Origin of the sequence: Bradyrhizobium daqingense (assembly GCF_021044685.1) — a bacterium.
GTDB lineage: Bacteria > Pseudomonadota > Alphaproteobacteria > Rhizobiales > Xanthobacteraceae > Bradyrhizobium > Bradyrhizobium daqingense.
This window is the reverse complement of the sequence record NZ_CP088014.1, coordinates 2,922,164-3,147,036: the sequence shown is the minus strand read 5'-3', so window position 1 is coordinate 3,147,036 and position 224,873 is coordinate 2,922,164. Positions and strand designations below refer to the sequence as shown.

Here is a 224,873-nt window from a genome sequence, read left to right as displayed (position 1 = left end):
ACCGGCAGCGGACCGTCGACCCCGAAGGGGCGGAACACGTTCAGCGTGAGGCAATCCTCGCGCGCGGCAGGCAGCGATGGCTGAAGGCACGGCGCGCCATAATCATAGGCGGTGTGCATCTCCGAACTCTCATCCGTCGGCTGCGGCGCGCGCCAGCGCAGCGCGCCGACCGGCGGCGCCGCATAAGCAAGTCCTTTGAAGGAGGCCACCTCGCCTTCGACGGCGCCGAGCATCTGTCCTTCGCGCGTCAACGCGAATGGAAATTGTCCGACCGGCTGGGCCGTCGCCAAGCCGGCGCAATAGAGCACCATGGAAGCCGCAACAAGCGCGAGCACGGAGCGCATCTTCGAAGCATCTCGATGCAACGGTTCCGGCAGGTTACGTCCGCAGCAGTGAGCGAGGCAAGCGCGACCTAGCCGCCCTTGGCAAGTAGCTCCGCCAGCGCCCGGCGCGCGGTGATGCCGAGCTCACCGAGCGTGGAGTGTCCCGCCTGTGCCGCCTCGATCAGGCGCTCGGCGATGAACCTGCGCCTGTCGTGATCGCCGCCATACGGTAGTTGCCGGCACGTCTCCTCCAGGACGACGTCCATGTTCGCTTTGGTTCGCTCGCTCAACTCTGGCATGACGCTCGGGGGGATACGCGTGGCTTGTAGCCGCAAGCATACACAGGCGGATCAGGCATGATTACCCCGGATAAGCACGGCCATTGTGCATCGCGATGCGTGTAGCACCGCAAAGATTCACTCGGCCATGATGCCGCCGCAAACGACCACCGAGGATTGCACTTGCTGTGATGACAAGCTGAACCTGCAGCGATAGCCTGCCGGCAAAACAAAACATACGGGAGGAATGCCATGCCTGACGCGATGGTTGCCACACGTGCCTCCAATGAGCGCGGAGCCGCCCAAGAGGTCGACGTTGCCGTGGTCGGCGCCGGGTTCGCCGGCCTCTATCTCCTGCATCGCTTGCGCAAGGCCGGCTTCAAGGCAGTTGCCCTGGACGAGGCCGGCGATGTCGGCGGCACCTGGTACTGGAACCGTTATCCGGGCGCCCGCTGCGACATCCAAACCATCGATTACAGTTACACCTTCGATCCCGAGCTCGAGACCGCCTGGACCTGGTCGGAGAAATACGCGACCCAGCCCGAGATCCTGCGCTATCTCGGCTTCGTCGCCGACCGCTATGACCTCCGGCGCGACATCCGCTTCAAGACCAAGGTCACCGAAGCCAGATGGGACGAGGGCTCCGAGCGCTGGCTCATCACCACCGACAACGGCGCGCCGGTCTCCTGTCGCCACTACATCATGGCGACCGGCTGCCTGTCGGCACCGAAGCCGCCGGAGATCGAGGGCGTCAAGGATTTCAAGGGGGAGGTCTATTTCACCGGACGCTGGCCGCATGACGGCGTCAACCTTAAGGACAAACGCGTCGCCGTGATCGGCACGGGCTCCTCGGCCGTCCAGTCGATCCCGCTGATCGCCGAGCAGGCCGCGCATCTGACCGTGTTCCAGCGCACGCCGAATTTCGCGCTGCCCGCGCATAACGGCCCGGCGCCGTCGGACCGCATGAGCCTGCTGCAAAGCGACCGCGCGGCCTATCGCGAGCAGGCGCGCCAGTCGATGGCCGGCGTGCCCTACCCGCAGCAGACGGTTGTGAGCTGGCAATTGAGCGATGCCGAGCGTCGCGAGCGGTTCGAACGCGCCTGGGCCGCCGGCGACCTCGTCCACATCCTGACGCAGCTCTGGGCCGACCAGGCCGTCGACGTCGACGGCAACAAGATCGTCCAGGACCTGATCCGCGAGAAGATCCGCGCGGCCGTGAGGGATCCCGAGACCGCTGCGGCGCTCATGCCGGATGATCATCCGTTCGGCGCAAAACGTCCCTGCCTCGATACCAATTACTACGCGACCTACAACCGGCCGAACGTCACGCTGGTCAATCTGCGCCAGGAGCCGATCAAGGCAATCACAGCAAACGGCATCTCCACGAACGGCCGCAGCTTCGATCTCGACGTGATCGTGTTCGCGACCGGCTTCGACGCCATGACCGGCGCGATCCGTGCCGTGCATCCGATCGCGGGGCGCGGCGGCAAGTCGCTCTCCGACGTCTGGGCGCAGGGTCCGCAGACCTATCTCGGCCTCACCGTCGAGGGCTTCCCGAACTTCTTCATGATCACCGGGCCCGGCAGTCCGTCGGTGCTGTCGAACATGGCGGTGTCGATCGAGCAGCATGTCGACTGGGTAGTCGATCGCCTTGCCGCGCTGCGCGATGCCGGCTTCTCCACGATGGAGCCGACCGAGACGGCGCAGGCGGGCTGGGGGCGACACATGGCCGACTGCTCGATGCTGACGCTGCACCGGCTTGCCAACACCTGGTACACGGGCGCCAACGTGCCCGGCAAGGTGCAGGGCCTGATGCCCTATACCGGAGGCGTCGGCCCCTATCGCAGCATCTGCGATGAGGTGGTCAGAAGCGGCATGCTCGGTTTCAAGCTCACCGGTCCCAATGGCGCTACACAATGCAACGACGGCGAGGTCGTGCGCCTGCAACCGGACGTGCGGCTGGTATTGAACCTGCTCGGGTCGCTGAACCTGCCGCCGATCGAGTCGATGGGCGCGCTCGGCGCCCGCGCCTTCGTCAACGAATTCAACCAGGGCCGCCCCGCGGGCCGGCCGATCGGCGAGATCGTCGACGGCACTTTGCCCGTCGCCGACGGCGCGCTGCCTTACCGCGCCTACAAGCCGGTAACGCCGGGACCGCATCCGATCGTGGTCTATTTCCATGGCGGCGGCTGGGTGCTCGGCGACGAGCAATCGGACGAGCCGTTCTGCCGCGACATGGTACGGCGGACCGGCATGATCTTCGTCAGCGTCGGCTATCGCCACGCACCGGAGCATCGCTTCCCGACCGCGGCCGAGGACGGCTATGCGGCGACGCGCTGGATCGCCGAGCACGCCACTGAACTCGGCGGCAAGCAGGGCCCCGTGCTGGTCGCCGGCTGGAGCGCCGGCGGTAACATCGCCGCCGTCACCTGCCAGCTCGCGCGCGACCGCGGCGGTCCCGCCATCGCCGGCCAGCTTCTGGTCTGCCCGGTCACCGACTGCACCTTCGATCGCCCCTCTTATAACGAGAATGCGACCGCCTATTTCCTGACGCGCGGGCTGATGTACTGGTTCTGGGATCTCTATTGCTCGCCTGCCGACCGTACCGACCCGCGCGTCTCGCCGCTCCGCGGCAAGGTCGCCGGCCTGCCGCCGGCCTTCGTCGTCACCTGCGAGTTCGATCCGCTGCGCGACGAAGGCGTCGCCTATGGCGAGGCGATGGAGGCCGCCGGTGTCCAGGTCGAGCAGCTCAAGGCGCGCGGGCATTTCCACTCGTCGTTCGCGATGGTGGACGTGGTGATCACGGGCGCGCCGGGCCGGCTGCAGATGGCCGGAGCCTTGCGGCGCTTCGCCGGGTTGCCGCCGGAGCTCAGCCGCGGCGACGAGAGCAACCAGGGCCATGTCAGCCCGGGGCACAGGATTGCAGCCGCCGCCAGCTGAGAGGCGCAAGTGGCCGGGAACCTTTTCCCAGCCACCGCGTTGAGGGCTTGGCATTGAGATGCAGCGACAGGTGTAATCCCCAGTGCGCAAAGTCCGCGTACTGGGGTTCTTTTTGCGTGAGGCGGGACGATGGGAGACGTGGCTGGGGATTCAAAGGTCGACTTCGGCGCGCTAGCATCGCTGCATAAATGGCCGTCGCTGGCCAATCAGCGCCAGCCTGACCGGGAGCCTTACCAGGTCATCGAAGGCACGCTCGACGATTGCATCTCGGCATTCATGGCCAAGCCGGCGGCAACCCGGCACCTCTACGAAATCCGCACCAAAGCGCAGCCACCGCTCGTCACCGAGATCCTCTCACCCGAGCACGTCCTCGAGCTGTCGCGTTTGAGGGAATTTCTCTGAGCGCGCTTCACGAGGCCGTGCGCAGGAACCTTCCTCTGGTTTTTCCCGTTGTCGGAGATCGGAAGCCAAGACGCGAGCGCCTCACATGCTTGAAGCTGGCCTGCCCTCTCTGGTCGTGCCCTATGGCGCAGACCAGACCCTGTTCGTGGTGATCGATCGCCTCGACCGGTCGACCGAAATCCGCATCGAGCGTAGCGATCTCGAGGCCACCATCGGCGAGCTCGTCGCCGGCTGCTTCAACGATCCCGTCAAGGTGATCTCGTTCAACACGCTTGAGCACTGGATGAAGGACATCTCGACCGACGTCGCAGGTGAGATCAAGGCGCGCTGCGACATCGACGGCGTGACGCTGCCCGACTATCTCAGCGACTTCGTCGAGAGCCACAGCTAAGCACGTTACGCCAGCTGCAACGGCAACAAAAAAGCGCCGCTTCCGCGGCGCTTTTCGTGTGGCCGACTTTAATTACCGCCAGAACAACGCCAGCAGCAGAACGATCGGCAGTGGAATTCCAAGCATCCAAAGCAAAGCACCTCGTCCAAGACCCATGATGTCCTCCTCTTGTATCGCCGGGATGACGCCCGAGAAAAAGAGAAGTTCCGCACTCCGCCGCGGGGCGAAATGCAACTAAGGCATGGAACGAGAAGTTATGCGCTGCGGCGCTTGCCGGCGATGACCTCGATCTCGCGGCGGCGCTCGCCCGCGAAGGTCAGGAGCTTTTCGATCGTCAGTGTATCCGTGATCCGTTTGGCCAGCCGCTCGGCACGCGCGGCCTGATCTTCGAGATACTGGATCGTGGTCAAACGCCGCCTCCCCCGAAAGCGCCAAAATTGTTGGAGAGCCATGGTGCTTGAGAAGCCGCTAACAGCCGGTTAAGCGGCGCAATGTCGATCTCGCTGAATCGACCTACTGCACGACCTCGAGCCGGACATTGGTGATGCCCTTATCGACCATGCCGAGCGCCTCGGCCGCGGACGGCGAGACGTCGACCACGCGCCCGCGAATATAAGGCCCGCGATCGTTGACCCTGACGGTGACGAAGCGGCCCGAGGAGGTGTCGGTGACGCGCAGCTTGGTGCCGAACGGCAGGGTGGGATGCGCGGCGGTCAGCTCGTTCTTGTCGAACTTCTCGCCGCTCGCGGTCTGCGTATCCGAATAGAAGCTGGCAACGCCGTGCGAGGCCGTCTGCTTTGCCTGACCAACGGGGACACGCGCCCGGCTGATCGGGCGCGGATGCAGCGCGGCCACCTTCTGCGGACGCTCCACTCCGGCCTGCCGGCCGGTACCTGCGAGATCGGCCTTCTGGCGGCCGACCGGCGCTTGCGCACAGGCCGCGAGCGAGGCGGCGCCGGCGATGGCGAGCAGCAGCCGGCACGAGGTTGCGAAGGAAATCCGAGCAGTTTCGGCACGTGCAATGCGAGACATGGTACGCCCTCCGAACGGCCGGATTTTCCGTCGGCAATGAGGGCAGAACCTTGTCGGAACAAAAGCAGGCGTGCGGCCGCCGCCGTTTCCCGCCGGCTGTGATGATTCCACCACAGTCGCTGTCCTGAATCGGGACAGGCTCGCAAGATGAGCCGGACAGCAGGGTCAGTTGGTCGTAGGGGCAGCGGGCGGAGTAACGCCCTTCATGAGCCGCATCAGTTCACGCCAATAGAGCCTTCGCCAGTGCGCCTGCAACCCGGCGAGGAAATCGAGCTCTTGCTGCGTCAGCGTGCACATCGCGCGTCAGGCGACGAGGCCGCCCATCGCCTTGACGTCGGCGCTACCGGGGAAGACCGTCTCAGCCAGCACCTTCTCCTCGACGCGCAGATGATCCCGCAGCAGCCCCTTCAGCACCGCGCGCAGATCGGTGGTCGGCTTGAGGTCGCGATCCTCGAGCAGTTGCGCCGGCTTCAGTCCCGGCCAGTCCGCAATCACGCGGCCGCCGGCGAGCCCGCCGCCGATCAGGAACGCCACCGTGCCGGTGCCGTGATCGGTGCCTTGCGTGCCGTTGATGCGCGCAGTGCGGCCGAATTCGGTGACGACGGTGACCACCGTCTCGCCCCACGCCGCGCCCATATTGGTCTCGATCGCGGCGAAGGCGCCGTCGAGCGCGCCGAGCAGGTTGTAGAGCTGACCGGAGGCCGCGCCTTCGGCGATATGCGTGTCCCAGCCGACGAAGCCCATGGCGCCGACGCGCGGGCCCTCGGGCCTGGCGAGATAGCGCGCAGCGGCGCCGGCAGCCTCGGCGAAGTAGGCGCGCACCCGTGCGATGCCCGGCGGCGCCAGCGTCGGATCGTTCGACATCGCCTCGCCCGCGCCTGGTGCGCCGCTGAGCGAAGCGAGCTTCATCCGCGCCCCGAGCACGGCCGCGAGCTTCGGATCGGTGTGCTGATAGAGATCGAGCAGGCGGTTCTGCGTGTCCTCGCTGGCCGGCAGCAGCTTCTGCGGCACCCAAGTCATGACGGGCGCCCGACCGCGCACCACCAGCGGCGTCACCGAGCCGATGCCGAGCGCGAGGCTGCCACGCGGATCGACGCGGCCGTTCGATTCCAGCGCGGCCAGCGCACGGTTGAGCCATCCCGACGCGGTGATTCCGGGTTTCGACATGCCGCTTTCGAGCACGTCCTGGCCGTCGAAATGCGACCGCTCGCGATAAGGCGTCGCGGCGGCATGGACGATCGCGGCCTTGCCGCTCTTGTAGAGACGATGCAGGTTCGGCATCGCCGGATTGAGCGCGAAAAAGGAATCGAGCGGCAGCGCCGGCGGCTTGCCGTCCAGCACCACCGCGCGATCGCCGCGCAAGGCGATCCAGTCGGGATCGCCGACCGGTGCGACCGCACCCAGTCCATCGAGCGCGCCACGCAGGACGATGACGAGCAGGCGCGGATCGCGTCCCTCGGCGCGGGCGATCCGTGGCATCTGGCTCCATGCGAACAGCGCACCGGAGCCGACCAGAAGCTCGCGCCGCGTAGGTAGGTGATCGACGACGCCCATGCTCACCTCCTCTGAAAATCCGCCGACATGAACAAGAGCGCCAGCGCCTGCTGCCGGCTCTCGGCACGGCCGACCGCCTGCTTCACCTCGCTCGCGATCTGCGATGCGCAGACATCCTCGATGATGGCTTGCGGATCGGTCATGCCGCTGACGTGTTCGGCAAAGTAGTTGGCGACGTCGAGCCGGCGGCCGACGCCATCGATCCAGCTCGATTCATCATCCGGATAGCCCATCGGCGCCGGCGGACGCCACAGCGCCTCACCGAGCAACTGCTGGCCGTCGGTGTAGCGGACAGGATCGACCGCCGTGATGGCCGCCGCACGCACCATTCCGATGACCCATTCGCCGGGACGCTTGAGCTTCGACGGCGGCCCGCCCCAGGCATCGTCCGACGATATCATTGCGATCGCGACCTGCTTGAGATCGCCCTCGGTGTCGCGATAGGTCTTCGCCATCTGCGCGACCAGCGCGGGCGGCGGCTCGTCGGCGATGAAATGGCGCGCGAGCTTGGTCGCGACATGGGTCGCGGTCGCCGGATGCGCGGCGAGATCGCGCAGCACGGCGCGGCCCTGCTCGACGTCGTCCTGCTCGTAGCGCTTGCCGATCACGGTCTGCCCGCCCGGCTCGTGCAGGCGGGGATTGAAGGTGAATTCGCCGCCATGCTGGGGATCGACACCCGGCGGCACCAGCGTCCAGCCGGTCATGACGTTGGCGAAGCTGATGACGTCGTCCTGCGTATAGCCGGTGCGTACGCCGAGCGTATGCAGCTCCATGATCTCGCGCGCGATGTTCTCGTTGAGACCGCGATTGCGATTGATGCCCGCTGTCGAGTTGGCGCCCATCGATTCCAGATTGTCGAGATAGAACAGCATGGCCGGATGGCCTTCGACCGCGAGCAGGAGATCGGCGAAGCGGCCGAGCGCGTTGGCGCGAACGGCTTCGCGCTCATAGGCGCCGGACATGCTCTGAATCTTGTTGGCCGAGACGCAGAAATGGTTGGACCAGAACCACACCAGGCGCTCGGCAAAACCGATGTCGGCGGCAAGCGCAGCTTCCGTTCGCAGCTTGGCTTCCTGCAGGTAAATCGGACGGCCAGGATCGGGAATGGCGTCGGCCGCCTGCTTCGCCGCCATCTCGGCCGCGTCCTTCTCCTGACTCTGCGCCTGTCCCTGCGTCGCCGCTTGAGGCGGAACCTCCGATGCAGCGGACGCCGACGCCATCTGCTGCTTCTTGGCTTGCTGCTGCGCCTGCTTGGCGCGCGCCGTCCGCCGCGCATTGGCATCGGCAACGGTCCGAAAGGCCTTGGCGCTGGATGGGAGGTTGGCAGCGGCGGACAACAGCAGCGGCCGTTCGAGCTCGGCGATCAGCGCGCCGCGGGGGTCGGTGCCGATGGCGGCAATCGATCCCGGCCGCGGTCCCATCCCGAAGCGATGAAGCGCCAGAACGGCCTTTGCCTTTACAGAATCGCTCATGACGAATGCCCAATTCTCTCGACCCTGCCGGCGGAGCGTTGAAAAAGCTACGATTTGTAATGCTACATATCGTAGCATTACCGACTAGAGCCCGCAAGCGAAGATTGAGCCATCGCCATGAAGACATTGGGAGCCGCCCGTCCCGGCCGGACGGGCGCAACGATCCTAGGAATGATGAGATGAGGCTTGACCGCTTCAGCGACGGAGGTGCACTCCCTCTCCCGCTTGCGGGAGAGGGTTGGGGAGAGGGTGCTTCCGCAATGGGACAATCCCACGAGGAGAAAGCCCTCACCCGGCGCGCGGGACGATGCTTCGCATCGCCCGGACCGCGTCGACCTCTCCCGCAAGCGGGAGAGGTGAACCGAGCCCGCGGCATCGATTAAACCTAAGCCATTCCGCTTTAGAAATTCGGCCCGAGCGCGATCTTGGTGATCGTGCCGTTCCTGACACCGATGCGCCATTCCGCCGAGCCGTTGGCGAACTGGGCGATGTAGATGTCGCTGTCGAGCGCGGTGACGCCGCGGAACGAGACCGCGCGCAGCGCGCCGAGCCGCGCCAGGATCGCCTGATCGAACGGCAGTTGCTGGCGCGTGATGTCGGCAACTTCCGACGTCATATGCTCATAGTCGGGCTGTCCCTTGCCGACGCCCTCGATGTAACGGCGCAGCATCTCCTCGCCATTGGCGATCGGAACGGCACGGCGCGCGGCCCGCCCCGGTCGCGCGCCGAGGCTCGTTGCCTCGACATTGTGGAAGCGCGTCTGCCGGCCCGGCATCAGGACTTCGAGACACCGCCCCGATTTGTCGGCAATCACCCAGGGGCTGTTCACGGTGGTCGTAGCGGTCCAGCTCATGTTGGGCCTGACCACGCTCTGCGCCTTGCGATTGCCGCCGGCATCGAGATTGAATACCTGGATGTCGTCGCCAAGCTCGTTATAGAGCATGATCCGGATCGGCGAGGTGCCGGCGCGGCCGCGCACATTTGCCTCCTCCCCGCATGGGACGATGCCGCCGAGTTCGTCATTGCCGTCGGCCCGGAAGATCACATCGCCGACCTTGCCGTCGGGCTCCAGCAGCAGGCGGAATTCCGCCGTACCGTTCTCGAACTTGGCGCCGTAGATGTCGTAGCCGCCGGGGCCAACGCCACGGAAGAAGATCGACTCGAGGGCGCCGAGCGCCACGAACGTCGCCTGCGTCTCGCTGAGCTGACGATGGATTTTCGCAGCCAGCGGCGCACTCATGCGATTGTAGTTCGGCGTGCCGTGCCGCAAATCCTCGATCCCGCGCAGGATCATCTCCTTGCCGCCGGAAACCGGAACCTGCTCGCGGAAACGATCCGGGACTTGCGCGACGCGGCGGGCGAAGTCGGCCTCGATCGCCTGCGCCACCGCCGCGTCGATCCGCGGCGCGAGGCGCGCGCCGGAGATCGCGTTCTGGACCAGCACGCGCGAGACCTTGGCCTGCTCGTCGCGCAGGAAGATCAGGAGGTTGTCGCCACGGATCGAGAAGACGTCGGCGCCCTCGGCGAGAAGTGCCGCCGGGCCCCGCACGGTTTCCTCCACCTGGAGCCGGTCGCCGTCGCGGCGCACGGTCAGCACGCGATTCGGGGCAACCCTGTACCAGCCGACATATTGATCGAGTGCGGAAGGCTCGGCGGCCGAGGCAGGCATCTCGGCGACGCGGACCGCGCGGATGTCGCGGCCGTTCATGCGCAGCGTCAGTTCGGAGGAGCGGCGCTCCGCATCGAACGGAAACGTGATCTCGCCGGACGAGGCCGGGTAGGAGGCGATGCCGTCGCTTCCAATCGTCAGGCGCAGTTTGCGCTGCCCGGTGAGCTGGCCATAGAGCTCGTCGCCCTCGCGGAAGATCGCGAACACGGAGGCCGGGCCCATGGCATAGAAATTGACGATGGGGCGGTAATGCTGGGCCGGCACCTCGCCGAGCTCGGCGGTAACAGGCGCGAGGTCCGGCGTGCGATAGGCGATCATGCCGGCAGACACGATCACAGCGGGAACGATCGCCGCCGCGATCGTCAGCCGCTTGCGCCAGCCGACCGCGACCGGCATCGCGGTGGCCGCGATGATGCGCTCGACGCGGGCGCGCACGGTCGAGGCTCGCGCCATCGCAAGCTCGACCGGCCGCGGCTTCACGGTGCTTGCAAAGTCGAGCAGGATTTCCGCATAGGACAGCCGGTCATCGATCATCTCGATCGCCCGGGCGTCGCTGATGATCTCGGCGAGCTCGGCGAGGCGTGCAAGCTGCCACCACGCAAACGGGCTGAACCAGAACACCGCGCGATTGAGCGACGCCAGCAGCAGCACGTAGAAATCGCGGTTGGCGACATGCGCCCCCTCATGCGCGAGCACGGCGTTGCGCTTTCTCGCGTCCCATCCGGCGAATTGCGGCGGCACCAGAATGGTCGAGCCGAAGGTGACGGGACCGCCGACGTCACGGCTGACGCGCACGTCGGCAGCGATCGGCTGCGCGCCCCTCATCGGCGTCGCCGCTCGCGCCATGCGCCAGGTCAGGCAGAGGCCGATCATCAGCCGCAGCACCAGGCAAGCCGTGACGACGGCATAGACGATGGTGGCGACCAGCCACCAATTGATCGAAAGGTCGGTGCTGGCGGGCGGTGCAATCACCGCACCGGGCGCGATCGGCAGCGCGGGCTGCGGCATCTCCAGCATCGAGACGTCGGCCGGCAGAACATCGGCAGGCGCCGGCATGGGCAGAGGCGGCCGGGTGATCGTCAGGGTCGGCCAGTGCATCACGAAGGGCATCGCCAGCGATGCCAGCAGCACGACCACCCACGCCGTCATCTGAACGTGCGGATTGCGCACGCGACACAGGATGAGACCGAACCAGACGACGCCTCCCAGCACAAAGGAGCGTAGCGCCGCCTCCGCCAGAGTTGCGATCATTCTTTCTTCACTCCCCTCGCCTTCTTCGCCTTGGCCACCTGGTCGGCCAGCGTTCGCAATTGCTGCTGGTCGAGCATCTTGTTGTCGACCATGCCGACGAGAACTTCCTCGATCGAGCCGTTGCAGAACCAGTCGACGATGCGCTGCACCGCCTTGGCCGCCACGCGTGCGCGCGGTTCGGCGGCCTGGTAGACATAGGTGCGGCCGTCCACGGTGTGGGTGGCATAGCCCTTTTCTTCCAGCCGGCGCAGCACGGTGCGAACCGTCGACTCTTTCAGGCGCCGCGACAATCGCTCGCGCACCACCTCGGCCGTGACAGGACCATGGGCCCAAACCAATTGCATGACCTCGCGCTCGAGATCTCCGAGTTCGGGCAAACGATCGTCCATGGCAGTTCCTTGCGGATTGAGTTTTCTTGTAATGCTACAGACTGTCGCATATACCGGCACGCGGCACAACGGCGTTTCCACCGGAAATAGTGTCGCGCGCTGACCTGACACCAGTCTGACACCTGACCAATCGGACGGACTTCGGACCCGATTGGTGGTGCCTGCCCCTCACCCGGATCGCGGGCGGTCCGAGCTCTTCCCGCCGAAGAGCGCGGAGAGGCTAGGGAGGCACGCTCTCTCGCTCCCTCTCCCCGTTCTCACGGGAGAAAGAGGGGTGAGGCGCGCCTCCACGCGTTCAACGCAAATGGTAAACCTTCAGTATTTCGGCTCGTACATCAGCGACTGTACCAGGGCCTTCACGTCATTGGGCGCGGGGCCGTCGGCGAGGCCGCGCTGATAGGCGACGTCTGCGACGGCCGCGGCGATACGGACCGAGACCTCGCGGATGCGCGGCAGCGCCGGATAGAGGCTGCCTTGCGCGAGATCGTCCTTGCCGACGCAATCGGCGAGCGTGTGCGCCGCCGCCATGAACATCTCGTCGGTCACGAGGCGCGAGCGGCTGGCGATGACGCCGAGCCCCACACCGGGGAAGATGTAGGAGTTGTTGCCCTGACGCGGCACGAAGGTGCGTCCGTTGAGCTTCACCGGGTCATACGGGCTGCCGCAGGCGAACAGCGCGCGACCCTCGGTATAGCGATAGGCATCCTCCGCCGAGCATTCCGCCTTCGAGGTCGGGTTGGACAGCGCGAACACGATCGGCTGCGCGTTGAGTTCGGCCATCGTCTTGAGCACCTCGGGCGTGAAGGCGCCGCCGACCGCGGCGACGCCGATGATCGCCGTCGGCTTCAGCGTCTTGATCGCGGTGAGGAAATCTGCGATCGGCGCCTGGTCGGCATGCGCATAGCGCAGCTTGTGGCCGGAGAGGCCGTCACGGCCGCCGACGACGAGGCCGCGGGAATCTACCAGCCAGTTGCGGCGCAGCGCTTCCGCCTCGGACGCGCCTTCCGCCATCATGGCGGAAACCACGAGGTCGGCAATGCCGGTCGCCGCCTCGCCCGCGCCGAGGAAGAGAATGCGCTGGTTCCTGAGCTTGCCGCCGGAGATGCGCAGCGCCGAGAACAGGCCGGCGAGCGCCACCGCCGCGGTGCCTTGGATGTCGTCGTTGAAGACGCAGGCTTCGTCGCGATATTTGTGCAGCAGCTTGAACGCCGAATGGTTGGCGAAGTCCTCGAACTGGATCAGCACGCCGGGAAAGGTCTTGCGCGCAGCCTGCATGAACTCGTCGACGAAGCCGTCATAGGCTTCGCCCGTCAGCCGCCGCTCGCGCAGACCGAGATAATAGGGATCGTTCAGAAGCTCTTCATTGTTGGTGCCGACGTCGAGCACGATTGGCAGGCAGTGCTCGGGATGCACGCCGGCGCAGGCGGAATAAAGCGAGAGCTTGCCGACCGGAATCCCCATGCCGTTGGCGCCGAGATCGCCGAGACCCAGGATGCGCTCGCCGTCGGTGACGACAATCAGCCTCGCCTGATAAGGCCAGTTCTTCAGGATCTCCGCGATCTGGCCGCGATCGCGCGAGGAGATGAACATGCCGCGCGGCCGCTGGAAGATCAGCCCGTATTTCTGGCAGGCGAGCCCGACGGTCGGCGTGTAGATGATCGGCTGAATCTCGTCGATATTTTCGACCACGACGCGGAAGAACAGCGCCTCGTTCCGGTCATGCAGCGCGTTCAGCGCAACGTATTTTTCCAGATCCGTCGGCAACGTGCGCAGATTGGTGAGGACGCGCTGGGCCTGCGTCTCCATCGTCAGCACGCAAGGCGGCAACAGGCCGCGCAGACCCAGCGCCTCGCGCTCGGATTCCGTGAAGGCGGTGCCCTTGTTGAGCAAGGGATCGCGCAGCAGCGTCATGCCATGCGATTGATCGGATGATGTCGGCTGGGCAGCGACCCGGGCAGGTCTATTCACGAATTCCCCCAAAAGTCTCTTATTGAACCGCAGGCATTGTCGGCCAGCGCTCCCCAGAGATCAAGGACGTTGGGACTCGTGCATCGATTGTGATCTCGCACCGCAGCGAGACTGTGTGGGGACACCGTCGGTCAAGCGGTCAGCGCGGCAAAGCTGAGAGCGAGCCTTTCTCTCCCCTCGACATTCCGGGGCGGGCGTGGCGAGCCGCTATCCGGCCGCCCGCCGCGGCGTCAGATTGGCGGCGCTGTCGGACGGTGGCACGACATGCATCAGGATCGTCTGCGTCGCGGATGCGACCTGGATCCCGTTCTGCTGGAAGCGTTGCTTCATGCGGCGGTTGAATTCGCGCTGGACCGGCCAGCGGCCGGCCTCGGTGCAGCGGATCTGGCCGACGATCGACACCATCGCGCCATCGACCTTGTCGACGCCCCAGAGCTCGAGATCGCCGCGAATCAACGCGCGGAAATCCGGCTCGCTGCGCATCTCGTCGACAATGTCCTTGAGGATCTGGCCGGCGCGATCGGTGTCTTCCTTGTAGGCGACGTTGACGCTGACCGAGGCATTGCCGGCTCCGCGGCTGGCGTTGGTGATGGTGGTGACCGCGCTGAACGGCACGATGTGCACGGCGCCGTCGCCGGCGCGCAGGCGGATGGTGCGGATCGAGACGTTCTCCACCACGCCCGACAATCCCGAGACGCTGACATTGTCGCCGACCTGCACCGTGTTCTCGAGCAGCAGGAACAGGCCGGTGATGAGATCCTGCACCAGCTTCTGCGATCCGAAGCCGATGGCGATGCCGACAATGCCGGCGCCCGCGAGCAGCGGCGCGACATTGACGCCGATCTCGCTCAGCGCGGTGAGGCCGACCACGGCGGCGATCACGCAGAGCAGCGCGGTGCGCAGCATCGGCTGGAACGTGCGCAGGCGCGCGGCGCGGGCATAGTGGCCGTCCCGCGACAGCGTATTGATCTGGCGGTCCAGCAGTGCGTTGCTGGCCTCCCAGATCGCGGCTGCGATGGCCACGGCGAGGCCGATCGTCACTACGGCCGAGATCAGCCGGCTGCCGATCTGACCGCCATAGAACCAGACGATCGCGTCCACGCCCCAGACTTCGAGCACGGCCACGAAGCCGATGAAGGCGATCACGCCCGATACGATCTTGCGCAGCAGCGGCAGATAGCGGTTGGCCCGGATCTCGAGGCCGGGAAAGCGCTGGAGGATCTCCGGCTTGATGCGGAAGCCGCGGTCGATCAGGCTCAGCGTCAGCATGATGGCGACGCGCGTGATCAACGCTACCACGGCCGTGCCGACGAAATACTGCAAGAGCAGGGAGTAGCCGTTTCGGATGTTGAGCGCCCACACGGCCCACAGCGCGAGATCGAGTGCAATGGCCGGATAGTGCCAGCCGCCGGCGATGCGATTGCGCAGGCGGGCCGCGATCCCCTGCCGCTCGGCCGGTGCGCGGATCGCTTCCGCGACCTGGCGGCGGCATTGCAGGATGATAACGACGACGAAGAGATGCACGACCAGCATCACCATGCGCAGCAACGCGGCATAGCCGGCGCGGTGCAAGCCGAGCAGCAAGGCCACATTGGCAAAGGCGATGCCGGAGACGCCGACGCCGACGATGCGGCGCGCCCAGATCTCGACATAGGCGGCGGTCTCGGCCCTGACAGGAAACACGCCGAACGGTCCCGCCAGCCCCCGGACCGCGCAGATCAGGCCGCGCGAGAACGCATAGGCGTTGACGACCGCGAGGATCACGAGGCGAACGGTGGTGGGCTGGCCGATCTCCGTGCCGAGGAGCGCGGTGGCGACGCCGACGAAGACAACCACCGGCAGCAGCTCGAGCACGAAGCGTCCCAGCACGAAGGGCAGCCGCGACAAGACCTGCCAGACGCGCGCAAGGCTGTGACGGCGCTTGTTCAGCTCGGGGCCCGGAGTGACGTCCGCCACCGATGACGGTGGGTCAATTGTGGGCAGCACCTGTGCCGGCAGGCGCGCCGTCTGCGGCACGCGTCCTTCCAGGAATGCGACCGGACGGCGGATCAGGCGGAAGATCACCCATTCGGCCGCAAGGGCGCAACCGAGCACCAGCGCCAGCTTCCAGGCGATCTCGATCAGGAGATTGTAGGCGGCAGGATCGTTCGCGGTGCGCAGGAACCAGTAATAAAACGCCGGAAAATGCGTGAGCGTCCGGGCCATGCTGGCGATCTCGCCCGATATCTCCTGGATTTCCTCCGAGACCGTGAGCAGGAGTTGCGCGCCGAGGCCGTCGGCCGCCAGCGGAATGGGCGATTTCTGCCCCGGCGCGGTTGCCGCCGGCTGCTGCTGACCCGATGCATTCGCGATCGCCCGCAGCGTATCGATCATCTGTGCGCGTTTCTTGTCGTCCTGGAGCGTGTCGAGCGCTCGCCTGGCCTCGTCAGGCGACAGCGCAGCCGCGCTGCTCGCAGCCGGCGTCTCGGCGCGGACGCCGGAGAGCGATGAGATCGCGAGGAAGAGAGCGGCGAGGAGCGCCGGGACAAGCTTATGCGACACGCGGATTCCCTGGAAAAAAAATGAATGCGCCCGCGGTGTCGTGGCCGTCACCGCAGAAGCACATGCGTCATGTCGGATTGGCGCTATTCGCCCCGAGCCTGTGTCGGAAGTTGGCCTTCGCGGCGACTTTCTCTTGGCATTTGCCGCAATGCAGGATCGGGGAACCGTGGCTGGCGCGCTCAAACGCCAGCCAACGTGATCCGTCATTCCGCAAGCTCGCGGCTCGTGCAGCGCGACAAGGCGTGGATGGCCGGGACAGGCCCGCCATGACGTTGTGGAGACCACCATGCCTCGCGTGCACGGGTCATCCGCAATTGCCTCCGCCTTTGCTAGCGTTGGTCCGGAATGATCACGCGGAGGAGGAGCAAGCAGAGACGTCACGAAAGACGCGTGTGACTGGCCCCGTCAGGGGCGATCCGCTATGATCGAAATGATCAAAAATACAGCGCCGGGAAGGTAGGGGCTTTGCCTCACTGATGCAGCCCGCTAAACCTTGACCCGGCGTGCCGTTCGCGGTTTGCGCCGCTATGCGATAGTCCGAACGAGCTCCATCGCAATCAACGCGGCTGGATTTGCGGAGGTGGTGTCATAGACCTCCCCTTGCTCATGAGGTGGACGTTGCGCGTCGCTTGTTGGCGACCACCGTGATGCTCCTCCCGCGACATAAAACTGTCAAGCAGGATCAATGACGTGAAAGATCACATTTGAATGTGCCGGTTCCCATGGCGACGTCATTGCCCCTGTTTTGCCCGACGCGTCAACTTTGTTTCGTAAAATCAGCAATCACGTGACGCCGCCGGCAAGCCATTGATTCCGCTACGCCCGTCTACTGTGCATGGGGTTGTTTTCGCAGTTTGGTCTGCGGCCTAGAGAAACATGTCGGCAAGGTCGACCGTCGAGGACTTACCGATGAGGTCGAAGTTGCGCGCCAGCCAGCTTCGCGCCGCCGCGCGGCCCTCGTCGCGCAGGCGGCACAACAGGCTCCATTCGGGATGGAATTGCGTGGCGGTGCCGAGCTGCGACATCAGCTGATCGTTGCCGATCCAGTGCATGTACATGCGGCTGTGCTTGGCACTGTCGAGTTCGCCGTCGTCGATCAGCCGGGTGGCGAAGGCGATCGCACGCATCTCGCGCATCAGCGACGAATTGAAGCTGATCTCGTTGATACGATGGAGGACGTCGGCCGCGCTGGTCGGCAGCTCGTCGCGCCGGATCGCCGTGACCTGGACGATGACGACGTCGTGGCTGCCCTTGCGGTAGATCAGCGGAAAAATCGCGGGATTGCCGAGATAGCCGCCGTCCCAATAATGCTCGCCGTCGATCTCGACGGCTTGGAAATAGGGCGGCAGGCAGGCCGAGGCCAGCACGGTCTCCGCGGTGAGATGCGGGCCCTGGAACACCTTGATCTTGCCGGTGCGGACGTTGGTGGCGTTGAGAAACAGTTGCGGCGCATCCGGCGAAGAATTGAGCCGGTCGAAATCGACCACGCGCTGCAACAGCGCGCGCAGTGGATTGAAGTGGAAAGGGTTGAGCATGTTCGGCGGCACGGTATGCGTCAGCGTGTGGATGAAGGCATGGACCGGATGGTACTCCGGCGGCAGCTTCAGGGCCTGGATCCACTGGTTGAGCGGCGAGAGCAGATCGTACGCCATGTCCATGCGCGACACTTCGTACCAGAACGCGTGCAGGTCCTGCCGCGCCGCCTCCGCGCCTCCCCTCGCCATGCCGGAGGCCATCGCCACCGCGTTCATCGCGCCGGCGCTGGTGGCGCTGACCGCCTCGATCGCGAGCCGGCCGTCCTCGAGCACCTGATCGAGCACGCCCCAAACGAAGGCGCCGTGTGCGCCGCCGCCCTGGAGCGCGAAGCTGACGCTCTTCCGGTTTGCGGTCCCGCTTTCCGTCACCTTCTCTTCCTGCCTGGCTTGCCTTCCTTCTCCAGCGCCCTGCGCACCGCGTCGAACTCCTGCGCCGAGGCCTTGTCGGCGCGCGGGAAGCGCAGGTCCAACTTTTCCAGCGCGGCATTGATCACCGAGCCGATCACGACGCGCGCGAACCATTTGTGGTCGGCGGGGACGACATACCAAGGCGCGTGAGTCGTGGCGGTGTGGCGCACGATGTCCTGATAGACGGCCTGGTAGCGCGGCCACAGCGCGCGCTCCTTGATGTCGTCCATCGAGAACTTCCACTGCTTGGCCGGCTCCTCCAGCCGGTCGAGGAAGCGTTGGCGCTGCTCTTCCTTGGAGATGTTGAGGAAAAATTTCAGCACCACGGTGCCGTTGCGGCAGAGATAGCGCTCCCAGGCGGAAATATCCTCGAACCGCTCCTTCCAGATGTTCTTGGTGACGAGTCTCGGCGGCAGCTTCTGCTTGGCGAGGATCTCCGGATGCACGCGCGTCACCAGGCATTCCTCATAATGCGAGCGGTTGAAGATGCCGATATGGCCACGCTGGGGCAGCGCGACAGCGTGGCGCCAGAGGAAATCGTGGTCAAGTTCCTTGCTGCTCGGCGCCTTGAAAGGATGAACCTCGCAGCCCTGCGGATTGATGCCCTCGAAAATCGCCTTGATCGCAGAGTCCTTGCCGCCAGCGTCCATCGCCTGGAGCACGATCAACAGCGACCAGCGGTCCTGGGCATAGAGCTTCTCCTGAAATTCGACCAGGCGCTTCTTGTTGGCCTCGAGGATCTCCTGCGCCCTCTCCTTGTCGAGATCGCCCTTCTCGTCGGTCTTGTGATCCTTCAGGTGAAACTTGCCGGAGCCGTCGTAACGGAACGGGGTGATGTAGCGGTCGAGTTGCCCGGCGGTCGATTTGGACGGCTTCTTGCTCATGAGTTCGGGGATACCTTGCGTTGCGGCTTTAATCGGTCGAGCACGCTACCAAGGATGCCCTTGGGAAGGAATATGATGAAGAGCACGAGCAATACGCCGTAGACGAGGTTGTCCCAGCCGACCGCCTTGGTGCCAAAGCCGATGCGCAGGGTCTCCGCGAGCATAATGGTGATGATGGCGCCTATGGTCGGGCCGAGCGACACGAACAGGCCGCCGACGATCGCCGCGAACACCATCTGAAGCGACACCGCGATGCCGCTAACGGTGTCGGGCGTGATGAACATCTGGTACTGGCAGTAGATTGCGCCGGCGAGCGCCGTCATCACCGCGCTGAGCAGCGTGATCTTCAGCTTCTCCGCGGTGACGTCGACGCCGGCCGCAGCGGCGGCGTCCTCGTCCTCCGAGATCGCCTCCAGCGCATAGCGCGCCATGCTGCGATCGACCCAGTGCCAAACCACGATGCCGAACAGCCAGATCGCGAGCGCGATCAGGTACCACGTCGTCTTGTCGTCGAATTGCAGCGCCAGCAGTCCGTTGCCTGACGCACGGTTCGGCGTGTAGCCGAGCGAGCCGCCGGTGTAGTCGCGCGTCGCTGTGATGACCTGGAGCACGATGCCCGACAGCGCCAGCGTCACCAGCACGAAATAGTGCCCGGTGATGCGGAAGCGGAAGCAGGGATAGCCGACGATCAGCGCCAGCGCGCCGGCTGCGACCATGCTGATGGGGATGCCGATCCAGGGCGACAGGCCGAGATGATTCCACAGAAGCGCGGTGACATAAGCGCCGATCCCCATGAAGCCGCCATGCCCCAGCGAGACGAGGCCGAACCGCCCCATCATCGACCAGGAGGTGTAGGCGAACGACCAGATCAGGATCAGCACCAGAATGTGCAGATGATAGGGATCGCGATAGACAAAGGGCAGCGCCACCAGCGCCGCCAATCCGATCCCCCACGCCGCAAGCCGCCCCTGCCCCATCATCGGCGTCTCGCCAAAAGGCCCGCGGGCCGGATGAACATCATGACGATGAAGAAGGCGAAAGCGAGCACATAGCCCCATTCGAGATCGGAGAACAGGCCGCCAAGCGAGATGATCTCCGCGAAGACGAAGGCGGCGATGAAGCCGCCGATGAAATTGCCGAGGCCGCCGAGCACGCAGATCAGGAAGGTGATCGGCCCGAAGGAGAGTCCGACGAAGGGATGCACGTCATATTGCAGCACCAGGAGGCACGCGGCGAGCCCGGCCAGCGCGCCGCCGAGCGCGGAGGTGATGAGATAGATCCGCCTGGTGTCGACGCCCATCAGCGCCATGATCTGCCGGTCCTGCGAGATGGCGCGGATCGCGGTGCCGGTGAACGTCCGCGTCATGAAGAGATAGACGCAGACCATGCCGACCAGCGCGGCCACGAACGACAGCAGCCGCGCATAGCTGAAATTCATGTCGCCGAAGGCGAGCACCGGCAGGCGGATGCCGAGATTGCGGAAGTCGATGCCGAAGGCGACGGTGGCGAAGCTCTGCAGCACGAACAGCACGCCGCCGGTCGCGAGCAGCTGGTTGATCGGCGGCGCAGTGAGCAGCGGCGCGATCACCAAGTAATGCAGGGCCGCACCGAGCAGGGCGACCAGCAGGATGGTAAGCGGCGCGGCGACGAAATAACTGATGCCGTAGTACTGCACCATGAAGTACATGCCGTACATGCCGATCATCACGAGCTCGGCGTAACAGATCCACGTCACGTCGATGACGCCGAAGATCAGGTTGAGGCCGAGCGCCAGCAGTGCCAGCACGCCGCCGAGCAGGATGCCGTTGATCACGGCCTCCAGCAAATAGATGTCGAAGATGTCCACAAATGCCTGCATGCCCCCTCACACCCCGAGATATGCTTCCTTGACCGTGTCGCTCGCCAGCATCTCGGCCGAGGTGCCGGACGCCCTGATCGTGCCCGCCTCGATCAGATAGGCGCGGTCGACCACTTTCAGCACCTGCTGCACGTTCTGCTCGACGATCAGCACCGTCAGGCCGCTGGCGCGGATGCGCTTCACCAGCTCGAACACCTGCTGCACCACAACCGGCGCAAGGCCTGCTGACGGTTCATCCAGCAGCAGCAGCTTCGGATTGGACATCATGGCGCGGCCGATCGCGCACATCTGCTGCTCACCGCCGGACATGGTGCCGGCCATCTGGTGTCGCCGCTCCTTCAGGCGCGGGAACAGGTCGAACACGACCTCGAGCCGCTCAGCATAGTGCCCGCGCGCCTCCTTCATGAAGGCGCCCATCTTGAGATTGTCGTCGACCGTGAGCTGCGGAAACAGCCGGCGGTTCTCCGGCACATGGGCAATGCCGAGGCTGACGATCTTGTGCGAGGGCGTCGCCACGAGGTCAACGTCCTCCATCTTGATCGCACCGCGCGAGGGCCGGATCAGGCCGGAGATGACGCGCATCAGGGTGGTCTTGCCGGCGCCGTTGGGGCCGATGACGCCCACGGCCTCGCCGGCCTTGACGTCAAGGTTGACGCCGAACAACGCCTGGAACGTGCCATAGCCGGCATTGACGCCGCGGAGTTCCAGCATCGGCTAGCCTCCCGCCCGGCGCCGCGCTTCGGCGGCCGCGGCCTGCGTGGTCTCGGCATCGGTGCCGAGATAGACCTCGATGACGCGCGGATCGCCCGCAACCGCGCTCGGCAGGCCTTCCGAGATCTTCTCGCCGTGATCGAGCACCATGACGCGATCGACGACGCGCATCAGCACGCCCATGATGTGCTCGACCCAGATGATGGTGATGCCGAGCTCGTCGCGGATGTTGCGCAGCATGTCCGCGGCCTGATCCATCTCGGCCTCGTCGAGACCGCCGAGGCTCTCGTCGGCGAGCAGCAGCGTCGGCGCGGTGGCGAGCGCTTTTGCAAGTTCGAGCTTCTTCAGGCCGGCGGCCCCCAAGCCATCGACGCTGGCATGGCGGTCGGTCGGCAGACCCACCATCGCCAGCGACCGTTCGGCCGCTTCCTCGGCCTTGACGCGGCTGTGCCGGCCTTGCCCGTAGAAGCCGGCGAGCGCGACGTTTTCGAAGATGGTCAGGCGACGGAAGGGCCGCGGGATCTGGAAGGTGCGGCCGATACCGCGATTGATGATCCGGTGCGGCGGCAGGCCCGCGATCTCGTGCCCGCCGAACAGGATCGATCCGGAGCTCGGTGCCAGCGTGCCCGAGAGCATGTTGAAGATCGTGCTCTTGCCCGACCCGTTGGGTCCGATCAGGCCGAGGATCTCGCCCTGGTCGACCCGGAACGAGACGTTGTTGACGGCCGTGAAGCCGCCAAACCGCTTCACCAGTCCGCTGACTTCCAACACCGAAGCCCCCGCCGCTACTGGTTGCTGTAGGTGGTGCCTTTCGGCAGCGGCAGCACCGCGTCGCGCTGCGCCTGGCTCTTGGGCCACACCACGGAGGATTTGTCGTCGATGTACTGGATCACGACCGGGAACGAGCGTTCGTTCTGTCCGGCCATCGCCGTGCCTTCGCCATAGAACTTCACGCCGAATCCGAGCATGGTGCCGCCTTCGGGGATGTCGGTGTCGAGCGCCGCCTTGCGCAGCGCCTCCGGGTCGACACCGCCATACTTCTTGATCGCGCGCGGTAGAACGTCGGACATGAAGACGTAGGTGTTGGAGGCGCCGATGCCGACATGAGCGGAGCGGATCGCAACGCCCGGCCTGATCTTGTCGAACTCGTCGCCGACCATCTTGATGACGGGCGGGAGCTTCGGATCCATGGTCTTCTGGTTCGCGAGCCAGATCGAGATCGGATCGGCGTTGAAGATGTAGGTCGCGTCCGCGCCCATGCCCTCCTTCAGCTTCTCATAGACGCCGTAGCCGGCGCCATGCCCCATCAGCGCGCCGAACTTCAGGCCCTGCTCGCGGGCCTGGCGCAGCAGCAGCGTAATGTCGGGGTTGTAGCCGGTGTGGAAGATCACGTCGGGCTTGGCGCGCTTCAGCTTGGTCACCAGCGCGGAGAGATCGGGGGCGGTGGCGGAATAGCCCTCCTTCAGCACGACGTTGAAGCCAGCCTTCTTCGCCCCGGCCTCGTTGCCCTTGGAGACGTCGACGCCATAGGCGCCGTCCTCGTGGATGATGGCGACGCGCAGGTCCTTCGGTTCCTTGCCGAGCTTCTCCTTGGCATTCTGCGCGATGAAATCCACCGTCATCATGCCGAATTGGTCGCCGCTGGCCTGCGGGCGGAACACGTATTTGTAGCCTTTGTCGTTGAACACGGCCGACGAGATGCAGGTCGTCATCCACATGAACTTCTTGAGCTGCTCGACGCGAGCGGCCACCGGCACGCATTGCGCCGAGGAGAAGAAGCCGAGCACCATGTCGACCTTCTCCTGCTCGAGCAGGCGGACGGATTCGTTGATGGCGATGTCGGGCTTGCTCTGCGCATCCGCATAGACCGCTTCGACCTTGTAGCCTTCGACGCCGGTCTTGGCGAAATGGTCGAGGATGATCTTTGCGCCGATATAGCCGAGCTCGGAGCCGCCGCCGGCGAGAGGCCCGGTCAGATCAAAGACGACGCCGATCTTGATCTTCTTCTCCTGAGCCTGGGCGGAAACCGTCAGGCTCGTCGCTGATATCGCGACCAAGAGCCCACCCAGCAAACGGGCAGCCATGCGCAGGCGCATCAAAACCTCCCTGGGCGATTGTGCATCGCATTCTCGTTGGTTTTGTTTTTTGCCCATCACATGGGCTGCGCGAAGCGATGTCAAGCCTCGCGCGTCAGCGGGAGGCGAACTGCTGCGCAATAAAGGCCGTGACAAATCGCGGCATGGTCGGCGTGAGATCGCTCATTCCGCGCACGAGATGAATGGCGGACAGCTCGGGCTCGTCCTCGAGCGCGAGGTTGGCTTCGATCCGGGCGCGGGCGTCATCGCCCGGCATGTCCAGGTTGAGGACCTGAATCATCGCAATCGCGCGGCCGGAAACGACGCAGTGCCAATCCGCCTCCGCCGTGTAGTCCTCTGCGGTCAGCCCGGTCTCCTCCGCGATCTCGCGGACGACGCTGCCGGGAACGTCCAGGGCGCCATCCGTGACGTCGCCGAGGTCCGGCGTCCCCGATGGGAAATAGATGCGGCCCGCATTGGCGGTGTGCTGCGCCATCTCGCCCATGATGAAGGCGCCGTCGGAGGTACGCAGCGCACCCATGCCGAAACCGTTGAACACGGCCGTATCAGGAAAGCCCCAGTCGCGCCAGGCGAGGAAGCTGGCGAAATCGGTCTCGAAATACGTCGCAACGAGATGGCCGCCCGCGAATACGGCATCGCGCCCGAGCAAGACGCGGCCGTTCCAGATCTTCGGCCGCTCGCGCTGCTTCTCGGCGAAATGCGCCGCGATCTCGGCGCTGCGTTGCTCCGCGAACGGCCACGGGATTGGCCGCACGGCAAGATCGAGCGTCGTGACGCGATGAATGACCGGTGACGTCATGACGCCTGGCTATCTCGCCTTCGCGTCAGCTATTTGGCATTCCCGGTCGTCTTCTTGGCCTGGTCGACGAATTTGTTGGTGAAGGTCTTGCTGAGGTCGATCTTGGCATTCGCCACCTCCGGCGAGCCGACGCTGAACACCGCAAGCACGGCCTCCGCGCCCTTCGGGTCCATCTTGCCGTTTTCGGAGAACATGGGGATCGTGTTCTTCAGAGCGGCGAGATAGAGCTCCTTGTTCTTGCCGACCATCTGCTCCGGCATCTTCGCCATGATCTCCTCCGGCGTGTGCGAATGGATCCAGGCGAGCGTGGCGAGGATCGCATTGGTGAGCGCCTGCGTCTCCTTCTCGTGGCTGTTGATCCAGGCCGCCGTCGAATAAAGCGAGCCGCCCGGATATTCGCCGCCGAAGGTTTCGAGCGTGTCCTTCTGGGTGCGAGTGTCCGAGAGGATGCGCAGATCCTTGTGGCTGCCCTGGAGCACGGTGACAGAGGGATCGAGCATCACGGCCGCGTCGATCTGGCCCTGCTCCATGGCAGCAACCGCGGTGGCGCCGAGGCCGACGCCGATCACGGCGGTGCCTGCGGGATCGAGGCCGTTCTTCTTGAGCATGTATTTGAGGAAGAAATCGGTGGAGGACCCCGGCGCACTGACGCCGACCTTCTTGCCGGCAAGATCCTTGACCGACTTGATATCGTTGGTGCGCGATGGCGCGACCACCAGCACGAGGCCAGGATAGCGGTCATAGACCACGAATGACTGCAGCTCCTGCTTCTTGGCGGCGAGATTGACGCAATGGTCGAAATAGCCGGAGACGACGTCGGCGCTGCCGCCGAGCACGGCCTTCAGCGCATCCGAGCCGCCCTTGAGGTCCACGAGTTCGACGTTGAGGCCGGCCTTCTCGTATTCGCCGAGCTGCTTGGCCAGCACCGTCGGCAGGTAGCACAGGCAGGCGCCGCCGCCGACCGCCACGGTGACCTTGCTTTGCGCCGCGGCAAGAGAGTTGGTGAGCGTCAGCGCGAGCAGCGCGCCGGCGAGCCTGGCAAGCGTGTTCTTCATTGGTTTCCTCCATTCGGCCGGCGGCACCATAGAGCAGCGGGGCTGGCTTGAGAAGCACTGCCGAACTGGGCTGGTCATCGGCGTTCCGGCGCAATAGCATGCCCCGACAAGAACAATTCCAGATGGGGAGGATCATCCATGAATCGCCTTGCTGCCGGTCTGTCGATCGCCGCCGCCTTTGCCGCCGGATCCGGCGCAACCCACCTGCTGCGGCCGGCGCTCGCCGCCGAGAACATCACCGCGCAGATCATCCACACCGGCGAGATGCAGGGCGATGCGCTCGGGCCCGCCAACGCCGTCGGCTATCGTTCCAAGATGTTCGCCAGCGCCGATGGTGCCACCATCTCGATCCAGGTCGGCAACGTGCCCAAGCACATGCATCCCAACACCAACGAGATCCAGTACATCCTGGACGGCACCGGCACGATCTGGCTCGGCGACAAGGAGGTGACGGTGAAGCCCGGAGACCTCGTGATCATCCCGAAGGGCACGCCGCATGGCGGCACCAAGCCGATCAGCGGCCAGGTCAAGGCGATAGCGATCAAGACCCCGCCGCAGGCGCCCGACGACACCAAGCTGCTGGATTGAGCTGTTGTCTTCACCTCTCCCGCTCGCGGGAGAGGTGAACTCGCCCTAGCCGCGTCCATCCGACGACGTCGGCCGCCATACCAACAGGCGCCGCTCCACCAGCGTCACCCCAAAGTCGATCAGGATGACGAAGGCCGACAGCACGAACATGCCGGCGAACACGCCGGCGACGTCGAAGATGCCCTCGGCCTGCTGGATCAGATAGCCGAGTCCGGCCGCCGATCCCAGATACTCGCCGACGACCGCGCCGACCACGGCGAAGCCCACCGAGGTGTGCAGCGAGGAGAACATCCATGACAGCGCCGAGGGCCAATAGACGTGCTGCATCAATTGCCGCTCGCCCATGCCGAGCATGCGGCCGTTGTCGAGCACGGTGCGGCTGACCTCCTTCACGCCCTGATAGACGTTGAAGAAGACGATGAAGAACACCAAGGTGACGCCGAGCGCGACCTTGGACCAGATGCCGAGCCCGAGCCACAGCGCGAAGATCGGCGCCAGCACGACGCGCGGCAGCGCGTTGACCATCTTTACATAGGGATCGAACACGGCTGCGACCAGCGGCTGGCGCGCGAACCAGAAGCCGACCAGTACGCCGCCGAGCGATCCGATCACGAAAGCGAGGATCGATTCCGCCAGCGTGATGCCGAGATGCTTCCAGATCACGCCGGACGAAAACCACTTCACGATCTGGCTGAACACGTCGAGCGGGTTCGAGAAGAAGAACGGCGGCAGCAGGATCTTTCCGAACACGGGAACGGTCGTCAGCACCTGCCAAAGCACGGTGAAGATGACCGCGACCAGGATTTGCAGCGCAAGCAGCGTCGGACGCGACATCAGACCGTCTCCGCCGCATTCGTGGATTGGGCGTAACCCTTCATCACCTCGTCCTTGAGCACGCTCCAGATCTCGCGATGCAGTGCGTGGAATTCCTTGTCGAGCCGCACTTCGAAAATGTCGCGCGGGCGCGGCAGGCTGACGCGCCAGTCGCCGATGATGCGCGAGGACGGCCCCGCCGACATGATCACGACGCGGTCGGCGAGCGCGATCGCCTCTTCGAGGTCGTGGGTGACGAACAGCACGGCCTTGCGGTCGGCATTCCACAGCTCGAGCAGCAGATTGCCCATGACCTGGCGCGTCTGCGCATCGAGCGGTCCGAACGGCTCGTCCATCAGCAGGATCTTCGGATCGCGGATCAGGACCTGCGCCAGCGCCACGCGCTTGCGCTGGCCGCCGGAGAGCATGTGCGGATAGCGGTTCGCGAAGGCGCCGAGGCCGACGGAGGTCAGCCATTTCTGCGCCCGCGGCAGTGCCTCAGCGCGCGGCGTGCCCTTGATCTCGAGCCCGATCGCGACGTTGTCGAGCGCTGTCTTCCACGGGAACAACGCGTCGGCCTGGAACAGGTATCCGGCATCCCGGTTCAGCCCCGCGAGCGGCCGGTCGAAGATCGTGACGCTGCCGGCGGCGGGCTTGAGCAGGCCCGCGGCAACGTTGAGCAGCGTCGATTTCCCGCACCCTGTAGGTCCGACGATGGCGACGAACTCGCCTTGCGCCACCGTGAGATGCGCTTTCTCCACCGCCGTATAGACCCGGCCGTCCCCGAGACGGAACGCAACCTTGGCGTCTTCCAGCGCCACCGCCGTGGGCGTTGTCATGTATTCCCTCCGAATTTGGCCCGATGCCTTAGCCGCTTGCGCCGCCAAGTTCAATCAACCCGCTAAGCGTGCTACGCATGGGGCTTGCCGCGCCCTTACCCCTCCAGGGGAGGGTAACAACGAGCCTGCAATCGATGCCCTCCAAGCTGGCGATCAGCTACCAGCACGTCACCAAGAGCTTCGGCCGGCTCAAGGCCGTCGATGACATCTCGCTCGACATCGCCGAGGGCGAGTTCGTGGCCGTCGTCGGTGGGTCGGGCTCGGGCAAGACGACGCTGCTGCGGCTCGCCAACCGGCTGATCGAGGCTGACGGCGGCACGATCATGGTGGAAGGTGAGAACGTCCGAAACGTCGATCCGGTCGCCCTGCGGCGGCGCATCGGCTACGTGTTCCAGGCCGGCGGGCTGTTTCCGCATTTGAGCGTTGCCGAGAACATCGGGATCACGCCGAAACTTCTGGGCGCGCCGGCAGCGGACATCGCCGCCCGCGTCGACGAACTGCTCGAGCTCGTGCAGCTCGACCGTGCCGCGCACCGCGACCGGCTGCCGGAGGCGCTGTCCGGCGGCCAGCGCCAGCGTGTCGGCGTGGCCCGGGCGCTGGCGGCAAAGCCCCGCATCGTGCTGATGGACGAGCCGTTCGGGGCGCTCGATCCCCTCACCCGCGATGCGCTCGGCGAGGACTATCGGTCGCTGCATCGCAAGCTCGGCCTGACCACCGTCATGATCACGCATGACATGACGGAGGCGATCCTGCTCGCCGATCGCATCGCCGTGATGCGCGGCGGCAAGCTGCTGGCGCAGGGGACGCCTGCAGAGCTCTCGACGAACGGCGATGCCTATGTACTGGAGCTCTTGCGCACGCCTCGACGCCAGGTCGAACGGCTGAACGCGCTGCTGCCGTCGAGCGGTGCGGCATGAGCTTCTTCTCCGACCCGCGCTGGGGCGAGGCGCTGTCGCATCTGCCCGATTATCTCGGCAATCATGTGCGGGTGAGCCTTGCCGCGCTGGCGCTTGGTCTTGCCGTCAGCCTTCCGCTGGCCATCCTCACGCGCAACCGCCCGGCGCCGCGCAACATCCTGCTTGCGCTTGCCAGCATCGTGCAGACGGTACCCGGACTTGCGCTGCTTGCGCTGTTCTATCCGTTGCTGCTGCTGGCGGCTTCGTTAACGCTCGCCTGGTTCGGCTTTTCCTTCTCCGCCTTCGGCTTCCTGCCGGCTGTGCTGGCGCTGGCGCTCTATTCGATGCTGCCGGTGCTGCGCAACGGCATCACCGGCCTCAACGGCATCGATCCGGCGCTGACCGAAGCCGCCAAAGGTGTCGGCATGACCGCGCGGCAGTCGTTGGTCATGGTCGAGCTGCCGCTGGCGCTGCCGGTGATGATGGCGGGAATCCGCACCGCTGCCGTGTGGGTGATCGGCACGGCGACGCTGTCGACGCCGATCGGACAGACCAGCCTCGGCAACTACATCTTCGCCGGGCTCCAGACCCAGAACTGGGTGCTCGTGCTGTTCGGCTGTCTGGCCTCCGCCCTGCTCGCTCTTGCCGTGGACCAGCTGCTTGGCCTGATCGAGAACGGCCTGCGTCATCGCAGCCACGTGCGCGCAGCGCTCGGCGGCGTCGGGATCGCGGCCCTCGTCACGGCGGCGCTGGTGCCAACGATGGGGCGCTCGTCGCAGGGCTATATCGTCGGCGCCAAGACTTTCGCCGAGCAATATGTGCTGTCGGCCCTGCTGCGGGATCGCCTCCAGGCCGCAGGTCTTTCCGCGAGCGCAAGATCCGGCCTTGGCTCCAGCGTCATCTTCGAGGCGCTGAAGGCCGGCGACATCGATCTCTATGTCGATTATTCCGGCACGCTTTGGACCAATCAGCTTCACCGCACCGATATCAAGCCGCGCGCGGAGTTGCTCGCGGAGCTGAAAACTGCGCTCGCAAAGGAGAACGTCACCCTGCTCGGCGGGCTCGGCTTCGAGAACGCCTATGCGCTGGTGATGCCGCGCAAGCGCGCCGAGGCGCTTGGCATCCGTACCATCGCCGATCTCGCCGCGCACACATCGACGATGTCGATCGCCGGCGACTATGAGTTCTTCTCGCGCCCCGAATGGGCGGCGCTGCAAAAAGCCTATGGTCTTCAATTCCGCGCGCAGCGCCAGATGCAGCCGGATTTCATGTATGCGGCGGTCGCCAGCGGCGAGGTCGACGTCATCGCCGGCTACACCAGCGACGGTCTGATCGCGAAATACGATCTCGTGGCGCTCGACGATCCCAGGCGCGCGATCCCGCCCTATGACGCGATTCTGTTGCTGGCGCCCAAGCGCGCCGGCGACGAGCGGCTCAAGGCAGCACTCGAGCCGCTGCTCGGCAAGATCGACATCGCCACCATGCGCGAAGCAAATTTGCGCGCCAGCGGCAATGACGCGAACTCATCGCCGGATGCGGTGGCGAGATGGTTGTGGGAGAAGGTGGGCGGGCGGTAGGGTGCGATAATTCCGGCTTTCAGAGTTGCGGCCGGAAGCACCCGTACCAGCCTTCCCAGCGAGGTCGCCGATCAACATAACAACAGTCGACGACAGCTCGGCCGATACGGTCCGTGTGCCGAAATGTCACCTTAGCGAACGTCGCCTGAATGAGCTCGCCGTGATAGTTTTCACAAAGCTGGGCGGTGAGCTTGCGCGCCCCCTCGCGGCCGGACAAAGAAAAATATCAAAAACGCTAAGGGCAGGAAAATGAAGAAGCTGGCACGGCGATCATTCGTAGCTGGATCGGCGGCAGTGTTGTTCGCCCCCTTCGGGAAGACGCAAGCGCAATCCGCGTGGCCGAACCGATCCCTTCGTATTGTCGTACCATATCCACCGGGCGGCCAGACCGACGGCATCGCGCGAGCTTTCGGTGACTACCTGGCGCGGCAGGTGGGGAAGCCGGTCATCGTCGAAAACAGGGCCGGCGCCGGCGGCGTCATCGGCGTGACTGAAGCAAAACGCGCCGAGCCCGATGGCACCACCATCCTCTGCACGATCTCTTCGTCACTCATCCAGAACCGTATCACGGTGAAAGATCTTCCTTATGATCCCGAACGGGACTTCACCTATCTGACGATGGTCAGCGGCGCCGGCGGTCCGGTGGTCGCGGCCAAGAAGACGGGAGCGACCAATCTTCGTGAATTCATCGAATATGCAAACAAGGTTGGCAGCCTGAACTGGGGATCCTACGGCGTAGGCTCCACGCCGCACGTCCTCATTGAGACGATCGCGAAGCAATACGGCATTCGGTTTCAAGTCATCCAGTACCGCGGTGAGGCGCCGATGTGGAATGACCTTGCCGGACAGACGTTGGATGGCGCCGCAGGAAGTTATGCCGCAGCAGCGCCCGTCATCCAGGCGGGAACGGGAAACCTGATCGGAGTTGTTGGCAGCAGGCTACCGCCCTATCCCGACACGCTGACCATGACAGAGCAAGGCGCCATCGGTGACTTCTATGAGCTCCGCGCGTTCACGACCTTCGCCGTGCCGGTCGGCACGCCAAAGGAGATCGTAGAGCAACTCTCGGCGATGTTGATCCAGGCCGGATTAGATCCGAAGGTCCAGCAAATGCTGAGCAACTTTCTGCTGTCTTCTCCGACCGATTTCGAGACGACCCATCGCATTTTCAAGCGCGACAGTGATGTGATGCTGCGCATCTTGCGCGAACTCGGTGTCAAGCCATCGGAGTGATCGACGCGCGCTCGACGACACCAGTTCAGGCTTGGAAAGCGAGCGATACGACCGATAGCTGACGGTGTGGGACTTTCTGTTCAGTAGGCCTCCGCGCCCGGCACCACACCGGCGCGCAGCCATACGTCTTCGTGCATCGCACGGCAGTAGATGCGCAGCCGAGCTGGAGGCTAAAGCCCCCGGATCATCCCCGCATCGATCAGCAACCGGTTCAGCCGCCGCGCCTCGGCGCCGTCCTTGCAGCCGTAGAAGATGCCCTTGCAGCGGAGCATGATCTCCTTCTGCTCGGCGAAGGATGGATCGAGCGGAATGCCGGCGGCTTCCTGGATCACCAGCGGCAGATAGGGGCCGTCGACGGTGTCCATCACGGCTTCAGTCTTCACCGGCTCGAAATTGACGGCGTCGATCGCGTAGTACGTCGCGTAGAGACGCGGATCGTAAGCGTCGAGCTTCTTGCCGAGAGCGCCCTCGTCGAGTCCGGGCTCGAGGATAGCAGGCGCGAACTCCGGCTGGTGGTCGCCGTAGCGCACGATCAGGAAAGGCTCGCCGGGGAAATTCTTCTTCAGGCCGGCGACGAATGTCTTGTACTGCTCGGCGCTGATTGCCTGACGGCGCAGATACTCGTCGATGGACGGCATGTTACCCGGCGCGCGCCAATTCGGCAGCAGGTCGGGACGGAAGCGCGTCTCCCAGGGAAAATGATTGGCGCCGAGATAGATGAAGGTGAACAGCGGCTTGTTCGGAGGCTGCTGGCCCATCAGCTGGAGCGCCTTGTCGTAGAAGAAGGAATCGGGCTCCACGTCCTTGGCGCCGAGATCCTTGGAATCGAGGAAGCGTTCGATGCCGGTCGTCATCTGGAAGCTGCGCGCGCCCATGAAGCCGCCATAGGCGGGATAGAGCGACATCGTGTCGTAGCCGCAGCGGCGCAGCGCCAGCGGCAGGCCGCGCTCGACGCGGCTCGAGGCGATGCGAGTCACGAAATAGGCGAAGCGGCCGAACGAGCGTGAGGAGAGCCCGGCCAGCACGTTGTATTCGGTGAACCAGCTCGGGCCGCCATTGCTCTCGGCCAGGAACGTGCGCTGCTTGCCGTCCCAGGATTTGAAGTGGTCGCCATAACGCGGCGGCACCTTGATGCCCTGGGCGGCGCGGATGTCGAAGCTCGATTCATCATGGATCATGATGATGTTGGGACGGCGGCCCGCGGGATGGCAGGCATCGACCAGCGGCATGTTGAGCCGCTCGTTGGTCGCGGTGGCCGATTCCATGAAGCCGTATTTCACGAAGTCGGAGACCGAACTGACGCCGGAGCGGAAGAACTTCGAGAGATAGCCGTCGTCGTAGTAGCCGCGCCAGGCCTCGTCCGGACGATAAAGCGAATAGCCGACCAACGCGGCAAGGCAGGCGAGCTTGCAGGCCAGCGCCGGCAGGCGGCGGATGCGGAACGGATCGAGCCACCACAGCGCATACATCAGCGGCAGCGTGACGAGGCCGGCCAGGATCACCGACCAGCGCAGATTCGGGAAGATCGTGAACAGGTATGTGACGCTGTCCCGGTCGATCATCATCAGGTCGATGAAGTTGACCGTCATCTGGACGACGTCGTGCTTGAGCCGCGACAGCAGCACCAGCACCACGACCATGGTCAGCGACAGCGCACCCGACAGTGCCGGCCGCCGCAGCAGCGTGATCCAGAAGAAATTAAGGATCCCCCAGGCCAGCGCGAAGGAGAGGCGCGAGCCGAAATCGGTCTCGGTCTCGTACATCAGCGCCAGCGCCGCGAAATGCGGCGCAGCCACTGCGAGCAGCCGCCAGATGCCGAGCGCGGCGACGCTCGCCAGCACGGCGGTCGTGGCAGAAGGACCTGGATTCGGCGCGGACGCCATCGACGACACGCAACTTCTGGGTCCGGCGTGGTGATGCCAAGCCGTCCGGCCGACCCATACTTCGGCTAGCGGCGCCCGGCGCAGCCGGACGCTTGCACCGTGTCATAAAATTGTAATGGAACAGTCACGGTCAGGCAACGCGTGCGGCCGTTCGACCTTCGCATATTGTTAGCGGAAGACGATGGGCCGCAGGTCCGGCCGGCGGAGCTGCCTGCGTCAGGGCTTGGCGATCCCCGCGATGAACAGGTCGATCACCGCTTCCGCCATCGGCTCGATCTCGCTCTCCTCGACGCCCCAGCGCGGAAAATGGCCGTCGAGATTCATCCGGGCAAATCCGTAGACCAGGGCGCGCCCGGCGATCTGGATGCGCTTCAGATCCGCCGACCTCAGCAGGCCCTGCGCCGCCGCATCGGCCAGCATCTGCTCCGATAGCGCGATCAGCTCGGCATTGTCGCGCGTCAGCTCTGCTGAGCTGCCATGGGCGAAGTAGCGGCCCGTCGAGACGATCTCGAAATGGGCGGGGTTGCGCATGGCCCAGCACAGATAGGCGAGGCCAAAGGCGCGGAAGCGATCAAGCGGCCCTCTCGGCGCCTCGCCGAGCGCCACCTCGATCTCGGCACGGAAGCGCCGCTGCGCCTCCTCCGCCACTGCGGCCATCAAGGCATCGCGGTTCGGGAAATGCCGGAACGGCGCTCCCGGCGAGACCGCGGCCCGACGGGCGGCCTCGCGGACGGAGATCTCGGCGCCTTCGGCCGCCAGTTGCAAGGCCGCATCGATCAACACGCGGCGAAGATCGCCGTGGTGATACGGCCGAGCTTCGGCGGTTCGGCGGGCGCGCGGCTTGGGCGTCTGGCGGGCGGGCATGGCGCCTTCTAGCATCACCTGAACGTGAATGTAATCGCTGATTACACTGTTGACAATCCTATCACGACAAATGTAATCGGTGATTACATTAAGGGGGATTGCCATGACGCAAGGTCGAAGCTGGCTCGAAAGCTGGCGGCTGCTCGCCGCCCTCACAATCAGCCTGGTTGCCCTGAGCCTTTGGATCGCCGCGATGCGGCAGTTCGAGGTCGAGGGCGTTCGCATGGTGATCCGCTTCACGGCGCGAAGCTCGCTGCTGCTGTTCTGCCTCGCCTTCAGTGCCGCCGCGCTGGCGCGGTTATGGCCCAATGCCTGGACGCGTTGGCAGCGCCGTAACCGCCGCTATCTGGGCTTGAGTTTTGCGGCGTCCCACGCGATCCACGCGGTCGCGATCATGACGTTCGCCAACATGGATCCGGCCGGCTTTGCGCAAGCCACTTCGGCGGCATCGTACATTTTCGGCGGCATCGGCTATGGCGCCATCATCGCGATGAGCGCGATCTCGTTCGACCGGACCGCGGAGCTGATCGGGCCCCGCGCCTGGCGTGCGCTGCACCTTGTGGGTGGCTATTATCTCTGGTTTCAGTTCATGGTGTCGTTCGGCATGCGCGTCCCGGCGATGCCGCTCTACGCCGCGTTCCTGGTCCCGCTCCTGATCGTGATGGCGCTGCGCATGATTGCGCTGGCCCGCCATCCCCGCCGGCAGACCGTCGCGGCGGGCTAAACGTGCGTCCTACTGAGGCAGCAGCCCGAGCCCTTTGGCGATGATGCGGTCGACGGTCCGTTTCGGCAGCACAGCGCCGATCAGATGCCGCAGCGGGTCCGGCGTGATCTGGTAGCGCACCTTGGGGCTTGCCGCCGTCAGCGCTTCGAACACCACCTCGGCGATGCGCTCGGCGGGCAGGCCCTTGGCGCCGAGGTCCATCATGAAAGCCATCACCCTGTTCAGCGCCGGCAGATAGGGCGAGTTCTTGTAGACGGACAGATCGATCTGTTCGGCCTTGCTCCAGATCGGCGTCTTCACAGCGCCGGGGGCGATGATGATGACGTCGATGCCGAACAGCATCAGCTCGCGACGCAGACTCTCCGACAGTCCCTCGATGGCGTGCTTGGAGGTGCAGTAGGGCGCCGACAGCGGATTGCCGTTCCTGCCCGCGACCGAGCTGATCATCACGATCCGTCCCTTCGGTCCTTTCAGAGATGGGTCCGCACCGAGCAAGGGCCCGAACGCCTTTGTCGCGATCACAGGACCGATGACGTTGACGTCCATCTGGCGGCGGAAATCGTCGGCCGACAATTCGAGGACGGGACCGGCGACCGCGATGCCCGCATTGTTGACGAGACCCGCGAGTGTCTCGCCCCCCACCGCCTCACGCACTTGGCTTGCGGCGGCCAGCACGGCGGCCTCATCGGTGACGTCAAACAAGAGCGGCGTAAAGTTCGTGCCCAATTCACCGGCAAGCCGATCGGCATCGGCCTGCTTGCGGACGCTGCCGAACACACGATAGCCGCGCCCGATCAGGAATTTCGCAACGGCCCAGCCGATGCCGGTGGACGCGCCGGTCACGACGACAGATCGCATGATGCCCTCCCCTCAAGGCTCCCGCAATCATGGCGGAAAACAGCGGTGGTGCGAAGGGGGAGCAGCAGAGCCGGACCCAGGAGCCGCATGGCCCCCGGATCAGCAGCGCACCATTTGCGTGATGCGCTGCGTCCGGGAAACGACGGCTTAGTTCTTCGACTTGTCGACCAGCGCGCCCTTCTTGATCCAGGGCATCATGTCGCGCAGCTTCGCGCCGACTTCCTCGATCGGATGCGCGGCGAGCTTGGCGCGGGTTGCCTTGAACGAGGTCTGGTTGACCTTGTTCTCGAGCATCCAGTCGCGGGCGAACTTGCCGCCCTGGATGTCGGCCAGCACCTTGCGCATCTCCTTCTTGGTCTCGTCGGTGATGATGCGCGGGCCGGTGACGTACTCGCCGTACTCGGCGGTGTTGGAGATCGAGTAGTTCATGTTGGCGATGCCGCCTTCATAGATCAGGTCGACGATCAGCTTCACTTCGTGCAGGCACTCGAAATAGGCCATCTCGGGCGCGTAGCCGGCCTCGACCAGGGTCTCGTAGCCGCCCTTGATCAGCTCGACCAGGCCGCCGCAGAGCACGACCTGCTCGCCGAACAGATCGGTCTCGCACTCTTCCTTGAACGTGGTCTCGATGATGCCGGCACGACCGCCGCCGACGGCGGAGGCGTAGGACAGGCCGAGGTCATGGGCGTTGCCCGAGACGTCCTTGGCGATCGCGATCAGGCAGGGCACGCCGCCGCCGCGCTGATACTCGGAGCGCACGGTGTGGCCGGGGCCCTTCGGCGCGATCATCAGCACGTCGAGGTCGGCGCGCGGGTCGAGCAGGTTGAAGTGGACATTGAGGCCGTGCGCGAACACGAGGGCGGCGCCCTTCTTCATGTTGTCGTGCAGGTGCTCGCGATAGATGTCGCCCTGGAGCTCGTCCGGGGTCAGCATCATGACGAGGTCGGCCCACTTGGCGGCTTCGGCGACTTCCATCACCTTGAAGCCGGCGGCTTCCGCCTTCTTCACCGAGCCCGAGTCCTTGCGCAGCGCGATGGCGACTTCCTTGACGCCGGAGTCCTTGAGGTTGAGCGCATGGGCGTGGCCCTGGCTGCCATAGCCGACGATGGCGACCTTCTTGCCCTTGATCAGGTTCAGGTCGGCGTCGCGATCGTAATAAACACGCATAGTCGTTTCCTCGTTCGGGGGCCGGAATCGGCCGATGGTTAGTCTTTCGAAGGCGAATTGACGGATTTCGGGGGCTGTCTAGAGCATTTTAGGGCCCCTGGGAAACCCGTTTCTGCATGGAAATCTGCGGCATCATGCATCCATGAAGACGGGGTAGAGGGACGCCAGCAGCAGGATCGCCATCAGGATGTTGAAGGCGCGGACCAGCCGCTCGGAGGTCAGGACCGGGCGCAGCGCGGTGCCGAACAGCGCCCAGATCACGGTCGAGACCGTCCCGATGAGCAGGCTGATCACGGTCTGGATCGCGATATTGAGCGGGAATTGGGCGATCGCCGCATAGGCCGTGATTGTGCCGATCACGATCACCCAGCCTTTGGCGTTGATCCACTGGAACATGGCCGCGCCCCAGAAGGTCATCGGGCCACGGCCACTCCCCTCGCCCGGCTTGGTCGGGCCGGACATCGCGATCACGGCGGCAAGATAGATCAGGTAGATCGCACCGCCATACTTCAAAATGGTCTGCAGGATCGGATAGGCCAGAAACACGGTGCCGAGACCGAGGCCCACGGCGGCGACCATGAAGGCAAAGCCGATGACGATGCCGGCGATGTGCGGGATGGTCCGGCGAAAGCCATAAGTCAGGCCCGAGGACAGCAGCATGATGTTGTTCGGCCCGGGCGTGAAATACATCACGGTCATGAAGGCGAGGAAGGCATAGAACAGCGACTGCGACATGCTGACCTCACGCTGTCTTCGGCAGGACTTGCGGGCGCTTCGCCAGCACCATCACGGCGATACCGCCGATCACGGTGAGCATGCCGGCGAGACGCAAGGGCCCGAACCGCTCGCCGAACACGATGCTGGAGGCGGCCGATCCCACGAACGGCACCAGCAAGGCGAACGGCACAACTTGCGCAGCCTGATAGTCGCGGAGCAGCCGGCCCCACAGCCAATAGGCGATGCTGGTGGAGATGGCGCCGATCATGAGCAAGCAGATCAGGCCGGTGAGCGACATGTGGATCAGCGACTGAAGAGTCGGCATCGGCCCGTCGACGACCAGCGTCAGCGCGAACAGCGGCACCGCCGCAGTGAGGCATAGCCAGGCGAACAGGTCGAACATCGGCGCACCGCGCGCGCCCCGCAGCAGAAGATTGCCGACGGCAAAGCAGATCGGCGCGACCATCAGCACCGCGAAGGCGCCGACGCTGAAATCATAACCGACGGTGCCGCAGATCATCAAAAGCCCCGCTGCGGCGATGCCGATACCGAGCGACTGCATCGGCGTCGGCCGCTCGCCCAAAGCGATCGCGGCAAAGCCGATCGTGAACAACGCCTGGCTCTGCACCACCACGCTGGTCAGACCCACCGGCGCGCCATGGGCGATGCCATAGGCCTGGCTCAGGAACTGGCCGAGAAACAAGGTGAAGCTGATGGCGATCAGCAATGACCAGGCGACCTTCGGCTTGGGAATGAACAGACACGGCAGCGCGGCAATGGCAAAACGCATCGCCGTCATCAGTTCCGGCGAAAACTCGTCGAGCGCGATCCGACTCGCCACGAAGGCAAGCCCCCAGATGATCGCCACCAGGATGGCGATGAGGATATCGGCCGGCTTCATTGTTGGTCCCGGTCCTGCACCGTCGTGCAGCCCTGTTATTCTTGTCTAGCCTTGCTCGCCGGCCTTCGGTTTCCGCAGCAGATAGGTGCCGTGCATGGGGGCGTGGTAGTCGGCCGAGACCAGCATGAAGCCGACATCGGTCAGCATCCGCTCCATCACCCAGCCGAAGGTGGAATATTCGTCGCGCATATGCGTCACGACGCCGTCGCGCGCAAAGTCGTGGTTCTTGATCTGGAAATCGGCCCATTGCTCGACGTCGCGCTCGATGGCATCGGGCATCGAGGCATAAACGATGTCGCGGAGGTAGAAGCTCGCGCCCGGCTTCAGCGCGCGATAGATCCGCGACATCGCAACCGCCTTCCAGAAGTCCGGCAGATGATGCAGCGTGAACTCGCTGACGATCAGATCGTAGGATTCCGGCCGGTACGAGAAGCTGAGCAGGCCGGCCGACTGGGTACGGACCGGCGCCTTGCGGTCGCGCGCGTAGATCTCGGCGAGCGCCAGCATAGCCGGCGAGATGTCGATGGCATCGACCTCGGCACCCATCAGGGCGGCTTCGGTGGCCAGCACGCCGTTGCCGCAGCCGATGTCGGCAATGCGCCAGCCGCGCTGGACCCCGAGCGTTTTCAGCGCGGCGCGCGCCCGCAAATCGGCATCCTCGTGGTTGTCGTAGATCGACGCCACCGCGGGCCCGATGCCCATCCGGTTCCGCTCGTTATAGTACCAGTCGCGCGCCAACATGGCTCACATCCCTTCAGGCCCGCGGCCGATCGCGGCAACGCCGGTGCGCGACACCTCGACGAGGCCGAGCGGGCGCATCAGGTCGATATATTGATTGATCTTGTCGGTATTGCCTGTGATCTCGAACACAAAGCTCTCGGTGGTGGCGTCGATCACGCGGGCGCGGAACGCATCCGCAAGCCGGAGCGCCTCGACCCGGTGCTCGCCCTGCCCGCGCACCTTCACCATCGCAAGCTCCCGCTCGATCGAGCGCTTGGTCTGGGTCATGTCGACGACCTGGTAGACCGGGATCATGCGGTCGAGCTGGTTCTTGATCTGCGCGATCACCATCGGCGTGCCGGTGGTGACGATGGTGATGCGCGACAGATGCTTCTGCGCTTCCGTCTCCGAGACCGTGAGGCTCTCGATGTTGTAGCCGCGGCCCGAGAACAGGCCGATGACGCGCGCGAGCACGCCTGGCTCGTTCTGCACGAGCACCGCGAGCGTGTGCGTCTCGTTGGGATCGTGGCGGTCCTCGATGAAATAGGCGGATGCGGGCTGGTTCATGATCGTCCCCTCAAATGTCTCTCGTCACACCAGCGCCTTGCCGCCGGCGAATGCCTTCGCGGTGGCCTCGTCGTTGGCCTGCTCCGGCAACAGCATCTCGTTGTGCGCCTTGCCGGAGGGGATCATCGGGAAGCAGTTCTCGAGCGCCGCGACGCGGCAGTCGAACAGCACCGGTCGCTTCACCGCGATCATCTCCTTGATGGCGCCCTCGAGATCGCCGGGCTTGTGCACCTGCAGGCCGACGCCGCCATAGGCTTCCGCGAGCTTGACGAAATCCGGCAGCGCCTCCGAATAGGAATGCGACAGGCGGTTGCCGTGCAGCAGCTGCTGCCATTGCCGCACCATGCCCATGTACTGGTTGTTCAGGATGAAGATCTTGATCGGCAGCTCGTACTGCACCGCCGTCGACATCTCCTGCATCGTCATCTGCACCGAGGCATCGCCCGCGATGTCGATGACGAGGCTGTCCGGATGGGCCACCTGCACGCCGATCGCCGCCGGCAGGCCGTAGCCCATGGTGCCGAGACCGCCCGACGTCATCCAGCGGTGCGGCTCCTCGAAGCCGTAGAACTGCGCCGCCCACATCTGGTGCTGGCCGACTTCGGTCGTGATGTAGGTATCCTTGCCGCGCGTCAGCTCGAACAGGCTCTGGATTGCATGCTGCGGCAGGATCACGTCGTTGCTCTTCTTGTAATAGAGCGAGTTGCGAGCACGCCACTGCGCGATCTGCTGCCACCACGACTTGATGTCGGGCTTCTTAGCCTCGGCCTTGAACACCTGGAGGATGTCGCCGAGGATGTTGCCGCAATCGCCGATGATCGGCACGTCGACGCGGATGTTCTTGTTGATCGAGGACGGGTCGATGTCGATGTGGATCTTCTTCGAGCCGGGCGAGAACGCATCGACGCGGCCGGTGATGCGGTCGTCGAAGCGCGCACCGACGCACAGCATGACGTCGCAATCATGCATGGTCATGTTGGCCTCATAGGTGCCGTGCATGCCGAGCATGCCGAGCCAGTTCTTGCCCGAGGCAGGATACGCACCGAGCCCCATCAGCGTGGAGGTGATCGGGAAGCCGGTGACCTCGACCAGCTCGCGCAACAGCTTGGTCGCCTCGGGGCCGGAATTGATGACGCCGCCGCCGCTGTAGATCACGGGGCGCTTGGCATTGGCGAGCAGCGACACCGCCTTGCGGATCTGCGTCGCATCGCCCTTCAGGCGCGGCGCATAGGAGCGGTGCACGTCGGACTTGCGCGGCGGATGATAGGTGCCGGTCGCGAACTGCACGTCCTTGGGGACGTCGACCAGCACCGGACCCGGTCGGCCCGAGGTCGCGACGTAGAAGGCTTCATGCAGCACCTTGGCGAGATCGTTGACGTCGCGCACCAGCCAATTGTGCTTGGTGCAGGGACGCGTGATGCCGACGGTGTCGCATTCCTGGAAGGCGTCGTTGCCGATCAGGTGCGTCGGCACCTGGCCGGAGATGCAGACCAGCGGGATCGAGTCCATCAGCGCGTCGGTGAGCGGCGTCACCATGTTGGTGGCGCCGGGGCCGGAGGTCACCAGTGCGACGCCCGGCTTGCCGGTCGAGCGCGCATAGCCCTCGGCGGCATGGCCCGCGCCCTGCTCGTGGCGGACCAGGATGTGCTGGACCTCGCTCTGCTGGAAGATCTCGTCATAGATCGGAAGCACCGCGCCGCCGGGATAGCCGAAAATGTCGGTCACGCCGTGATCGATGAGCGCGCGGACGATCATCGCTGCGCCGGTCATCTGGTTCGGATCGTGGCTCTTGTCGCTCATTGGCTTGCTCCGGATGCGCTGTTGTCAGCGGCTTCGTTCGGGTCGGGTTCGGGAAATAAAAAAGGCCCCGAAGAGGGCCCACACACACCGCCTGTCTTGTGGATGGCAGCTAGCCATCCCCGGCGGTGTGCCTGGGTACGACGGCGATAAGGAGTTTGGTAATAATGTTACGCATGGCGGGTGCCCGGCTTCCCAAAGGTTGCGCGAAACATAGCGGCCAAAGCTTGGATGTCAAGGCAATGCGGCCGTTCCCGCGCGATTTTGGCAGTGTAGCGGTGTTCCCCGGCTTCGGCGAGAGGTAAATTCGGGAACCCGGCACAAAAGCCCGTCAGTCGGCGTCCTCGTTCGCCCTCACGACGGCGGCAAGCCATCCCGTCACCTCCACCGGCCGCACCCATTCGAATTCAGGCATTTGGTGCCGGAACCAGGTGAACTGGCGCTTGGCGTAGTGACGGGTATCAGCGCGGCCGATGCTGGCGGCCTCCTCCAGGCTGAGCTCGCCGCGCAGGTGCCGGATCAAGGCCGGCACGCCATGCGCCTTCATCGCCGGCAGCAGGGGATCGAGGCCGCGGGCGGCGAGCCGCTTGACCTCCGTCAGCGCGCCGGCACCCACCATGGCATCAAAGCGGGCATCGATGCGGGCATAGAGCTCGTCGCGCTCAGGAGCGAGAAACACCGCGCGAAATCTGTCCTTGGGCAGCAAGGGCGGCTGAGCCTCCCGATGCCAGTCGAGCAGCGAGCGGCCGGTCGCCTCGACCACCTCGAGCGCGCGGGCGATGCGGGTGCGGTCGCGCAGCTTCAATCGCTCGGCCGCACGCGGATCGCGGCGCGCGAGTTCCGCGTGCAGCGCCTGGACGCCGTTCCGTTCCAGCCGCGCGCGCACGTCGTCGCGAACCTCTCCAGGGATTGGCGGCACCACGGAGAGGCCCGACGTCAGCGCCTTGAAATAGAGCCCGGTGCCGCCAATGAAGATCGGCAGGCGACCTTCGGCCGTCGCTTCTTCGAGCACCTTCGCCGCGTCGCTCACCCAGGCTCCGGCCGAGAAATTCACGGCCGCGTCGACATGACCGTAGAGACGATGCGGCACCCGCGCCTCATCCGCCCCGGTCGGCCGCGCCGTGATGATACGGAGATCACGGTAGACCTGCATGGAATCGGCGTTGATGACGACGCCGCCGATGGCGCCGGCAAGCTCCAGCGCCAGCGCCGACTTGCCGCTGGCGGTCGGGCCTGCGATAAGCACGGCCTTGCCAACGGGCCTTCTGCCGACTTGCCCCTCGCTCACGAAAACCTCAAATGTCCCTTGTCGCCACGTTGATCTGCAATCCCGACAATCCTGCGCTCGACTCCACCATCGTCGACGGCGCCCGCGCCGTGCTGCCTCAGGCAGCGCCCGCGCACTGGCTGTTCGACGGGGTCGCGGTCGACATTCCCTTCGGCGCCAATAGTAACCTCGGAGGCGACCGCCACGCCATCGAGCAGCGCCTTCGCGAGATCCGCGGCGACCTGCCCATCGACATCGTCGTGCAGCCAGCCGGCTTCCGGCGCAAGAAGCTTTTTCTCGCCGACATGGATTCGACCATGATCGGCCAGGAATGCATCGACGAGCTCGCCGACTTCGTCGGGGTGAAGGCGCATGTGGCTGCAATCACCGAACGCGCGATGCGCGGCGAGATCGAGTTCGAGCCGGCGCTGCGCGAGCGCGTGGCGTTGCTCAAGGACCTGCCCGCCAGCGCGGTCGACGAGGTGCTGGACAAGCGCATCACGCTGACCGCCGGCGGCCGCGCGCTGGTCGCGACCATGCGCGCGCACGGCGCCTACACCTGTCTCGTCTCGGGCGGCTTCACGCTGTTCACGCGTGCGGTCGCCGCCAAGATCGGCTTTCAGGAAAACCGCGCCAACGAGCTGGTCGTGCGCGATGGCAAGTTCACCGGCGAGGTGAAGGAGCCGATCCTCGGCCGTGCCGCAAAGCTCGCAACGCTGATTGATCTGATGGAATCCTTCGATCTCGACGACCTCGACTCGATCGTCGTCGGCGATGGCGCCAATGACCTTGCGATGATCCAGGCGGCGGGGCTGGGCGTTGCCTATCACGCCAAGCCCGCGGTCGCGGCCGCCGCGGCGGCGCGCATCGATCACGGCGATCTCACCGCGCTGCTTTACGCGCAGGGATATCGGCGGGACGAGTTCGTGGAGGCGTAGCCCTCAAGGTCGTCATGCCCGGGCTTGCCCCGGGCATCCACGTCTTCTTCGGTCCGCGCCGTAAAGGCGTGGATGGCCGGGTCAAGCCCGGCCATGGCGAGAAGCCACCTACTGCACGCTCAGCGCCACGAACCGCAGCTCGCCGTCGGCGTTGGAGACCAGCAGCAGCACCGACTTCTTGCCGTCCTTCTTGAGCTGGTCGACCCGTTTCTGGATGTCGGCACCGCTCGACACCGCCTCCTGCGCCACCTCGACGATGACATCGCCGGCGGAGAGACGCTTCTCGGCGGCGTCGGAATTGGCGTCGACATTGGTGACGACCACGCCCTTGACGCTCTCCTTGATCTTGTAGCGCGTGCGCAGATCCTTGCTCAGCGTCGCCAGATCGAGGCCGAGTGCCTTCTGCGTCACCGGCTTCTCGGGCGCGGGCTCGTCGGTCTTCACCGCGGCCTGCACCTTCTCTGGATCCTGCAGGCGACCGAGGGTGACCTTCTTGGTCTGCTCCTGGCCCTTGCGGATGATGACGACGTCGACCTCCTTGCCGACCGCGGTGTCGGCGACGACGCGCGACAGGTCCTTCGGATCCTTGACGTCCTTGCCGTCGAACTTGACGACGACGTCGCCGGGCTCGATGCCGGCCGGCTTCGCCGGACCCTTCTCGTCGATGCCCGCCACCAACGCGCCGCGCGCCGGCTTGATGTTGAGGCTCTCGGCGATCTCGTCGGTGACGCTCTGGATGCGCACCCCGAGCCAGCCGCGGCGCAGCTCGCCGAACTGCCGGAGCTGGTCGACGACGCCCACCACCGTCTTCGACGGCACGGCGAAGCCGATGCCGATAGAGCCGCCGGAGGGCGAGATGATCAGCGTGTTGACGCCGATGACGTCGCCGTCGAGGTTGAACAGCGGACCGCCGGAATTGCCGCGATTGATGGACGCGTCGGTCTGGATGTAGCTGTCATACGGACCCGAGGAGATGTCGCGGTTCTTGGCCGAAACGATGCCGGCCGTCACCGTGCCGCCGAGGCTGAAGGGATTGCCGATCGCGACCACCCAATCGCCGAGGCGCAACTTGTCGGAGTCGCCGAACTTCACCGCCACCAGCGGCTTCGGCGGCTTGATCTTCAGCACGGCGAGGTCGGTTTTCTTGTCGACACCGACCAGCTCGGCCTTGATCTTGGTGCCGTCGTTGAGGATGACGTGGATCTCGTCGGCGTCGGCAATGACGTGGTTGTTCGTGACGACCACGCCGGCGGTGTCGATGATGAAGCCGCTTCCGAGCGAGTTGGTCTTGCGCGGCGGGCTGTTCTCGCCGCCCTTGCTGCCGCCGCCGGGCCCCCTGCGGTTCTTGAAAAAGTCGTCGAAAAACTCTTCGAAGGGCGAGCCGGGCGGCAATTGCGGCATGGTGTTGCCGGCGCCGCCCTTGGCCTCGACGTTCTGCGAGGTGGAGATGTTGACCACCGCGTCGATCACCTTCTCGGCCACGTCGGCAATGCCGTCCGGCCCACGCGCCTGAGCCGGCGTGCCGAATGCGCCGAAAGCACCGATGGCGAGCGCGGCCAGCCCGGTTCGCACCCAATGGCGCAAGCGGGACGGGGCGATGGTGGCAGCGGTCATTGTGATCTCCAGAGAATAGGGATTCGGCGCCAGACTGCGCTCGAACGGGGGGCCGGCGCAAGCACGCAGCTTAACCGGGCTCAAGACCCCGAAAATACGGCAAAAACCCGTCGTTCGCCTTCACTTTGGCGTTGGCGCGATGCCTAAACCGGGCGCCGCATAACCCAGATCAGGACCAGGCCGGCCACGGCCGAACCGATGCCGACCGCCCGCAGGATGTTGTCCGGCGTGGCGATGGCGCTCTTCATCGCCTTACGCATCCAGTTCGGACTTGCCGCGAACATCAGGCCTTCCAGCACGAACAGGATGCCCAGGCCGATGAGGAAGTCGGCAAACGCAATGGACCTCATCGGAATGGAACCTCCCGTCGTGCTGTTTTTATCTGGACAAAAGGCGGCCACCGGCCGCCCTTGTCTGGCTTACGGCTTTGCCGGCGTCTCGGTTGCCATCTTGCCGGACGGATTACTGAAGTACCGGAAGAAATCCGACTCCGGCCGCAAGAGGAAGCGGGTGTCGTTGGAACGCAGCCCGTTCTCATACGCCGTCATCGACCGGTAGAAGGCGAAGAAGTCGGCATCCTTGCTGTAGGCCTCGGCGAACAGGCGGTTGCGCTCGGCATCGCCCGCGCCGCGGGTCTGTTCGGCCTGTGAATTGGCTTCCGCGATGATCACGGTCGCCTCGCGGTCCGCCCTGGACTTGATCTCCTGGGCCTTCTGGCCGCCCTGCGCGCGGAACTCGGCAGCCTCGCGCTCGCGCTCGGTCTTCATGCGCTGATAGACCGCCTGACTGTTCTGCTCCGGCAGGTCGGCACGGCGGATCCTGACGTCGACCACCTGGATGCCATAACCGTCGGCCTCGCGATCGAGCTGGTCGCGGATACGCAGCATCAGCTTCTCGCGGTCGTCGCGAACCACGTTGATGAAGGTGACCTCGCCCAGAACCCGGCGCAGCGCCGCGTTCAGCAACGTGGTGAGCTGGATGTTGGCGGCCTGGATCGAGCCGACACTTTGATAGAAGCGCAGCGCGTCCTTGATGCGATAGCGTGCGAAGGCATCGACCACGAGCCGCTTCTGATCCGAGGCGATGGCTTCCTGCGACGGATTCTCCAGATCGAGGATGCGCTTGTCGATGTTGATCACCGAATTCCACGGCGCCTTGAAGTGCAGGCCGGGCGCGGTGACGACGTCGACGGGCCTGCCGAACTGGAGCACGATGGTCTGCTCGGTCTGCTGCACCGTGAACAAAGACATGTAGCCGACGACCAGGACGAGCAGGAGCCCGAGCAGGGTGACGAAACCTGTGACCGGAGACCTCATCGACTGCCTCCGCTCGACTGCGGACCGGGCGTAGGCTGCCGCCTGGGCGACAATTCGGGAAGCGGCAGATAGGGCACGACGCCCTGCCCCCCGGAGCCGCCGTCATAGACGAGCTTCTCGGCGCCGCCGAGCACACGCTCCATCGTCTCCAGATAGATCCGTTCACGCGTCACGTCGGGTGCCTTCTTGTATTCCTCGTAGACATTCAGGAAGCGCGCGCTCTGGCCCTTGGCCTCGGCGACGGCCTGCTCCTTGTAGCCTTCGGCGTCCTGCTGGATCTTGGCCGCGCGTCCGCGCGCCTGCGGCACGACCTGGTTGGCGTAGGTCTGCGCTTCGTTCTGCAACTGCTCCAGATTGGCGCGAGCCGCCTGCACGTCACGGAACGCGTCGATTACCTGCGCGGGCGGGTCGACCTTCTGCATCTGCACCTGAGTGATGAGAATGCCGGCGCCATAGCTGTCCAGCGTCCTCTGGATCAGCTCCTGCACGCCCTGCTCGATCGTGTTGCGGGCGCCGGTCAGGATCGGCTGGATCTGCGAGCGCCCGATCACCTCGCGCATCGCGCTTTCGGAGACCGCCTTCACGGTGCCTTCGGGGTTCTGGATGTTGAAGAGGAAGGCGCCGACGCCGCCTGCGTCCGGCTTGATGCGCCAGAGCACGGTGAAGTCGACGTCGACGATGTTCTCGTCACCGGTGAGCATCAGGCTCTCTTCCGGCACGTCGCGAATGGAGCGGCCGCGCCGCGCCGGATCGTCGATCAGCGTCATGCCGATGGAGGTGGTGTTGACGCGCAGCGCCTTCGGCAGCAGCACGGTCTCGATCGGATAAGGCAGGTGATAATTGAGGCCCGGATCCACGGTGCGGACATGCTTGCCGAAGCGCAGCACGACGCCGCGCTCTTCGGATTGCACGCGGAAGAAGCCCGACAGCAGCCAGAACACGATGATGAGCAGGATGATCAGCGTGATGCCGATGCCGGAGAAATAGCCGCCCGGCATGATCTGCTGGAGGCGGTCCTGGCCGCGTCGCAGAAGGTCCTCCAGATCGGGCGGCCTCGGCCCGACCGGTTGCGGGCCTGAGCCCCATGGTCCCTTTGGACCCGAGCCCCATGGGCCACCGCCCTGATTCTTCCACGGCATTCGACGCTCTCCTCGGCAGGGTGGAATTGCCCCCGCCCGCTTTGTCCGGTCCGGCTTTATAGGGGACAGGCAAGTCCCTTACAACGCAGCCCTGACCGTCTTTCGAGCTATGCTCAGGCACGAAAAAGTCAATGTAAACATTGAAGAAAGCGGTTAATGGCCGCGCCGCCGACGATATGTCACATAGGAGAAGTCAGCGCTGTCGTCGGGGCCGGCAGGATGACGGATGCGTGCCACCTCATCCCACTGCGCCTTGTCGATGTCGAAATGCGTGTCGCCGTCAGGCCGCGCATGCACTTCGGTGATTTCGAGGCGATCGGCGCGATCGAGCCATTGCCGGAAGATCTCGGCGCCGCCAATCACCGCGACCTCGGTGACCGAACGCCGCAGGGCGTCGCCGCGCGCAACCGCGTCCGCATCCGCCGCCGATGTCGTGACGATGGCGCCTGCGGCGCGATAGGCCGCATCGCGCGTGATCACGATGTTGGTGCGGCCCGGCAGCGGACGGCGGGGCAGGGATTCGAAGGTCTTGCGGCCCATGATCACGGGCTTGCCGATGGTTAGCGCCTTGAAGCGCGCCAGGTCGGACTTCAATCGCCACGGGATCGCATTGCCCGCGCCGATGACGCCATTCTCCGCGATCGCGACGACGAAGACGATCTCCATCAGGACGCGCTCCCGGCCAGCCGCGTCAGCGCCGGCCCGGTGACGCGGCACAGCGTCCAATCGTCCATCATGACGGCGCCGAGCGACTTGTAGAACGCGATCGACGGCGCGTTCCAGTCGAGCACCGCCCATTGCAGGCGTGACCAGCCGTTGTCGACGCATTCCTTGGCGAGAAACACCAGCAGCGCCTTGCCAAGGCCCCTGCCCCGATGCGACGGCCGCACATAGAGGTCTTCGAGATAGATGCCGTGGCGGCCGCTGAAGGTGGAGAAATTCACGAACCACACCGCGAAGCCGACCGCCTCGCCGTTCCACTCGGCGACCGCGCAATGGAGCTGCGGCCTCTCGCCGAACAGCGCGTCGGCAATCATCGCCTCGGTCGCCTCGACCTCATGCGAGAGCTTTTCGTATTCGGCAAGCTCGTGGATGAAAGCCAGAACAAGCCCGGCTTCGCCCGGACGCGCGCGGCGGATCTTGAGCGACATGGACTGCTAGACCGCGACTTCCGCCTTGATGTGTGGATGCGGGTCGTAGCCGACGAGCTCGAAATCCTCGTAACGGAAGGAGAAGATGTCCTTCACATCGGGGTTGATGCGCATGACCGGCAGCGCGCGCGGCGCGCGGGTGAGCTGGAGCTTGGCCTGCTCCAGATGATTGGAATAAAGATGGGTGTCGCCGAACGAATGCACGAAGTCGCCGGGCTTGAGGCCGGTGACCTGCGCGACCATCATCGTCAGCAGCGAATAGGAGGCGATGTTGAAGGGCACGCCGAGGAACACGTCCGCCGAGCGCTGATAAAGCTGACACGACAGCTTGCCGTTCGCCACGTAGAACTGGAACAGGCAGTGGCACGGCGGCAGCGCCATCTTGTCGACCTCCGCCGGATTCCAGGCCGAGACGATCAGGCGGCGCGAGTCCGGATTGCGCTTGATCATGTCGACGACGTTGGCGATCTGGTCGATGCTGCGTCCGTCAGGCGCAGGCCAGGAGCGCCATTGATGGCCGTAGACCGGGCCGAGATCGCCATTGGCGTCGGCCCATTCGTCCCAGATGGTGACGCCGTTGTCGCGCAGATATTTGATGTTGGTGTCGCCCTTCAGGAACCAGAGCAGCTCGTGCACGATCGCCTTCAGCGGCAGCCGCTTGGTGGTCAGCATCGGAAAGCCGGCCGACAGATTGAAGCGCATCTGATGGCCGAATACCGACAGCGTGCCGGTGCCGGTCCGGTCTGTCTTCTCGGCGCCGTCTGAAAGAATCCGCTCGAGCAGGTCCTGATACTGGTGCATGTGCCAAAAACCTTAGGAAGACGGCAGCCTTTGGGGAGGCGGCGAACTTAACGGCGCCCCCCGCGCGACGACAGCAGCGATTCGCTGCCTCCACCGATTATACCCGGAAAAGTGAGTGTTCCCGGCGCAAACGACAAGGGGCGGAACTCATCGTCCCGCCCCTCACCTATCAACTTGATCCTGTTGCTTAAGTTGCCGGCTTGAGCACCGGGCTCCACTTCGCGATCTCGCCCTTGACGAGGGCCGCCAGCGCCTCCGGCGTGCGGTCCTTGGGCGCTGGAATCACACTGCCGAGTTCGAGCAGGCGCTTCTTCACAGTCTCGTCGTCGAGCGCCTTGATGGCGGCAGCGTTCAGGCTCGCGATGATCGCAGGCGAGGTTCCCTTCGGAGCGAATATCGCGTTCCAGGCCTGGGCCTGGAAGGCTGGCAAGCCGGCTTCTGCCGTCGTCGGCACGTTCGGCAGCGACGGATTACGCTCGGCCGTCGCGATCGCATAGGCCTTGATGGTGCCGGCATTGATCTGCGGGACGGCGTTGACGATCTGGTCGCACATGTAGTCGACTTGGCCCGCCACCAGCGCATTCATCGCGGGACCAGTGCCGTTGAAGGGCACGCCGACTGGCTTGATGTCGAGGATGGAGTGCAGCAGCTCGCACGAGACGTGCGAGACCGAGCCGACGCCGGCATGCGCGGCATTCACCTTCTCGGCGTTCGCCTTCACATAGGCGACGAACTCCTTGAGGTCCTTCGGCGGAAAGTCCTTGCGCGCCAGAATCAGGATCGGCGTGCCCGCCAGCAGCGCAATCGGCTCGAAATCCTTCTCGGGATGATAGGCAAGCTTGGGATAGAGCGGCACCGAGGCGGCATGCGTGCCCATATGCCCGGTGATGAGCGTATAGCCGTCATTGGCCGCACGCGCGGCGCGCGTCGTGGCGGTGGTGCCGCCGGCGCCGACCACGTTCTCGATGATGATGCTCTGGCCCAGCGTCTGCGCCATGTGGCCGGTGACGATGCGCGAGATCACGTCCGTCGGGCCGCCGGCCGCGAACGGCACGATCATGGTGATGCTGCGCGTCGGGTAGGTCTGCGCCTCGACCGGCGCGATGAGGGTGCACAGCGATGCGAACGCTGCGGCACATGCGCCCGTGAGCGCGCGAATGATGGTCATGTCAAATCCCCTTGGACACACAAAAACGCCGGCCCAAAGGCCGGCATTTTCTTTTCATGAAGCCGTAACACAAGTCGATTCGACTTCCGAATGCGGCGCGCCGACGCAGGGGCGCGGCGGCCTCAGTTCTCGGACTCGGTGAACACCTCGTCGCGCTTGGCACGCAGCACCGGTAGCACCGTAAGGACGAGCAGCGCCGCCGCGACCGCCAGCAGCACCGCCGACAGCGGACGCGTCAGGAACACGCTCCAATCGCCGCGCGAGATCAGCAGCGCACGGCGCAGGTTCTCCTCCATCAGCGGTCCCAGCACCATGCCGAGCAGCAACGGAGCCGGCTCGAAATCGTGCTTGATCAGCCAGTAGCCGACCAAACCGAAGATGCCGGCCAGGATGACGTCGACCGGCGCGTTGTTCACCGAATAGATGCCGATCGCGCAGAAGATCACGATCGAAGGGAACATCAGCCGATACGGCACGCGCAGCAGCCGCACCCAGATGCCGACCAGCGGCAGGTTGATGATGATCAGCATCAGATTGCCGATCCACATCGAGGCGATCATGCCCCAGACGAGGTCCGGCTGCTTCTGCATCACCTGCGGGCCCGGCACGATGCCGTGGATGGTCATCGCGCCCACCATCAGCGCCATCACCGCGTTCGGCGGGATGCCGAGGGTGAGCAGCGGGATGAACGAGGTCTGGGCGGCGGCGTTGTTGGCGCTTTCCGGCCCTGCGACACCCTCGATCGCACCGCGACCGAACCGCGACGGATTCTTGGCGAGCTTCTTCTCGAGGGTATAGGCCCCGAACGATGCGATCGTTGCACCGCCGCCGGGCAGGATACCGAGGATCGAGCCGAGCACGGTGCCGCGCAGAATCGCGGGGGTCGAATCCGCCAGATCCTTTTTCGTCGGCATCAGGCCGGTGATCTTCTGCTGCACGAGATCGCGGTTCAGTTCGGCTCCGGCGTCGAGATTGCGGATGATCTCGGCAAAGCCGAATACGCCCATCGCCACCGTCGCAAAGCCGAGGCCGTCGGCGAGCTCCGGAATGTTGAAGGCCATGCGCGAGGCGCCGGTCTCGATGTCCGAGCCGACCATCGAGAGCAGCAGGCCGAACACGATCATCGCGATCGCCTTCAGCACCGAGCCTTTGGCCAGTACCACCGCGAAGATCAGGCCGAGCACCATGAGCGAGAAATATTCGGCCGGGCCGAACGCCAGCGCCAGTTTCGTCAGCGGCGCACCGAGCAGAGCAATGAGCACGGTCGCGACGCAGCCGGCGAAGAACGAGCCGATCGCGGCGATCGCCAGCGCCGGACCGGCGCGGCCCTGCTTCGCCATCTGGTGACCGTCGATGGCGGTGACGACCGATGTCGCCTCACCGGGTATGTTGACCAGGATCGACGTGGTCGAGCCGCCATATTGCGCGCCGTAATAGATGCCGGCGAGCATGATCAGCGCGCCGACCGGCGGCAATCCGAAGGTGATCGGCAGCAGCATCGCGACCGTCGCGATGGTGCCGATGCCGGGGAGAACGCCGACCAGCGTCCCGACGAGGGCGCCGATCAGACACATCAGAAGGTTGATCGGAGAGAACGCGACGGCAAAGCCGTGAGCGAGGTTGGCAAAGATATCCATCACGCCCTCACTGGATCAGGAAACGCGGAAACATCGGCATCGGCAGCCCGAGCACGTATGGAAACAAAATGGCGCAACCGACCGTCAGGCAGGCGCCGACGATCGCCGCTTCAAGCCAGCGCGTCTCGTGCGAGCCCGCCGCCGAGATCATGAAGCTCGCAAAGGCCGTGACCACGAGGCCGAGGGACCGGATCGACAGGGCAAAGAAGAGGATCGCGGCCACCACGAACAGGGGTCCCCGCCAGGAATAATGCGCCATCGCCGGCCCTTTGGTCAGAAGACCGGTCAAGGCAATGCCGGCGGACAAGACGACCAGCAGCCCGCCGAACATACGAGGCGCGGTCCCCGCGCCGAACGAGAAGCCCCGCATGCCCTGCAAGTCGCTCCCCGCCCACAGCGCGAACAGGGCAACCGCCATCATTACGACGCCGCCGACATAGTCCTGTGCGGACCGGATCGTCATGAACACCGTGAGGATGGCCACCGCAAACAGCGGATAGGAATAGATCAGCGCCAGCAGCACCTCGGACGCCATCTTCTTGGTGCCGCCACCGAACGATCCGAAGACGGCGCTGGGCGCGCCGAACAGCAGCGCCGTCGCATGGCTGGTGATCACCGTCGCCGGACTGCGGCCGGTGCCCCAGCCGAAGATCGTCCCGATCGACCAGATCAATTCGAAAATCTGCGGCGCGATCGCCAGCAGACAAAAGCCGAGGGCCAACCGGGTGTTTCGGGTGGCCGTCGCTGAGTGGCCCATCGTATCGGCCATGCATGTCTCCTCCGCGACCCGTAAGTCACGAGCACTGTTGTTCTAAATCGGCTGGACCGGATCCCCCCGCCCCGGATCACTGCCTAGCGATTTTCATCACACAATGCCAGCAAAACCCAACAAGCCCCCCGGCGAGGAGGAGCCAGAGTGGATTGATGCGCGAGATCGATGCGATCACTGCAACCGCCGCGGTCAGGAGCAGTGCAGCAATCCTGCGATCGGTCGACCGGGCCATGAGGGCGCTCGCCGCCAGCTGCGCAATCGACGGCGGAAGCAGTGCAGCCTGGATCAGGCCGGGCCAACGCGATTGGGCATCGACAGATTGTCGATGTTGAGCCGGGGCCAGGAAATGGCAGAGCGGCTGCTGCTCGACGATCGCGCGCCGGGCAAACACCAGCACGCCTCCAAATCCGGCCAGCGACATCCGGCCGAACGCCAGAACGGCGCGAGCAGGCCGGGCGGTGCGGCGGCGGGATCGGCTCCTTATGATTCTTGGGCGGCCGATGCTGAATCCGAGGACATGTCAGGAGCTTAGGATGGGGGGTCGCGCCGCGGCCGGGATCGCCTGGAATCTATCCAAAGGGAACCGCAGCCAATCTGCGCGAAACCCCTGTTTTTCGAAAGCTTTGCGCCCTATATTGGGGACGCCGGTTCGCCGGCTATGGAAATAAACGGTCGTCGTAATAAACCATTCGGACCCGGGGGCGGTACCCGGCGCCTCCACCAAAGCCCACTTGAAAGCCCATTTGGGCTTACCCCAGAAGTGGGCTTTGGCGGGGGCGAAATAGGATCGACGAGGGCGTAAAGGGCGTGCTTTTTCCCGGTATTGTTCCGCCGTTATCGGGCTACTGCAATAGTTGCCAACGACAACTTTGCTCCGGTTGCTCAGGCTGCGTAACGCAGTTTGAAAGACCACTTTAAAGTCCTAGCGGGTTAAGCTCCGCTAGGCGGGGTTCGGAGGCACCTGGCAACAGAAGCCTCCACTTTGCTTTTTGATTTCTTCCCCGGCGGGGACTCCTGCTGACCCGTCAGGCGCGGTACTATTGCGGCTTGGCGAGTCGGACCGGCAGGGACCGGCTCCGGGGATGCGACAGGACCACCATGGCAACCGACCATATCCGATATGATGTGCTGGCCCGCGACGCGCTGCGCGGCGTGCTGCGCAAGGTGCTGACCGACGCCGCCGCCCATGGATTGCCGGGCGAGCATCATTTCTTCATCACCTTCGTGTCCAAGGCCGAGGGCGTGAAACTGTCGTCGCGGCTGCTCGCGCAATATCCGGAAGAGATGACGATCATCCTCCAGCACCAGTTCTGGGACCTGACCGTGCTCGAGGATCGCTTCGAGGTCGGCCTGTCCTTCGGCGGCATTCCGGAGCGGCTGATCGTGCCGTTCAGCGCCATCAAGAGCTTCCTCGATCCGTCCGTGAAATTCGGCCTGCAGTTCGACACGTCCGACGTCGCCGAGGTCGCTCCTGAAAATCTGCCGGCCGCTCCCGCGCCATCGGCCGTGTCGGTGCCGGCACCTGCCATGGAGAAGGTGGAAGCTGCCGACGAGCCGCCCCCGCCGAACCAGGGCGGCGCCGAGGTCGTGCGGCTCGATCGTTTCCGTAAGAAATGATCTAGGTTGGGCCCGCACCGGTCGCGCCCGGCCAAAGTCCCTATATAGAAGTGCATCTCGATAGGCCGCGCGGCGTTTCGCGCGGCAGAATGGATGTGCTCATGGCCAAAGCTTCCCGCCCTCAGACTGCCCGCTCCTCGACCCGCACCGAGACCGACAGCTTTGGTCCCATCGAGGTCGCCGCCGATCGCTATTGGGGGGCGCAGACCGAGCGCTCGCGGCAGAATTTCCGCATCGGCACCGATCGCATGCCGATTTCGCTGGTGCACGCGCTCGGCATCGTCAAGCTTGCCGCCGCGCAGTCCAACCGCGAACTCGGCCTGCTCGACCAGCGCCGGGCCAACGCCATCATCCGCGCCGCGCGCGAGGTGATCGAGGGCAAGCTCGACGATCATTTCCCGCTGGTGGTGTGGCAGACCGGCTCGGGCACGCAGACCAACATGAACCTCAACGAGGTGATCGCCAACCGCGCCAACGAGCTGCTCGGCGGCGAGCTCGGCGCCAAGAAGCCGGTGCATCCCAACGACCACGTCAATATGAGCCAATCGTCGAACGACTCGTTCCCGACCGCGATGCACATCGCGGCGGCAAGCCGCATCAATGCCGATCTCGTCCCTGCCCTTGGCGAGCTGCTCCGCGCGCTGCGCAAGAAGGAGAAGGAGTTTGCCAAGATCGTCAAGATCGGCCGCACCCACACCCAGGACGCGACGCCCCTGACGCTCGGCCAGGAATTCTCCGGCTATGCCGCGCAGGTCGAGAGCGGCATCGCCCGGCTCAAGGTCGCGGTGAAGGATCTCTATCCGCTGGCGCAGGGCGGTACTGCCGTCGGCACCGGCCTCAATTCGAAGCCGCGCTTTGCAAAGCTGTTCGCAAAACACGTTGCCGGGATCACGAAGCTGCCCTTCACCAGCGCCGCCAACAAATTCGAAGCGCTGGCCTCGAACGATGCCTATGTCCTCGCGCACGGCGCCATCAATTCGGTCGCGACGGGCCTGTTCAAGATCGCCAACGACATCCGCCTGCTCGGCTCCGGTCCGCGCTCGGGTCTCGGCGAGCTGATCCTGCCGGAGAACGAGCCGGGCTCCTCGATCATGCCGGGCAAGGTCAATCCGACGCAATGCGAGGCGATGACCATGGTGTGCTGCCAGGTGTTCGGCAATCACACCGCGATCACGGTCGCCGGCAGCCAGGGTCATTTCGAGCTCAACGTCTACAAGCCCGTGCTCGCCTACAACATGCTGCACTCGATCCGTCTGATGGCGGACGCCGCGCGCTCCTTCACCGAACATTGCGTTAGCGGCATCCGCGCCGACGAGACCCGCATAAGTGAGCTGATGCAGCGCTCGCTGATGCTCGTGACCGCACTCGCCCCGAAGATCGGCTACGACAATGCCGCCAAGGTGGCCAAGACGGCGCATGCCAACGGCACCACGCTGAAGGAGGAGGCGCTGCGGCTCGGCTTCGTCTCGGCCGACGAGTTCGACCGCCTGGTGCGCCCCGAGAAGATGACCAGCCCGGGATAAAATTCCGAATTCCGATAGCCATCCGTAGTGATACGGACGCTCGACCCGCAGAATTATAGGGCGTTAAGGGCGGGATTTGATTACCGTCAATGTTCCGGTCGGGCAGCGTGCTACGCGAGCCCACTGCCCTCGACGGGGCGAACTCATCGTTTGATGGCCCAAGGGGCCGATTGACGAGGACAAGCATATGGCAATCAAGTCTTGTGGGGCGCATTGCGGCGCCCTGTTTGTGAACGTTTCATCCGGCACAAAGAGGAGCGGATGATGGAGACGCGGCATGGGGAACGTCATCAACCTGAATCGTTTCAGGAAGCGCGCCGAGCGGGAAGCTTCGGCGAAGCAGGCGGACGCCAACCGGGCGAAGTTCGGTCGCACGAAGGCGGAGCGGTCGGCGGAGGAGAAGCGGGCGGACCAGACCAAGGAGCATCTGGACCAGCACCGGATCGATCACGAGGAGCAGCCATGAAGTCGCCCGTCGTGAAACGGTCGATCGTTGTCGCCGGCCACAAGACCAGCGTCAGCCTGGAAGAGGCGTTCTGGAACGGCATGAAGGAGATCTCGGGCCTGCGCAACATGACGCTGTCCGAGCTCGTCGGCGAGATCGACAACAACCGCCAGCAGGGCAATCTGTCGTCGGCGATCCGCCTGTTCGTGCTGGATTACTTCAAGAGTCGCGCCATGGCGGCCCAGCCGGAAAAGGTCCCGGCTCAGTAGGTCACCAGGCCGTTTCCCGGCCGTGCCGCGATCTGCACTTTAAAATCACTCTAAGGTGCAGCTTCGGCCAACCGGCGCGCTTGACCTCGATGCCCTGCATTGAAAATACAGGGCATGACCGACACCAATGACACGCGCCCGCAGATGCCGCTGGGTCTGGCCCAGCGCGGCTATACCGGCGTCATCCAGCATCTGTCCGCCCGCGAGGCAGGCTCGGCGCTCTCGGACGTCGAGCTCGAGAGCCGGCTGATCGAGCTCGGCTTCGTCGAGGGCGCCCGGGTCGAGGTCCTGCATGAGGGGCTGGTCGGACGCGATCCGATCGCCGTGCGGGTCGACAACATCACCATCGCGGTCCGTCGTCGCGAAGCCATGGCCATCATCGTCGCGTAAGCTGCGACCGGACCCGCTCATCCCATGGAATCACCCCTGCTGCATCTCGCCCTGGTGGGCACGCCGAACAGCGGCAAGACTTCGCTGTTCAACGCGCTGACCGGCAGCCGGCAGAAGGTCGCGAACTATCCGGGCGTCACCGTCGAGCGCAAGGAAGGCTTCTTCGTCACTCCCTTGGGACGCCAGGTCTCCGTGGTCGACTTGCCCGGCACCTATTCGCTGCGCGGCCGCAGCCCCGACGAGGAGATCACCCGCGACTTCGTGCTCGGCAAGGCCTCCGGCGAGACGATGCCGGATCTCGTGCTGTGCGTGGCCGATTCCACCAATCTGCGCCTGACCATCCGCCTGCTGCTCGAGCTCAAGCGCACGGGGCGGCCGATGATCCTCGTGCTCAACATGTTCGACATCGCCACCCGCCGCGGCATCACTGTCGACGTCGAGCGGCTCGCCAAGGAGCTCGGCGTGCCCGTGGTCACCTCGATCGCGGTGCGCAAAGGCGGCACCGCCGACCTGTTGGCGCTGACCGACGACATCTCGGCCAAGCTCGCCGCTGAACCGAAAGAGAACAGCTGGCGTGCCCTCAGCGTCAGCGAGCTGCGCGCCACCCAGCGCGAGGCCGACCGCATCATCGCCGACTGCGTGAGCCTGCCTGCCAGGCCCGACACCTGGACCGCGCGAATCGATCGCGTCGTATTGCATCCCGTCGGCGGCCTGATCGTGCTCGCGCTGATCCTGTTCGTGATGTTCCAGGCAGTGTTCGCCTGGGCGCAGCCGTTGATGGACCTGCTCAACGCCGGCTTCGACGCGCTGGGCGAACTCGTCCACGCCACCCTCCCCGCCGGCCTGTTGCAGAGCTTCCTTCAGAACGGCGTGATCTCCGGCGTCGGCAGCGTCATCGTGTTCCTGCCGCAGATCATCATCATCTTCCTGTTCATCCTGCTGCTGGAAGATTTCGGCTACATGGCGCGCGCCGCGTTCCTGATGGACCGCATCATGGGCGGCGCCGGCCTGCACGGCCGCGCCTTCATTCCACTGTTGTCGAGCTTTGCCTGCGCCATTCCCGGCATCATGGCGACGCGCGTGATCGACAACAAGCGCGACCGGCTGACCACGATCCTGATCGCGCCGCTGATGACCTGCTCGGCGCGCATTCCCGTCTACACGCTGATCATCTCCGCCTTCGTTCCGGCCAGGGTGGTCTGGGGCTTCATCAACCTCCAGGGCCTCGTGATGTTCGGCCTTTACGCCATCGGCATCGCCAGTGCGCTGCTGGTGTCGTTCCTGATCAAATTCTTCATGCTGCGCGACTTTGCGCCGGCGCCGTTCATGCTGGAGCTGCCGGACTACAAGATGCCGCGTCCGAAATCGATCGCGATCGGCATCTACACCCGCGCCAAGATGTTCCTGGTGCGCGCTGGCACCACGATCTTCTCGATGATGGTGCTGATCTGGTTCCTGGCCTCGTTCCCGCAGCCGCCGGCGGGCGCGACCGAGCCGGCGATCGATTTCAGCCTGGCGGCGATGATCGGCAAGGCGCTGGAGCCGCTGCTCGCGCCGGTCGGGTTCAACTGGCAGATCGCAGTCGCCCTGATCCCCGGCATGGCGGCGCGCGAGGTCGCGGTCGCGGCGCTCGGCACGGTCTATGCGATCGAGGGCGGCAAGGAGGCGGCCGAGCAGGTCGGCCAGGTGCTGGCGACGAAATGGTCGCTGGCGACCGCGCTGTCGATGCTGGCCTGGTACATCTTCGCCCCGCAATGCGCCTCGACGCTGGCCGTGATCCGGCGCGAGACCGGAAGCTGGGCCTGGATGGGCGTGACCTTCACCTACATGCTGGTGCTGGCCTACGCGGCGAGCCTCGTGACCTACAATGTCGCGGTCGCGCTGGGCGCGGGGTAGCCCTCTTCAAAAACCAAGCTGCCAAAACAACCCCATGCACAGTAGACGGGGGCCGTGGAATCAATGGCTTACGCGTGGGCAAACATCACCGGGGCGACGGCCGCGCGCGCCTTGCTCCGTCGGGCAAAACACTGGCACAATGGCATCATCGGGGAATTGCCGGGTGGCGGATCAACATCCCTAACGCGGATACCACTGACTGCGAGGGTCATACGCGAAGGCGTAGCTCGGATTGACGCCGCAATAGGAATTCGTGCCTGAAGCGCTTGCCACGCACTGCTCATAGGTCGCGAATTGGCAGTTTCCCGGATACCCCCATATCCGTCCCTGCAAGCAGTAGCGATCCATGGGACCGCTCGGGGCGACATAGCCATGACGATACTTTCGCTCTCCAGCAGACGAGACCGAGGCCGTCGACACCATGATAATGCCAACCGATAAAATTGCGAAAAGCGGACGCGTCATCTTCAGCTCCTGATTTCGATTTTTGCCGGTTTCTGCGTGCGAAAATCTCTCTCTTGCTCCAAACTTCAATACAATTGTGCGTGCACGTCTTAGCCGAAGCTGCGAGATCAGAGCTACAGGGCGACGAATGCCCGAGCCCAAGAGATCTCTCGGTACGCTTGATCTGAATCAAGCTAGCACACGCAACCATTCCAAAAATGGCGCGACGTTGTCGCAAGCTGGGCCCATTGTGGGGGCACGGAGCGACTGAGATGCCGTTGTTGGCGTATTTCTGGAAGGTTGGCGCAGCGCTGCTCGCGCTCCTGTTCGTTGCGGACTTTTGTCTGACCGAGGCCCCGGTCGTCGAGAAGACGGCCACGGATCAACCGGCAATACGCATTCACTCGGATCGCAATTGGCCCGAGCGCGTGGTCCTCGATACCAGCATGCTGGTCATCGTCGCGACGCCGGCTGATATCGCGACAGCGCAGGCCGCGGCTCCTCTCGACCGTGCAGAGCCGCCGATTACCCGGGCAAAAACTCCAGCGCTTGCCGATTCACCCGCCATAGCGCGCACGGATCCGCCTACGCGCGAGGTCGTCGATCGCGAGCGGCCGCGCAAGTCCCAACACGTTGCCATGCGGTCGAAGCGACACGCGACGTCGCGGATGGTTCTGGCGGCGCGTCAGGGACCGTTTGCTTGGTTTGCGTACCGGTCCTGGTAATCCGTGCGACCTCTGGTCGTGATACACACTGATCACGAAGGCAATGCGTGCGGCGATGATCCGGGCGCCGATGCACATGGCGCCTATTCGTATTGAGCGCACATGCCCCCTGCCACCGAAGGCACCTTCGCACCGCCCGGCATGTCTGCCGGACCGTGGTCCTCGCGACGCATAACCCCTTGACCCGCGTTGTCCCGGTCCGCAGTCGCCACCGGCGTGAGCATGCTCTCGGGCAGCTGCGCGAGCTTGGTATCCTCGACTTCATCGAAAACAACCAGCGTCACATCGTCCTGCTCGACAGGAAGCAAACTCGCCGCGCTGGATGATCTCAGGAGCTGACGCCGGACATCCTTCGTGTGTTCGTCGGCTTCGAATGAAAAGACCCCGGTCGATGGCCGGGGTCTGAGTTCACCGGGAAGACACAAGATCAATAGCGAGCCGCGACCGGCGCACCGAACCCGCCGAAGCGGTAGTTCAACCGAAGCGTGATCATGTCCACATCCTGGCTGACCCCGCTGCCGGTGAGGGCGAACCCGCCGGGAGTGACCACGCCTGCGAAGCCGAAATCGTCGCGTCCCATCCAGAGATGGTCATATTCGATACCGACCGACCAGTTCGGCGCGAAACCATATTCCCAGCCGACACCCAGGGCTCCGCCCCAGCGCGTATGACCTGCCGAAGCCAAGCCGACGCCGGTGAGATTGTTGAATACGTCGAAGCGATTGCGGGTCACCGCGGCGCCGCCCTTCACGTAGAGCAGCGAAGCGTTCCATGCCCAACCAATCTGAGCCGTGAACAGCCCAATGCCATCGATCTTGCCCGTCGTCGAGATCAATGGATCAATCAGACTGACGCGCGTGTTCTCGATGTCGGCCCAATCGCCCTGAGCTTCCAGACCAAGGACGAACTGATTCATTTGCCAGCGGTACCCGATCTGTCCACCGACGAGGCCTCCGGAGCGATCGGCGCAGCCATCTGCCAACGCCCCAGCGGGCGTGACGAAGTCGACACAACCACGGCTTTGCCCCCAGCCTCCGTTGGCGCCGATGTAGAAGCCGCTCCAATTGTAGACCGCCATCACTGGTGCCGGCGGCGGCGCCTTGACGGCCATGTCGGCCGCCATGGCGGGAGCCGCCAGACTCAGTGCCACGAAGCCGATCGCAGCCGTCGTAAATTTCCTCATGGTCTCGTCCCCTTTTTGCTCTTTCGTTCCAATTTGTCTGGTCGTCCGCAGGTAGCGCTTTTGCGGATGCGTCAGACTTACGAGTATGAGGAAGCTTACGCGGCATGGGCTCGGAGCCCGTGCCAAAATGGCAACACACGAAGGCTATCTCTGTGCACTGTGGCGTGCTTAAGCGCTCGAGGCTTCTGGGGGCGGAGGACCGTCATCGCTGAGCCACGCGTGGATGGCTGGCGCCGGAATGACCCGTCTTGGAACGTGAGGATTGATCGTACCGGCAAAAACAGAGAGGCCTTCATCGAGCTTGGCGCGCGCGAACGACTTGGCTTCGTCCTCGGTCGCAAACGTCCGCGTCTCGCGTGGACTGCGCTGCCTCGGCAAAACGCCGCGTTGTCGGATTTCAAAGGTGACGTACCAAGTCGGGATCATCGCGCCTGTCGACCTGTGAGTTTAAAGCGGGGTTGTGACGCGGTCGGCCTGCGCGTGCTTGATGCAGATCAAACCTGCGCCTCATGCGGGCGAGCGAGAGGTCGAGTAAGACATCGGCAGGATGATATCGTCGGATGTTCTCGTCGAACGCGGGTAAGCCCATTGAAAAACTTCCGCACCAACAGGCTGACGGCCGAAAGGCTGAATGAAAGCCACCTCGCCGACCTCGTCGCGCTGCATCTCGATGCCGAGGTGTCCCGGTATCTCGGCGGAGTGCGGACGCCCAAGGTCACGAAGACCTATCTCGACACCAACATGGCGCATTGGGACCAGCACGGTTTCGGACTGTGGACGCTGCGCACGAAAGACGGCGTCTTTGCCGGACGGGCTGGGCTCCGGCACATTCTCGTGGACGATGTCGATGAGATCGAGATTCTCTACGCACTCAAACGCGAGTTCTGGGGCCAGGGATTTGCAAGCGAGATCGCGGCCGCCATGACGGACGTCGGGCTGTCACACCTGAAGCTGCCCTCGCTCATCGGCATCGTGAATGTGGCCAACGGCGCATCCCGCCGCGCGCTGGAGAAAGCGAACTATCTCCTGGAGCGGAGTACGATCCGTAAGGGTGAAGAGGTCGTGATTTATCGCATCAGGCGGTGAGTGGAGCTCCCGCGCCGGAGCCGAGGCCTCTCTGTCCACTTTTGGACCGACACGGCGCGAGGTGGCGTCGCAGGCTACGGCCGATGGGTTGGTCCGCCGCTGCCTCTGCAGCATGGCGAGCCCCCGGGAACCTGATCTCCTTTCGAGAGTTCCATGTACGGACCCCGTTCGGTCCAAGGCTGCAGCTGAGGCCTGCGGCGAAGCTGCTTTGACGACTTTCGTAAGGGGGTTCAATGACCGGTCAGTCCAAGGCTGCTGCGGACAGCGACCTCAGGGATTCGCCGAGAGTTTCCACGGGCAGCGATGGCCTGGACAATATCCTGGGCGGCGGTTTCGACGCCAACCGGATGTATCTGTATGAAGGACGGCCGGGCACCGGCAAGACAACGATCGCGCTGCAGTTCCTCCTCAGCGGCGTGCGCGACGGAGAGCGGGTGCTCTATATTTCTCTCTCCGAGACCAGGCGCGAACTGATGCTGGTCGGACAGCGGCATGGCTGGTCGCTGGAGGGTGTCGACATTTTCGAGCTCGTGCCGCCGGAAACAACGCTGGATCCCGAGCGGGAGCTCACTGTATTTCATCCGGCCGAGATGGAGCTGAGCGAAACAACCGGTCTGATCTTCAAGGAGGTCGAACGGATCAATCCGACGCGCGTGGTGCTCGACAGCCTGTCCGAACTCCGGCTGCTTGCCCAGAACCCGCTGCGCTACAGGCGCCAGGTGCTGGCCCTGAAGCATTTCTTCACCAACCGCAACTGCACGGTAATCCTGCTCGACGACCTTTCATCGTCCCAGGACGATCTGCAGCTGCATTCGATCGCGCACGGCGTGGTCATGCTCGAACAGCTCGCGCTCGACTACGGCGCCGAGCGGCGGCGGCTTCGCGTGATCAAGATGCGCGGCATCAAATTTCGCGGCGGCTTCCACGACTTCATCATCGATAAAGGTGGTCTGAAGATCTTTCCTCGTCTCGTTGCTGCGGAACATCACCGGTCGTTCCTTGGGGAGTTCACGCCCAGCGGCAACGCCGAATTCGACCAGCTCCTTGGAGGCGGGCTTGAGCGCGGCACCAACGCGCTTCTCATCGGCGCAGCCGGCGTGGGGAAATCCTCGGTCGCCCTGACCTATGCGATCGCCGCGGCCGAGCGCGGCGAGCATGCGGTGTTTTTCGCCTTCGACGAAGGTCGCGGCACGGTCGAGGCACGCGCGCGAACGCTCGGCCTGGGACTCGAACCGCATCTCGAGTCGGGCAAAATCCGCTTTCAGCAGATCGATCCGGCCGAACTTTCGCCGGGCGAATTCGCCGCAAATGTGCGCACGAGCGTCGAGCGCGACAACGCCCGGATCATCGTCATCGACAGCTTGAACGGCTATTTGAACGCGATGCCGGACGAGCGGTTTCTCATCCTGCAAATGCACGAGCTCCTGAGCTACCTTGCACAGCAAGGCGTGCTCACCATCCTGATCCTTGCACAACATGGGCTGGTCGGGCCGACGGATACCAGCCTCGACATCAGCTATCTCAGCGATTCCGTTCTCATGCTGCGCTACTTCGAACTGGGCGGGACAGTGCGCCGCGCGCTTTCGGTGGTGAAGAAGCGCAGCGGAAATCACGAGCATACGATCCGCGAATTCCGGCTGACCCACGCAGGCATCAAGCTCGGGCCGCCCCTCAAGGAATTCAGCGGCATCTTTACCGGCACTCCGCGTTATACCGGCCCGGCGATGTCGCCGGAAGGGACCGCTGAATGAGCGGCGAGCGAGATCAATGCGTTCTCGTCTTCGCTCCGATCGGGCGCGACGGACCCGCAACCGTCGAGTTGCTCAGGGGATCGAACCTGCATGCCGTCAACTGCCGCAGCATTCCCGAACTCGTCGGTGAAATCGTCGCCGGCGCCGGTGCCGTCTTCCTCGCCGAGGAAGCCTTGTTCGGAAAGGACACGGCATCGCTGGCACAGTGGATCGAGAGCCAGCCGCCCTGGTCCGACCTGCCTTTCGTCGTCCTGACCAGCCACCGAGAGCAGCCGGCCGTCATGGCCTGGCGGCGCAACATCGTCTCGCTTCTCCGCAACGTTTCGCTGCTCGAGCGGCCGGTGCAGCCGATGACGCTGACCAGCGCCATTCAATCGGCGTTGCGCGCACGGCGCCGCCAATATGAAATCCGTGCCCTGCTCGCCGCGCGCGAGCAGACGGCGCAGGAGCTCGAGGAGCTGGTCGTGGAGCGGACGCGGGCGTTGGAGGAAGCCAACGAGCAGCTTCGCCTCGAAATGAAGGAGCGCATCCGGGTCGAGGAGACGCTTCGCCAGGCCCAGAAAATCGAGGCGATCGGCCAGCTCACCGGGGGCGTGGCGCATGACTTCAACAATCTGCTGATGGTGATCTCCGGCGGCCTCGACATGCTCGACCGCCAGACTGATCCAGGCCGCCGTCGCCGCCTGATGGACGGGATGATCCAGGCCGCGCAGCGCGGCGCCAGCTTGACCAAGCAGCTTCTGGCGTTCTCGCGCCGGCAGACGCTTCGTCCCGAGCCCGTCGATGTCGCCACGCAGATCGGCGGCATGCGCGAATTGCTCGATCGAAGCCTGCGGGGCGACGTTCATGTCGAGTTTGACTTCCCGGACCAGCTCTGGGCGGTCGAGGTCGATCCCGGCGAGCTCGAGCTCGTCATTCTCAATCTGGCCGTCAATGCCCGCGATGCAATGCCCAATGGCGGGACCATCACCGTCCGCGGCGAGAACTTGCCCGACCTGCGTGAAGAGGACATAGCGGGCGACTACGTGCGGCTGTCCGTCATCGATACCGGCGTCGGCATGAGTCCCGAAATCCTGTCGCGGGTTTTCGAACCGTTCTTCACGACAAAGGACGTCGGCAAGGGATCCGGCCTCGGGCTGGCGCAGGTTCATGGATTCGCGACCCAGTCGCGCGGAACCGTCCGCATCAAATCACAAATTGGCCAGGGGACCAGCATCGAGCTGTACCTGCCCCGTTCACGGAATCTCGCGTCCAAGCAGCGCCACCTGATCGAGCTCAACAGGACGACACGTCCAAAGCAAGACGGCCAGGGTCAGGTCCTGCTGGTCGAAGACGACGAGGAGGTCGCCGCCCTGGTCGGTGAGATGCTTGGTCAGCTCGGTTACCAGGTCACGCGGGCCGCCAGCGGTGCAGCCGCGCTGGGCGCTTTGGCAGACGGACGCACCGTCGATCTGGTCTTTTCGGACATCATGATGCCGGGCGGCATGAACGGGGTCGAGCTCGCACGGGAGATCAGAAGGCGGCGCAGCGACGTCCCGGTCCTGCTGACGAGCGGTTATGCCGAAGCGGCGATCCACGAGGCGGAAGCAAAGGGTATCCAGATATTGGCGAAACCGTACCAGCTCGACGAGCTGGCCGCGGCCCTCAGCGCGGCAAAGTCGGATCGCCAACCCGACACGGGGTCAAAGCGCGTGAGTTCTTCGCTGAGCTCGTGAGTTCGGCCTCTTCAACGATACGATCGTCAGCGAAAATATCCCAGCACCAGGTCGACATCCGCGCTGCGCGCGACCGTGCCGTTCAGCTCGGCGTCGATGACACGGCGACAGGCTTCGATCGCGGCGTGATCGCCGAGATCGTTGGCGGCTTCCAGCACGAGCCAGGCGGCGTCGACCGACGCCTTGTCCGGCGCACCGCCGCCGAGATCGATGGCCGGAGCCTTGTTGACCTTCTTGCGAACCGCGGTGCCGAATTGAGGCAACATTGCAGACACTCCCCTCTCCTCAGTGGACTTGTCAGTGGACCTGTCAGTGAACTTGGAGCTCGGGCTGGCGGCCCCCTTCGGCACCCGCGCCGGTCTTGCGCGACTGGTAGAACTTCAGAATGCTGCGCGAGGTCTCGATCTTGAGCCGGCCATATTCGCGCTCATTGTCCTGGAGCTCGCGCGCCGTGATCAAATGATCCCTGGCGCCGAGAAACAGCAGCGACATCGTCGTGTCCCAGGAGAAGTCGAGGGCCTTGCACAGCACCAGGATCATCTCGCGGTTGCGGTCCATCAGCGCGCGCTCGATGACGTCGACCGGCAGTGCCGACAGCAGCGACAGGCCGATCTGCACCTCGTCGAAGCGGTGCTGGCGCGCATAGTTCGAGATCGAATCCTGGTTGAGATTGCCCTGACGGTACTGCGTCGTCACCACGCGCTTGGCGACGAAATAGCTGCGCGAGGACGGGCCGAACTTGGACTGGAGGTCGCCGGTGACCTCGGTCACCGAGCTCTGGATATGCGCCATCATCTCGGGCCGCTCGGTCTCGAGCCGGCGGCGGACGTCTTCCGACGCCTTCGCGATCAGCTGCTGGAAGACGTGGCGCGGCACGTCCTTGCGCAGGCCGAGCTGCTCGGCAAGGATCGAATCGCCCTCGGCACGGCGGACCATGTGCAGCAGGCCCGAGCCGGAGAAGCGCGCGCCCTCGTTCTTCGCGACCGACGTCACGACTTCCTGGTTGCCGCGCTCGACCAGCACGTCGGTCACGGCCTCGCCGATCGACTGGCGCTGCGAGATCGCGAGCAGATGCGCCTGGCCCTTGGTCATGGCGCTCTCGACCAGCATCTTCTCGTCGATCCGGTTGGAATCACGCAGCACGGGACCGGCAACCGCGATCTCGTCGTCGAGGGCGAGCTTTTCGATGACGTTGAGCGGGGCGTGATCGCAGGCCGACATGACTTCGGACAGCTGCGCACGCGCGGCGACCTCGATCTCGTCGGCGAGCCGGCCGATGACGTCGCCGAACATGCTGATCTCGTCGTCGCTGTAGCGGCCGGTGATCAGGATGTCGGTCGCATGCCACAATGCCCGCGCCCGGCTCTCGTCAGTGCCGCGCGCGATCGCGTCGTCCAGATCCTGTAGAAGCGTCTTCGCCCCGTCCATCTCGATAACCCCAGTTCTTGTGGCGAGCTGTCCCGCCGCTCGTGGCGGGACACCGAATTCCTCAGGAACCGAGCCTAGGGAACAAACGCGATAATCCAGTAAAGTTGGCAGATCAGTTTTGCCGACCAGAATTCGTTCAAATGCGAGGGAATGGGTTTACTGGCAAGGCTGTGCACGGCCGAATGAACGCCAAGCCCTTGTCTCTCCGGCGTCATGGCCGGGCTTGCTGTTTAGACCGGACGTCTCGGCCATCCACGCCTTGCGCACCAGACGAAGATCGTGGATGCCCGGGCCTTCGCCTCGCCGAAGCGGCTTCGGCCGCGCAGGCGGGACAAGCCCGGGCATGACGACCTCGTCCTCACGGATTCTGCGGTGTCAGCACCAATGGCGGCTTTGGCCTCGGCTTTGCGGGCGGCGGGCCCGGGGCCGGCTTCACGTCGATCGGCGGCGGCAGCGGTGCAAGCTGGCTCGCCACAGGCGGGCTTGCAGGTGGCTGGCTCGGCGGGCCTGTAAGTGCGGGGCTTGGCGCGGCGGGAGCCGCCTGCGGCGCTTTCGGCGTCGGCGCCGCCTTCTGCTTGGACGGCATGCGGCGCGGATCCTGCCCGGGCAACGGCACAACGGCCGGCGCCTGCTCAGGCGCGCCATCGGGAGACACCAGCGTCGGCAGCGCGGCGGTGGCGGGCGGCGGCTCGCCGCGCTCGATCGCATCGAGCCGGCGCGTCTCGCGATCGATGGTGCGCACCGCGAGCCACGAGGACAGCGGTGCCAGATCGATGGTGCGGTTCAGCCTGCCGGGCGGGCCTGCCGCGAACAACTGAATCTCGGGCGGGGCGCCGGAGAGACCGGTCATGATCGGCGTCAGGCTGGCGCGGATGTCGGCCTGGTCGGCGGGAATGTCGTAGCCGCCGGACACGATGGCGCGGGCGTTCTTCGCTTCCAGCGCCGTCGCGCCGACGCGCAGGCGTCCGTCGCGGATGGTGAACGGGATCTGCGCCGAGGCCACCGCGATCGAGCCTGCCGACAGCGCGGGCTCGACCAGCTGCCGCAGCCGATTGTCGTCGGCGACCTGGCCGCCGTCGCTGGCACGGATCGCGATCTCGAAGGCGCGCGGATTGAGGCCGGCGATTTCGGCCGCATCGAGCGTCACGGTGCCGTTGCCCGCGAGCGCGCCGGTGAGAGCCTCGACGCTACGGCCCTGGCTGGTCAGCGCCATCTGCACCGAGGCGCGTCCCTTGGGCAGCGACAGATCGCGGTAGCGCAACGTGCTTGCATCGACGTTGCGAAGCTCGATGCGGGTATTGACCGCCAGGCCACTCGCGCCATTGCGGGCATCGAGACTTGCCGACATCTCGCCGCCGCCGACATTGCCCTTGAGCGCATCGAACGCGAGCGACTGGCCGTCGCTGCGGATCGTGCCGCCGACGGGGCGCAGCTCGATGCCACCGGGCAGCGTGCCGCGCAGCGCCTGGAAGGCGATGCGGCCGCGCCAGCCACTGACGAGCCCCGGACTCAGCGGCTCGCCGGACTCGTGGCCGGCCGCACCGATCGCCATCGCGAGCGCCGGGGCAAGATCGAGCGTATCGAGACCCACCTCGCCATCGACGCTCTTCTCCTGATCGAGCATCACCGTGAGATGGCCGCGCAGATGCGAGCCGGCCGCGCTGCTGTCGAGATCGTCGAGGGTCAGGCGATTGCCGGACAGCCCGACGCGAGCGGACAGGCTGACGTTCTGCGTGGATTTGTCGGCCGCACCGGTCCCGAATAGCGGCGCCAGATTGACGTTGCGGACGCGCAGATTCGCGCTGCCCTTTGATGCCGACCAGTCGAAGGTGCCCTGAGCGTCCGCATCCAGACCGCCGCCGCCGAGCTTTGCGCTCAATTGCAGCGGCTTCTGCCACGTGCCCGTCACCTTGCCTTCGAACTGTGAAGCGCCCGCACCCGCGGCCACGATGCGATCCAGGCCGAGCAATGCCAGCAGCGCACCAGCCTGCGGCGCCGACACCTTCGAATCGAATGTGAAATCGCTGTTGCGCAGGCGGTCGATGTCGATACCGCTGACGGCGGCCACCGGCGTCTGCGCCGTCAGCGTCGCGCTTGCCTTGAGCTGCGGCGCGTCGAGATCGAACACGACGCGCGCGCTGCTGCGATCGGCATGCTCGGCGTTCTTGTCGAGGCTGAGGTCGAGCTTGAGGCGGGTCGCGCCCGGCAGTGCCGGAATGGCATCGAAGCGCGCGCGCACCGCAGGCGCGAACGGCTCGATCAGCGCCGTGAGCTCCCGCAGGGAATTCGCCGACGATTTGAGCCCGAGCTTGCCGGTGGCGTTCCTGCGATCAAAACTGCCGCTCGCCTCCGTGGTCACACCGCCGGCTTGGCCGAACCGCAACTGCTCCAGCGAGAGCGCCGCTGGACCATAGCCGAGCTTTGCCGCGAACGGCCGCAGCTCCTGACCGGCCGAGATGGCGCGGCCGATGTCGAGCGACAGCTTTGCCTCTTCCGGCCATTCGCCTTGCGGCCCCGCGAGCGCGCGGACGAAGCTTGCGGCGGCATCGAGGTCGAGACGATCGGCCTTGAGCTCGGCGTCGATCCGCGAGCCCTTGCTCGCACCCGTCTGGACGAACGCGATGCGACCTTCGACGGCGCCGCCCTCGATCTCGGCCTTCAGCCGCTCGATGGCGAGATGGTTGGCGGCGATGGTGACATCGCCGGCAAGGCGCAGCGGCCGCGTGCTACGGCGGTTGACCTCGCTGCGACCCTGAAGCCAGGCCACCAGCGTATCAGGGTCGGAGGATTCGACGCTGAGGCGGCCGCTGAAACTGTCGGCGCCGGGCGTTGCGCCGTTGAGCGAGAGCTGCGTCATGCCGGGCGCACGCAGCTCGAGTCGGCGGAAGGTCCAGGACCGCCCGTCGGTCTGAAGCTCGGCGGTGATGTTCTGGAGCGGACGGCCGCCCAGCATGATCTGGTCGGAGTTGAATTCGATCTGCGCCGGGATCGGCGCCTGCGGAATCGCGGCGAGCCCTGCCCGCAGCGCCGGCAGGACGCGCTGCGGATCGGTATCGTCCTTCACATTATCCTTGGCAGTCAGCTTGTCCGCATCGACCTGGCGCGCCGACAGCACCGCGCGCAGCAACGGTGAGGCGCCGAACTTGAGGTCGCCGACGCCGCCGAATTTCAGCGCGGCATCTTCGGTGCCGAAGCTGGCATCGATCTGCTCGAATTTGGCACCGGCCGGATCGGCCTTGAGCCTGGTCGTGAGCTTCCAGGGCATCGGCCCCGCCTCGCCCGCCTTCTTGCTCGCGGGGACCGCGAGCGTCAGCGCGCCCTCAAATTTCGGCAGGCGGTTGTCGAAGGCCAGCACGCCGTCGAGATCGGCGAGAATGGCGCGCTCGCCCGGGTCGATGTTGAGGTGAAGGCGGGTGGCGTTGCCGTCGGCGCTCGGGCCGGAGGAAATGCGGAAGGGGTAGCGCACCCCGCTCGCGCTGAAACTGCCCTCGCCGCGGACCGCGCCGGCCAGCGAGCGCACGTCACCGGAGAAGGCGATGTCGCTCAGCTCCAGCGTGGAGCGGCTGGCGGCATCGTGCAGGGCGATGCGACCGGTGAGATTGAGCCGCTCGATGGCGAGCGAGGCGAGATTGAAGGTGCCGCTGGCGGTGGACGGCAGATCGACCCGCCCGCGCGCGTCGAGGCCGAGATCGACCGCCATGCCGCCCACCGACAGCTCGGTGGCGCGCCATTCGCCGCGCATCAGGGAGCCCAGGCTGAACTCGACGTCGAGCTTGTCGGCGCGCAGGCGGCCGAGATCGTTGTTGCCGCCGAAGGTGACCGACCGCAGCCGCAGCGTCGGCGCCGGCAGGAGCCGCGCGTCGAGCTGGCCCGCCACCCGCACCGGCACGCCGATGATCCTGGTCGCCTCCGCCTCGAACTGGGGCCGAAACTGGTTCCAGTCGATGTAGTAGGGCCCGATCAGCGCGGCCAGCAGCGCAATGATGAAGGCAATCGCCAATCCGAGCAGCGTGGTCTGCACGGGTCTCCCCTCGGCCAAACCGGCACCCGGGCCAAACCTTGGCCCCGCAAACCCTGGCCTCGAGGCTTCAGGCGCGCCGGAACAGCCCCTTATATAGGGGGAAGTGTGGCGAAGTCACAGCGACTGTTGCGCGCGGAGGTTAACGCGAGCGAGCCCTCACCAGCTCGCCGGCAGCCGCGTCAGGCCGCGCAGCACGAAGGTCGGCCGCCATTGCGGGTTCTCGACGTCGTCGATGCGCAGATCCGGCAGCCGGCGCAGCAGCGTCGCGATGGCGATCTCGGCCTCGATGCGCGCCAATTGGGCCCCCAGGCAGAAATGGATGCCGCCGCCGAACGACAGCGGCTTGACGTTCTGGCGGGTCACGTCCAGCCGGTCGGGCCTGTCAGGGTAAACCGCCGGATCGCGGTTGGCCGAACCGAGCAGGCAGAGCACGGTCTCGCCCTTGGGGATCCTGACGCCGCCGAGATCGTCGATGTCCTCCAGCGCGACGCGGCCCGTCATCTGCACCGAGGAATCGTAGCGCAGGAATTCCTCGATCGCGCCCGGCATCAGCTCTGGCCGCGCCTTCAAGAGCGCGAGCTGGTCCGGATTGCGGTGCAGCGCGAGCAGGCCGTTGCCGATCAGATTGACGGTGGTCTCGTGGCCGGCGCCGAACAACAGGATGATGTTGGCGGTCAGCTCCTCATTGGTGAGCTTGCTGCCGTCCTCCTCGGCCTGCACCAGCTGGGTGATGAGATCGTCGCCGGGATTCTTGCGGCGCAGCTCGAACAGCTGCCGGAAGTACATCTGGGCCATCAGGTTGCCCTCGTTGCCCTTCCTGATCTCCTCCGGCGAGAGCGGCACGGGGTCGAGCAGCCGCCCGCCGTCGCGCGAGCTCTTGTAGAAGGTCTCGCGGTGCTCCTCGGGAATACCGAGCATGTCGCAGATGATGGTCACCGGCAGGCGGAAGGCGAAATCCTCGATCAGGTCCATGTGGCCGCGCTCGATCGCGGCATCGATGGTCTGGTCGACGATCTCCTGGATGCGCGGACGCATGTCCTCGACGCGGCGCGCGGTGAAGGCCTTCACGACCAGGCCGCGCAGGCGGGTGTGGTCGGGCGGATCGGCCTGCAACATCCAGTGGCCCATGCTGCGGAATACCGGCTCGTCCATGATCTTGTCGCCGTAGCGGCGCTTGGAGCGCTCGACGAAGTCCTTGCCGAAGCGCTTGTCGCGCAGCACCAGGCTGACATCGGCGTGGCGGCTGGTGACGAACTGGCCGAAGGGCGTCAGGTGAACCGGATCGAGCGTGCGCAGCCGCTCGTAATGCGGATAGGGATCGCGGATGAAGTCCGGCGAGAGCGGGTTGAACAACGGGTTGCCGCCTGCGGGTTGCACTTGCTCGTTCATGGTGACCTCAATCCGGTTGCCGCATGATACGAATACGCCGGGCAGCCCCTGTTGCGCAGCGTAACCATCCCTGGAATTATCAATTGGATACATTGTTGTATCGAATTGCATTCTGCCCTAAGCTGCGCCGATGTCAAGGGTGAGAACCAGGCCGACCAGGGACGATACGCGCGACAAGCTGTTCGAGGCCGCCGCGCGCGTGTTCGAGGCGGACGGCATCGGCGGCGCCAGCATTGAGGCGATCGCGGCGGCGGCCGGCTTCACCCGCGGCGCGTTCTATTCGAACTTCAAGAGCAAGGACGAACTGATCATCGCCATGCTCGAGGACCATGTCGAGCAGTCGATCCGGCGCAACATGGACATCCTTGCCCAGCACGACAATCTCGATGATTTCATCGCGGCGCTGAAATCGATGGACCGCAGCAGGCAGGATCCGCTCGGCCGCTCGCCGCTGCTGCACATGGAGATGATCCTGTTCGTCGCGCGCGCCGAGAAGCGCCGGCCGGAACTGGCAAAGCGCCTGCGCGCGCGGCGCAAGCTGGTTGCCGACATCATCGAGGCGACGCTGAAGAACCACGGCAAGAACAGCGCGCTGAACCCGCCCTGGATGGCCTCGGTGGTGCTCGCGCTGGAAGACGGCTTTCGCCTGCACCGGCTGATCGATCCGGAGACGACGCCGGCGGACAGCTTCTTGCGCGCGATCACGGATCTGCGGCGAAGGACGGGGTTGGCGGCAAGCTGATTGCAGCCAAAGCCGCTCTCCACGGAGGCGGAAGCTCGCCTGCAGCAATGAAGCCGGGTTCGACGGGCAACTTGCCCCTGCTCGCTACTTTCCCGCCCGCGAAAGGCCTCTGAATTGACGCTCCGCTCTCTCGGTGGCGAGCACGGCGCTCTGCCGGAACGGCGGATGGGCAGGCTGCGGCGGCAATTCCTGGCAATACATCTGATCGATATTGCGCTGCATGAGCGCATAACAATCGCATGCGATGCGTTCAAGCCGGGCCCGATCGATTTGTATGGACCCGCGCCGGTCGGACGGGATGGCGCCGGCCTCCCGTAGCTTGCTCATCGTCAGGGTCACTGTCGTGCGTCGCACCCCAAGCAGTTGCGCGAGCGCCTCCTGCGTCACCGGAAGCGGATCATCGGGCACGCGGTCGTGAAGCTGCAGCAACCACCGCGCCAAGCGGCCATCCACCCGATGCAGCGCGTTGCAGGCGGCTACGTGCTGAAGCTGCAGCATCACCGCGCGGGCGTGAACCTGCACGACGTTCCTGATGGCTGCGCTTTGCGCATAGGCAGCCCTGAACTTGGCGGCGGAAATCAGCGACGCTGTGCCGGCCATGCGGGCAACCGCGGTCACCGATGAAAGCGACGGGCCAAGCACGGAGAACGAGGCCAAAGCGCCTTCCCATCCCATCAACGTGGTTGCGACCGATTGCCCGTCCGGCATATCGAGCATGAAGGCGATTGCGCCGCTATGGGGAAAATAGACCGGATCGAGCTCGTCGCCCGACCGTACCAGGACAGCATCGGCCTCGAACGAGACCTTTTGGAAATACGGCGTGAGCAAGCCAAGATCCGCAGGCGGCAGCGCTGCCAGCAGTCGATTCCCGGTGCCGGTGCAGTGACCGGTCACGATGCGTTTCCGTGAACGCGCACCCAACGAACGACCGTATCCATCTGCTTCATCCACCCTGATTATCCGAATACGAATTGCCGAACGAAACCATACAAACAGAGCCATCGGTCGCGATCAAGCACGGATAACTGCGGAGGGCCCAAGTCGGGAGTCCCCGCCGCGAAAGGGATCTTGCATACATCATACTATTCGCGGGTTTGGTCACTCAGCGACGCCTTTGGCGACCACGGTCATGCCGAGGCCCCGGCCGACGCCCACAACGGCCGTGGCGTTCGCGAGAGCGCCCGCGTCCCGTTCGATGTCGCGCATGAAGCTGCGGTCGATCTTGAGTTCGCGGATCGGCAGATGCGCGAGACGGCTGAGGCTGGAATAGCCGGTGCCGAAATCGTCGACCGAGAGCCCGACCCCCGAGTGCGCGGATCGCGTTCATGGTTTCGAGCGCGGCGGCGCCGTCCTGCATGAACGTGCCTTCGGTGATCTCGAGCATCAGAGCGTCCGGTGGCAACTCGTATTCGGCCAGAATGTCCTTGAGCCGCGCCGCGAGCGCGACGTTGCGGAAATTGATCGGCGGCAGATTCACCGACACGCTGGGAGTATTGAGCCCGCCACGGCGCCAGCTCGTCATCTGGCGGCAGGCCTCTCGCACCGACCAGAGGCCGATCTGCTCGATCAGGCCGCATTCCTCGACGAGCGGAATGAACTTTGCCGGCGAGACGTCGCCGAGCACGGCATCGCGCCAGCGCACCAGCGCGCCAGCGCCTCGACGCCATGGATGGCGCCATCACAGCTGCGGATCTGCGGCTGGTAGTTGAGGGTAGCGCGCCATCTGCGACGGCGCGGCGGAGCGCTGCGACCAGCGCCAGCCGTTGCTCGGCGAGCCCGTTCATCTCGGCGCTGAACAGACGATGGTCGAGCGTCCCGCCTGCTTGGCCATGTACATGGCAGCATCGGCCTGCTGCATCAAAGTATCGATGTCGGTGGCGTGATCAGGATAGAGGCTGATGCCGATGCTGGCCGAGATCGGCATCAGCTTCGATCCGAGCCGCAACGGCGCGGCAAGCGCTTCCGTGATGCGGGCCGCAACGCGCTCGGCGCTCTCGGCGTTGCGTTGCGGCAGCAGGATGACAAACTCATCGCCGCCGAGCCGTCCCAACATGTCTTCGGGCCCGATTTGCTCGCGCAGGCGCTGGGCGAACTGGACAGCAGCTCGTCGCCCGCGGCATGGCCGAGCGTATCGTTGACGTCCTTGAAATGATCGACGTCGAGGAAGGCCAGCGCGACGTGGCCGCCGGTCGGGCAGGCGTCGATCGCTGTGGTGAACAGATGCCGCAGCTGCGCGCGGTTCTGTAGGCCGGCGAGGATGTCGTGATAGGCAAGCCCGCGCGATCTCGGCGCACGCGAGTTTCCAGATCCGCTCTGCGCCGGCATTGAAATGCGTGATGCGATCTGCGCTGTCGACGATGACGATGCCACCGTCAGCGCAGTCGAGCCCAGCCAGCGGCACTCCGGAATTTCTGTCACGGGGAAATCGGAGGCAAGTCATCGTTGGACCCGCAGGGCATCGGGAAGCGGCAATGGGCCGACGCTAGCGCTCCGTTGGTGTCCAAGACGTCTTTGCAATCCGGTCACGTCCCCGCCAGGACGCGACATGCTTGACGTTCTGCGAAGGATATTCGGTGCCTGCGGAACCTTCTGGTTCCCGACTTTCCAGATTTTCCCGCCGCTCGGTTGGAGTATGATCCGGTGGTTACCGAGGTTAACTGAGGGAGGGAATTATGACGAACTTGGCCTCCTCGACGAGCTTCGACGTCAGAGCCGAAATCACCCAGGCTTATGCCGACTGGGATTCGGCATTCAACAAAGCTGACGCCAAAGCAATTGCCACAGCGTATGTTTCGAATGCAAAAGTGCTGCCCCCGACCCATCAAATCATATCGGGTCCAGCAGAGATCGAGATTTTCTTCGGCGGGCTTTTTTCCAGCGGTTTCGCCGATCACAAGCTGACAATCATAGATGCGGGCGGAGACGAGAAGGTCGTCTACGGCACGGCGAGATGGAGCGCCAATGGCAAGGGAGCGGACGGGTCCCGCCAAGCTGCCGGCGGGATTGCCACGCACGTGTTTGAGCGTCAGGCGGACGGTTCGCTGAAGCTGAGGTTGCATACCTTCAACTAAGCCGGCCATACGCGTCGCCTGACACCAAGCGAGGAGGCATCGCGTGAACATAGCGGAATGGCTTCGTGGTCTTGGGCTGGAGCGCTACTCCCAGGCCTTCCAGGATGCGGAAGTCACGCCTGAGATCCTGCCAGAACTGACTGAGGACGACTTGCGGGAACTCGGTTTACCGCTCGGCCCGCGCAAGACGGTGCTGAAGGCAATTCGCACACTCGCTCTGCCGAGCGGTCCCATATCCGTGAAGGTTCGCGCTGCGACCGAACAGCCAAAACTGCCACTGCCGCCGGAAGCAGACCGGCGACAGCTCACGGTCATGTTTGTCGATCTGGTCGGCTCGACTGCACTCGCCTCGGGACGTGATCCTGAGGAGATGCGGGACTTGATACGGGCCTACCACAATACGGTCGCGAGCGAGATCACCAGGTTCGAAGGCCACGTTGCCAAGTTCCTGGGCGACGGCGTTCTCGCTTACTTCGGCTGGCCGCGCGCGCATGAAGATGAAGCGGAGCGTGCGGTTCGCGCCGGGCTTCGGATATCCAAGGCGGTCGCGGCCCTTACCGAGCCGACTGGTGCAACGCTGGCCGCTCGCGTTGGCATCGCAACCGGTCTGGTCGTCGTCGGCGAACTGGTTGGCGAGGGAGAAGCCCGCGAGCGGTCGGTCATTGGAGAGACCCCGAATCTGGCCGCCCGCTTGCAAGGGCTTGCCGAACCCGGCGGTGTTGCAATCGCCGATTCAACGCGCCGCCTTATCGGAGAAGCCTTCATGTACCAGGACTTGGGGACGGTGCCTCTCAAGGGCTTCCCTGGACCGGTGCAGGCGTGGCTCGTCACCGGCGAGGGCGCGGCCGAGAGTCGATTTGATGCCCAGCACGGGATGTCGACGGCCGCCCTGGTCGGGCGCGATCAGGAACTCGCACTTCTCCTGGATCGCTGGGAACAAGCGAAAGGGCGAGAGGGACAGATCGTCCTTCTCGGCGGCGAACCCGGCATCGGCAAATCCCACCTCGTGCGAGCGCTAGGCGACCGGCTTGCAGGCGTGCCGCACACACGCCTCAGCCATTTCTGCTCGCCGTTCCATACCAACAGCGCCCTGTATCCTATCGTGGGGCTGCTTGAACGGGCAGCGGGAATACGGCGGGAGGACCCTTCCGAAGAACAGCTCGACAACCTTGAGGCGATGCTCACTCTTGCGACAGACGACGTGCGTGACAGCGCACCGGTTCTCGCGGACCTATTGGCCATCCCGACAGGCAAGCGCTACTCTCCATTGGAGCTTAGTCCACACCAAAAGAAGGAGCGAACGTTCCAGGCTTTGCTGGAGCAGATAAAGGGCTTGGCGGCAAAGCAACCGGTTCTTGCCATTTACGAGGATGTCCACTGGGCCGATCCCACCACGCTCGAACTCATTGATCGGGCTGTTGACGAGGTGCAGCGCCACTCGATCCTGATGGTTGTGACTTTCCGATCGGAATTCGTGCCGCGCTGGACGGCACATGGACATGTGGCGGCAATCTTTTTGAGCCGGCTGGGGCGCAAGCAAGGTACTGCCGTGATCGACCGGATAACCGGCGGAAAGCTGCTTCCGCAGGAGGTGCTCGAGCAGATCTTGGCGAAGACGGACGGCGTGCCGTTGTTCGTCGAGGAGCTCACCAAGACCGTCCTCGAATCTGGGCTGCTCAAGGATCGGGGAAGCTGTTATGAGCTTATAGGTCCTTTGCCGCCGCTGGCGATCCCGACAACGCTCCAGGATTCGTTGATGGCCCGTCTTGACCGGTTGGCACCCGTCAAGGAAGTCGCCCAGATTGCTGCCTGCATTGGGCGTGAGTTTGGACATAACCTTTTGAAAGCCGTAACGCCGCTCGATGAGGATGCCCTCCAGCGCGCCATCAATGAACTCCTGGAGGCGGAACTCATCTTCCGGCGTGGAGTGCCTCCGGACATCGGCTACAGCTTCAAGCATGCGCTGGTACAGGACATCGCGCACGAGAGCCTCCTGAAGAGCAAGCGACAGCAGATCCACACTCGTATCGCCGCAGCTCTGAGAGAACATTATCCTGCACGTGCGGAGATGGAGCCGGAGACGATAGCTTTACATCTCACAGAGGCCGGCCTGGCGGCCAAGGCGGTCGGCTATTGGCTGCAGGCCGGCCGAAATGCCGCCGGACGTTCCGCCAATCTCGAAGCAATCACTCATCTCACCAGAGGATTGCAGGCGCTCAACGCCTGTCCTGAAGGGCCGGAGCGGGATCGCCAAGAACTCGCGCTTCAGACGGCAATTGGAGGTCCGCTGATCGCCATTCATGGATACACGGCTCCGCAGCTTGGCACTGCCTTCAGCAGGGCTCATGCGCTCTGCCGCGAGCTCGATGACAAGGATGCGTTGTTCGCGACACTTAGCGGCAAGTATATTTTCCATTTCGTGAGAGGCGACTACGGCGCCATGCAGAGGCTGGTGGGCGAGGCACGCCTCGCCGCCGAACGCACCAGGGACACGGCGCTGGAATTGGGTGCGCATCGCATGGCGGCTCTCACAGCCATGCACGCGGGTGACTTTCCTACGGCCCACTGCGAGTTCGAGACGATCTTGAGTCGCTATGACCCGCACACCCATCGGCCAGCGCCTGTGCACTATGTCCATGACCCGAAGGCCTCCGCGTTACCCTACTTGGCCATCGTGCTTTGGATCCTTGGCTATCCCGACCGGGCCTTGAGAACAAGCCGCGCGGCGTTTGAGTACGCCGCGGAGCTGAACCAGACGAACCTTACCGCCCACGTCGCCGTCTATGGCGGAGCGGGACCTGCGGAGCTGATGGGTGACGTGGCGGCAGTGCATGGGCACGCCGACGCCATCATCAACCTCGCCGATCAGCACAGCTTGAACTACTGGCGGTTGAGCGGCCTCATTCTTCGAGGCTGGGTCATGGCGCAGCAAGGTGACGCGGAGGGTGGCCTGGCGCTCATGCGCAAAGGTTTGAATGATCGAGACGGACTGGGAGCCAGTTGGTACCAGGTCCGCTACTTGTGCATGCTGGCATCAACCTATTTGCAACTTGGTGATGGCGAGAGAGGGCTCGCGGCGCTGGCAGAAGCGAAGGACCTCGCCGCTCGCAATGACGAACATATTTGGGAGGCAGAAGTTGCACGCATCGATGGCGAACTGCGGCGCATTCGTGGAGCTCCAGCGCATGCGGTCGAGGCTTGTTTGCAAACTGCGCTTGATGTCGCCCGCAGGCAAGGTGCGAGGTCGTTCGAGCTGCGTGCGGCCATGAGTCTGGCCCGGCTTTGGAGCGACGAAGGCAGATCTATCGAGGCGCGAGCCCTCCTTGCCTCGACGTACGGATGGTTTGCGGAAGGCTTCGAAACGCCTGATCTGCTCGCCGCCAGGGCACTCACCGCAGAGTTGGCTGAGCTTTAGGACCTATTTCGTTCAGTAACGCGATGATCTGCAGAGATGCGGCCGACTGAGGACCACGACGAGCCCATCGTCGGCGCATTCGAGCCCGGTCAGCAGCACCTGCGAAGTTTCTGTCGCAAGGCACCATGCACAGGAACCCCATTCCGCGTCGGATCCCGTCTAACGCTCGTGCAGCCGGCCGGCCACCACCCGCACCTTGCGCGGCGCCGCCTGCCAGATCGACAGCGCCGACAAGACGCTCACGATCATCGCGATGCCGAAGGCGAGCGTGTAATCGCCGGTGCGATCGTAGAGGAAGCCGGTCACCCAGGGACCGGCCGCGCCGCCCGCCAGCGCAGCCAGCATGATCGTACCGAAGATGCTGCCCTGGTGCCTGCCCTGGAAGATTTCGAACACCACCGCGCCCATGATCGAGGTGAGGCCGTAGCCCAGCGCGCCTTGGGTGAACACCATGAGATAGATCAGCCACAATGACGGCGAGAATTTCAACGCCATCAGCGCGGCGAAGCAGATCGCAAAGCCCGCGCAGCTGATCGCCCACACCCATTCCCGCCCGATCCGGTCGGAGACATGGCCGAGCAATATCTGGCCGGGAATGCCGAGCAGGCTGACGATGCCGAGCGCCCACACCGCGACGCCAGGGCTGAAGCCGATGTCGAGCAGGAATTTGGTCTGGTGCACCTGCACCGCGTACCAGATGTACAGGCCGCAGAAATAACCGAGCGCGATCCACCAGAAGCGCGCCGTCGCAACCGCGCGTTTCAGCGTCCATTCGGTGCCGGCCCAGACGGGATCGACGATGTTGGAGACGGCTTTGGCAGCGCCCGGGACCGGAGCTGCATCGCCGTCCGGCTGAAGGCCCATGTCCTCGGGCCGTTTGCGCAGCAACAGATTGATCGGCGCCAGCACGATCAGGACCAACAGCCCCATCGCGGTGCAGGCGGTGCGCCAGCCGGTCTGCTCGATCATGTGCTGCACCCATGGCAGCAGCGTCACCGAGCCGATGCCGACGCCGGCGAAAGCGATGCCGATGGCGAAGCCGCGCTTGCGGATGAACCAGTTCGGCAGGAACAGCGATTGGCCGGAATAGCCGAGGCATACCGAGCCGGCGCCGACCATGACGCCGATGGTGACGTAGAGATGCCAGGGCGCGCTGGTGAGCGGTGCCAGCAGCAGCCCGCCCCCCATCAGCACGACGCCGACCTCCATCACCGCGCGCGGGCCGGCGCGATCCATCAGTCGGCCGATCAGGGGGCTGACGACGCCCGAGGCCACGAAGCCGAAGGAGAAGGCGCCCGCGGTAACGCCGCGCTCCCAGCCGAATTCGGAGATGATCGGCGGAAAGAACAATGAGAAGGCCGTGCGCGCGTTAACGCCGATGGCCATGGTGACGAAGGTCACGGCGACCACGACCCAGCCGTAGAAGAACGGAAGCCGCATGTTTGTGTGTTTCATCCCTGGACGGTCCTTCGGACCATCAGGGACTGCGCGCGTCAAGCGCTTTTCACGCATGCCTCGTGAGCAGGAGCCCACTCACGTTTGAGGGCCGCTTCTCTGCGGCCACCCTTCGAGACGCCCGCTTCGCGGTCTCCTCAGGATGAGGTCTAATCCGCGGCGAAATCCTAGACCCTCATGGTGAGGAGCCCGCGAACGCGGGCGTCTCGAACCATGAAGGCCGAGTGTTCAAGCGGCATCCAGCCGCGACGATTTGGCCGGCGCGTCGAACAGGATCCGCTCGATCGGCTGCGGCCGGCCGAACAGATAGCCTTGCGCGAAATTGACACCGAGCGCCTTCAACCGCTCGTATTCCTCGCGGGTCTCGACGCCTTCGGCGGTGACCGACATGTCCAGCCCGCGTGCCAGCGTCACAATCGCGGAGATGATGGCGGAGCTGCGCGGCTGCTGGGTGAGATTGCGGATGAACGACTTGTCGATCTTGATCTTGTCGAACGGGAACGCGGTGAGATAGCTGAGCGAGGAATAGCCGGTGCCGAAATCGTCGAGCGCGAGCTCGATGCCGATACCCTTGAGCCGCTCCAAGAAGGCGTGGTTCTCGCCGCCGCGCTCCAGCAACACGGATTCGGTGATCTCGATCTCGAGCCGCTGGGGCGGCAGGCCGGAATCGGCAAGTGCCGCGCAGATCACCTCGAACAGATCGGGCTCCTTGAACTGGATCGGCGACAGATTCACGGCGACCGCGAGCTCGGAGGGCCAGCCGGCGGCGTCCGCGCAGGCGCGCCGCAGCACGAACTCGCCGAGCGGCACGACCAGTCCGGTCTCCTCCGCGAGCGCAATGAACTGGTCCGGCGGGATCAGGCCGCGCGTCGGATGGCGCCAGCGCACCAGCGCCTCGAAGCCGCGCCGCGCGCCGGTGAGGACGTCGACGAACGGCTGATAGTGCACCTCGAGCTGGCAGCGCGCGATGGCGTCGCGCAGATCGCCCTCCAGCGTATTGCGCGCCTCGAGCTCGGCTGACATCGCCTCGTCATAGATGGTGAAGCAGTTGCGGCCTGCCGATTTCGAGCGGTAGAGCGCAAGGTCCGCCTTCTTCAACAGCTGCTCCTGGTCGCGGCCGTGATCCGGCGCGATCGCAATGCCGATGCTGGTGCCGATCTCGACGCGATGGCCGGGCAGCGGGAACGGCTCGGCGACCAGCTTGGCGATCCTCCCTGCGAGCTCGGTCGAGCAGGCGCGCTGATCCTCGCAAGCCTCCTGGATGATGGCGAATTCGTCGCCGCCGAGCCGTGCCAGCACGTCGCCGGCGCGCAGGGCGGATTTCAGCCGCTGCGCCACCTGCCGCAGCAACGCATCGCCCGCGCCGTGGCCGAGGGAATCGTTGACGTTCTTGAAGCGGTCGAGGTCGAGCATCAGGATCGAGAAGGTCGGCCCGCCCTCCTGAAGCCGGCCATTGAGCTCGTCGAGCCGGGCGAGGAAGAAGGCGCGGTTCGGTAAGCCAGTCAGGATGTCGGTCTGGGCGAGCTCGAGCACGCGTCGGTTTGCCAGCGACAACCGCCGCGAATTTCGGCTTGCGAGCATGAGATAGGTCGACAGCGACAGCGTCAGCAGCATGCCGACGATGAGGACCGCGGCGGCGCGATCGTAGGATGTCTCGAATGCACCGCCCACCGTCGGCATCGCGCGCACCTGCCAATCGGTATCCCCGATCTTGAGGCTGCCCGCCCAATGCAGGGCGCGTGCGACGTCGCGCATCGACTGCGGCGCCGTGGCTGCCGACGAATAATCCGGTTGAATTTGCTCCAGGCTGACGACCCGCCCGGTGAAGGGCGGATAGACGTTGACGCTGACAGCGGGGCTTGCGCCGGTGGTGACGCGAATGGACTGGACCAGCAGCGGCAGGTCGAAGATGCCGACGACATAGCCGGCGAGATTGCGGCGCCGGTCGGCGACCGTCTCGCGCGCGGTTCCTTTGGCGTAGACGGGAATGACGACGAGGACGTCCGGCAGCCGCGCGCCCTCCCTCGGCTCGTACAGGCGGGTGCGAATGGCGGCCACGCGATCGTTGTCGCGCGCACGTTCCAGGACCGCGCGGCGCTCCGGCACCGTCGCGTAATCCATGCCGTAGACTGAGGATGTCTTCGGCTGGGTCGAGTAGAACACCGGAAAATACTCGTCGCTCTGCGGCGCGACGGCGAAGCTCTCGCCCTGGAGCGACTTGATGCGATAGCCGGACACGCCGTCGGTGATCGCCGCGGCTTCGTATTCGGCGCGCTCCCTGCGATTGACGCGCGGCAGCCAGCCGATGCGCAGCATGCCGGGATGGCGCTCGAACAGGCGGGCGCTGAAGGTCTCGAATTCGCTGCGGGTGACTTCCTCGTTGGCCGATTCGAACAGCGTGCGCAGCGCGAGAAGCCTGGATATGTATTCGTTCATGCCGTTCTGCATGACGATCGCCTGGGTCTCGGCCGCGTTCTCGAACTCGATCCTGTTGACGCGGTTTTCCCATCGCGCCACGGCGGCCGCCCCCACGACCGAGAACAAGAGACCGACACCGACGGCGACGAGCGCAGGGCGATAGAGCCCGAGCAGCGGCGAGAAACGCCACCATCCCGTCACACGTCTCCGATCCTGATCGTTCTGATCGCGACCGCCCATCTGATCTTGATCCGTACATTCCCATGCGCCGCGGCCCGAACTTCTGGTTGAGCCGACAGTCGGACTATCGGGCAGGGATTGCGGTTAAGAACTGCACAATTTCAGCAGCGGAGTGTTCCGCATCACGCGGCGTAGTTAACGATTGCCGCACCGAAATGCTGCAGTGTGGCCATAACTTGCCGGTTTTGCCCGGAATCGTACGGCTTGCCGTCGCGTCGCGGATTAGCGACCTGTTCAGCCCGATCGAGCTATCATCGCCACAACGCATCCAGCATCCGGCAAGCCCGCTCATGACACGATCGCGATCCGCGACATATATCGCCTTGACCATCGCCTTGCTCGCCGCAGCGATGTTGCCGGCCAAGTCCGACGAGGCCGGTGTCAGCGACGACGCGATCCTGTTCGGCCAGGCTGCCGCCCTCGAGGGCCCCTCCTCTGCACTCGGACAGCGGATGCGGCAGGGCATCGTCGCCGCGTTCACCGAGATCAACGCCAAGGGCGGCGTCCACGGCCGCAAGCTCCAGCTCATCAGCCGCGATGACGGCTACGATCCCGACCGCTCGGCGGCGCAGACGCTGCGGCTGATCGAGGACGACAAGGTGTTCGCGCTGATCGGCGCGGTCGGCACGCCGACTGCCATGGCGACCATCCCGATCACCAGCGTCAGGAACGTGCCGTTCATCGGCCCGTTCACGGGCGCCGAGTTCCTGCGCGACCTCGAGCTTGCAAACGTCGTCAACATCCGCGCCAGCTATGGCGCGGAGGCGGAGGCCTGGATCAAGCATCTCACCGAGGACCGCAAGTTCACCCGCATCGGCATCTTCTACCAGGACGATTCCTTCGGTCGCGATGGTCTGTCCGGCGTGAAGCGCGCGCTTGCCAAGCGCGGCCTCGAGCTCGCGGCTGAAGGCACCTTCGAGCGCAACACCCGCGCGGTCGCCCAGGCCTGGCGCATGATCAAGCGCGCCGACCCCGAGGCCATCGTCATGGTCGGGACCTACGGGCCCTGCGCGGAATTCATCAAGCTTGCGCATCGCAGCGGCGCTCGTCCGACCTTCGTCAACATCTCCTTCGTCGGCGCCAACGCGCTCGCCGCGGAGCTCGGCCCCGACGGCGACGGAGTCATCGTCTCGCAGGTCGTGCCCTCGCCCTGGGACCACTCGCTCAAGCTCGTCGCCGACTATCAGGCGGCGCAGAAAGCGTTCGACCCGACGCTGACGCCGGATTTCGTGTCGCTCGAAGGTTATCTCTCCGGCCGTCTCGCAGCCGCCGCGCTGGAAAAGGCCGGACCCAATCCGACGCGCGCGAGCCTGCTGCGCACCATCAACGATGTCGGCCGCTTCGACATCAGCGGCACCACCGTCACCGTGGGCGTGCGCATGCTCGACACGCCACCGAAGGTGTTTCTGACGGTGATCCAGAAGGACGGGACGTTCAAGGCGGTGGACCGGCTGTAGGGCCCTTCACCGCCGCCGCGTCCAGCGGTCGGCGTTGACGGCACCTTGCGGGACCTCGCCTCTGACGATCGCCTCGACCTGCCGCACCGTTTCCAGCGACTGATATTCGATCGCCTGCGGCGTCAGCCCGCCGACATGAGGCGTCGCGACGACGTTGGGCAGCCTGGCCAGCTCCGGCGTCGGCATCTGGTCGGGCGCGCGGCCGACGTCCATGGCCGCGCCGGCGATGCGGCCTTCCCGCAGCGCCCGCGCCAGCGCGGCTTCATCGACGAGATTGCCGCGCGAGAGATTGATGAAGACGGCATGCTGCTGCATCCGCGCCAGCGCCGCCTCGCCGATCAGATTCTCGGTCTGCTCGTTGGCTATCGCAAGGCAGACGACGTAGTCCGATGCGGCGAGCAGATCGTCGAGGCCGACTTGCCGGATCGCGGCATCGGTGACGGTTGCGAAGGGATCGGCGACCAGCACCTCCATGCGCAGCACCTTCGCCACCTCGGCGAGATAGCGCCCGATGCTGCCATAGCCGATGATGCCGACGCGGCTGCCGGCGAGCTGGCGGCCCATCCGCGCTTCCGGCTTTCGGCCGGCCTGATAGTCCGCCGTGGTGCGCGACACGCCGCGGGAGAGATCGACCATGAAGCCGAGCGCGAGCTCGACCACCGCCTGCACGAAGCCGGGCCCGGCGCGGGTGACGAGCACGCCGGCCTGCGAGGCCGCCTCGACATCGACGTTGCGGATGTCGACCGCGCAACGGACGAACGCCCGCAAGCGCGGCAACTGCGCAAAAATCTCGCCGCGCCCTTCCGTCATGCGGTCAGCAACGATGATGTCGACGTCTTTCGCCGTGCGCACGAGGCCGGCGGCGTCGAGCGCATCGCCGCCCTCGTGCAGGATCACCTCGGCGGCCGCGCGCAGGCCGTTCAGGCTGCGATCGCCATAGTAGTTGCGCCGCATCTCGGGCGTATGGGCGAGCAGGACTTTCACGATAGGACTCCTTCAGGTCTTCTCAATAGCCGAACGCACGCGGTAGCGCCGTCGAGAGCGACGGCACGAAGGCAATGAGGAGGAGACAGAGGAACAGGAGGCCAAGATAACCCATGATCGGCTTCACCGTCTGTTCGATCGGCACGTTGCCGATCAGGCAGGCACCGTACAGCCCGAGCCCGAGCGGCGGTGCGAACAGGCCGATGCCCATCGCGATGACGAGCACGACGCCGAAATGCAGGGAATCGATGCCGAGTTGCACGGCGACCGGCATCAGCAGCGGTCCGAAGATGATCAGCGCCGCCGCGCCCTCCAGCACCGAGCCCATCACGATCAGCACGGCGATCGCCAGCAGCATGAACAGCCAGACGCCGGAGGTCTTGGACAGGCCGAGCATGAAATCGGCGACCGCATGCGGCACTTGCTGCAATGTGAGCGTGAACGCCAGAGATTGTGCGGCGGCGACGATGAACAGCACGAGGCCCGCGCGCGTCGCCGCCTGCACGAAGCTGTGCGCGGCCGATTTGAAACCGAGCTCGCGGAACACGACAGCCCCCACAACGAGCGCATAGGCGACGGCGAATGCCGAGATCTCGGTCGCGGTGGCAAAGCCGCTCTTGAAGCCGAAGAAGATCATGAAGATCAGGCCGAACGAGGCGATGGCGCCGCTCCACAGGCCCGAGACCGGCATCTGCGGCTCGACCTCCTCGACCCGCGCGGGACGCTTGCCGAAGATGATCGACACCGCGATCAGCACCAGCGCCATCAGCGCCGACGGCACCAGTCCCGCGACGAACAGGCCGCCGATGGACAAATTCGCCACAAAGCCGAGGATGATCAGATTGATGCAGGGCGGAATGGTCTCCGCCATCACTGCTGAGGCTGCCAGCAGCGCCACCGCGCCGCCCGGATTCTGCTTGGAGCGGCGCGCGGCCGGGATCAGCACCGAGCCGACCGCGGCGACGTCGGCCATCTTCGAGCCGGAGATGCCGGAGAACAGCACCATGGAGGCCACCATCACGACGTTGAGGCCGCCGCGCATTCGGCCCACCGCGCGCTGCAAGAGCTCGATCAGGCGCACCGACATGCCGTTGGCTTCCATGAGGTAGCCGACCAGAATGAAGAACGGGATCGCCAGCAGGACGAAATTGTCGATGCCGCGCGCCATTTGCTGGGCGAAGATGACGCCGGGCAACGCACCCTCGACCCAGATCAAGATCAGCGCGGCCAGCGCCAGCGCAAAGCCGATCGGCAAGCCGCCGAACAGGATGGCGAAGAAGCCGATGAACATCAGCGTGCCCGCCGACGGCACCGAGGACGGCGATAGATAATCCCAGGCGAGATAGAGGCCGGACACGACGATGATGGCGACGAGGCCCCTGATGATGTCAGGGAGCGGCCGCGCGCAGAGATGATCGATCGCGAACACCGTCATGAACAGGGCGCCGACGCCCATCGGATAGAAGGTCAGTTCCAGCGGCAGGCCGGAGCCGGTGGTCTGGCCCGCCGTCAGCGCACCCAGCTTGATGGCGTGGTAAGCGACATATCCGGAGATCAGCACGATCAGCAAAGCGCTGGCGGCATCGACCAGCGCGCGCAGCCGCAGTGGCAAGAGATCGCGGAAGAAAGACACGCCGACATTCTCGCCGCGCGCGAGCGCACTCGCCGCGCCGAAGAAGGCCGAACCGACCATCAGCCCCCGCGCAACGTCATCCGACCATTCGACCGGCGCGTTGAAGAAGAAACGCAACAGCACGGAGGCGCAGACCACGACGAGGTCGGCAGCGAGCAGGACGGCCGCGATCGCGTCGCTGGCGCGCAGCAGCAGGGCGATGCTGCCGTGGCGGCCGCCCGAGACGGGCACAGCGGCGGTCATGGCCACGTCTGATCTGGTCATCTCAGGCTTGCGTCGCGCGGACGATGTCGATGACGGCCTTGGAGTCCGGTCGCGCCTTGATGAAGTTCTCGGTCTGCGGCGCGACGCGCTTCTTGAACGCCTCGCGATCGCATTCGGCCACCGTCACGCCCTTCTCGGTCAAGGCCGCCAGCGCCTCCTTCTCGACCGCGAGCCCGTGGGCACGGGTGTCGGCCGCGGCCTTCTTGGCGGAATCGAGGAAACCTTCGCGCAGCTTGGGATCCATGCGGTTGTAGGTCATGTCGCTGAAATAGATCGCGAGCGGCGAGAAATTGTGCTGCGTCAGCGCGTATAACTTCGACGTTTCGAAGAACTTGCTGGCGAGAATCGTCGGCGGATCGTGCTCGAGACCGTCGAGCACGCCGGCCTGCAGGGCCGTGTAGATCTCGCCGAACGCCAGCGGCGTGGCGGCGGCGCCCATCAGCCGCAGGCATTCCGTGATGACGGGATTGGGCAGCGTCCTGATCTTAAGGCCGGCGAGATCCTCCGGCGTCTTCACCGGCTTCTTCGCCAGCACGCTACGCGAGCCGAAATTGTAGGCCCAGGCGATGATGCGGATGTTGCCGCCCTTGAGCAGCGCGTCCTCGATCGGCTTGGCGGCGCCGGCCTCGAAGGCCTTGGTCTGCTGCGGGAAGCTCGAGAACAGGAAGCCGAGATCGAAGGTGCCGACCAGCGGCACCAGATTGGCCGAGATCGAGGAGCCCGATACCATGAGGTCGATGACGCCGAGCTTCACCGAGTTGATGACGTCGATCTCCTGGCCGAGCTGGTTGTCGGGGAAGAACGCGACCTCGATCTGCTCACCGAGCCCGTTCGCCTTCAGGCTCTTGACGAGATTGTCATAATAGACGCGGCCGTTGGCGAATTTGGGATCGTTCGGCAGCGAGGAGGAGCATTTCAGCTTCAGTGTCGCGGCTTCGGCGCGGCCGATGATGGCGGGGGAGAGCACGAGACCGGCGGTGACCGCCGCGGATGACTTGATGAACGCGCGACGGTTCACGGGCACGATGGTCATGGCGCGGTCTCTCCCACGTTGTCTTTTTTGTTCACCGCGGTCGTTGCCGCAGCCTGTTGCGCGGACTGTATGGCCAAAGCGACGGCACAGGCAAGCATGCCGCCGGCCGCATCAGAACCGCACCCCGCGCGTGTCTGCAATCCGCAACTGCAGCGAAACGACTAGAATTTTCGAAGATTCGCGACGATGATCGTCCTGCGAAAGACATCCTTGTGTGAGGACACGGCATCGATCCAATTGGAGCATGGATCAATGCGCAATTCACATGGATGCACCCCGAGCGATGCCCATCCGCTCCGGCCGACAACCTGCCCCATTTTGCCGCAGCGGAGCTTGATCCAGAGCACAGACGGACTCTTGGCGGCCCCCTAGGAAAAGTGACATCATCGCGCGCATTGCCGTTGGAGGTGACATCATGCGCCGTCCGGTCTTTTCCAATTTGCTGCTTGCGTCCGGTCTTCTTGCGCTCACGCAATTGATGACGCCGACCGACGCCGCAGCCGAAGCGCGGCTCGCGCTGGTGATCGGCCAATCCGCCTATCGCACGGTGCCGGAACTGCCCAATGCCGCCAACGATGCCAAGGGCATGACGGAGCTGCTCGGCAATGCCGGCTTCACCGTCACCACGGTCGCCAATCTGGCGCAGACCGAGATGCGCGCCGCGATCTCGGATTTCGCCGGCAAGGTCAGCGCCGCCGGTTCCGACACCGTCGCCCTGGTGTTCTATGCTGGCCATGGCCTGCAGATCGACGGCGAGAACTATCTCGTTCCCGTCGATCTCGATCCCAAGCGCGAGGCCGACATCCCGCTCCAGGGCGTGCGGCTGAACGACATGCTCAACACGCTGGGCGCGCTGCCGACGCGGGCGCGCATCTTCATGCTCGATGCCTGCCGCAACAATCCGTTCCCCGCGCTCCGCGGCGCCGGCCACGGGCTTGCGATCGTCGACACCAAGGCCGGGGCGCCCGGCTCCTTCATCTCCTATTCGACCTCGCCCGGCGCCGAAGCCGAGGACGGCAACGGCATCGACAGCCCCTACACCGCTGCCGTGCTGACAGTCGCCAAGCAACCCAATCTGCCGATCGAGGAAGTGTTCAAGCGCATCCGCGTTGCGGTCGCGCAATCGACCGACGGCCGGCAGATTCCCTGGGAAAGCTCGTCGCTGACCACCGACTTCAGGTTCTTCGGCGAGAGCAGCGGCAGCACGCCCGCCCTGCCCGGCGCATCCGCGATGGCGCTCGCCGGCGGCACGCGCAGCCTCGATGACTGGCGCAAGGAGTTGCGCGGCAAGCCTGCCATGGTCGCCTATGAGCTCGTGATCACCGAGGACACGGTCGAGGCGTATCAGGCCTATATCGAGCTCTACACGCAGGACACCCGCACGCCGCGCCTGCGCACGGTACTGGAACGGCGTCGCCAGATGCTGGCCTGGGAGCGCGCCACCGCGATCAACACCCGCGCCTCGTTCGAGGCCTATCTTGCGAATTGGGACAACAGCGACCTCGCCGCGACCGCGCGCAGGCTGCTGCTCCGCGTGCAGAACCGGAACTATGGCCAGCCGGCTGCCGTCGCTGCCGCGCCCGCGCCGGTCGCCGTCGCGATGGCACCGACCTGCCCGTGCTCGACGCCGACACCGCCGGCAACGCCTGTCAATCCGAGCATGCCGCCCATCATCAAGAAGCGCGTCGACGACACGCCCCCCAAGCGCAAAGTCGTCGAGACCCCGCCCAAGCGCCGCCCGCCGCCCGAGGAGGTGGTCTACGAACGCGCGCCGCCCCCCGGACCACCGCCCGCCGCCGTGATGCAGGGCATCGGCATCGGTGTCGGAATCGGTCTTGGCATGGGTGGCGGTCGCGGCGGCGACCACTATCGCGGCGACTACCGGCGATACTGAGCCCGGGACGCAGACGGCATCCGGCTCGCTACGCCGCGGGCACGATCTTGCCGGGGTTGAAGATGTTGAGCGGATCCAGCGCCTTTTTCAGCGCCCGCATCGCATCCAGCGCTTCGGGACCGAGTTCGGCCTTGAGATATTTCTGCTTGCCCTGGCCGATGCCGTGCTCGCCGGTGCAGGTGCCGTCCATCGCCTGCGCGCGCTCGACCAGGCGATGCATGAATTCCTCGCCGCGCGCCATCTCGTCGGCGTCGTTGGTGTCGCAGACCAGCGAGCAATGGAAATTGCCGTCACCGACATGGCCGACGATCGGCGAGAGCAGGTTGAGGCGCTTGAGATCCTCCTCGGTCTCGCCGACACATTCGGCGAGCCGCGAGATCGGCACGCAGACATCGGTCGCGACCACGCCGATGCTGTCGCCGGGCCGCAGCGCCTTCACCGACCAATAGGCGTCGTGCCGCGCCTGCCACAGCCTGGTGCGGTCCTCGGGCTTGGTGGTCCAGGAGAAATCCCCGCCGCCGCATTCCTTCGCGATCTCGCCGAAGGCCTTGGACTGCTCGGCGACCTCGATCTCGCTACCATGGAATTCCATCAGGAGCAGCGGCGTCTCCGGCAGCGTCAGCTTGGAATAGGCGTTGCAGGCCTGCACCTGCGCGGCGTTGAGCAATTCGATGCGCGCCACGGGAATGCCGGTCTGGATCGCCAGGATCACCGCCTGACAGGCGCCGTGCACGGTCGCGAACGACACCGCGCCGGCCGCGATGGTCTCGGGGATGCCGCGCAGGCGAATGGTCAATTCCGAGATGATGCCGAGCGTACCCTCGGCGCCGACGAACAGATGGGTGAGATCGTAGCCCGCAGATGATTTCTTCGCGCGCGTCCCCGTGGTGATGATCTCGCCGTCGCCGCGCACCACCTTCAGCGCCAGCACGCTGTCGCGCATGGTGCCGTAGCGCACCGCATTGGTGCCGGAGGCGCGGGTCGAGGCCATGCCGCCGAGCGAGGCATCCGCGCCGGGATCGATCGGGAAGAACAGGCCCTGGTCGCGCAGATGCTCGTTGAGGGCCTTGCGGGTGACGCCGGGCTGGATCACGCAATCGAGGTCCTCGGCATGCACCGCGAGCACCTTGTTCATGTCGCGCAGGTCGATCGAGATGCCGCCGGCGGGCGCATTGACCTGGCCCTCCAGCGAGGTTCCGGTGCCGAAGGCAATGACGGGCACGCGGTTCTTGGCGCAGATCCGCACCACGTCCTGGATGTCGGCGGTCTCCTGCGCCATCACCACGCCGTCCGGCGGCTGGTTGACGATCCATGTGGTGGTATGGCCGTGCTGCTCGCGGACAGCTTGCGAGGTGATGAGGCGGTTGCCGAAGCGTGCGGCGAGCTGCTCCAGTGCGCTCGCGAGGGCTTTCGGCTCCGGCCGCAGCGGATTATTGGTGATGGTGGTGCCCACGGACATTCCTCCCGACAGAAGAACCGTGGCAAAGGACATCTAACCGGTCAAGTCAAGCGACCGGACGCATAGCCAGGGAAGGACACATGCCGGAGACCGCTGCTGCGCCCAAGGCCGAACCGTTCCGCGCCTCGATCATGCAGATCGAGCCGCAATGGATCGACTATAACGGCCATCTCAACATGGCCTATTACAACGTGATGTTCGACCGGGCGATCGACGAGTTCTGGCTCGAGCTCGGCATCGGTCCGGTTTACAAGAAAGAGCGTCACGGCTCGACCTTCACCGCCGAATGCCATGTGCGTTACTTGCGGGAGATACACCTCGGCGATCCCGTGCAGATCTTCGTCTGGCTTTTGGAGGCCGACGACAAACGCCTGCACACGTTCGAGGAGATGAGGCACGCCAGCGAAGGCTGGCTGTCGGCCACCTCGGAGAACATGTCGCTGCACATGGACATGACCGCCCGGCGCGTTGCGCCGTTTCCGCCCGACATCCGCGAGCGTATTGCTGCGGTCACGAAAGCCCACAGCGCCGTGGCGCGCCCCGAGGGCATCGGCCGGAACGTGGCGATGCCCTCGAAGCGATAGTCGCTATATCCTGTTGCGGCCGCGGGCCAGGCCGACCACGGCCGAGACCAGGAACAGAACGACCGCGATGAAGAAGATGATCTTGGCGATTTCGATCGACGCGCCGGCGATGCCGCCAAAGCCCAGGATACCGGCGATCAGTGCGATAACCAGAAACGTTACAACCCAGCCTAGCATGGTCATACCCTCGTCTTGATATCTGTCTTGTCTCCAGCGCGGCAAGCCGCGCCACCTGTTCAGACAATCTCGACGCAGGAACTATGGTTCCGACCCCTGCAGGAGCGAAATTCGCTGCCTTTGCGGGAACAAATCAGCCTGCTCCGCACGTGGAAAACCTGGTCCCGACGCCCCATATGGGGACCAATCCTGTTAAGAAGGCTCCCCTTCCACCACCCCGCGGTGCCATCGTGGGGCCAATGATTCGCATGACCGAGCCGAGCAAGATCACAGCCGTTCCCGACCACCAGCCCGCAGCCGGCGGCATCGCCGCGCGTGCGCGCGCCTCGGTGGGCCCGAAATATCTCTCCGGGCTCAATCCGGAGCAGCGCGAGGCGGTGGAGACGCTGGACGGCCCGGTCCTGGTGCTGGCCGGCGCCGGCACCGGCAAGACCCGCGTCCTGACCACGCGCATCGCCCACATCCTGAGCCAAGGCCGCGCCCGCCCCGCCGAGATCCTGTCGGTGACCTTCACCAACAAGGCCGCGCGCGAGATGAAGCACCGGCTGGGCCAGATGCTCGGCCATGCGGTGGAGGGCATGCCGTGGCTCGGCACCTTCCACTCCATCGGCGGGCGCATCCTGCGTTTTCATGCCGAGCTGGCGCAGCTCAAGTCGAACTTCACCGTGCTCGACGTCGACGATCAGGTCCGCCTTCTCAAGCAGCTCCTTCAAGCCGAGAACATCGACGACAAGCGCTGGCCGGCGCGCATGCTGGCCGGCCTGATCGACGGCTGGAAGAACCGCGGCCTGATGCCCTCGCAGGTGCCCTCGGGCGAAGCTGCGATCTTCGCCAACGGCAAGGGCGGCAAGCTCTATGCGAGCTACCAGGAACGGCTGAAGATTCTGAACGCCGCCGATTTCGGCGATCTCCTGCTGGAGAACATCCGCATCTTCCGCGAGCACCCGGATATCGTGCGGCAGTACCAGCAGCGCTTCAAATACATTCTGGTCGACGAGTACCAGGACACCAACGTCGCGCAATATTTGTGGCTGCGGCTCTTGTCGCAGGCCCCGTCTTCCGGCTCGTCATTGCCGGGCTTGACCCGGCAATCCGTCGCTTCTTCACAAGATGGATCACCGGGTCTCGACGCTTCGCGTCGGCCCGGTGACGACCAAGACAATGCATTGCCCATTCCGGGCGCTGAAAAAGTCCACGTCAAAAACATCTGCTGCGTCGGCGACGACGACCAGTCGATCTACGGCTGGCGCGGCGCCGAGGTCGACAACATCCTGCGCTTCGAGCACGACTTTCCCGGCGCCAAGGTGATCCGGCTCGAGCGCAACTACCGCTCGACCGGCCACATCCTCGCCGCCGCCTCGCATCTGATCGCCCACAACGAAGGCCGGCTCGGCAAGACGCTGCGCACCGAGGACCATGACGGCGAGAAGGTCACGGTGACAGGCTCGTGGGATTCCGAAGAGGAAGCCCGCGGCATCGGCGAGGAGATCGAGCAGCTGCAGCGGCAGGGCGAGAAGCTCAACGAGATCGCCATCCTCGTCCGCGCCTCCTACCAGATGCGCGAATTCGAAGACCGTTTCGTCACGCTCGGCCTGCCCTATCGCGTCATCGGCGGCCCGCGCTTCTACGAGCGCGCCGAGATCCGCGACGCGCTGGCCTACCTGCGCGTCATCAATTCGCCCGCCGACGATCTCGCCTTCGAGCGCATCGTCAATACGCCGAAGCGCGGCCTTGGTGACGCCACCGTGCAGATGCTGCACGATCACGCCCGCAAGCGCCGCATCCCCTTGTTCGAGGCGGCGCGCGCCGTGGTCGAGACCGACGAGCTGAAGCCGAAGGCGCGCGGTTCCTTGCGCGATCTCGTCACCCAGTTCGACCGCTGGCGCGCCCAGCGCGAGGTCACCGCGCATACGGACCTCGCCCAGATCGTGCTCGACGAGAGCGGCTATACCGAGATGTGGCAGAAGGACCGTTCGGCCGACGCTGCAGGCCGGCTGGAGAACCTGAAAGAGCTGGTGCGCTCGATGGAGGAGTTCGAGAACCTGCAAGGGTTCCTCGAGCACATCTCGCTGGTGATGGACCGCGAGGGCGGGGCCGAGGACGATGCGGTGTCGCTGATGACGCTGCATTCGGCCAAGGGCCTGGAATTCGACAACGTCTTCCTGCCGGGCTGGGAGGAAGGCCTGTTCCCGAGCCAGCGCACGCTGGACGAACAGGGCCGCGCCGGGCTGGAAGAAGAGCGCCGGCTCGGCCATGTCGGCCTGACCCGCGCCCGCCGCCGCGCGAAAATCTACTTCGCGACCAACCGGCGGATCCATGGCACCTGGTCGACCACGATCCCCTCGCGCTTCCTCGACGAATTGCCGGCAGCCAATGTCGAGATCACGGAATCCAAGGGCGGCTCCGGCTGGGGCGGCAGCGGCGGCTACGGCGCCTCACGCTTCGACGACATGGAAGCGTTCGGCTCCAGCTATTCGACGCCCGGTTGGCAGCGCGCCCAGGCCAATCGCAACCGGGGCGGTCAAGGCGGCGGCGGTCGCGGCGGTTTCGAGGAAGAGACCGCCTCGTTCTCGACGTCAGCCTCACCCGATTTCGGCAGCTTCTCCTCGCGCCGCCGCGGGCCCCTGACGATCGAAGGCGAGCTGGTCGCCAAATCCACCGGCACGACCTCGGAATTTGCGCTGGACGACCGCGTCTTCCACCAGAAATTCGGCTATGGCCGCGTCACCAAGATCGACGGCAACAAGCTGACCATCGCCTTCGACAAGGCCGGCGAGAAGAAGGTCGTGGACAGCTTCGTGCAAAGGGCGTGAGGCCCGTCATGGCTCACTACATCGCCATCATCGAGGACGCCGGCCCAGACCATGCGGTAGGCCTCTGGTTTCCCGACCTACCCGGCTGCATTTCCGGCGGCGACGACGTCGACGAGGCCTTGGAGAACGCGCCCGAGGCGCTCGCATTCTATGCGCAGGAGTTGATCGCGGACGGCCGCCAGCTTCCCCCGCCGCGGACGCTGGACGAACTCAAGGCCGATCCGGAGTTTGCCGACGATCTGGGGAAACACACCGCCGTCCTGATCGAATGGCATCCCCAGGCTGAGGCCACGGAGTGAGGACTGGACGCCGCACTCGCCGGACTCTCGCCAGTTCTGGTCCGAACAGCCCTTGACCACCGCGAACTTCCCCGTATCAGATGCACCCCATGGTCCGGGGCTCCGTTACATTGATCGTGCTTGCATTGGGGATGCCGTCGCTTGCGGCGGCGCAGACCATGAGCTTTGGCGATTCGATCGGAAAACTGGCGGCCAGTTGCGGCGCGGAAATCGTCGCCAATTGCCGCGGCGTCAACCCCGATTCCAACCGGCTGAAGGAGTGCCTGTCGCGCAACCGCGACGTGCTCTCGCCGCAATGCGCGAGCGACTATCTCGGCGTCTTCGATGCCATCCAGAAGCGCGTCGCCGCGCGCGTCACGGTGGCGAACGCCTGCCAGCGCGAGATCGTCAAGGTCTGCGGCGGCTCCACCAAGGAGACCAGCAAGTCGGTCCCCTGCCTGGTCTCGACGCCCAAGGGCATCAGCAACAACTGCCTCAAGGCCGTCGACGACGCGGGGTATCGCTGATGCGCGCGACAGGGCTCGCCATCGCAGCACTAGGCATCGCGCTGGGCTTCACCCTGCTCGCGGGCGCCGCGCGCGCGCAGACGGCGGCGCCGACCCGCGACGACATCGTCGCCAAGCTGAACCATTTCGAGCAAGCCGCCGAGGTCGATCTTCACGCACTGAAGCAGCAGGTGATGGAGCGCGCCAAGACCAGGATCAAGAACGATCCCGGTCCGGTGAACCGGCCGCTGATCGCACCCGACCTCGCCAAGCTGCCCGCCTTCAACGCGCAGATCCAGTTCGATGCCGACACCCCGATCATCCAGCCATCGTCGTACCAGACCGTCGGCCGCATCGCGGACGCGCTGGTGCATTCCTCGCTGCTGCCCTACACCTTCCTCATCGTCGGCCATGTCGAATCCAATTCGAAGACGCGCGAGGCCAATGCGATCCTGAGCCAGCGCCGGGCGGATGCGATCCGCGACGTGCTGGTGAACACGTTCAAGATCTCGACCAAGCGCCTGCATCCGATCGGCCTCGGCGAGGAACAGTTTCTCGATCGGGCCAAGCCGACCTCCGCCGTCAACGGCCAGTTGCAAATTCTGACCTATGCCAAGCTGCCGGAGGAGCCTGCCCATCCTGCAGCAGCGCCTGCGCCTGCGGCGAAAAAGCCCGCCAAGAAGCGCTGAGCGCGCGCATCGTAATCTTCGACGGAACCCTTTGAAGTCTAGACCGTTTTGTGACCTGTCTCACAGCGCAACAGACGGTTTCGCGCGACAATAGTGCCGGTTTGTGCACCGCCCGGTCCGGTGCTATAGCCTCTGCTCGCCCTTCCCCCGACCCGAGTTGCATGAGACCGAAATGGGTGGCTTTTTTCAGCGCCAACTTGCCGTCTACGTCGAGTACCATCGCGATCCCCGGAACACGGCAATGCATGTGGTCGGCATCCTCCTGCTGTTCACGGGCGCTGTCATGCCGCTGACGCTGGTCAAGCTGCCGCTGTTCGGATTCGACGTCAGCCTGGCGGTGATCCTGGCGCTGCCGGTCCTGATCTATTGGCTGCTGCTCGACGCGGGGCTCGGGCTCGGCATTCTGGCGGTATCCATCGTGCTGTTTTCGATTGCGAGCACCATTGCGTCGCAAGTCGGCACGATGGCGATGTGGGCGATTTTCGCCGTGCTGGTGGCGCTCGGCCTCGCCGCGCAGGCCATCGGCCACAAGGTTTTCGAGGGACGCGAGGCCTCGCTCTTCACTTTTCCCTCGCATCTTTTGCTTGGACCGATGTTCGTGATGGCAAAATTATTCATTGCACTGGGCTTCCGTCGCGACCTTGCCGCGATTCTGGGGCCTGTTCCGACCAATTCCCTTTCGACCCGATAAACTCCAGAAGCGAAACAGCAAACCGACTTCATGGCTCTCGTACTGGTTACCGGTGGCAGCGGCTTCATCGGACATCATCTCGTAGAAGCGCTCCGCGCCCGTGGGCAGCGGGTGCGGGTTCTCGATGTTCATCCGCCGGCCGCGGGAAATGCGGACGTTGAATATGCCCATGCCTCGGTGCTGGACCGCGACGCGGTCGATGCCGCGCTCGCTGGCGTCGATCAGGTCTATCATCTTGCCGGCCTGCCCGGCATGTGGGTTCCCAACAAGCAGGACTTTCACGAGGTCAATTGCCGCGGGACCGAGATCGTGCTCGCGGCCGCGATGAAGCGCGGCGTGTCGCGCTTCCTGCACTGCTCGACGGAATCCATCCTGTTCCCCTATTCTGAGCTGAACGGTGTTCCCGCAGAGGAGGCGCTCCAGCCGGCCGACGCGATGCCCGGCGCCTATACGCGCTCGAAATCGCTTGCCGAGCATTGTGCGGCCAAGGCTGCGGCCGATGGCTTTCCGCTCGTGATCGGCACGCCGACCATGCCGATCGGAGCGGCCGACCACAATCTGACGCCGCCGACCGCGATGCTCTGGTACTTCCTCCAGAAAAAGGTGCAGCCGCATCTCGACTTCCTGGTCAACCTCGTCGACGTCCGCGACGTCGCCATGGGCCTCGTGCTGACCATGGAGCGCGGCCGCCTCGGCCAGCGCTACATTCTCGGCGGCGACTGCGTTCCGCTCGGCAACATCCTGCGCATGATGTCGGCGATGAGCGGCCGGCGGCAATTTCCGATCGTCGTGCCCGGCAAGATGGCCGAGCTCTCCGCGATCATGCTCGAAGCCATCTCCGACCACATCACGCGCCGGCCGCCCAACGGCACGGCCGAGGGCGTGCGCATCGCGCTGGCCGCGAGCGATCTTTCGATCGGCAAGGCCCGTAACGAGCTCGGCTATTCGCCGCGCCCGATCGAGCCGGTGCTGCGCGAAACCATCACCCACCTGCTCGCACGTAATGGTCAGCAGGCCCCCGGCACCATCAAGCATCACGCGCTTTCCTCGCGCGCGAGCTAACGCCGCCGCCTAACGCAAAGAACCTTCATGTCCTTCGATTTCAGCAAGCTTTTCTCCGTGGCCTGGGGTGGCTGGACCACTAGCTGGCCGACGCAACTGCTCGCCCTGATTTGGCTCGCCTTTCTCCTCAGCTGGGTCGGCGCGTCGTTCTGGCAGGGGCGGACCAAGAAGCAGGTCATGACGCTGGAGTCGCAGCGCTATCGCCTGCCGATCCTGGTCGGCGGCATCCTGTACACGCCGTTCATTGCGGAAATCCTGGGCTCGAAGCCGCTCTGGGTGCTCGGCAACACTGGCATCACCATCGCCGCGGTGCTCTCGGTCGCCGGCATCGCCTTTGCGTGGTGGGGCCGGCTGCATCTCGGAAAATTCTGGTCCAACACCATCACCCACAAGGAAGATCACCGCGTGATCGACACCGGCCCCTACGGCATCGTGCGGCACCCGATCTACACCGGTTTGATCTTCGGCATGCTCGTCACCGGCATCGCAATCGGCCTCGTAACCACGATCCTCGGCGCGATCCTGATCTCGCTCGGTATGTGGCAGAAGGGCCGGATGGAAGAAGTGTTCTTGTCGAAGGAACTCGGCGAGGACGCCTACGGCGCCTATTGCCGTCGCGTGCCGATGATCATCCCGTTCCTGTCGCCGCGGTGAAATAGCAGGTCACCTCACTCTCGTGTCCGGCTATGCAGCGCACCGCGAAGACGCGCTGCGCTGCGTCCGGGGCACGAGCACAGATCCAGCGCGCCCTGCACGGAACCACCCTTCCCCACACCCGTTAGCCCCTCGACAGCTGCCACTCGGCGCAGAGCATCGAGCCATGTCGGACGCCTACGATTATTTTCGCGAGCACGCCATTGCCGCCGTCCGCAAGGCGCGGGCGTTGCCGCCCGGGCGGCCGAAGCAGAAGCAGCGCACGGTGGCGCGGGTCTATCATCTCCTGTCCAAGGAGGCCGCGCTCAAGCCGAACATCCATCACCTCGATGATTTCCGTGCGGCACGGCGGCTCGAGCGGCAGATCGGCCGTTGATCGCGGGGCAAGGCCCATCCCCGTCATGCAAAATCAGTCGGCTGCCATTCCACGGGAATAGACCCTCGTGTCGCACCGCACCGGTTGACGTCCGCCCCGTCAGCCAGTTGGATGCGCGCGCACACAGGGGCTTGTCATGAATTTTTCCAGCATCTTCGCGCAGTTCGTTGCGCTCCTCGGCGGCGTCGCGCTGCAATGGCGCACGCTGTCGGGCACCGAGCCGACGCCGGCCTGGGGCCAAGCGCCGGTGATACCCGACGCCAAGCCGCAAGGCGCGATCCCGACCTTGAAGATGCCGACCGCGCGCGGTTGGCGCGATGGGCAGAAGCCAACGGTGGCGCCCGGACTCAAGGTCAATGCGTTCGCAACCGGCCTCGATCATCCGCGCTGGATCGAGGTGCTGCCCAATGGCGACGTGCTGATCGCGGAAGCGACGCAGATCGCCAGCCCGCCGCGCACCGTATTTCACTACGCGATGCAGGCGACGATGCGGCGTGCCGCGGCGCTCGGCGTCTCCGCCAACCGCATCACGCTGCTGCGCGACAGGGACGGCGACGGCGTTGCGGAGGTTCGCGGCGCCTTCATGGAGAACCTCAGCCAGCCGTTCGGAATGGCGCTGGTCGGCGACACCTTCTATGTCGGCAACACCGATGGCGTGATGGCGTTTCCCTATGTCGCCGGTGCGGATCGCATCACCGCGCCCGGCAAGCGGCTCACGACCTTCAAGCCGGGCGGGCACTGGACGCGCAGCCTGCTCGCAAGCCCCGACGGCAAGAAGCTCTATGCCGGCGTCGGCTCGCTCAGCAACATCGCCGAGATGGGCATGGAGGTCGAGCAAGGCCGCGCCGCGGTCTACGAGCTCGATCTCATCGCCGGCACGCATCGCATTTTCGGCGCCGGCCTGCGCAATCCCGTGGGTCTCGCATGGGAGCCGAATACGAACGTGCTCTGGACCGTCGTCAACGAGCGCGACGGACTCGGCGACGAGACGCCGCCGGATTATCTCACCTCCGTGCGCGACGGCGGCTTCTATGGCTGGCCCTATTGCTACTGGGGCAAGACGGTGGACGATCGCGTGCCGCAGGATCCGGCGATGGTCGCAAAGGCGCTGCAACCGGACTACGCGCTGGGCGGCCACACCGCCTCGCTCGGCCTGTGCTGGATGCCCGCGGGCACCCTGCCCGGCTTCGGCGACGGCATGGTGATCGGCCAGCACGGCTCGTGGAATCGCAGCACGCTGTCCGGCTACAAGCTGGTGTTCATCCCGTTCGAGAACGGCAAGCCGTCCGGCCCCGGTCGCGACATCCTGTCGGGCTTCCTGTCGCCGGACGAGAAGGAATCCTACGGCCGCCCGGTCGGCGTCGTGATCGGCCCCGACAAGAAATCGCTGCTGATGGCCGACGACGTCGGCAACGTGATCTGGCGCGTCACCGGCGCGTAAGCGTCACGTTCCCACGCACAATGTGGCGCGCTGCTTGCGCAGCAGCGCGATCACGGACAGCGCGGTGATCAGCCCGGTCTTGGGATTCTCGGACGGGATGTTCTCGATACTCATCGAGAAGCGCGCCGAATCCGCCTCGACCTCGATGCGGTGAACGTTGCGCGTCACGGTAGGATCGGCCCAAACCTGGATCAGGGTACGATCGGGCCCGATTCCCGCCAGCGACAGCGCAACGGCGACATTGACGTTCGCCGGAAAGCCCTTTGCCGCTTCGCGCGCACTGCCTTCGAACAGCTTGAGCGGCTCGCGCAGTCCGTCGATGTCGATGTTGTTCTCGACGATGAACGGCGCGCCCTTCAAGCCGTCGATCGGCTTGCGCGTCACCATCTTCACGGAATGAATGGTGCCGATTGCGGCGGCATTGACGGCATCAAGCCCGATCAACGCACCGGTCGGCACGATGATGCGGCCGCCATTGGCGCGGGCGAGATCGACGAGGTCGAAATTGTCGAGCAGGCCGCCGACGCTGACCACGACCGCGGACTTACCGCGCCTCACGGCGGGCTCGACGATCGCACGCAACTGGCTGCTCGGTGCACACTCGACCACGATGTCCGCGGCCTCGCCGAGCTGGTCGATGGGCAACACCTGTGGCGGACGACGCAGGCCGCTCAGGAAGGTTTGATGCTTGGCGGAATCGCGCACGGCGACGGCGGACAGTGTCAGTCCCTCAATGCCCTGATCGAGCGCGGCCGCGACCTTGGCGCCGATCGAGCCCAAGCCCGCAATGGCGACGCGCAATTCGTTCGAAGTTTTCTGATCCGTCGTCATCGGCCACCCTCTGTCCAGGCCCATGTCATAGCCCGTCAGGCCTCGCGCGCATAGCTGCGCAGGCGCTCCGCGAGCACTGCCAGCATGGCATCGCGCGCCGGATCGCGCGAGCCACGCAGCCAGGCCGCCGCGAGCGGCAGCCGGCCGGCCGGGCCGCCCTGCCTCGGCCGCAGCGGCACGAAGCGCACGCCCGAAACGGCCATCCGCGCCGTCCAGCGCGGCACGATCGCAACCCCAAGCTTGGCTGCGACCAGATTGACGATGGTCTGCTTCTCGTCGGCGACCTGCACCACGCGCGGCGTCATTCCGGCCTGCTCGAACAGCTTGATCGTGAGATCATGGCTGTGCGGCCGCGAGCGGCGGTCCGGCACCAACATCGCCTCCTCGGCGATATCGGCCAGTGTGATCGATCTGCGCGCGGCCAGTGCGTGCCGCTGCGGGAACGCCACGATGGGGGTCTCGTGAAGCAGCTGGCGGAGTTCAAGCTGCTTGTCGGCGCGGCCGGGCGGACGGACGAAGGCGAGATCGAGTGCGCCGCTCAAGATTTTCGGCAGCAGCCTGACCGTCTTGTCCTCGAGAAGCTGCACTGCGATCTCGGGGTGTTTGGCGCGGAAATCACGAAGCAGCGACGGCAGCAATCCGGCCGCGGCGCTGTCGATGGCGCCGACCCGAAGCCGCCGCGTAGCGCCCGCGCGCGAGCGGCTGCGCAGATTGTTCTGGGCCGCCTCGACCTTGGCGAGGATGGCGCGGGCATCACGCAGCAGCGTCGCGCCATCCTCGCTGAGCGACACCGCGCGTGTTGTCCGTGCGAATAGCCGCGTTCCCAGGTCCTCCTCCAGCAACCTGATCTGTCGGCCTAGCGCGGAGGGCAGCATCTGAAGCTGCTGCGCCGCGCGCCCGAAATGCAGCTGCTCGGCCGCCGCCACGAAACATCGGAGCTGATGCAATTCCATCTGCCGCCCTCATCGTCATGCCCTGGCTTGTCCCGGGCATCCACGTTCTTTGCGCCGCTGAGAAGGCGGATGGCCGGGTCAAGCCGGGCCATGACGTCGTGGCGGCCTTACGAGGATTATATCATTTTTTTGTATAAACCAGCGCCGCTTGAGTATGCCCTGCATTCCCATTTAGATTCGCAGGTAGACCGGCGTCGTCTCAAACGGAGCTCTCCCATGCGCACCCATTCGATCGCAGCCATTCCCGCCGACGGCATTGGCCCGGAGGTGATCTCGGCCGGCGTGCGCGTCCTGGAGGCGCTGGCCAAACGCAGCGGCGATCTCGCCTTCAACGTCAAGACGTTCGACTGGGGTTCTGACTATTACAGGAAGCACGGCGTGATGATGCCGGCCGACGGGCTCAGCGAATTGAAGAAGTTCGACGCGATCTATTTCGGCGCGGTCGGCGCCCCCGACGTGCCCGATCACATCACGCTGTGGGGCCTGCGGCTGCCGATCTGCCAAGGCTTCGACCAATACGCCAATGTGCGGCCGACGAAGATCCTCCCCGGGGTGGCCTCGCCGCTGCGCAATGTCGGCGTCGGCGATCTCGACTGGGTAATCGTGCGCGAGAATTCGGAAGGCGAATATGCCGGCATGGGCGGCCGCGCCCACAAGGGCCTGCCCGAGGAGGTCGGCACCGAAGTCGCGGTCTTCACCCGCGTCGGCGTGACCAGGATCATGCGCTACGCATTCCAGCTCGCGCAATCGCGGCCGCGCAAGCTGCTGACCGTCGTGACCAAGTCGAACGCACAGCGCCACGGCATGGTGATGTGGGACGAGATCGCGGCGGAGGTCGCCGGCGAATTCCCCGACGTCAGCTGGGACAAGATGCTGGTCGACGCCATGACGGTGCGCATGACGCTGCATCCGAAGAGCCTCGACACCATCGTGGCGACCAATCTGCACGCCGACATCCTCTCCGATCTCGCCGGCGCGCTGGCGGGCAGCCTCGGCGTGGCGCCGACCGGCAACATCGACCCGCAACGGCGCTTTCCCTCGATGTTCGAGCCGATCCACGGCTCGGCCTTCGACATCACCGGCAAGGGCATCGCCAACCCCGTGGCGACCTTCTGGACCGGCGCGCAGATGCTCGAGCATCTCGGCGAGAAGGACGCTGCTGCCAGGCTGATGTCGGCGGTCGAGCGCGTCTGCGCGGCCGGCGTGCTGACGCCCGATGTCGGCGGCAAGGCGACGACGAAGGAAGTGACGGATGCCGTGATCGACGCGATCCACGGATCGAACGTTTAGTCTTTTCGCTCTCGCAGCTTGCGAAAGGGCAATGGCATATCATCTGACGGCGGCCGAGCGCACGCCTCGTCCTTCGAGACGACCGCCTTCGGCGGTCTCCTCAGGATGAGGCTCATCGGCCTCGACGCCCGTTGAAGCTGCGGCGGCGACTCCGTCCTCATCCTGAGAGCCTGACTCAAAAAGCGTAGACGGCTTCAAGGCTGGGCCAAGCGGCGAGTTAGAAGCCTCAGATGGGCGACGAGCAGCCAGGCAAGCTCGGTGGCGGCAGACCCTTCAAAGTCTTTGGAGAGACGCCGGCATCTGCCGAACCATGCAAAGGTACGTTCGACGACCCAGCGCCTGGGCAGGAGCTGGAAGCCTTTGACCCCGTGCGGTCGCTCGACGATCTCGATCGTCCACGGTCCGCAGTCTGAGAGTGCGTTGACGAGCTGTTTGCCGCGATAGATCCGGTCGGCAAAGACATGCTTGAGCCTTGGGAAGCGGCCTCGCAAGTCCTCCAACAGGGGAACGGCGCCATGGACGTCCTGGATGTTGGCGGGATGAACATATGCCGCCAGCAAGAGGCCGTTGGTGTCGGTCACGATATGGCGCTTGCGCCCCTGGAGGCGCTTGCCGGCGTCGAACCCGCGTGGCCCGCCGGCCTCCGTCGTCGAGGCGGTCTGGCTATCGATGACGGCAGCTGTCGGTGTGGACTTTCGCCCTGATCTCCGGCGCTCCTTCCGAACCAAACCTTCGACGATCTCCTGCCATCTACCCGTGTCGCGCCAGGCGTAAAAATAGCCCTGCACCGTCGAGTAAGGCGGGAACCCCTTCGGCAAGGCGCGCCATTGGCAGCCGCTCGACAGAACATAGAAGATCGCCTGCACAATATCGCGCAGATGGACCTTCCGCGGCCGGCCCAATCGCTGTCGCGGCGGCATCTTCCGGGCGATCAGCGCCCACTCGGCATCGGTCAGATCGCTTGCGTAACGCAGCCCACTGCGCTGATACTTGATACGAGCGGCTTTGGTCCACGGCATGGTGTCCTCCCTCGAATCTTTGCAAATCCGAAGGAAGCACAAGCCCGCTAAAGCCGCTCACCTTTTTCGGTCAGGCTCTGAGGAGCGCGCTTGCGCGCGTCTCGAAGGATGGCCAGAGGGAAACTCTGAAACGTGCCAACGATCTGCCGCAGACGGCGAGGGGCGAAGGAGCTACTTCTTCCCTGCCGGCGGAGGTGGCGGCGTCGCCATTGCGGCGGCCGGTTCGGGCGGGGTCAGATGGCGCGGGACGATGATGGTCTGGCCCGGGGTGAGCGGGGCGTTCTCCGGCAATGAATTGCTCTGCGCGAGCGTCCACAGCGGCACGCGATTGGCTGCAGCGATGCTCTCCATGGTGTCGCCCCGGCGCACCGGTACGCGCACGCCGCTATCCCACAACTCGACCAGCGTATCGGCGGGCACGAGATAGCGCAGCGGCACGGCATCGGCCTGGGTCTGCGGCGGAATGCGCGGCAGCTGTGTCACCATCTGCACGATCTGGCGGTGGATGTCGTCCGACTTCTCGATGTTGATGTGGGTGACGCGCGCGTTTTCCTTGAGGTCGTAGCTCGCATAATGGCCGCGATAGCCGGGCACGGCGACGACGTCGCCGCCCCCGAGCACGCTGTCGGACAGGAAGATGTTGATGAAGCGCTCGACATTGAGCGGCACGTCGCCGGTCGCATGCGCGGGATCGATGGCGATGACGAGGCTGATCGGGATGTTCTCCTTGGCCGCCATCTCCGAGATGATGATCGAGCACAGCCCGCCCATGGAGTGCCCCATCAGCACGATCGGCGCTGCCTTCTCCTTGTAGCTGGCAATGGCGCGGCTGCCGATGAACCGGCACAGGGTGAATTCATAGACGTCGGCCGAGAAGCCGGCCTGCGTCAGCTTCTCGCCGAGCCGGTCCATGCCGGTCGAGAAGAGCGGGCCCATGGCGCCGCGGAACAGGTAGACCTTCGGCGGCGGCAATGGCTCGAACGGCGGAGGCGGCGGCGCGGCGGGGACGGCCGCGGGGGTCTTGGACTTCGGCGGGGAAGCAACGGCCATGCCACTGCTCAGGGCGAGCAGCGCAACCACTGCCAGCGCGATGGCTCGCCTCAGTTCAATCATCGTCCAGCAGTCCCACCACGAAGGCAACGGCCTTTTCCTATCGGCTTGGTGAACACCGATTGGGTGGAATTTGGGGCACGGAACTTCATGCCGCTCCTCGGCAGCGCCGCTGATGCCTTCGGCCACCGGATCGCCGCAATCAGTTGAACGGAACCCATGGCTCGGCTTCGCAGGCCTCGGAAATGACCGAGCTCTGGATTCCCTTGTAGGTGTCATCGTCAAAGAAGACCGAATAGGTGGGTCGTCTGCCTGCGGAGGGGCTGCTCTGCCGCAGGCAGGCAAAATAGGATCCCGGCCCGTGGTCGGCCTGACGGATGGCGGTCGTCTCGAGCCCGCCGGTCAGCTTGACTTCGGTCGCGCCCTTCTTGACACCGTCCTTCACCGCCTGGGGGCTGGGCGGACGCGGAGGATGATAGGCAGGCGGGACATTCGTGCTCGACGCACACCCCGCCAGCAACAGCATCAGGACCGCGGTCGAGACAGCCAGAGATCTCCGGCGGCCGAGAGCGGACCTTCGGTCGACGCGTGTTGGTGTCGGACACGGCGAGGAATTCACTCGGCTCATTGCGTGAGCATCTGCCCTGAGTTCGCCTCAGGCGCCGGCGGCGGAGCCGGACTGTTGGCCGGACTCTCGCTGGCCCCGGAATCGGTCCATGCAGGCGGCAGGCCGAGCCCTTGCCCCGCGAGGCCAGTGAGGCCTGGAAACCGCCCGAACGCTTCGCAGGCGACATATTTGGGCGCACCGCCGAGCCGCACGGGGATGCTCTCCATCGGGGGCAGCGCCGGAAGGCCGCCGAACGGCGACTCTCCGGTCACGACCAGCTTGGCGAAGTCGGCACCGAACTCGGCGGCGAGATCATAGGCATCGCCTTCGTTGGCGACCCGCGCAGAGCTGCCAATGGAATTGGCGCTGCGCGCCCAGACCATGGCCGCCTTCTGAAATCCAGCGAAATCGCGCGCCTCGGCCTCGACCGACAGACTGCCGAGCCCGACCGGAAGCCGCGGCACCGGCACGGGCACGCCGGGAAGCGCCACCGTCTTGGCGACCGACAGTGCTTTCGATGCGCCCGAGGCCGTCGCGCTGGTCGGTTTGGCATGCGTCACCGTCGCCTGCACCGTGAGGTCCGCCTCGTCATCGGAGGAGACGATGCGGAAGCGCTCGCTCAAGCGGAGACACAGTTCGCGACTGATGGCATTGGCGACCAGACGCCGCTCCTTCTCGTTCAGGGCAACGTCGGCGCGCGCGGGAAAGACGGTCGATGCGATCCGGATCGTCTTCGCCGCCAGCACGTCCTTCTTGTTCACGCGGATTTGTGATCTCGTGACCAGTCCGTTCGCGTCGGACATCCTATCGTAGCTCCGGAGCGAGCCGCCTCGTTCGAGCGGCGCGCTCGCGCAGCCCCCGACTGCGAACGTGACGCACATCAGCGCTGCCCACTTCATGTGCAGGACCCACTCAGGCCGGCGCGACTTGTCATCAAGATTACCTCAGCCGTCACCTGGCGTCCCTGCCATCCCCCATCATAAATAGATGAAACCCTCTAATTTTGATTTTCTCGTGACGAAACTTTGCTAGAGCGGCAGCATCCGGTTGAGCAATTCGAGCAGCGTGCGCTGCTCGGCTTCGGTGAGAGGGGCCAGCATCTTCCGGTTATAGGGCTCCGTCAGCCCTGCCCCGTCGGCAATGAGTTTTGCACCCTTCGGCGTGAGCATCAGTTCGACGGCGCGGCGATCGGATTTCGATCGGGTGCGCTTGATGAAGCCGGACGATTCCAGCTCGTTCAGGATCTTGATCAGGTTCGGCAGGCGCAGGCGAAGCAGGCCGGCAAGGCTGCTGGGGGGAACGCCCGGATTGTCGCGAATGACGACGAGGATCGCATAGGTCGCGGGCGTCAAGCCGAGCGTGGCGAACTCCTCGTAAAAACCTTCGAAGAACTTCAGTTGCGCGAGCCGCAGCATGAACCCGGGCGTGCGCTGGAGCGCGTCCAGGTCCAGCGACGTCGCAGTTGGCTGAGCGGCCTTCGCTCCGGGTCTTAACGCTTTCGGGCTCATGATCCTCGATCCGCGGCGACGGCCAAAACTGGCCGAATTGACACTCTCAAAAATAGCTATAAAATATAACTATTATAGAGCGGCACAAAGACCGCCCATCGGAGGAGACACAATGAACAGCAAATTCCTGCATAATCTATGCACGCTGGCCGCGATGCTGACGGCCGCACCCGCCTTCGCCCAGGATGTCGTGAAGATCGGCATCCTGAACGACCAGTCGGGCCCGTTCGCGAGCTATCAAGGCATCGGCTCGGTCGTCGCCGCCAAGATGGCGGTCGAGGATTACGGCGGAAAGGCCGGCGGCAAGCCGGTCGAGGTCGTCGCGGCGGATCACCAGAACAAGACCGACATCGGCATCGGCATCGCACGGCGCTGGTACGAGAACGAGGGTGTCGACGCGATCTTCGACATCCCTAACTCGTCGATCGCGCTCGCGGTGGCCGGCATGAGCGCCGAGAAGAACAAGGCCTTCATCGGATCGGGCGCCGGCACGGTGCTCCTCACCGGCGAAAAGTGCACACCGAACACCGTGCATTGGACCTACGACACCTATGCCTATGGCCGCGGCCTCGGCAAGGCGATCGTGCAGCAGGGCGGCAAGAAATGGTTCTTCATCACCGCCGACTACGCCTTCGGCCATGATCTGGAGAAGCAGGCCGCGGAAGCCGTGAAAGCGTCCGGCGGCGAGGTGCTCGGCAGCGTGCGGCACCCGCTGGGAACGGCCGATTACGCCTCGTTCCTGCTGCAGGCCCAGGCGTCGGGGGCGAGCGTCATCGCATTCGCCAATGCCGGTGACGACACCATCACTTCGATGAAGCAGGCCGCCGAGTTCGGCCTGACCAGGGATCGCAAGCTGGTCGGATTGATCCTCGGCATGAACGGCCTGCCCGCACTCGGCCTGAAATTCGCGCAAGGCGCCCAGATCATGAATCCGTTCTACTGGGATCTCAACGACGGCACGCGTGCTTTCGCCAAGCGCTTCGCCGAACGCATTCCGTCAAAGGCCTATCCGAACGACATGCAGGCCGGCGTCTATGCTTCGGTCATTCACTATCTCAAGGCCGTCGACAAGGCCGGCAGCGCCAAGGACGGCAAGGCGGTGGTCGCGGCGATGAAGGAGATGCCGACCGACGATCCGCTGTTCGGCAAGGGCCATATCCGCAAGGACGGACGCAAGATCCATCCGCTCTTCCTCTTGCAGGTCAAGGCGCCCGAGCAATCGACCTCCAGCTGGGATCTGCTGAAGGTCGTCGCCACCATCAAGGGCGAGGATGCGTTCCGCTCCGAAAGCGACGGTCACTGCGCGCTGGTGAAGCAGTAGCGGTGGGGAGCTGAGCCATGAGCGGCATTGCGTCCAGTCCCCTCGATCCCTTCGCGCCCGACTTCCTGACGGACCCCTACCCGGCGTATGAGGCGTTGCGCGCAATCGGGCCCGTCTTCGCATTGGAGCGTTACGGCGTATGGGCGATGGCCGGCTATGCCGAGGTCGAGCCGGCCCTGAAGGACTGGAAGACGTTCATCAGCGGCGAAGGCGTCGGGCTCAACGGCATGAACCCGGCGCTGCCGAAGCCCCTGACGCTCCAGATCGATCCACCCGACCACGACAAGGGCCGGCGGGTGCTCGGCCGCACGCTGTCGCCGGGCGTCGCAAGGAAGCTGCGCAAGACGTTTCAGAAGGAAGCAGAAAAGAAGGTCTCGGAGCTGATCGACAAAGGCAGCTTCGATGCCGTGACCGATCTCGCCGAAGCCTATCCCATGAAAGTGTTTCCGGATGCCATCGGCATCCGGCCCGATGGCCGCGAGAAGCTGCTGGCCTGGAGCACGTTCGTGTTCAACAGCTTCGGGCCGGAGAACGAGATATTCGCGACGTCACGGCAGGAAGGTCTCGCGGCGCAGAGCTGGATCATGGAATGTTGCGCGCGGGATGCGCTGCAGCCCGACAGCCTCGGCATGATGATCTACCAGGCGGCCGACGAGGGCGAGATCACCGAGCATGAGGCGACGCATCTGGTGCGGCCGTTCCTCACGGCGGGGATCGACACCACCGTCAACGGCATCGGCAACACCCTGCTTGCGCTCGCCATGCACCCCGATGAGTATCGCAAGCTGCATCACAGACCGGAGCTGGCGCGCAACGCCTTCGAGGAAGGCCTGCGCTACGATTCACCGGTGCAGACATTTTTTCGCACTACCTCGCGCAATGTCGAGATCGGCGGCGGCGTGATCCCGGCGCATCGCAAGGTGCTGCTGTTCATGGCCTCCGCCAACCGCGATCCCGCGCGCTGGGACAAGCCCGACCGTTTCGATGTGGAGCGCGTTGCGACCGGGCATGTCGGCTTCGGCGCAGGCATCCACGCCTGCGTCGGCCAGATGATCGCGCGCCTGGAAGGCGAGTTGATCTTCGGTGAGCTCGCAAGGCGCGTGAAGTCCATCGAGCTCACGGCGGAGCCGAAGCGCAGGCTCAATAATTCCCTGCGCGGGCTCGAGAGCATGCCGGTGCGGGTGACGGCGGCCTGACGGCATCGCAGCTGGTGCCGCGGTCGGTTACTGACGGCTCTTGAGCCGGCTGCGATGAGCGGCCTGCTTGGCGCGGTTGCCGCAGATTGCCATCGTGCACCATCGCCGCGCACGCCTGCGGGTGTGGTCCGCAAACAGCATCGTGCAGTTATGGCCCTCGCACGCCTTCACGTCTGAGAAATCCTCCTCGCAGACGAATTTCGCCAGAGCTTCCCCGATCGGCACCAGCAGAGATTCGGGCGATCGCCAGCGCCGCATCCTTTGCAGCGCAAGACCGTCTCCTTGCTCACCGTGGCGCGGCACGATCTGCCGAAACGAATCATCGCGCTCCAGGACGCTGTTCAACCGGCCAAGCTCGCGCAACGCCTTCGCGGTGAGAGGCTGGCCGGCATGCTTCAGAACAAAGCCCCGAAACCAGTCGCGCAAGTCACGGGCCTGACCGGCGACCTCGTCAAGCTCGTTTGGCCTGGCACGCGTCCTCAACGCCTCCAACTCATCAGCCGGCACCAGCTTCGCCTGTGCCAGCCAGTCGATCAGACCCTCACCATCGTCGAGCCAATCGACGGGTGTATCGACCGGCGTCGCCACCGAGTTGAGGAAATCAAGCCCGAGCGAGTCAGCGATGAACATGGCAGGCGGCCTGTGCATGAAAGGTCCTTCGCGTCATCCGAAGCTGCAGTACAAGTAACCTCTAAAAACGTTATTGACAAGTTACGGATCCAGAGCCATAACCTGAATTTGGCGATTTAACAGGTTACTAGGATGGAGATCGGCATGACGACCTACCGCACCGCTGATGTCGACGGCTTCAAGGTGTTCTATCGCGAGGCCGGCCCGAAGGGAGGGCCGATGCTCCTGCTGCTTCACGGCTTCCCGAGCGCGGGCCATATGTTCCGCGACCTCATCCCGCTGCTTGCAGACCGGTTTCACATCGTGGCACCGGACCTTCCCGGCTTCGGCCAGTCCGACATGCCCTCGCGTGACAGCTTCCGCTACACCTTCGACAATGTCGCGAAGGTGATCGACCGCTTCACCGAGGTGATCGGCTTCGATCGCTTTGCCATCTACGTCTTCGACTATGGCGCGCCGACCGGCTTCCGGCTCGCGCTACGCCATCCCGAGCGGATCACCGCCATCATCTCGCAAAACGGCAACGCTTATGAGGATGGTCTCAGCGATGGCTGGACTCCGATCAAGGCTTATTGGCAAGATCCTTCACCGGCCAACCGTGAGGCGCTGCGCGCTTTCCTCACGCCAGAGGCCACACGCTGGCAGTACACGCATGGCGTGCCCGATCCGACACTGGTGTCGCCGGATGGCCAGAATCTCGACAATTTCTATCTGGCGCGTCCCGGCTCGGACGACGTGCAGCTCGACCTGTTCGGCGACTACAAGAGCAACGTAGCGCTCTATCCGTCATTCCAGGATTATTTCCGCACGCACAAGCCGCCGTTCCTCGCGGTTTGGGGCAAGAACGACCCGTTCTTCATCCCGCCTGGTGCCGAGGCCTTCAAGCGCGATAATCCCAATGCGGTGGTGCAGTTCTTCGACACCGGCCATTTTGCGCTGGAGACGCATGCGAAGGAGATTGCGGACAGCATCCGCGCGTTCATGAGATAACGCGAGGCACGGAGGAGCGGCCGAGCTTCACGCCGGCAGAGTGCGGCGCGACGTGCCCGTCGCGCTATCGCCTTAGTTTCTTGCCGGAGCCGCCGCCGCCGAGTGCGAGGACCGCGGCGCACGGGGCTCGGCAACCGGAGCAACCGGGGCGCGGGAGCGCATGATCGCGGCGTTGATCTCGGCAATGACACGGCGCTGGATCGCCTCGTTCTTGTCGATCGAGACGTGGCCGACACCGGTGCCGCGTACGTCGACATTGTCGAGCTTGCCGCGCAGGCCCGCAGCAGCGCGCACCGGCTCGCCGGGACCATCGCCGATATAAATGTTGATGTAGCGCTCCGCGCCGGTCGAGAGCTTGGTCTTGAACACGGAATCGAGGCCGATCGCGAGCTTCACGGGAACGCCGAGCTGGTTGAGCTTAGCGATCATATCCGGCAGCGCGGTTGCCCCGGAGGAATGGCCGACCAGGATGATGGTCTTGAGGCGGCCGGCCTTGTAGGCGGCCGCAGCTTCATCGGCGAGCGAGGACCAGGAGACGAAATTGGCGACGGTCACCGGGATGCCCTGCGCCTGGAGCCGGGCGCCGATCGTGTCGAGCCCGAGCGAGAAGATGTTAAGCACGCCGCGGAGCAGATAGACATGCGTGGTCGCCGCCGCGGCCTGGCTCGGCGCGGCCTTGACGCTGGTCGGGCTGATGGCAACAGCTGACAGCAAGAGCAGGCCCATCGCCCACATGCGAAGGGCGGACAACTGGCTGGCGCCGGCGGTGTGACTGCCGTTCGGTCTCATCGATCTTTTTCCCTGGGGACAATACGCATCGCGATTGGCTGGAATCGTAGCCACGACGTGCTCGCAGACGCAACAAAGAGCCGCGTGAGCGACAATCTTAGCAGCAGGCCGTGACCATCGCGCAACACTTATCTGGAACCTGCCGCCGACGGGCCTGCTTTGAGACCATTTTTCTCCCGGCGATTGCGACCGGGCAAGACCGTTCCTATGTCAAGGCACCGCTGACCCGCCCGTCCCGGCAGGTTCCAGCCTCCCTCCCCAGCTTTTGCCCCTTAAGTCTTGCGGCCATCATGTCCTCCATCATTTCCGTTGCCAATTTGTCGAAGACTTATGGGTCCGGCTTTAAGGCGCTCAAGAACGTCAATCTCAGCATCAAGCGCGGCGAGATATTTGCGCTGCTCGGGCCGAACGGCGCCGGCAAGACCACGCTGATCTCGATCATCTGCGGCATCGCCAACCCGAGCGAGGGCCGCGTCCTCGTTGGCGGCGAGGACATCCAGACCTCCTACCGCAAGGCGCGCTCCCTGATCGGCCTCGTACCGCAGGAATTGCACACCGACGCCTTCGAGAGCGTGTGGGCGACCGTGAGCTTCTCGCGCGGCCTGTTCGGCAAGCCGAAGAACCCCGGTCACATCGAGAAGGTGCTGAAGGACCTCTCGCTCTGGGACAAGAAGGACAACAAGATCATCACCCTGTCCGGCGGCATGAAGCGCCGCGTGATGATCGCCAAGGCGCTGTCGCACGAGCCGCAGATCCTGTTCCTGGACGAGCCGACCGCCGGCGTCGACGTCGAGCTGCGCAAGGGCATGTGGGAAGTCGTACGCACGTTGCAGCAGTCCGGCGTCACCATCATCCTCACCACGCATTACATCGAGGAAGCCGAGGAGATGGCCGACCGCATCGGCGTCATCAACAAGGGTGAGATCGTCCTGGTGGAGGACAAGACGACGCTGATGCAGAAGCTCGGCAAGAAGCGGCTGACGCTGCATCTGCAGAACAAGATCACCGCGCTGCCGGAAAGCCTCGCGCAGTACGAGCTCGAGCTGTGCGACGACGGCGCGACGCTGATCTACGATTACGACACCCAGGGCGAGCGTACCGGCATCACCAGCCTGCTCGGCGATCTCCGCACCGCCGGCATCCGCTTCAACGATCTCGACACGACGCAATCGTCGCTCGAGGACATCTTCGTCGACCTCGTGAGGACGTCATGAATCACCGCGCCATCCGCGCCATCTATCTGTTCGAAATGGCACGCACCTGGCGCACGCTGCTGCAAAGCATCGTCTCGCCGGTGGTCTCGACCTCGCTCTATTTCGTGGTGTTCGGCGCCGCGATCGGCTCGCGCATCAGCCAGGTCGAAGGCGTCAGCTACGGCACCTTCATCGTGCCGGGCCTGATCATGCTCTCGGTGCTGACGCAGAGCATCGCCAACGCCTCGTTCGGCATCTACTTCCCGAAATTCACCGGCACGATCTACGAGATCCTGTCGGCGCCGATCTCCTATTTCGAGATCGTGATCGGCTATGTCGGGGCGGCCGCGACCAAGTCGATCATTCTGGGCCTCATCATCCTGGCGACGGCTGGCCTGTTCGTGCCGCTGCACATCCAGCATCCGATCTGGATGCTGGCCTTCCTGGTGCTGACGGCGGTGACGTTCAGCCTGTTCGGCTTCATCATCGGCATCTGGGCCGACGGCTTCGAGAAGCTGCAGATGATCCCGATGCTGGTGGTGACGCCGCTGACCTTCCTCGGCGGCAGCTTCTACTCGATCGACATGCTGCCGCCCGCCTGGCGCACGGTGGCGCTGCTCAACCCGGTCGTCTATCTGATCTCCGGTTTCCGCTGGAGCTTCTACGAGATCGCCGACGTCAGCATCGGCGTCAGCGTCGGCATGACCGTGGCGTTCCTGGTGGTCTGCCTCGTCGTGATCTGGTGGATTTTCCGCACCGGGTACCGGCTGAAGAATTAGCCGTCATTCCCGGGCGTGCGAAGCAAGAGCCCGGAATCCATCCATCCACTGATTTTGCCGCTGATGGATTCCGGGCTCGCCCTTTGGGCGCCCGGAATGACGATCAGCGATAGCAGTGGAAATGGTGATACCCGTCGTAATAGCCGCGGCAGCGGTGACGGTAATGACGATGGGGAATTCCGAGCACGCCCTCGACAGCGCCAACGGCGCCGCCGACACCGGCCCCGACGACACCGCCAACCGCGCCGCCCACGGGACCTGCGATCCGGTTGCCCTCATAGGAGCCTTCCCGGGCGCCGCGCACGATGCCCTGGGCGTGGCCGGCTTGCGGCAGCGACAATAGCGCGAGCAGGATGGCGGCGGCTGCGAACAGCAGGCGGACGGGCAAACCGGCCGGCATGGCGGCGACACGGGCTTTGTTCATCTTCGATCCCAGAAGGCGGCAAGGAATGATTGGCGGCGGACGCCGCCTGACGAGGAGCCGTAATCAACGCGCGGCGCGGCGGAATGGTTGCGGCTTTGTGACGAATTGTCGGCGTTGTGAACGCACGTCCGGCTCGCGAAAATGTCAGCGCCACCGCACCCTGCGTGGCACCAAGCGGCCTTGCTTACGTCATGCGTCGCGTTAACGATGGGCGGCCAGGCCGCTGGAACGAAAGCCGGATTGCAGGCATAGTGCACGCCGGGGGACGGAGAGCCGCGGCGCCTAGCATGAACAGGCCGGAGGCCAGAAGTCCGATGCGTTCGTTTTTGATTGCTTTCACATCCCTGATGCTTTTGAGCGCAGGCGCCGCGCAAGCCAAGGTCGAGATCACGGTCGACAAGGACAATCAGCAGATGACCGTCGCGGTCGACGGCGTCGCGCGCTATCGCTGGCCGGTCTCGACCGGCCTGCCTTCGCGCGAAACGCCGAACGGTGCGTTCCGTGCCTTCCGCATGGAAGAGGATCATTACTCCAAGGAATTCGACGACGCGCCGATGCCGCACGCGATCTTCTTCACCAAGGTCGGGCATGCCATCCACGGCACGGATTCGGTCGGCCGGCTCGGCTCGCCGGCCTCGCACGGCTGCGTGCGGCTGTCGCGCCAGAACGCCTCGACGCTCTATGCGCTGGTACAGCAGCAGGGCGTGCTCAACACCACGGTCACGCTGACCGGCTCGGCCCAGGTGGCGATGGCGCGCAATCCGCGTGGCCGCAATGCCAATGCGGTGGCCCGCGCCCAGCAACCGCCTGCCGAAGAGCAATACGCCACCACCAGCGACCCCATGAACTTGGCGCCGCCGGCGCAGACTGCGCGCCGCTACCTGCCGCAGGACGACAACTACATCTATCCCGCCGACGGCAGCGACACCGGCGCGCGCTATCCGGCGCCGCGCTCGGCCAGCCGCCCGCTCTATGACGCACAGGTCTATCAGCAGCAGCCGCGCCCCTATTACGACCAAGGCTATGGCCAGCAGGGCACCTATTATCAGCCGCAGCCCCGGCAGGTTTATCAGCCGCCCGGCTATTACTATCAGAACTGACGCGGTCGGCGGCCGCCCTCGCAGGCCACCACCAGCAACAGTTTCCTTTCGAGGCACCATGCCATCACGTGCCGCGACCATTGTGACTGTGTCATTGGTCCTGATAGCGGGACAAGCCATGGGTTTCGACCTCGAAGCACATCGCGGCGGACGGGCGCTGCTGCCGGAAAACACCCTGCCGGCCTTCGCCAACGCGCTGTCGATGGGCGTGGACACGCTGGAGCTCGACGTCGGCGTCACCGCGGACGGCGAGGTCGTCGTCTCGCATGACCGCGGGCTCAATCCCGATCTTGCCCGCGATGCCCGCGGCATCTATGTGCGCCCACCCGGCGCCCCCCTCGTGAAGCTGCGGCTCGACGAGGTCAGGACGTATGACGTCGGCCAGATCCGGCCGGATAGCGCCTATGCGAAACAGTTTTCCGACCAGCGCGCCGTGCCGGGGACACGCATTCCCACTTTGCGCGAGCTGTTCGCGCTGGTGCGCAAGTCCGGCAACACGGGCGTGCGCTTCAACATCGAGACCAAGATCGATCCGAACCGCCCGGATGAATCGCTGGCGCCGCAAGCGTTCGTCACCAGGCTGCTCAGCGTGATCGAGGATGAAAAATTCTCCGATCGGGTCATGATCCAGTCGTTCGACTGGAGAACGTTGCAGTTCGTGCAGCAGCAGGCGCCGAAGATGCCGACGGCGTACCTCACGCTCCAGCGCGGCACAAGCACAGTAGCGCTCGACAAGGCCACGCCGTGGACGGCGGGATTCAATCCGGCCTTTCACGGCGGCTCGCTGCCGCGGACGATCAAGGCCGCGGGCGGCTCAGTGTGGTCGCCTCATTTCGGCGATGTGACGGCGGCGCTAATTTCGGAGGCGCACGGGCTCGGACTGCGCGTCGTGGTGTGGACGGTCAACAAACCCGATGACATGGCGCGCATGATCGAGCTCGGCGTCGACGGCATCATCTCGGACAGACCGGATCTGTTGCGGCAGGTCGCCGGCGAGAAGGGAATTGCGTTGCCGGCGGGGACACCGGTGGCGCCGTAAGATAGTCTCGTGTCCCGGACGCGGTGCAGCCTAGGCGATGCGTAGCATCGTCCGGCAACGTTGCTCCGCAGAGCCGGGACCCAGACCGACGCGCCATGGGCTCCCTGCTCTGCAGCGCATCACTTCGTGCTGCGCAGCCGGGGCACGAGATGCGTCCGAGGTGACCGAGCTTCCCTACTCCCCATCCCGATAACGCCGGTACAGCGCGCCCAGGATGTTGGAATAGTCGTCGCTCCAAACCCGCACCCGGTCATCGGCCTCGGTCTGCTCCCATGACTTGTTGGAAGCGAGCTTGCCGATGTCGGTCTCCTCCCGCGCGGAGATGACGACGTCGGTCGAGAAGATGTAATCGGCATCGCGCCCGGAATCCTCGTTGAAGACCCAGCTCTTGAGATCGTTGGCGTCCGCTATGCCGACGACGACGGTCTCGAGATCGAGATGGCGGTTGGAGACGTGCATCACCACGGCGCCGTGCGGAGCGAGCTTGTCCTTGTAGATCTTCATCGCCTCCTTCGTCGCAAGGTGGATCGGAATCGCATCGGACGAATAGGCATCGACGATGATGAGGTCATAGGCGCCGTCGGGCTCCCTGGCGAAGGTCAGCCGCGCATCGCCGATCACCGGCTTCATGTCCGGCATGCAGCTCGAGATGTAGCGGAAATTTTTGGGATCACGCGCGGCATCCACCATCGACTGGTCGATCTCGAAGAATTTCCAGTCCTCGCCAGGCGCGGCGGCGCAGGCGAGCGTGCCAGAGCCGACACCGATCGCGGCGACCTTGAGCGGCGCGCCCTTGCGCTCGCGGATTGCGGTGACGGCCTGACCGATGCCACCGTCCTTGTGATAGTAGGTGATCGGCTCGGGCCGGCCGGTGATCTGAGCGCCCTCATTGTTGCGGAAGCGTTCGGCACCATGAATGGTGGTGCCGTGCATCAGCACGTGGAAATAGCCGCCGGGGGTTTCCACGATCTTGTGCACGCCGAAGAAGCTGCGCACGGTGGTGACGCGTCCCTCGTCCGCCGGATAGATCCGGATCAACGCCAATGCGAGAGCGACGGTCGCGAAAATCTTCCAGCGATCGGCATTGAGCGCCAGCGCAAGCAGCGCGGCGAGCACGCCGACGGCACCTGCGACCCAGACGCGGTGATCCTCGAACCAGGTCGAGAGATCGCCCGTCATGGTGGAGGGAGCGACCAGCGCCACCGCGAGCGCGGCGAGGGCCAGCCAAAACCATTTGACGATGCCGTCGAGACGCTCGTTCGCGGGCGGCCGGCACAGTGCGGCGAGCGCGATCAGGATCGGATATTCGGCGATCCACGAGAAGGTGAATGGCGCAACGAGCCCCGCGAACAAGCCGCCGACCATGCCGCCGAACGACAGCGCGACATAGAAGCCGGTGAGATATTTGGCGGCCGGCCGGGTCCGCGCCAGCTCGCCATGGCAGGCCATGGCGATGACGAAGAAGCACAATTGGTGGCCGCCGAGCGTGAGCAGCAGGTTCTGCTCCCCGCCATAGGCCAGCAGCACGACCACGCCCGCGATGGCGACCGGCTGGAGCATCAGCATCCATTTGTGCGGCAGCAGCGGACGCGACTGGAACACGACCACCCAGGTGAGCAGATACAGCGACAGCGGCAGCACCCACAAAAGCGGCGCGGCCGCGACGTCGGTGGAGATGTGCGCGGTCACCGCGATGAGCAGGCCGGACGGCACGGCGGCCAGGAAGATCCAGCGCAGCCGCGTCAGCACGCCGGGCGCCGGCGCGTTCACCTCCTCGGTTCGCGCGTCGACCTCGGCGAGCTTCGGCGAACGCAACAGCAACGTGCCGCAGGCAGCGATCAGCAGGATTAGGACGCCGTAGCCGGCGGTCCAGAACCGGTTCTGCGTATGCAGCGCGAACATCGGCTCCAGCAGGAACGGATAGGACAGCAGCGCGAGGAAGCTGCCGATGTTGGAGGAGGCATAGAGGAAATACGGATCGTGCGCGGCGGGGTGGCCGGTGCGGACGAACCAGGCTTGCAACATCGGATTGTTGGCCGCGAGCGCGAAGAACGGCAATCCGATCGAGACCACGAACAGGCCGAGCAGCCAGACCGCATAGCCCGAGGCGGGAGGCTCGCCATAGGCGGAGGCGATGCCGAGCGGCAGCGTCGCGAATGCCGCAACCAGCAGCACCAGATGCACTGCCACCGGAACGATGCGGCTCCTCGCCTGCATCAAGAGATGCGCATAGGCGTAGCCCGCGAGCAGCAGCGACTGGAAGAACACCATCGCCACCGACCACACCGCCGGCGAGCCGCCGAGCCGCGGCAGCACCATCTTCGTGAACAGCGGCTGCACCGAGAACAGCAGGAGCGCGCTGACGAAGATCGCGGCGGTGTAGACCGTCAACAGCAGCCGGTTGCGCGACGAGGACGGCTGCTCCGTGGCGGCGGGTTGCACGATCGAATCCATGAATGCTCCGGCTCAAACCCGGCGGGCGCCGGACGCGCGCAATGGAGCACAAGGCGCCTGATCGGGCAATAAAGGGGCACGTGATGTTGCAGGGAGGAATGCTTGATATACAGATGTCGTTCCGGGGCGATGCGAAGCATCGAACCCGGAACCTCGAGATTCCGGGTTGCGCTTCGCGCCCCCGGAACGACGCTGGATTGGATTTTGAATCTCCATGACCGAAACCGACGTCGTCATCATCGGCGCTGGCCATAACGGCCTCACCTGCGCGGCCTATCTGGCGAAGGCGGGCCTGCGCGTGCGCGTGGTCGAGCGCCGCAAGGTCGTGGGCGGGGCCGCGGTGACGGAGGAGTTTCACCCGGGGTTCAGGAATTCCGTCGCGGCCTACACCGTGAGCCTGCTCAATCCGCAGGTGATCGGTGACCTCGAGCTTGCCGAACACGGCCTGCGCGTCGTCGAGCGGCGCGCGCAGAATTTCCTGCCCGCGCCGGACGGCAGCTATCTGCTCACGGGCGAGGGTCGGACCAAGGCGTCGGTCGCGCGGCTGAGCGCGCACGACGCGGACGCGCTCGACGGGTTTTCGCGCGAGCTCGAGGACATCGCGGACGTGCTGCGCCAGTTCGTGCTGCGGGCGCCCCCCAACCTGCTCGACGGTTTCGGCACGGGCGCAATCCGCGAGGCCGTGAACGCCTTCAAGTCCGCCAATATCCTGCGCGGCCTCACGCTGGAACAGAGCCGCAGCCTGCTCGATCTCTTCACCCGCTCGGCCGGAGAGATCCTGGACGAGCGTTTCGAGCACGATCTGGTCAAGGCGCTGTTCGGCTTCGACGCCATCGTCGGCAATTATGCCAGCCCCTACGCCGCGGGCTCGGCCTATGTGATGCTGCATCATGCCTTTGGCGAGGTGAACGGCAAGAAGGGTGTCTGGGGCCATGCCATCGGGGGCATGGGGGCGATCACGCAGGCGATGGCGCGCACGGCGCGTGATCGCGGCGTCGTGATCGACACGGATGCCGGCGTGCGCGAGGTCATCGTCGAGCGCGATCGCGCGGTCGGCGTCGTGCTGGAGAACGGCACGGCCATCCGCGCGAAGTACGTCGCGGCGAACGTCAATCCGAAGCTGCTCTATACGCAGCTGATCGCCGCCGACGCCCTGCCCCAGGACTTCCTGTCGCGCATCCGGCACTGGAAGAACGGCTCCGGCACCTTCCGCATGAACGTGGCACTGGACCGCCTGCCCTCCTTCACGGCGCTGCCCGGCGAGGGCGATCACCTCACCTCCGGCATCATCCTGGCGCCGAGCCTTGGCTATATGGACCGCGCCTGGCTCGATGCCCGCGCGCAGGGCTGGAGCCGCGAGCCCGTGGTCGAGATGCTGATCCCCTCGACGCTTGACGACACGCTGGCGCCGGAGGGCAAACATGTCGCGAGCCTGTTCTGCCAGCACGTCGCCCCGGAGCTGCCCGATGGGACGTCGTGGGACGACCACCGCGAGGGCGTTGCCGATCTCATGATCGCGACGGTGGACAAATATGCCCCCGGCTTTGCGGCGAGCGTGCTCGGCCGCCAGATCCTCTCGCCGCTCGATCTCGAACGACAGTTCGGCCTGTTGGGCGGCGACATCTTCCACGGCGCGCTGACGCTGAACCAGCTGTTCTCAGCGCGGCCGATGCTCGGCCATGCCGACTACCGCGGCCCACTGAAGGGCCTCTACCATTGCGGCTCCGGCGCCCACCCCGGCGGTGGCGTCACCGGCGCTCCCGGCCACAACGCGGCCCAGACCATCCTGAGGGATCACCGGTCGCTGTTCGGAAGCCGTGGATAGGTCTGTGGATGGACTGTGGGCAGGCTGTCGAGAGGTGTGTGGTCAGGAAGTGGATGTCCCCGCAGAGGCGAGCGGGACAGCCTGGGGGAAAAGGCAGGAAGAACCGCTGGAGCAATTGCGGGAAAAGCCGGTGGATTGCCGTCGCACCAGCTTCGGACAACCTGTGCAGACCACCGCAAAGTCGCGCCCCTCAAACGACCTCGCCCGCCAGGGGGCAATCCCCCTCGCGGGCGTTGGTCAAAAACAGACAATGAAGAAAAGCAGCCCCCGCTGGGAAATGGAGGCGGAAATTACTTCAAAGATGAGCTAATCGAACCGAACTTCTCGTTCATGGTGGTGCCCAGGCTGTTCACCACGGTGATGATCGCCAATGCGATGCCGGCTGCGATCAGGCCATATTCGATCGCCGTTGCACCCGATTCGTCCGACCAGAACTTCAAAACCATGCGCTTCAAGACTCGCCTCCGTTTCCATTTCAAGCTGTGTTGGCTCCGCCAAACATCCGGAAATCTACGGCATGCAACCTACGGCCGAGTTAATGATGGAACCGCAAGTTATCCGGAAAATTAGGAACGAAAGTTCCAAAAATTGAACCCGACGGAACCCTAAGATGCAGCTCTCCCCCACCCATCGAGCCAGCTTTTCAATCGGCAGTGAGGCGGCCGCCAAGCGCGTCGTCGACGTGCTCACCGAGGTGTTTTTCGAGGGCGATGCGGCTGTGGCGGCCTTCGAACGGCCGGACGGACAATGGGATGTCACGCTGCATTTTGCCGAGGCGCCGGACCAGGCGCTGCTGCGCGAACTCGTTGTAAATTCGGCAGGAAATGAGATCGCCGCCACGCTCGCCTTCGACACGGTCGAGGCCAAGGACTGGGTCAAGGCCAGCCTGGAAGACCTCGTCCCGGTGCCGGCCGGCCGCTTCGTCGTGCACGGGAGCCACGACCGCGAGCGGGTGGCAGCGAACAAGCTCGGAATCGAGATCGAGGCGGCGCTGGCCTTCGGCACCGGCCATCACGGCACCACCCGCGGCTGTTTACTGCTGCTTGACCATGTCCTGAAGAGTTCCCGCCCAAGGAACCTGCTTGACCTCGGCACCGGGACCGGCGTGCTGGCCATCGCGGCGGCCAAGGCGCTGCATCGCGCCGTGCTCGCCTCGGACATCGATGCGCCGTCAGTGCGGGTGGCGGCCGAGAATGCGATGCTGAATGAAGTCGGCAACCATGTGCGGGTGATCCGCGCCACCGGCTTCGCCGCGCCGGATTTCGGCAAACGCGGTCCGTTCGATTTGGTGCTGGCCAATATCCTCGCCAACCCGCTCAGGCAATTGGCGAGCCCGATGGTGCGGCACCTTGCTCCCCGCGCCCACGTCATCCTCTCCGGCCTGCTCACGCATCAGGCCCCCGCCGTGATCGCGGCATACCGCGCGCGCGGCGTCGTGCCGCTGCGGCACATTCGGATCGAGGGATGGAGCAGCCTGTTGCTGCGGAAGCTGTCGTAGGGTGGTTAGCGTCAGCGTAACCCACCTCTTCTATCACCGCGGAGAAAAACGTGGCGGGCACGCTTGCGCTTTGCCCACCCTACCGCAGCGCCATCGGCGTCGCTATTCCGCCGGCTTTTTGTCCTGGCGCGTCGCGCGCTCAGCTTGCAACGTCCGCCTGGCGCGGCGCTCGGCGAAACGGTCGATCATCTGGCTAATGAGGCCGCGCGGCTTCTTTGGTGTCGTTGCAGCCGGGGCGCGGCGCGCCGGCGGCGAAATCTTCTCAAAGGTGAATGATGGCATCGTGTGTCCCCTCGCCGTTGAGATGAACCACCTGCTCGAATTTCCCTGTCATCCGGACGAAGCGCAACTGCCGCACCCTTTACTCCACTCAATTCGAATGCAACTCCTTCAAGCAGAGTCCATGCCAGATGCGACGCAAATGCGTCTAGATTGCGGACTGATCCCCATGATCCTAAAGTGATCCACCATGTTCGAAGCGCACTTCCAGACATTCGAGGAGCCCGAGGCCGGCATCGCATTGACGGCGCGCCTTGCTGCACTCCGTGAAGAACTCGCCCGCCGCAAGCTGACCGGCTTCGTGATCCCCCGCGCCGACCAGCAGCAGAATGAATATGTGCCGCCGTCCGACGAGCGGCTCGCCTGGCTGACCGGCTTCACCGGATCGGCTGGCTTTGCGGTGGTGCTGACCCAGGAAGCCGCGATTTTCGTCGATGGCCGCTATACGCTCCAGGCCGCCAAGCAGGTCGATACCAAGGCCTGGGCGGTGGAATCGCTGATCGACCCGCCGCCGGAAAGCTGGGTGTCCGCCCACTTGAAGGCCGGCGACCGCCTCGGATTTGATCCGTGGCTGCACACTTCTTCGGCAGCCGAGCGCCTCGCGGCCGCCTGCGCCAAGGCCGGCGCCGAATTGGTCGCCGTCGACGGCAATCCGGTCGACGCGATCTGGCAGGACCGGCCGCAGCCCCCCCTCGCCCCGGTGACCGTGCATGGACTACAGCATGCCGGCGTTGCCGAAGCCGACAAGCTGGCGCAGATCAGAACGGAAATCGCCAAGCTCGGCGTCGATGCGCTGGTGGTGTCTGACAGCCATGCCGTGGCCTGGACCTTCAACATCCGTGGCGCCGACGTCGCGCATACGCCGCTGCCGCTGTCCTATGCGCTGGTGCCGAAGGACGGCCGTCCCACCATCTTCATCGACCACCGCAAGCTCTCCAACCTCACCCGCGACCATCTCGAAGGGTCCGCCGACGTGCGCGAGCCCGATGCGATGGCGCCGACGCTGATGGCGCTGGCCAAAAGCGGCGCCGCGATCGCGCTCGACAATGCCACCGCGGCCGACGCTCTCAGCCGCCTGATCGCGGGCGCCGGCGGCAAGCCGGTGCGCGGCAGCGATCCGATCGCGCTGTTGAAGGCGGTCAAGAACGCAAGCGAGATCGCGGGCACACAGACCGCGCACCGGCGCGACGCCGTGGCGCTGGCGCGCTTCCTCGCCTTCATCGATCGCGAGGCGGCAAGCGGCAAGCTCACCGAGATCGACGCGGTCGAGGCGCTGGAGACGTTTCGCCGCGACACCGGCGCGCTCAAGGACGTCTCGTTCCCTACCATATCGGGCACGGGCCCGAACGGCGCCATCGTGCACTACCGCGTCACCCGCAAGAGCAACCGCCGGATCGTCGCCGGCGACCTGCTGCTGATCGATTCCGGCGCGCAATATGAAGACGGCACCACCGACGTCACCCGCACCATGGCCGTGGGCGAGCCGACCGAGGAGATGCGTGACCGCTTCACCCGCGTGCTGCGCGGCCATATCGCGATCGCGCGCGCGGTCTTCCCCGACGGCGCCACGGGTGCGCAACTCGACACGCTGGCGCGGCAATATCTGTGGGCCGCCGGCGTCGATTTCGAGCACGGCACCGGCCACGGCGTCGGCAGCTACCTCTCGGTGCACGAAGGGCCGGCGCGGATCTCCAAGCTCGGCATCACGCCGCTGAAGCGCGGCATGATCCTGTCCAACGAGCCCGGCTATTACAAGACCGACGGTTTCGGCATCCGTATCGAGAACCTCGAGCTGGTGGTCGCCGCTGACATCAAGGGCGCCGAGAAGCCGATGAACGCGTTCGAGACCCTGACGCTGGCGCCGATCGACCGCCGGCTGATCGATGTCGCAATGCTGAACCGCGACGAGCTCGATTGGCTGAACGCCTACCACGCGCGCGTGCAGGCCGTGGTGCGGCCGGCGCTGGATGAGGCGACGCAGGCCTGGCTCGATCAGGCGACGGCGGAGCTGAGGGCGTAGGTTCGCGCATCCGTGCGCGCATAGCGCTACGCGATTTGCGCAAGGCTCTCGCTTCACACTCGCTGTCATGCCCCGCGAAGGCGGGCATCCAGTACGCCGCGGCCTTCTCCGTATCCAATTTCTGCCTCTGGAATCCTGGATTCCCCGCCTTCGCGGGGAATGACACCAATGATGCGGCATGAGCGCACAACATCTCGGCACGCGCACCTCGTAAAATAACGGCGTCCGCACACCGCGTCCCGGAATCCGTATAGCCGCATTCCGAAACGCCGATATCCGTCTTGCGCGAGCGCGCTACAGTCGAATCGCATTCGAGAGACGGACACGCATGCACGGCATGATCAGCAAGCCGCCGGGAGCGGCCACCGACATCGCGACGTCGCGCCTGGTGTTGCTGCTGCTGGTCGTGATGACCGGCATTGCGCCGATCTCGCTTTACATGCTGGTTCCCGCGCTGCCCGTGCTGGCGACAAATTTCGGCAGCGACATCTCGATCGCGCAGATGACGGTGTCGCTCTACATGGTCGGCATCGCGCTGTCGCAGCTGATCATGGGGCCGCTGTCGGACAGGTTCGGCCGGCGTCCGGTGCTGCTCGGCGGGCTGGCGCTGATGGTCGCAGCCAGCGTCGCCTGCATCTTCGCGCAATCCCTGCCGCAGCTGATCGCTGCACGCTTCTTCCAGGCGCTCGGCGGCGCCGCCGGCATGGTGGTGAGCCGCGCCATCATCCGCGACATCTATGAGCGCGACCGCGTCGCCTCGATGATCAGCCTCGTGGTCGCGGCCCTGATGGTCGGGCAGATGGTCTCCCCGCTCACCGGCGGCCTGATCGAGACCGCCTTCGGCTGGCGCGCGATCTTCTACGCCATCACCATCGCCGCGATCATCGTCGCCGTCGGCATCGCGCTCGCGCTGCCCGAGACGCGTCGCAGCCGCGGGGCCGGCAGCGGCTTTCGCGCCGACATCGGCATCCTGATCCGCAACCGCGCCTTCGTCGGTTACGTCATGTGCCAGGTGCTGGCCTCGCAGATCATCTTCACCTTCGCAGGCGGCGGGCCCTACATCGTGGTGACGCAGATGGGCCGGAGCAGCGCCGAATACGGCGCCTGGTTCGCGAGCACGGGCCTTGCGTTTCTGGTCGGCAATCTACTCTGCGTGCGCTTTGCGCCCCGGCACTCGCTGGAGAAGCTGATCTGGTTCGGGCTGGCCCTCCAGCTCTGCGGCAGCCTGTTGAACCTGTCGTGGAGTTTCATGGGCTGGAACGAGGCTCCCGCCTGGCTGTTCGGGACGCAGATGATCGTGATGGCGGGCAATGCGTTCGTGATGGCGAATTCAGCCGCCGGCGCCATCAGCATCCGTCCCGAAGCCGCCGGCACTGCCTCGGGCGCGATGGGCTTCCTCCAGCAAGGCATCGGCGCGCTGATGTCGCAATTCGGCGCCTATCTCGGCGGCCATTCTGCCACCACGCTGCCGCTCACCTCGGCGGTGCTCGCCATCTCGCTGCTCTGCGCCTGCACGATGATCTTCGTCGTGCCGCGCCGCGAGGTCGTGGTGAGCGAGGCGCTGATCGAGCAGGCGGAGGAGGAAGAGCGCGGGGTGATGTAGCTGTCGCTGTGGGCGACGCCTGTTCAACGCGTCAGGTGTCATCCCCCGCGAAGGCGGGGGATCCAGTACGCCGCGGCCCATCGACTCAATTGCAGCCGCCGCAGCGTAGTCGTCCGTGAAGAAGGACTAAGCCACTGATCGGGAATCTCGATTTGGGCTAAGGGGCATTTCCAGATTGCAAGGTTTTGATGCTTTGGGCGTCAGAACCTTGCGATTTGGTTTTCGTGGATTCCCTCGAAGCGGGAAGCATGATTCCTTGTCTGCATCGGAGGGAACGATGCGGCCGAAGAAGCACAAGACGACGGGATCGAACGATCTGTTCCGGGCTCGGCTCGACCAGATCATCAATATGAAGCACGAGCTGGTTCTGCTCGCCGGCAAGGTCGATTGGGACTGGATCGACGGCGAGATCGCGCCGCTCTACAGCGAGAACGGCAGGCCCGGGATCGAGACGCGCTTCATGATCGGTCTGCTGTTGCTCAAGCACATTTACGGGCTGTCCGATGAGGAGGTGTGCGAGCGCTGGGTCCATGACCCATACTTCCAGTTCTTCACCGGGGAAGAGTTCTTTCAGCACACGTTCCCGCACGAGCGCTCGGACCTGAGCCATTGGCGCAAGCGGCTTGGCGACAAGCTGGAGTTGCTGCTGGCCGAGAGCTTGCGGGTAGCGCACGAGGCCGGTGCATTACGCAGCCAGGACCTCAAGCGGGTTACGGTCGACACCACGGTGCAGCCGAAGGCCATCACCTTTCCGACCGATGCCAAGCTGCTGCATGCGGCCATCAAGGGGCTCAACCGCCTGGCGATCAGGCACGGCGTCAGGCTGCGGCAATCCTATGCTCGCATCGCCAAGGCCGCCGCGATGATGGCCGGCCGCTACGCCCATGCCAAACAGTTCAGGCGGCATCAGCGGCAGTTGCGTATCCTGCGTAGCCGGCTGGGCCGGATCATCCGCGACATCCGCCGCAAGATCGAAGGCCAGCCAGCACTGGAGCAGGCGTTCGCCCTCCCGCTCGGCCGGGCCACGCAGATCCGCTCGCAGCAGCAGCGCCAGCGCGGCTGGAAGCTCTATTCCTTCCATGCCCCGGAAGTGGAGTGCATCGGCAAGGGCAAGGCCAGCGCGCCTTACGAGTTCGGCGTGAAGGCCTCCATCGTCACCAACAACCGCCGGGCTCCCGGTGGCCTGTTCGTGCTGCACGCCAGCGCACTGCCCGACAACCCCTACGACGGTCACACCTTGCGGGACGTCATTGACCGCACCGAGACACTCACCGGCTGTCCGATCGAGCGGGCCTATGTCGACAAGGGATACCGCGGCCACGACGCACAAAATCCCCGTCGCGTCTTCATCTCCGGCCAGAAGCGCGGCGTTTTCGGTGTCATCAAGCGCGAGCTGCGCCGCCGCTCCGCCATCGAGCCCATCATCGGACACCTGAAGGCGGAAGGCCACCTCGGGCGCTGCTACCTCAAAGGCCGCGCCGGCGATGCCGCCAACGTCGTCCTCTCAGCCGTCGGACACAACTTCCGCCGCATCCTCGCCTGGCTGAGATATCTCTTGTGCCTGTTCCTGGCCCAGCTATGGCGCACGCTCGCCCGGCCAGCCTCGATCAATCCGGCTTCTTAACGGACGACAGCGTACTGGATCGCCCGGGCGATGACAGTGGAGTGAATTGCACCACGGCGCCCTCCCTCACTCCCCGGTCAGCTTCAGCCACTCGTCCTCGGTCAACACCTTGACGCCGTGCTTGTTGGCTTCCGCGAGCTTCGAGCCTGCGCCGGGGCCGGCGACGACAAGGTCGGTCTTCTTCGACACCGAGCCCGACACTTTTGCACCCAACCGTTCCGCAGTCGCCTTCGCTTCATCCCGCGTCATTTTCTCCAACGAGCCGGTGAACACCACGGTCTTGCCGGCGACGGCTGAGTTGCTCTTCGGCTTCTCGGCGTCGACGATCTCGACCTCCCCGGTCAGCCGCTCGACGATGCCGCGATTGTGGCTCTCGCCGAAATAATCGGCGATGCTCTTGATCACGGTGTCGCCGATCTGGTCGAGCGCGTCCATGTCCGCCATCGCTTCCTCGTCGCCCTTGGCGACCTTCAGGCAGGCGTCATGGAAGGCGTCCCAGGAGCCGTAGCCGCGCGCCAGCGCCAACGCCGTGGTCTCGCCGACATGGCGCATGCCGAGCGCATAGACGAAGCGCTCTAGCGCGATTCTGCGCCGGCTCTCGATGGCGCCAAACAGGTTGCGCACCGAGGTTGCGCCATAACCCTCGATCTCTTCGAGCTTGAGCTTCGAATTGCGCTTCTCCAGCGTGAAGATGTCCGCGGGCTCCTTCACCCACCCCTCATCGAAGAAATACTGGAGCTGCTTTTCGCCGAGACCGTCGATGTCGAAGGCGCGGCGCGACACGAACAGCTTGAGGTGCTCGATCTTCTGATAGGGGCAGGCGAACTCGCCGGTGCAGCGCGCACGCGAGCCCTCTTCGCCCGCCGCCGTCTCCTCGCGCGTGACGTCGGTGTGCAGCGGACACGGGCACTTCTTCGGGAAGTGGAATTCCTTCGCCGTCTTCGGCCGCTTGTCGAGCACGACGTCGACCACCTGCGGGATGACGTCGCCGGCGCGCTGGATCACGACGGTGTCGCCGATCCTGATGTCGCGGCCCTCGCGCAATACCTCGCCCTTGTTGCCGATGCCCTTGATGTAGTCCTCGTTGTGCAGCGTGACGTTCTGCACGATGACGCCGCCGACGCCGACGGGCTCGAGCTTGCCGACCGGCGTGAATGAGCCGGTGCGGCCGACCTGGATCTCGATGTCGCGCAGCACGGTCATGGCACGCTCGGCCGGGAATTTGTGCGCGATGCCCCAGCGCGGCGTGCGCGAGACGAAACCGAGCCGCTCCTGCCAGTCGATGCGGTCGACCTTGTAGACGACGCCGTCGATGTCGTAGTCGAGCCTGGCGCGCTGCTCCTCGATCGCATGATGGAAGGCGAGCAGCTCCTCGACGGAATGGCAGAGTCTGGTCAGCGGATTGGTCTTGAAGCCGCAGCGCTCGAACCAGCCGATCATGCCGCTCTGCGTCGCCTCGGGCATCGCGCTCATCTCGCCCCAGGCATAGGCGAAGAAGCCGAGCGGACGCGAGGCGGTGATGGTCGGATCCTTCTGCCGCAGCGAGCCTGCGGCAGAGTTGCGCGGATTGGCGAAGATGGTGTCACCGGCGGCCTTCTGCCGCTCGTTGAGCGCCAGGAACGCCTTCTTGGTCATGTAGACCTCGCCGCGCACCTCGCAGATATCAGGGACGTTGCGCCCTTTCAGCTTCTGCGGCACGTCTTCGAGCGTGCGGATGTTGGCGGTGACGTCCTCCCCCACCGCGCCGTCGCCACGCGTCGCCGCGGTGACGAGCTCGCCGCCCTTGTAGCGCAGCGACATCGAGAGGCCGTCGATCTTCGGCTCGGCGGAGAAATCCACCTTGTCGTCGTCGAGCTTCAGGAAGCGCACGATCCGGCCGACGAAGTCGCGCACGTCCTCTTCCGCGAAGGCATTGTCGAGCGACAGCATCGGCACCGCGTGCCGCACCTTCTTGAAGCGCCCCGAGGGTGCCGCGCCGACCTTCTGTGAGGGCGAGTCCGCGCTGACGAACTCCGGGAAACGCGTCTCGATCGCGTTGAGACGCTGACGCAGAGCGTCGTATTCCGCATCCGTGACGGTGGGCGCATCCTCCTGATAGTAGCGCTCGTTGTGCCCCTCGATCTCGAGCGACAACCGCATATGCTCGACCTTGGCCTGCGCCTTGGTGAGATCGGCGACGTCGCGAAGCGGTTTCGATTTTGCTGCTCTTGCCATGGTGCTTGGATACGACGGAGCGGGCGGAGGGGTAAAGGCTTGTGGAAATCTCGTGCCCCGGACCCAGCGCAGCGCCTCTTCGGCGATGCGCTGCTGAGCCGGGGCCCATGCGGTGGGAGTTCTGGGTCCCGGCTCTGCGGAGCAGCGCTACGCGCTGCACCGCGTCCGGGACACGAGCCTAAGCCGTTGCCGCCTTGAGCAGCCTCTCCGCCGCCGCCCTCGCCTCGGCGGTGATCTCGGCGCCCGCCAGCATCCGCGCGATCTCCTCGCGGCGGTGGTCGGCAGCGAGTGCGTTGACGCGGGTGGCGACGCGCTTGCCCTTGTCGAGGGCGTCCTTGGAGATCAGGAGGTGCTGGTCGGCGCGGGCGGCGACCTGCGGGGCGTGGGTCACGGCCATCACCTGGACCTTGCCGGCAAGCCGCGCCAGGCGCCCGCCGATGGCGTCGGCAACCGCACCGCCGACGCCGATGTCGATCTCGTCGAAGACAAGCGTCGGCGCCGAGCCGCGGTCGGACAGCACGACTTTGAGCGCGAGCAGGAATCGCGAGAGCTCGCCGCCGGAGGCGACCTTCATCAGGGGCCCCGGCTTGGTGCCGGGATTGGTCTGCACCCAGAACTCGACGCGGTCGAAACCTTGCGGCCCCGGTGCGGCCTCGTCGGTCTCGACCTGGGTCATGAACTTTGCGCGTTCGAGCTTGAGCGGGGCGAGCTCGGCATTGACCGCCTTGTTGAGCTTCTCGGCCGACTTCTGCCGCGCCAGCGACAGCTTCTTGGCGGCCGCCGCATAACGGCTATCGGCCTCGATCGCGGCCTGCTCCAGCTTCTTCAACCGCGAGGCGCCGGCATCGATCAGCACGACGTCGGCGGCATATTTGGCGGCGAGCGCCGCGAGCCCGTCGACCGGCGTCGAATATTTGCGCGAGGCGGCGCGCAATGCGAACAGCCGCTCCTCGATGCGTTCGAGCTCGGCGGGATCGAAATCGGTTGCGGCGAGCGCGGCCTGGAGATGCTGGTCGGCCTCCTCCAGCGCGTTGATGGCGGCGTCGATCGCCTTCACCGCGGGCTCGACCAGCGCTGGCGAATTGACGCCGCGGCGCTCCAGCCGGCGCACCGCAGCCGACAATGCCGCGACCGGCGAATGATTGCCGCCGACCGCTTCCTGCGCCTCGCGCAGATCGGACGCGATCTTCTCGCCCTGCATCATGGTGGTGCGGCGATGGGCGAGCGTGGTCTCCTCGCCGTCCTTGGGCGCGAGCTGCTTCAGCTCGTCGGAGGCATGGCGCAGGTAATCGGCCTCGCGCGCGGCGCGCTCCATGGCGGCGCGATGCTCCTCCAGCGCGGTGTTGGCGGTGCGGCGCGCGTCCCAGAGCGCTTCCACGGCGGCGACGTCCTTCTCCAGGCCGGCAAAGGCGTCGAGCAGGCGGCGATGGGTGGCTGCATCGACCAGCGCGCGCTCGTCGTGCTGGCCGTGGATCTCGACCAGGGCGGCACCGACCGCCTTCAGCGTCTGCACGCTGATCGACTGGTCGTTGATGAAGGCGCGGGTGCGGCCGTCGGACAGCTGCACGCGGCGGAGAATCATCTCTCCGGTGTCGTCCAGACCGTTCTCGGCCAGGATCCTGGCCGCGGGGTGATTCTTGGGGACATCGAACACGGCGGTGACCTGCCCCTGCTCCACGCCGTGGCGCACGAGGCCGGCGTCGCCGCGGCCGCCGAGCGCCAGCGCAAAGGCATCGAGCAGGATGGATTTGCCCGCACCGGTCTCGCCGGTCAAAACCGCAAGGCCGGTGGCGAATTCGATATCGAGCCGTTCGATCAGGACGATGTCACGGATCGACAGACGCGCCAGCATGGAACCAAATTTCCTAGCCGAGACCCATCTTCTTGAAGGTCCGGCTGATCCAGGACCCCTGATTCTCGCTCGGCTCGAGACCGCCGGATTTTACAAGATTATAGGCGTCCTTGTACCAGCGGCTGTCAGGAAAATTGTGCCCAAGCACGGCCGCCGCGGTCTGCGCCTCGCCGACGATGCCGATCGCCATATAGGCCTCGGTCAGACGGAACAGCGCCTCTTCGACATGGCGGGTGGTCTGGTACTGGGTGACGACGGTCTTGTAGCGGTTGATCGCGGCCGTGTAGTCGCGCTTCTGCGCGTAGTAGCGGCCGGTATTCATTTCCTTGCCGGCGAGCTGGTCGCGGGCACCCTCGATCTTGGCTTTCGCCGACGTGGCGTATTCCGAGTTCGGATATTTGCGCACCACCTCTTCCAGCGCGGCGATCGCCTTCTCGGTGCGGGCCTGGTCGCGGCTGACGTCCGGGATCTGGTCGTAATGGGAAGCTGCGATCAGATATTGCGCATAGGCCGCGTCCGGGCTGCCGGGATGCAACGTGACGTAGCGGGTGGCGGCGCCGATGCAGCCGTCATAGTCGCCGCCCTGGTAGGACGCGTAGGCCGACATCAGCAGCGATTTGCGGGCCCAGTCGGAATAAGGATGCTGGCGGTCGACCTCTTCGAACTTCTTGTTCGCCGCCTTCATGTCCTTCTTCTCGTTCATGAGGTACAGGCCCTCATTGTAGATCTTGTCGGCGGGCTCCTCGACGAAGGTGTCGTCCTTGGCGGTGAACTTGTCCCAGAGCGAGCCGGTGCCGCAACCGGCCAGCGGCAGCGCCAGCATGAAAAGAGTGGCAGCCTGAGCCAGTCGAGCGGCTCCGACCGAGAGATATCCGCGCGTCATACGCTGTGCCGACATGAGTTTTGCCTTGACGCCCTGTGATGCGGTGCCCGCCAGCCCATGACCCCCGTCACGGCCGCGAAATGTAACCGTGGTGCCTGCCATGCCAACCACGCCGATTGATCCGAAAAAGGATCGTTAATGAACCGGATAGGCAGGCATTTCGCCCGGATTAAGGCGAACGCGCCGCAATCCTAGCCGATCATGGTTACCAGGAGTTTCCCGGGGGTCGGGCGCAACCGCGCCTGCGACAACGGCTCTGTCAGGACACGTCCGGCCCGTAGGCCGCGGCGATCCGGCCGCCGATGATGCTGCCACCGACTTCGCCGACCGGACGGGTGGTGCGGCGGGCCACTTCGCCCTCGACCACGCGCCAGGCGGCACGATCGGCCAGCAGCGCGGTCAGGACAGCGTGGTTGAGCTTGTGGCCGCCACGTACCGAGCGGAACGCGCCAAGCAGCGGCAGGCCGGCCAGCGCGAGATCGCCGATCACGTCCAGCACCTTGTGGCGGGCGCATTCGTCGGCGTAGCGCAGGCCTTCGGTATTGAGCAGCCGCTCGTCGTCGAACACGATGGTGTTGTCGAAGGAGGCGCCGAGGGCATAGCCCGCGCTCCAGAGCCGCGCGACATCGCCCATCAGGCCGAAAGTCCGGGCCCGACCGACTTCGCGGCGGAAACGTTCCGGGCTGAGGTCGAAAGCGTAGCTCTGCTGGCCGATGACGGGATTGGTGAAGTCGATCTCGACTTCGGCGCGGAACCCATTGGCATAGGGCCTGATCTCGCCGAAGGAGTCACCGATCTTGACCGAGATCGGCTTCAAAACCTGAATGAAGCGGCGCTGAGCCGATTGGGTGACGATGCCGGCCTGGTCGATCGCCGCAATGAAGGCAGCGGCGCTGCCGTCCATGATCGGCACTTCAGGCCCGTCGATCTCGATCGTGGCGTTGTCGACGCCCATGCCCCGCAGTGCAGCAAGCACATGCTCTGCGGTGGAGACTAGCGGACCGTTGCGATCGCCGAGAACAGTGGCGAAGTCTGTCGCGATCACCTGCTCGGCGGTGGCCTGAACTTCGCGGTCGCTTCCCTCGAGCCCGGTGCGGACAAAAACAAAACCCGCGTCGACAGGCGCAGGCCCGAGCGTGAGAGTGACGGGAAGACCGGAATGAACGCCTACGCCTGCCACCGAGGCTTGCGCACGAAGCGTTGTTTGCCGGCTAAATTTCATCAGGAACCCGCCCCACTACGATCATCGCGACTTATACCAGACCCGCCTCGCCGGCCAGTGCCGACGTCCCCGCGAATCCGTATCCCCAAGTCACGCCAAACCATAGTCACTGCCTCAAACAGCGCCAACTCACGCTTTTTTACCGATTGTTACCCCAAACCCGCCGTATTCGCGCCAAGGCTTAACCAAATTACGCGGCAGTTCGGAGGGGGTACCGGTAGTTTTACTGAACCACCGAATGTGTAATTAATGATTTAAAATCAGTTGCTTGGCTGTGCAATCCGGACATGCACGGGGCAAAAGGAAAGGTCCCGGCAAGCTGTTGCCGGGACCTTTTTTCGTCAGCCTTATTGTAACAATCCTCAGGTCGCCTGCCGTCGCAGGAAGGCGGGGATATCAAGATGGTCGTCCCCCTGTGGCGCCGGTGCAACAGGCGCGGGGCGGCCATGCATGTCCAGGCCCTGCGGCGCGGGACGACGGGCATACTCCGATACCGGCTCGTTAGCTGCGATCTGCTGCGCCACGGTCTTCTGGGGGCGGCGCTCGGGCAGCGGCGCCATTGCCGGGCCGGCAGTGCGGGCGGCCACGGGCGGCTCGCTTTCCTCGTCACGCCGGCCAAGACCGACATTGGCGAGGCGCTGGAGCAGCGACAGGCGGCTCTTCTGCGGAGCCTCCTCCTCGACCTCGCCGCGGGCCTGACGAATCTCGGCCTGTGCCGGCATCGGCAGTTCGTCGATGCGCGGCATCCGGGGCGTGCGGACCGGCGGACGCTCGGCCTGCGGCGGGATGAAGTTTTCGGGCGTCATCGGCTCCTGCATTGCGACAGGGGCCATGTCGGGCTCCGGAAACAGGGTCGGCTTCTGCGCGATCGGACGCACCGTGACGTCGCCATAGGTCTGCGTCGGCGCGGGCGGCTGCGGGACGTCCGCAACGGCGGCGGCGATGGCGGCAAGCGCGGCCCGCTCGACGTTGGGACGCGGCGCCGCAGCGGCCGGAGCAGGCGCGGCCCCCGGAGCCTGCGCTTCCAGCTTCTGGGCACGATCAGCGAGGCGCTGATTGTCGGCACGGAGCCGGGCGGTCAGATCGGCGAGACGGCTCTCGGCAGCAACGGCCGGCGGCGCAGCCTGCTGCGCCTGGGGCGCCGGGTTGGCGACGGGCGCGGAGGTCGCCTGGCTGTTGCGGGCGATCGCGGCCTGCTCGATACCGGTGGCAACGACCGAGACGCGGATCAGGCCGTCGAGCGCTTCGTCGAAGGTCGCACCGACGATGATGTTGGCGTCCTGGTCGACTTCCTCGCGGATGCGGGTCGCGGCCTCGTCGACCTCGAACAGGGTGAGATCCTTGCCGCCGGTGATCGAGATGAGGAGCCCCTTGGCACCCTTCATCGAGCTGTCGTCGATCAGCGGATTGGCGATCGCAGCTTCGGCGGCGGTCAGCGCGCGCTTGTCGCCGGAGGCCTCGCCGGTGCCCATCATCGCCTTGCCCATCTCAAGCATGACGGCGCGGACGTCGGCGAAGTCGAGGTTGATCAGGCCTTCCTTGACCATCAGGTCGGTGATGCAGGCAACGCCCGAGTACAGCACCTGGTCGGCCATGGCGAAGGCGTCGGCGAAGGTGGTCTTCTCGTTGGCGACCCGGAACAGGTTCTGGTTCGGGATGATCAGAAGCGTATCCACGACCTTGTGCAGCTCGTTGATGCCGGCCTCGGCGGTGCGCATGCGGCGGCCGCCTTCAAAGTGGAACGGCTTGGTGACGACGCCGACGGTGAGGATGCCCATGTCGCGCGCGGTCTTGGCGATGACGGGCGCAGCGCCGGTGCCGGTGCCGCCGCCCATGCCGGCGGTGACGAACACCATGTTGGCGCCAGAGAGATGGTCGCGCAGCTCGTCGATCACCTCTTCCGCCGCGGCGGCGCCGACGTTCGGCTGCGAACCGGCGCCGAGGCCCTGCGTGACCGCCGTGCCCATCTGCACGATGCGCTGCGCCTTCGACATCGTCAGCGCCTGCGCGTCGGTGTTGGCGACCACGAAATCGACGCCCTGGAGGCCCGCCGTGATCATGTTGTTGACGGCGTTGCCGCCGGCACCGCCGACGCCGAACACGGTGATCCGGGGCTTCAGTTCGTGAATATCAGGAACGTTGATGCTGATGGTCATGGTTGCTGCCTCTCGTCACGCGCGCGTGGGTTCGCCCCGGCCGGTGGCCGCGGGAGTTGGTGAAAATCGATAATTGCGGAAAGCAGACATCAGAAGCCCTCGCGTAGCCATCGTCCGACCTTTCCGAAATAACCGCCGGTCCCTGTCTTGACCTGCTGCCGCGTATGCCGCGGTTCGACATGTTCGAGGTGAACATATTGCGGGTAGACGAGAAGTCCGGCCGGCGCTGCGAACGCGGCGTTCTTCGCCTCGTTGGGCAGCCGGCCGAAGCCGAGCGGGCGTCCGACCCGCACGGGCCGGCCGAGAATCTGGGTGCCGAGCTCGACCAGGCCGGTCAGCTGCGAGGCGCCGCCCGAGAGCACGACGCGGCCGTTGGGCTCTGCGGCGAAGGGCGAATCCTTCAGCTTGTCCCGAACCATTTCGAAGACTTCCTCGGCACGGTGCTTGACGATGTTGGCGATGGTGGCGCGGGAGACGATCTGCGGCAGATCCTGCTCGTCACCGGCTGTCGGCACAGACATCAGCTCACGCGAGTCCGATCCGCCGGTGATGACGGTCCCGTATAACGTCTTGATTCGCTCGGCATCGGCAATGGTCGCGGAGAGTCCGCGCGCAAGATCCATCGTGATGTGTTGCCCGCCGACCGCAAAACCCGCCGCATGCACGAAACGGCCGCCTGAATAAACGGCAATCGTGGTGGTGCCGGCGCCCATCTCGACGACCGCGGCGCCGAGATCGGCCTCGTCGTCGGTCAGCACCGAGAGGCCCGCCACATAGGAGCTCGCTGCCATGGCTTCGACATTGATGTGGCAGCGCTCGACCGCCAGCATCAGGTTCCGCGCCACGGTGGCGTCGCAGGTGACGACGTTCATGTCGACGCCGAACTGATGTGCGACCATGCCGCGCGGATCGCGGATGCCCTTGACGCCATCGAGCGTGTAGCCGACCGGCAGGGCGTGCAGCACGGTGCGGCCGTCGCCAGTGGCGTGACGCATGCCCGTGGAGGTGACGCGGCTGACGTCGGCCGGAGTCACGGCGCCGCCGCGGATGTCGGCAGCGGCTTCGACCAGCTGGCCTGCGAGGCGACCGCCGGAGACCGACAGCAGCACGGACTCGACCCGCACCTTGGCCATCTTCTCCGCGAGCCCGACGGCCTGGCGTACCGCCTGCTCGCATTCGCTGAGATCGATCACCGCGCCGGCCTTCATGCCGCGCGACTGAATCTGGCTGTAGCCGATCAATTCCACCGCATGGGTGCGGCCGCGCAGCGCATCGCTCGGCGGCGACGGCTTCAGCCGCGCGATCATGCAGGCGATCTTGCTGGTACCGATATCGAGGCAGGCGACGAGGCCGCCGCGCTTGTGCGGCATCGGGCGCGTCTTCGGCGTCTGGGTGCGATCGAGACCGGTCATGCGGAATCCCCGGCCTTCTTTTTCTTCTTGTCCTTGAACTGCTCCTCGCGCGCCTTGGCGGCGTCCTCGGACAGCTGGACCACGAGGCGATCGGGCAGGCGCATGTCGACGGCGACGATGTCGCGGGAGAACAGCCTGTCGTCCTTGTCGAGCTTGGACAGCATCGCGAGCGCGTTGCCGACGTCCTGCTCGGGCAGGCGGATGTCGAGACCGTCCTTGAGCCGCAGATTCCAGCGCCGCTCGCCGACATAGATCGCGGCCTTGGTGACCGAATTGACCTGCGGATAGCGCGCCAGCAGGGCGAGGAAATCGCGGGCCTGCGTGTCGGCACCCTTGCCGACCACGAGCGGCAGCGACAGGAAGCGGCGCGAGACATAGGGTTCGAGCACGGCGCCGTCCTCGGCAATGACGGAGAGCCGGCCGGCCTCCTGCCACAGCGCGAACGCCTTGCGCTCGGTGAGCTCGATCATGAGCTGGCCCGGATAGAGCTTCAGCACGGTCGCATCGGCGATCCAGGGATTGGCCTTGAGCTTGTCGCGCACCGCCTCGGCATCGAGGAACAGCAGCGAGGAGCGGCCGCTGACACCGCCGATGGCGAGGATCTCGTCCTGGGTCAGCTGCTTGCGGCCATTGATCACGACGGAGGTGATGCGGAAGCCGGCGGAATTGGCCAGCGCATTGCGGGCGTCGCTGACCGCGGTGATGAAATCCTGGAGGTGGCCGCCCTTGACGATGCCGAAGCCGCAGCTTCCGATCAGCAGCAGCACGGTCATGCTGAGTCCGACCCGGTGCGGCAGATAGCGCTCGACCAGCGCGACCATGCGCGGCGGCGGCTCGCGCTCGATGACGGCTTTCGCCTTGGCCCTGGTCTTGATCTTGTCGTTGGCAGCGGCGCGTGCCTCGGCGTGCCTGTCCTGCATCCACTCGCGCAGAAGCACGACCGCTCCGATAGCGGCCGCCTTCAGGTCAGCTTGGGGCCTCAGCGATCTCAGAAACGACCGGGTGAGGCTTCCTGCACCATCCATTGCACGCGAGCTCGTCAACAGTTTTCCCGCGACACCGCGCGGAACCTGGCGAACATGACGTCTGGGACTTGCCGGGCCGGGTGCTGGTCTTCAGCAGATGAAGCCTCTCCCCTTCAAAACGCTCGCTGGCGGTGACATCACCGCAAACAGCTCACGCGCCGGCAGCCAAAACGCCATATGCGCCGCCAGCGTTAACCTTCGGACGTCCTGGTAAACAAAAGGTAAAATTCGTTAACGCCGGATGCTTTTTGCCCCGCGATATCTGGCGTTTATGCCGCGATGTCCGGCATTTTACCGGTTTTGGGGGCCAAACCGGGTCATTTCGACCGTTTGGCCGTTAACCAGTCCTAATTATTTCCGCACCCGCCGCTCGGCGAGCTCGATCAGGCCGCGCAGGAAGTCCACGAACGCGATGCCCTCGGCCTTCAGCGCCTTGGGGTAGAGCGACGACTTCGTCAGCCCGGGGAGCGTGTTGGTTTCGAGATAGACGAGGCCCTTGTCCGAGATGATGAAGTCCGACCGCGAATAGCCGGTGCAGGACATCGCGCGATGCGCCGCCATCGCCTGCTCCTTCAGAGCGGCGGTGATCTCGGGCGAAAAGCGGCCGGGGCAGATCTCCTGTGTCGACTTCAAAAGATATTTTGCGGCGTAGTCGAAATTGCCCTCGCCCGGAATGATCTCGATCGGCGGCAGCGCGATGATCGAGCCATCGGTGCGCTCCAGCACGCCGCAGGTGCCCTCGACGCCGGCGATGTAGCGCTCGATCACGTACTCCTCGTGCTTGGCGGCGTTGCGGACGGCGACGAGATCCTGCCTGGCATTGACGAAGATCAGGCCGTAGCTCGAGCCGTCGCGCGCCGGCTTTGCGATCAGCCTGCCATACTCGGCGAAGGCTTCGTCGATCTTGTCGAGCGGAACGTTTTCCGGCGGCGTCACACCGCCGAGCGCGGCAAAATGCTTGGCTGCGAACTTGTCGAAGGCGAGATGCGAGGATGCCGAGCCCGAACCGGTGAACGGCACGCCACGCGCTTCGCACATCACCTGCAATTCACCGTTCTCGGCGCGCCCGCCATGCAGGCCGAGCACCAGCACGCGGCCTTCCGCCTTGGCTTGGTCGAGCGCCTGCTCCAGCGGAATGCCACGCGTACCTGGCTTGAACTCGTCCTCGAACGGACGGGCATGGTCGAGCAGCTGCTTGGACTGCACCACATGCACCTTGTCCTCGACGTCCCACCACCACAGATCGGCCTCGGGCAATGCCTGATGCAGCGCCTGAGCTGAGGCGACGGAAACCAGACGCTCCCGGTTGGAGCCGCCGAAGAGGATGGTGATGCGCATGTTCATAGTCCGCAATCTCTCTCGTTCGTCATTCCGGGGCGCGACGAAGTCGCGAGCCCGGAATCGATAACCACAGCCTGGGGGTATGGATTCCGGGCCTGCGCCTATCGGCGCATCCCGGAATGACGGGAATCATGAAACCCCGATCCGCTTGATTTCCCAGTGTAGCTCAATTCGGGAATTCGCCTTCACGCGCTCGCGCACGGTCTCGCCCAGCGTCTCGATGTCGTGCGCGGTGGCATCGCCCGTGTTGATCAGGAAATTGCAGTGCATTTCCGAGACCTGCGCGCCACCGACGCGCAGGCCGCGGCAGCCGGCGGCGTCGACCAGCTTCCAGGCGGAATGACCGGGCGGATTCTTGAAGGTCGAGCCACCGGTCTTCTCGCGGATCGGCTGGGCGCTCTCCCGGTGGCTCTGAACCTCCGCCATCCGCGCGCGGATCGTCTCAGCGTCCCGGATCTCGCCGCGAAAGCGCGCGGAGGTGAAGATGATGGATGGATCAACGCCGCTGTTACGGTAGACGAACTTCATGTCGACATTGGAGAAGACGTGCTTGGTGCCGTCGCGCCCGACGCCCCGCGCCTCGATCAGCACGTCCTTGGTCTCGCCGCCATTGGCGCCCGCATTCATGCGCAGCGCGCCGCCGATGGTGCCGGGAATGCCGAAGTAGAATTCGAGCCCGCCTATGTTGGCGGCGGCCGCAACTTCCGCCACGCGCTTGTCGAGCGCGGCAGCGCCGGCAGTGACCACATCGCCGCTCGCGCTCGCTTCGCCGAAGGCGCGCGGGGCAAGACGGACCACCACGCCTGCAATGCCGCCGTCGCGCACGATGAGGTTGGAGCCGACGCCGACGACATAGACCGGGATGTCGGGCGCAAGATGCGCGAGGAAATAGGCGAGATCGTCCTCGTCCGCGGGCGTGAACAGCACCTGCGCCGGGCCGCCGACGCGAAACCAGGTGAGCTCGGCCAGCGACTGGTTGGCGAGCAGTCGGCCGCGAAGCTCGGGCATCGCGGCTTTCAGCGAAGGGGTGATGTCGGGAAAGCTCACCGCCCTACCCCTGCGCCTTCAATTCGTCCGGCAAGGCATACGCCCATTGCGTGATGTTGCCTGCCCCCAAGCACACGACGAGATCGCCGGGCTTCGCCAATTTCTTGACGATGCCCGCGAGCTCCGAGGCCGCCGGCAGCGGGATCACCTCACGGTGGCCGTGGGCGCGCAGGCTCGCTACGAAATGATCGCGGTCGATGCCATCGATCGGCGCTTCGCCGGCGGCATAGACGTCGGCGACGACCACCGCGTCGGCATCGTTGAAGCAGGTGCAGAACTCCTCGAACAACGATTGCAGGCGGGTGTAGCGGTGCGGCTGCACCACGGCGATCACCTTGCCGGTGTAGGAATCGCGCGCCGCCTTCAGCACCGCCGCGATCTCCACGGGATGATGGCCGTAATCGTCGATCACGGTGACGCCGTTCCATTCGCCGGTCTTGGTGAAGCGCCGCTTGACGCCGCCGAAGCCGGCCATCGCCTTGCGGATCGCCTCGTCCGACACGCCGAGCTCGTGCGCGACCGCGATCGCCGCCGTCGCGTTCGAGGCATTGTGCCGGCCCGGCATCGGCAGCGCGAGGTCGGCGATCTCGTGCACGGCCCCACTTTTGCGATCACGGATCACGACCTTGAATTTCGAGCCGCCGCCGCCCGCGGTGAGATCGACCAGCCGCGCATCGGCCTGCGGGTTCTCGCCATAGGTGATGATTCGCCGATCCTCGATCCTGCCGACGAGACTCTGCACCACGGGATGATCGATGCACATGACGGCGAAGCCATAGAACGGCAGGTTCTCGACGAAATGCCGGAAGGCATCCTGCACGGCGTCGAAGGTCTTGAAGTGATCGAGATGTTCGGGATCGACATTGGTGACGATCGCGACATCGGTCGGCAGCTTCAGGAAGGTGCCGTCACTCTCGTCGGCCTCCACCACCATCCAGTCGCCGGCCCCTAACCGCGCGTTCGAGCCGTAGGCGTTGATGATGCCGCCATTGATGACGGTGGGATCGAGGCCGCCGGCATCGAGCAGCGTGGCGACCATCGTCGTCGTGGTGGTCTTGCCGTGGGTGCCGGCGATGGCGACGCAGCTCTTCAGCCGCATCAGCTCGGCCAGCATCTCGGCGCGCCGCACCACGGGAATGCGGCGCTCGCGCGCCGCCATCAATTCCGGATTGTCGCGCTTGATCGCGGTGGAGACCACGACGACCTCGGCGCCATCGACATTCTCGGCCTTGTGGCCGACCGAGACCTTGGCGCCCTTCTTGCGCAGCCGGTCGAGATTGTAATTGTCGGAGGCGTCCGAGCCCTGCACGGCATAGCCGAGATTGACCAGCACCTCGGCGATGCCGCTCATGCCGATCCCGCCGATCCCGACAAAGTGGATGGGTCCGATCTCGCGCGGCAGTCTCATGTGGTTTCCTCGGGGTCATCGTCCGCGAAGGCGGACGATCCAGTACTCCGCGACGCCAGAGATTCAAATCAACTGCGTCGGATACTGGATGCCCCGCTTTCGCGGGGCATGACAAGGGGCTTTTTTGGCCAACCGGGCCGGAACAGGCGTCAGATTCCGGCGACTTTGACCACGAGATCGGCCAGCCGCTCGGCCGCGTCGAGCCGGCCGGCGCCGCGGGCGGCTTCGGCCATGCGGGCGAGGCGCGCCGGCTCGGCGGCGAAAGCGGAGATTTCCGAGGCGAGACGATGGGAGGTGAATTCGGTCTGCGGGATGCGGATGGCGCCGTCGACCTGGGCCAGCACGCCGGCATTGGCGAACTGGTCCTGATCGATCGAGCCGGGCAGCGGCACCAGGATCGAGGGACGGCCGATCGCGGCGAGCTCGGCGACCGTGCCGGCGCCGGAACGCGACACCACGAGATGATTGGAGGCGAGCCGCGCCGGCAAATCGGTGAAGAAGGGTGCGAGCTCGACCTTGATCTTGAGCTTGTCGTAGACCGCGCGCACGCGGCTCATGTCCTCCTCGCGCACCTGCTGGGTCAGGACGAGGCGGCTCCATAGTGCAGGCTCGAGCCGCTCGATCGCGCCCGGCACTATGTCGGCCATGATGCGCGCGCCCTGGCTGCCGCCGACGACGAGCAGCCGCAGCGGACCATTCGCTTCAGGGGCTGCATATTTTACCGCGGCCGCCGCGAGGATCGCCGGCCGCATCGGCGTGCCCACAGTCGTGGTCTTGGCCGACAACGCGGGATCGCGGTCGAGCACGCCGGGCAAGGACGTCGCGATGGCGCGGACGCGGCTCGACAGGAACCGGTTGGCACGGCCGAGCACGGCGTTGGCGTCGTGGATGATCCCGGGCACGCCGGCGAATTTCGCCGCGACCAGCGGCGGCAGCGTCGGATAGCCGCCGAAGCCGACGACAGCGACAGGCTTCAACCGCTTGATCAGGCGAAAGGCCGAGAGCGTACCGAGGGCGAGCGTGAGGCCGGCATAGGCGAGCTGGAACGGATTGCGGCCGCGCGCGGTCTCGCTCGAGACGACGTCGATCATGTCCTTGGTGAACAGCCCGCTATAGCGCAGCGCGCGCTCGTCGGTGACGAGGCGAACGCGATAGCCGCGCCGGATCAATTCAACGCCGAGCGCTTCGGCCGGAAACAGATGGCCGCCGGTGCCGCCCGCGGCGAGAAGAATCAGGGGGGACGTGTCCATGATGTGGGGTTCTACAGGGACTTTCTGGGCATTGCGAGCCGGCTCCGCGGTGCGTGCCCCGGTGCGCAGCGCAGCGCGCTGTCCTTCACAGCGTGGTACGCTGCTGAACCGGGGCCCATGATTTGCGGCATTCTGGGTCCCGGCTCTGCGCTCCGCTTCGCTGCGCTTGTCCGGGACACGAGACCTGTCACGCGTAACTCCGCATCGCCTCGGCGCGGCCGCTCGCCTCGACCTCGGTGCGCGGGCGCAGCCGCGTCAGGGCCAGCATCATGCCGACGCCATAGGCCAGCGACACGATCGATGAGCCGCCATAGGAGATGAACGGCAGCGTCATGCCCTTGGCGGGAATGAGCTGGAGGTTGACCGACATGTTGATCGCCGCCTGCACGCCGAACAGGATCGCGAGGCCGGAGGCGGCGAAGCGCGAGAACATGTCCTCATTGGCATAGGCGCGCGACAGCGTGCGCATCACGACGAAGGTGAACAGCGCCAGCATGGCCAGGCACAGGATGATGCCGAACTCTTCGGCCGCGACCGCGAACACGAAGTCGGTATGGCTGTCCGGCAGGCTGCGTTTTGCAATCCCCTCCCCGGGCCCAAGGCCGAACCAGCCACCATTGTAGAAGGCTTCCATGGCGGTATCGACCTGGAACGTGTCGCCGGAGGCCGGGTTCATGAAACGCTTGATACGGCCTGCGACGTGCGGAACGAACAGGTAAGCGCTGAACAGGCCGGCCGCGCCGAGACCTGCGAGACCGAACACCCAGATCATGCGCATGCCCGCAATGAAGAACAGCGAGCCCCACACCATCAGGATCAGCATGGTCTGGCCGAAGTCGGGCTCCATCACCAGCAGCGCGACCAGCATCAGGAGCAGCGCCAGCGCCATCGAGGTCGCCGGCATCTCCGGCCGCTTGGTCGATTCCGCGAACAGCCAGGCGGCGATGACGACGAAGGACGGCTTTGCGATTTCGGAGGCCTGGATGTTGACGCCGAGCAGCGTGATCCAGCGCCGCGAGCCCTTCACCTCCGGGCCGACGGCAAGGGTCAGCACGATCAGGATGATGCTGGCCGCGAAGATGATCAGGGCCGAGCGGCGGATCGCGCGGGGCGACAGGAAGGACACTCCGAGCAGCACCAGGCAGGACGGCAGGAGGAACATCACGTGGCGGCTGAAGAAATGGAAGGGATCAAGCCCGATCCGGGTCGCAACCGGCGGGCTCGCCGCCAACGACAGGATCACCCCGGTCAGCATCAGAGCCAAAATGGCGCCCATCAGCGGCTTGTCGACGGTCCACCACCACTCGGAAAAGGGGGTGCGTTCTTCACGGGAGAGCATGGGCGGCCGCTTTCGGACAGAGATAGTCCATTGGTCGCCGAGGTTGGTTACCGCAGGGTTAAGGGAATTGATGAAGTTGTGGAGAGTGCCGGTGCCCCAGACGCAGCGCAGCGCTCGTGCGGTGCGCTGCAGAGCCGGGGGCCCAGCGACTTCTGGGTCCCAGCTCTGCGGAGCGTCACTTCGTGCCGCGCCGCGTCCGGGACACGACAACCCTAGTCGTAGCTGATCGTGACGTCCCCAGCGCGCTGATCACGCTTATAGATCTGGGCTGTCCCGGGAATGAACCCGATCTTGACGGCCTGCTCGCTACTCCAGGCAACGAGAACATCCTGGTGCCCGCGCACGCTGAGAAAGGTTGGCTCTTTGTCGGAAGAGAATGCTCGTCCGCGTCTGACGATGCCGGCCTGCGTTCTGTCGGGCACCGTCGCACCACATTCCTTCCATACCACGACGACTGAGTTGCTTCCGTTCGGGGATGCAAACCAACTCTGCCGAACGATACGGCACGCGGCGAAACCGTTCATGACGTCAAAAATGGCAGCGAGGAAGACGAGACCCGCAACAAGGGCAACGGCAAACACGACGGCGACTAACCCGATCCAGCGTCGCCGCGACATGCTCACACCACCGGCTTCACGCCCGGCAGCGCCTGAACCAGCTCGCGGAACTTGGTGCCGCGGATTTCGAAGTTGCGGTACTGGTCGAAGGAGGCGCAGGCCGGCGACAGCAGCACGACGGCGTCGGTGAGGCCTGCGGCTTCCGCATCGTGCGCGGCGTGCTCGACGGCGACATCCAGCGTCTGGCTGATCTCGTGCGCCACCCGCGTGCCCAGCGTGCCCGAAAACTCCTGCGCGGCTTCGCCGATCAGATAGGCTTTTCGAATGCGCGGAAAGAAGCCGGCAAGGCCAGTTATTCCGCCGGCCTTCGGCTTGCCGCCGGCGATCCAGAAGATGTCCGAGAAGGACGACAGCGCGTGCGCGGTAGCATCTGCGTTGGTGCCCTTGGAATCGTTGACGAACAGCACGTTGCCGCGGCGGCCGACCTGCTCCATGCGGTGCGCAAGGCCGGGAAAGCTGCGCAGGCCATTCTGCAGCACATCCGGGCTGATGCCCATCGCCAGCGCGGCAGCGGATGCCGCCGCCGCGTTCTGCGCGTTGTGCAGGCCGCGCAGCGAGCCGATGCCGGCCAGCGCCGCGATCTCGCTTCGTGCCCCGCCCGAGGCGCGGACGATATCGCCATGCTCGACATAGATCCCGCTCGCGAGCGGATTCTTGACCGAGATGCGTTCTACGTTCTTTCCGGCACGATCGAGCCGGTCGGCGATGTCGCGGCAAAAACCGTCGTCGACGCCGACGATCGCGGTGCCGCCTGCTTGCACGCCAGCGACGAGACGCTCCTTCACCGCAGCGTAGTGCGCGATGGTGCCGTGACGGTCGATGTGATCTTCGCTGACGTTGAGCAATATGCCGACGGAGGGATCGAGCGAGGGGGCGAGGTCGATCTGGTAGGACGACATCTCGATGACGTGGACGCGGCCCATGCGCGGCGGCTCCAGCGACAGGATCGCGGTGCCGATATTGCCGCCCATCTGGGTGTCGTAGCCGGCGACCTTCGTCAGGTGCGCGATCAGGGCCGTCGTGGTCGACTTGCCGTTGGTGCCGGTGATGGCGACGAATGGCGCATCCGGTGCGTGGCGGCGCCGCTCGCGACAGAACAGCTCGATATCGCCGATCACTTCGACCCCCGCTTCGCGCGCCTTCAGCACGCTCCAATGTGGCATTGGATGGGTCAGCGGCACGCCGGGCGCGAGCACCAGCGCGGCGAAATTCGTCCAGGTGAGGTTGCGCAAATCCGCGGTGATGAAACCGGCCTGCGCGGCCTTGGTGACGTTCTCGGCATTATCGTCGGCCGCGATCACCTCGGCGCCACCGGCCTTGAGCGCATGGCAAGAGGCGAGCCCCGAGCCGCCGAGGCCGAACACCGCGACGGTCTTGCCGGCGAAGGATGTGACGGGGATCATCGCCGTACCATCACCGCAGCTTCAGCGTCGACAGGCCGGCGAGCGCCAGCATCACCGAGATGATCCAGAACCGGATCACGATCTGCGGCTCGGTCCAGCCGAGCTGCTCGAAATGGTGATGGATCGGCGCCATGCGGAAGATGCGCTTGCCCGTGAGCTTGAACGACACCACCTGCACGATGACGGAGACCGCCTCCAGCACGAACAGGCCGCCGATGACCGCGAGCACGATCTCGTGCTTCACCGCGACTGCGATAGCGCCGAGCATGCCGCCAAGCGCGAGCGAGCCGGTATCGCCCATGAAGATCGAGGCCGGCGGCGCGTTGAACCAGAGGAAGCCGAGGCCGGCGCCCAGAAGCGCGCCGCAGAGCACCGCGAGTTCGCCGGTGCCGGCGACATATTTGATCTGGAGATATTCGGCGAAGACCGCGTTGCCGGCGAGGTAGGCGATCATCGCAAAGCTCGCGGTGGCGATCATCACCGGCACGATGGCGAGGCCGTCGAGACCATCGGTGAGGTTCACCGCATTGCCGGCACCGACGATGACGAAGGCGCCAAAGACGACGAAGAACCAGCCGAAATGCAGCACCGTGTCCTTCAGGAACGGAACCGTCAGCGCGGTCGAGGCAGGATCACGGTTCAGCCGCACCAAGGCGTAGCAGGCGACCAGCGCGATCACCGCCTCGATCAGCAGGCGAAGCTTGCTGCCGAACCCGGTCGTGGTCTGCTTGGTCACCTTGAGATAGTCGTCGTAGAAGCCGACGAAGCCGAAGCCCAGCGTCACCGCCAGCACGATCCAGACATAGGGGTTGAGCGGGTTGGCCCACAGCACGGTCCCGACGGTGAGTCCGGACAGGATCATCAAGCCGCCCATGGTGGGCGTGCCCTTCTTGGCGAGGTGCGATTGCGGACCGTCGGTGCGGATCGGCTGGCCCTTGCCCTGACGGATGCGCAGATGATCGATGATCCACGGCCCGAATAGGAACACGAACAGCGCGCCGGTGACGACGGCGCCGCCGGTGCGGAAGGTGATGTAGCGGAAGACGTTCAGGAAGGTGCGAAACGCACCGAAGCCCGGAATTGTGTTGGAAAGCTCGATCAGCCAGTAAAACATTCAGACGGTCCTATGGCGCCTTCGTACACGCGGCCTCGGCTTTACTCCCAGGCTCGACATGTCTCACGCGCATTCGCTGGTCTTCATCATCGGGTCGGATACGACCTCGGGGAAACAGACGGCTTCGTGCCGCAAAGGGTTAGGATTCGGGAACAGCGCCTTCCAAGCAGTTTACGCCTTTGCCTGCAAGGCGGCCACCAGACCCGGCACAAACTTGTTGACCCAGAACATCTTCTTGCTGCCCTTGACAACCACGACGTCGCCTGCCTTCAGCAGGCTCGCAACCTCGCTCGGCTGCAGCGTGGCGGGATCGTCGTGCCAGCCCAGGCCCTTGCCCGGCGGCAGTATGTCGACGAGGTGGCGCATCAAGGGTCCGACGCAATAGACTCCGTCGATACCGTCGAGATGCTTGGCGAGGGCGGTGTGGTAGCTTGGTGCGTCAGCACCCAGCTCCAGCATGTCACCGAGCACCGCAATGCGCCGGCCGCCGGTCATGTTGCGCGCCTGCAGGCTTTGCAGTGCGGCAGCGACGCTGGCCGGATTGCCGTTGAAACTGTCGTCGACCACGGTGACGCCGCCCACCGCCTGCTCGACGCCGCGGCCGGTCATGATACCGACGCGATCGAGCTTGATCGCGAGCGTCGCCGCATCGAGGTTCGCCGCGCGGATCGCGGCGAGCGCAGCCAGCGCATTCTGCACGCGGTGCGGCGCGCCGGGCGTCAGGCTGAAGGCGATCTCCTTCTTGCCGATCATGGCCACGACCTGCCAGCTCTCGCCATGCGGCGCATGCGCGACCTCGTGCACCTCGGCATGCTCGCCGAAGCGCACCACCTTGCCCTTCCATTCCGACGCCTTGATCCCGGCGGGCAGCACCAGCACGCCGTCCTCGGGCAGGCCGAGCGCGATCGACACCTTCTCGCGCCTGATGGCTTCGAGCGAGCCGAGCTTCTCCAGATGCACCGGCTGGACGTTGACGACCAGCGCGACCGTCGGCTGCGTCAGCTCGCTGAGCCGCGCGATCTCGCCTTTCTGGCTCATGCCCATCTCGACGACCCAGAGGCTGGCGTCAGGCCGGGCATTGCACAGCGTCAGCGGCACGCCCCAGAAATTGTTGAAGCTCGACGGGCTGGCATAGGCGTTGGGATAAGCCGCCAGAAACTCCTTGGTGCTGGTCTTGCCGGCGCTGCCGGTCAGCCCGATCACCGGACCGCGGAAGCGCGCGCGTGCGGCGCGCGCGAGACCCCAGAGGCCATCGATCAGCGTGTCCTTCACGACGATCTGGGGAATGCGGATGCCTGCGATCTCGTGTGGCACGATCATCGCGACCGCGCCTGAAGCTTCCGCCTTGTCCGCGAACTCCCAGCCGTCGCGCGCGCTGGCAAAGGCCGAGACGAAGCCGCCGCTCGGCGTGCCGCTCAGCGCGACGAACAGGCTGCCCGGCTTCACCAGACGGCTGTCCTGGGTGATGAAATCGATTGCCGTCTCCGGGAATGATCCGTCCACCCCCAGCGCGCGCGCGACCTCGGCAACCGTCCAAATCGGCGCGCTCATGCAACCCTCGATGTTAGTGCGGCGGCGACCGCCTCGTGATCACTGAAGGGCAGCGTCTGGCCGCCGACGATCTGCCCGGTCTCGTGGCCCTTGCCGGCGATGAGCAGCGCGTCGCCCTCCTGCAAATCCTCGATCGCCGCGCGGATCGCGGCGGCGCGGTCGCCGATCTCGCGGGCGCCCTTGGCTGTGGCGAGGATCGCGGCACGGATCGCTTCCGGCTTCTCGCTGCGCGGATTGTCGTCGGTGACGATGATTCCGTCGGCGTTCTCGGCCGCGATCTCGCCCATGATCGGCCGCTTGCCGGCATCGCGATCGCCGCCGGCGCCGAACACGACGACCAGCCTGCGCTTGGCATAGGGACGCAGCGCCTGCAGCGCCTTCGCCAACGCATCGGGCTTGTGCGCATAGTCGACGAAGATGGGCGCGCCGTTGCGCTCACCGACGCGCTCGAGCCGGCCCTTGGCGCCTTCGAGATGTTCGAGGCACGCAAACACATCGGCCGCGTCGCTGCCGGTGCCGATGGCAAGGCCGGCCGACACCAGCGCGTTCTCGATCTGGAACTCGCCGACCAGCGGCAGCCCGACGGAATAGCGCTTACCGCGATGCTCCAGCGCGAGCAGTTGCGAAAAGCCCTCGACACTGGCATCCGCGAGCCGGATGCCCTCGCCTGCTCCGTCGCCACTGCGGCCGACCGCCATCACGCGCAGGCCGCGCGCCTTCGCTGCGTCGACGGCTTCCGCCGAGCAATCATGATCGGCCGAGATCACCGCGGCGCCGCCGGGGGCGACCAGTTCGCGGAACAGACGGAGCTTCGCCGCGAGGTAATGCGCGACGGTCGGATGATAGTCCATGTGGTCGCGCGAGAGATTGGTGAAGCCGCCGGCCGAGACCCGCACGCCGTCGAGGCGATATTGGTCGAGCCCGTGCGAGGACGCCTCGAAGGCGAGATGCGTGACGCCCTCGCGGGCGATCTCGTCGATCTGCCGGTGCAGCGCGATCGGATCGGGCGTCGTCAGCGAGCCGTAGACGGTGCGCTTGGGCGAGACGAGGCCGATGGTGCCGATGCTGGCGGAGGCATGTCCCTGCCGCTCCCAGATCTGGCGCGTGAAGGCCGCGACCGAGGTCTTGCCGCTGGTGCCGGTCACGGCAGTGATGGTCGCGGGCTGCGCCGGAAAGAATCTTGCCGCGGCCAGCGCCAGCGCGCGGCGCGGATTGGCTACCGTGACGAACGGCACCTTGATGCCATCAGGCGCATGGTCGCCGACGACAGCCACCGCGCCTGCGGCGACGGCCGCATCGATGAAACGTGCGCCGTCGGTCTTGCTGCCCGCAAGCGCGAAGAAGAGGTCGCCCGGCCTGACCTGGCGGCTGTCGAGCGCAAGGCCGGTCACATCGAGCGCCGCCGCGGCGGGCTCGATTGCGGCATCATTGCCTAGGAGGTCGCGCAGCTTCATGGTATTCCAGTCGACATGCCGCGCCTGACGACCGAGGCTTCGGAAAAGCCCCGACTCACTGGCGACAACGGCCCACCCGGTTGATTACTGGGTTGTCCTGGATGCTGCAAGAATAAGGCGGTCCGCAGGCGGCAGGTCGAACCGCGGCTCGATGCCCAGCACCGGCGCGATTCGCTCGATCACCTTGGCGGCCGTCGGCACCGCGTTCCAGCCCGAGGTGATGAAACCCTTCGTCTCTGGGATGGCCTGGGGTTCGTCCAGCATGATCAGGACGTGATATTTCGGATCATCGCAGGGCAGGATGGCGGTGAAGGAGTTGAGCACGCGCTTCTTGACGTAGCGGCCGTTGAAGACCTTCTCGGACGTGCCGGTCTTGCCGCCGACGTAATAGCCCTTGATGTCGGCGGTCTTGGCGGTTCCGATTTCGGCATTGAGCCGCATCAGATACCGCATCTTGTCGCTGGTGTCCGTCTTGATCACGCGTTTGGCCAGCGCGGCCGCTTCGGCTTCGCTGCGCTTCATGAAGGTCGGCGGAATTAGATAGCCGCCGTTCACCAGCGCGTTGATGCCCATCACCGCCTGCAGTGGTGCCACCGAGAGACCTTGGCCGAACGCGGCGGTGACCGTGTTCAGCTCGCTCCAGCGCCGCGGCAGCAGCGGCGCTGCGCTCTCCGGCAACTCCGTGCGCAGGCGCGTCATCTGGCCCATCTTGGCGAGAAACGCCTTATGCGCCTCGACGCCCTGGTTGAGCGCGATCCGTGCCGCGCCGATGTTGGACGAGTAGGTGAACACTTCCTTGGTGTTGATGAAGCGCCCGAGCGGATGGCTGTCGTGGATGGTGAACTTGCCGTAGTGCAGGTTCCCGCGTGCGTCCCACATCGAGTTCAGATTGATCTTGCCGGAATCGAGTCCCATCGCCAGCGTGAACGCCTTGAAGGTCGAGCCCATCTCGTAGACACCAGTGGTCAGGCGGTTGATGCGATCGGGGTCGTGCGCTTCCTTCGGATTGTTGGGATCGAAGTCGGGCAGCGAGACCATCGCCACGATCTCCCCGGTCTTGACGTTGGAGACGATGCCGGAGGCGGCCTTGGCGTGGTACTTGTCCTTCGCCTTCAATAGTTCGTCGCGCAGCGCGTGCTCGACGCGCAGATCGACCGCGAGCTCGATCGGCTTTTGCAGCCTGTCCGTGGCAAAGCCGGCGCGATGGAGATCGGCGAGGCCCTGGTTGTCGAGCCACTTTTCCAGGCCGGCAATGCCCTGGTTGTCGATGTTGACGAGGCCGATCAAGTGGGCAACCTCGTTGCCGGTCGGATAGACGCGCTTGTTCTCGCGCAGGAATCCGATGCCGGGAATGCCGAGCTTGTGGACGGCCTGCTGCTGCGCCGGCGTGACCTCGCGCTTGAGCCAGACGAAGCCCTTGCGCGTCTTCAGGCGCTCACGCACCTCGGCCTCGTCGAGGTCGGGGATGGTCGCCGTCAGAAGCTCGATCGCCTCGTCCTTGTCGATGATGCGCCGCGGCTCGCCGAACAGGCTCGACGCCTTGACGTCGGTGGCGAGGATCGCGCCGTTGCGGTCGACGATGTCGGGCCGCGCGGTCGCAACCACCTCCTGCGCCGCAGCGCGGCGGGCACCATGCGCGTCGGCGCCGATCGCGAACATCACGAGGCGGCCGCCGATCAGGGCGTAGACCGAGGCGAAGGCGAGCATCGCAAGGCCGACGCGCGCGCGCGCCTTCGCGGCGCGATCGACGTTGCGCCCGTAGAGCAGGCTGCGGATCAACCGCCGCCGCCAGGGCTCGGTCGGTGCGGGCTTGGCCGGAACGACGGCGGTCATTGATTGTCCTCCGGCTGAGGCACGGAGCCCGTGACGCTATCGGGATCGCTCGCGGCTTCGATGGTCTTGAGCATGGCTCCGATCGGGTCGGGCTCGCCGGGCCTGAACATCCGCGGCGGACGCTCCGGCAGGTTCTTCAGCGAGTCATACTGCGTGCCGTTGATCGGCTTGAGCGACAGATGCCGGTCGGACAGTCCTTGCAGGCGATGTGGCGCATCGAGCTTGGCCCATTCGGCGCGCAGCGAGGCGATCGCATCGCGCTGCTCGCGGATCTCTGCACGCAGCCGCAGCACCTTCTCGGTGCGCGCGGTGGAGTCCATCTTGATGCGGTAGACATGGGCGGCTGCGAAGATCAGCGCGCCGATGACGAGGAGGTGGATGAAGCGCATGCGCTAGCCACCTCTCATGACGTCGGAGAGCTTCGGCCAGGACGATTCTTCGTCATCCTCATGCGCCGGCGCCGTGGTGCGCTCGGCGGCGCGCAGCTTTGCGGAGCGCGCACGCGGGTTATGCGCGACCTCGTCCTCACCGGCCACGACCGGCCGCCGCGTCAGCAACTGGAAGCTCGGCGCGATCTGCGCGACTTCCGGCAGATGCCGCGAACCGCCGCCGGTCCTGGACCGCGCGCCGAGGAAATTCTTGACGATGCGGTCTTCCAGCGAATGGAACGAGACCACGACCAAGCGGCCGCCGGGCCTGAGCACACGTTCGGCCGCGGCGAGCGCGGTCTGAAGTTCTTCCAGCTCCTCGTTGACGAAGATGCGCAGCGCCTGAAACGTCCGCGTTGCCGGGTGGATGTCGCCGGGCTTGGATCGCACCACCCGGCCGACGAGGTCGGCGAGCGCGCGCGTGGTCGTGAACGGCGTCTCCTGCCGGTCCGCGACGATGGCGCGGGCGATGCGGCGTGAATGCCGCTCTTCGCCCAAGAGATAGATGATGTCGGCGAGGTCGCCTTCGGAGGCGCGCGCGACGACGTCCGCCGCGGTCGGGCCTGTCTGCCCCATCCGCATGTCCAGCGGACCGTCGAGACGGAAGGAGAAGCCGCGGCCGGCCTGGTCGAGCTGCATCGAGGACACGCCGACATCCATCACGACGCCATCGACCCCATCGACGCCCTGTGCCGCGCAGATGTCGGCGAGGTTGGAGAAGCAGTCCTCGACCAGCGTCAGCCTGCCGTCGGAGCGTTCGACCAGCTCGGCACCGCCGGTGATCGCGGTGCGGTCGCGGTCAATGGCAATAATCCGGGTTCCCGGCACCTCGAGGATGGCGCGGCTATAGCCGCCGGCACCGAAGGTGGCGTCGACGTAGATCCCGCCCGCGCGCGGAGCGAGATGATCGACAGCCTCGCGGCCGAGAACGGGAATGTGCGGAGCCGAGTTCATGCGCCAAGCCTGCCTGACGCCGGCCGTGCCGGATCGCGGACGAACAAGCCCATCACGCCTCGAATGATTCCGCGTCGCGGCGGTTCCACGACAAAGCCCTCGTCCAGCATGGTTACCAAGCCCGGTCGCCCCGGGCCGCAAACCCAGTGTTCCCAGTGGAATTTGTCGGGCAGCCATGGGATTTCGAGCCAAAATACGCTTTGGCCGCCTCCGGATGCGGGTCGGCACTTCATCTCTCAGTAACGGCGCTTAGCGTTAAGAAAGCGTTGATCGGCTCGCGACAAGTCGAAAAGGTATCGGTGTGGTGATGCGTCATCCACACACATGGCCAAAATGCACACGTTAACCGCGCCGTGCGATTGCGTACGGCGGGGGGTAAAGGAATAGTAAAGAGAAGGGCTTGGCCCACTCTTCGTCCTTCTCGAGCTGTTCATGTCGTCCGGTTCGTCCACGCCGTCTGGATCTGATTCGAAGCGTCAACGCGTTCTCCCGGTTCCCAAGGCCGCGGCGAACATGCGGACGTTCGACCCGGATTCCTCGATCGTCTCCGATATCATCCCTTCGCCCAATTATGGCGAGCGCAACAAGGGACGGCAGCCCGACATGATCGTGCTGCACTACACGGGCATGCCCGATGTCGAGGGCGCACTGGCACGGCTGTGCACCGCCGGAACCGAGGTGTCGGCGCATTACGTCGTGCTGGAGGACGGCCGCATCGTGCAATGCGTGCCCGAGGCCAAGCGCGCCTGGCACGCCGGGGTCTCCTCCTGGGCCGGCGAGGACGACATCAATTCCTGCTCGATCGGCATCGAGATCATCAATCGCGGCCACGACTGGGGTTATCCGGAGTATCCGCTGCGCCAGATCGCCGCCGTGATCGCGCTGTGCCGCGGCATCATGCTCCGCCGCAAGGTCCCGACGCACCGGGTGCTCGGCCATTCCGACGTCTCGCCCGCGCGCAAGAAGGATCCCGGCGAGAAGTTTCCGTGGCATTCGCTGGCCAATTCCGGCGTCGGACACTGGGTCACGCCTGCGCCGGTGGTGCGCGGGGAGAGCCTGATGCTCGGCACCATCAGCGACGCGGTGCTGAGCATGCAGCAGGCCCTCGCCCGCTACGGCTATGGCGTGCCCCTGAACGGCAAATATGACGCTGCGACCATGGAAGTCGTCACCGCCTTCCAGCGCCATTTCCGCCCTGCGCGGCTGGACGGCGTCGCCGACCATTCGACGCTGTCGACATTGCAGGCGTTGCTGGCGAGCCTGCCGCAAGAGACGACGGAGGTCGCGTCGAAGTGACAGACGACTTCGAAAATTTGGCCACTTGCTCCGTCATGCCCGGGCTTGACCCGGGCATCCACGCCTTTGTATCCGCTCACGAAGAACGTGGATGGCCGGGACAAGCCCGGCCATGACGGCAACTCAATCCATCTCCCTCACCCGCCGCGCATATAGCCGCCGCAACGGCTCCAGCTGTGTCGCTTCCGTCGCGGCGCGATACGCCTCGCGCGCTTCCTTCTTCCGCCCGAGCCGCCGCAACAGATCCGCGCGCACCGCTGGCATCAGCTCATAACCGTCGAGCCCGCCGCGCGCGGTGATCGCATCGACAAGAGCGAGTGCGCGCGAAGGTCCGTCGACCATCGACACCGCTGCGGCATGGTTCAGTTCGACTACCGGCGAAGGACTGATGCGCAGTAGCACTCCGTAGAGCCCCGCAATCTGCGGCCAATCCGTCTCCGCAAAGCTTGTCGCGCGGGCATGCAGCGCCGCGATCGCGGCCTGCACGGCATAGGGCTGCGGCCGGCCCGGCAGGCATAGCGCATCCTCTACCAATCTCAGGCCATCCTCGATCTGCGCGCGGTCCCACAGCGAGTGGTCCTGCTCTTCGAGCAGCACGATATCGCCGCCCGGCGTCTGCCGCCCCGCGCGACGCGCATCGTGCAGCAGCATCAAGGCCAGCAGGCCCTTGATGCCGGCGCGATCGGGCATCAATCGGTCCAGCAGGCGGCCGAGCCTGATGGCCTCGACGGCGAGATCGGGCCGCATCAGGTCCGTTCCGGACGTCGCGACATAGCCCTCGGTGAACACGAGATAGACCACGGCGAGCACGCCGTCGAGCCGCTGCGCCAGGCCGGCGCGCTCCGGCACCTCATAGGGAATGCCGGCGAGGCGGATCTTCTGCTTGGCGCGGACGAGGCGCTGCGCCATCGCCTCCTCACTGACGAGAAAGGCGCGGGCGACCTGCGCCGTCGACAGCCCGCAGACGGTGCGCAGCGTCAGCGCGACCTGGACCTCGGCCGCGAACGCCGGATGGCAGCAGGTGAAGATCAGCCTGAGCATGTCGTCGTCGAGCGTGGCCGGCGGCTCGTCCGGCGCCTGCGCATTCAGCTCGAGCTCGTGCACCAGCGCCTGCTGCTTGCTGCGAAAGACAGCCTGGCGGCGAATGCGGTCGATCACCTTATTGCGCGCGACATTGACCAGCCAGGCGCGCGGATTGTCGGGGACCTCGCACGCCGGCCAGCGCTCCAGCGCGACGGCAAAGGCATCCTGGAGCGCATCCTCGGCGAGATCGAAATCGCCAACGAGGCGGATCAGCGTGGCAAGCGCACGCCCCGCCTCGTCGCGGAAGATCTTGTCGATCTCGGAAGGCGTCATGCGCCGACGCGCGGCTCGGCCGTCACTTGTCGTACACCCAGATCGGCCGCACCTCGATTGAGCCGATCCGCGCGCTGGGAATCCGCGCGGCGATCTCGATCGCGGCGTTCAGATCCTTGGCTTCGATCAGATAGTAGCCGCCGAGCTGCTCGCGCGTCTCCGCAAACGGACCGTCGGTCGTCAGCGTCTTGCCATCGCGCACGCGCACGGTCGTCGCGGTCGTGGTCGGCTGCAAGCGGTCGCCGGCCTTGAAATTGCCGTTCTGGATGATGCCTTGCGTGAAGGTTTGATACTCGGCCAGCATCTTCTGGGTGGTCGCCGCGTCGTTCTTCGCGTACTCGACCTCGTTCTGGTAGATCATCAGCAGATATTGCATTGCTTCACTCCTGTTGCTCGGCACCGTCGCCGACATCCAGTCGAACGAGGCACGCGCCAAACGACATCTTCAGGATAAATTATTTGGAGGCAGTGCGCGCGGCGATACCGGCTTGACGAACCCGTCACAAATGCTCCATGCGTTATCAGTCAGTCGGCCGGACGGCCGCTCCGGCAGGGGCCGAAAGGCCGCCGGGGAGGAAAGTCCGGGCTCCCTTGACATGCGGTGCCGGATAACGTCCGGCGGGGGTGACCCCAGGGAAAGTGCCACAGAGAACGAACCGCTCCCTCCACGGAGGAAGTAAGGGTGAAAAGGTGCGGTAAGAGCGCACCGCGGGTCCGGCAACGGAGCCGGCATGGCAAACCCCACCGGGAGCAAAACCGAATAGGGACGGCGTAGCGGGCTGTTCGCGAAAGCGATAACGCCGCGGGGCGATGTCAGGCCCGCCGTCCGGGTAGGTTGCTCGAGGCCATGTGCAAACATGACCCCAGAGGAATGGCCGTCACGCATCGTTCGCGCAAGCGGACGGTGCCCTACAGAACCCGGCTTACAGGCCGGCTGATATCTTGCGACGAGGGGCTCGATGCTGACGCATCGGGCCCCTCACCATTTTGGCCGCTGTCACTCCTGGGCCGGCGCCGCCATTCAAATGGTGTCATTCCGGGGCTCGCGAAGCGAGAGCCCGGAATCCATCGGGCGGCAGGAAGGGTGGAGAAATGGATTCCGGGTTCGTGCTGCGCACGCCCCGGAATGACGGCCGCAAGTTACGCTACGATCTTTGCCAACACCGCCATCAGCGCCTCCGGCGCCGTCACGTTCGGCGCGTGGCTGGCATCGAGCTCGACATAGCGCCAACCATCCTCGGTCTTCGTCCGCTGCGCGAACTGCCCGAACACGTCAGCCGGCGGGATGCGGGTGCAATAGATGTAACTGCGCGGCACTGTCGCCTCGCCATGCGCGAGCTTCAAGCGCGTCTCGAAGCATTTGATCGGCATCGGGACGCGGCGCGCATTGAGCCAGTCGAGATCGGCCTGCGGCGTATCTGGCGGCGGCGGGTTCGGCGGGATGCGATAGCCGTCGCCGGCGGCGGCTGCCTTGCGCATCGGCTCGCGGCCGCCCTCGTTGAGATCGAACAGCGATTGGCCCTCACGCGGCACGAAGGCGTCGAGATAAATCAGCTGCGTCACGCGCTCACGCGCGCGGTCGGCGACGCCGGTCGCGACCATGCCGCCATAGCTGTGGCCGAGCAGAACGATGTCGCTCAAATCCTCGAAGGCGATGACGTTGAGGATGTCCTGGATATGCATCTCGAGATCGATCGACGGGCTTGCCAGATGCGCGCGCTCGCCGAGGCCCGTATAGGTCGGCGCCACCAGGCGGTGGCCGGCCTGCGCCATCAGCGGATGCATCTTCTTCCAGGCCCATCCGCCGGACCATGCGCCATGACAGAGTAGGAAGGTCTTCGCGCGTGGGGCCATCGGCGTTTCCATCGTTCTTGTTTCTACGATGGAGTGTAGCGGCCGAGTGCGGGATGTAAACTTCGCTTAAGCCGCGCGCGTGTCCGCCTTCACCAGCGCCGGCGCGAGTTCATCGGCTTCGCGCCGCAGCTTGCTCGGCTCGAAACCATGCATGCCGAGCTGCCATTGCAGCCCGACGATGGCGCCCTTGGTCGGTTGCAGCAATGCGAGCGAGGCGAACAGCGTCACCGGCAGCCACACCGCGAGTTGCAGCCACTCCGGCGGCGCGTAGGCGGTCTCGATCGCGAGGATCGCCGGCACCACGAGATGGCCGACCACGACCATCACGAGATAGGCCGGAAAGTCGTCCGCGCGCTGGTGGAAAAGTTCCTCGCCGCAATGCTCGCAAGTATCGGCCACTTTCAGGAAGCGGCCGAACATGTGCCCTTCCCCGCAATTCGGGCACTTGCCGCAAAAACCGCGCCACATCGCCTTTGCCAGAGAGACCGCCATGACCACACCTCTTCCTTTCCGACGATCCATACAATAATATCTTGCATCCATACATTCAAAGGATATGGGCCTAATTGCATGGATTGGACCCCTACAATCTCGGAGCTCTCGGGCCCGCGGTACCAGCGCATTGTCGAGGCCATGGAGGCCGACATCGCCGCCGGCCGGCTGGTGCGCGGCCAGCAATTGCCGACGCAACGTGCGCTCGCAAAGGCGCTCGGCATCGACCTCACCACGGTGACGCGCGCCTACACCGAAGCCCGGCGCCGCGGCATCATGGAGGCCCGGGTCGGACAGGGCTCGTTCGTGTCGGAGACCAGCGCGCGCCGCGCGGTGGACTTGCCCCATCCAGTCGCGATCGATCTTTCGATGAACGTGCCGCCGCATCCGCTGGAGGCGCAGCTCGACGAACGCATCATCGCAGGCATGGAAGCCATCCGCGCGCAATCGGGCCTGACGGCGCATCTCAACTACCAGCCGCCCGGCGGCAGCGCGCATGAGCGCGAGGTGGCGGCGCGCTGGATGCGTGCACTCGTGCCGCATGCGCATGCCGACAGGCTCGTGATCTATCCGGGCGCGCAGACCATCCTGTTCAACCTGCTCGCGCACCTTGCGCGGCCTGGCGACGTTGTGCTGACGGAGGCCCTCACCTTCCCCGGCATCAAGGCTGCCGCCGCACGGCTCGGCATCAACCTCGTCGGCGTCGCCATGGACGACGGCGGCATCCTGCCCGATGCGCTGGCGTCGGCTTGCCGCGCGCACCAGCCGAAGGCCGTCTATCTCATTCCGACGCTGCACAATCCGACCACGGCAACATTGTCCACGGCACGGCGTGAGGCGATCGCGAAGATCATCAGCGACGCCGATACGACTCTGATCGAGGACGATGCCTATGGGCTGTTCGACCGCTCGGCAACGCCGATCGCGAGCCTCATCCCGGAGCGGACTTATCTCGCAACCACGCTGTCGAAATGTATCGCGCCGGCCTTGCGCGTCGCCTATCTGCTGGCGCCCGACAACGATGCACAGCAGACGATGCGCAGCCATTTGCAGGCGACGGTGCAGATGCCGGCGCCGCTGATGGTCGCGCTGGTGACGCATTGGATCGAGACCGGCATCGCCGATCGCATCATCACCGCCATCCGGAGCGAGGCAGTCGGCCGCCAGCAGTTGGCGCAACGCGCATTAAAGGGATTTCAGTTCCTGGCCAAGCCTGCAGCCCATCATTTGTGGCTGCGCTTGCCCGAGGGCCGTCCGGACGTCGTAGCGCATCTGCTGCGGAACGGGCTGGCGGTGGTTGCCGGCGATGCCTTCTCTGTGGACGGTACACCACCGCATGCGGCGCGGGTATCGCTGGGTGCGGCGCGCAACCGATCGGAATTGACGGAGGCGCTGCGCATCCTGGTCGGCGCCATGCACAAGCCGGTCGACGCCAGACAGATCGTTTAAGGAATTCTATCGATGACGGCGATGGCGCGAGCGAACGACAGGTGCAGCAGGTGACGGATAGCCCTGCGATGCATAGGCATCACGCGGACTACTCTGCTCACCCAGCGCGGCGCGGGCCGCAGGCGTGAGCTGGCCGCCATTCAGCACGTCACGATCGGGATGGGCGGCTTGATAGGCCGCGGGCTCCGAAAACTGCGCCTGCGCCATTGTCGGCATCAAGGCCGCACCCGACAACAGCGCGACCGCAACGGCTATGTTCGTGCGGGTCATGGTCATTCTCCATTGTCTCATTCGGGACTGGCCGGTTGAAGCGCATGGTGGCGTCGGGCAGGCCCCCTGGGATTGAAGTACGATCGTCATGTAGGCGTGTCTTTCGCAAAAGCCCGACATCGCAGATCACGCTTGCGTGGGGCACGGATTGACCTGCACGGCAGCAAGCGTGCTATGCGGGCGATGGCGATCAACTGTTCGGGATCGCCCGTCGCGACAAGGACAATTGTTTGGAAACGCTCACCTATGCACTGCTGCTGCTCGGCGCCTTGGCCGGGGGCTTCGTGTCGGGGCTGGCCGGATTCGGCACGGCGCTGATGGCGCTCGGCATCTGGCTCTACGTCCTGCCGCCTTCGCTCGCGGTGCCCCTGGTGCTGATCTGCTCGGTGATCGCGCAGACCTCGACGCTGCCCTCGATGTGGAAGAGCTTCGACCTGTCGCTGGTGTGGCCGTTCCTGATCGGCGGACTGATCGGCGTTCCCCTGGGCACCATGATGATCGCCTCGGCCGATCCTAAAGTGTTCAAGCTGAGCGTCGGCGTGTTGATCCTGATCTTTTCGAGCGCGCTGTATCTGAACAAGCGGCCGCTCGCGATCAAGTTCGGCGGCCGGATCGCCGACGGTGCGATCGGCTTTGCCGGCGGCATTCTCGGCGGCCTCGCCGGATTGTCCGGGCCGCTGCCGATCCTGTGGGCCAACATCCGCGGCTGGAACAAGCACGAGCGCCGCGGCATCTTTCAGCTCTTCAATTTCACCGTGCTCGCCACCGCGCTGGTGCTGCAGACCGCATCGGGGCTGGTCGAGTTAAAAGTGATCTGGCTCGCGCTGATCGCCTTTCCCGGCACGCTGATCGGTGCATGGGCAGGCGCGAGAGTGTACCATGCCCTGAACGACAAGCATTTCGGCGATGTCGTGCTCGGCCTGTTGTTCGTGTCGGGCGTGACGCTCGTCTGGAACAGCGTCGGCGCGCTTTAGCTCGGCTCCTCTTCGTCAGCGCCATCCCCCCGACCGAAGCCGGGGGAGATGGACAAGCTGTCGCTATGCAGGCTGGCGGACGAGAGGCGCAGCGGGTTCGGGGCGCTCCGGCTCCGAGACCCTCCCCTGCGGCGACATTGTAAGGCGCTTCCTGAACTCGCGGCGCAGCAACCACAGGCTCAGGGCGGCTTGGAGCCCGACCGTCGCAATCGACAAATACCAGACATGCTCCATCCGGAAGCCCGGCCGGGTCGAGAGCCAGATCGACGGCAGGGAATAGGTGAGGACCCGCACCGCCGAGGTCCACAACACCGGCTTGGTGTTGCCAAGCCCCTGAAACATGCTGGAGCACGTGAAGATCAGCCCCTGCACCAGCATGTTGAGCGAGACGATGCGCAGAAAGAGCGAGGCAACCGCCATCGTCTCCTGATCCTGAGCGAAGCCGGCAAGCAACAGACCCGGCACCAGTTGCGCGGGGACCAGGAACACGATCATCACGGCGGTCGCGATCAGCGCCGCCTTGACGAAGGTTTCCCGCACGCGCGCGCCATTGCCGGCGCCGAAATTCTGGCCGGCGATGGGTCCCGCAGCCAGGGCGATGGCAAGCGCCGGCATCTGGATCAGGCCGAGCAGGCGCGTTCCGATGCCGAATCCTGCCTGCGCCGCCGGGCCGAAAACGCCCAGCACGTAAAAGCCAACGCCCATGATGATGAAGACCATCACGAACTCGCCGCCGGCGGGCAGGCCGACATTGAGGATCCGCTTCCACTGCGAAAGCCGCGGCCGCCATTGCGCGGGATGGAAGGCGACATAACGCTCCAGCTTGAGGAAATAGGCGAACAGCATCAGCACGCCGATGAAGACCGCCAGCGAGCTTGCAAGGCCTGCTCCGGCAACGCCGAGAGCGTAGCCCGTGCCCCAGCCCGCGATCAGCACCGGCGCAAGCGCGATATTGATGATCACGGAAAGTGCCTGAACCAGCATGCTCGGCTTCACGATGCCGGTGGCCCGCAACGCCGACGCCATCACCTGCGTGGCAAATTGCAACGCCAGCGCCGGCATGAACCAGAGCAGATAAATGGTGCCGGCCTCGACCGTGGCGTCGTCGGCCGCGACCGCACGCATGTAGGGGCGCGACAATGCAAGGCCTGCAACCAAGGTCAGCAACCCGAACAGCACCGACAGCGCGATCGCCTGGTTAAAGATCAGATTGGCGTCCGCCCGATCCTTGCGCCCCACGGCATGCGCGATCAGCGCTACCGTGCCGACGCCGAGCACCTGCATCAGGGCGTTGACGAGAAAGCCGGCGTTGCCGGCCGCGGCGACACCGGCGACCGCCGCGTCGCCCAATCCCGACACGAAATAGAGATCGACCAGTTGGCAGATCATGATCGTGATCATCCCGACCATGATCGGCGGTGCCATGGCCAGGATGTGTCTCACGATGGAGCCGTTCGTCAGATCTTTCATGTCAGTCCATCCTTGGCGACCCGGCTTCGGGCAATTTGCCCGCCGCCGCGCGCCTTACTCCGCCGCTGCGATATGCCCGAGCTCCACCACCTGGCGCTCGAACAGACCGCGATAGATGCCCCCTCGCTTGCCCGCGAGCATGGCATGCGTGCCCTGCTCGACGATCTCGCCGCGATCGAACACCAGGATGCGATCGAGGCTCCGTACCGTCGACAGGCGGTGCGCGATCACGATCGAGGTGCGGCCCTTCATCAGCCGCTCCATCGCCTGCTGGATCAGCGCCTCCGATTCCGAATCGAGGCTCGAGGTCGCCTCGTCCAGGATCAGCACCGGTGCATCCGCCAGGAAGGCGCGCGCCAGCGCGACGCGCTGCCGCTCGCCGCCGGACAGCTTCACGCCGCGTTCGCCGACCAGCGTGCCGTAGCCCTTCGGCAGGCGCAGGATGAAGTCATGCGCATTGGCGAGCCGCGCCGCTTGCTCGATCGACTCGAGGCTGGCGCCCGGCCGGCCATAGGCGATGTTCTCGGCGAGCGAGCGGTGGAACAGGATCGGCTCCTGCTGCACGATCGCGATCTGGCTGCGCAGCGAGTGCTGCGTCGCCAGTGCGATATCCTGCCCGTCGATCAGCACGTGGCCACCGGTGACGTCGTAAAGCCGCTGCACCAGCTTGACGAAGGTCGTCTTGCCGGAGCCCGAGCGGCCGACGAGGCCGACCCGCTCGCCGGCGCGGATCGTCAGCGACAGCCTGTCATAGAGCGGCGCGCGATGGCCGCCATAGTGGAACGTGACGTCGTCGAACACGATCTCGCCGCCCTCGATGGCGATCGGCCGCGCATCGGGCGCATCCGCAATCCCGATTGGCTCGTCATGGATCGCCACCAATTCATCCATGTCGTTGACCGAACGCTGGAGGTTGTTGATGTGCATGCCGACGTCGCGCAAATAGGCGTGGATGACGTAATAGCTCGTCAGCACATAGGTGACGTCGCCGGGCGAGGCGTGCCCCGACATCCACAGCAGCACCGAGCCGCCGATCACCGACGCGCGCAGGCACAGCAGCAAGGACAGCTGCGACATCGCCGTGTAATTGTAGCGATACCAGGTCCGCCGCACGCGCACGCGCCAGCGGTTGATGACGCGGGCGAGCCGCGCGTCCTCGCGCGCCTCCGCGCCGAACGACTTCACCACGGCATTGCAGGTCAATGCATCCGCCAGCGTGCCGCCGACCTTGGTGTCCCAGGCATTGGAGATTCGTGCCGCTGGCGCGATGTAGCGCGTCGAGAGCACCGCCGTGATGGTGACGTAGACGATCGCCCCGACCGCGATCACGAGGCCAAGCGACGCCCAGTGCACGCCGAGCAGGATCATCGAGCCGACCAGCACCAGCAGCGACGGCGCCAGCGCCATCAGGATGGTGTCGTTGAGCAGGTCGAGCGCCCACATGCCGCGGGTGATCTTGCGCACCGTGGAGCCGGCGAACGAGTTCGCATGCCAATCGGTCGAGAAGCGCTGCACGCGCGTGAACGCGTCCTGCGCGACGTCGGACATGATCTTCAGCGTGAACGGTACGATGGCCTGAAGGCCGATCAGCCGCAGCACCATCGAGGCCGCGCCCAGCGCCACGATGGCGCCGAACGCCACCAGCGCCGCGTGGCGCGCATCGGGATCGGAAGGTCCGCGCGTCAGCGCGTCGACCAGATGGCCCGAGAATACCGGCATGAACAGGTCGGCGATGGTCGCACCCAACAGGCCGCCGGCCACGACGAGGCCGCGCCCCGGTTGCTTCAGCCAGTGCCGGAAGACGAAGGGCAGCACCACGCGAATCGCGGCTGGCTTTTTTGACAGAGCGGTCATGACATCATCCGGCCGCACGCGCGGGCCGGCTCCATCGATGGGCGCAGGTCGGCCGCGAAGGCCGAGACGGCGTCACTTAAAACTGACTTTGACTTGGGAAGCTGAGCGATCGGGGCGCTGGGTCGAAACCCTGGCCCAATCGAAACTGGCGGAAGAGGCCTCTAGCAGGCCGCGTACATACCGAGCCAGAACGTGATCGAGGTCACCATCGAGCGCGGGCGTACGATCTGCGAATGCGACGAAATCATGCAAATCTCTCCCCGGTTCGAATGAATGAGGTGCGCTTTATAGATGTGCCGTTTGCGATTTGCAACGGGCCTCACGCGAGATCACGAACGAGTGTTGCAAATTAGTGCGCGTCGCCGCCGGCGCCGAACGGCGAAGGCGGCTTCTTCAATAGCGCGACCAGCAGGCTGAGGCCGAGATAGAACACCGCCATCATGAAGAAGGCATCGCCGAAGCTCATCACCACGGCCTGGCGGTGCACCAGCTGCGAGAGTTGCTTCATCGCCATCAGCGTGGAGTCACCCAGTCCCTGGAACTTCTGCATGAACATGGTCAGGGTTTCGGTCGCGGTGGCATTGCCCCAGGTCACGCGCTCCTGGAGCCGGGTGATGTGCAGGTCGGTGCGGTCATTGAGCATGGTGTTGATGACGGCGAGCCCGACCGCGCCGCCGAGATTGCGCGTCAGGTTGAACAAGCCCGAGGCGTTCTTCACTTTTTCAGGTGCCAGCGTGCCCAGCGCGATGTTGTTGGTTGGCACCATCGCGAACATCATGCCGATGCCGCGCAGGATTTGCGGCACCAGCAGCTCGTAGAAATCGTAGTCGCGCGTGATCCATGTCATCTGGTAGGAGCCGATCGCGAACACGATGAGGCCGAATGCGATCATGTAGCGCATGTCGACCTTCGCCATCAGGCGGCCGACCAGCGGCGCGACCAGGAACATGGTGATGCCCGAGACGAACATGGTCTCGCCGATCATCAGCGCGCTGTAGCCGCGCACTTCAGCGAGATAGCGGGGATAGATGTAGGTCAGGCCGTAGAGGCCGATGCCGATGCAGAACTGCAGCGTGCAGCCGATCGCGAAATTGCGGTTGGAGAAGGTCCGCAGATTGACGATCGGCTCGGCGGCGGTGAAGACGCGCCAGAAGAAGGCGATCGCGGAGATCGCGCAGATCCAGGCGCAGACCGCCACGGAGGTGTCCTGCATCCATTCATATTGCGGGCCTTCCTCAAGCACATATTCCAGCGTGCCGAGGAAGCTGGCCATGAACAGGAGGCCCCACCAGTCGAAGCGTTCGAGCAGCTCGAAATGCGGCTCGTCGAAATCGACCAGCGCCAGCACGCCCAAGGTGATGCCGATGCCGGGCAGCACGTTGATGAAGAACAACCAGTGCCACGACATCACATCGGTGATGTAACCGCCGACCGTCGGCCCGATGGTCGGCGCCAGCGTTGCGACGAGACCGATGATGGGCCCGACGATGTGGAATTTGCTGCGCGGGAACACGGTATAGGCCGAAGCGAACACCGTCGGGATCATGCCGGCGCCGAGAAACCCTTGGAGCGCGCGCCAGAGGATCATCTCCTCGATGGTGGAAGCAAAGCCGCAGAGCAGGCTCGCAGCGGTGAAGCCAGCGGCCGAGATCGCGAACAGCAGCCGCGTGCCGAAGGCGCGCGACAGGAATCCCGAGAGCGGGATCGCGATCACTTCTGCGATCAGATAGGCGGTCTGGACCCAGGAGACTTCACTCGAGCTCGCCGATAATCCGGCCTGGATGTCGCTAAGGGACGCCGAGACGATCTGGATGTCCAGGATCGACATGAACATCCCGAATACCATGATGATGAACGCGAACAGCCGCTTCGGCGCGATCCGCTCCGAAGCAGGATCCGCCATCATGGCAGGTGAAGCGGTGGTGGCGTCGGCCATCGTCCGACCTCGCAGTGCTCGGGTTGGCGCTACTGCGGATGGACGGCGGGATCGTCGAGATCGACCTCGCTGTCGGCGTCGGCCGCGCCCTTGTTGGTGTCGACGGTCGCGTAGACCGACATGCCGGCGCGGAGCAGGTTCTGCTTGGCGACGGACTTCGGCACGCGGATGCGGACCGGCACGCGCTGCACGATCTTGGTGAAATTGCCGGTCGCGTTGTCGGGCGGCAGCAGTGTGAAGACCGAGCCCGCGCCTGCCGCGATGCTGTCGACCACGCCGGAGAACTTGCGCATGCCGTAGGCATCGACCTTGATCGTCACCGGCTGGCCGGGACGGATGCGCTTGAGCTGCGTTTCCTTGAAATTGGCGTCGATATAGACGTCGTCGAGCGGCACGATGTTGCCGAGGCGCTGGCCGACCGCGACGAAGTCGCCGGTATTGACCAGGCGATTGGAGAACGTGCCGTTGACCGGCGCGCGCACCGCGGTGAAGCCGAGGTCGCGCTCGGCCTTGGCGAGCGTGGTCTTGAGCTCGGCGAGCTGCGCCTGCGCTTCGGCCTGCTGCGCCTTGGCGACGTCGACATTGCTGATGGCGACATCGTAGGCGGCCTGCGCGGCCTTGACCGCGGCTGCGCCCTGATCGCGTCCGGCCTCCGAGCTCTCGAACACCGCGCGCGAGGCAAAGCCCTTGTTGCTCAGCGCCTGCTGACGCTCGTAGTCGAGATCGGCGCGCTTGAGGCCAGCTTCAGCCGAGACGAGCTGCGCCCTGGCCTGCGCGACCTGGCTGTCGAGCGCAGCGACCTGGCGGCCGATGCGATCGATCGTGGCCTGCTGGGTCGCGATCCGGGTCGTGGCGGAATCGACCGCGATCTTGTAGTCGCCGTCGTCGATGCGGAGGACGACATCGCCGGCACGCACCGGGCTGTTGTCGCCGACGAGGACCGCGGAGATGTGGCCGGCGACGCGCGCCCCGAGCATGGTGTTGTTGGCGCGGACATAGGCATCGTCCGTGGAGATGTAGAAGCGGCCGACCAGCGTGTAGTAACCGGCATAGCTCGCAGCGGCGATCGCGAGCACAAGGGCGAGGCCCATCATGACGAACTTGCGCTTGCCGGATTTGGGAGCGCCGGTCGCGGGCGCCGCCTGCGCAGGTGCGGCCGGTTTGTCAGTCACAGGCTTCTCCGGCACCTCGCCGGTGCGAAGCTTGGTCTCGTCGGCCGCGTGAGCGCGCAGCTGCTCGGCAGGGGGTGGCGATGTCTCGGACGCAGGATCGCGGCCCGCCTGCTCCACCGTTTCCTGGCGAAGAACGCGTGCAGCCTGGTCTCTCGATAGGGCCATAAAGGCCTCCCCACAAACACGCGACTGGGCTCGGCCTTCCTTGCGGCCGATTGCCCTCGCTACTCCAAATACCATTGACCGAACGGTTCGGTCAATCTACATAATCGCCCGGGTCGCACCATACGGGCCCGATCCTAGATTTGCGTTTCAGCGTTCGACATCCACGCAGAAACCTTCCGAGACCCTAAACCAATGGTTGTAACTGCCAACGAACATCTGCACGTCGTCCCGGAGGAGGACAGTTCCAAGCGCCGCCAGATCCTGGACGGAGCCCGCAAGGTGTTCATGGCGCTCGGCTTCGACGGTGCCAGCATGGGCGAGATCGCGCGCGCGGCGCAGGTCTCCAAGGGCACGCTCTACGTCTACTTCGCCGACAAATGCGCGCTGTTCGAAGCCATCCTCGAAGAGGAGGCGCTCCAGCACGGCCAGGTCGTGTTCAATTTCGATCCCGCGCGCGATGCCGAAACCACATTGAAGGAGTTCGGCCGCGCCTACATCCATCTGCTCTGCCGCCCCGGTGGCGGATCGGCGATCCGCACCGTGATGGCGATCGCCGAGCGCATGCCCGATGTCGGCCGCCGCTATTATGCGCGGGTGCTGGACAAGACCATCAACCGTCTCTCCGAATATCTCAGGGTCCATGTCGCTCGCGGCGATCTCAAGATCGACAATTGCGATCTTGCTGCCTCGCAATTTATGGAACTGTGCAAGGCCTCGCTGTTCCTGCCCTTCGTCTTCCAGGCCGCGCCTGCGCCGTCGGACGAGCGGATGACCGAGGTGATCGACAGCGCGACGCGGATGTTCCTCGCGGCCTACCGGGCGAAGTAGCAGCAAGCAGCCACGCGTTGCGAAGGCCAAGGCCGTGGCCCTATATTGCGGCCATGTCTCGTGATCTTCGCCCGCCGGTCGATATCCTCCACTACGAGATCGTCCAGGAACAAGCCTCGGCGCTTGGACGCATGGGCCGCGCGCTCGAACAGACGCTGACGCGCCTGCGCGAATTCGATGCCGCGCATGCGCACGCGGAGATGCCGGCCTCGCTGCAGCCGGCGCGGCGCAAGCTGGTCGCGGAAGCCGGCCATGCGCTCTGGATGTTCGTGGTGCAACGCGAGGCATCCGGCCTGCGCGACAGCCGCCATATCATGCGGACCTACAACGTCCCGGCCGAGGTGCAGCGATGCATGGGGCTGGGCCCCACGCCGTCGAGGCGGACGTAGCTCGTAGCCCGCATGAGCGTAGCGATATGCGGGGACTGTGCCGGATGTCACTGCGCTCATCCGAGCTACCAGGAAGCGGCCGCCTATTCGTCGATGTAGTCGTCCTCCTCGCGCTTGCGCGAGGTGCTCTTGCGCGCGCCGAGCGAGCCGGTGACGGAGGGATCCCGCGCATTGGCGTAAGGGCTGCGCGATTGCGCCCGCGCCGCGACCTGGTCGCCGGACACCGCGGCCGGCTGGCAGATCAGGCGGCGGCTGGCGCGGCGCATCAGATCGACATGGATGTGATCGTAGTGAAAGACGTTTGAGCCCGGCGCGAGCACGGTCGTGAAATGCGCGCAGGCCCCCGCCTGCACGTCGCGCAAAAATCCCTGCTCTTCCGGCATGCCGCGCCAGCCGTCCTTCACGGTGACGCGGCGGCCGTCGGCGAGCACGAAGGCGGAGATGTCGAGAGCATTGCCGAAGGCGTGCTCGGAAATGTGGGAGCGCGAGTTGCCGTTCATGCCGCGGCAGGAATAGGCCGAGATCTGCTTGATCTCGGCGACGCGGACGCCGAACCACCGCATGGCCGAGGGCTGCACGGTATCGGCGAGCCAGCGGTCGAGCTCGGACACGATCGGGCAGGCGAGCGTCGCGGTGGGCTTGATCGCGACCGGACCGACGGCGGCGACGGCATTGCCCTGCGCGGGGCCAAGACGCGGCACCGGGTGTTGCGCGGGCGCCTGCGAGTAAGGCGCGGGACCTGCCGGCCGCGCCGGATAGCTCGGCGCATTCATGTAGCGCGAGGCTCCCGCGGCATCGGTGCCCTCGGGCGGCAGATCGATCTCGTCTTCCTGCGGCGCGACACCGGGCGCGTTCAGCGACATCGGTCCGGTCGAGGACCCATAGCCGGACGGCTGGCGTACCGCGCTTCCGGGATAATTCGACTGGGGCGGATAGGAGGAGGCCGGATAGTCCCGGTTCTGCGGATAGTTCGATCGCGGCTGCGTCACCGGCCAGCGCGGCTGGTTGCCGATGCTGCCGGGCGGACGCAATTGCTCGTCGGCAAAGCCATAGGTGCTCGAGGCTTCGCCGATGGCTGCGACCTTGAGTGGATATTCGGCGCCGCATTGGCCAGGGCCGGAAATCGGGTCGATGCGGACGATGTCCGCGCTCTCCTTGACCGCCCCCGATTTCAGGCACGCGGCCTCCGCCTCGGCCCGCCATGGTTCACGTTCGGCCTGGAAGAAGCCGCGTCCGCAACCCGCTAGCGAAACAAGGACGATGGAGCCGACGAGATACAAACGAACTCCGCGCGTCATGAACGCACGTTCGGTGAATTTACTTAAAGACTCTTCAACGTGTCGGTTTCAGCTTTCCTTAACCATGCCGGCCCTTGCGCGCCGAAACGCGGCCAAGATCGAGCGACAGCAAGCCTGTCTTTTTCGGCAGGAGACTTTCTGTTAACCATAAAGCTCGCGCAAGGCAGCGCGACAGCGGGAGCGATCTCATGACGTTCGCCGGCAGACTGAGCGTCATCACCGCCTACCTCGCCATGGCCTTTGTCGGCGCCATCGTGCTCGGCATGGTCTAGCGATCCATCGAGTGCTGGCTCTCCTTCCCTTCAATGCGCGGCATATCGCGAAGAGCTACGACCGCGCGCTCCATTGCCGCGAGGTCGTGATCATCTGCCCTCGCGGCGCCTCGACTCGCGTCCAATCGTTGCCGGAGCACCAGAAGCGGCCGAGCGCGCAGGCTTCGACGTGCAGCTTGCCCGAGCTCTTCAGCGTCATCGTCGCATAATAGGTATTGCCGCTGGAGCGGCTGTAGATGCTGCCGATCCAGACGTCGCGCTTCCTCGGCTTCATGTTGACGAGCACGCTCTCGCCCTTGCTCGATGCTTCCGTGAGCGCAAAACCGCACAGCGCCGGTCCGCAACGCTCGATGCGAACAGTGCCCTTGGCGCCAGAGCTCTCCCATTCGCCCAGCGGCGTATAGCGCTCATCATCGTTGGCCTGTGCAAGCGCTGCGGTCTGCGCGATCTCGGGCTTCGGCGCGATGAGTGGTTGCTCGATGCGCTCCAGTTCGATCCGCGGCGGGTTGGCGCTCGGCGTCTCAAGTCTCGGCGGCTCCAATTTCGCCGCCGGCGAGGGCACGACGGGCTGCGAATTCGTTGCGGCCAGAACGGGAGGCGCCGGTGGCGGCACGGCCATGATCGCCTGCGGCGGCCGGACCGGCTCGGCGCAAATCGGCTGCGGCGGCTGGACAGCCGGCGCGGGCGCCGGCTGCGCGGCTGGTGCCGTGCTGACGTTCCCCGACGCCCGAAGGCTGCGGCCGGAAATCGAAACACAGGAAGCGGACCGGCAATGGCGCGGGGCTTCGACATGGAAGCGGTGGCCGCGGATCGAGAAGGAATAGGAACCGGCCTCGGCTGCGGGCGCGATCGCCATTATGGCGATCAATGCGCCAAGCGAACTCGCAGCAAGCCGCTTCATCGACCTCTCCCTCTCTGTCGCGGCGACGTTAGCCATGAGGGCCAGCCGAATGTGCGCCGGCTCACGCAGACGGCTGCAAGCCCTTGTGACGCCAGTCACAGAAGACCGGACGTCCCAGGCGTAGGGTCGAACCACGCTTCATCCACCGGCGACTTCAGTCCAGATCGGGACCGCGCCATTTTCGGAGGTTGTCATGAGCAAGCTCACCATCGCCGCCACTGCGCTCTTCCTCGCATCCACGGCTGCCGCACACGCCGGCAACACGATCTCGTTCCAGATCGAAGGCCAGCACATCCGCATCGAGACGCCGCGCAATTGCGCCTCGCTCAATTGCGTGACCATCGTCGCGCCGGGCCTCTCGGACAAGCCGATCAAGCTGAACAACATCAACCTCAAGGGCCTCAGCGGCTCCAAGGACGATGACGTCGAGCCCGCGCCGGCTCCGGCGACCAATGCGCAGCCCGCACCCGCTCCGGTGCAGCAGCAGCCTGCGCCGCAGGCGCCGGTGCAGGCGATCGCGACGGCTCCCGCCCCGTCCGCCAGCGTCGACAACACGCAGCCCGCACCTGTCGCCGCGCCCGCTCCCGTCGCCGCGCCTGCTCCCGTCGCTGCTGCTCCCGCCGCGGCTCCGGTTGCTGCCGCGCCCGTGGCGGCCGCGAACTCGCCGATCGGCGTGTGGGCGACCGAAGAGAACAAGGGCAATGTCCGCGTCGAACAGTGCGGCGCCAATCTCTGCGGTTACGCCGAGAAGACCAACGAGCGCATCCTGATCAACATGAAGCCCGAGGGCTCGAAATGGAGCGGCCGCATTCGCGATCCCAATTCCGGCCGCAATTACGACTCGACCATCGCAATGAAGGGCCCGAATACGATGCGCGTGCAGGGCTGCGCCTTCGGCGGCATGTTCTGCGGCGGCCAGACCTGGAAGCGCGTGAGCTGATGCCGTAGTCGCTATCCTCTTCTTCGTCATGCCCGGGCTTGTCCCGGGCATCCACGTTCTTGGTGTCGCAAAAACAAGGCGGCGATGTTTCCGCAAGGGACTCTGAATTGCTTCGCTGCGCGAAATGACGCGTGGAGAGACCTCACGCCTCGCCGCGCAGCCAGGCCCGCACCTTCTGCAACAGGCCGTGCCGCAATTCGTCGACCGAGGCGGCCTCCGCCGGCGTCAGGGTCTGCAAGGCCGCATCGAAGTCATCGGACGCCGGCGTCGGCTCGGGTGCGGCCGCCGGCACCAGCCCGGCCGCCGCGAGCGCGATCGGGCCAATTTGTGTGAGGAACGCGCGCTCGTACTCGCGCGACAGGCGCGCGATGGCGTCGTCGAGCGTCAGCCAATCCACCGCCTTGATGTCGTTCATCAGCTTGCGGACCGGACCGCCATCGGCCTCCATGCGCCAGAAATGCACGACCTTGCTGCGCCCGCCGGACTGGTAGACCAGCGTGCCCAGGAATTCGTGGATGGCGACGTCGTGGCCGGTCTCTTCCAGCACCTCGCGATGCGCGGCCTCCTTCGGCGTCTCGCCGTCGTCGAGCTTGCCCTTGGGCAAGACCCATTCGTTGCGCTTGCGCTGGCGCACCACTGCGATCAGCGGCGTCGAACCACGCCGCAGTACGATACCACCCGCCGCCATCACCGGCGCCCGCGCCATCTCAAACCCGTCGTCGTAGAATCGCCCCCGCCGAGGATATAGGCGGCGGACGCGGCGGATTGAAGGCTAGTTTCGCTTCAACAGCGCTTGACCTGCGCGAATGCGCGTGCCCTCGGCGATGCCGTCGCAGAAGGTGAAATCGCCAGGCGCCAGGATGATGATGGTCGAGCCGTGCTCGAACCAGCCGAGCTCTTCCCCCTTGGTCACGTTGACGTCGCAGGGAAAATTGACCGGGCCGCGTGTTTGCTCGTTCAGCACCATGTCGAGGAAGTGCAACCGGATGCTCGCGACCAGGATGGCGGCAACCGGCACGAGCGTCACGGGCTCGCCGGTCGCCAGATGCGTGCGGATCACCGCGCGCTCGTTCTTGCAGAACAGACGCTCGACGCGCTTCAGCGCGATCGGGTTGACGTTCCAGACGTCGCCATGGATCAGCGTCACGCGTTCGATATGCGCGTCATAGGGTGCATGGAAGCGATGATACATGCTCGAGGTCAGCCGCAACGTGACGAAGGATCCGTTGCGGTGCTGATCGACCAGAGCCGAATCGCCGAGCAGATCGAGCAGCGAGTACGGCGCGCCCTTGACCTGAAACAGCTCGGTGTCGGCGATCTTGCCGTGAGCTCCGACAATGCCGTCGGACGGGCTGGCCACAATGGCGGGGTCGGGATCAAAGGGGCGCAGGCCCGGCTTCAGCTCCCGGGTGAAGCAGTCGTGCAGACTGCTGAAATGCGTCTTGCGCGCCTCCGACAGATCGAGGTCGGAGAATAGCTTCCACAGCGCGATCGAGAAATCCCGGACGATGGGATTCTCGATCTTGGAGAACCAGCCCATGAAGCGGGTCAGGGCGGCGCGGGGGATACGGTTGGTCAACAGGAAGTTGAGGTCTTCCTGCTGGGTGAAAGAGGCGATGAGGGCTTTGACTGTCATGAATCTGTCAGCTCGCAGGGTTAGCGCTTGTTGTCATGGAAACGACACTCCCGATTCTCTCGATGTCCGTGGCCGCCGCAGCCTCCGCTGCCGCCGTCTTCCCGAAGCTCAAGGCGCGGTTCGAACTCTCCCGCGCCAAGCATCGCTCGCTCGCCGGGCACTCCAAGATGTCGCGGCGGGTTGCAAAACTGCTGCCGTTCTACGAGTTCGAGGGCGACAAATATTTCGGCTGTGACGGCGCGCCCGCCAACGTCGTGATGCAACGCAAGGACGCGTTCTTCCGCCTCGCCAGGCTCTACGCCGAGCGCTACCCCAAGGGGCGCGCGATGACGAAGCAGGCGGCGGAGACGATCTCCGACCTGAACTTCACCGAGAGCTACCGCGTGCCGTTCCAGTTCTCGCGTCTCGTCCGCGAGCATCTGGGCACCTCGACCTTCATGGAATCGTCCAGCGGCGTCACCGTCACCGATGTCGACGGCAACAGCTTCTACGATCTCACCGGATCCTACGGCGTCAACATCTTCGGCAACGACTTCTACAAGGAGTGCATCGAGGGCGCCGAGAAGCGCGCGCATGCGCTGGGTCCCGTGCTCGGCCCCTACCACCCCGTCATTCTGGACAACGTGCAGCGGCTCCGCCAGATCTCCGGCCTCGACGAAGTCTCGTTCCACATGTCCGGCACCGAGGCCGTGATGCAGACGGTACGGCTGGCGCGCTACCACACCAGGCGCAGCCATCTCGTCCGCTTTGCGGGGGCCTATCACGGCTGGTGGGGCGACGTGCAGCCCGGCGTCGGCAATCCCATCCCCGCGCACGAGACCTACACGCTCGCCGAGATGTCGGAGAAGACGTTGCACGTCCTGAAGACGCGCAAGGACATCGCCTGCGTGCTGGTCAACCCGCTCCAGGGCCTGCATCCGAACGGCAACGCGCCCGGTGATTCCTCGCTGGTCGATTCCTCCCGCGGCGGCAATTTTGATCGTGCGGCCTACACCGAGTGGCTCAAGAAGCTGCGTGAAGTCTGCACCGAGCGCGGCATCGTGCTGATCTTCGACGAGGTGTTCGTCGGCTTCCGCCTTGCCGCCGGCGGCGCCCAAGACTATTTCGGCGTGCGCGCCGACATGGTCACCTACGGCAAGAGCCTCGCTGGCGGCCTGCCGGTCGGCGTCGTCTGCGGCAAACGCGAGTTGATGCGCCGTTTCCGCGACGATCGCCCCGCCGACATCTGCTTCGCCCGCGGCACCTTCAACTCGCACCCTTACGTCATGACGGCGATGGACGAGTTCCTGAGCCGTCTCGCCAGCCCCAACTTCCGCGCGGTCTATAAGGGCCTCGACGAGACCTGGAACGGCCGCGTCGAAAAGCTCAACCGGATGATGACCGATGCCGGCCTGCCGGTGCGCTTCGCGAATTTCTCCTCGATCTGGACGGTGAAATACACCACGCCGTCCCGCTACAATTGGATGCTGCAATACTACCTGCGCGCCGAAGGTCTGGCGCTGAGCTGGGTCGGCACCGGACGGCTGATCTTCAGCCTCAACTACACCGACGCCGACTTCACCGAGGTCGCCGAACGCTTCGTTCGTGCCGCCGAGAAGATGAAGGCTGACGGCTTCTGGTGGCACGACGGTGTGCTCACCAACAAGAACATCAAGCGTCAGATCCTGAAAGAGATGCTGGCCAAGCGCTTCGGGCGCTGAGGCTGATTTCTGCAATACCGTCATGGCCCGGCTTGTCCCGGCCATCCACGCGTCTCCACACGATTGCTCCAAGACGTGGATGCCCGGCACAAGGCCGGGCATGACGTAGCCAATCAACATCGGAGGATCTGATATGCGCAGCGCGCTCAGGCGTGCTGCTCTTCGAGCGTGGGCTCGCCGACGAGGCCCAGCGTGTGCTCGGGGTTGAGGTGCAGGCCGGGGTCCATCAATTCGCCGCGCATCAGGGCCAGCGGAGCTCCGCGATAGAGCATCAGATCATGGAACGGGTCGGTCAGGATCTTGGTCATCCAGACGAGGCCGGTCTCGACATCGCGGATGAAGAACAGATGCACGGTGCGGAACAGAAGACCGCCGCCGCCGATGAAGAGCCAGATCTTGGCCGTCTGACGCATGAAGTCGGTCGCCGAAGCCCAGGGGGTAAACAGGCCGAACAGCGTGGGATCGACGAACAGCACCAGCGGCGAGAGTGCCCAGATCGCCATCAGCACCACCTTGCGCTGCAGGTTGTAACCGACCTTGATCTCTTCCTTGTACTCGTGCGTCGCCTGGTTGATGTGGTCGTAATCGTGCGGCTCGAAGAAGAAGTGACCGGCCTGGCGCGAGGTCATCGAGACCAGCCAGCCGACCAGCGCCGAGATCACGGGGTCGATGAAGAGCCAGACATAGGCGAAGAGGAAGCTCAGCGCGCTGACGAAGTGCAGGCTCTGATTGATGCGGCTGTGGTGATAGTAGCGATGGTCGTCCCAGCGCTGGATCCGCAGCTGCTCGAGGTAATTCTTGATCATGCTCTCCCCCAAAATGCTTTCGGGTTCAGGATTTACAGGGATTCGATGTAGGCCGTGTGACATCATCATTTTGTCATGTGACGATGCGCAGCGGCGGGATGACGCACGAGGGACGCGTAAACTCAGGCCGCTTTGGCGACGTCGACCTTGCGGAAGCGCACCAGCGAGAAGTGCCCGAGCGGCGGGATCAGGCGGCGCTCGGCGAGCTCCATGCCGCGCGCGCCGGCAAGCCACTTGGCGTAACGCGACCAGGCGAACTCGGCGGTGCGGAAGCCGAGCGGACGCACCACCGGCTGGAGCTTCTGCTCGATGAAGCGGCGCATGCCGGTATCGGCGCTGACGCGGGTGAGGATGATCAGTTCGCCGCCCGGGCGCAGCACGCGCGCGAACTCGTCGAGCGCCTTTTCCGGGTTGGGCACGGCGGTCACGACATATTGCGCCATCACGACGTCGAAGGAATTGTCCGGGAATTCGAGCTTCTCGGCGTCCATCACCGCGAGGCCCTCGACGTTCTTCAGATTGCCCTCGGCAACGCGGCGACGCGCCTTGTCCAGCATCGCTTCCGAAATGTCGGTGCCGAAGATGCGCAGGTTCGGCGCATAGAGCGGCAGCGAGATGCCGGTGCCGACGCCGACCTCGAGCACGCGACCGCCGATCTTGTTGGTCGCCGCGATCGCCGCCTGCCGACCCTTGGCGAACACGCCCCCGAACACGAGATCGTAGACCGGCGCCCAGCGGTCATAGGCCTGCTCGACCGTGCCACGGGTGAGATCGAGCTGCTGGGTACCGTCGAAGTTCATGATCTTAGCCATCGATGAGGTTCTCGCTGTGGTTCAAACGGGAGATCAACCGCGGACCGGCCGCCGCGCCATGCGTGGCGAGGCGCGCAAGGCGCGGCTGGGCTGAAGTGAAGTGAGATTGCCGACGAACTGGCGCGCGCTGTTCTCCCAAGAGCGCTCCAGCGCGAAGTTGCGGCAGGTCGCGCGCGACATCGTGAGCGCACGCAGGCACGCGGTGCGCAGATCATGGTCGATCGCGCCGATCGGATGATCGGCGATGACGTCCTTCGGACCCGTCACCGGGAACGCCGCAACCGGCGTGCCGCAGGCGAGCGCTTCGAGCTGCACCACGCCAAAAGTGTCGGTCAGGCTCGGAAACACGAACACGTCGGCCGCGGCGAGATGCGCGGTGAGATCCGCGCCCTTCTTCTCGCCGAGGAAGACGGCGGCGGGATATTTCTTTTCGAGCGCCGCCTTCTGCGGGCCGTCGCCGACGACGACCTTCGTGCCGGGCAGATCGAGCGAGAGGAACGCGTCGAGATTCTTCTCCACCGCAACGCGCCCCATCGTCATGAAGATCGGGCGCGGCAGGTCGAGCTGGGCCGGAGCATCGGGATGGAATAGCTCGGTGTTGACGCCGCGGGTCCAGAAGCCGAGCCGCTTGAAGCCGCGCTCGGACAATTCCTGCCGCAGCGAAGGCGTCGCCACCATCGTCATCGCGGCGGCATCGTGGAAGTGGCGCAGCACGGCATAGCCGACGCTCGCGGGGATGCCGGTCCGCACCGAGACATATTCGGGGAAGCGCGTCGTATAGGAGGTGGTGAAAGCGAGCCGGTTGCGGCGGCAATAGGCCCGCGCGGCCCAGCCGATCGGCCCTTCGGTGGCGATGTGCAGCGCGTCCGGGGCCGCCTTCTCGATCCGCCACGCGATCTCCTTCGCCGAAGGCAGCGCGAAGCGCAGGCCGGGATAGGTCGGCAGCGGCCAGGACCTAAAGCCGTCCGGGGTGAGGAAGTCGATCTCGACGTCGAGGGCCTTGGTCGCGTTCGCCAGCGAGGTCAGCGTCCGCACCACGCCGTTGACCTGCGGATGCCAGGCGTCAGTCGCGATTAATACCCGCATGGGAAAATCCCGAGAGTTTGATGATTCTCAGGCATCGACCATCAACGAAGGATATTTCAGGCGTGTGACGTCATAGAAGTGTCTGCGGGCTGTTTTGTTCGTTAACGGCGCCGCGCGGCCACGAAACTGTCATGAAACAATTCTTGCCGCGATGAAACCGTTTTCGGTTTTCCGCGCAAATGTCCCGAAACGACTTGTCGTTAATGATCTTACGCAACGGAGCACCGAAACGGTGCCGCGGTGAGCAAAACACCGAGCAAACAGGGGCGATCAAATGTTCAATCTGGACACCTTCAAGACCTATTCGCGCGCCGTTGTCGTCGGTGCAGTGACGATCTCCGCCATCGCGTTCGCAGGTGCGGCCAACGCCGCGCCGGTGCAGATCTTTCCGTTCTTCCAGCCGCTGCCGCCGATGGCCGCGCCGCAGCCGTTCCAGCCCTATCAGCCTTATCAGGCGCCGACCTACCAGACCGAGCCGTCCGAGGATCAGGACGCGGTCGAACTGCCGGCCCGCTTCCGCCGCCAGACCGTCGCTTACGCGACGCGCGAGGCGCCGGGCACCATCATCATCGATACGCCCAACACCTATCTCTATTACGTGCTCGGCAACGGACAGGCGCTGCGCTACGGCATCGGCGTCGGCCGCGACGGCTTCACCTGGTCCGGCATCCAGTCGGTGAGCCGCAAGGCCGAGTGGCCGGCTTGGACCCCGCCGCCGGAGATGATCGCCCGCCAACCCTATCTGCCGCGCCACATGGCCGGCGGCCCCGGCAATCCGCTCGGCGCGCGCGCCATGTATCTCGGCGGCACCATCTACCGCATTCACGGCACCAACGCCCCCGAGACCATCGGCAAGCGCGTCTCCTCCGGCTGCATCCGCATGACCAACGAGGACGTCACCGATCTCTACGCCCGCGTCAACGTCGGCACCAAGGTCGTGGTGCTGCCGATGACGGAACGCAGGGCGGAACTCGGCAGCGCAACGCGCTGAGCAGCAGGACATTCTGACGCGAGCGGCCCCGGAACCCACCGGGGCCGTTTTCGTTTGCCCTCGACACGCCGAGACGCGCTTGCTGCGGCGCGGTCCGCAATGGAGGCGCACATGCAATCACGCCCGCAATCCTCGCCAAGCCCATGGCTGCACGCCATCGCCGGCGGAGCACTGGCGTTGCTGTTGTTCGCGCCCTCTTCGCTTGCGCAGCAGCCGGCGAGCGGTGAGGCCGGTCACCAAGCCTTCAACAATTCCTGCCGCACCTGCCACTCCATGAAGGAAGGCGACAACCGCCTCGGCCCCAACCTCAACAAGATCGTCGGCCGCAAGGCCGGCTCGCTGCCGAACTACAACTACTCGTCCTCGATGAAAGAGGCCGGCTTCAACTGGGACCAGGACAAGCTCACGCGCTTCATGGTGAAGCCGGACGAGGTCGTGTCCGGTCACAAGATGCAGCCCTATGGCGGCATCTCGGCGGATGAGGCGGCGAAGGTGGTGGCTTATTTGGCGGCGGCGGGCGGGCAATAAGACTCGGATACGCCGCGCAATTCTTGGTGTAGCGCATCCTTCGAGACGCCCGCCTGCGGCGGGCTCCTCAGGATGAGGTCGGATTTCGTGGCCGCCAATTCTTCGACGCTTGCGCCAAGGCACGGCTACCAGTTAGCCTCATCCTGAGGAGACCGCGAAGCGGTCGTCTCAAAGGATGGGGCGTTCAGGATGACTGAAGGAGCGTACCTCTACATTCTCAGATGCGCCGACGGCAGCTACTATCGGCACGACGCGCACCGAGCTCGAAATCAGGGTCGCGCAGCATAATGCTGGTGCGTTCGAGGGCTACACAAAGTCGCGTCGCCCCGTGACCCCTCATCTTCTCTCAATGGTTCGATCGCATTACCGATGCGATCGAATGCGAACGCAAGCTCAAGAAATGGAGCCGCGCCAAGAAGGAAGCTTTCATGCGGGGCGATTTGCCCGGCTTCATGAGCTGGCAAAGCGCGGATCGCATCATCCTTCGAGACGCCCGCCTGCGGCGGGCCCTCAGGATGAGGGCTGAGTGTATCGCGGCAGCTTCAACGGGCATGGTGCTGCTCAGCCTCATCCTGAGGAGCGCGCCCTCGCGCGCGTCTCGAAGGACGAGGCGTTCACACCGGCGGGAGCTCCTCGCGGCCACCGCCCCGCAATCAGCCGCAGCCACGCTGCCGAATGAAGCGCGCTCATCAGGAGATACATCGGCACCATCCCGACCAGCACGGACCCGTGTCCGGTGGCGCAGAGCGTGTCCGCCGCGTCGCTGCCGGACAGAGCCGTCGCCGCGGCCATGATCGCGAAGGTTGGCGTTGCCGCCAGCCCCAGCCATCTGGCGAGATGACGCGCGGCCGCGACGCCATCACGGCTGCCGGCGGCCGCGCCGACGGAGCAGCTCATTTCCTCTCTCCCGCGGCCTCCTCGCGAAAAGCCTTCTCGCCTGCGTCCGAGATCTCGACCCATTTCTTGTCGGGCGCCGCGCCTTCGGCGTAGCTGTCGTGCCAATTCCACCATTTGTAGGTCGGGGTCTGCGGATAGCCCTGCGGCGAGTCCTCCCACACCTCCTGCCGGCCGAGCGGCGTGATGTCGAGGTAGTTCCAGGTGCCGCCCATCTGCTCGTCGCCGCGGCTCTTGACGAAATAGGTGCGGAAGACCCGGTCCCCGTCACGGTAGAACACGTTCGTCCCGTGCCATTCGTCCACGCCGAAATCGGCATCGAAGCTGTCGGTGATGGTGACCCATGGCATGGTCCACCCCATCCGCTGCTTCAGCTTCGCGATGTCCGCCTGCGGCGCGCGCGAGGCGAAGACGAGCGTGGTGTCGCGGGCATTGAGGTGCGCGACATGGGCGACCTGGTCGGCGACCATGGAGCAGCCCCGGCAGGCGTGATCGGGCCAGCCGAACACGCCCGGCTCGAAGAAGGCGCGATAGACGATCAGCTGCCGCCGGCCCTGGAATAGGTCGACCAGACTGACCTTGCCGCCGGGGCCCTCGAACGCATAGGTTTTGTCCACCGCCATCCACGGCATGCGCCGGCGTTCGGCGGCCAAGGCATCGCGGGCACGGGTATGGGCCTTTTCCTTCACGAGCAGCTGCAGACGGGCGGCCTCCCAGTCTTGCGGCGACACCACCGGCGGCGTCTGCATGGCGGGCTGCTCATTCGTCCCTGCGTTTTCAATTGATGTCATGATGGCTCTCCTCATCTCCTGCTTCGGCCGTCAACGATTTCTGCCACCGCGCGGTTGCGCGGCGGGAGTAACAAGTGTGGCGGGATTGGCATGGAATCACTGATCACCGCCGCCGCGCGTGCGCTGGAGGCCGGCGATCCGCTCGGCGCGCTGAACCGCATTGCGCTGCGCAACGATGCGCCGTCGCTGGCGCTGCGCGGCATCGCGATGGCGCAGCTCGGCGATCTCGCGAAGGCGAAGACGTTGCTGCGCAGCGCCGCGCGCGCGTTCGGTCCGAGAGAGGCGGTGGCGCGCGCACGATGCGTGGTGGCCGAGGCTGAGATTGCGCTGGTCTCGCGCGATCTGAATTGGCCGATGAAGGCGCTCGCAGCAGCACGCGCCACGCTCGAAAAGCACGGCGATCTCGCCAATGCCGCCCATGCGGGACACATCGAGGCACGCCGTCTTCTCCTCCTCGGACGTCCCGACGAAGCCGAACGGACGCTGGCCGAGCTCGGCGCCTTAATCTTGCCACCGGCATCGCAGGTCGTTCGCGAGCTCGTGGTCGCCGGCATCGCCATCAGGCGGCTGAGGACGAAAGAGGCGCGCGCAGCGCTTGGCCGCGCAGCCGGTGCGGCGCACCTTGCCCGCATTCCCGCGCTTGCTGCGGAGGTCGAGAGTGCGAGCCTCGTGCTCGATACACCCGCGGCGCGCCTGATCGCGCGCGGCAAGGAGCGTCCGCTGTTGCTTGGCGAGGTCGAGGCACTGGCAGCATCCAAGGCGCTGGTCGTGGACACCTTCCACTACAGCGTTCGCAACGGAGGCATCTTCGTATCGCTCGGAACGCGGCCGGTGCTGTTCGCGCTGGCGCGGCATCTGGCGCAATCGTGGCCCGCCGACGTGTCCCGGGAGGCGCTGATCGCCGCGGCGTTTCGGGCAAGGCACGCCGATGAATCGCATCGTGCCCGGCTGCGGGTCGAGATGGGCCGGCTGCGCGCCAAGCTCAAGCCGCTCGCGGATGTCACCGCGACCAAACAGGGGTTTGCACTGACGCCGCACAAGACGCGAGACGTGCTCGTGCTGGCGCGGCCAATCGAGGAGAAGCACGCCGGCATCCTCGCCCTGCTTTCCGACGGCGAGCCGTGGTCGAGCTCGGCGCTCGCGCTCGCGCTCGACACGAGCGCGCGGACCGTGCAGCGCGCGCTCGATGAGCTGGCGCGATCGAGCAAGGTGCAATTTTTCGGGCACGGCCGGGCGCGGCGCTGGATGACGCCACCCGTTCCGGGTTTCCCGACAGGCTTGTTACTCCCCGCCCCGCTCCTGAAGACCTAGGATGAAATCAGGTCACATCCACGAGGGATCGTACACATGAAGCGTTCAGCCGCCGAGATCGTCAGGGAATACGGGCCCTTTGCAGGGATCGAAGCCGTGCATGGCGTCACCTATGACGGCAAGCATGTCTGGTTCGCGTCCGGCGACAAGTTGAACGCGCTTGATCCGGCCGATGGCAAGATCGCGCGCTCGATCGATGTCGCCGCGCATGCGGGAACGGCGTTCGACGGCCGGCACCTGTTCCAGATCGCCGAGGATCGCATCCAGAAGATCGACGCCGCCACCGGCAAGGTGCTCGGCACGATCCCCTCACCTGGCGCCGGCGGCGATTCCGGCCTGGCATGGGCAGAGGGCTCGCTCTGGGTCGGGCAATATCGCGAACGCAAGATCCATCAGGTCGATCCCGAAACGGGAAAGATCCTGCGCACCATCGAGAGCAAGCGCTTCGTGACCGGCGTGACCTGGGTCGACGGCGAGCTCTGGCACGGCACCTGGGAGAACGAGGAAAGTGATGTGCGACGGATCGACCCGGAGACCGGCAAGGTGCTCGAGCAGCTCGATCTGCCCGCGGGGACGGGGGTCTCAGGGCTGGAGTCCGACGGCGGTGATCAGTTTTTTTGCGGCGGCGGCGGTCGCGGCAATGTTCGGGCAATTCGCCGTCCCCGGCGCAGCTAGTCCCAACGACGGCGCGAATGTGTGGCAACAGCGCGTTCGCAGCCGTTAACCTGTTCGCCCCAATTCCACCCCACCGGTGCGCTCTAGCGCCCTCCTCGCCCGCCCTGTAAAACCCTCCGTGGGGCGGCTTGGGGGATTGATGCGACTGACGTTGAATCTGAGGACGATCCTGATCGCCGTCGCGGTGCTCGCGGCGTCGTTCTTCATCAGCCTGAAGGCGATGGATCTGCTGTCGCCGCGCGCGACCAATCCGGCGCCGCCGGTCGCGCAACTGCCGCCGCTGCCGCCGGCCTCGAAGAGTTCGATCGTAATCGCGCCGGTTGCGATCGCGCTGTCGGCGATCCGCGAGCAGGCCGAGAAGGCGGCCCCGCGCAATTTCGCCGGGAAGGCCGACAACCCGATCTCGCAGATCCTGGAGAACGCCGATATCGGCTGGTCCGCCGTGCGCGGACCGATGGCGGCCGCCGGCGACAAGGACGTGCTGACGATCTCGACGCCGCTCTCCGGCAAGCTGAACGTGACGGGCTCGGTGTCCGCGAAGGCCACCGGCGCGCTCGGTGACGCCCTCGGCAGCGTGCTCGGCGGCGATGCGGCGAAGCGGATCGGCGCGGTCAACATCAAGAATCTGAACGCCAGCGCCGAGATCAAGGGCAACGTCGTCGTCACCTCGCGCCCGAAGCTCGCGGCCAACTGGCATCTCGAGCCCAATCTCGGCGCCCAGGTCAATCTCGGCGATACCAACCTCAACGTCGCCGGCGCCAAGGTCAACGTGCCGGCGCAGGTGAAGCCGCTGATCGACAAGAACGTGGGCGAGCAGATCAACGCCGTTTCCGAGCGCATCCGCAACGATCCTTCGCTGCGCGAGAATGCGAAAGCACAATGGGTCAAGGCCTGTCGCTCGATCCCACTGCAGGGCTCGGGCTCCGCGCTGCCGCCGCTGTGGCTCGAGATGAAGCCGGTGCGCGCGATCGCGGCGCAACCACGCGTCGACGCGCAGAACGTGACGCTGCTGCTCGGCCTGGAAGCCGAGACACGCGTGACCTCGACGCAGACCAAGCCGGATTGTCCATTCCCCGACAAGATCTCCATTGTGCCGCCGACCGGCACCGGCGTGAACATTGGCGTGCCGATCGACGTGCCCTTCACCGAGATCAACAAGCTGATCGCGGCGCAGATGGTCGGCCGCACCTATCCCGAGGACGGCTCCGGTCCGGTCGACGTCACCGTCAAGAGCGCCAACGTGACCCCCTCGGGCAACCAGTTGCTGATCTCGCTTCTGGTGCGAGCCAAGGAAAAGAAGAGCTGGTTCGGCCTCGGCGCGGAAGCAACCGTGCACATCTGGGGCCGGCCGGTGCTCGACCAGGCGCAGCAGACCTTGCGGCTAACCGACATCCAGCTCGCGGTGGAATCCGAGGCGGCCTTCGGCCTGCTGGGCGCCGCGGCGCGCGCCGTCGTGCCGCAGATGCAGCAGGCACTGCTGCAGAAGGCAACGCTGGATCTGAAGCCGATCGCCGCCAATGCGCGCGAGAAGATCGCCGCCGCGATCGCCGACTATCAGAAGAGCGAGGACGGTCTCAAGGTCGATGCCAAGATCGACAGCCTGACGCTTGCCGACATCGCCTTCGATTCCAAGACGCTGCGCGTCGTCGCGGAAGCCGGCGGCACGCTGAACGTAGCAGTGACGAAGCTGTCGGGAATGTAGCGCGCCGTCGCTTCCCCCGGTCCCGCGCGTCATCGCTTGCGCCGCTGGCATTCTCGCCCGAGGATGCTAAGCTGTGGCAGGCAAGAGAGGACGAGCATGGAAGCCGGCATGGTGACGCCCGCGCCGGCATTGGTGCGCTTTTCCGGCATTCAGAAGACCTATGATGGCGAGCAACTCGTGGTGAAGAACCTCGATCTCGACATCAGGAAGGGCGAGTTCATCACCCTGCTCGGCCCGTCGGGCTCGGGCAAGACGACCACACTGATGATGCTGGCTGGCTTCGAGGTTCCGACCCATGGCGAGATCTACCTCGCGGAACGGCCGATCAAGAACGTGCCGCCGCACAAGCGCGACATCGGCATGGTGTTCCAGAATTATGCCCTGTTTCCGCACCTGACGATCGCGGAGAACATCGCCTTCCCGCTGTCCGTTCGCAAGATCAGCAAGGCGGAAGCGCAGGAGCGCGTGATGGCAGCGCTGCGCATGATCAAGCTGGAAAATCTGGCGCACCGGCGGCCGGGGCAATTGTCCGGTGGCCAGCAGCAGCGCGTGGCGCTGGCCCGCGCGCTGGTCTTCAACCCGCAGCTCGTGCTGATGGATGAGCCGCTGGGCGCGCTGGACAAGCGCCTGCGGGAGCAGATGCAGCTCGAGATCAAGCAGCTGCACGAGACGATGGGCATCACCATCGTCTACGTCACCCACGATCAGAGCGAAGCGCTCACCATGTCGGACCGCATCGCCGTGTTCAACGACGGCATCGTGCAGCAAATCGACAGGCCGGACGCGCTGTATGAGCATCCGGTCAACAGCTTCGTCGCTCACTTCATCGGGGAGAACAACGTGCTTTCCGGCACCGTCGAGGCGGTCGAGCGGGACTATTGCCGCGTCACGCTGGCCGGCGGCGGCGCCGTGACCGCGAGGGCTGTCAACGTCTCGGGCGCGGGCGCATCGACCTCCCTGTCGGTGCGGCCGGAGCGGGTCTCCATCATCCTGGACGGCACGTCCAGCGAAGGACCGAACCGGCTGCCGGCCAAGGTGCAGAACACCATCTATCTCGGCGACCACGCGCTCGCCGTGCTCGATGTCGCCGGCAACGGGGAGTTCATGGTCAAGCTTCAGCCGCGGGCTCATGACAGGCTGAGCCATGGTGAAAGCGTGTTCATCACTTTCCGCCCCGAGGACTGCATGGCCCTCGATCCCGTCTGATCCGACCAGCACCAATTTCAACGCAACTAGATAGAGAAGGGACAAAACCATGCTGAAGCGCAAGATTGGCAAGATTGCTCTGGGCTTGGCCGCGGCATTGAGCGCCGGCGCCGCGCTCGCGAGCGCCGCGCAGGCGCGTGACCTCACCGTCGTATCGTGGGGCGGCGCGTATCAGGAGGCCCAGAAGAAGGTCTATTTCGAGCCGTTCAAGAAGGCCTCCGGCCTTCCCATGAACGACGAATCCTGGGATGGCGGCGTCGGCGTGTTGCGCGCCAAGGTGCAGGGCGGCGCCGCCACCTGGGACGTCGTCCAGGTCGAAAGCGACGAGCTCGCGGTCGGCTGCGAAGAAGGCCTGTTCGAGAAGCTGGATTATTCGAAGATCGGCGGCGAGGCCGCCTACATCCCGCCAGCTGTCAATCCATGCGGCGTCGGCGCCATCCTCTACGATTTCGTTCTCGGCTACGACAAGGACAAGCTGAAGGACGCCCCCAAAGGCTGGGCCGACTTCTTCGACACCAAGAAGATTCCGGGCAAGCGCGCCTTGCGCCAGGGCCCGAAGACCACGCTGGAGATCGCGTTGATGGCCGATGGAGTCGCGCCGAACGACGTCTACAAGGTGCTGGCGACCGACGAAGGCATCGATCGCGCCTTCAAGAAGCTGGACAGCATCAAGGGCGACATCGTCTGGTGGAAGGCCGGCGCCCAGCCGCCGCAATTGCTCGCCTCCGGCGAAGTGGCGATGACCTCCGTCTACAACGGCCGCATCGACACCGCGAACAAGAACGAGAAGAAGAATTTCGGCATGGTGTGGGACGGCGCGCTGTTCACCATCGACAGCTGGGTCATCCTGAAGGGCAGCCCGAACAAGGACGCGGCCTACAAGTTCCTGGACTTCGTCGGCAAGGCGGAGAACCAGTCGAAACTGTCGGAGAACATCGCCTATGGCACCTCGAACAAGGACGCAGCGGGACGGCTCGCGCCTGCCGTTCTGAAGGATCTGCCGACCGCGCCCGACAACATCAAGAACGCGGTCGAGATCAACGTCGGCTTCTGGCTCGAGAACATCGATCGCCTGACCGAGCGCTTCAACAAATGGGCGGCGAAGTAGCGCGCGAGCAACCGACGCCTAGAGCAGGTAGAGGATGGTGGATGGCTCCCGCGCGGCGCATCCTTCGAGACGCCCGCCTATGGCGGGCCCTCAGGATGAGGTCTGAGTCTGTGGCAGCGACTTTGCAGGCAGCGACGCCAGAGAGCCTCATCCTGAGGAGACCGCGAAGCGGTCGTCTCGAAGGACGAGGCGTTTGCTCAGGCCTTTCCCCACAGAGACTCGCCCGATGACCGCCCCGTCCGCGACCAGCGCCAACGCGTCGATCGAAATGCCGCTGAAACGACAATTGAAGCGCGTCGAGCGCGCGCGTCAGTTCAAGGCACTTGGGCTGATCCTGCCGCTGCTCGTCTTCCTGCTCTTCACCTTTGCCGGGCCCATCGCCGGTATGCTGTGGCGCTCGGTGGAAGACAGGGACGTGCGTCAGGTCCTGCCTCACACCATCGCTGCTCTCGCCGGCTGGGACGGCAAGAACCTGCCGGATGAGGAGGCCTTTGCTGCGCTGGTAAGTGATATCCAGGCGGCACGCGCCGCCGGCACCCTCGCCGTCGCAGCCAAGCGGCTCAATTACGCACTCAACGGCTTTCGCACCATCCTGACCAGCACGGGCCGCAATCTGAAGGGCGCGCCGGAACGAGGAACGGCGAAGGAGACGCTGACCAGGATCAACCCGGCTTGGCGCGAACGTGCGACATGGACCGCGATCAGGGACGCCGGTGGTCCCGTGACCAGCTTCTATTTGCTGGCCGCCCTTGACCTCGTCAGGAACGCGGACGGCGCGATCGTCTCGGCCCCGCCGGATCAGGCGATCTATCGCAACGTCTTCGCCCGCACCTTCCTCATCAGCCTCAGCGTCACCGTACTCTGCCTGATCCTCGGCTTCCCGGTCGCCTACCTCTTGGCGACGCTGCCGCCCGCCCGGTCGAACCTGCTGATGATCTTCGTCCTCTTGCCGTTCTGGACGTCGCTTCTGGTCCGCACCTGCGCCTGGATCGTGCTGCTGCAGAGCAAGGGCGTCGTCAACGACAGCCTGCACTGGCTTGGCATCATCGACGAGCCCTTGCGCCTGATCTACAATCGCTTCGGTGTCTGCGTGGCGATGACCCACGTGCTGCTGCCGTTCATGATCCTGCCGCTGTACAGCAGCATGAAGGCGATCTCCCCTGCCTACATGCGTGCCGCCGCATCGCTCGGGGCGCCGCCGGTCACAGCTTTCCTGCGCATCTACCTGCCGCAAACCCTGCCCGGCATCGGTGCGGGAAGCCTGCTCGTCTTCATCCTGGCGCTCGGCTACTACATCACACCGGCCCTCGTCGGCGGTGCCGCCGATCAGATGATCAGCTACTTCATCGCGCTCTACACGACCGAGACGGCCAATTGGGGCCTTGCTTCGGCGTTGGGCGCGGTGCTGCTGCTGGCCACGGTTCTGCTCGCGCTCGTCTATGGCAAGCTGGTGCAGGGACAGCAGGTCACCGGAGGCATGAAGAATTGAGCGATCTGTCTTCCCTTCGCACGCCCAGCCAGCGCATCGCGTGGAGCACGACGATCATCGTCTCCACGCTGGTGTTCATCTTCCTGATCGCGCCGATCCTTGCGATCATGCCGCTGTCCTTCAGTTCGGGTTCGTACCTGACCTATCCGTTGCCGGGCCTCTCCTTGCGCTGGTATGACGACTTCATCAACTCGCCGCGCTGGATGAATGCGTTGAAGAACAGCCTGATCATCGGGGTCGCCTCGACGGCGCTGTCCATGGTGCTCGGCACGCTCGCCGCGCTGGGCTTGGCGCAGTGGAAGAGCCGGTTCAAGCCGCTGGTGCTGGCCTTCGTGCTGTCGCCAGTGGTCGTGCCCGGCGTCATCACCGCAGTCGGCCTGTATTTCTTCTTCGCCCCGATCGGGCTGACGGGCAGCTATCTCGGCCTGGTCCTGGCCCACACCGCGCTGGCGACGCCCTTCGTGGTGATCACGGTCGGTGCGACACTACAAAGCTTCGACACCAATCTGGCGCGCGCCGCCGCCTCACTCGGTGCCTCGCCACTCTACGCATTCCGCCGCGTGATCCTGCCGCTGATCCTGCCGGGCCTTGCCTCCGGCGCGCTGTTCGCCTTCGCGACCAGCTTCGACGAGGTCGTGATCGTGCTGTTCATGGCAGGTCCCGAGCAGCGCACATTGCCGCGCGAGATGTTCAGCGGCATCCGCGAGAACATCAGCCCGACCATCACGGCGGCGGCGGTGATCCTGACGACGGTCTCGGTCATCCTCCTCGCCACGCTGGAAGCCTTGCGCCGGCGCAACGAACGGCTCAAGGGCGGCTGAGCGACACGTTCCTCCTTCTCCCCTTGTGAGAAGGTGGCAGCAACGGGCATCGTGCCTTTGAGATACTGCTCCTTCTCCCGGAAACATCACCCGCCCCCTCTTATTTTGCATTCTGCTACGGCGCGGATCGCTTAACTGCGGCTGCGGTTAGACGTTAGGATTTCTCCCGCAAACAACGCCCCAACAACAACACACAGGGAGCAACAACCATGCAAAAACTCATCGCCGCCGTCGCGGCCGGCCTCGCCCTCGCCGCGACGTCAGGCGCGGCGCAGGCCCAGATCTCCGACGATGTCGTCAAGATCGGCGTGCTCACCGACATGTCGAGCCTCTATGCGGACGCGACCGGCAAGGGTTCGCTCGTCGCGGTCGAGATGGCCGTAGCCGATTACGGCGGCAGGGTCGCGGGCAAGCCGGTCCAGGTCGTCGCGGCCGATCACCAGAACAAGCCCGACGTCGGCGTCAACATCGCCCGCAACTGGTACGACAACGACAAGGTCGACGCGATCTTCGACGTGCCGACGTCCTCGGTCGCGCTGCCGGTCTCGGCGCTGACGCGCGAGAAGAACAGGATCAACATCAATTCCGGCGGCGGCTCGTCCGACATCACCGGCGTCGCCTGCTCGCCCAATACCGTGCATTGGACCTACGACACCTATGCGCTGTCGAACGTCGCCGGCAAGGCCATGGTGAAGCGCGGCGAGGATACCTGGTTCTTCGTCACCGCCGACTATGCCTTCGGCATGGCGCTGCAGCGCGACGCCGCCAACGTCGTCAAGGAGAGCGGCGGCAAGGTGCTCGGCGAGGTCCGCCATCCCCTCAACTCGTCGGATTTCTCGTCGTTCCTGCTTCAGGCCCAGGCCTCCAAGGCCAAGGTGGTCGCGCTGGCGAATGCCGGCGGCGACACCACCAATGCGCTGAAGCAGGCCTCCGAATTCGGCCTGACCCAGGGCGGCCAGAAGATGATCGCCCTGCTGCAGGAGATCACCGACACCCATGCGCTCGGCATCAACGCGACGCAGGGCCTGATCGTCACCGACGCCTTCTACTGGGACATGAATGACGAGACGCGCGCCTTCTCGAAGCGCTTCAACGACAAGGTCGGGCACATGCCGACCATGATCCAGGCCGGGCTCTATTCGGCGACTATGCACTATCTGAAGGCGATCGACGCCATCAGGACCGACGCCGCGCCGAAAGTGATGGAGCAGATGCGCGCGACGCCGGTCAACGACTTCTTCGCCAGGAACGGCAAGATCCGCATCGACGGGCGCATGGTCCACGACATGTATCTGTTCGAGGTCAAGAAGCCCGAGGAATCCAAGGGCGAGTGGGACCTCTACAAGCTGATCGCAACCGTGCCCGGCGACGAGGCCTTCCGGCCGCTCGACAAGGGCGGCTGCCCGCTGGTGACGCACTGAGCGTTTGCAAGCCTAGGGTGTTGAGCTACCGAAGCTTCCACAGCGTCATGGCCGGGCTTGTCCCGGCCATCCACGCCTTTCCTAGGCTCGCCAAGAACGTGGATGCCCGGGACAAGCCCGGGCATGACCGCATGCGAGGTGAAAGACGCGACAGCGCGCCCGGTGAAAACCGGGCGCCCGTCGTTTGGGTCGTCAGTCGAGCCGCATTACTCCGAGTACTTGAACTGCGGCATGTTCTTCAGCTCGTCCTTGCTGGCATTGAACACGGCGTGGTCCGGGTACCATTTCGAGGTGGACGACGTCGAGGTCGCAGCCGGCTTGTTGTCGGTGCCGGTCGCAGCGCCCGTGGTGGTGGTCGCCGCGGGCTTGGCACCCGGGTTCGCGCCGGTACCGGTGTAGGCGACGGCCTCGTTGACGAACTTCAGCTTCTCATAGGGCACGGCGACGAGATGCTCGCCCATGCCGAGGAAGCCGCCGACGCCGATCACGGCAATCTTGATGTCGCCGTTCTTGTCCATCAGCAGGTCGTTGATCGTGCCGATGTTCTCGTTGGCTTCATTGTAGACCTTCAGGCCGTCCATCTTCGACGTACGCCACTGGCCGGACGCGGTCGTGGACGTCGTCGTGGCGGTGGTGGCCGCAGGGGCCGCCTTGTCGGTGGTGGCGGGCGGCGATTGCGCGAACGCAACGGTCGTCAGCAGGGCAGTGCCGGCGAGGCCGGCAACGATCGACTTCATCATGTTGTCCTCTCCTTCAGCAAAAAACTCGTGCGGAGAAAACAGCGCTGATCACGCGCAGTTCCTTGTGCGCGGCAATTTCGTCGCGCTTTGCGCGAGCGCGATATCGAGTGGGAGATGTTCCTGCGTCACTCAGGAACATTTTGCGGCGCACGGTTCCCCGCCGACGATCATGCGCCCTGGGTGAAGCATGATCGCGGCGAGGACACGCGCCGACCTGGCGTCGCCCGGGGTCAGCTCTTGTAGTCGATCAGCAGCGCGGAGAAGCTCGAGCCGCTCGACGCGCTGCCACTCGCGCCGTAGGACGACGCCGACGATTGGGACTGCTGGAGCGCCTGGAGGAATTGCTGGAGTATTTCGGCCGTCGTGGACCCGGTCGACGTGCTGCTGGTCGACGATGTCGTCGTAGAATCCGAAGAGCTGTCGTCCGGCGGCGGGCCCGGCGGCGGTCCGCCTGCTCCACCGGGACCGCCAGCTCCACCGGGGCCACCCGCCCCGCCCGGGCCACTGGCGAAGGCGGACTGAAACACGCTCTTCAGCTCCTCGGCCTGGTCGGCGGTCAGCGTCCCGTTCGACACCTCGTTCGAGATCAGGTCGTCGATCTTCGACTGCATCTCGTCCTTGGAGGGCCGCGTGCCGCGCGACTGGTCGCTCGCGCGGCTCTGCTGGAGTGCGGTGTCGATGTCGGTCAGCGCCGTCGAAAGCGCGGATTGGTCCGACGACGAGATCGTGCCGGCGGAGACTTGCGATTGCAACTCCTGCTGTAGCCGCTGCAGCGGCGATTGGTGGCTGCCGGCGGAGGCCGCCGAAATCGAGGTCATGATGGCTCCGTGGATCTTGCGGGTTTCGTCGCGAGCGGCGCCACGGTATGGTTTACGGCCTTAACGAGAACTTGCCGCTCCACGGCCCGGTCGTGTCCCGGCATTGCGGCAAGACCTCCAGAAACATCCTGAAACAAAATTCTTCGCCATTCGGCCCAAATCTTGGACAAACAAAGCGCATGACCATTCCCAATCCCAACATCCTGGTCGTCGAGGACGACCGCGAAACCCGGACGTTGATTGCGAAATACCTGCGCAACAACGCCTGCAACGTCACCGCCGTGAGCGACGGCCGCGAGATGTCGCGCGCGATGGCCGACCATCGCGTCGACCTGATCATCCTCGACGTCATGCTGCCGGGCGAGGACGGTCTCAGCCTCTGCCGCAAGCTGCGCGCGGAGTCGCAGACGCCGATCATCATGCTGACCGCGCGCGGCGAGGACGTCGACCGCATTGTCGGCCTGGAGATGGGCGCGGACGACTATCTGCCGAAGCCGTTCAACCCGCGCGAGCTGCTCGCCCGCATCAACGCGGTGCTGCGCCGCCAGGCCGCGGCTCAGGCGGCGAGCTCGATCGAAGGCGCTTCCACGCTTGCCTTCGAAGGTTGGCGTATCGATCTGCGCATGCGCGAACTACGCAATCCCGAAGGCGCGCGCGTCGCGGTGACCAGCGCCGAGTTCGATCTGCTGAGGACGTTCTGCGAGCGGCCCGGTCGCGTGCTGTCGCGCGACAGCCTGCTCGACCTCACGCAAGGGCGCAACACCGGCTCGTTCGAGCGCTCCATCGACGTGCTGGTGAGCCGCATCCGCCGCAAGATCGAGCCCAATCCGTCCGACCCCACCATCATCAAGACGGTGCGCTCCGGCGGCTATCTGTTCACGCCGCGAACCGAAGCGGCAAGTCCCGAAGCGGTGACCGCGCCCCTGAGCAGCTGAGGAACGGCCGTCATGATGCCGTTCCGCTTCTTCCACCTCAAGAGCATCGGCGGGCAGATCGCCGCTCTGGTGGTGGCCTCGATCGTCGCGCTGCATCTGATCCTCACCGCGAGCTTCCTGATCAGCCGGCCGGACCGCGCCGAGCCGCCCGACAGTGCGCACCAATTGGCCGATGCCGCCCTGCTGCTCAACGGTGCCGATGCAGGCGAGCGGCCGCGCCTTCTCGCCGATATCGCTCGCGCGTTTCCCAAAGCGAACATCGAGATCCTCGCGCCGGAAACGGCCGCCCTCGCCGCCGATCGTGAGAGTCCCCACCTGCGCAATGTGCGACGGCATCTTAGTCCCCAGTACAGGGTGGTCGCGCTGGCGCCGCAGGACGGCGCGCAGCGTGTCGCGGTCGAACTATCTGACGGCACCATGATCGCGGGCCGCGTCGAGCACGGCCCCCGTCCGCCGCGATTCTGGGGCGGACCGTGGATGATCACGCTGCTGTTCGCGCTGATCAGCGTCACCATGCTCGGCCTGTGGGCGGCCTATGCGCTCGCCGCGCCGCTGTCGTCCTTCGCCAGGGCCGCGGAGAATTTCAGTCTTGACGGCGCCGCCGAGCCGCTGCCCGAGCGCGGCCCGGAGGAGATCCGCTCGGTGGCGCGCGCACTCAACCGCATGCAGGAGCGCATCGCGCGGCTGATGTCGGACCGCACGCGGATGCTCGCCGCGATCAGCCACGACCTGCGCACGCCGATCACGCGCCTGCGGCTGCGCGCCGAGTTCATCGAGGACGAGGGCAACCGCAAGCGCATGCTGATCGACCTCGACCAGATGCGCTCGATGCTGGAATCGGTGCTGTCGCTGCTGCGCAACGACCGCAAGGTCGAGGCGGTGACGCTGGTGGACATCGCCAGCACGCTCCAGCTCGTCGCCGACCAGTTCGGTGACATGGGCCATGTCGTGCATTACGAGGGACCGGCCTCCGCGACCGCCGCCGCGCGGCCCGACGACCTGCATCGCGGTGTCACCAACCTCGTAGAGAACGCGGTGCGCTTCGGCGCCGAGGTCACGATCCGCCTCGACGTCTCCAGCACCACGCTCGTCATCGACGTCGAGGACGACGGCCCCGGCATCTCGGATGCGCGCAAGCAGGAAATGCTCGAGCCGTTCGTGCGCGGCGACGATGCGCGCACGATGGACGAGTCCACTGGCTTCGGGCTCGGCCTGTCGATCGCGCGCGCGATCGCGCTCGCCCATGGCGGCGAGCTGTCGCTACACGATCGCGCCCCGCACGGGTTGATCGTGCGGATGCAATTGCCGGTTTGGCAGGAGCCGCGGCTGGCGGCGTAATCAAGCCGCGAGCGGCGGATGCGCGATGGCCTCGCGCTCGAAGATCGCCACCGCCTCGAAGCGATAGCCGCAGGCCTGGCAGGCCCAAAGATAAGATACGCGTCCTTCGCCCGGCTCGATCCAGTCAGGGAACGGGATCGGTGTGCCACATTGCGCACAGGGGTTCTGCTTGGGGATGTCGCCGATGTCTGCTCGGGTCATGGACGTCCTCCCAAATGCTGTTTTCGAAGAGCGATTTTTGGGCGGATGCGCGAAGGGACAAACCTGCTGTCGCGTCGACGCGCACCACCGGTTCGGATCGTGACTCGGGTTTAAGTCGTAAAAGCGACCGCTCGGCGAAAATCGCCGCCGGCGACTTTTCGCCACATCATCGCCGTCTTCCCACGGCCTAACGCACAAGGGTGCAGGTCCGTTCGACCGAGGAACATTTCGATGAAGATTTTACGCATTGCCGCGCTGCTCGCGGCCGCACTGACATTGCCGCAGGCCGTCTTCGCCGGCGAGGCCGAATACGCCGAGATGGTCGCGGCCCATGCGCGTGCCAATGGCGTGCCGGAAGCGCTGGTGCACCGCGTCATCATGCGCGAGAGCCGCTATCAGCCGCACCTCGTCGGCCGCGGCGGCACCATCGGGCTGATGCAGATCAAGCTCGCGACCGCCCGCGGCGTCGGCTACACCGGCGATGCCGCCGGCCTGCGCGATCCCAACACCAACCTCACCTATGCCGTGAAGTACCTCGCCGGCGCCTACCGCGCCGCCAATGGCGACCACGCCCGAGCCGTGCGTTATTTCGCGGGCGGCTATTACTACGCTGCAAAGCGCCAGCGCCAGGAGATGGTGCAGGTCGCCAATATGGGCGAGACCAATATGGGTCAGGGCAATTTCGGCCAGCCTTGGCTCGAGCCGAACGGCAACCCGCAGCCGATGTTCGGCGCGCCGTCGCACCGCAAGCTGGCGCAACGCGTCCGCAACGCGCGGGCGCAGGTTCCCGGTCAATGATCGCCGTCATGGCCGGGCTTGTCCCGGCCATCCACGGCCTTTCGGGCAGCGAGAACGTGGAGGCCCGGGACAAGCCCGGGCATGACGAGCCGTACGCGTTGACACCGTCCGTCACTGGCATACATTAGAGCCGTTCCGAGGGGTGCTCCGAGGAGGAGCTGAGATACCGCTAAACGGGCAATAACGCCCGGGACCGCGGTGACCCTTTGAACCTGATCCGGGTCATGCCGGCGAAGGGACAGGGATGTTGCAGACGACCAAGCGACCGGATTCACCGGTATCCATCATCGGCGCGGGCATTGCCGGAGCCTGGCAGGCGTTGTTGTTCGCGCAGGCCGGCCATGCCGTGACCCTACACGAGCGCGGTGACGCCGCGATGACCGATGCCACCAGCCATTGGGCCGGCGGCATGCTCGCGCCCTATTGCGAGGCCGAGGTCGCCGAGCCCATCATCAGCCGCCTCGGCTTGCGCTCCCTCGATATCTGGCGGCGCGAGCTGCCCGATACGCCGTTCAACGGTTCGCTCGTCGTCGCCCATCCGCGCGAGCGCAACGATTTCGAGCGCTTCGCCCGGATGACCGAGGGCCACCAGCGGCTCGATGCCGCCGGCCTCGCCGCGCTGGAGCCGTCGCTGGAGGGCCGCTTCCGCGACGCGCTGTTCTTTCCGACTGAAGGCCATGTCGAGCCGCGCCGCGTGCTGCCCAAGCTGCACGAGCGCATCAAGGCTGCCGGCGGCACCATCAAGTTCTCCAGCGATGTCGCCGCCAAGGATCTGGACGGCATCGTGATCGACTGCCGCGGTCTTTCTGCGCGCGACGAGCAAAGCGAGCTGCGCGGCGTCAAGGGCGAGATGATCCTGATCGAGACGGACGAGGTGCAGCTGTCGCGCCCGGTGCGGCTGATCCATCCGCGCTGGCCGCTCTACGTCATCCCGCGCGAGGACGGCCTGTTCATGCTGGGCGCGACCTCGATCGAGGCGGAAGACACCGGCGTCAGCGTCCGCTCCGCGCTGGAGCTGTTAGGTGCCGCCTATGCCGTGCATCCCGCGTTCGGCGAGGCCCGCATCGTCGAATTCGGCTCGGGCCTGCGTCCGGCCTTCCCCGACAACCTGCCGCGCATCGGCGTCCGCGGCGGCCGGATCAGCGTCAACGGGCTCTACCGTCATGGCTTCCTGCTCGCGCCTGTTCTCGCCGAGCTGACGCTCGCTTATGTCCAGCGCGGCCAGATCGACAATGAGGTGATGCAATGCGCGTGATCGTGAACGGTGAGCAGCGCGAGGTGAACTCCGCCAGCGTGGACGCGCTGCTCAGCGAGCTCGACTACGAGGGCAGCCATTTCGCCATCGCGCTGAACTACGACGTCGTGCCGAAAAGCCGCTGGGCGGAGACGCAGCTGAAAGCCGGCGACGAGATCGAGATCATCACGCCGCGGCAGGGAGGGTGAGGTGATGTCGCTCCACGCTCCGCTGTCATCGCCCGGCTTGACCGGGCGATCCAGTACGCCGCGGCTTCAGGTTTCCAGCCGCTCCGCCGCGGCGTATTGGATCCCCGCCTTCGCGGGGATAACAACGACATTTGGGCTGACACCGTCATTCAAGGAAACACCGACATGGTGACCTTCTACGGCAAGACCTTCGCCTCGCGCCTGCTGATCGGCAGCGCGCTCTATCCATCCCCCGCGATCATGCAGGCGGCGATCCGCGCCTCCGGCTCCAGCATCGTCACGGTGTCGCTGCGGCGCGAATCCGCCGGCGGCAAGACCGGCGATGCGTTCTGGAAGCTGATCCGCGAGCTCGATGTCACCGTGCTGCCGAACACCGCCGGCTGCCGCACCGTGCGGGAAGCCGTCACCACGGCCAAGCTCGCCCGCGAATTGTTCGGCACGTCCTGGATCAAGCTGGAAGTGATCGCCGACAACGACACGCTGCAGCCCGACGTCGTCGGCCTGGTCGAAGCCGCGACCATCCTGATCAAGGACGGCTTCGAAGTGTTTCCCTATTGCACCGAGGACCTCTCGGTCGCGAACCGCCTGGTCGATGCCGGCTGCAAGGTGGTGATGCCGTGGGCAGCGCCGATCGGCAGCGCCAAGGGCATCATCAACCGCGACGCACTGAAGCTCTTGCGCGACCGCCTCCCCGACATCACGCTGGTGGTCGACGCCGGCCTGGGCGCGCCGAGCCACGCCGCCCACGCGCTCGAGCTCGGCTATGACGCCGTGCTGCTCAACACCGCCATCGCCAAAGCCGCCGATCCCGTCGCGATGGCGAATGCCTTCCGCCTCGGCTGTGAGGCCGGCCGCACCGCTTACGAAGCCGGGCTGATGAATTCTCGCGATTTCGCCTCCCCCTCAACCCCTGTCGTCGGGACACCCTTCTGGCATGCCGTATCCTGATCGCTTCTATCCCGTCGTCGATAGCCTCAAATGGGTCGAGCGGCTGACCAAGCTCGGCGTCGGCACCATCCAGCTGCGCGCCAAGGAGCTCAACGACGCCGACGCGCTGCAGGTCGTCACCGATGCGCTGGCGATCACCAAGGGCACGCAGGCCAAGCTGGTCGTGAACGATTATTGGCGCGCGGCGGTCGTCGCCGGCGCGAAATATCTGCATCTCGGCCAGGAGGACCTCGCCGAAGCGGACCTCAAGGCGATCCGCGAGGCCGGGCTGTCGCTCGGCATCTCCACCCATGACGACGCAGAGCTCGCGACCGCGCTCGCGGCAAAGCCCGATTACGTCGCGCTCGGCCCGATCTTCTTCACGACGCTGAAGTCCATGCGCTTCGAGCCGCAGGGCATTCCAAAGATCACGGAATGGAAGCAGCGCATCGGCGACATCCCGCTGGTCGCGATCGGAGGCATCAAGTTCGAGCACGCCGCCGAGATCTTCGCCGCCGGCGCAGATTCGATCGCGGTGGTCTCGGACGTCACGCAACACCCCGATCCCGATGCCCGCGTGCGGCAATGGCTCGGCCTGTCGAAGGAGGCTGCATGATGCTCGCTCCGCTCTCACCACTCGTCATTGCGAGGAGCACTTGCGACGAAGCAATCCAGACTGCTTCTGCGGAAGCATTTCTGGATTGCTTCGCTGCGCTCGCAATGACGGAGCAAGACGTCATCAGCGTCGCCCAGACGCACACACATACGAATTAAACCGGAGGATCCCCATGAACATCCGCTCCAATCCCGACAAGACCGTGCCCGCCGTCACCACCGGCCCCCTTCCCTCCTCGCGCAAGATCTTCGCCTCGCCCGATGCCGCGCCCGATCTGCGCGTGCCCTTGCGCGAGATCATCCTCTCCGAAGGCGCGGGCGAGCCCAACCTGCCGGTCTACGACACCTCCGGCCCCTACACCGATCCGTCCGTCACCATCGACGTCAACGCCGGCCTTGCCCGCCATCGCAAGCAATGGGTGCTGGAGCGCGGCGGCGTCGAGGAATATGAGGGCCGCCAGATCAAGCCGGAAGACAACGGCAGCGTCTCCACCGACAAGGCCGCGCGCGCCTTCTCGGCCTATCACAAGCCGCTGCGCGGCCTCGACGGCCACAAGATCACCCAGCTCGAATTCGCCCGCGCCGGCATCGTCACCAAGGAGATGATCTACGTCGCCGCCCGCGAAAATCTCGGCCGCAAGCAGCAGCTCGAGCGCGCGGAAGCAGCTCTTGCCGACGGCGAGAGTTTTGGTGCATCGGTGCCCGCCTTCATCACGCCGGAGTTCGTGCGCGACGAGATCGCGCGCGGCCGCGCCATCATCCCCTCCAACATCAACCACAGTGAACTCGAGCCGATGATCATCGGCCGCAACTTCCTGACCAAGATCAACGCCAACATCGGCAACTCGGCCGTGACCTCGTCGGTCGAGGAAGAGGTCGAGAAGATGGTGTGGGCGATCCGCTGGGGCGCCGACACCGTGATGGACCTCTCGACGGGCCGCAACATCCACACCACGCGCGAATGGATTTTGCGCAACTCGCCGGTGCCGATCGGTACCGTGCCGATCTACCAGGCGCTGGAGAAGTGCAACGGCGATCCCGTCAAGCTGACCTGGGAGCTCTACAAGGACACGCTGATCGAGCAGTGCGAGCAGGGCGTGGACTATTTCACCATCCACGCCGGCGTGCGCCTGCAATACATCCACCTCACTGCCAGCCGCGTCACCGGCATCGTCAGCCGCGGCGGCTCGATCATGGCGAAGTGGTGCCTGGCGCATCACAAGGAGAGCTTCCTCTACACGCATTTCGACGAGATCTGCGATCTCATGCGCAAGTATGACGTCTCGTTCTCGCTCGGCGACGGCCTGCGTCCGGGCTCGATCGCCGATGCCAACGACCGCGCGCAGTTTGCCGAGCTGGAGACGCTCGGCGAGCTCACCAAGATCGCGTGGGACAAGGGCTGCCAGGTCATGATCGAAGGCCCCGGCCACGTGCCGATGCACAAGATCAAGATCAACATGGACAAGCAGCTCAAGGAGTGCGGCGAGGCGCCGTTCTATACGCTTGGACCGCTGACCACCGACATCGCGCCGGGCTACGACCACATCACGTCAGGCATCGGCGCCGCCATGATCGGCTGGTTCGGCTGCGCCATGCTCTGCTACGTCACGCCGAAGGAGCATCTCGGCCTGCCCGATCGCAACGACGTCAAGACCGGCGTCATTACCTACAAGATCGCCGCCCATGCCGCCGACCTCGCCAAGGGCCACCCCGCCGCGCAACTGCGCGACGACGCGCTCTCGCGCGCGCGGTTCGAATTCCGCTGGACCGATCAGTTCAACCTCGGCCTCGATCCTGATACCGCGAAGAACTTCCACGACGAGACCCTGCCGAAGGAAGCCCACAAGGTCGCCCATTTCTGCTCGATGTGCGGCCCAAAATTCTGCTCGATGAAGATCACGCAGGACGTGCGGGACTACGCGGCGACGCTGAACGATCCGAACAGCGTGGGCATGTCGATGAGCGGCACCGCGGAGGACGGCATGGCGAAGATGAGCGCGAAGTTCAAGGAGATGGGCGAGAGCTTGTATCTGGATGCGGAGAAGGTGAAGGAGAGTAATCGGGTGTTGTGAGGGCGTCTGGGGGTTTCGGGACGACATTGTCGTCCCGAAAGTCGCAACACGATGCGAACAGTCCATGCGGTTTGAAGTATTGCCAGGACTACCACCTTACGGCCCGCCTGCCGTATCGTTCACAGAACGTGGCGATAGCGAGTTTCGTGAAGGTTTGGTTGTTCGCTTCTATCCAAAGATGTCCGAGCCGTGGATCGGTAATTTCCTCGGTGGCATGTCCGATTATACCAATGTGTTTGACCACCCCAACGGGACGGACGTGATCGTTGTCGCTTGGGGCGAGACCTTTATTATCGATCCGGGGCACCGCGCGATTCGAGAGCACCTTGCCAGTGATACTCAGCGAGCAATTCCCGTACCAGCTCTTGGGCTCGTCCTTTTCCAAGGTCTCGTCGGCTTCAACGCTGTTCGGTCAGATGGTTCGCGATGGAGGAGTCCGCGGATCTCGTGGGATAGCTTCCGCGATATCAATGTTGTTGAAACCGAGCTTACCGGCGAAGCATGGACTCCGATCGGAGATGCGTGGGTGCCGTTTGCCCTCGATCTTCTGACCGGCCGTTGCACCGGCGCAATCTATGAAGCGGATATGACTCGGTCGTTGCGCGCTACGCCAAGGGTAGATCTATCGTAGAAAGCGTAGTCCGGATGAGCAAAGCGATATCTCGGATTGACAATTGCCTGGCACACAGCTGCCGCTCATGCGACCTAAAATCTGCGGATAGATGATTTGCCCGCGCTCGACCTCCATCGCCTCCCCGACCAGCTCTGTCCCAACCTCCGTCTCGTCTTCGTCGGCACCGCCGCCTCGACGCGCTCTGCCGAACTCGGGCACTACTACGCCCATCCCGGCAACCGCTTCTGGCGCGCGATCCATGAGGCCGGGATCACGCCGCGGCGCTATCAGCCAAGCGAGTTTGCCGCGCTGATCGAGCTCGGGATCGGCTTCACCGATCTCTGCAAGACGGGCGCCGGGATGGATCACCAGATCGCGGCGGAAGCGATCGACCTATCGGGCTTCAGGGCGAAGATGGAGAAGTACCGGCCGCGGACGATTGCGTTCACGAGCAAGAAGGCGGCGAGCTTGTTTTACGGCAGGCCGTCGCGCGGGATTGCGCTGGGGCGGCAGATTCGGGATCAAAGCTTGCCGGAGATTTTCGTGTTGTCGTCGCCATCGGGGGCTGCGTCGGGGAGCTGGACGCTGGAGCCGTGGCGGGAGCTGGCGAAGTGGATTGGTCGCGCACCCTGAACGGCACTTGCCGAATTGCATCTGCTCTCGTGTCCCGGGCAAGCGTAGCGCAGACCCGGGCCCCAGAAGCTCCGGCACGCGTTCGTCATGGGCCCCGGCTCTGCAGCGCATCACGCCGCAAATGGCGGAGCGCTGCACTGCGTCCGGGGCACCACCACCGATATTTTGCACACAGTCTGTCGGCAGCCCGCATCCGTCGTTCGTCCTCTGGAAACGATCACCCCGGAGCCATCCCATGCCCACCATCACCGCCTTCGAAAACTCCCCCGACCGCGGCCGCGGGCAGGCGCGCGACATGCGGGTTCGCTGGGCGCTGGAGGAGGTCGGCCAGCCCTATGACGTTCGCCTTCTCTCCTTCGCCGCGATGAAGGCGCCGGCGCACCTCGCGCTGCATCCGTTTGGGCAGATCCCGACCTATGAGGACGGCGATCTCGCGCTGTTCGAATCCGGCGCGATCGTGCTCCATATCGCCGAGCGTCATGCCGGGCTGCTGCCGAGTGAGCCGAACGCACGAAGCCGCGCCATCGCGTGGATGTTCGCCGCGGTCAGCACAATGGAGCCGCCGATCGTCGAGCTCACCATGGCGATGCTGTTCGAGCGCGACAAGGACTGGTACGAAGCGCCTGCCCATGCTGCACGAGCGCGTCCGCGTCAGGCTCGGCGAGCTCTCTCGCCGCCTCGGTGGTGCCGACTGGCTCGACGGCGCGTTCAGCGCCGGCGATCTCATGATGGTGACGGTGCTGCGGCGGCTGAACACGTCGGGTCTGCTGGACGAATTTCCCGACATCGCCGCCTATGTCGCCCGCGGCGAGGCGCGGCCTGCCTTCAGGCGGGCATTCGCTGCGCAACTGGCGGTGTTCACGGCCACGTCGCGTCCGTAGCCCGCGACGGTTGCAAGCCTGCGGCTGCGGCGATACGACTGAGGTGGACGTCCCCGATATCATGGGCCGGCATAAGCCAGGACACCACCGCGATGAGCGACAATCTGACCGGCGTCTGGGAGGGCAGCTACATCCAGCCGGGTGTCGGAATGATCACGTTCACGGCCACGCTGGTCGAGACCGGGGGCGCGCTCGGCGGGAGCGTGACCGAGCCCTGCATGATGCCGGGCTGCCCGCTCAGCACGCACAATTCCTGGATTGCCGGTCATCGCTCCGGCAGCGCGGTCTCCTTCGTCAAGCGCTACGACCCGCCCGGCTTCGGCTACGACCGCGTCACCTATGAGGGCACGGTGAACGCGGACGCGACCGAGATCGACGGGCGCTGGCGCGTGTCGGGGTATTCCGGATCGTTCCTGATGATCCGCGCCAGTAAGCCTGCGCAGGCGGTTACGACCGAGACGCGCGCCAAGGAACCAACCCGCTAAGGGGCGCAACGATGCTGACCCTCTACTCCTACCCGGAACTGTTCGGCGTCGCCGACAACAACGGCTACGGCCTCAAGGTCTACGCGTTCCTCAAGCTCGCTTGCGTGCCGTTCGTGCACGAGCACGTCTTCGATGCCTCAGCGGCGCCGCGCGGGCAACTGCCTTACATCATCGACGACTTTGAGACCATCGGCGACAGCGAGACCATCATCGCGCACGCGACCGCGAAATATCGCCTCTCGATCGATGCCGGCCTGTCACCGGACCAGCGCCGCACCAACCATTTCGTCACGCGCATGCTGGACGATCTCTACTGGGTGATGTCCTATTCGCGCTGGAAGGACGAGCGCTTCTATCCGGCGTTCCGCGATGCCTTCATCGCGCAGCATCCGCAGATCGACGCTGCCGGCTTCGAGAAGGCCAAGGCCACCAACGCGCAGCGGTATCATTTCCAAGGCATTGGCCGCTACACGCCCGAGCAGGCTTACGCGCGAGGGCTCGCCGATCTGCAGGCGCTGGCGGAGATCGTGCCGGCGGCCGGCTTCGTGCATGGCGCGGCGCCGACGAGCGTCGATGCCGGCATCTACGGCTTCATCGCCAACATTTAGTACTTTCCGATCCCGACGCCGCTGAAGGCCTTCGTCGATGCGCACGCCAACCTCGTCGCGCATTGCGGCCGGATTCATGCGATGGTGAGCGCGTAGGCCGTATTCGTAGGTGGGTTGGCGCAGCGTAACCCACCACTTCTGCTCCTGCGGAAACCAAAGAGGTGGGTTAAGCGTTCGGCTAACCCACCCTACGGCACCGTCTGCTACCGCATCGTGATCGCGAGCCCGCTGAGATCGGCATTCGCCATCAGGCCGACCTGCGTGCCCGACAGCTCCAGCACGGCGCCCTTCTGGTTGGTCAGCACGATGGCGCGGGCGCCGGAGCCGACGGCGATGCCGGCGCCGGCGGCGCCGTAGACGCCGGCGACGTCGGAGGGACGGTTGATGTTGGAGACGCGGCCGCGCAGCACGGTCTTCGAGCCGCCGAAGACGAGGCCGTAATCGAGACCGCCGGTGGAGAGCCCGTAGGTGCGGCCGCGGAAGTTGAGCACGCCCGAGCCGCCGGAACCGCCGATGATCCAGCCCGCCTTGTAGATCGTCAGCGTCACGAAGCCGCTGTCGGCCTGCGCCGCAGTCGAGAGGCCGGCAAGAGCGGCGATGGCGACGAGCGCGGCGCTGACGGTGGATGCGAGCTTCATGGGTGTCTCCGTGGGCTATTTTTCAAGGCAGGATTCGAATCAGATGCGACGAATCTATCCGATCGATCGCGGCGGCAACATGATGGAGGCGGAGGTGAGACGTGGGGAGACGACGGGTCACACAGCGTAGTCTCATACGAGCTCGCGTTGCGCACCGTGTCGCCGCAGCGTCATGGCCGGGCTTGACCCGGCCATCCACGTCTTCCTCTCGGCGCAAAGAACGTGGATGCCCCGGGCCTTCGCCTCGCCGAAGCGGCCTGGGCCGCGCAGGCGGGACAAGCCCGGGCATGACGGCAGAGCCTTGAGCTACCCCATCGCCAATCATGCCATTCTGCCCCTGTTTTGCCCGACGGAGCAACATCCAATTCCGATTTTCAGAACGCATTGACAAGCCTCATCTTTTCTACTGTGCATGGGGTTGTTTTCGCACTTTGTGTTTTGAGAAGCCCTTGCCTGCCGCTACGCTCATCCGTCAGCGACCATCCCCGAGGTGATCCCATGCCGATCCAACATTTCGCACCCCCGCCGCACGTCAAGGCGCCGCCGCTGTCCTTTGCCACCCGCGTCGGCGATCTCCTGTTTGTCTCCGGCATTCCCGGCTTCGATGCGAATGGCGCGCTGCCCGACGGCTTCGAGGCGCAGTTCGCCAACGTCGTCGTCAACATCCGCCGCGTGCTGGACGAAGCTGGCGCGACGTTCGGCGACCTCGTCAAGGTCAACGTGCTCTTGACCCGCGCCGGCGATGTCGCCGCCATGAACGCGCTCTATGCCGGCGCCTTCGGCCCGCCGCCGTATCCCGCACGCACCACCTGCGTGGTGCAGGCGCTGCCCGATCCGAAGATGCTGATCGAGATCGAGGCGGTGGCCTCGTTATCACCGTGAACCTGCTACGTGTGACCCGACGGGCACGCAGGCAAACCAAATTGCCGGCTGCACCTGACATGTCCGTGAACGGCCGCTTCCCCCGGCTTGCAAAGGGCTTGCTTTTACCGCACGAATTTTCGCATCCCACATCCCCAAAGGAGATACTTCATGCGTCGCGTTCTCGCCCTCTGTGCCGTTGCCGGCATCGCCAGTTCCGTGTTCGCCGTGCCCGCCTCGGCCAAGGTTGGCTATTACGTGATCCGCTGGGACAACACCGGCATCTGCCAGATCTGGAACGAGGACCTTCAGCAAAAGCCGTTCCAGTTCGGCGTATCGACCTACAAGGTGGTCAGCAAACCGTTCCCGACCTTCCAGCAGGCCTCCGACGTTCAGATCAAGATGCGCACAGAGCGCCGCTGCACGCTCTGAGCACGGCACGACGGATCGAGTTCGAAGGGCGGGTCGCGCAGGCGATCCGCCCTTTGCTTTTGCGGGCGGCGCCTGCGTTTTGCGGCCGAAATTCACGCACTTTCCGCGGCCCTGCTTTGAACCTCGTTGGCAGGCGGAACTACTCACATCTTGTCCGGGGCGCCTGCCAAGCGCGTCCCGCACCATCCCTCCCCGTCATTGTCGGGAGGCGCATCCATCTTTCATTTTGAGGAGCTGATCATGCGTCGTATTTCCATGCTGTGCGCTGCCGCCGGTCTCGCCGTCACTGCGTTCGTCTCCGCCAGCCCTGCCGAAGCCAGCTATCACCTGATCCGCTGGCAGGACAGCGGCTTCTGCCAGATCTGGGACGAGAGCATTCCGACGACGCCGTGGCCGGCCGGCTATCATCGCGCCAGCGCGAGCGTGCCGACCTTCATTGACGCCCTCGCGGTGAAGGACGCCGCGCTCAAGAGCGGTAGCTGCACCTGGTAAGATTTCGATCGGCGGACGAAGAACCGGGCAAGGACCAGCGTCCTTGCCCGGTTTTGTTGTTGGTGTTTGTGTCAACGGACGCTGACCCTCACACGTCCTTGTGCGCGCCGGGATGGATCAGGATGTCGCGCGCGGCGGCGAGATCGATGAAGGCCTCCGTGCTGCCGCCGTGGTCGGGATGCATGCCCTTGGCGGCGCGGCGATAGGCCCGGTTGATGTCCTCGCAGGTGAGCTGCACCGCGAGCGGCAGGCCGAGCACCTTGCGGGCGCGGTCTTCGCTCGACAGTTTCTTCGGCATGGCGTTGCGGCGGCCGAAGCGCGGCGCGCTCAGATCATGAATGACCTCGAGCACCACACCGATGCGGCGCTGCGCCGCCAGTGTGACGCTGTGATCGTCATTGTCCACGGCCTGGCGCAGCACGGGAAGCGCCTGCTCCGCCGCCTGCCGCAGCGTGACGTCCGTGCTCATCCGCACGATCTCAGCGACGATCCGGCCGGCCTCGGCCCAGTTGGCCGACTGCGCCGACCGCGGCCGTTCCAGAGCGAGTTTCCAAGATTCGAGCCGTTCCATCATGCGCGCAACGTTTAGCAATGAAGATCAGTATGCCAAGGCCGCCGTTTCCGACCCCTTAATTTCGAGTTAGCTTTTCGTGAAACTTCGAAAAGAAAACGGGAGGAAACTGTCATGGCATTGCTCGCAAATCACATCGCCGTCGTCACCGGCGCCGGTTCCGGCATCGGCCGGGCCATTGCGGCCGGCTACGCGCGGGAAGGCGCGCAAGTGGTGCTGCTCGACGTCAATGCCGACACCGTCGCGGAAGCCGCGGAGGAGATCCGCAAAGCCGGCGGCAAGGCCGAGAGCTTTGCGCTCGACGTTGTCAGGCGCGAGGACTGCTTTGCGCTGGCGAAGCAAGTCGCCGACAAGGTCGGGCAGGTCTCGATCCTCGTCAACAACGCCGGCATCACCCGTCGCAACGCCTTCACCGCCGAGACCGAAACGGTGGCGAAGGACTGGAACGACATCATCTCGCTCAACCTCAATGGCGTCTTCAACGTGACGCAGGCGTTCCTCGCGCCCTTGCGCGCGAGCAAGGGCCGCATCGTCAATATCGGCTCGATCCAGTCCTTCGTGCATCTGCGCACGCCGAGCTCGGCGGCCTACACCACCTCGAAGCACGGCGTGCTCGGCTTCACCAAGGCGCTCGCCGTCGAGCTCGGCAAGGAAGGCGTGCGCGTCAACGCGATCGGGCCCGGCTTCATCGAGACCAACATCAACGCCAATGTGCGCGCGACCAATCCGGCGCTGGTGCAGGCCTTCGTCGATCACACCCCGCTGGCGCGCACCGGCAAGCCCGAGGACATCGTCGGCCCCGCGATCTTCCTGGCGTCGGATCTGTCGGCCTATGTCACGGGAACGATCGTGATGGTGGACGGCGGCTACCGGACGGTGTGATCCGGCGCGAGATAGGTTCGCATCAATTCGCATCCGCCGCCAATCGCGGCGGCTTCGCGGCATTCCTGAGGTCAATTGGTGCGATCGCCCGCGGTTAACCTTTCGTTAACCAAACCCGCCCACCGTAGATCTACGGCTTGGGGGTCGTTTGTTCTCGATCCGCTTCCAACGATGGAAGCGGGCGTTGGTCGGGGAGTATATTGATGACCACTGTTCATGTCGCTGCGCCCGAGCAGGGCGCCCAATTCCTTGCACCCAACCAGATCGTTCCGCTGCTGATCGGTGCCACCGTCGACGAGGTCGAGCGTGAGCTCGTGCTCCAGACGCTGGCGCGCTGCGACGGCAACCGAACGCGCGCCTCGCGCGTGCTCGGCCTGTCGGTGCGCACGCTGCGCAACAAGATCCGGATCTATGCGGCATCCGGCATCGACGTGCCCGCCTATCAGGACTAGCGCGGCAAGACGGCGCGCCGATTGATGTTGACCGATCCTGTACGAAGCGCGGGTGGAATTGCTGCTGTCGTCAAACGCCGCTAAGTAGCTTGCTTCCGTGACCAGGGAGCAGCGGCGTGGCAGACGATCAGGGACGACGGCAGGGGCCTCAGGGACCGCGCGGGCGGCAGGGCGAGCCGGGACGGCCGGGACCGCAGGGTCATCCGGGCCGGCGCGGCCCCGATGGCGCGCGCGGCAAGCCGGGTCCGCAGGGCAAGCCGGGGCCGATCGGAAAGGCGGGACCGCAAGGCAAGCCCGGTCCGCAAGGCAAGCAGGGCGAAGTCGGCCCGCGCGGGGCTATCGGCGCGCAGGGACCTGTCGGGCCGCAAGGTCCGGCAGGACCACAAGGCTCGCGCGGCGAGCCGGGGCCTGCCGGTCAACTGCCGTCGATCGAGCAGGTGCTGCCCTGGCTCGAGCAACTGTTCGATGCCTGGGACGAACGCCGCCGCCAGCGCGAGCGTGAGGCCGCCGAGCGAGAGGCGCTCGAGGCCGCGGTGCAGGAGACGGACGCGCCGATCGTCGATGGTGACAGCGAGGGCGACGACGGCGACGGCGGCGATTACAAGAAAAAGAAGAAAAAGAAGAAGCAGCGGGCTTAGCGACGTGCTTCTGCCCCGGACGCAGCGCGGCATGTCATGCTGCGTTGCTGAGCGGAGGCCGATCTCACCAACGGCGTCCAGGAGACGCGAACCTGATCAAGAGGCCCTAGAGGAATCATCCTTGCGCGGCAGCATGCCCATGCGCTCGAACTGCCAGCGCATAGCACGATACCAGAGATAGCCGACCAGCGTGCCGACCAGCGTCAGGATGACGAGGTTGACGCTGCTAGAAGACCCGCTCCACCACATCATCCAGGCGGTCCACAGCACCGTGAAGGTGACGGCACCTGCTTTTAGCGGAAGAAGGGGGCGGCTCATGTTCCTGCTCCGGGCTGTCGAAATCCCGGTGAGCATCATCGCGCAGTCTGGCGGACTTTTCCGTGAGCCAGATCACGTAAAGGGCCTTCGGGGAGAGCTAACCGAACCGAAGCCGCGAACGCTCCTTTGCCTTTTCCGCCTCGACCTCGCGGTCGCGCGCCGGCGCATGGGTGTGCAGCGAGCGCAATAGCTTTCGCGCTGCCTCCGACACTTCCGCCACTGCGCGCTCGAACACTTCCTCATTGGCCTGCGACGGCTTGTTGAAGCCCGACAGCTTTCGCACGAACTGAAGTGCGGAAGCATGAATCTCGTCCTCCGTCGCCGGCGGCTCGAAGTTGAACAGCGTCTTGATGTTGCGGCACATGCAGTCTCTCCGGATATGACCCAAGGACGATCGGCGGCGACGAAATCCTACATCCCTCCCCGCACGTCTGTTAAGTTCCCCGGCAACGCGGCCGCCGAACGCAACAAAGCATGGAACTGGCGCGCCGCTGATTTTGCAGCGCGTCAACGGCCGTCAATGCCGCATATTATTTGAGCATGCATTGCGCTGACAGCTCGGGCTTAATCGCGCCAACGATACGAATCGACGCGCAGACAATCGCGCGCGAAGGGCACGACAGGCGACGAGGAGGATCGCATGCACAGGCTAGCACTGTGCGTTTGGCTGACCGTGCTGACGAGCGCAGCGTTCGCAGTCGACAACGGGCAATACGATCATGTTCCGCCCGACATCCGCGCCTGGTTCAAGAGCGTGATCGCGCCGAACGGCGTGCCCTGCTGCGACATTTCGGACGGCCATCGCACCGAATACAATGTGCGCGGCGGCAGCTATTGGGTGCCGATCGAAGGACAATGGATCGAGGTGCCCGAGCGCGCCATCATCCGCGATCGCGGCAATCCAGTTGGTCAGGCCGTGGTGTGGTACGTCCACCACCGCGGCGCCATCATCATCAGCTGCTTCGTGCCGGCGGATGCGGTGTAGAGCACGATCCGGAAAAGTGCGCAGCCGTCTTCCGAGAAATCACGCTCGAGAAATAAAGCATCATGGATCTCGTTGGCTGCAGGCGCCCGATCGGGTAGCTTGAGGCTACGCTGATACGGAGGCACGCCGTTGACCAAACTGAGCGCCGAAGACCTCGCCACGATCTATGCCAAGCCGACCCCGCGCGTGATCGCGAAGGCACGGCCAGCGATCGATGCGCATGCGAGGAAGTTCATCGAGATGTCGCCGTTCTGCGTGCTCGCGACATCAGGCGCGGACGGCAGCGTCGATGCTTCGCCGCGCGGCGGCGGCGTCGGCTTCGTCCAGGTCGCCGGCCCCAACCAGCTGCTGATGCCCGACCGCTCCGGCAACAACCGGATCGACAGTTTTCGCAACGTCGTCGAAGGCTCCGGCTTCGTGCATCTGTTATTCTTCGTGCCGGGGATCGACGAGACCCTGCGCGTCGGCGGACGCGGCACGCTGTCGGCTGATCCGGATCTGCTGGCCTCGATGGTGGAGTTCGGCAAGCCGCCGCGCGCGGTGCTGAACGTCGCGGTCAGCGAAGTCTATTTCCATTGCGGCAAGGCGCTGATGCGCTCGAAGCTATGGTCATCGGAAAAGGTGCAGCGCTCGGTGATGCCGAGCATCATCGAGGTCATCCACGACCAGACTGGCCTGGGCGAACGGCAGAGCCAGGAGGTCGTGGAAGAAATCTACAAGACGCAGCTATAGGCGGGCGCAGTTTCTGTTCAAACGGGCCGCCATGCCCGGGCTTACCCCTGGGCATCGACGCCTTCGTCGTGCGGCACCACGTGGATGGCCGGGTCAAGCCCGGCCATGACGAAGGAGTTAGTGCCCCTCGCCCTCGAGGCCGCCGACGTGCTTCTGGGTGTAGAGCTCGAGGCCGATACGGCCGATCAGGTCGAGTTGAGTTTCGAGGAAGTCGATGTGATGCTCCTCGTCGCTCATCAGCTTCTCGAACAGGTCACGCGTGACGTAGTCCTTGGCGCCGTGGCAGTACGTCGCCGCTTCCTGATAGAGCGCCCGCGCGCTCATCTCGGCGGCGAGATCGCATTCGATGATCTCCTTGACGTTCTGGCCGATGCGCAGGGGATCGAGCACCTGCATGTTGGGAAAGCCGTCGAAGAACAGGATGCGCGCGGTGAGCTTGTCGGCGTGCTCCATCTCCTCGATCGACTCCTTGCGCCAGACCTTGGCCATGTCCAGCAGCCCCCAATTGTCGAGGAAACGGTAGTGCAGCCAGTACTGGTTGATCGCAGTCAGCTCGTGACGCAGCGCCTTGTTGAGATAATCGATGACTTTTGCGTCGCCCTGCATGGTCCACTCCAGCTCTTTGCAGTCCAAATCGGCCCTAAACCGAGTTTAGAATGCTTCTAAATGAGTTTGCGGGGGAGGGCAACCGGCTGCGGAGCCGCAATCGGGGAAAAACTCAGCGGACCGTCTGGAGGTTCAGCAGGCCGCGAGCGCGAACTGGGCCGGTTCGGAGGTCTCGTCGTTGGCCGCCACCGTGTGGCTGTGCGGACAGCCGGCACAGCAGGACTGAGCGCAGGGGCCGAGCGCTTCGTCGATGATGGTCTTGATGGTGCGGGCACAGCGGCCGCATTCCGCGTTACAGCCGAGGCACCCATAAACCTGTTTGGCATGGCGTACGGCGTCGTCGGACTCGGCGACGGCGGCGCGGATGTCGTCATCGCTCAGCACGTTACAGGAACAAACGATCATGGAAGCGGCAGGCCCTTCGGTGATGCGTCACCATCGATATTTAAGGGCCCGGCCGGATGCAAAAGGAAAAACCAGTATTTGAAGCTATTCCAAACTGGCCCGGATACAGCCTAGAACGGTTCAAAATCGGCGCGTTGCGGTGGATCAAGATTGGAGCGGATCTAGTCGCCGCCTCCGCCACCACCACCGTCGCCGCCTCCGCAATCCCCACCGCCGCTGCTGCTGCCGCCGTCGCTGCTGGAACAGCTGCCCCCGTCGGTCGAGCTTCCCGAACGGTCGCTGGAAAACCAGCTTCCCAGCGTGAAGCCGTCGCTGGTCCCGGAATAGCCGCCACCACTGCTAGTCCCGCTGTCGCCGCCGGCTGTCGCGCGGGAGCGTCGGCTGCCGTCTCGGAGATGCACGATCCAGCCGTAGCCGATCGCGCATACGATGCCAGCGGCAATCAATGCCGTCGCGTTGCCCATCATCGCCTCCCGGTGGAGTTGCGGTCCATATCGATTGGTCGCCGCCAGCAAAGGGGCCGTTCATTGATCATTCAAGCAAAGTATGGAACCTTACGCCTCAAGGAGTTCCCGCGTGTTCGTGCGAAAGGTCTTGCCCCCATGAAGAAGTCGCTCCTGGCAGTCGCTGCCATCGCAGCCTTGGCCTTGACGGCCGGGACCCCGGCCCAAGCCCAGCGCGGTGTCGCTGCGGGTGTGGCGGCCGGGATCATCGGCGGTGCCATTGTCGGCGGCGCGCTGGCCTCTCCGTATTATTACGGACCCGGACCCGGCTATTACGAACCGGGCTATTATCCGCCCCGCTACTACGCCCCCAGCCCGGGCTATGTTGCTGACGATTATTACGGCGGCTGCGCCTGGCAGAAGCAGCGCTTCTGGGACGGTTATGCCTGGCGCGTCCGCCGCGTCAGAGTCTGCGGCTGAGGCGCCGCAGGCCGGTTCACTACGGATGCGCCGTTCATCTCGGAGCCTGAAAAAGACCGCTTTTTCTCGTCACAGCTCCGTGTGCGTTTACCGTGGGTTGACCATTTGCGCGCTTCCTAAGCCCAACGGCCAATTCCATCAGAGTGTGCGTGAACCTTCGAAAACCCGGCCGCCCCTCACAAGGGGAGCCCCTTCTCCCAGGAGAGCCAAGAGCATGAAGAAGACTGTAGTTGCTGCCCTCACGGTCGCGACGGTTGCCGGTTCGCTGGTGACCGCCACCCCGTCCGCGAAGGCCCATGATGGCATCGGCGCCGGCATCGCAGCCGGCCTGATCGGCGGCGCGATCGTCGGCGGTGCCATCGCCTCGAGCCGCCCCGCTTATGGCGGCCCGGTTTACGTGGCCGAGCCCCCGCCGCCGGCGCCCTGCTATTGGCGTCGTGAGCGCTATTGGGACGGCTACGGCTGGGTCAGCCGTCCGATCCGCGTTTGCTACTGATCTGATCGCTGCGCGCGCATCCCGCGCCACGATCGAAGCCCGGCCGAGACCATCGGCCGGGCTTTTTCTTTGGTCGAAATCGTTATCGCGCCCCCTGGATCGAGCGCAGCACTTCTTCGCTCGGCCAGCAATCGACCTTGAGACCGGCCGACTTCTGGTAAGCGCCGAGCGCGGCGCGGGTCTGCATCCCCGCCTTGCCGTCGATCTTGTCCTTGTAGAGCCCAATGCGCGTGAGCCCGCGCTGCATGGTCTCGACGTCTGTCGTGCGCAGCTGCTTCGAAGCCGACCAGGGCGTTGCGAATGGCTGCGGGCTGGTCATGCGGTCGCTGAGATGGCCGACGAACAGCACATAGAGATCGGAGAAATTGTATTCCTTGATGACGAAGTAGTTCTTCGTGGTCAGGAACGAGGGGCCATAGATGCCCTCCGGCTGGAGCAGCGAGGCCGGCTGCGCCTGCTCGGCCGCACTGAGCTTTTGCCCACGCACCGGCACAAACCCCTCGCGCAGCCACTGGCCGATCGGCTTCGTCACCTCGGGCACGCCGATGGTGCAATCGACCTTGGCCGGCGCCTGCACCTCGTAGGCCCAGCGCACACCGCTTTGCCAGCCTTTGTTGACGAGTTGCTGCGCCGCGGAGGCCAGCGCATCCGGCACCGAGTGCCAGACGTCGATGCGGCCGTCGCCGTCGAAATCGACACCGTGCTTGTAATATTCGGATGGCAGGAACTGCGTCAGGCCGGTCGCACCGGCCCAGGACGAGCGCATGTCCTTGCGCGTGACGACGCCCTCGCCGAGGATCTTGAGCGCGACAATGAACTCGTTGCGATACTGATCCTTGCGGCGTCCGACATAGGCCTGCGTCGCCAGCACGCGCACCAGATCATGGGGCAGAGTGTGGCGGCCATAGTCCGTCTCGCGGCCCCAGATCGCGAGCATGACGGTCGCCGGCACGCCGGACTTCTTCTCGATCTCGTTCAGCGAGGCGCGGTATTTTTGCAGCAGCCGCTGCCCCTCGCTTGCAAGCCGCGCGATCGAGGCTTCCTTGACGTAGTCGGCCGGCACCTGCACGAACTCGGCCTGCGACGGTGCGCCGCTCGCGGGACGACCCGGCAGCAGCAGATCGGGCAGCTTGTAGTCGGGCTCGAGCCCGCGCGTCTCTCGCTCGAACGTCGCGCGCGACACGCCCGCAGCCTGCGCCTCCGGCCAAAGCGAGGCGATGAACTGGGTGAAGGCAGCGTCGGCGGCGCGGGCGGACGACCAGCCGCAGGTGACCACGATCACCGCAGCGATGAGCGCCCGCCGCATCATGCCGGGATCACCGCGTCAGCTTCTTGTACTTCACGCGGTGCGGAATGATGCTGTCCTGGCCGAGCCGGCGCATCTTGTCCTTCTCGTAATCCTGGAAGTTGCCTTCGAACCATTCGACGTGACTGTCGCCTTCGAACGCCAGGATGTGGGTCGCGATGCGGTCGAGGAACCAGCGATCGTGGCTGATGATGACGGCGCAGCCGGCGAAATCCTCCAGCGCCTCTTCGAGCGCGCGAAGCGTGTCGACGTCGAGGTCGTTGGTGGGCTCGTCGAGCAGCAGCACGTTGGCACCGGACTTGAGCATCTTCGCAAGATGCACACGGTTGCGTTCACCGCCGGAGAGTGCGCCGACCTTCTTCTGCTGGTCCGCGCCCTTGAAGTTGAACGACGAGCAATAGCCGCGCGAGTTCACTTCCTTCTTGCCGAGCAGGATCAGTTCGTTGCCGCCGGAGATCTCCTCCCACACGGTCTTCTTGCCGTCGAGCGCGTCGCGGGACTGATCGACATAGCCGAGATGGACGGTCTCGCCGACCGTGATCGTGCCCTTGTCAGGCGTTTCCTGCTTGGTGATCATCTTGAACAGCGTGGTCTTGCCGGCGCCGTTGGCACCGATCACGCCGACGATGCCGCCGGGCGGCAGCTTGAAGGTGAGATCGTCGATCAGGAGGCGATCGCCATAGCCTTTGCTCAAGTCCTCGAAATCGACCACGTTGGCACCGAGCCGCTCCGCGACCGGGATGATGATCTGCGCGGTCTGGGTCTGCTTCTCGCTGGCCTGCTTGAGCAGCTCCTCGTAGCGCTGGTAGCGCGCCTTGGACTTGGCCTGGCGTGCCTTCGGCGAGGACGCCACCCATTCCTGCTCGCGCGCCAGCGTCTTCTGGTGCGCGGCGTCCTCGCGTCCCTCCTGCTCCAGGCGCTTCTGCTTCTGCACCAGCCAGGAGGAGTAATTGCCCTCGTAGGGAATGCCGCGGCCGCGGTCGAGTTCGAGGATCCATCCCGTGACGTTGTCGAGGAAGTAGCGGTCGTGGGTGACGATCAGGATCGCGCCGGGATAGTTGCGCAGATGGCCTTCCAGCCACGACACCGACTCGGCGTCGAGATGGTTGGTCGGCTCGTCCAGCAGCAGAAGCTCGGGCCGGTCGAGCAGGAGGCGGCACAGCGCGACGCGGCGGCGTTCACCGCCCGAGAGCTTGGTCACGTCGGCATCGTCGGGCGGGCAGCGCAGGGCATCCATGGCCTGGTCGACCTTGCTGTCGAGATCCCACAGGCCTTGGGCCTCGATCTCGTCCTGCAGCTTGGTCATCTCGTCGGCGGTCTCGTCGGAATAGTTGACCGCGAGCTCGTTGTAGCGGTCGAGGATCGCCTTCTGCTTGGCGACGCCCTGCATGACGTTCTCGCGGACCGAGAGCTTCGGATCGAGCTGCGGCTCCTGCTCGAGATAGCCGACACGGGCGCCCTCGGCGACCCAGGCCTCGCCGGTGTATTCCTTGTCGAGGCCGGCCATGATCTTGAGCAGGGTCGACTTGCCCGAGCCGTTGACGCCGAGCACGCCGATCTTGGCGTCCGGGTAGAAGCTCAGATGGATGTTATCGAGCACCTTCCGGGTCGGGTAGCTCTTGGTCAGGCCCTGCATAAAATAGATGAACTGGCGCGCCATCGGTCCCGTGAAACCTTCGATTTGAGGAAATTTGCTTCGCCAGCGATGTAACGATCCCGCCTCCAAAGGGCAACGTTTTCCGTCCGTTCACCACGGTTGAATACGGTTTGGACACCATGTCGCCGCCGATCCGGACAATTGAAACCATCTTTTAATAAATTAGGCCAAAGCTCGGTTTCGCGCGGAAACAGCGCGCCCGCTCAGAACGAACGGGGAGCACGGCGAGACAGCGTCATGGCACTGATCGAAACCCACTCGCTTCCTGTGCCGGCAGAAACCGGGCACGCCTCCGGCTTCGTCTCGGAGATCAAGGGCTTCTGGAAGCGCTTCTTCGCCACGGCGTTCAACCCCTACCGGCCCGAGCTGCACTACATGCGCGGCCCCGGCCCGGCCTGGCGCGCCAAGCACGGCATGGATGCGCCGTTCCGCCTGAAGCCGCGCGACCTCTGAACCCTCCTTCCCTATCGGATTTTTGAACGCGCCAGCTGCTTGCGCACAGCTGCGATTGCGCGCAACCATGGCCCGGTTCCGACGATGGCGCCCTCGCATGGCGCCGGCACCTCTCGCCATGGATGAATCCCGATGACGCGGCTGCGCTGTGCAATTCTCGACGACTATTTCAACCTCGCGCTCGACGTCGCGGATTGGCAAAAATTGTCCGACCGCGTCGATGTCACCGTGTTCAGCCACCCCTTCGACTCGGAGCAGGCCGCAGCCGCGGCGCTGGCCGATTTCGAGATCATCTGCGCGATGCGCGAGCGCACCGCATTCCCGAGGAGCCTATTCGATCGCCTGCCGAAGCTGAAGCTGCTGCTGACGTCAGGCATGCGCAACGCCGCGATCGACATGGAGGCCGCCAAGGCGCGCGGCATCACCGTCGGCGGCACGCAATATTCGCGCGACCCGACCGCCCCGCTGGCCATGGGCCTGATCCTGGAGCTGACCCGCGGCATCGGCCGCGAGAATGCGCGCATGCATGAAGGCAAGCCCTGGCAGACCTTCGCCGGCGTCGAGATCGAGGGGCTGACGCTCGGCATCATCGGGCTCGGCAAGCTCGGCAGCAAGATGGCAGGGATTGCGAAGGCGTTCGGCATGAACGTGATCGCCTGGAGCCCGAATCTGACGCCGGAGAAGTGCAAGGAGGCCGGCGTCGGCTACGCCACCAAGGGCGAGCTCTTCGCCAAGGCCGACATCGTCACCATCCATGTGGTGCTGAGCGATCGCTCGCGCGGACTGGTTGGCCGGGCCGATCTCGCGCGGATGAAGCCGACCGCCTTTCTCGTCAACACCGCGCGCGGGCCGATCGTGGACGAGCAGGCGCTGCTCGAAGCGTTGCAGCAGCGGAAAATCGCGGGCGCCGGCATCGACGTGTTCTCGGTCGAGCCGCTGCCGGTCAACCATCCCTTCCGCAAGCTCGACAATCTCGTGCTGACGCCGCATCTCGGCTACGCGACCAAGGATGGTCTGGGTATTCACTACGGCCAGATGGTCGAGGCGATCGACGCCTTCACCAAGGGTGGCGAGCTGCCGCGCAAGCTGGCCTGAATGACAAAGGGCGTGCCGGTGGCACGCCCTTCTGCAATCTGAATATTCTCGGCGCGCTCAGCGCACAGTGACCGGCGCAGGCAGCGGCGGCACCACGGTCGGCTGCGTGCCCGGGACGGGGCCCGCCTGCGCGGCCATCGGGGCCGGACCGGCGGCAGCAGTAGCACCCGGCGTCGGCGCGGCGGAGGCCGTGGCCGTTCCCGGCGGCGGACCGCCCGGCATCACGACCACGCGGGTGCCGACCTTGACGCGATCGAACAGGTCGGAGACGTCCTCGTTCAGCATGCCGATGCAGCCCGACGACACGAACTTGCCGATCGTCGAGGGTTGGTTGGTGCCGTGGATGCGGTAGACGGTCGAGCCGAGATACATGGCGCGTGCGCCGAGTGGATTGCCGGGACCGCCGGCCATGAAGCGCGGCAGATAGGGCTGGCGCTCGATCATCTCGGTGGGCGGATGCCAATCCGGCCACTCGGCCTTGCGGGTGATCTTCTGCACGCCGGTCCAGGTGAAGCCGTCGCGGCCGACGCGGACGCCGTAGCGGATCGCACGGCCGTTGCCGAGCACGTAATAGAGGTAGGTGTTCGGCGTATCGACCACGAGCGTGCCGGCAGGCTCCTTGGTCTGGAACGAGACCTCCTGACGGCGCAGGTTCGGCGGCAGCTGCACCGGCGCAGCATCGGGCTGCTCCTCGGGCGGCAGCGCGGCCAACTGCACCGGGCGACCATCGGTGCCGACGGGCGGCTGGCCGGCCTGAACCGTTCCGGTCGCGGCGGGACCGCCCACGGCTTCCGGCGGACGCAGGCCGTCATTGGCCGGAGCCTGGCCCTGCTGGCCCGGACGGTTGGCATAGATCACCGGCGGCGGACCGGCGGGCCGGCCGTAGCGGGGATCGTCGGGCGACATCACGGGGCCTTGCGGCGCGGCCGAATAGACCGGCGGAGCGCCAGCCGGACGGCCATAACGCGGATCATCCGGCGACATCACCGGGCCCTGCGGCGGAGCCGCCGAATAGACCGGCGGCGCGCCCATCGGGCGGCCATAGCGGGGATCATCGACCGGGCCGGGCGGCGGCAACGAGGCCTGCGGCATCGCGTCGTCGTCATCCTCCAGCGCATCGAAATTCGGCGTGCGGTCGCCGGGCCGATATTCGGCCGGGGCGCCGTAGCTCGGCACCTGCTGGATCGGATAGCTCTGAGCCTGCGCGAGCGAGGTTCCCGCCGCAGCGACTGTTGCGGCAGCGCATATCGTCAGAAAATGTTTGATCATCATCGCTCTTGTATAGTCCCCAAGCCCGTCCGGACCGTTAACGGCCAGATGACGGAAGATAGCGGCACATTCAAGACATATCAGGCCTATTTGCGCCGGATTTGCCGATTTGTGATCCGCAAGACTACCGTTGCCCCGTTGCATCACGGGGCGGAAATCGCATTGCACCGTCAATTGCCGGAGTCTTCGGCCCCGAATTTAGGAAGCGGCGGTGAGACGTTGCGATATGGTCGAATCAGCCTGATTCGCCACTGCTTTGAGCTTCGATCCCGCGCGGCGAACGCGGCATTCAGTACCGTCACCGCGTTCAGATGGCTCATGGGCCCCGGCAACCTCGCCGCCGGGGCGGAAATTCGCAAACCCGTCCGATGCTTCCCGGCTTTCGCTTCCTGTTTGCCGCGATCCTGCTGTCAACCTCCATCCTGGTGTTCGGCCTAGGGGCCGCCGCGCTGCTGCGGGCGAGCCATGAGCAGTATGTCAGCAACCCCTCCTGGCGGAACGGCCCGAAGGAGAAAGTGTTTGCCCAGGCCCCCGAGCCGGCCCAGCCGGTGCTCGCGGTGTTGCGGGCCGAGCCTGAGGTGGCCGAGCCGGAGCTCTCCCTGCGCGACCAAATACCGACCATCGGCCTTCCGGTGAGCGAGCCGGAGCAGGTCGCCGCGCTGGCAACCGAAGCCGACGCTCAGCCCACGGTCGTTGCACCGCCGACCGAAGTCCCTGCGCTCGAACCGGCCAAGCTCGACGCGACCGTGGAGGTCGCAGCGGCGGCGCCCACCGACACGCTCACGCCGGACGACACGACCGCCGCGATCCCCGAGACCAAGCCGGCCGACGAGCCGATTCCGGCTGATCCCGATGCCGCCCTCGCCTCCTCGGCGCTCGACGTCGCGTCCGCCAAGCTGGCCGCGCTGAACGATCCGGCGGCGACGTCCGTGAAGGATGCACCGGCAAAGGCCAACACTGACATCAAGGCGGATAGCAAGGCGACCAAGCCCAAGGCGAAGGCGAAGGCCAAGAAGCGGCAGCGCGTGGTGCGCCGTCCGCCGCCTCAGCAGTTGCAGCAACAACTCGATCCGTTCGGACAGCGGAGCTTCGCGACGACGACCACGCGAACGCGATAACGCGCCTTCCTGCGACCATCCATCGTCTCGAAATAGCGCCTCAAGACGTGGATGGCCGGGTCAAGCCCGGCCATGACGATGTGGAAACAGCGAGTTTACGCCGGGCCGGTCGCGATCGGCGGGCCCTTCTCCTGGCCCCATTCCGACCATGAGCCGTCGTAGAGCGCGGTGTCGGTAATCCCGAGACGATAGAGCGCGAGTGTCAGCACGCCGGCGGAGACGCCCGAGCCGCAGCTCGTCACGATCGGGGCGTCGAGCTTGACGCCGGCATTGGTGAAGGCAGCGCGGAGATCGTCGA

General features: G+C 65.1%; 210 protein-coding genes, 2 other RNA genes, 4 pseudogenes and 1 riboswitch (2 of these 217 running past the window's edge). Of the genes and pseudogenes, 93 read left to right on the top strand and 123 right to left on the bottom strand.

Translation table 11 applies throughout. The features are described 5' to 3' along the window. Positions 1 to 344, bottom strand: the beginning of a protein-coding gene (locus LPJ38_RS15030) for a carboxylesterase/lipase family protein (protein WP_145636801.1). Its footprint begins 1,111 nt before the window's first position; only the first 344 of its 1,455 coding nucleotides appear in the window; its start codon is at positions 342 to 344; its stop codon lies off the left edge, out of view. A gap of 68 nt (positions 345 to 412) precedes the next feature. Continuing rightward, the gene (locus LPJ38_RS15025; protein ID WP_145636798.1) at positions 413 to 622 is read right to left on the bottom strand and encodes a hypothetical protein; all 210 of its coding nucleotides are present in this window, start codon (positions 620 to 622) and stop codon (positions 413 to 415) included. 231 nt (positions 623 to 853) lie between these two features. Between LPJ38_RS15025 and LPJ38_RS15020 the strand changes: the two genes are divergently transcribed. From LPJ38_RS15020 to LPJ38_RS15010, 3 genes are all read left to right on the top strand, one after another. Continuing rightward, the gene (locus LPJ38_RS15020) at positions 854 to 3,541 is read left to right on the top strand and encodes a flavin-containing monooxygenase (RefSeq protein WP_145636795.1); all 2,688 of its coding nucleotides are present in this window, start codon (positions 854 to 856) and stop codon (positions 3,539 to 3,541) included. Between the two features lie 129 nt (positions 3,542 to 3,670). Then, entirely contained in the window at positions 3,671 to 3,943 is a 273-nt protein-coding gene (locus tag LPJ38_RS15015; RefSeq protein ID WP_145636792.1) for a hypothetical protein, read from the top strand. A gap of 85 nt (positions 3,944 to 4,028) precedes the next feature. After that, entirely contained in the window at positions 4,029 to 4,334 is a 306-nt protein-coding gene (locus tag LPJ38_RS15010; protein WP_167520536.1) for a hypothetical protein, read from the top strand. A gap of 254 nt (positions 4,335 to 4,588) precedes the next feature. On the opposite strand, the gene LPJ38_RS15005 is transcribed toward LPJ38_RS15010, so the two are convergent. From LPJ38_RS15005 to LPJ38_RS14925, 17 genes and pseudogenes are all read right to left on the bottom strand, one after another. Continuing rightward, positions 4,589 to 4,744 (bottom strand): hypothetical protein, encoded by a 156-nt coding sequence (locus LPJ38_RS15005; protein WP_008556973.1) that lies wholly within the window; start codon positions 4,742 to 4,744, stop codon positions 4,589 to 4,591. 103 nt (positions 4,745 to 4,847) lie between these two features. Next, on the bottom strand, positions 4,848 to 5,366 hold the full coding sequence (locus tag LPJ38_RS15000) for a septal ring lytic transglycosylase RlpA family protein (protein WP_145636789.1): 519 nt from the start codon (positions 5,364 to 5,366) through the stop codon (positions 4,848 to 4,850). 303 nt (positions 5,367 to 5,669) lie between these two features. Continuing rightward, complete coding sequence (locus tag LPJ38_RS14995; RefSeq protein ID WP_145636786.1) at positions 5,670 to 6,920, bottom strand: DUF1501 domain-containing protein; 1,251 nt, start codon at positions 6,918 to 6,920, stop codon at positions 5,670 to 5,672. A 2-nt stretch (positions 6,921 to 6,922) separates the two neighbouring features. After that, the gene (locus LPJ38_RS14990) at positions 6,923 to 8,392 is read right to left on the bottom strand and encodes a DUF1800 domain-containing protein (protein WP_145636783.1); all 1,470 of its coding nucleotides are present in this window, start codon (positions 8,390 to 8,392) and stop codon (positions 6,923 to 6,925) included. 400 nt (positions 8,393 to 8,792) lie between these two features. Continuing rightward, positions 8,793 to 11,312, bottom strand: coding sequence for a M56 family metallopeptidase (locus tag LPJ38_RS14985; protein ID WP_145636780.1), 2,520 nt, complete (start codon positions 11,310 to 11,312; stop codon positions 8,793 to 8,795). After that, positions 11,309 to 11,701, bottom strand: a complete 393-nt coding sequence (locus LPJ38_RS14980; RefSeq protein WP_008556955.1) for a BlaI/MecI/CopY family transcriptional regulator — start codon at positions 11,699 to 11,701, stop codon at positions 11,309 to 11,311. Before LPJ38_RS14980 ends, LPJ38_RS14985 begins: the two co-directional genes overlap by 4 nt. Positions 11,702 to 12,016: 315 nt before the next feature. Then, on the bottom strand, positions 12,017 to 13,612 hold the full coding sequence (locus tag LPJ38_RS14975; RefSeq protein WP_145637223.1) for an NAD-dependent malic enzyme: 1,596 nt from the start codon (positions 13,610 to 13,612) through the stop codon (positions 12,017 to 12,019). 264 nt (positions 13,613 to 13,876) lie between these two features. Then, complete coding sequence (locus tag LPJ38_RS14970) at positions 13,877 to 16,210, bottom strand: mechanosensitive ion channel domain-containing protein (RefSeq protein WP_167520535.1); 2,334 nt, start codon at positions 16,208 to 16,210, stop codon at positions 13,877 to 13,879. Between the two features lie 866 nt (positions 16,211 to 17,076). Continuing rightward, a complete protein-coding gene (locus LPJ38_RS14965) occupies positions 17,077 to 18,114 on the bottom strand; it encodes a patatin-like phospholipase family protein (RefSeq protein WP_145636778.1) in 1,038 nt (345 codons plus the stop codon). After that, on the bottom strand, positions 18,111 to 19,037 hold the full coding sequence (locus tag LPJ38_RS14960; RefSeq protein WP_145636775.1) for a polyphosphate kinase 2 family protein: 927 nt from the start codon (positions 19,035 to 19,037) through the stop codon (positions 18,111 to 18,113). Before LPJ38_RS14960 ends, LPJ38_RS14965 begins: the two co-directional genes overlap by 4 nt. Next, positions 19,000 to 20,017: pseudogene (locus tag LPJ38_RS14955) on the bottom strand (branched-chain amino acid ABC transporter permease); the annotation flags it as partial. The pseudogene LPJ38_RS14955 and the gene LPJ38_RS14960, both read right to left, overlap by 38 nt. Further along, positions 20,014 to 20,895: a branched-chain amino acid ABC transporter permease gene (locus LPJ38_RS14950; protein WP_145636770.1), complete on the bottom strand. Its 882-nt coding sequence runs from the start codon at positions 20,893 to 20,895 to the stop codon at positions 20,014 to 20,016. The pseudogene LPJ38_RS14955 and the gene LPJ38_RS14950, both read right to left, overlap by 4 nt. A 6-nt stretch (positions 20,896 to 20,901) precedes the next feature. Beyond that, the gene (locus LPJ38_RS14945) at positions 20,902 to 21,606 is read right to left on the bottom strand and encodes an ABC transporter ATP-binding protein (RefSeq protein WP_145636767.1); all 705 of its coding nucleotides are present in this window, start codon (positions 21,604 to 21,606) and stop codon (positions 20,902 to 20,904) included. 3 nt (positions 21,607 to 21,609) lie between these two features. Beyond that, entirely contained in the window at positions 21,610 to 22,377 is a 768-nt protein-coding gene (locus tag LPJ38_RS14940; RefSeq protein WP_167520534.1) for an ABC transporter ATP-binding protein, read from the bottom strand. Between the two features lie 14 nt (positions 22,378 to 22,391). Beyond that, positions 22,392 to 23,702 carry an ABC transporter substrate-binding protein gene (locus LPJ38_RS14935; RefSeq protein ID WP_145636761.1) on the bottom strand — a complete coding sequence of 437 codons (1,311 nt, stop codon included), beginning with the start codon at positions 23,700 to 23,702 and terminating at the stop codon, positions 22,392 to 22,394. Between the two features lie 94 nt (positions 23,703 to 23,796). Beyond that, positions 23,797 to 24,501 (bottom strand): NUDIX hydrolase, encoded by a 705-nt coding sequence (locus LPJ38_RS14930; protein WP_145636758.1) that lies wholly within the window; start codon positions 24,499 to 24,501, stop codon positions 23,797 to 23,799. A gap of 29 nt (positions 24,502 to 24,530) precedes the next feature. Then, positions 24,531 to 25,556: an ABC transporter substrate-binding protein gene (locus LPJ38_RS14925; RefSeq protein ID WP_167520533.1), complete on the bottom strand. Its 1,026-nt coding sequence runs from the start codon at positions 25,554 to 25,556 to the stop codon at positions 24,531 to 24,533. Between the two features lie 138 nt (positions 25,557 to 25,694). Between LPJ38_RS14925 and LPJ38_RS14920 the strand changes: the two genes are divergently transcribed. After that, positions 25,695 to 26,144 carry a cupin domain-containing protein gene (locus LPJ38_RS14920; protein ID WP_145636755.1) on the top strand — a complete coding sequence of 150 codons (450 nt, stop codon included), beginning with the start codon at positions 25,695 to 25,697 and terminating at the stop codon, positions 26,142 to 26,144. A 45-nt stretch (positions 26,145 to 26,189) separates the two neighbouring features. Here LPJ38_RS14920 and LPJ38_RS14915 read toward each other — a convergent pair whose 3' ends face one another. Together LPJ38_RS14915 and LPJ38_RS14910 are read right to left on the bottom strand one after the other, a co-directional pair. Next, positions 26,190 to 26,978, bottom strand: a complete 789-nt coding sequence (locus LPJ38_RS14915; protein WP_145636752.1) for an ABC transporter permease — start codon at positions 26,976 to 26,978, stop codon at positions 26,190 to 26,192. After that, positions 26,978 to 27,796, bottom strand: coding sequence for an ABC transporter ATP-binding protein (locus LPJ38_RS14910; protein WP_145636750.1), 819 nt, complete (start codon positions 27,794 to 27,796; stop codon positions 26,978 to 26,980). Before LPJ38_RS14910 ends, LPJ38_RS14915 begins: the two co-directional genes overlap by 1 nt. A 134-nt stretch (positions 27,797 to 27,930) precedes the next feature. Between LPJ38_RS14910 and LPJ38_RS14905 the strand changes: the two genes are divergently transcribed. From LPJ38_RS14905 to LPJ38_RS14895, 3 genes are all read left to right on the top strand, one after another. Next, the gene (locus tag LPJ38_RS14905) at positions 27,931 to 28,713 is read left to right on the top strand and encodes an ATP-binding cassette domain-containing protein (protein ID WP_145636747.1); all 783 of its coding nucleotides are present in this window, start codon (positions 27,931 to 27,933) and stop codon (positions 28,711 to 28,713) included. Then, a complete protein-coding gene (locus LPJ38_RS14900; protein ID WP_145636744.1) occupies positions 28,710 to 30,269 on the top strand; it encodes a glycine betaine ABC transporter substrate-binding protein in 1,560 nt (519 codons plus the stop codon). Before LPJ38_RS14905 ends, LPJ38_RS14900 begins: the two co-directional genes overlap by 4 nt. A gap of 249 nt (positions 30,270 to 30,518) precedes the next feature. Then, positions 30,519 to 31,502 (top strand): Bug family tripartite tricarboxylate transporter substrate binding protein, encoded by a 984-nt coding sequence (locus LPJ38_RS14895; RefSeq protein ID WP_145636743.1) that lies wholly within the window; start codon positions 30,519 to 30,521, stop codon positions 31,500 to 31,502. Positions 31,503 to 31,672: 170 nt separating this feature from the next. Here LPJ38_RS14895 and LPJ38_RS14890 read toward each other — a convergent pair whose 3' ends face one another. Both LPJ38_RS14890 and LPJ38_RS14885 read right to left on the bottom strand, forming a co-directional pair. After that, positions 31,673 to 33,385 carry a sulfatase-like hydrolase/transferase gene (locus tag LPJ38_RS14890; RefSeq protein ID WP_145636740.1) on the bottom strand — a complete coding sequence of 571 codons (1,713 nt, stop codon included), beginning with the start codon at positions 33,383 to 33,385 and terminating at the stop codon, positions 31,673 to 31,675. Between the two features lie 216 nt (positions 33,386 to 33,601). After that, positions 33,602 to 34,249, bottom strand: coding sequence for a TetR/AcrR family transcriptional regulator (locus LPJ38_RS14885; protein WP_231088640.1), 648 nt, complete (start codon positions 34,247 to 34,249; stop codon positions 33,602 to 33,604). 103 nt (positions 34,250 to 34,352) lie between these two features. Here LPJ38_RS14885 and LPJ38_RS14880 point away from each other — a divergent pair, with 103 nt between their 5' ends. After that, the gene (locus tag LPJ38_RS14880; RefSeq protein ID WP_145636735.1) at positions 34,353 to 34,973 is read left to right on the top strand and encodes a hypothetical protein; all 621 of its coding nucleotides are present in this window, start codon (positions 34,353 to 34,355) and stop codon (positions 34,971 to 34,973) included. Between the two features lie 9 nt (positions 34,974 to 34,982). On the opposite strand, the gene LPJ38_RS14875 is transcribed toward LPJ38_RS14880, so the two are convergent. From LPJ38_RS14875 to miaA, 8 genes are all read right to left on the bottom strand, one after another. After that, entirely contained in the window at positions 34,983 to 35,831 is an 849-nt protein-coding gene (locus LPJ38_RS14875; protein ID WP_145636733.1) for an SDR family oxidoreductase, read from the bottom strand. Positions 35,832 to 35,978: 147 nt separating this feature from the next. Then, entirely contained in the window at positions 35,979 to 36,998 is a 1,020-nt protein-coding gene (gene ilvC / locus LPJ38_RS14870; protein WP_060735242.1) for a ketol-acid reductoisomerase, read from the bottom strand. Between the two features lie 132 nt (positions 36,999 to 37,130). Further along, positions 37,131 to 37,733 carry a LysE family translocator gene (locus LPJ38_RS14865; protein WP_145636730.1) on the bottom strand — a complete coding sequence of 201 codons (603 nt, stop codon included), beginning with the start codon at positions 37,731 to 37,733 and terminating at the stop codon, positions 37,131 to 37,133. Positions 37,734 to 37,740: 7 nt separating this feature from the next. Beyond that, complete coding sequence (locus LPJ38_RS14860) at positions 37,741 to 38,616, bottom strand: EamA family transporter (protein WP_145636728.1); 876 nt, start codon at positions 38,614 to 38,616, stop codon at positions 37,741 to 37,743. 45 nt (positions 38,617 to 38,661) lie between these two features. Beyond that, positions 38,662 to 39,357, bottom strand: coding sequence for a class I SAM-dependent methyltransferase (locus LPJ38_RS14855; RefSeq protein ID WP_145636725.1), 696 nt, complete (start codon positions 39,355 to 39,357; stop codon positions 38,662 to 38,664). Positions 39,358 to 39,360: 3 nt separating this feature from the next. Further along, positions 39,361 to 39,903, bottom strand: coding sequence for an acetolactate synthase small subunit (gene ilvN, locus LPJ38_RS14850; protein WP_018640841.1), 543 nt, complete (start codon positions 39,901 to 39,903; stop codon positions 39,361 to 39,363). A gap of 24 nt (positions 39,904 to 39,927) precedes the next feature. Beyond that, entirely contained in the window at positions 39,928 to 41,703 is a 1,776-nt protein-coding gene (locus LPJ38_RS14845) for an acetolactate synthase 3 large subunit (RefSeq protein WP_145636722.1), read from the bottom strand. A gap of 328 nt (positions 41,704 to 42,031) precedes the next feature. Continuing rightward, positions 42,032 to 42,988, bottom strand: a complete 957-nt coding sequence (miaA, locus tag LPJ38_RS14840; RefSeq protein ID WP_145636719.1) for a tRNA (adenosine(37)-N6)-dimethylallyltransferase MiaA — start codon at positions 42,986 to 42,988, stop codon at positions 42,032 to 42,034. Between the two features lie 11 nt (positions 42,989 to 42,999). Here miaA and serB point away from each other — a divergent pair, with 11 nt between their 5' ends. Continuing rightward, positions 43,000 to 43,905 carry a phosphoserine phosphatase SerB gene (gene serB, locus LPJ38_RS14835; RefSeq protein WP_145636716.1) on the top strand — a complete coding sequence of 302 codons (906 nt, stop codon included), beginning with the start codon at positions 43,000 to 43,002 and terminating at the stop codon, positions 43,903 to 43,905. Between the two features lie 108 nt (positions 43,906 to 44,013). Here serB and LPJ38_RS14830 read toward each other — a convergent pair whose 3' ends face one another. The 11 genes from LPJ38_RS14830 to LPJ38_RS14780 form a co-directional block, all read right to left on the bottom strand. Continuing rightward, positions 44,014 to 45,519, bottom strand: coding sequence for a Do family serine endopeptidase (locus LPJ38_RS14830; RefSeq protein WP_145636713.1), 1,506 nt, complete (start codon positions 45,517 to 45,519; stop codon positions 44,014 to 44,016). Between the two features lie 143 nt (positions 45,520 to 45,662). Further along, a complete protein-coding gene (locus LPJ38_RS14825; RefSeq protein WP_145636710.1) occupies positions 45,663 to 45,869 on the bottom strand; it encodes a DUF2065 domain-containing protein in 207 nt (68 codons plus the stop codon). Between the two features lie 69 nt (positions 45,870 to 45,938). Continuing rightward, on the bottom strand, positions 45,939 to 46,835 hold the full coding sequence (hflC, locus tag LPJ38_RS14820) for a protease modulator HflC (protein WP_145636707.1): 897 nt from the start codon (positions 46,833 to 46,835) through the stop codon (positions 45,939 to 45,941). Beyond that, positions 46,832 to 47,974 carry an FtsH protease activity modulator HflK gene (gene hflK / locus LPJ38_RS14815; RefSeq protein WP_145636704.1) on the bottom strand — a complete coding sequence of 381 codons (1,143 nt, stop codon included), beginning with the start codon at positions 47,972 to 47,974 and terminating at the stop codon, positions 46,832 to 46,834. Before hflK ends, hflC begins: the two co-directional genes overlap by 4 nt. 153 nt (positions 47,975 to 48,127) lie before the next feature. Beyond that, positions 48,128 to 48,640 (bottom strand): dihydrofolate reductase, encoded by a 513-nt coding sequence (locus tag LPJ38_RS14810; RefSeq protein ID WP_145636701.1) that lies wholly within the window; start codon positions 48,638 to 48,640, stop codon positions 48,128 to 48,130. Next, positions 48,640 to 49,125 carry a GNAT family N-acetyltransferase gene (locus LPJ38_RS14805; RefSeq protein ID WP_061849343.1) on the bottom strand — a complete coding sequence of 162 codons (486 nt, stop codon included), beginning with the start codon at positions 49,123 to 49,125 and terminating at the stop codon, positions 48,640 to 48,642. Before LPJ38_RS14805 ends, LPJ38_RS14810 begins: the two co-directional genes overlap by 1 nt. A gap of 6 nt (positions 49,126 to 49,131) precedes the next feature. Continuing rightward, positions 49,132 to 49,926, bottom strand: coding sequence for a thymidylate synthase (locus LPJ38_RS14800; RefSeq protein ID WP_008556810.1), 795 nt, complete (start codon positions 49,924 to 49,926; stop codon positions 49,132 to 49,134). 187 nt (positions 49,927 to 50,113) lie between these two features. Next, on the bottom strand, positions 50,114 to 51,094 hold the full coding sequence (locus LPJ38_RS14795; RefSeq protein ID WP_145636698.1) for a tripartite tricarboxylate transporter substrate binding protein BugD: 981 nt from the start codon (positions 51,092 to 51,094) through the stop codon (positions 50,114 to 50,116). 122 nt (positions 51,095 to 51,216) lie between these two features. After that, entirely contained in the window at positions 51,217 to 52,731 is a 1,515-nt protein-coding gene (locus LPJ38_RS14790) for a tripartite tricarboxylate transporter permease (RefSeq protein WP_060735235.1), read from the bottom strand. 7 nt (positions 52,732 to 52,738) lie between these two features. Then, positions 52,739 to 53,500, bottom strand: coding sequence for a tripartite tricarboxylate transporter TctB family protein (locus tag LPJ38_RS14785; protein ID WP_145636695.1), 762 nt, complete (start codon positions 53,498 to 53,500; stop codon positions 52,739 to 52,741). 76 nt (positions 53,501 to 53,576) lie between these two features. Then, on the bottom strand, positions 53,577 to 53,900 hold the full coding sequence (locus tag LPJ38_RS14780; RefSeq protein WP_231088639.1) for a hypothetical protein: 324 nt from the start codon (positions 53,898 to 53,900) through the stop codon (positions 53,577 to 53,579). A 207-nt stretch (positions 53,901 to 54,107) separates the two neighbouring features. Between LPJ38_RS14780 and ssrA the strand changes: the two genes are divergently transcribed. The 7 genes from ssrA to feoB all read left to right on the top strand — a co-directional run bounded on the left by ssrA (position 54,108) and on the right by feoB (position 59,643). Beyond that, positions 54,108 to 54,485: a transfer-messenger RNA gene (ssrA, locus tag LPJ38_RS14775) on the top strand. A gap of 116 nt (positions 54,486 to 54,601) precedes the next feature. Next, positions 54,602 to 55,120 carry an SspB family protein gene (locus LPJ38_RS14770; protein ID WP_145636666.1) on the top strand — a complete coding sequence of 173 codons (519 nt, stop codon included), beginning with the start codon at positions 54,602 to 54,604 and terminating at the stop codon, positions 55,118 to 55,120. Between the two features lie 89 nt (positions 55,121 to 55,209). Further along, positions 55,210 to 56,643, top strand: coding sequence for a class II fumarate hydratase (gene fumC / locus LPJ38_RS14765; RefSeq protein ID WP_145636649.1), 1,434 nt, complete (start codon positions 55,210 to 55,212; stop codon positions 56,641 to 56,643). Positions 56,644 to 56,920: 277 nt separating this feature from the next. Further along, on the top strand, positions 56,921 to 57,109 hold the full coding sequence (locus LPJ38_RS14760) for a DUF4169 family protein (protein ID WP_145636635.1): 189 nt from the start codon (positions 56,921 to 56,923) through the stop codon (positions 57,107 to 57,109). Continuing rightward, positions 57,106 to 57,357, top strand: coding sequence for a ribbon-helix-helix domain-containing protein (locus LPJ38_RS14755; protein WP_145636621.1), 252 nt, complete (start codon positions 57,106 to 57,108; stop codon positions 57,355 to 57,357). Before LPJ38_RS14760 ends, LPJ38_RS14755 begins: the two co-directional genes overlap by 4 nt. Positions 57,358 to 57,471: 114 nt before the next feature. Continuing rightward, positions 57,472 to 57,747 carry a FeoA family protein gene (locus LPJ38_RS14750; RefSeq protein WP_061849348.1) on the top strand — a complete coding sequence of 92 codons (276 nt, stop codon included), beginning with the start codon at positions 57,472 to 57,474 and terminating at the stop codon, positions 57,745 to 57,747. A 24-nt stretch (positions 57,748 to 57,771) separates the two neighbouring features. Further along, the gene (gene feoB / locus LPJ38_RS14745) at positions 57,772 to 59,643 is read left to right on the top strand and encodes a ferrous iron transporter B (protein ID WP_145636604.1); all 1,872 of its coding nucleotides are present in this window, start codon (positions 57,772 to 57,774) and stop codon (positions 59,641 to 59,643) included. A gap of 180 nt (positions 59,644 to 59,823) precedes the next feature. Here feoB and LPJ38_RS14740 read toward each other — a convergent pair whose 3' ends face one another. Beyond that, complete coding sequence (locus LPJ38_RS14740) at positions 59,824 to 60,108, bottom strand: DUF3551 domain-containing protein (RefSeq protein ID WP_145636590.1); 285 nt, start codon at positions 60,106 to 60,108, stop codon at positions 59,824 to 59,826. A gap of 251 nt (positions 60,109 to 60,359) precedes the next feature. Between LPJ38_RS14740 and LPJ38_RS14735 the strand changes: the two genes are divergently transcribed. Beyond that, the gene (locus tag LPJ38_RS14735; RefSeq protein ID WP_158644764.1) at positions 60,360 to 60,812 is read left to right on the top strand and encodes a hypothetical protein; all 453 of its coding nucleotides are present in this window, start codon (positions 60,360 to 60,362) and stop codon (positions 60,810 to 60,812) included. A gap of 83 nt (positions 60,813 to 60,895) precedes the next feature. Here LPJ38_RS14735 and LPJ38_RS14730 read toward each other — a convergent pair whose 3' ends face one another. Continuing rightward, a complete protein-coding gene (locus LPJ38_RS14730; RefSeq protein WP_158644763.1) occupies positions 60,896 to 61,120 on the bottom strand; it encodes a hypothetical protein in 225 nt (74 codons plus the stop codon). 119 nt (positions 61,121 to 61,239) lie between these two features. Then, a complete protein-coding gene (locus LPJ38_RS14725) occupies positions 61,240 to 61,995 on the bottom strand; it encodes an outer membrane protein (RefSeq protein WP_145637214.1) in 756 nt (251 codons plus the stop codon). Between the two features lie 588 nt (positions 61,996 to 62,583). Here LPJ38_RS14725 and LPJ38_RS14715 point away from each other — a divergent pair. The 3 genes from LPJ38_RS14715 to LPJ38_RS14705 all read left to right on the top strand — a co-directional run bounded on the left by LPJ38_RS14715 (position 62,584) and on the right by LPJ38_RS14705 (position 66,547). After that, positions 62,584 to 63,081, top strand: a complete 498-nt coding sequence (locus LPJ38_RS14715; RefSeq protein WP_145636546.1) for a GNAT family N-acetyltransferase — start codon at positions 62,584 to 62,586, stop codon at positions 63,079 to 63,081. Positions 63,082 to 63,314: 233 nt separating this feature from the next. Next, positions 63,315 to 64,832 (top strand): ATPase domain-containing protein, encoded by a 1,518-nt coding sequence (locus tag LPJ38_RS14710; RefSeq protein WP_145636531.1) that lies wholly within the window; start codon positions 63,315 to 63,317, stop codon positions 64,830 to 64,832. Further along, on the top strand, positions 64,829 to 66,547 hold the full coding sequence (locus LPJ38_RS14705) for an ATP-binding protein (protein WP_145636514.1): 1,719 nt from the start codon (positions 64,829 to 64,831) through the stop codon (positions 66,545 to 66,547). The genes LPJ38_RS14710 and LPJ38_RS14705 overlap by 4 nt, the downstream gene beginning before the upstream one ends. 26 nt (positions 66,548 to 66,573) lie before the next feature. On the opposite strand, the gene LPJ38_RS14700 is transcribed toward LPJ38_RS14705, so the two are convergent. From LPJ38_RS14700 to LPJ38_RS14685, 4 genes are all read right to left on the bottom strand, one after another. Beyond that, the gene (locus LPJ38_RS14700) at positions 66,574 to 66,813 is read right to left on the bottom strand and encodes a hypothetical protein (RefSeq protein WP_145636498.1); all 240 of its coding nucleotides are present in this window, start codon (positions 66,811 to 66,813) and stop codon (positions 66,574 to 66,576) included. 43 nt (positions 66,814 to 66,856) lie between these two features. Further along, positions 66,857 to 67,975 (bottom strand): DUF2336 domain-containing protein, encoded by a 1,119-nt coding sequence (locus LPJ38_RS14695; protein ID WP_167520531.1) that lies wholly within the window; start codon positions 67,973 to 67,975, stop codon positions 66,857 to 66,859. A gap of 358 nt (positions 67,976 to 68,333) precedes the next feature. Continuing rightward, positions 68,334 to 71,996, bottom strand: a complete 3,663-nt coding sequence (locus LPJ38_RS14690) for an AsmA family protein (protein WP_145636455.1) — start codon at positions 71,994 to 71,996, stop codon at positions 68,334 to 68,336. 156 nt (positions 71,997 to 72,152) lie between these two features. Next, complete coding sequence (locus tag LPJ38_RS14685; RefSeq protein WP_167520530.1) at positions 72,153 to 73,385, bottom strand: cytochrome P450; 1,233 nt, start codon at positions 73,383 to 73,385, stop codon at positions 72,153 to 72,155. Positions 73,386 to 73,515: 130 nt separating this feature from the next. Between LPJ38_RS14685 and LPJ38_RS14680 the strand changes: the two genes are divergently transcribed. Next, positions 73,516 to 74,127 (top strand): TetR/AcrR family transcriptional regulator, encoded by a 612-nt coding sequence (locus LPJ38_RS14680; protein ID WP_145636427.1) that lies wholly within the window; start codon positions 73,516 to 73,518, stop codon positions 74,125 to 74,127. Positions 74,128 to 74,211: 84 nt separating this feature from the next. Here the strand turns inward: LPJ38_RS14680 and LPJ38_RS14675 are convergent, their stop codons facing one another. After that, positions 74,212 to 75,021: a Crp/Fnr family transcriptional regulator gene (locus LPJ38_RS14675; RefSeq protein WP_167520547.1), complete on the bottom strand. Its 810-nt coding sequence runs from the start codon at positions 75,019 to 75,021 to the stop codon at positions 74,212 to 74,214. 213 nt (positions 75,022 to 75,234) lie between these two features. After that, positions 75,235 to 76,429: pseudogene (locus tag LPJ38_RS14670) on the bottom strand (putative bifunctional diguanylate cyclase/phosphodiesterase); the annotation flags it as partial. Positions 76,430 to 76,799: 370 nt separating this feature from the next. Here LPJ38_RS14670 and LPJ38_RS14665 point away from each other — a divergent pair. Continuing rightward, a complete protein-coding gene (locus LPJ38_RS14665; protein WP_145636413.1) occupies positions 76,800 to 77,198 on the top strand; it encodes a YybH family protein in 399 nt (132 codons plus the stop codon). A 43-nt stretch (positions 77,199 to 77,241) separates the two neighbouring features. Continuing rightward, on the top strand, positions 77,242 to 80,613 hold the full coding sequence (locus LPJ38_RS14660; protein ID WP_145636396.1) for an adenylate/guanylate cyclase domain-containing protein: 3,372 nt from the start codon (positions 77,242 to 77,244) through the stop codon (positions 80,611 to 80,613). Between the two features lie 159 nt (positions 80,614 to 80,772). On the opposite strand, the gene LPJ38_RS14655 is transcribed toward LPJ38_RS14660, so the two are convergent. Continuing rightward, positions 80,773 to 82,053, bottom strand: coding sequence for an MFS transporter (locus LPJ38_RS14655; RefSeq protein ID WP_145637207.1), 1,281 nt, complete (start codon positions 82,051 to 82,053; stop codon positions 80,773 to 80,775). Positions 82,054 to 82,296: 243 nt separating this feature from the next. After that, the gene (locus LPJ38_RS14650; protein WP_145636383.1) at positions 82,297 to 84,726 is read right to left on the bottom strand and encodes a bifunctional diguanylate cyclase/phosphodiesterase; all 2,430 of its coding nucleotides are present in this window, start codon (positions 84,724 to 84,726) and stop codon (positions 82,297 to 82,299) included. A 290-nt stretch (positions 84,727 to 85,016) separates the two neighbouring features. Here LPJ38_RS14650 and LPJ38_RS14645 point away from each other — a divergent pair, with 290 nt between their 5' ends. Then, positions 85,017 to 86,183, top strand: coding sequence for an ABC transporter substrate-binding protein (locus LPJ38_RS14645; protein WP_145636369.1), 1,167 nt, complete (start codon positions 85,017 to 85,019; stop codon positions 86,181 to 86,183). Positions 86,184 to 86,189: 6 nt separating this feature from the next. Here LPJ38_RS14645 and LPJ38_RS14640 read toward each other — a convergent pair whose 3' ends face one another. From LPJ38_RS14640 to LPJ38_RS14630, 3 genes are read right to left on the bottom strand one after another with little or no spacing between them, the layout of a single operon-like run. Then, positions 86,190 to 87,167 carry a hydroxyacid dehydrogenase gene (locus LPJ38_RS14640; RefSeq protein ID WP_145636354.1) on the bottom strand — a complete coding sequence of 326 codons (978 nt, stop codon included), beginning with the start codon at positions 87,165 to 87,167 and terminating at the stop codon, positions 86,190 to 86,192. A gap of 22 nt (positions 87,168 to 87,189) precedes the next feature. Beyond that, positions 87,190 to 89,064, bottom strand: coding sequence for a TRAP transporter large permease (locus tag LPJ38_RS14635; protein WP_231088638.1), 1,875 nt, complete (start codon positions 89,062 to 89,064; stop codon positions 87,190 to 87,192). A 1-nt stretch (position 89,065) separates the two neighbouring features. After that, the gene (locus LPJ38_RS14630) at positions 89,066 to 90,097 is read right to left on the bottom strand and encodes a TRAP transporter substrate-binding protein (protein ID WP_145636339.1); all 1,032 of its coding nucleotides are present in this window, start codon (positions 90,095 to 90,097) and stop codon (positions 89,066 to 89,068) included. A gap of 415 nt (positions 90,098 to 90,512) precedes the next feature. Between LPJ38_RS14630 and LPJ38_RS14625 the strand changes: the two genes are divergently transcribed. Beyond that, entirely contained in the window at positions 90,513 to 91,991 is a 1,479-nt protein-coding gene (locus LPJ38_RS14625) for a caspase family protein (protein WP_145636325.1), read from the top strand. Between the two features lie 28 nt (positions 91,992 to 92,019). On the opposite strand, the gene LPJ38_RS14620 is transcribed toward LPJ38_RS14625, so the two are convergent. Next, positions 92,020 to 93,444 (bottom strand): FAD-binding oxidoreductase, encoded by a 1,425-nt coding sequence (locus LPJ38_RS14620; protein WP_145636308.1) that lies wholly within the window; start codon positions 93,442 to 93,444, stop codon positions 92,020 to 92,022. A gap of 86 nt (positions 93,445 to 93,530) precedes the next feature. On the opposite strand from LPJ38_RS14620, the gene LPJ38_RS14615 reads away from it, so the two are divergent. Beyond that, complete coding sequence (locus LPJ38_RS14615) at positions 93,531 to 94,034, top strand: thioesterase family protein (RefSeq protein ID WP_145636293.1); 504 nt, start codon at positions 93,531 to 93,533, stop codon at positions 94,032 to 94,034. 3 nt (positions 94,035 to 94,037) lie between these two features. Here LPJ38_RS14615 and LPJ38_RS14610 read toward each other — a convergent pair whose 3' ends face one another. Beyond that, positions 94,038 to 94,211 (bottom strand): DUF1328 domain-containing protein, encoded by a 174-nt coding sequence (locus LPJ38_RS14610; protein WP_008556598.1) that lies wholly within the window; start codon positions 94,209 to 94,211, stop codon positions 94,038 to 94,040. A 239-nt stretch (positions 94,212 to 94,450) separates the two neighbouring features. Here LPJ38_RS14610 and LPJ38_RS14605 point away from each other — a divergent pair, with 239 nt between their 5' ends. The 9 genes from LPJ38_RS14605 to LPJ38_RS14565 all read left to right on the top strand — a co-directional run bounded on the left by LPJ38_RS14605 (position 94,451) and on the right by LPJ38_RS14565 (position 102,721). Continuing rightward, positions 94,451 to 97,024, top strand: a complete 2,574-nt coding sequence (locus LPJ38_RS14605) for an ATP-dependent helicase (RefSeq protein WP_145636279.1) — start codon at positions 94,451 to 94,453, stop codon at positions 97,022 to 97,024. An 8-nt stretch (positions 97,025 to 97,032) separates the two neighbouring features. Beyond that, the gene (locus LPJ38_RS14600; RefSeq protein WP_145636264.1) at positions 97,033 to 97,323 is read left to right on the top strand and encodes a type II toxin-antitoxin system HicB family antitoxin; all 291 of its coding nucleotides are present in this window, start codon (positions 97,033 to 97,035) and stop codon (positions 97,321 to 97,323) included. 89 nt (positions 97,324 to 97,412) lie between these two features. Beyond that, entirely contained in the window at positions 97,413 to 97,829 is a 417-nt protein-coding gene (locus tag LPJ38_RS14595) for a hypothetical protein (RefSeq protein ID WP_145636250.1), read from the top strand. Further along, positions 97,829 to 98,497: an OmpA family protein gene (locus LPJ38_RS14590; protein WP_145636237.1), complete on the top strand. Its 669-nt coding sequence runs from the start codon at positions 97,829 to 97,831 to the stop codon at positions 98,495 to 98,497. Before LPJ38_RS14595 ends, LPJ38_RS14590 begins: the two co-directional genes overlap by 1 nt. A gap of 172 nt (positions 98,498 to 98,669) precedes the next feature. Beyond that, on the top strand, positions 98,670 to 99,188 hold the full coding sequence (locus LPJ38_RS14585; protein WP_145636227.1) for an Mpo1 family 2-hydroxy fatty acid dioxygenase: 519 nt from the start codon (positions 98,670 to 98,672) through the stop codon (positions 99,186 to 99,188). 30 nt (positions 99,189 to 99,218) lie between these two features. After that, entirely contained in the window at positions 99,219 to 100,250 is a 1,032-nt protein-coding gene (locus LPJ38_RS14580) for an NAD-dependent epimerase/dehydratase family protein (RefSeq protein ID WP_145636220.1), read from the top strand. Positions 100,251 to 100,277: 27 nt separating this feature from the next. Beyond that, positions 100,278 to 100,904 (top strand): methyltransferase family protein, encoded by a 627-nt coding sequence (locus tag LPJ38_RS14575; RefSeq protein WP_145636207.1) that lies wholly within the window; start codon positions 100,278 to 100,280, stop codon positions 100,902 to 100,904. A 166-nt stretch (positions 100,905 to 101,070) separates the two neighbouring features. Next, positions 101,071 to 101,280, top strand: a complete 210-nt coding sequence (locus tag LPJ38_RS14570; protein ID WP_145636193.1) for a hypothetical protein — start codon at positions 101,071 to 101,073, stop codon at positions 101,278 to 101,280. Between the two features lie 136 nt (positions 101,281 to 101,416). Beyond that, a complete protein-coding gene (locus LPJ38_RS14565; protein ID WP_145636178.1) occupies positions 101,417 to 102,721 on the top strand; it encodes a PQQ-dependent sugar dehydrogenase in 1,305 nt (434 codons plus the stop codon). 3 nt (positions 102,722 to 102,724) lie between these two features. Here LPJ38_RS14565 and LPJ38_RS14560 read toward each other — a convergent pair whose 3' ends face one another. Continuing rightward, the gene (locus LPJ38_RS14560) at positions 102,725 to 103,552 is read right to left on the bottom strand and encodes an aspartate dehydrogenase (protein WP_167520528.1); all 828 of its coding nucleotides are present in this window, start codon (positions 103,550 to 103,552) and stop codon (positions 102,725 to 102,727) included. Positions 103,553 to 103,587: 35 nt separating this feature from the next. Further along, positions 103,588 to 104,505, bottom strand: coding sequence for a LysR family transcriptional regulator (locus LPJ38_RS14555; protein ID WP_145636165.1), 918 nt, complete (start codon positions 104,503 to 104,505; stop codon positions 103,588 to 103,590). A 216-nt stretch (positions 104,506 to 104,721) separates the two neighbouring features. On the opposite strand from LPJ38_RS14555, the gene LPJ38_RS14550 reads away from it, so the two are divergent. Further along, on the top strand, positions 104,722 to 105,795 hold the full coding sequence (locus LPJ38_RS14550; protein WP_145636152.1) for a tartrate dehydrogenase: 1,074 nt from the start codon (positions 104,722 to 104,724) through the stop codon (positions 105,793 to 105,795). A 194-nt stretch (positions 105,796 to 105,989) separates the two neighbouring features. Here the strand turns inward: LPJ38_RS14550 and LPJ38_RS14545 are convergent, their stop codons facing one another. From LPJ38_RS14545 to LPJ38_RS14525, 5 genes are all read right to left on the bottom strand, one after another. Further along, entirely contained in the window at positions 105,990 to 106,814 is an 825-nt protein-coding gene (locus LPJ38_RS14545) for an IS5 family transposase (protein ID WP_231088438.1), read from the bottom strand. A gap of 171 nt (positions 106,815 to 106,985) precedes the next feature. Next, positions 106,986 to 107,927 (bottom strand): LysM peptidoglycan-binding domain-containing protein, encoded by a 942-nt coding sequence (locus tag LPJ38_RS14540; protein WP_145643023.1) that lies wholly within the window; start codon positions 107,925 to 107,927, stop codon positions 106,986 to 106,988. Between the two features lie 139 nt (positions 107,928 to 108,066). Then, positions 108,067 to 108,390, bottom strand: coding sequence for a hypothetical protein (locus tag LPJ38_RS14535; protein WP_145643025.1), 324 nt, complete (start codon positions 108,388 to 108,390; stop codon positions 108,067 to 108,069). A gap of 98 nt (positions 108,391 to 108,488) precedes the next feature. Beyond that, positions 108,489 to 109,352 (bottom strand): DUF3313 domain-containing protein, encoded by an 864-nt coding sequence (locus tag LPJ38_RS14530; RefSeq protein WP_145643059.1) that lies wholly within the window; start codon positions 109,350 to 109,352, stop codon positions 108,489 to 108,491. Positions 109,353 to 109,499: 147 nt separating this feature from the next. Further along, complete coding sequence (locus tag LPJ38_RS14525) at positions 109,500 to 109,979, bottom strand: MarR family winged helix-turn-helix transcriptional regulator (RefSeq protein WP_145643028.1); 480 nt, start codon at positions 109,977 to 109,979, stop codon at positions 109,500 to 109,502. A 112-nt stretch (positions 109,980 to 110,091) separates the two neighbouring features. Here LPJ38_RS14525 and LPJ38_RS14520 point away from each other — a divergent pair, with 112 nt between their 5' ends. Both LPJ38_RS14520 and LPJ38_RS14515 read left to right on the top strand, forming a co-directional pair. Further along, positions 110,092 to 111,300, top strand: coding sequence for an ABC transporter substrate-binding protein (locus LPJ38_RS14520; protein ID WP_145643030.1), 1,209 nt, complete (start codon positions 110,092 to 110,094; stop codon positions 111,298 to 111,300). A 17-nt stretch (positions 111,301 to 111,317) separates the two neighbouring features. Continuing rightward, positions 111,318 to 112,496, top strand: coding sequence for a cytochrome P450 (locus tag LPJ38_RS14515; protein ID WP_145643031.1), 1,179 nt, complete (start codon positions 111,318 to 111,320; stop codon positions 112,494 to 112,496). A 27-nt stretch (positions 112,497 to 112,523) separates the two neighbouring features. Here the strand turns inward: LPJ38_RS14515 and LPJ38_RS14510 are convergent, their stop codons facing one another. Continuing rightward, the gene (locus tag LPJ38_RS14510; RefSeq protein WP_145643033.1) at positions 112,524 to 113,144 is read right to left on the bottom strand and encodes a CGNR zinc finger domain-containing protein; all 621 of its coding nucleotides are present in this window, start codon (positions 113,142 to 113,144) and stop codon (positions 112,524 to 112,526) included. Between the two features lie 126 nt (positions 113,145 to 113,270). Here LPJ38_RS14510 and LPJ38_RS14505 point away from each other — a divergent pair, with 126 nt between their 5' ends. Then, positions 113,271 to 114,116, top strand: coding sequence for an alpha/beta fold hydrolase (locus LPJ38_RS14505; protein WP_167520813.1), 846 nt, complete (start codon positions 113,271 to 113,273; stop codon positions 114,114 to 114,116). 72 nt (positions 114,117 to 114,188) lie between these two features. Here the strand turns inward: LPJ38_RS14505 and LPJ38_RS14500 are convergent, their stop codons facing one another. Beyond that, entirely contained in the window at positions 114,189 to 114,905 is a 717-nt protein-coding gene (locus LPJ38_RS14500; RefSeq protein WP_145643035.1) for a hypothetical protein, read from the bottom strand. Positions 114,906 to 115,195: 290 nt separating this feature from the next. Here LPJ38_RS14500 and LPJ38_RS14495 point away from each other — a divergent pair, with 290 nt between their 5' ends. Both LPJ38_RS14495 and LPJ38_RS14490 read left to right on the top strand, forming a co-directional pair. Then, the gene (locus LPJ38_RS14495; RefSeq protein ID WP_145643037.1) at positions 115,196 to 116,119 is read left to right on the top strand and encodes an ABC transporter ATP-binding protein; all 924 of its coding nucleotides are present in this window, start codon (positions 115,196 to 115,198) and stop codon (positions 116,117 to 116,119) included. Next, positions 116,116 to 116,877: an ABC transporter permease gene (locus LPJ38_RS14490; RefSeq protein WP_145643039.1), complete on the top strand. Its 762-nt coding sequence runs from the start codon at positions 116,116 to 116,118 to the stop codon at positions 116,875 to 116,877. The genes LPJ38_RS14495 and LPJ38_RS14490 overlap by 4 nt, the downstream gene beginning before the upstream one ends. A 103-nt stretch (positions 116,878 to 116,980) precedes the next feature. Here LPJ38_RS14490 and LPJ38_RS14485 read toward each other — a convergent pair whose 3' ends face one another. After that, positions 116,981 to 117,301, bottom strand: coding sequence for a hypothetical protein (locus tag LPJ38_RS14485; protein ID WP_145643041.1), 321 nt, complete (start codon positions 117,299 to 117,301; stop codon positions 116,981 to 116,983). Between the two features lie 287 nt (positions 117,302 to 117,588). On the opposite strand from LPJ38_RS14485, the gene LPJ38_RS14480 reads away from it, so the two are divergent. Together LPJ38_RS14480 and LPJ38_RS14475 are read left to right on the top strand one after the other, a co-directional pair. Further along, positions 117,589 to 118,401 carry a L,D-transpeptidase gene (locus tag LPJ38_RS14480; RefSeq protein WP_145643042.1) on the top strand — a complete coding sequence of 271 codons (813 nt, stop codon included), beginning with the start codon at positions 117,589 to 117,591 and terminating at the stop codon, positions 118,399 to 118,401. A gap of 58 nt (positions 118,402 to 118,459) precedes the next feature. Further along, positions 118,460 to 119,440, top strand: a complete 981-nt coding sequence (locus tag LPJ38_RS14475; RefSeq protein WP_145643045.1) for a glycerophosphodiester phosphodiesterase — start codon at positions 118,460 to 118,462, stop codon at positions 119,438 to 119,440. Between the two features lie 174 nt (positions 119,441 to 119,614). Here the strand turns inward: LPJ38_RS14475 and LPJ38_RS14470 are convergent, their stop codons facing one another. Next, entirely contained in the window at positions 119,615 to 121,894 is a 2,280-nt protein-coding gene (locus LPJ38_RS14470; protein ID WP_145643047.1) for a fused MFS/spermidine synthase, read from the bottom strand. 214 nt (positions 121,895 to 122,108) lie between these two features. Between LPJ38_RS14470 and LPJ38_RS14465 the strand changes: the two genes are divergently transcribed. Next, positions 122,109 to 123,719 (top strand): phytoene desaturase family protein, encoded by a 1,611-nt coding sequence (locus LPJ38_RS14465; RefSeq protein WP_145643049.1) that lies wholly within the window; start codon positions 122,109 to 122,111, stop codon positions 123,717 to 123,719. Positions 123,720 to 124,009: 290 nt separating this feature from the next. On the opposite strand, the gene LPJ38_RS14460 is transcribed toward LPJ38_RS14465, so the two are convergent. Then, positions 124,010 to 124,165 carry a Flp family type IVb pilin gene (locus LPJ38_RS14460; RefSeq protein WP_144441701.1) on the bottom strand — a complete coding sequence of 52 codons (156 nt, stop codon included), beginning with the start codon at positions 124,163 to 124,165 and terminating at the stop codon, positions 124,010 to 124,012. A 164-nt stretch (positions 124,166 to 124,329) separates the two neighbouring features. Here LPJ38_RS14460 and LPJ38_RS14455 point away from each other — a divergent pair, with 164 nt between their 5' ends. After that, the gene (locus tag LPJ38_RS14455; RefSeq protein WP_145643051.1) at positions 124,330 to 125,217 is read left to right on the top strand and encodes a 50S ribosomal protein L11 methyltransferase; all 888 of its coding nucleotides are present in this window, start codon (positions 124,330 to 124,332) and stop codon (positions 125,215 to 125,217) included. Between the two features lie 102 nt (positions 125,218 to 125,319). Here LPJ38_RS14455 and LPJ38_RS14450 read toward each other — a convergent pair whose 3' ends face one another. Further along, positions 125,320 to 125,499 (bottom strand): hypothetical protein, encoded by a 180-nt coding sequence (locus tag LPJ38_RS14450; protein ID WP_145643053.1) that lies wholly within the window; start codon positions 125,497 to 125,499, stop codon positions 125,320 to 125,322. A gap of 187 nt (positions 125,500 to 125,686) precedes the next feature. Here LPJ38_RS14450 and LPJ38_RS14445 point away from each other — a divergent pair, with 187 nt between their 5' ends. The 3 genes from LPJ38_RS14445 to LPJ38_RS14435 all read left to right on the top strand — a co-directional run bounded on the left by LPJ38_RS14445 (position 125,687) and on the right by LPJ38_RS14435 (position 130,743). Further along, positions 125,687 to 127,516 carry an aminopeptidase P family protein gene (locus LPJ38_RS14445; protein ID WP_145643055.1) on the top strand — a complete coding sequence of 610 codons (1,830 nt, stop codon included), beginning with the start codon at positions 125,687 to 125,689 and terminating at the stop codon, positions 127,514 to 127,516. 328 nt (positions 127,517 to 127,844) lie between these two features. Further along, positions 127,845 to 129,119, top strand: a complete 1,275-nt coding sequence (locus LPJ38_RS14440; protein ID WP_145643057.1) for a multidrug effflux MFS transporter — start codon at positions 127,845 to 127,847, stop codon at positions 129,117 to 129,119. Positions 129,120 to 129,396: 277 nt separating this feature from the next. Continuing rightward, the gene (locus LPJ38_RS14435) at positions 129,397 to 130,743 is read left to right on the top strand and encodes an IS5-like element ISBj5_B family transposase (protein ID WP_011084757.1); all 1,347 of its coding nucleotides are present in this window, start codon (positions 129,397 to 129,399) and stop codon (positions 130,741 to 130,743) included. 66 nt (positions 130,744 to 130,809) lie between these two features. Here LPJ38_RS14435 and ligA read toward each other — a convergent pair whose 3' ends face one another. The 20 genes from ligA to rsmH all read right to left on the bottom strand — a co-directional run bounded on the left by ligA (position 130,810) and on the right by rsmH (position 157,246). Further along, complete coding sequence (gene ligA, locus LPJ38_RS14430; RefSeq protein WP_145634659.1) at positions 130,810 to 132,957, bottom strand: NAD-dependent DNA ligase LigA; 2,148 nt, start codon at positions 132,955 to 132,957, stop codon at positions 130,810 to 130,812. Positions 132,958 to 133,135: 178 nt separating this feature from the next. Continuing rightward, on the bottom strand, positions 133,136 to 134,809 hold the full coding sequence (recN, locus tag LPJ38_RS14425) for a DNA repair protein RecN (protein WP_145634665.1): 1,674 nt from the start codon (positions 134,807 to 134,809) through the stop codon (positions 133,136 to 133,138). A 13-nt stretch (positions 134,810 to 134,822) separates the two neighbouring features. Beyond that, complete coding sequence (locus LPJ38_RS14420; protein WP_060735193.1) at positions 134,823 to 135,707, bottom strand: outer membrane protein assembly factor BamD; 885 nt, start codon at positions 135,705 to 135,707, stop codon at positions 134,823 to 134,825. Positions 135,708 to 135,951: 244 nt separating this feature from the next. Next, the gene (gene lpxC, locus LPJ38_RS14415; protein WP_145634671.1) at positions 135,952 to 136,914 is read right to left on the bottom strand and encodes a UDP-3-O-acyl-N-acetylglucosamine deacetylase; all 963 of its coding nucleotides are present in this window, start codon (positions 136,912 to 136,914) and stop codon (positions 135,952 to 135,954) included. 362 nt (positions 136,915 to 137,276) lie between these two features. Next, positions 137,277 to 139,070, bottom strand: a complete 1,794-nt coding sequence (ftsZ, locus tag LPJ38_RS14410) for a cell division protein FtsZ (protein ID WP_145634675.1) — start codon at positions 139,068 to 139,070, stop codon at positions 137,277 to 137,279. Between the two features lie 89 nt (positions 139,071 to 139,159). Next, on the bottom strand, positions 139,160 to 140,482 hold the full coding sequence (gene ftsA / locus LPJ38_RS14405; protein WP_145634682.1) for a cell division protein FtsA: 1,323 nt from the start codon (positions 140,480 to 140,482) through the stop codon (positions 139,160 to 139,162). Further along, entirely contained in the window at positions 140,479 to 141,507 is a 1,029-nt protein-coding gene (locus tag LPJ38_RS14400; RefSeq protein WP_145634688.1) for a cell division protein FtsQ/DivIB, read from the bottom strand. The genes ftsA and LPJ38_RS14400 overlap by 4 nt, the downstream gene beginning before the upstream one ends. 351 nt (positions 141,508 to 141,858) lie before the next feature. After that, complete coding sequence (locus LPJ38_RS14395) at positions 141,859 to 142,845, bottom strand: D-alanine--D-alanine ligase family protein (RefSeq protein ID WP_167520497.1); 987 nt, start codon at positions 142,843 to 142,845, stop codon at positions 141,859 to 141,861. 132 nt (positions 142,846 to 142,977) lie between these two features. Further along, on the bottom strand, positions 142,978 to 143,895 hold the full coding sequence (gene murB / locus LPJ38_RS14390) for a UDP-N-acetylmuramate dehydrogenase (RefSeq protein WP_145634699.1): 918 nt from the start codon (positions 143,893 to 143,895) through the stop codon (positions 142,978 to 142,980). Positions 143,896 to 143,899: 4 nt separating this feature from the next. After that, positions 143,900 to 145,303: a UDP-N-acetylmuramate--L-alanine ligase gene (murC, locus tag LPJ38_RS14385; RefSeq protein WP_145634706.1), complete on the bottom strand. Its 1,404-nt coding sequence runs from the start codon at positions 145,301 to 145,303 to the stop codon at positions 143,900 to 143,902. A gap of 149 nt (positions 145,304 to 145,452) precedes the next feature. Further along, a complete protein-coding gene (murG, locus tag LPJ38_RS14380) occupies positions 145,453 to 146,553 on the bottom strand; it encodes an undecaprenyldiphospho-muramoylpentapeptide beta-N-acetylglucosaminyltransferase (protein ID WP_145634711.1) in 1,101 nt (366 codons plus the stop codon). A 187-nt stretch (positions 146,554 to 146,740) separates the two neighbouring features. Continuing rightward, complete coding sequence (ftsW, locus tag LPJ38_RS14375; protein ID WP_145634717.1) at positions 146,741 to 147,892, bottom strand: putative lipid II flippase FtsW; 1,152 nt, start codon at positions 147,890 to 147,892, stop codon at positions 146,741 to 146,743. Between the two features lie 212 nt (positions 147,893 to 148,104). Next, positions 148,105 to 148,509, bottom strand: coding sequence for a hypothetical protein (locus tag LPJ38_RS14370; protein ID WP_145634722.1), 405 nt, complete (start codon positions 148,507 to 148,509; stop codon positions 148,105 to 148,107). 2 nt (positions 148,510 to 148,511) lie between these two features. Beyond that, positions 148,512 to 149,912 carry a UDP-N-acetylmuramoyl-L-alanine--D-glutamate ligase gene (gene murD / locus LPJ38_RS14365; RefSeq protein ID WP_145634729.1) on the bottom strand — a complete coding sequence of 467 codons (1,401 nt, stop codon included), beginning with the start codon at positions 149,910 to 149,912 and terminating at the stop codon, positions 148,512 to 148,514. 10 nt (positions 149,913 to 149,922) lie between these two features. Continuing rightward, positions 149,923 to 151,026 carry a phospho-N-acetylmuramoyl-pentapeptide-transferase gene (gene mraY / locus LPJ38_RS14360; RefSeq protein ID WP_060735186.1) on the bottom strand — a complete coding sequence of 368 codons (1,104 nt, stop codon included), beginning with the start codon at positions 151,024 to 151,026 and terminating at the stop codon, positions 149,923 to 149,925. A 171-nt stretch (positions 151,027 to 151,197) separates the two neighbouring features. After that, positions 151,198 to 152,577 carry a UDP-N-acetylmuramoyl-tripeptide--D-alanyl-D-alanine ligase gene (locus LPJ38_RS14355; protein ID WP_145634736.1) on the bottom strand — a complete coding sequence of 460 codons (1,380 nt, stop codon included), beginning with the start codon at positions 152,575 to 152,577 and terminating at the stop codon, positions 151,198 to 151,200. After that, complete coding sequence (locus LPJ38_RS14350) at positions 152,574 to 154,031, bottom strand: UDP-N-acetylmuramoyl-L-alanyl-D-glutamate--2,6-diaminopimelate ligase (RefSeq protein WP_145634742.1); 1,458 nt, start codon at positions 154,029 to 154,031, stop codon at positions 152,574 to 152,576. Before LPJ38_RS14350 ends, LPJ38_RS14355 begins: the two co-directional genes overlap by 4 nt. Positions 154,032 to 154,115: 84 nt before the next feature. Further along, positions 154,116 to 155,864 (bottom strand): peptidoglycan D,D-transpeptidase FtsI family protein, encoded by a 1,749-nt coding sequence (locus LPJ38_RS14345; protein ID WP_145634747.1) that lies wholly within the window; start codon positions 155,862 to 155,864, stop codon positions 154,116 to 154,118. Next, positions 155,861 to 156,253, bottom strand: coding sequence for a cell division protein FtsL (gene ftsL, locus LPJ38_RS14340; protein ID WP_145634750.1), 393 nt, complete (start codon positions 156,251 to 156,253; stop codon positions 155,861 to 155,863). The genes LPJ38_RS14345 and ftsL overlap by 4 nt, the downstream gene beginning before the upstream one ends. A 3-nt stretch (positions 156,254 to 156,256) precedes the next feature. Continuing rightward, positions 156,257 to 157,246 carry a 16S rRNA (cytosine(1402)-N(4))-methyltransferase RsmH gene (gene rsmH, locus LPJ38_RS14335; protein WP_167520498.1) on the bottom strand — a complete coding sequence of 330 codons (990 nt, stop codon included), beginning with the start codon at positions 157,244 to 157,246 and terminating at the stop codon, positions 156,257 to 156,259. Positions 157,247 to 157,759: 513 nt separating this feature from the next. On the opposite strand from rsmH, the gene LPJ38_RS14330 reads away from it, so the two are divergent. After that, positions 157,760 to 158,542 (top strand): N-acetylmuramoyl-L-alanine amidase, encoded by a 783-nt coding sequence (locus LPJ38_RS14330; RefSeq protein WP_145634756.1) that lies wholly within the window; start codon positions 157,760 to 157,762, stop codon positions 158,540 to 158,542. 123 nt (positions 158,543 to 158,665) lie between these two features. Here LPJ38_RS14330 and LPJ38_RS14325 read toward each other — a convergent pair whose 3' ends face one another. Continuing rightward, a complete protein-coding gene (locus LPJ38_RS14325) occupies positions 158,666 to 159,898 on the bottom strand; it encodes an RNA polymerase sigma factor (RefSeq protein WP_145634759.1) in 1,233 nt (410 codons plus the stop codon). A 22-nt stretch (positions 159,899 to 159,920) separates the two neighbouring features. Then, on the bottom strand, positions 159,921 to 160,274 hold the full coding sequence (locus LPJ38_RS14320; RefSeq protein ID WP_145634762.1) for a YciI family protein: 354 nt from the start codon (positions 160,272 to 160,274) through the stop codon (positions 159,921 to 159,923). A 149-nt stretch (positions 160,275 to 160,423) separates the two neighbouring features. Here LPJ38_RS14320 and rnpB point away from each other — a divergent pair. Next, positions 160,424 to 160,840: RNase P RNA component class A (gene rnpB, locus LPJ38_RS14315), an RNA gene on the top strand. A 198-nt stretch (positions 160,841 to 161,038) separates the two neighbouring features. On the opposite strand, the gene LPJ38_RS14310 is transcribed toward rnpB, so the two are convergent. Beyond that, on the bottom strand, positions 161,039 to 161,752 hold the full coding sequence (locus tag LPJ38_RS14310) for an alpha/beta fold hydrolase (RefSeq protein ID WP_167520499.1): 714 nt from the start codon (positions 161,750 to 161,752) through the stop codon (positions 161,039 to 161,041). Between the two features lie 66 nt (positions 161,753 to 161,818). Further along, positions 161,819 to 162,274 (bottom strand): DUF983 domain-containing protein, encoded by a 456-nt coding sequence (locus LPJ38_RS14305; RefSeq protein WP_404437939.1) that lies wholly within the window; start codon positions 162,272 to 162,274, stop codon positions 161,819 to 161,821. Between the two features lie 48 nt (positions 162,275 to 162,322). Between LPJ38_RS14305 and LPJ38_RS14300 the strand changes: the two genes are divergently transcribed. Further along, on the top strand, positions 162,323 to 163,693 hold the full coding sequence (locus tag LPJ38_RS14300) for an aminotransferase-like domain-containing protein (protein ID WP_145634769.1): 1,371 nt from the start codon (positions 162,323 to 162,325) through the stop codon (positions 163,691 to 163,693). A 6-nt stretch (positions 163,694 to 163,699) separates the two neighbouring features. Here the strand turns inward: LPJ38_RS14300 and LPJ38_RS14295 are convergent, their stop codons facing one another. Continuing rightward, positions 163,700 to 163,963, bottom strand: a complete 264-nt coding sequence (locus LPJ38_RS14295) for a hypothetical protein (protein ID WP_167520501.1) — start codon at positions 163,961 to 163,963, stop codon at positions 163,700 to 163,702. Between the two features lie 230 nt (positions 163,964 to 164,193). Here LPJ38_RS14295 and LPJ38_RS14290 point away from each other — a divergent pair, with 230 nt between their 5' ends. Further along, on the top strand, positions 164,194 to 164,937 hold the full coding sequence (locus LPJ38_RS14290) for a sulfite exporter TauE/SafE family protein (RefSeq protein ID WP_145634775.1): 744 nt from the start codon (positions 164,194 to 164,196) through the stop codon (positions 164,935 to 164,937). Positions 164,938 to 165,000: 63 nt separating this feature from the next. On the opposite strand, the gene LPJ38_RS14285 is transcribed toward LPJ38_RS14290, so the two are convergent. From LPJ38_RS14285 to LPJ38_RS14270, 4 genes are all read right to left on the bottom strand, one after another. Next, positions 165,001 to 166,407, bottom strand: a complete 1,407-nt coding sequence (locus LPJ38_RS14285) for an MATE family efflux transporter (protein WP_145634778.1) — start codon at positions 166,405 to 166,407, stop codon at positions 165,001 to 165,003. Between the two features lie 54 nt (positions 166,408 to 166,461). After that, entirely contained in the window at positions 166,462 to 168,261 is a 1,800-nt protein-coding gene (locus tag LPJ38_RS14280) for an ABC transporter ATP-binding protein (protein WP_167520502.1), read from the bottom strand. A 349-nt stretch (positions 168,262 to 168,610) separates the two neighbouring features. Then, on the bottom strand, positions 168,611 to 170,197 hold the full coding sequence (locus tag LPJ38_RS14275) for a DHA2 family efflux MFS transporter permease subunit (protein WP_145634787.1): 1,587 nt from the start codon (positions 170,195 to 170,197) through the stop codon (positions 168,611 to 168,613). 29 nt (positions 170,198 to 170,226) lie between these two features. Beyond that, positions 170,227 to 171,534, bottom strand: a complete 1,308-nt coding sequence (locus tag LPJ38_RS14270; protein ID WP_145634790.1) for an HlyD family secretion protein — start codon at positions 171,532 to 171,534, stop codon at positions 170,227 to 170,229. Between the two features lie 192 nt (positions 171,535 to 171,726). Between LPJ38_RS14270 and LPJ38_RS14265 the strand changes: the two genes are divergently transcribed. Beyond that, positions 171,727 to 172,362 carry a TetR/AcrR family transcriptional regulator gene (locus tag LPJ38_RS14265; RefSeq protein WP_145634793.1) on the top strand — a complete coding sequence of 212 codons (636 nt, stop codon included), beginning with the start codon at positions 171,727 to 171,729 and terminating at the stop codon, positions 172,360 to 172,362. 53 nt (positions 172,363 to 172,415) lie between these two features. Next, on the top strand, positions 172,416 to 172,751 hold the full coding sequence (locus LPJ38_RS14260; RefSeq protein WP_145634795.1) for a DUF6665 family protein: 336 nt from the start codon (positions 172,416 to 172,418) through the stop codon (positions 172,749 to 172,751). Positions 172,752 to 172,834: 83 nt separating this feature from the next. Here the strand turns inward: LPJ38_RS14260 and LPJ38_RS14255 are convergent, their stop codons facing one another. Continuing rightward, positions 172,835 to 174,049: an extensin-like domain-containing protein gene (locus LPJ38_RS14255; RefSeq protein WP_145634798.1), complete on the bottom strand. Its 1,215-nt coding sequence runs from the start codon at positions 174,047 to 174,049 to the stop codon at positions 172,835 to 172,837. A 74-nt stretch (positions 174,050 to 174,123) separates the two neighbouring features. On the opposite strand from LPJ38_RS14255, the gene LPJ38_RS14250 reads away from it, so the two are divergent. Beyond that, the gene (locus tag LPJ38_RS14250; protein ID WP_158644762.1) at positions 174,124 to 174,321 is read left to right on the top strand and encodes a hypothetical protein; all 198 of its coding nucleotides are present in this window, start codon (positions 174,124 to 174,126) and stop codon (positions 174,319 to 174,321) included. A 55-nt stretch (positions 174,322 to 174,376) separates the two neighbouring features. On the opposite strand, the gene LPJ38_RS14245 is transcribed toward LPJ38_RS14250, so the two are convergent. After that, positions 174,377 to 175,222 carry a DUF2147 domain-containing protein gene (locus tag LPJ38_RS14245; RefSeq protein WP_145634801.1) on the bottom strand — a complete coding sequence of 282 codons (846 nt, stop codon included), beginning with the start codon at positions 175,220 to 175,222 and terminating at the stop codon, positions 174,377 to 174,379. 193 nt (positions 175,223 to 175,415) lie between these two features. On the opposite strand from LPJ38_RS14245, the gene LPJ38_RS14240 reads away from it, so the two are divergent. Next, positions 175,416 to 176,162, top strand: a complete 747-nt coding sequence (locus tag LPJ38_RS14240) for a DUF2147 domain-containing protein (protein ID WP_145634804.1) — start codon at positions 175,416 to 175,418, stop codon at positions 176,160 to 176,162. Positions 176,163 to 176,304: 142 nt separating this feature from the next. Here LPJ38_RS14240 and LPJ38_RS14235 read toward each other — a convergent pair whose 3' ends face one another. Together LPJ38_RS14235 and asd are read right to left on the bottom strand one after the other, a co-directional pair. Then, the gene (locus LPJ38_RS14235) at positions 176,305 to 176,868 is read right to left on the bottom strand and encodes an NUDIX hydrolase (RefSeq protein ID WP_145634807.1); all 564 of its coding nucleotides are present in this window, start codon (positions 176,866 to 176,868) and stop codon (positions 176,305 to 176,307) included. A gap of 66 nt (positions 176,869 to 176,934) precedes the next feature. Further along, positions 176,935 to 177,798, bottom strand: coding sequence for an archaetidylserine decarboxylase (gene asd, locus LPJ38_RS14230; protein WP_145634810.1), 864 nt, complete (start codon positions 177,796 to 177,798; stop codon positions 176,935 to 176,937). 35 nt (positions 177,799 to 177,833) lie between these two features. Between asd and LPJ38_RS14225 the strand changes: the two genes are divergently transcribed. Continuing rightward, positions 177,834 to 179,498, top strand: coding sequence for an aminotransferase class III-fold pyridoxal phosphate-dependent enzyme (locus LPJ38_RS14225; protein ID WP_145634813.1), 1,665 nt, complete (start codon positions 177,834 to 177,836; stop codon positions 179,496 to 179,498). Between the two features lie 146 nt (positions 179,499 to 179,644). Here the strand turns inward: LPJ38_RS14225 and LPJ38_RS14220 are convergent, their stop codons facing one another. The 3 genes from LPJ38_RS14220 to LPJ38_RS14210 all read right to left on the bottom strand — a co-directional run bounded on the left by LPJ38_RS14220 (position 179,645) and on the right by LPJ38_RS14210 (position 182,202). Further along, on the bottom strand, positions 179,645 to 180,304 hold the full coding sequence (locus LPJ38_RS14220) for a hypothetical protein (RefSeq protein WP_145634816.1): 660 nt from the start codon (positions 180,302 to 180,304) through the stop codon (positions 179,645 to 179,647). A 122-nt stretch (positions 180,305 to 180,426) separates the two neighbouring features. Then, a complete protein-coding gene (locus tag LPJ38_RS14215) occupies positions 180,427 to 181,116 on the bottom strand; it encodes a class I SAM-dependent methyltransferase (protein ID WP_145634819.1) in 690 nt (229 codons plus the stop codon). Between the two features lie 33 nt (positions 181,117 to 181,149). Continuing rightward, positions 181,150 to 182,202, bottom strand: a complete 1,053-nt coding sequence (locus LPJ38_RS14210) for a glycosyltransferase family 4 protein (protein ID WP_145634822.1) — start codon at positions 182,200 to 182,202, stop codon at positions 181,150 to 181,152. A gap of 274 nt (positions 182,203 to 182,476) precedes the next feature. On the opposite strand from LPJ38_RS14210, the gene LPJ38_RS14205 reads away from it, so the two are divergent. Continuing rightward, positions 182,477 to 183,193 carry a L,D-transpeptidase gene (locus tag LPJ38_RS14205; protein ID WP_145634825.1) on the top strand — a complete coding sequence of 239 codons (717 nt, stop codon included), beginning with the start codon at positions 182,477 to 182,479 and terminating at the stop codon, positions 183,191 to 183,193. 111 nt (positions 183,194 to 183,304) lie between these two features. Beyond that, the gene (locus tag LPJ38_RS14200; protein ID WP_167520503.1) at positions 183,305 to 183,721 is read left to right on the top strand and encodes a c-type cytochrome; all 417 of its coding nucleotides are present in this window, start codon (positions 183,305 to 183,307) and stop codon (positions 183,719 to 183,721) included. Between the two features lie 567 nt (positions 183,722 to 184,288). On the opposite strand, the gene LPJ38_RS14190 is transcribed toward LPJ38_RS14200, so the two are convergent. Together LPJ38_RS14190 and LPJ38_RS14185 are read right to left on the bottom strand one after the other, a co-directional pair. Next, entirely contained in the window at positions 184,289 to 184,618 is a 330-nt protein-coding gene (locus LPJ38_RS14190; protein WP_145634831.1) for a hypothetical protein, read from the bottom strand. Beyond that, entirely contained in the window at positions 184,615 to 185,406 is a 792-nt protein-coding gene (locus LPJ38_RS14185; protein ID WP_208750554.1) for a DUF899 domain-containing protein, read from the bottom strand. Before LPJ38_RS14185 ends, LPJ38_RS14190 begins: the two co-directional genes overlap by 4 nt. Before the next feature lie 90 nt (positions 185,407 to 185,496). On the opposite strand from LPJ38_RS14185, the gene LPJ38_RS14180 reads away from it, so the two are divergent. The 8 genes from LPJ38_RS14180 (at position 185,497) to LPJ38_RS14145 (ending at position 195,139) form a co-directional block, all read left to right on the top strand. After that, entirely contained in the window at positions 185,497 to 186,717 is a 1,221-nt protein-coding gene (locus LPJ38_RS14180) for a helix-turn-helix domain-containing protein (protein WP_145634834.1), read from the top strand. A gap of 36 nt (positions 186,718 to 186,753) precedes the next feature. Then, entirely contained in the window at positions 186,754 to 187,392 is a 639-nt protein-coding gene (locus tag LPJ38_RS14175; protein WP_145634837.1) for a Vgb family protein, read from the top strand. 139 nt (positions 187,393 to 187,531) lie between these two features. After that, entirely contained in the window at positions 187,532 to 189,094 is a 1,563-nt protein-coding gene (locus LPJ38_RS14170) for a DUF4403 family protein (protein ID WP_145634840.1), read from the top strand. A 96-nt stretch (positions 189,095 to 189,190) separates the two neighbouring features. After that, complete coding sequence (locus LPJ38_RS14165) at positions 189,191 to 190,300, top strand: ABC transporter ATP-binding protein (RefSeq protein ID WP_145634843.1); 1,110 nt, start codon at positions 189,191 to 189,193, stop codon at positions 190,298 to 190,300. 49 nt (positions 190,301 to 190,349) lie between these two features. Next, the gene (locus tag LPJ38_RS14160; RefSeq protein WP_145634846.1) at positions 190,350 to 191,408 is read left to right on the top strand and encodes an ABC transporter substrate-binding protein; all 1,059 of its coding nucleotides are present in this window, start codon (positions 190,350 to 190,352) and stop codon (positions 191,406 to 191,408) included. Positions 191,409 to 191,634: 226 nt separating this feature from the next. Then, positions 191,635 to 192,897 carry an ABC transporter permease gene (locus LPJ38_RS14155; RefSeq protein WP_145634849.1) on the top strand — a complete coding sequence of 421 codons (1,263 nt, stop codon included), beginning with the start codon at positions 191,635 to 191,637 and terminating at the stop codon, positions 192,895 to 192,897. After that, entirely contained in the window at positions 192,894 to 193,718 is an 825-nt protein-coding gene (locus LPJ38_RS14150) for an ABC transporter permease (protein WP_167520504.1), read from the top strand. The genes LPJ38_RS14155 and LPJ38_RS14150 overlap by 4 nt, the downstream gene beginning before the upstream one ends. 209 nt (positions 193,719 to 193,927) lie before the next feature. Next, positions 193,928 to 195,139, top strand: coding sequence for an ABC transporter substrate-binding protein (locus LPJ38_RS14145; RefSeq protein ID WP_145634851.1), 1,212 nt, complete (start codon positions 193,928 to 193,930; stop codon positions 195,137 to 195,139). Positions 195,140 to 195,345: 206 nt separating this feature from the next. Here LPJ38_RS14145 and LPJ38_RS14140 read toward each other — a convergent pair whose 3' ends face one another. Continuing rightward, a complete protein-coding gene (locus LPJ38_RS14140) occupies positions 195,346 to 195,879 on the bottom strand; it encodes a PRC-barrel domain-containing protein (protein ID WP_145634857.1) in 534 nt (177 codons plus the stop codon). A 230-nt stretch (positions 195,880 to 196,109) separates the two neighbouring features. Further along, positions 196,110 to 196,697, bottom strand: a complete 588-nt coding sequence (locus LPJ38_RS14135) for a hypothetical protein (protein ID WP_145634860.1) — start codon at positions 196,695 to 196,697, stop codon at positions 196,110 to 196,112. Positions 196,698 to 196,876: 179 nt separating this feature from the next. Between LPJ38_RS14135 and LPJ38_RS14130 the strand changes: the two genes are divergently transcribed. Both LPJ38_RS14130 and LPJ38_RS14125 read left to right on the top strand, forming a co-directional pair. Then, a complete protein-coding gene (locus LPJ38_RS14130) occupies positions 196,877 to 197,632 on the top strand; it encodes a response regulator (protein ID WP_145634863.1) in 756 nt (251 codons plus the stop codon). 12 nt (positions 197,633 to 197,644) lie between these two features. Next, positions 197,645 to 198,970 (top strand): ATP-binding protein, encoded by a 1,326-nt coding sequence (locus LPJ38_RS14125; protein ID WP_145634866.1) that lies wholly within the window; start codon positions 197,645 to 197,647, stop codon positions 198,968 to 198,970. Here the strand turns inward: LPJ38_RS14125 and LPJ38_RS14120 are convergent, their stop codons facing one another. Further along, the gene (locus tag LPJ38_RS14120; RefSeq protein ID WP_008556166.1) at positions 198,971 to 199,171 is read right to left on the bottom strand and encodes a hypothetical protein; all 201 of its coding nucleotides are present in this window, start codon (positions 199,169 to 199,171) and stop codon (positions 198,971 to 198,973) included. It abuts the gene before it with no gap. A 231-nt stretch (positions 199,172 to 199,402) separates the two neighbouring features. Between LPJ38_RS14120 and LPJ38_RS14115 the strand changes: the two genes are divergently transcribed. The 11 genes and pseudogenes from LPJ38_RS14115 to LPJ38_RS14065 all read left to right on the top strand — a co-directional run bounded on the left by LPJ38_RS14115 (position 199,403) and on the right by LPJ38_RS14065 (position 208,342). Next, complete coding sequence (locus LPJ38_RS14115) at positions 199,403 to 199,969, top strand: lytic transglycosylase domain-containing protein (protein ID WP_145634869.1); 567 nt, start codon at positions 199,403 to 199,405, stop codon at positions 199,967 to 199,969. 128 nt (positions 199,970 to 200,097) lie between these two features. Then, positions 200,098 to 200,226: riboswitch (TPP riboswitch) on the top strand. Next, positions 200,214 to 201,224 (top strand): FAD-dependent oxidoreductase, encoded by a 1,011-nt coding sequence (locus LPJ38_RS14110; protein WP_145634872.1) that lies wholly within the window; start codon positions 200,214 to 200,216, stop codon positions 201,222 to 201,224. (Overlaps the previous riboswitch by 13 nt.) Continuing rightward, positions 201,215 to 201,412 (top strand): sulfur carrier protein ThiS, encoded by a 198-nt coding sequence (gene thiS, locus LPJ38_RS14105; protein ID WP_008556150.1) that lies wholly within the window; start codon positions 201,215 to 201,217, stop codon positions 201,410 to 201,412. Before LPJ38_RS14110 ends, thiS begins: the two co-directional genes overlap by 10 nt. A gap of 165 nt (positions 201,413 to 201,577) precedes the next feature. Continuing rightward, a complete protein-coding gene (locus LPJ38_RS14100; protein WP_145634874.1) occupies positions 201,578 to 202,360 on the top strand; it encodes a thiazole synthase in 783 nt (260 codons plus the stop codon). Further along, the gene (locus LPJ38_RS14095; protein ID WP_145634877.1) at positions 202,347 to 202,955 is read left to right on the top strand and encodes a thiamine phosphate synthase; all 609 of its coding nucleotides are present in this window, start codon (positions 202,347 to 202,349) and stop codon (positions 202,953 to 202,955) included. Before LPJ38_RS14100 ends, LPJ38_RS14095 begins: the two co-directional genes overlap by 14 nt. A gap of 172 nt (positions 202,956 to 203,127) precedes the next feature. Beyond that, positions 203,128 to 205,026, top strand: coding sequence for a phosphomethylpyrimidine synthase ThiC (thiC, locus tag LPJ38_RS14090; protein ID WP_145634880.1), 1,899 nt, complete (start codon positions 203,128 to 203,130; stop codon positions 205,024 to 205,026). Between the two features lie 64 nt (positions 205,027 to 205,090). Then, on the top strand, positions 205,091 to 205,657 hold the full coding sequence (locus LPJ38_RS14085; RefSeq protein ID WP_145634883.1) for a hypothetical protein: 567 nt from the start codon (positions 205,091 to 205,093) through the stop codon (positions 205,655 to 205,657). Positions 205,658 to 205,753: 96 nt separating this feature from the next. Further along, a complete protein-coding gene (locus LPJ38_RS14080) occupies positions 205,754 to 206,272 on the top strand; it encodes a mismatch-specific DNA-glycosylase (RefSeq protein ID WP_145634887.1) in 519 nt (172 codons plus the stop codon). 235 nt (positions 206,273 to 206,507) lie between these two features. Beyond that, positions 206,508 to 207,153 (top strand): annotated as a pseudogene (locus LPJ38_RS14075) (glutathione S-transferase family protein). Positions 207,154 to 207,245: 92 nt separating this feature from the next. Beyond that, a complete protein-coding gene (locus tag LPJ38_RS14070) occupies positions 207,246 to 207,638 on the top strand; it encodes a hypothetical protein (protein ID WP_145634892.1) in 393 nt (130 codons plus the stop codon). Between the two features lie 11 nt (positions 207,639 to 207,649). Then, a pseudogene (locus LPJ38_RS14065) lies at positions 207,650 to 208,342 on the top strand (glutathione S-transferase C-terminal domain-containing protein). Between the two features lie 107 nt (positions 208,343 to 208,449). On the opposite strand, the gene LPJ38_RS14060 reads toward LPJ38_RS14065, so the two are convergent. Continuing rightward, on the bottom strand, positions 208,450 to 208,884 hold the full coding sequence (locus tag LPJ38_RS14060; RefSeq protein ID WP_145634895.1) for a hypothetical protein: 435 nt from the start codon (positions 208,882 to 208,884) through the stop codon (positions 208,450 to 208,452). Positions 208,885 to 209,382: 498 nt separating this feature from the next. On the opposite strand from LPJ38_RS14060, the gene LPJ38_RS14055 reads away from it, so the two are divergent. The 3 genes from LPJ38_RS14055 to LPJ38_RS14045 all read left to right on the top strand — a co-directional run bounded on the left by LPJ38_RS14055 (position 209,383) and on the right by LPJ38_RS14045 (position 210,669). Next, complete coding sequence (locus LPJ38_RS14055) at positions 209,383 to 209,766, top strand: RidA family protein (RefSeq protein ID WP_145634902.1); 384 nt, start codon at positions 209,383 to 209,385, stop codon at positions 209,764 to 209,766. A gap of 150 nt (positions 209,767 to 209,916) precedes the next feature. Further along, the gene (locus LPJ38_RS14050) at positions 209,917 to 210,177 is read left to right on the top strand and encodes a hypothetical protein (RefSeq protein WP_145634905.1); all 261 of its coding nucleotides are present in this window, start codon (positions 209,917 to 209,919) and stop codon (positions 210,175 to 210,177) included. 240 nt (positions 210,178 to 210,417) lie between these two features. After that, complete coding sequence (locus LPJ38_RS14045; RefSeq protein ID WP_145634909.1) at positions 210,418 to 210,669, top strand: hypothetical protein; 252 nt, start codon at positions 210,418 to 210,420, stop codon at positions 210,667 to 210,669. Positions 210,670 to 210,757: 88 nt separating this feature from the next. Here the strand turns inward: LPJ38_RS14045 and LPJ38_RS14040 are convergent, their stop codons facing one another. Further along, positions 210,758 to 211,243, bottom strand: a complete 486-nt coding sequence (locus LPJ38_RS14040) for a J domain-containing protein (RefSeq protein ID WP_145634912.1) — start codon at positions 211,241 to 211,243, stop codon at positions 210,758 to 210,760. 111 nt (positions 211,244 to 211,354) lie between these two features. On the opposite strand from LPJ38_RS14040, the gene LPJ38_RS14035 reads away from it, so the two are divergent. The 3 genes from LPJ38_RS14035 (at position 211,355) to LPJ38_RS14025 (ending at position 213,212) form a co-directional block, all read left to right on the top strand. Continuing rightward, positions 211,355 to 212,122, top strand: coding sequence for an SDR family NAD(P)-dependent oxidoreductase (locus LPJ38_RS14035; RefSeq protein ID WP_145634915.1), 768 nt, complete (start codon positions 211,355 to 211,357; stop codon positions 212,120 to 212,122). A 203-nt stretch (positions 212,123 to 212,325) separates the two neighbouring features. Next, complete coding sequence (locus tag LPJ38_RS14030; protein ID WP_145634918.1) at positions 212,326 to 212,574, top strand: helix-turn-helix domain-containing protein; 249 nt, start codon at positions 212,326 to 212,328, stop codon at positions 212,572 to 212,574. A 116-nt stretch (positions 212,575 to 212,690) separates the two neighbouring features. Further along, positions 212,691 to 213,212 carry a collagen-like domain-containing protein gene (locus tag LPJ38_RS14025; RefSeq protein WP_145634921.1) on the top strand — a complete coding sequence of 174 codons (522 nt, stop codon included), beginning with the start codon at positions 212,691 to 212,693 and terminating at the stop codon, positions 213,210 to 213,212. A 96-nt stretch (positions 213,213 to 213,308) separates the two neighbouring features. Here LPJ38_RS14025 and LPJ38_RS14020 read toward each other — a convergent pair whose 3' ends face one another. Further along, the gene (locus LPJ38_RS14020) at positions 213,309 to 213,530 is read right to left on the bottom strand and encodes a hypothetical protein (protein WP_145634924.1); all 222 of its coding nucleotides are present in this window, start codon (positions 213,528 to 213,530) and stop codon (positions 213,309 to 213,311) included. A 97-nt stretch (positions 213,531 to 213,627) separates the two neighbouring features. After that, positions 213,628 to 213,894, bottom strand: a complete 267-nt coding sequence (locus LPJ38_RS14015; RefSeq protein ID WP_145634927.1) for a DUF2277 domain-containing protein — start codon at positions 213,892 to 213,894, stop codon at positions 213,628 to 213,630. Positions 213,895 to 214,170: 276 nt separating this feature from the next. Between LPJ38_RS14015 and LPJ38_RS14010 the strand changes: the two genes are divergently transcribed. Together LPJ38_RS14010 and LPJ38_RS14005 are read left to right on the top strand one after the other, a co-directional pair. Further along, a complete protein-coding gene (locus LPJ38_RS14010) occupies positions 214,171 to 214,515 on the top strand; it encodes a hypothetical protein (protein WP_145634930.1) in 345 nt (114 codons plus the stop codon). A gap of 129 nt (positions 214,516 to 214,644) precedes the next feature. Further along, a complete protein-coding gene (locus LPJ38_RS14005) occupies positions 214,645 to 215,247 on the top strand; it encodes an MSMEG_1061 family FMN-dependent PPOX-type flavoprotein (RefSeq protein WP_145634933.1) in 603 nt (200 codons plus the stop codon). 117 nt (positions 215,248 to 215,364) lie between these two features. On the opposite strand, the gene bfr is transcribed toward LPJ38_RS14005, so the two are convergent. From bfr to LPJ38_RS13990, 3 genes are all read right to left on the bottom strand, one after another. Continuing rightward, a complete protein-coding gene (bfr, locus tag LPJ38_RS14000) occupies positions 215,365 to 215,853 on the bottom strand; it encodes a bacterioferritin (RefSeq protein WP_008556076.1) in 489 nt (162 codons plus the stop codon). Between the two features lie 132 nt (positions 215,854 to 215,985). Next, complete coding sequence (locus LPJ38_RS13995) at positions 215,986 to 216,258, bottom strand: (2Fe-2S)-binding protein (protein ID WP_145634936.1); 273 nt, start codon at positions 216,256 to 216,258, stop codon at positions 215,986 to 215,988. 161 nt (positions 216,259 to 216,419) lie between these two features. Beyond that, on the bottom strand, positions 216,420 to 216,725 hold the full coding sequence (locus tag LPJ38_RS13990; protein WP_145636056.1) for a hypothetical protein: 306 nt from the start codon (positions 216,723 to 216,725) through the stop codon (positions 216,420 to 216,422). A 135-nt stretch (positions 216,726 to 216,860) separates the two neighbouring features. On the opposite strand from LPJ38_RS13990, the gene LPJ38_RS13985 reads away from it, so the two are divergent. Then, positions 216,861 to 217,181 (top strand): hypothetical protein, encoded by a 321-nt coding sequence (locus LPJ38_RS13985; protein WP_145634939.1) that lies wholly within the window; start codon positions 216,861 to 216,863, stop codon positions 217,179 to 217,181. Between the two features lie 214 nt (positions 217,182 to 217,395). Beyond that, positions 217,396 to 217,677, top strand: coding sequence for a hypothetical protein (locus LPJ38_RS13980; protein WP_008556068.1), 282 nt, complete (start codon positions 217,396 to 217,398; stop codon positions 217,675 to 217,677). Positions 217,678 to 217,759: 82 nt separating this feature from the next. Here the strand turns inward: LPJ38_RS13980 and LPJ38_RS13975 are convergent, their stop codons facing one another. Beyond that, complete coding sequence (locus LPJ38_RS13975) at positions 217,760 to 218,986, bottom strand: lytic murein transglycosylase (protein ID WP_145634942.1); 1,227 nt, start codon at positions 218,984 to 218,986, stop codon at positions 217,760 to 217,762. Positions 218,987 to 218,993: 7 nt separating this feature from the next. After that, positions 218,994 to 220,643: an energy-dependent translational throttle protein EttA gene (gene ettA / locus LPJ38_RS13970; protein WP_145634944.1), complete on the bottom strand. Its 1,650-nt coding sequence runs from the start codon at positions 220,641 to 220,643 to the stop codon at positions 218,994 to 218,996. 234 nt (positions 220,644 to 220,877) lie between these two features. On the opposite strand from ettA, the gene LPJ38_RS13965 reads away from it, so the two are divergent. Together LPJ38_RS13965 and LPJ38_RS13960 are read left to right on the top strand one after the other, a co-directional pair. Further along, positions 220,878 to 221,093 carry a hypothetical protein gene (locus tag LPJ38_RS13965; protein ID WP_060735149.1) on the top strand — a complete coding sequence of 72 codons (216 nt, stop codon included), beginning with the start codon at positions 220,878 to 220,880 and terminating at the stop codon, positions 221,091 to 221,093. Positions 221,094 to 221,225: 132 nt separating this feature from the next. Continuing rightward, positions 221,226 to 222,188: a D-2-hydroxyacid dehydrogenase family protein gene (locus tag LPJ38_RS13960; protein WP_145634948.1), complete on the top strand. Its 963-nt coding sequence runs from the start codon at positions 221,226 to 221,228 to the stop codon at positions 222,186 to 222,188. 57 nt (positions 222,189 to 222,245) lie between these two features. Here LPJ38_RS13960 and LPJ38_RS13955 read toward each other — a convergent pair whose 3' ends face one another. Continuing rightward, complete coding sequence (locus LPJ38_RS13955) at positions 222,246 to 223,457, bottom strand: L,D-transpeptidase family protein (RefSeq protein ID WP_167520523.1); 1,212 nt, start codon at positions 223,455 to 223,457, stop codon at positions 222,246 to 222,248. Positions 223,458 to 223,825: 368 nt separating this feature from the next. Between LPJ38_RS13955 and LPJ38_RS13950 the strand changes: the two genes are divergently transcribed. Then, the gene (locus LPJ38_RS13950; RefSeq protein ID WP_145634955.1) at positions 223,826 to 224,575 is read left to right on the top strand and encodes a hypothetical protein; all 750 of its coding nucleotides are present in this window, start codon (positions 223,826 to 223,828) and stop codon (positions 224,573 to 224,575) included. A gap of 95 nt (positions 224,576 to 224,670) precedes the next feature. Here the strand turns inward: LPJ38_RS13950 and sseA are convergent, their stop codons facing one another. Further along, on the bottom strand, positions 224,671 to 224,873 hold the final stretch of the coding sequence (sseA, locus tag LPJ38_RS13945; protein WP_145634958.1) for a 3-mercaptopyruvate sulfurtransferase. 652 nt of this gene lie beyond the right edge of the window; 203 of the gene's 855 nt are visible here — the last part of the coding sequence; its start codon lies beyond the right edge, outside the window — the gene reads right to left on this strand; its stop codon occupies positions 224,671 to 224,673.

Coding starts and splice junctions, on each gene's coding strand:
- LPJ38_RS15025 (WP_145636798.1), bottom strand. CDS start 622: ATGCCAGAGTTGAGCGAGCGAACCAAAGCGAACATGGACGTCGTCCTG.
- LPJ38_RS15020 (WP_145636795.1), top strand. CDS start 854: ATGCCTGACGCGATGGTTGCCACACGTGCCTCCAATGAGCGCGGAGCC.
- LPJ38_RS15015 (WP_145636792.1), top strand. CDS start 3,671: ATGGGAGACGTGGCTGGGGATTCAAAGGTCGACTTCGGCGCGCTAGCA.
- LPJ38_RS15010 (WP_167520536.1), top strand. CDS start 4,029: ATGCTTGAAGCTGGCCTGCCCTCTCTGGTCGTGCCCTATGGCGCAGAC.
- LPJ38_RS15000 (WP_145636789.1), bottom strand. CDS start 5,366: ATGTCTCGCATTGCACGTGCCGAAACTGCTCGGATTTCCTTCGCAACC.
- LPJ38_RS14995 (WP_145636786.1), bottom strand. CDS start 6,920: ATGGGCGTCGTCGATCACCTACCTACGCGGCGCGAGCTTCTGGTCGGC.
- LPJ38_RS14990 (WP_145636783.1), bottom strand. CDS start 8,392: ATGAGCGATTCTGTAAAGGCAAAGGCCGTTCTGGCGCTTCATCGCTTC.
- LPJ38_RS14985 (WP_145636780.1), bottom strand. CDS start 11,312: ATGATCGCAACTCTGGCGGAGGCGGCGCTACGCTCCTTTGTGCTGGGA.
- LPJ38_RS14980 (WP_008556955.1), bottom strand. CDS start 11,701: ATGGACGATCGTTTGCCCGAACTCGGAGATCTCGAGCGCGAGGTCATG.
- LPJ38_RS14975 (WP_145637223.1), bottom strand. CDS start 13,612: ATGACGCTGCTGCGCGATCCCTTGCTCAACAAGGGCACCGCCTTCACG.
- LPJ38_RS14960 (WP_145636775.1), bottom strand. CDS start 19,037: ATGAGCAAGAAGCCGTCCAAATCGACCGCCGGGCAACTCGACCGCTAC.
- LPJ38_RS14950 (WP_145636770.1), bottom strand. CDS start 20,895: ATGCAGGCATTTGTGGACATCTTCGACATCTATTTGCTGGAGGCCGTG.
- LPJ38_RS14945 (WP_145636767.1), bottom strand. CDS start 21,606: ATGCTGGAACTCCGCGGCGTCAATGCCGGCTATGGCACGTTCCAGGCG.
- LPJ38_RS14935 (WP_145636761.1), bottom strand. CDS start 23,702: ATGCGCCTGCGCATGGCTGCCCGTTTGCTGGGTGGGCTCTTGGTCGCG.
- LPJ38_RS14930 (WP_145636758.1), bottom strand. CDS start 24,501: ATGACGTCACCGGTCATTCATCGCGTCACGACGCTCGATCTTGCCGTG.
- LPJ38_RS14925 (WP_167520533.1), bottom strand. CDS start 25,556: ATGAAGAACACGCTTGCCAGGCTCGCCGGCGCGCTGCTCGCGCTGACG.
- LPJ38_RS14920 (WP_145636755.1), top strand. CDS start 25,695: ATGAATCGCCTTGCTGCCGGTCTGTCGATCGCCGCCGCCTTTGCCGCC.
- LPJ38_RS14915 (WP_145636752.1), bottom strand. CDS start 26,978: ATGTCGCGTCCGACGCTGCTTGCGCTGCAAATCCTGGTCGCGGTCATC.
- LPJ38_RS14910 (WP_145636750.1), bottom strand. CDS start 27,796: ATGACAACGCCCACGGCGGTGGCGCTGGAAGACGCCAAGGTTGCGTTC.
- LPJ38_RS14905 (WP_145636747.1), top strand. CDS start 27,931: ATGCCCTCCAAGCTGGCGATCAGCTACCAGCACGTCACCAAGAGCTTC.
- LPJ38_RS14900 (WP_145636744.1), top strand. CDS start 28,710: ATGAGCTTCTTCTCCGACCCGCGCTGGGGCGAGGCGCTGTCGCATCTG.
- LPJ38_RS14895 (WP_145636743.1), top strand. CDS start 30,519: ATGAAGAAGCTGGCACGGCGATCATTCGTAGCTGGATCGGCGGCAGTG.
- LPJ38_RS14890 (WP_145636740.1), bottom strand. CDS start 33,385: ATGGCGTCCGCGCCGAATCCAGGTCCTTCTGCCACGACCGCCGTGCTG.
- LPJ38_RS14885 (WP_231088640.1), bottom strand. CDS start 34,249: ATGCCCGCCCGCCAGACGCCCAAGCCGCGCGCCCGCCGAACCGCCGAA.
- LPJ38_RS14880 (WP_145636735.1), top strand. CDS start 34,353: ATGACGCAAGGTCGAAGCTGGCTCGAAAGCTGGCGGCTGCTCGCCGCC.
- LPJ38_RS14875 (WP_145636733.1), bottom strand. CDS start 35,831: ATGCGATCTGTCGTCGTGACCGGCGCGTCCACCGGCATCGGCTGGGCC.
- ilvC (WP_060735242.1), bottom strand. CDS start 36,998: ATGCGTGTTTATTACGATCGCGACGCCGACCTGAACCTGATCAAGGGC.
- LPJ38_RS14865 (WP_145636730.1), bottom strand. CDS start 37,733: ATGTCGCAGTCGCTGTTCTATGCCTTCCTCGCCTTCATGACCGTGATG.
- LPJ38_RS14860 (WP_145636728.1), bottom strand. CDS start 38,616: ATGAAGCCGGCCGATATCCTCATCGCCATCCTGGTGGCGATCATCTGG.
- LPJ38_RS14855 (WP_145636725.1), bottom strand. CDS start 39,357: ATGTTGGCGCGCGACTGGTACTATAACGAGCGGAACCGGATGGGCATC.
- ilvN (WP_018640841.1), bottom strand. CDS start 39,903: ATGAACCAGCCCGCATCCGCCTATTTCATCGAGGACCGCCACGATCCC.
- LPJ38_RS14845 (WP_145636722.1), bottom strand. CDS start 41,703: ATGAGCGACAAGAGCCACGATCCGAACCAGATGACCGGCGCAGCGATG.
- serB (WP_145636716.1), top strand. CDS start 43,000: ATGTCCCTTGTCGCCACGTTGATCTGCAATCCCGACAATCCTGCGCTC.
- LPJ38_RS14830 (WP_145636713.1), bottom strand. CDS start 45,519: ATGACCGCTGCCACCATCGCCCCGTCCCGCTTGCGCCATTGGGTGCGA.
- LPJ38_RS14825 (WP_145636710.1), bottom strand. CDS start 45,869: ATGAGGTCCATTGCGTTTGCCGACTTCCTCATCGGCCTGGGCATCCTG.
- hflC (WP_145636707.1), bottom strand. CDS start 46,835: ATGAGGTCTCCGGTCACAGGTTTCGTCACCCTGCTCGGGCTCCTGCTC.
- hflK (WP_145636704.1), bottom strand. CDS start 47,974: ATGCCGTGGAAGAATCAGGGCGGTGGCCCATGGGGCTCGGGTCCAAAG.
- LPJ38_RS14810 (WP_145636701.1), bottom strand. CDS start 48,640: ATGGAGATCGTCTTCGTCGTCGCGATCGCGGAGAATGGCGTCATCGGC.
- LPJ38_RS14805 (WP_061849343.1), bottom strand. CDS start 49,125: ATGTCGCTCAAGATCCGCCGCGCGCGTCCGGGCGAAGCCGGGCTTGTT.
- LPJ38_RS14800 (WP_008556810.1), bottom strand. CDS start 49,926: ATGCACCAGTATCAGGACCTGCTCGAGCGGATTCTTTCAGACGGCGCC.
- LPJ38_RS14795 (WP_145636698.1), bottom strand. CDS start 51,094: ATGACCATCATTCGCGCGCTCACGGGCGCATGTGCCGCAGCGTTCGCA.
- LPJ38_RS14790 (WP_060735235.1), bottom strand. CDS start 52,731: ATGGATATCTTTGCCAACCTCGCTCACGGCTTTGCCGTCGCGTTCTCT.
- LPJ38_RS14785 (WP_145636695.1), bottom strand. CDS start 53,500: ATGGCCGATACGATGGGCCACTCAGCGACGGCCACCCGAAACACCCGG.
- LPJ38_RS14770 (WP_145636666.1), top strand. CDS start 54,602: ATGGCAACCGACCATATCCGATATGATGTGCTGGCCCGCGACGCGCTG.
- fumC (WP_145636649.1), top strand. CDS start 55,210: ATGGATGTGCTCATGGCCAAAGCTTCCCGCCCTCAGACTGCCCGCTCC.
- LPJ38_RS14760 (WP_145636635.1), top strand. CDS start 56,921: ATGGGGAACGTCATCAACCTGAATCGTTTCAGGAAGCGCGCCGAGCGG.
- LPJ38_RS14755 (WP_145636621.1), top strand. CDS start 57,106: ATGAAGTCGCCCGTCGTGAAACGGTCGATCGTTGTCGCCGGCCACAAG.
- LPJ38_RS14750 (WP_061849348.1), top strand. CDS start 57,472: ATGACCGACACCAATGACACGCGCCCGCAGATGCCGCTGGGTCTGGCC.
- feoB (WP_145636604.1), top strand. CDS start 57,772: ATGGAATCACCCCTGCTGCATCTCGCCCTGGTGGGCACGCCGAACAGC.
- LPJ38_RS14740 (WP_145636590.1), bottom strand. CDS start 60,108: ATGACGCGTCCGCTTTTCGCAATTTTATCGGTTGGCATTATCATGGTG.
- LPJ38_RS14735 (WP_158644764.1), top strand. CDS start 60,360: ATGCCGTTGTTGGCGTATTTCTGGAAGGTTGGCGCAGCGCTGCTCGCG.
- LPJ38_RS14725 (WP_145637214.1), bottom strand. CDS start 61,995: ATGAGGAAATTTACGACGGCTGCGATCGGCTTCGTGGCACTGAGTCTG.
- LPJ38_RS14710 (WP_145636531.1), top strand. CDS start 63,315: ATGACCGGTCAGTCCAAGGCTGCTGCGGACAGCGACCTCAGGGATTCG.
- LPJ38_RS14705 (WP_145636514.1), top strand. CDS start 64,829: ATGAGCGGCGAGCGAGATCAATGCGTTCTCGTCTTCGCTCCGATCGGG.
- LPJ38_RS14700 (WP_145636498.1), bottom strand. CDS start 66,813: ATGTTGCCTCAATTCGGCACCGCGGTTCGCAAGAAGGTCAACAAGGCT.
- LPJ38_RS14695 (WP_167520531.1), bottom strand. CDS start 67,975: ATGGACGGGGCGAAGACGCTTCTACAGGATCTGGACGACGCGATCGCG.
- LPJ38_RS14685 (WP_167520530.1), bottom strand. CDS start 73,385: ATGAACGAGCAAGTGCAACCCGCAGGCGGCAACCCGTTGTTCAACCCG.
- LPJ38_RS14680 (WP_145636427.1), top strand. CDS start 73,516: ATGTCAAGGGTGAGAACCAGGCCGACCAGGGACGATACGCGCGACAAG.
- LPJ38_RS14665 (WP_145636413.1), top strand. CDS start 76,800: ATGACGAACTTGGCCTCCTCGACGAGCTTCGACGTCAGAGCCGAAATC.
- LPJ38_RS14655 (WP_145637207.1), bottom strand. CDS start 82,053: ATGCGGCTTCCGTTCTTCTACGGCTGGGTCGTGGTCGCCGTGACCTTC.
- LPJ38_RS14650 (WP_145636383.1), bottom strand. CDS start 84,726: ATGGGCGGTCGCGATCAGAACGATCAGGATCGGAGACGTGTGACGGGA.
- LPJ38_RS14645 (WP_145636369.1), top strand. CDS start 85,017: ATGACACGATCGCGATCCGCGACATATATCGCCTTGACCATCGCCTTG.
- LPJ38_RS14635 (WP_231088638.1), bottom strand. CDS start 89,064: ATGACCAGATCAGACGTGGCCATGACCGCCGCTGTGCCCGTCTCGGGC.
- LPJ38_RS14630 (WP_145636339.1), bottom strand. CDS start 90,097: ATGACCATCGTGCCCGTGAACCGTCGCGCGTTCATCAAGTCATCCGCG.
- LPJ38_RS14625 (WP_145636325.1), top strand. CDS start 90,513: ATGCGCCGTCCGGTCTTTTCCAATTTGCTGCTTGCGTCCGGTCTTCTT.
- LPJ38_RS14615 (WP_145636293.1), top strand. CDS start 93,531: ATGCCGGAGACCGCTGCTGCGCCCAAGGCCGAACCGTTCCGCGCCTCG.
- LPJ38_RS14610 (WP_008556598.1), bottom strand. CDS start 94,211: ATGCTAGGCTGGGTTGTAACGTTTCTGGTTATCGCACTGATCGCCGGT.
- LPJ38_RS14605 (WP_145636279.1), top strand. CDS start 94,451: ATGATTCGCATGACCGAGCCGAGCAAGATCACAGCCGTTCCCGACCAC.
- LPJ38_RS14600 (WP_145636264.1), top strand. CDS start 97,033: ATGGCTCACTACATCGCCATCATCGAGGACGCCGGCCCAGACCATGCG.
- LPJ38_RS14595 (WP_145636250.1), top strand. CDS start 97,413: ATGGTCCGGGGCTCCGTTACATTGATCGTGCTTGCATTGGGGATGCCG.
- LPJ38_RS14590 (WP_145636237.1), top strand. CDS start 97,829: ATGCGCGCGACAGGGCTCGCCATCGCAGCACTAGGCATCGCGCTGGGC.
- LPJ38_RS14585 (WP_145636227.1), top strand. CDS start 98,670: ATGGGTGGCTTTTTTCAGCGCCAACTTGCCGTCTACGTCGAGTACCAT.
- LPJ38_RS14580 (WP_145636220.1), top strand. CDS start 99,219: ATGGCTCTCGTACTGGTTACCGGTGGCAGCGGCTTCATCGGACATCAT.
- LPJ38_RS14575 (WP_145636207.1), top strand. CDS start 100,278: ATGTCCTTCGATTTCAGCAAGCTTTTCTCCGTGGCCTGGGGTGGCTGG.
- LPJ38_RS14570 (WP_145636193.1), top strand. CDS start 101,071: ATGTCGGACGCCTACGATTATTTTCGCGAGCACGCCATTGCCGCCGTC.
- LPJ38_RS14565 (WP_145636178.1), top strand. CDS start 101,417: ATGAATTTTTCCAGCATCTTCGCGCAGTTCGTTGCGCTCCTCGGCGGC.
- LPJ38_RS14560 (WP_167520528.1), bottom strand. CDS start 103,552: ATGACGACGGATCAGAAAACTTCGAACGAATTGCGCGTCGCCATTGCG.
- LPJ38_RS14555 (WP_145636165.1), bottom strand. CDS start 104,505: ATGGAATTGCATCAGCTCCGATGTTTCGTGGCGGCGGCCGAGCAGCTG.
- LPJ38_RS14550 (WP_145636152.1), top strand. CDS start 104,722: ATGCGCACCCATTCGATCGCAGCCATTCCCGCCGACGGCATTGGCCCG.
- LPJ38_RS14545 (WP_231088438.1), bottom strand. CDS start 106,814: ATGCCGTGGACCAAAGCCGCTCGTATCAAGTATCAGCGCAGTGGGCTG.
- LPJ38_RS14540 (WP_145643023.1), bottom strand. CDS start 107,927: ATGATTGAACTGAGGCGAGCCATCGCGCTGGCAGTGGTTGCGCTGCTC.
- LPJ38_RS14535 (WP_145643025.1), bottom strand. CDS start 108,390: ATGCTGTTGCTGGCGGGGTGTGCGTCGAGCACGAATGTCCCGCCTGCC.
- LPJ38_RS14530 (WP_145643059.1), bottom strand. CDS start 109,352: ATGTGCGTCACGTTCGCAGTCGGGGGCTGCGCGAGCGCGCCGCTCGAA.
- LPJ38_RS14525 (WP_145643028.1), bottom strand. CDS start 109,979: ATGAGCCCGAAAGCGTTAAGACCCGGAGCGAAGGCCGCTCAGCCAACT.
- LPJ38_RS14520 (WP_145643030.1), top strand. CDS start 110,092: ATGAACAGCAAATTCCTGCATAATCTATGCACGCTGGCCGCGATGCTG.
- LPJ38_RS14515 (WP_145643031.1), top strand. CDS start 111,318: ATGAGCGGCATTGCGTCCAGTCCCCTCGATCCCTTCGCGCCCGACTTC.
- LPJ38_RS14510 (WP_145643033.1), bottom strand. CDS start 113,144: ATGCACAGGCCGCCTGCCATGTTCATCGCTGACTCGCTCGGGCTTGAT.
- LPJ38_RS14505 (WP_167520813.1), top strand. CDS start 113,271: ATGACGACCTACCGCACCGCTGATGTCGACGGCTTCAAGGTGTTCTAT.
- LPJ38_RS14500 (WP_145643035.1), bottom strand. CDS start 114,905: ATGAGACCGAACGGCAGTCACACCGCCGGCGCCAGCCAGTTGTCCGCC.
- LPJ38_RS14495 (WP_145643037.1), top strand. CDS start 115,196: ATGTCCTCCATCATTTCCGTTGCCAATTTGTCGAAGACTTATGGGTCC.
- LPJ38_RS14490 (WP_145643039.1), top strand. CDS start 116,116: ATGAATCACCGCGCCATCCGCGCCATCTATCTGTTCGAAATGGCACGC.
- LPJ38_RS14485 (WP_145643041.1), bottom strand. CDS start 117,301: ATGAACAAAGCCCGTGTCGCCGCCATGCCGGCCGGTTTGCCCGTCCGC.
- LPJ38_RS14480 (WP_145643042.1), top strand. CDS start 117,589: ATGAACAGGCCGGAGGCCAGAAGTCCGATGCGTTCGTTTTTGATTGCT.
- LPJ38_RS14475 (WP_145643045.1), top strand. CDS start 118,460: ATGCCATCACGTGCCGCGACCATTGTGACTGTGTCATTGGTCCTGATA.
- LPJ38_RS14470 (WP_145643047.1), bottom strand. CDS start 121,894: ATGGATTCGATCGTGCAACCCGCCGCCACGGAGCAGCCGTCCTCGTCG.
- LPJ38_RS14465 (WP_145643049.1), top strand. CDS start 122,109: ATGACCGAAACCGACGTCGTCATCATCGGCGCTGGCCATAACGGCCTC.
- LPJ38_RS14460 (WP_144441701.1), bottom strand. CDS start 124,165: ATGGTTTTGAAGTTCTGGTCGGACGAATCGGGTGCAACGGCGATCGAA.
- LPJ38_RS14455 (WP_145643051.1), top strand. CDS start 124,330: ATGCAGCTCTCCCCCACCCATCGAGCCAGCTTTTCAATCGGCAGTGAG.
- LPJ38_RS14450 (WP_145643053.1), bottom strand. CDS start 125,499: ATGCCATCATTCACCTTTGAGAAGATTTCGCCGCCGGCGCGCCGCGCC.
- LPJ38_RS14445 (WP_145643055.1), top strand. CDS start 125,687: ATGTTCGAAGCGCACTTCCAGACATTCGAGGAGCCCGAGGCCGGCATC.
- LPJ38_RS14440 (WP_145643057.1), top strand. CDS start 127,845: ATGCACGGCATGATCAGCAAGCCGCCGGGAGCGGCCACCGACATCGCG.
- LPJ38_RS14435 (WP_011084757.1), top strand. CDS start 129,397: ATGCGGCCGAAGAAGCACAAGACGACGGGATCGAACGATCTGTTCCGG.
- ligA (WP_145634659.1), bottom strand. CDS start 132,957: ATGGCAAGAGCAGCAAAATCGAAACCGCTTCGCGACGTCGCCGATCTC.
- recN (WP_145634665.1), bottom strand. CDS start 134,809: ATGCTGGCGCGTCTGTCGATCCGTGACATCGTCCTGATCGAACGGCTC.
- LPJ38_RS14420 (WP_060735193.1), bottom strand. CDS start 135,707: ATGTCGGCACAGCGTATGACGCGCGGATATCTCTCGGTCGGAGCCGCT.
- lpxC (WP_145634671.1), bottom strand. CDS start 136,914: ATGAAATTTAGCCGGCAAACAACGCTTCGTGCGCAAGCCTCGGTGGCA.
- ftsZ (WP_145634675.1), bottom strand. CDS start 139,070: ATGACCATCAGCATCAACGTTCCTGATATTCACGAACTGAAGCCCCGG.
- ftsA (WP_145634682.1), bottom strand. CDS start 140,482: ATGACCGGTCTCGATCGCACCCAGACGCCGAAGACGCGCCCGATGCCG.
- LPJ38_RS14400 (WP_145634688.1), bottom strand. CDS start 141,507: ATGGATGGTGCAGGAAGCCTCACCCGGTCGTTTCTGAGATCGCTGAGG.
- LPJ38_RS14395 (WP_167520497.1), bottom strand. CDS start 142,845: ATGCGCATCACCATCCTCTTCGGCGGCTCCAACCGGGAGCGTCTGGTT.
- murC (WP_145634706.1), bottom strand. CDS start 145,303: ATGAGACTGCCGCGCGAGATCGGACCCATCCACTTTGTCGGGATCGGC.
- murG (WP_145634711.1), bottom strand. CDS start 146,553: ATGGACACGTCCCCCCTGATTCTTCTCGCCGCGGGCGGCACCGGCGGC.
- ftsW (WP_145634717.1), bottom strand. CDS start 147,892: ATGCTCTCCCGTGAAGAACGCACCCCCTTTTCCGAGTGGTGGTGGACC.
- LPJ38_RS14370 (WP_145634722.1), bottom strand. CDS start 148,509: ATGTCGCGGCGACGCTGGATCGGGTTAGTCGCCGTCGTGTTTGCCGTT.
- murD (WP_145634729.1), bottom strand. CDS start 149,912: ATGATCCCCGTCACATCCTTCGCCGGCAAGACCGTCGCGGTGTTCGGC.
- mraY (WP_060735186.1), bottom strand. CDS start 151,026: ATGTTTTACTGGCTGATCGAGCTTTCCAACACAATTCCGGGCTTCGGT.
- LPJ38_RS14355 (WP_145634736.1), bottom strand. CDS start 152,577: ATGAGCGCGCCGATTTGGACGGTTGCCGAGGTCGCGCGCGCGCTGGGG.
- LPJ38_RS14350 (WP_145634742.1), bottom strand. CDS start 154,031: ATGAAGCTGCGCGACCTCCTAGGCAATGATGCCGCAATCGAGCCCGCC.
- LPJ38_RS14345 (WP_145634747.1), bottom strand. CDS start 155,864: ATGACCGCCGTCGTTCCGGCCAAGCCCGCACCGACCGAGCCCTGGCGG.
- ftsL (WP_145634750.1), bottom strand. CDS start 156,253: ATGCGCTTCATCCACCTCCTCGTCATCGGCGCGCTGATCTTCGCAGCC.
- rsmH (WP_167520498.1), bottom strand. CDS start 157,246: ATGAACTCGGCTCCGCACATTCCCGTTCTCGGCCGCGAGGCTGTCGAT.
- LPJ38_RS14330 (WP_145634756.1), top strand. CDS start 157,760: ATGCGGACGTTCGACCCGGATTCCTCGATCGTCTCCGATATCATCCCT.
- LPJ38_RS14325 (WP_145634759.1), bottom strand. CDS start 159,898: ATGACGCCTTCCGAGATCGACAAGATCTTCCGCGACGAGGCGGGGCGT.
- LPJ38_RS14320 (WP_145634762.1), bottom strand. CDS start 160,274: ATGCAATATCTGCTGATGATCTACCAGAACGAGGTCGAGTACGCGAAG.
- LPJ38_RS14310 (WP_167520499.1), bottom strand. CDS start 161,752: ATGGCCCCACGCGCGAAGACCTTCCTACTCTGTCATGGCGCATGGTCC.
- LPJ38_RS14305 (WP_404437939.1), bottom strand. CDS start 162,274: ATGGATCGTCGGAAAGGAAGAGGTGTGGTCATGGCGGTCTCTCTGGCA.
- LPJ38_RS14300 (WP_145634769.1), top strand. CDS start 162,323: ATGGATTGGACCCCTACAATCTCGGAGCTCTCGGGCCCGCGGTACCAG.
- LPJ38_RS14295 (WP_167520501.1), bottom strand. CDS start 163,963: ATGACCCGCACGAACATAGCCGTTGCGGTCGCGCTGTTGTCGGGTGCG.
- LPJ38_RS14285 (WP_145634778.1), bottom strand. CDS start 166,407: ATGAAAGATCTGACGAACGGCTCCATCGTGAGACACATCCTGGCCATG.
- LPJ38_RS14280 (WP_167520502.1), bottom strand. CDS start 168,261: ATGACCGCTCTGTCAAAAAAGCCAGCCGCGATTCGCGTGGTGCTGCCC.
- LPJ38_RS14275 (WP_145634787.1), bottom strand. CDS start 170,197: ATGGCCGACGCCACCACCGCTTCACCTGCCATGATGGCGGATCCTGCT.
- LPJ38_RS14270 (WP_145634790.1), bottom strand. CDS start 171,534: ATGGCCCTATCGAGAGACCAGGCTGCACGCGTTCTTCGCCAGGAAACG.
- LPJ38_RS14265 (WP_145634793.1), top strand. CDS start 171,727: ATGGTTGTAACTGCCAACGAACATCTGCACGTCGTCCCGGAGGAGGAC.
- LPJ38_RS14260 (WP_145634795.1), top strand. CDS start 172,416: ATGTCTCGTGATCTTCGCCCGCCGGTCGATATCCTCCACTACGAGATC.
- LPJ38_RS14255 (WP_145634798.1), bottom strand. CDS start 174,049: ATGACGCGCGGAGTTCGTTTGTATCTCGTCGGCTCCATCGTCCTTGTT.
- LPJ38_RS14245 (WP_145634801.1), bottom strand. CDS start 175,222: ATGAAGCGGCTTGCTGCGAGTTCGCTTGGCGCATTGATCGCCATAATG.
- LPJ38_RS14240 (WP_145634804.1), top strand. CDS start 175,416: ATGAGCAAGCTCACCATCGCCGCCACTGCGCTCTTCCTCGCATCCACG.
- LPJ38_RS14235 (WP_145634807.1), bottom strand. CDS start 176,868: ATGGCGCGGGCGCCGGTGATGGCGGCGGGTGGTATCGTACTGCGGCGT.
- asd (WP_145634810.1), bottom strand. CDS start 177,798: ATGACAGTCAAAGCCCTCATCGCCTCTTTCACCCAGCAGGAAGACCTC.
- LPJ38_RS14225 (WP_145634813.1), top strand. CDS start 177,834: ATGGAAACGACACTCCCGATTCTCTCGATGTCCGTGGCCGCCGCAGCC.
- LPJ38_RS14220 (WP_145634816.1), bottom strand. CDS start 180,304: ATGATCAAGAATTACCTCGAGCAGCTGCGGATCCAGCGCTGGGACGAC.
- LPJ38_RS14215 (WP_145634819.1), bottom strand. CDS start 181,116: ATGGCTAAGATCATGAACTTCGACGGTACCCAGCAGCTCGATCTCACC.
- LPJ38_RS14210 (WP_145634822.1), bottom strand. CDS start 182,202: ATGCGGGTATTAATCGCGACTGACGCCTGGCATCCGCAGGTCAACGGC.
- LPJ38_RS14205 (WP_145634825.1), top strand. CDS start 182,477: ATGTTCAATCTGGACACCTTCAAGACCTATTCGCGCGCCGTTGTCGTC.
- LPJ38_RS14200 (WP_167520503.1), top strand. CDS start 183,305: ATGCAATCACGCCCGCAATCCTCGCCAAGCCCATGGCTGCACGCCATC.
- LPJ38_RS14190 (WP_145634831.1), bottom strand. CDS start 184,618: ATGAGCTGCTCCGTCGGCGCGGCCGCCGGCAGCCGTGATGGCGTCGCG.
- LPJ38_RS14185 (WP_208750554.1), bottom strand. CDS start 185,406: ATGACATCAATTGAAAACGCAGGGACGAATGAGCAGCCCGCCATGCAG.
- LPJ38_RS14180 (WP_145634834.1), top strand. CDS start 185,497: ATGGAATCACTGATCACCGCCGCCGCGCGTGCGCTGGAGGCCGGCGAT.
- LPJ38_RS14175 (WP_145634837.1), top strand. CDS start 186,754: ATGAAGCGTTCAGCCGCCGAGATCGTCAGGGAATACGGGCCCTTTGCA.
- LPJ38_RS14170 (WP_145634840.1), top strand. CDS start 187,532: ATGCGACTGACGTTGAATCTGAGGACGATCCTGATCGCCGTCGCGGTG.
- LPJ38_RS14165 (WP_145634843.1), top strand. CDS start 189,191: ATGGAAGCCGGCATGGTGACGCCCGCGCCGGCATTGGTGCGCTTTTCC.
- LPJ38_RS14160 (WP_145634846.1), top strand. CDS start 190,350: ATGCTGAAGCGCAAGATTGGCAAGATTGCTCTGGGCTTGGCCGCGGCA.
- LPJ38_RS14155 (WP_145634849.1), top strand. CDS start 191,635: ATGACCGCCCCGTCCGCGACCAGCGCCAACGCGTCGATCGAAATGCCG.
- LPJ38_RS14145 (WP_145634851.1), top strand. CDS start 193,928: ATGCAAAAACTCATCGCCGCCGTCGCGGCCGGCCTCGCCCTCGCCGCG.
- LPJ38_RS14140 (WP_145634857.1), bottom strand. CDS start 195,879: ATGATGAAGTCGATCGTTGCCGGCCTCGCCGGCACTGCCCTGCTGACG.
- LPJ38_RS14135 (WP_145634860.1), bottom strand. CDS start 196,697: ATGACCTCGATTTCGGCGGCCTCCGCCGGCAGCCACCAATCGCCGCTG.
- LPJ38_RS14130 (WP_145634863.1), top strand. CDS start 196,877: ATGACCATTCCCAATCCCAACATCCTGGTCGTCGAGGACGACCGCGAA.
- LPJ38_RS14125 (WP_145634866.1), top strand. CDS start 197,645: ATGATGCCGTTCCGCTTCTTCCACCTCAAGAGCATCGGCGGGCAGATC.
- LPJ38_RS14120 (WP_008556166.1), bottom strand. CDS start 199,171: ATGACCCGAGCAGACATCGGCGACATCCCCAAGCAGAACCCCTGTGCG.
- LPJ38_RS14115 (WP_145634869.1), top strand. CDS start 199,403: ATGAAGATTTTACGCATTGCCGCGCTGCTCGCGGCCGCACTGACATTG.
- LPJ38_RS14110 (WP_145634872.1), top strand. CDS start 200,214: ATGTTGCAGACGACCAAGCGACCGGATTCACCGGTATCCATCATCGGC.
- thiS (WP_008556150.1), top strand. CDS start 201,215: ATGCGCGTGATCGTGAACGGTGAGCAGCGCGAGGTGAACTCCGCCAGC.
- LPJ38_RS14100 (WP_145634874.1), top strand. CDS start 201,578: ATGGTGACCTTCTACGGCAAGACCTTCGCCTCGCGCCTGCTGATCGGC.
- LPJ38_RS14095 (WP_145634877.1), top strand. CDS start 202,347: ATGCCGTATCCTGATCGCTTCTATCCCGTCGTCGATAGCCTCAAATGG.
- thiC (WP_145634880.1), top strand. CDS start 203,128: ATGAACATCCGCTCCAATCCCGACAAGACCGTGCCCGCCGTCACCACC.
- LPJ38_RS14085 (WP_145634883.1), top strand. CDS start 205,091: ATGCGGTTTGAAGTATTGCCAGGACTACCACCTTACGGCCCGCCTGCC.
- LPJ38_RS14070 (WP_145634892.1), top strand. CDS start 207,246: ATGAGCGACAATCTGACCGGCGTCTGGGAGGGCAGCTACATCCAGCCG.
- LPJ38_RS14060 (WP_145634895.1), bottom strand. CDS start 208,884: ATGAAGCTCGCATCCACCGTCAGCGCCGCGCTCGTCGCCATCGCCGCT.
- LPJ38_RS14055 (WP_145634902.1), top strand. CDS start 209,383: ATGCCGATCCAACATTTCGCACCCCCGCCGCACGTCAAGGCGCCGCCG.
- LPJ38_RS14050 (WP_145634905.1), top strand. CDS start 209,917: ATGCGTCGCGTTCTCGCCCTCTGTGCCGTTGCCGGCATCGCCAGTTCC.
- LPJ38_RS14045 (WP_145634909.1), top strand. CDS start 210,418: ATGCGTCGTATTTCCATGCTGTGCGCTGCCGCCGGTCTCGCCGTCACT.
- LPJ38_RS14040 (WP_145634912.1), bottom strand. CDS start 211,243: ATGATGGAACGGCTCGAATCTTGGAAACTCGCTCTGGAACGGCCGCGG.
- LPJ38_RS14035 (WP_145634915.1), top strand. CDS start 211,355: ATGGCATTGCTCGCAAATCACATCGCCGTCGTCACCGGCGCCGGTTCC.
- LPJ38_RS14030 (WP_145634918.1), top strand. CDS start 212,326: ATGACCACTGTTCATGTCGCTGCGCCCGAGCAGGGCGCCCAATTCCTT.
- LPJ38_RS14020 (WP_145634924.1), bottom strand. CDS start 213,530: ATGAGCCGCCCCCTTCTTCCGCTAAAAGCAGGTGCCGTCACCTTCACG.
- LPJ38_RS14015 (WP_145634927.1), bottom strand. CDS start 213,894: ATGTGCCGCAACATCAAGACGCTGTTCAACTTCGAGCCGCCGGCGACG.
- LPJ38_RS14010 (WP_145634930.1), top strand. CDS start 214,171: ATGCACAGGCTAGCACTGTGCGTTTGGCTGACCGTGCTGACGAGCGCA.
- bfr (WP_008556076.1), bottom strand. CDS start 215,853: ATGCAGGGCGACGCAAAAGTCATCGATTATCTCAACAAGGCGCTGCGT.
- LPJ38_RS13995 (WP_145634936.1), bottom strand. CDS start 216,258: ATGATCGTTTGTTCCTGTAACGTGCTGAGCGATGACGACATCCGCGCC.
- LPJ38_RS13990 (WP_145636056.1), bottom strand. CDS start 216,725: ATGATGGGCAACGCGACGGCATTGATTGCCGCTGGCATCGTATGCGCG.
- LPJ38_RS13985 (WP_145634939.1), top strand. CDS start 216,861: ATGAAGAAGTCGCTCCTGGCAGTCGCTGCCATCGCAGCCTTGGCCTTG.
- LPJ38_RS13980 (WP_008556068.1), top strand. CDS start 217,396: ATGAAGAAGACTGTAGTTGCTGCCCTCACGGTCGCGACGGTTGCCGGT.
- LPJ38_RS13975 (WP_145634942.1), bottom strand. CDS start 218,986: ATGATGCGGCGGGCGCTCATCGCTGCGGTGATCGTGGTCACCTGCGGC.
- ettA (WP_145634944.1), bottom strand. CDS start 220,643: ATGGCGCGCCAGTTCATCTATTTTATGCAGGGCCTGACCAAGAGCTAC.
- LPJ38_RS13965 (WP_060735149.1), top strand. CDS start 220,878: ATGGCACTGATCGAAACCCACTCGCTTCCTGTGCCGGCAGAAACCGGG.
- LPJ38_RS13960 (WP_145634948.1), top strand. CDS start 221,226: ATGACGCGGCTGCGCTGTGCAATTCTCGACGACTATTTCAACCTCGCG.
- LPJ38_RS13955 (WP_167520523.1), bottom strand. CDS start 223,457: ATGATCAAACATTTTCTGACGATATGCGCTGCCGCAACAGTCGCTGCG.
- LPJ38_RS13950 (WP_145634955.1), top strand. CDS start 223,826: ATGCTTCCCGGCTTTCGCTTCCTGTTTGCCGCGATCCTGCTGTCAACC.